The organism is Methylocaldum gracile (assembly GCF_053646815.1).
Genome location: NZ_CM132196.1, coordinates 1,307,190 through 1,537,875 on the forward strand (window position 1 = coordinate 1,307,190; position 230,686 = coordinate 1,537,875).

At 58.6% G+C, this 230,686-nt stretch carries 174 protein-coding genes, 1 tRNA gene and 2 pseudogenes (2 of these 177 only partly in view); 79 read left to right on the forward strand and 98 right to left on the reverse strand.

The genetic code is table 11. The annotated features are described in order from the left end of the window. From panB to hslV, 13 genes and pseudogenes are all read right to left on the reverse strand, one after another. On the reverse strand, nucleotides 1–396 hold the 5' portion of the coding sequence (gene panB, locus ACWJJK_RS05850; RefSeq protein ID WP_077728843.1) for a 3-methyl-2-oxobutanoate hydroxymethyltransferase. It extends 390 nt beyond the left edge of the window; only the first 396 of its 786 coding nucleotides appear in the window; the start codon lies at nucleotides 394–396; its stop codon lies beyond the left edge, outside the window. A 287-nt stretch (nucleotides 397–683) separates the two neighbouring features. After that, nucleotides 684–2,768, reverse strand: coding sequence for an ATP-dependent DNA helicase RecG (gene recG / locus ACWJJK_RS05855; protein WP_077728844.1), 2,085 nt, complete (start codon nucleotides 2,766–2,768; stop codon nucleotides 684–686). 15 nt (nucleotides 2,769–2,783) lie between these two features. Continuing rightward, a complete protein-coding gene (locus ACWJJK_RS05860; protein WP_077728845.1) occupies nucleotides 2,784–3,170 on the reverse strand; it encodes a RidA family protein in 387 nt (128 codons plus the stop codon). Next, complete coding sequence (locus ACWJJK_RS05865) at nucleotides 3,145–5,361, reverse strand: RelA/SpoT family protein (RefSeq protein WP_077728846.1); 2,217 nt, start codon at nucleotides 5,359–5,361, stop codon at nucleotides 3,145–3,147. Before ACWJJK_RS05865 ends, ACWJJK_RS05860 begins: the two co-directional genes overlap by 26 nt. Nucleotides 5,362–5,413: 52 nt before the next feature. Next, nucleotides 5,414–5,707 carry a DNA-directed RNA polymerase subunit omega gene (gene rpoZ, locus ACWJJK_RS05870; protein ID WP_077728847.1) on the reverse strand — a complete coding sequence of 98 codons (294 nt, stop codon included), beginning with the start codon at nucleotides 5,705–5,707 and terminating at the stop codon, nucleotides 5,414–5,416. Nucleotides 5,708–5,966: 259 nt separating this feature from the next. Next, nucleotides 5,967–7,184, reverse strand: coding sequence for a phosphoglycerate kinase (locus ACWJJK_RS05875; protein WP_240502418.1), 1,218 nt, complete (start codon nucleotides 7,182–7,184; stop codon nucleotides 5,967–5,969). Between the two features lie 141 nt (nucleotides 7,185–7,325). Next, nucleotides 7,326–7,745 (reverse strand): annotated as a pseudogene (locus tag ACWJJK_RS05880) (thioredoxin family protein); the annotation flags it as partial. Between the two features lie 386 nt (nucleotides 7,746–8,131). Further along, nucleotides 8,132–9,754, reverse strand: coding sequence for a ubiquinone biosynthesis regulatory protein kinase UbiB (gene ubiB, locus ACWJJK_RS05885; RefSeq protein WP_454128747.1), 1,623 nt, complete (start codon nucleotides 9,752–9,754; stop codon nucleotides 8,132–8,134). Nucleotides 9,755–9,767: 13 nt separating this feature from the next. After that, nucleotides 9,768–10,421, reverse strand: coding sequence for a ubiquinone biosynthesis accessory factor UbiJ (locus ACWJJK_RS05890; RefSeq protein ID WP_077728850.1), 654 nt, complete (start codon nucleotides 10,419–10,421; stop codon nucleotides 9,768–9,770). A gap of 5 nt (nucleotides 10,422–10,426) precedes the next feature. Then, entirely contained in the window at nucleotides 10,427–11,176 is a 750-nt protein-coding gene (ubiE, locus tag ACWJJK_RS05895) for a bifunctional demethylmenaquinone methyltransferase/2-methoxy-6-polyprenyl-1,4-benzoquinol methylase UbiE (RefSeq protein WP_077728851.1), read from the reverse strand. Between the two features lie 105 nt (nucleotides 11,177–11,281). Then, nucleotides 11,282–11,659, reverse strand: coding sequence for a gamma-butyrobetaine hydroxylase-like domain-containing protein (locus tag ACWJJK_RS05900; RefSeq protein WP_077728852.1), 378 nt, complete (start codon nucleotides 11,657–11,659; stop codon nucleotides 11,282–11,284). 14 nt (nucleotides 11,660–11,673) lie between these two features. Next, nucleotides 11,674–12,999, reverse strand: a complete 1,326-nt coding sequence (gene hslU, locus ACWJJK_RS05905) for an ATP-dependent protease ATPase subunit HslU (RefSeq protein ID WP_077728853.1) — start codon at nucleotides 12,997–12,999, stop codon at nucleotides 11,674–11,676. Continuing rightward, nucleotides 12,996–13,559, reverse strand: coding sequence for an ATP-dependent protease subunit HslV (hslV, locus tag ACWJJK_RS05910; protein ID WP_077728854.1), 564 nt, complete (start codon nucleotides 13,557–13,559; stop codon nucleotides 12,996–12,998). Before hslV ends, hslU begins: the two co-directional genes overlap by 4 nt. On the opposite strand from hslV, the gene ACWJJK_RS05915 reads away from it, so the two are divergent. Together ACWJJK_RS05915 and ACWJJK_RS05920 are read left to right on the forward strand one after the other, a co-directional pair. Next, nucleotides 13,545–13,745, forward strand: a complete 201-nt coding sequence (locus ACWJJK_RS05915; protein WP_133717771.1) for a hypothetical protein — start codon at nucleotides 13,545–13,547, stop codon at nucleotides 13,743–13,745. The genes hslV and ACWJJK_RS05915 overlap by 15 nt on opposite strands. Continuing rightward, nucleotides 13,708–14,907 (forward strand): class I SAM-dependent rRNA methyltransferase, encoded by a 1,200-nt coding sequence (locus ACWJJK_RS05920; protein ID WP_077728855.1) that lies wholly within the window; start codon nucleotides 13,708–13,710, stop codon nucleotides 14,905–14,907. The genes ACWJJK_RS05915 and ACWJJK_RS05920 overlap by 38 nt, the downstream gene beginning before the upstream one ends. On the opposite strand, the gene ACWJJK_RS05925 is transcribed toward ACWJJK_RS05920, so the two are convergent. Next, nucleotides 14,902–17,106, reverse strand: coding sequence for a cyclic nucleotide-binding domain-containing protein (locus ACWJJK_RS05925; RefSeq protein WP_454128748.1), 2,205 nt, complete (start codon nucleotides 17,104–17,106; stop codon nucleotides 14,902–14,904). The genes ACWJJK_RS05920 and ACWJJK_RS05925 overlap by 6 nt on opposite strands. Before the next feature lie 160 nt (nucleotides 17,107–17,266). Between ACWJJK_RS05925 and ACWJJK_RS05930 the strand changes: the two genes are divergently transcribed. Both ACWJJK_RS05930 and ACWJJK_RS05935 read left to right on the forward strand, forming a co-directional pair. Further along, entirely contained in the window at nucleotides 17,267–18,622 is a 1,356-nt protein-coding gene (locus ACWJJK_RS05930; protein ID WP_086134564.1) for a DegQ family serine endoprotease, read from the forward strand. 61 nt (nucleotides 18,623–18,683) lie between these two features. After that, nucleotides 18,684–19,325 carry a hypothetical protein gene (locus tag ACWJJK_RS05935; RefSeq protein ID WP_156880400.1) on the forward strand — a complete coding sequence of 214 codons (642 nt, stop codon included), beginning with the start codon at nucleotides 18,684–18,686 and terminating at the stop codon, nucleotides 19,323–19,325. Nucleotides 19,326–19,531: 206 nt separating this feature from the next. On the opposite strand, the gene ACWJJK_RS05940 is transcribed toward ACWJJK_RS05935, so the two are convergent. The 6 genes from ACWJJK_RS05940 to ACWJJK_RS05965 all read right to left on the reverse strand — a co-directional run bounded on the left by ACWJJK_RS05940 (nucleotide 19,532) and on the right by ACWJJK_RS05965 (nucleotide 32,386). After that, a complete protein-coding gene (locus tag ACWJJK_RS05940; protein WP_454128749.1) occupies nucleotides 19,532–20,455 on the reverse strand; it encodes a branched-chain amino acid transaminase in 924 nt (307 codons plus the stop codon). Between the two features lie 36 nt (nucleotides 20,456–20,491). Continuing rightward, the gene (gene glnE / locus ACWJJK_RS05945) at nucleotides 20,492–23,350 is read right to left on the reverse strand and encodes a bifunctional [glutamate--ammonia ligase]-adenylyl-L-tyrosine phosphorylase/[glutamate--ammonia-ligase] adenylyltransferase (RefSeq protein ID WP_454128750.1); all 2,859 of its coding nucleotides are present in this window, start codon (nucleotides 23,348–23,350) and stop codon (nucleotides 20,492–20,494) included. 51 nt (nucleotides 23,351–23,401) lie between these two features. Then, nucleotides 23,402–24,118, reverse strand: coding sequence for a tetratricopeptide repeat protein (locus tag ACWJJK_RS05950; protein WP_166642586.1), 717 nt, complete (start codon nucleotides 24,116–24,118; stop codon nucleotides 23,402–23,404). Nucleotides 24,119–24,230: 112 nt separating this feature from the next. Next, on the reverse strand, nucleotides 24,231–24,830 hold the full coding sequence (locus tag ACWJJK_RS05955) for a hypothetical protein (protein WP_434150161.1): 600 nt from the start codon (nucleotides 24,828–24,830) through the stop codon (nucleotides 24,231–24,233). A 65-nt stretch (nucleotides 24,831–24,895) separates the two neighbouring features. After that, complete coding sequence (locus ACWJJK_RS05960; RefSeq protein ID WP_454128751.1) at nucleotides 24,896–28,045, reverse strand: error-prone DNA polymerase; 3,150 nt, start codon at nucleotides 28,043–28,045, stop codon at nucleotides 24,896–24,898. 3 nt (nucleotides 28,046–28,048) lie between these two features. Beyond that, the gene (locus ACWJJK_RS05965; RefSeq protein WP_454128752.1) at nucleotides 28,049–32,386 is read right to left on the reverse strand and encodes a DEAD/DEAH box helicase; all 4,338 of its coding nucleotides are present in this window, start codon (nucleotides 32,384–32,386) and stop codon (nucleotides 28,049–28,051) included. Nucleotides 32,387–32,655: 269 nt separating this feature from the next. On the opposite strand from ACWJJK_RS05965, the gene ACWJJK_RS05970 reads away from it, so the two are divergent. Beyond that, nucleotides 32,656–34,578, forward strand: a complete 1,923-nt coding sequence (locus ACWJJK_RS05970; RefSeq protein ID WP_156880408.1) for an ATP-binding protein — start codon at nucleotides 32,656–32,658, stop codon at nucleotides 34,576–34,578. A 171-nt stretch (nucleotides 34,579–34,749) separates the two neighbouring features. Here the strand turns inward: ACWJJK_RS05970 and ACWJJK_RS05975 are convergent, their stop codons facing one another. Further along, nucleotides 34,750–36,072, reverse strand: coding sequence for an NAD(P)/FAD-dependent oxidoreductase (locus ACWJJK_RS05975; protein WP_156880410.1), 1,323 nt, complete (start codon nucleotides 36,070–36,072; stop codon nucleotides 34,750–34,752). Between the two features lie 566 nt (nucleotides 36,073–36,638). On the opposite strand from ACWJJK_RS05975, the gene ACWJJK_RS05980 reads away from it, so the two are divergent. After that, on the forward strand, nucleotides 36,639–37,982 hold the full coding sequence (locus tag ACWJJK_RS05980) for a diguanylate cyclase (protein ID WP_086134558.1): 1,344 nt from the start codon (nucleotides 36,639–36,641) through the stop codon (nucleotides 37,980–37,982). Nucleotides 37,983–38,048: 66 nt separating this feature from the next. Further along, entirely contained in the window at nucleotides 38,049–40,220 is a 2,172-nt protein-coding gene (locus tag ACWJJK_RS05985) for a RelA/SpoT family protein (protein WP_156880412.1), read from the forward strand. Between the two features lie 338 nt (nucleotides 40,221–40,558). Here ACWJJK_RS05985 and ACWJJK_RS05990 read toward each other — a convergent pair whose 3' ends face one another. Then, the gene (locus ACWJJK_RS05990) at nucleotides 40,559–41,950 is read right to left on the reverse strand and encodes a Coenzyme F420 hydrogenase/dehydrogenase, beta subunit C-terminal domain (protein ID WP_454128753.1); all 1,392 of its coding nucleotides are present in this window, start codon (nucleotides 41,948–41,950) and stop codon (nucleotides 40,559–40,561) included. Nucleotides 41,951–41,953: 3 nt separating this feature from the next. Beyond that, on the reverse strand, nucleotides 41,954–43,024 hold the full coding sequence (locus tag ACWJJK_RS05995; RefSeq protein WP_156880414.1) for a polysaccharide pyruvyl transferase family protein: 1,071 nt from the start codon (nucleotides 43,022–43,024) through the stop codon (nucleotides 41,954–41,956). Nucleotides 43,025–43,093: 69 nt separating this feature from the next. Here ACWJJK_RS05995 and ACWJJK_RS06000 point away from each other — a divergent pair, with 69 nt between their 5' ends. Next, nucleotides 43,094–44,908 (forward strand): hypothetical protein, encoded by a 1,815-nt coding sequence (locus ACWJJK_RS06000; RefSeq protein WP_156880416.1) that lies wholly within the window; start codon nucleotides 43,094–43,096, stop codon nucleotides 44,906–44,908. Here ACWJJK_RS06000 and ACWJJK_RS06005 read toward each other — a convergent pair. The 5 genes from ACWJJK_RS06005 to ACWJJK_RS06025 all read right to left on the reverse strand — a co-directional run bounded on the left by ACWJJK_RS06005 (nucleotide 44,905) and on the right by ACWJJK_RS06025 (nucleotide 51,825). Beyond that, nucleotides 44,905–45,516: a histidine phosphatase family protein gene (locus tag ACWJJK_RS06005; protein WP_434132542.1), complete on the reverse strand. Its 612-nt coding sequence runs from the start codon at nucleotides 45,514–45,516 to the stop codon at nucleotides 44,905–44,907. The two genes, ACWJJK_RS06000 and ACWJJK_RS06005, sit on opposite strands and share 4 nt — an antisense overlap. Beyond that, entirely contained in the window at nucleotides 45,516–46,403 is an 888-nt protein-coding gene (locus ACWJJK_RS06010; RefSeq protein WP_143735073.1) for a glycosyl hydrolase, read from the reverse strand. Before ACWJJK_RS06010 ends, ACWJJK_RS06005 begins: the two co-directional genes overlap by 1 nt. Nucleotides 46,404–46,751: 348 nt before the next feature. After that, nucleotides 46,752–47,549, reverse strand: coding sequence for a TIGR04290 family methyltransferase (locus ACWJJK_RS06015; RefSeq protein ID WP_077728872.1), 798 nt, complete (start codon nucleotides 47,547–47,549; stop codon nucleotides 46,752–46,754). Nucleotides 47,550–47,559: 10 nt separating this feature from the next. Beyond that, nucleotides 47,560–48,645, reverse strand: a complete 1,086-nt coding sequence (locus tag ACWJJK_RS06020) for an inositol-3-phosphate synthase (RefSeq protein ID WP_077728873.1) — start codon at nucleotides 48,643–48,645, stop codon at nucleotides 47,560–47,562. Nucleotides 48,646–48,930: 285 nt separating this feature from the next. Further along, nucleotides 48,931–51,825: a proline dehydrogenase family protein gene (locus ACWJJK_RS06025; protein ID WP_156880420.1), complete on the reverse strand. Its 2,895-nt coding sequence runs from the start codon at nucleotides 51,823–51,825 to the stop codon at nucleotides 48,931–48,933. Between the two features lie 176 nt (nucleotides 51,826–52,001). On the opposite strand from ACWJJK_RS06025, the gene rocD reads away from it, so the two are divergent. Both rocD and ACWJJK_RS06035 read left to right on the forward strand, forming a co-directional pair. Further along, nucleotides 52,002–54,101: an ornithine--oxo-acid transaminase gene (gene rocD / locus ACWJJK_RS06030; protein ID WP_454128754.1), complete on the forward strand. Its 2,100-nt coding sequence runs from the start codon at nucleotides 52,002–52,004 to the stop codon at nucleotides 54,099–54,101. Between the two features lie 56 nt (nucleotides 54,102–54,157). Next, nucleotides 54,158–54,442, forward strand: coding sequence for a hypothetical protein (locus tag ACWJJK_RS06035; RefSeq protein WP_210023861.1), 285 nt, complete (start codon nucleotides 54,158–54,160; stop codon nucleotides 54,440–54,442). A 36-nt stretch (nucleotides 54,443–54,478) separates the two neighbouring features. Here ACWJJK_RS06035 and ACWJJK_RS06040 read toward each other — a convergent pair whose 3' ends face one another. Genes ACWJJK_RS06040 through ACWJJK_RS06050 form a run of 3 tightly spaced genes read right to left on the reverse strand, consistent with a single transcriptional unit; the run spans nucleotide 54,479 to nucleotide 57,449 of the window. After that, nucleotides 54,479–55,312 (reverse strand): carbohydrate ABC transporter permease, encoded by an 834-nt coding sequence (locus tag ACWJJK_RS06040; RefSeq protein ID WP_240502409.1) that lies wholly within the window; start codon nucleotides 55,310–55,312, stop codon nucleotides 54,479–54,481. 2 nt (nucleotides 55,313–55,314) lie between these two features. Then, nucleotides 55,315–56,199: a carbohydrate ABC transporter permease gene (locus tag ACWJJK_RS06045; protein WP_077728877.1), complete on the reverse strand. Its 885-nt coding sequence runs from the start codon at nucleotides 56,197–56,199 to the stop codon at nucleotides 55,315–55,317. Next, nucleotides 56,196–57,449, reverse strand: a complete 1,254-nt coding sequence (locus tag ACWJJK_RS06050; RefSeq protein WP_210023862.1) for a sugar ABC transporter substrate-binding protein — start codon at nucleotides 57,447–57,449, stop codon at nucleotides 56,196–56,198. Before ACWJJK_RS06050 ends, ACWJJK_RS06045 begins: the two co-directional genes overlap by 4 nt. Nucleotides 57,450–58,422: 973 nt before the next feature. On the opposite strand from ACWJJK_RS06050, the gene ACWJJK_RS06055 reads away from it, so the two are divergent. After that, nucleotides 58,423–60,684, forward strand: coding sequence for a TonB-dependent receptor family protein (locus tag ACWJJK_RS06055; protein WP_454128755.1), 2,262 nt, complete (start codon nucleotides 58,423–58,425; stop codon nucleotides 60,682–60,684). Between the two features lie 800 nt (nucleotides 60,685–61,484). Here ACWJJK_RS06055 and ACWJJK_RS06060 read toward each other — a convergent pair. Both ACWJJK_RS06060 and ACWJJK_RS06065 read right to left on the reverse strand, forming a co-directional pair. Continuing rightward, nucleotides 61,485–66,629, reverse strand: coding sequence for a hypothetical protein (locus ACWJJK_RS06060; protein ID WP_454128756.1), 5,145 nt, complete (start codon nucleotides 66,627–66,629; stop codon nucleotides 61,485–61,487). A gap of 13 nt (nucleotides 66,630–66,642) precedes the next feature. Beyond that, nucleotides 66,643–67,332, reverse strand: a complete 690-nt coding sequence (locus ACWJJK_RS06065) for a hypothetical protein (protein WP_077728880.1) — start codon at nucleotides 67,330–67,332, stop codon at nucleotides 66,643–66,645. Between the two features lie 1,134 nt (nucleotides 67,333–68,466). On the opposite strand from ACWJJK_RS06065, the gene ACWJJK_RS06070 reads away from it, so the two are divergent. From ACWJJK_RS06070 to ACWJJK_RS06100, 7 genes are all read left to right on the forward strand, one after another. Then, nucleotides 68,467–69,006, forward strand: coding sequence for a copper resistance protein NlpE (locus ACWJJK_RS06070; RefSeq protein ID WP_077728881.1), 540 nt, complete (start codon nucleotides 68,467–68,469; stop codon nucleotides 69,004–69,006). Between the two features lie 606 nt (nucleotides 69,007–69,612). Further along, a complete protein-coding gene (locus tag ACWJJK_RS06075; RefSeq protein WP_454128757.1) occupies nucleotides 69,613–70,728 on the forward strand; it encodes a TolB family protein in 1,116 nt (371 codons plus the stop codon). A 959-nt stretch (nucleotides 70,729–71,687) separates the two neighbouring features. Beyond that, the gene (locus ACWJJK_RS06080) at nucleotides 71,688–71,996 is read left to right on the forward strand and encodes a hypothetical protein (protein WP_077728883.1); all 309 of its coding nucleotides are present in this window, start codon (nucleotides 71,688–71,690) and stop codon (nucleotides 71,994–71,996) included. Between the two features lie 112 nt (nucleotides 71,997–72,108). Continuing rightward, nucleotides 72,109–72,474, forward strand: coding sequence for a hypothetical protein (locus ACWJJK_RS06085; RefSeq protein WP_454128758.1), 366 nt, complete (start codon nucleotides 72,109–72,111; stop codon nucleotides 72,472–72,474). 1,004 nt (nucleotides 72,475–73,478) lie between these two features. Next, nucleotides 73,479–74,198 carry a TorF family putative porin gene (locus ACWJJK_RS06090; RefSeq protein ID WP_168175351.1) on the forward strand — a complete coding sequence of 240 codons (720 nt, stop codon included), beginning with the start codon at nucleotides 73,479–73,481 and terminating at the stop codon, nucleotides 74,196–74,198. 328 nt (nucleotides 74,199–74,526) lie between these two features. Continuing rightward, complete coding sequence (locus tag ACWJJK_RS06095) at nucleotides 74,527–75,234, forward strand: zf-HC2 domain-containing protein (protein WP_210023866.1); 708 nt, start codon at nucleotides 74,527–74,529, stop codon at nucleotides 75,232–75,234. Then, nucleotides 75,231–76,538 (forward strand): S8 family peptidase, encoded by a 1,308-nt coding sequence (locus ACWJJK_RS06100; RefSeq protein WP_077728887.1) that lies wholly within the window; start codon nucleotides 75,231–75,233, stop codon nucleotides 76,536–76,538. The genes ACWJJK_RS06095 and ACWJJK_RS06100 overlap by 4 nt, the downstream gene beginning before the upstream one ends. 71 nt (nucleotides 76,539–76,609) lie before the next feature. Here ACWJJK_RS06100 and ACWJJK_RS06105 read toward each other — a convergent pair whose 3' ends face one another. From ACWJJK_RS06105 to ACWJJK_RS06115, 3 genes are all read right to left on the reverse strand, one after another. Then, nucleotides 76,610–77,239, reverse strand: coding sequence for an RNA polymerase sigma factor (locus ACWJJK_RS06105; RefSeq protein ID WP_245245518.1), 630 nt, complete (start codon nucleotides 77,237–77,239; stop codon nucleotides 76,610–76,612). A 735-nt stretch (nucleotides 77,240–77,974) separates the two neighbouring features. Further along, nucleotides 77,975–79,024 (reverse strand): hypothetical protein, encoded by a 1,050-nt coding sequence (locus ACWJJK_RS06110; protein WP_086134540.1) that lies wholly within the window; start codon nucleotides 79,022–79,024, stop codon nucleotides 77,975–77,977. Between the two features lie 1,159 nt (nucleotides 79,025–80,183). Further along, nucleotides 80,184–81,083 (reverse strand): LysR family transcriptional regulator, encoded by a 900-nt coding sequence (locus ACWJJK_RS06115; RefSeq protein ID WP_086134539.1) that lies wholly within the window; start codon nucleotides 81,081–81,083, stop codon nucleotides 80,184–80,186. Nucleotides 81,084–81,219: 136 nt separating this feature from the next. Here ACWJJK_RS06115 and ACWJJK_RS06120 point away from each other — a divergent pair, with 136 nt between their 5' ends. From ACWJJK_RS06120 to ACWJJK_RS06135, 4 genes are all read left to right on the forward strand, one after another. Continuing rightward, nucleotides 81,220–81,765: a carboxymuconolactone decarboxylase family protein gene (locus tag ACWJJK_RS06120; protein ID WP_086134538.1), complete on the forward strand. Its 546-nt coding sequence runs from the start codon at nucleotides 81,220–81,222 to the stop codon at nucleotides 81,763–81,765. Nucleotides 81,766–81,913: 148 nt separating this feature from the next. Next, nucleotides 81,914–83,197 (forward strand): pyridoxamine 5'-phosphate oxidase family protein, encoded by a 1,284-nt coding sequence (locus tag ACWJJK_RS06125; protein ID WP_156880436.1) that lies wholly within the window; start codon nucleotides 81,914–81,916, stop codon nucleotides 83,195–83,197. A gap of 13 nt (nucleotides 83,198–83,210) precedes the next feature. Beyond that, complete coding sequence (locus tag ACWJJK_RS06130) at nucleotides 83,211–83,816, forward strand: glutathione S-transferase N-terminal domain-containing protein (RefSeq protein WP_086134536.1); 606 nt, start codon at nucleotides 83,211–83,213, stop codon at nucleotides 83,814–83,816. Between the two features lie 31 nt (nucleotides 83,817–83,847). Beyond that, nucleotides 83,848–84,321 (forward strand): DUF1348 family protein, encoded by a 474-nt coding sequence (locus ACWJJK_RS06135; protein WP_086134535.1) that lies wholly within the window; start codon nucleotides 83,848–83,850, stop codon nucleotides 84,319–84,321. Between the two features lie 669 nt (nucleotides 84,322–84,990). Here the strand turns inward: ACWJJK_RS06135 and ACWJJK_RS06140 are convergent. Beyond that, complete coding sequence (locus tag ACWJJK_RS06140; RefSeq protein WP_156880438.1) at nucleotides 84,991–85,461, reverse strand: hypothetical protein; 471 nt, start codon at nucleotides 85,459–85,461, stop codon at nucleotides 84,991–84,993. 698 nt (nucleotides 85,462–86,159) lie between these two features. On the opposite strand from ACWJJK_RS06140, the gene ACWJJK_RS06145 reads away from it, so the two are divergent. The 7 genes from ACWJJK_RS06145 to ACWJJK_RS06175 all read left to right on the forward strand — a co-directional run bounded on the left by ACWJJK_RS06145 (nucleotide 86,160) and on the right by ACWJJK_RS06175 (nucleotide 95,636). Continuing rightward, nucleotides 86,160–88,175, forward strand: coding sequence for a hypothetical protein (locus ACWJJK_RS06145; protein WP_156880440.1), 2,016 nt, complete (start codon nucleotides 86,160–86,162; stop codon nucleotides 88,173–88,175). Between the two features lie 30 nt (nucleotides 88,176–88,205). Then, complete coding sequence (locus tag ACWJJK_RS06150) at nucleotides 88,206–89,615, forward strand: amino acid permease (RefSeq protein WP_156880442.1); 1,410 nt, start codon at nucleotides 88,206–88,208, stop codon at nucleotides 89,613–89,615. A 522-nt stretch (nucleotides 89,616–90,137) separates the two neighbouring features. Continuing rightward, the gene (locus ACWJJK_RS06155) at nucleotides 90,138–91,019 is read left to right on the forward strand and encodes a PEP-CTERM sorting domain-containing protein (RefSeq protein ID WP_454128759.1); all 882 of its coding nucleotides are present in this window, start codon (nucleotides 90,138–90,140) and stop codon (nucleotides 91,017–91,019) included. A 25-nt stretch (nucleotides 91,020–91,044) separates the two neighbouring features. Beyond that, nucleotides 91,045–91,716, forward strand: a complete 672-nt coding sequence (locus ACWJJK_RS06160; RefSeq protein WP_454128760.1) for a phage tail protein — start codon at nucleotides 91,045–91,047, stop codon at nucleotides 91,714–91,716. 6 nt (nucleotides 91,717–91,722) lie between these two features. After that, the gene (locus ACWJJK_RS06165) at nucleotides 91,723–92,733 is read left to right on the forward strand and encodes a tetratricopeptide repeat protein (RefSeq protein WP_086133409.1); all 1,011 of its coding nucleotides are present in this window, start codon (nucleotides 91,723–91,725) and stop codon (nucleotides 92,731–92,733) included. Between the two features lie 1,047 nt (nucleotides 92,734–93,780). Beyond that, nucleotides 93,781–94,374, forward strand: coding sequence for a TetR/AcrR family transcriptional regulator (locus ACWJJK_RS06170; protein WP_156880446.1), 594 nt, complete (start codon nucleotides 93,781–93,783; stop codon nucleotides 94,372–94,374). A gap of 71 nt (nucleotides 94,375–94,445) precedes the next feature. Further along, the gene (locus ACWJJK_RS06175; RefSeq protein ID WP_434130771.1) at nucleotides 94,446–95,636 is read left to right on the forward strand and encodes a YncE family protein; all 1,191 of its coding nucleotides are present in this window, start codon (nucleotides 94,446–94,448) and stop codon (nucleotides 95,634–95,636) included. Nucleotides 95,637–95,896: 260 nt separating this feature from the next. Here ACWJJK_RS06175 and ACWJJK_RS06180 read toward each other — a convergent pair whose 3' ends face one another. Next, nucleotides 95,897–96,622 (reverse strand): S1 family peptidase, encoded by a 726-nt coding sequence (locus ACWJJK_RS06180; protein WP_156880448.1) that lies wholly within the window; start codon nucleotides 96,620–96,622, stop codon nucleotides 95,897–95,899. Between the two features lie 1,277 nt (nucleotides 96,623–97,899). On the opposite strand from ACWJJK_RS06180, the gene ACWJJK_RS06185 reads away from it, so the two are divergent. The 6 genes from ACWJJK_RS06185 to ltrA all read left to right on the forward strand — a co-directional run bounded on the left by ACWJJK_RS06185 (nucleotide 97,900) and on the right by ltrA (nucleotide 104,949). Beyond that, a complete protein-coding gene (locus tag ACWJJK_RS06185; protein ID WP_086133405.1) occupies nucleotides 97,900–98,097 on the forward strand; it encodes a hypothetical protein in 198 nt (65 codons plus the stop codon). An 11-nt stretch (nucleotides 98,098–98,108) separates the two neighbouring features. Then, the gene (locus ACWJJK_RS06190) at nucleotides 98,109–98,981 is read left to right on the forward strand and encodes an EcsC family protein (RefSeq protein ID WP_156880450.1); all 873 of its coding nucleotides are present in this window, start codon (nucleotides 98,109–98,111) and stop codon (nucleotides 98,979–98,981) included. Between the two features lie 631 nt (nucleotides 98,982–99,612). Next, nucleotides 99,613–100,230: an ATP-binding cassette domain-containing protein gene (locus ACWJJK_RS06195; RefSeq protein WP_434150253.1), complete on the forward strand. Its 618-nt coding sequence runs from the start codon at nucleotides 99,613–99,615 to the stop codon at nucleotides 100,228–100,230. A gap of 11 nt (nucleotides 100,231–100,241) precedes the next feature. Then, entirely contained in the window at nucleotides 100,242–101,480 is a 1,239-nt protein-coding gene (locus ACWJJK_RS06200) for a hypothetical protein (protein ID WP_210023881.1), read from the forward strand. Nucleotides 101,481–102,256: 776 nt separating this feature from the next. Beyond that, nucleotides 102,257–102,790 carry a hypothetical protein gene (locus ACWJJK_RS06205; RefSeq protein ID WP_156880454.1) on the forward strand — a complete coding sequence of 178 codons (534 nt, stop codon included), beginning with the start codon at nucleotides 102,257–102,259 and terminating at the stop codon, nucleotides 102,788–102,790. Nucleotides 102,791–103,614: 824 nt separating this feature from the next. Continuing rightward, nucleotides 103,615–104,949 carry a group II intron reverse transcriptase/maturase gene (ltrA, locus tag ACWJJK_RS06210; protein WP_210024370.1) on the forward strand — a complete coding sequence of 445 codons (1,335 nt, stop codon included), beginning with the start codon at nucleotides 103,615–103,617 and terminating at the stop codon, nucleotides 104,947–104,949. A 682-nt stretch (nucleotides 104,950–105,631) separates the two neighbouring features. Here the strand turns inward: ltrA and ACWJJK_RS06215 are convergent. After that, nucleotides 105,632–106,444, reverse strand: coding sequence for a hypothetical protein (locus tag ACWJJK_RS06215; protein ID WP_156882016.1), 813 nt, complete (start codon nucleotides 106,442–106,444; stop codon nucleotides 105,632–105,634). 449 nt (nucleotides 106,445–106,893) lie between these two features. Between ACWJJK_RS06215 and ACWJJK_RS06220 the strand changes: the two genes are divergently transcribed. Continuing rightward, on the forward strand, nucleotides 106,894–107,874 hold the full coding sequence (locus tag ACWJJK_RS06220; protein WP_156882017.1) for a hypothetical protein: 981 nt from the start codon (nucleotides 106,894–106,896) through the stop codon (nucleotides 107,872–107,874). A gap of 593 nt (nucleotides 107,875–108,467) precedes the next feature. Here ACWJJK_RS06220 and ACWJJK_RS06225 read toward each other — a convergent pair. Beyond that, nucleotides 108,468–108,620: a hypothetical protein gene (locus ACWJJK_RS06225; protein WP_454129068.1), complete on the reverse strand. Its 153-nt coding sequence runs from the start codon at nucleotides 108,618–108,620 to the stop codon at nucleotides 108,468–108,470. 151 nt (nucleotides 108,621–108,771) lie between these two features. Beyond that, a pseudogene (locus ACWJJK_RS06230) lies at nucleotides 108,772–109,251 on the reverse strand (isochorismatase family protein); the annotation flags it as partial. On the opposite strand from ACWJJK_RS06230, the gene ACWJJK_RS06235 reads away from it, so the two are divergent. After that, a complete protein-coding gene (locus ACWJJK_RS06235) occupies nucleotides 109,178–109,381 on the forward strand; it encodes a ferritin family protein (RefSeq protein WP_454128761.1) in 204 nt (67 codons plus the stop codon). The pseudogene ACWJJK_RS06230 and the gene ACWJJK_RS06235 sit on opposite strands and share 74 nt — an antisense overlap. A 132-nt stretch (nucleotides 109,382–109,513) precedes the next feature. Here the strand turns inward: ACWJJK_RS06235 and epsL are convergent, their stop codons facing one another. The 29 genes from epsL to ACWJJK_RS06380 form a co-directional block, all read right to left on the reverse strand. Further along, nucleotides 109,514–110,728: an XrtB/PEP-CTERM-associated polysaccharide biosynthesis outer membrane protein EpsL gene (gene epsL, locus ACWJJK_RS06240; protein WP_086134088.1), complete on the reverse strand. Its 1,215-nt coding sequence runs from the start codon at nucleotides 110,726–110,728 to the stop codon at nucleotides 109,514–109,516. 148 nt (nucleotides 110,729–110,876) lie between these two features. Next, nucleotides 110,877–112,082, reverse strand: a complete 1,206-nt coding sequence (locus ACWJJK_RS06245; RefSeq protein ID WP_086134089.1) for a glycosyltransferase — start codon at nucleotides 112,080–112,082, stop codon at nucleotides 110,877–110,879. Between the two features lie 10 nt (nucleotides 112,083–112,092). Beyond that, nucleotides 112,093–114,102, reverse strand: a complete 2,010-nt coding sequence (locus tag ACWJJK_RS06250; RefSeq protein WP_454128762.1) for a heparinase II/III domain-containing protein — start codon at nucleotides 114,100–114,102, stop codon at nucleotides 112,093–112,095. Nucleotides 114,103–114,118: 16 nt separating this feature from the next. Beyond that, nucleotides 114,119–115,501 carry a polysaccharide pyruvyl transferase family protein gene (locus ACWJJK_RS06255; RefSeq protein ID WP_210023886.1) on the reverse strand — a complete coding sequence of 461 codons (1,383 nt, stop codon included), beginning with the start codon at nucleotides 115,499–115,501 and terminating at the stop codon, nucleotides 114,119–114,121. After that, a complete protein-coding gene (locus ACWJJK_RS06260) occupies nucleotides 115,498–116,961 on the reverse strand; it encodes a lipopolysaccharide biosynthesis protein (RefSeq protein ID WP_077730531.1) in 1,464 nt (487 codons plus the stop codon). The genes ACWJJK_RS06255 and ACWJJK_RS06260 overlap by 4 nt, the downstream gene beginning before the upstream one ends. 9 nt (nucleotides 116,962–116,970) lie before the next feature. Next, complete coding sequence (locus ACWJJK_RS06265) at nucleotides 116,971–118,227, reverse strand: glycosyltransferase (RefSeq protein ID WP_086134092.1); 1,257 nt, start codon at nucleotides 118,225–118,227, stop codon at nucleotides 116,971–116,973. Continuing rightward, nucleotides 118,224–119,366 (reverse strand): esterase-like activity of phytase family protein, encoded by a 1,143-nt coding sequence (locus ACWJJK_RS06270; protein WP_168175422.1) that lies wholly within the window; start codon nucleotides 119,364–119,366, stop codon nucleotides 118,224–118,226. Before ACWJJK_RS06270 ends, ACWJJK_RS06265 begins: the two co-directional genes overlap by 4 nt. Before the next feature lie 8 nt (nucleotides 119,367–119,374). Beyond that, the gene (locus tag ACWJJK_RS06275) at nucleotides 119,375–120,277 is read right to left on the reverse strand and encodes a glycosyltransferase family 2 protein (protein ID WP_434113554.1); all 903 of its coding nucleotides are present in this window, start codon (nucleotides 120,275–120,277) and stop codon (nucleotides 119,375–119,377) included. Beyond that, nucleotides 120,274–121,488 (reverse strand): glycosyltransferase, encoded by a 1,215-nt coding sequence (locus ACWJJK_RS06280; RefSeq protein WP_434113551.1) that lies wholly within the window; start codon nucleotides 121,486–121,488, stop codon nucleotides 120,274–120,276. The genes ACWJJK_RS06275 and ACWJJK_RS06280 overlap by 4 nt, the downstream gene beginning before the upstream one ends. Before the next feature lie 77 nt (nucleotides 121,489–121,565). Beyond that, the gene (locus ACWJJK_RS06285; protein WP_156879756.1) at nucleotides 121,566–122,036 is read right to left on the reverse strand and encodes a DapH/DapD/GlmU-related protein; all 471 of its coding nucleotides are present in this window, start codon (nucleotides 122,034–122,036) and stop codon (nucleotides 121,566–121,568) included. Nucleotides 122,037–122,095: 59 nt separating this feature from the next. Next, nucleotides 122,096–123,289 (reverse strand): O-antigen ligase family protein, encoded by a 1,194-nt coding sequence (locus tag ACWJJK_RS06290; RefSeq protein WP_156879757.1) that lies wholly within the window; start codon nucleotides 123,287–123,289, stop codon nucleotides 122,096–122,098. A gap of 41 nt (nucleotides 123,290–123,330) precedes the next feature. Continuing rightward, nucleotides 123,331–124,206 carry a chain length determinant protein tyrosine kinase EpsG gene (gene epsG, locus ACWJJK_RS06295; RefSeq protein ID WP_086134096.1) on the reverse strand — a complete coding sequence of 292 codons (876 nt, stop codon included), beginning with the start codon at nucleotides 124,204–124,206 and terminating at the stop codon, nucleotides 123,331–123,333. Between the two features lie 114 nt (nucleotides 124,207–124,320). Next, complete coding sequence (epsF, locus tag ACWJJK_RS06300; RefSeq protein WP_077730538.1) at nucleotides 124,321–125,727, reverse strand: chain length determinant protein EpsF; 1,407 nt, start codon at nucleotides 125,725–125,727, stop codon at nucleotides 124,321–124,323. 67 nt (nucleotides 125,728–125,794) lie between these two features. Then, nucleotides 125,795–126,592 (reverse strand): polysaccharide export protein EpsE, encoded by a 798-nt coding sequence (epsE, locus tag ACWJJK_RS06305; RefSeq protein ID WP_077730539.1) that lies wholly within the window; start codon nucleotides 126,590–126,592, stop codon nucleotides 125,795–125,797. Between the two features lie 84 nt (nucleotides 126,593–126,676). Further along, nucleotides 126,677–128,056 carry an undecaprenyl-phosphate glucose phosphotransferase gene (locus ACWJJK_RS06310; RefSeq protein WP_156879760.1) on the reverse strand — a complete coding sequence of 460 codons (1,380 nt, stop codon included), beginning with the start codon at nucleotides 128,054–128,056 and terminating at the stop codon, nucleotides 126,677–126,679. Nucleotides 128,057–128,106: 50 nt separating this feature from the next. After that, nucleotides 128,107–128,643, reverse strand: a complete 537-nt coding sequence (locus ACWJJK_RS06315) for a hypothetical protein (protein ID WP_143735168.1) — start codon at nucleotides 128,641–128,643, stop codon at nucleotides 128,107–128,109. A 111-nt stretch (nucleotides 128,644–128,754) separates the two neighbouring features. Beyond that, nucleotides 128,755–129,690: an EpsD family peptidyl-prolyl cis-trans isomerase gene (locus ACWJJK_RS06320; protein ID WP_077730541.1), complete on the reverse strand. Its 936-nt coding sequence runs from the start codon at nucleotides 129,688–129,690 to the stop codon at nucleotides 128,755–128,757. Nucleotides 129,691–130,709: 1,019 nt separating this feature from the next. After that, on the reverse strand, nucleotides 130,710–132,503 hold the full coding sequence (gene aspS / locus ACWJJK_RS06325; protein WP_454128763.1) for an aspartate--tRNA ligase: 1,794 nt from the start codon (nucleotides 132,501–132,503) through the stop codon (nucleotides 130,710–130,712). A gap of 66 nt (nucleotides 132,504–132,569) precedes the next feature. Further along, on the reverse strand, nucleotides 132,570–132,857 hold the full coding sequence (locus ACWJJK_RS06330; RefSeq protein ID WP_077730544.1) for an FmdB family zinc ribbon protein: 288 nt from the start codon (nucleotides 132,855–132,857) through the stop codon (nucleotides 132,570–132,572). A gap of 165 nt (nucleotides 132,858–133,022) precedes the next feature. After that, entirely contained in the window at nucleotides 133,023–133,256 is a 234-nt protein-coding gene (locus tag ACWJJK_RS06335; RefSeq protein WP_077730545.1) for a DNA gyrase inhibitor YacG, read from the reverse strand. A gap of 9 nt (nucleotides 133,257–133,265) precedes the next feature. Further along, entirely contained in the window at nucleotides 133,266–134,060 is a 795-nt protein-coding gene (zapD, locus tag ACWJJK_RS06340; protein ID WP_347257479.1) for a cell division protein ZapD, read from the reverse strand. Nucleotides 134,061–134,180: 120 nt separating this feature from the next. Continuing rightward, entirely contained in the window at nucleotides 134,181–134,774 is a 594-nt protein-coding gene (coaE, locus tag ACWJJK_RS06345; RefSeq protein ID WP_156879762.1) for a dephospho-CoA kinase, read from the reverse strand. A 6-nt stretch (nucleotides 134,775–134,780) separates the two neighbouring features. Then, nucleotides 134,781–135,662, reverse strand: a complete 882-nt coding sequence (locus tag ACWJJK_RS06350; protein WP_434130763.1) for a prepilin peptidase — start codon at nucleotides 135,660–135,662, stop codon at nucleotides 134,781–134,783. A gap of 16 nt (nucleotides 135,663–135,678) precedes the next feature. Beyond that, a complete protein-coding gene (locus tag ACWJJK_RS06355; RefSeq protein WP_077730547.1) occupies nucleotides 135,679–136,893 on the reverse strand; it encodes a type II secretion system F family protein in 1,215 nt (404 codons plus the stop codon). A gap of 5 nt (nucleotides 136,894–136,898) precedes the next feature. Further along, nucleotides 136,899–138,614, reverse strand: coding sequence for a type IV-A pilus assembly ATPase PilB (pilB, locus tag ACWJJK_RS06360; protein ID WP_077730548.1), 1,716 nt, complete (start codon nucleotides 138,612–138,614; stop codon nucleotides 136,899–136,901). Between the two features lie 113 nt (nucleotides 138,615–138,727). Continuing rightward, on the reverse strand, nucleotides 138,728–140,224 hold the full coding sequence (locus tag ACWJJK_RS06365) for an HDOD domain-containing protein (RefSeq protein ID WP_454128764.1): 1,497 nt from the start codon (nucleotides 140,222–140,224) through the stop codon (nucleotides 138,728–138,730). Nucleotides 140,225–140,238: 14 nt separating this feature from the next. Next, nucleotides 140,239–143,091 (reverse strand): valine--tRNA ligase, encoded by a 2,853-nt coding sequence (locus ACWJJK_RS06370; protein WP_454128765.1) that lies wholly within the window; start codon nucleotides 143,089–143,091, stop codon nucleotides 140,239–140,241. Nucleotides 143,092–143,182: 91 nt separating this feature from the next. Continuing rightward, nucleotides 143,183–143,623 carry a DNA polymerase III subunit chi gene (locus ACWJJK_RS06375; protein WP_077730551.1) on the reverse strand — a complete coding sequence of 147 codons (441 nt, stop codon included), beginning with the start codon at nucleotides 143,621–143,623 and terminating at the stop codon, nucleotides 143,183–143,185. After that, entirely contained in the window at nucleotides 143,620–145,107 is a 1,488-nt protein-coding gene (locus ACWJJK_RS06380; RefSeq protein WP_156879765.1) for a leucyl aminopeptidase, read from the reverse strand. The genes ACWJJK_RS06375 and ACWJJK_RS06380 overlap by 4 nt, the downstream gene beginning before the upstream one ends. A gap of 89 nt (nucleotides 145,108–145,196) precedes the next feature. On the opposite strand from ACWJJK_RS06380, the gene lptF reads away from it, so the two are divergent. Next, entirely contained in the window at nucleotides 145,197–146,339 is a 1,143-nt protein-coding gene (gene lptF / locus ACWJJK_RS06385; RefSeq protein WP_077730553.1) for an LPS export ABC transporter permease LptF, read from the forward strand. Then, a complete protein-coding gene (gene lptG, locus ACWJJK_RS06390) occupies nucleotides 146,336–147,406 on the forward strand; it encodes an LPS export ABC transporter permease LptG (RefSeq protein ID WP_077730554.1) in 1,071 nt (356 codons plus the stop codon). The genes lptF and lptG overlap by 4 nt, the downstream gene beginning before the upstream one ends. Nucleotides 147,407–147,420: 14 nt before the next feature. Here the strand turns inward: lptG and ACWJJK_RS06395 are convergent, their stop codons facing one another. Next, entirely contained in the window at nucleotides 147,421–147,933 is a 513-nt protein-coding gene (locus ACWJJK_RS06395; protein WP_077730555.1) for an NUDIX hydrolase, read from the reverse strand. Between the two features lie 121 nt (nucleotides 147,934–148,054). Between ACWJJK_RS06395 and ACWJJK_RS06400 the strand changes: the two genes are divergently transcribed. The 4 genes from ACWJJK_RS06400 (at nucleotide 148,055) to ACWJJK_RS06415 (ending at nucleotide 150,566) form a co-directional block, all read left to right on the forward strand. Then, nucleotides 148,055–148,798, forward strand: a complete 744-nt coding sequence (locus ACWJJK_RS06400; RefSeq protein ID WP_077730556.1) for an ABC transporter ATP-binding protein — start codon at nucleotides 148,055–148,057, stop codon at nucleotides 148,796–148,798. Nucleotides 148,799–148,818: 20 nt separating this feature from the next. Further along, complete coding sequence (locus tag ACWJJK_RS06405; RefSeq protein WP_205780779.1) at nucleotides 148,819–149,610, forward strand: ABC transporter permease; 792 nt, start codon at nucleotides 148,819–148,821, stop codon at nucleotides 149,608–149,610. A gap of 71 nt (nucleotides 149,611–149,681) precedes the next feature. Further along, the gene (locus ACWJJK_RS06410) at nucleotides 149,682–150,176 is read left to right on the forward strand and encodes a low molecular weight protein-tyrosine-phosphatase (RefSeq protein ID WP_077730558.1); all 495 of its coding nucleotides are present in this window, start codon (nucleotides 149,682–149,684) and stop codon (nucleotides 150,174–150,176) included. A gap of 222 nt (nucleotides 150,177–150,398) precedes the next feature. Continuing rightward, a complete protein-coding gene (locus tag ACWJJK_RS06415; RefSeq protein ID WP_168175425.1) occupies nucleotides 150,399–150,566 on the forward strand; it encodes a hypothetical protein in 168 nt (55 codons plus the stop codon). 274 nt (nucleotides 150,567–150,840) lie between these two features. Here the strand turns inward: ACWJJK_RS06415 and malQ are convergent, their stop codons facing one another. Then, nucleotides 150,841–152,343, reverse strand: a complete 1,503-nt coding sequence (malQ, locus tag ACWJJK_RS06420) for a 4-alpha-glucanotransferase (protein WP_454128766.1) — start codon at nucleotides 152,341–152,343, stop codon at nucleotides 150,841–150,843. Nucleotides 152,344–152,769: 426 nt separating this feature from the next. Then, entirely contained in the window at nucleotides 152,770–154,041 is a 1,272-nt protein-coding gene (gene glgC, locus ACWJJK_RS06425; RefSeq protein ID WP_077730559.1) for a glucose-1-phosphate adenylyltransferase, read from the reverse strand. A 167-nt stretch (nucleotides 154,042–154,208) separates the two neighbouring features. On the opposite strand from glgC, the gene glgB reads away from it, so the two are divergent. The 3 genes from glgB to ACWJJK_RS06440 are packed head-to-tail and all read left to right on the forward strand — an operon-like array spanning nucleotide 154,209 to nucleotide 158,707. Further along, nucleotides 154,209–156,395, forward strand: coding sequence for a 1,4-alpha-glucan branching protein GlgB (gene glgB, locus ACWJJK_RS06430; protein ID WP_156879769.1), 2,187 nt, complete (start codon nucleotides 154,209–154,211; stop codon nucleotides 156,393–156,395). After that, complete coding sequence (glgA, locus tag ACWJJK_RS06435; protein ID WP_156879770.1) at nucleotides 156,392–157,873, forward strand: glycogen synthase GlgA; 1,482 nt, start codon at nucleotides 156,392–156,394, stop codon at nucleotides 157,871–157,873. Before glgB ends, glgA begins: the two co-directional genes overlap by 4 nt. 15 nt (nucleotides 157,874–157,888) lie before the next feature. Beyond that, nucleotides 157,889–158,707, forward strand: coding sequence for a hypothetical protein (locus ACWJJK_RS06440; RefSeq protein WP_077730561.1), 819 nt, complete (start codon nucleotides 157,889–157,891; stop codon nucleotides 158,705–158,707). A gap of 6 nt (nucleotides 158,708–158,713) precedes the next feature. On the opposite strand, the gene ACWJJK_RS06445 is transcribed toward ACWJJK_RS06440, so the two are convergent. The 11 genes from ACWJJK_RS06445 to ACWJJK_RS06495 form a co-directional block, all read right to left on the reverse strand. Further along, on the reverse strand, nucleotides 158,714–161,221 hold the full coding sequence (locus ACWJJK_RS06445; RefSeq protein WP_077730562.1) for an ABC transporter permease: 2,508 nt from the start codon (nucleotides 161,219–161,221) through the stop codon (nucleotides 158,714–158,716). Then, a complete protein-coding gene (locus tag ACWJJK_RS06450; protein WP_205780780.1) occupies nucleotides 161,218–161,928 on the reverse strand; it encodes an ABC transporter ATP-binding protein in 711 nt (236 codons plus the stop codon). The genes ACWJJK_RS06445 and ACWJJK_RS06450 overlap by 4 nt, the downstream gene beginning before the upstream one ends. Before the next feature lie 29 nt (nucleotides 161,929–161,957). Continuing rightward, nucleotides 161,958–162,929, reverse strand: coding sequence for an L-histidine N(alpha)-methyltransferase (gene egtD / locus ACWJJK_RS06455; RefSeq protein WP_156879772.1), 972 nt, complete (start codon nucleotides 162,927–162,929; stop codon nucleotides 161,958–161,960). Then, nucleotides 162,926–164,224, reverse strand: a complete 1,299-nt coding sequence (egtB, locus tag ACWJJK_RS06460) for an ergothioneine biosynthesis protein EgtB (protein ID WP_156879773.1) — start codon at nucleotides 164,222–164,224, stop codon at nucleotides 162,926–162,928. Before egtB ends, egtD begins: the two co-directional genes overlap by 4 nt. Before the next feature lie 478 nt (nucleotides 164,225–164,702). Beyond that, entirely contained in the window at nucleotides 164,703–165,848 is a 1,146-nt protein-coding gene (locus ACWJJK_RS06465; protein WP_086134110.1) for a hypothetical protein, read from the reverse strand. Then, complete coding sequence (locus ACWJJK_RS06470; protein WP_077730566.1) at nucleotides 165,838–166,107, reverse strand: phosphopantetheine-binding protein; 270 nt, start codon at nucleotides 166,105–166,107, stop codon at nucleotides 165,838–165,840. Before ACWJJK_RS06470 ends, ACWJJK_RS06465 begins: the two co-directional genes overlap by 11 nt. Beyond that, nucleotides 166,083–166,616 carry a GNAT family N-acetyltransferase gene (locus ACWJJK_RS06475; protein ID WP_133718148.1) on the reverse strand — a complete coding sequence of 178 codons (534 nt, stop codon included), beginning with the start codon at nucleotides 166,614–166,616 and terminating at the stop codon, nucleotides 166,083–166,085. The genes ACWJJK_RS06470 and ACWJJK_RS06475 overlap by 25 nt, the downstream gene beginning before the upstream one ends. Next, nucleotides 166,594–168,198 carry an amino acid adenylation domain-containing protein gene (locus tag ACWJJK_RS06480; protein ID WP_086134112.1) on the reverse strand — a complete coding sequence of 535 codons (1,605 nt, stop codon included), beginning with the start codon at nucleotides 168,196–168,198 and terminating at the stop codon, nucleotides 166,594–166,596. Before ACWJJK_RS06480 ends, ACWJJK_RS06475 begins: the two co-directional genes overlap by 23 nt. A 5-nt stretch (nucleotides 168,199–168,203) precedes the next feature. Next, entirely contained in the window at nucleotides 168,204–169,268 is a 1,065-nt protein-coding gene (locus ACWJJK_RS06485; protein WP_347257508.1) for an LLM class flavin-dependent oxidoreductase, read from the reverse strand. Between the two features lie 224 nt (nucleotides 169,269–169,492). Then, nucleotides 169,493–171,574, reverse strand: a complete 2,082-nt coding sequence (locus ACWJJK_RS06490; RefSeq protein WP_077730570.1) for an iron-containing redox enzyme family protein — start codon at nucleotides 171,572–171,574, stop codon at nucleotides 169,493–169,495. After that, the gene (locus ACWJJK_RS06495) at nucleotides 171,571–173,334 is read right to left on the reverse strand and encodes a carbamoyltransferase C-terminal domain-containing protein (protein ID WP_434113501.1); all 1,764 of its coding nucleotides are present in this window, start codon (nucleotides 173,332–173,334) and stop codon (nucleotides 171,571–171,573) included. The genes ACWJJK_RS06490 and ACWJJK_RS06495 overlap by 4 nt, the downstream gene beginning before the upstream one ends. Before the next feature lie 18 nt (nucleotides 173,335–173,352). Between ACWJJK_RS06495 and ACWJJK_RS06500 the strand changes: the two genes are divergently transcribed. Then, nucleotides 173,353–174,405: a fatty acid desaturase gene (locus tag ACWJJK_RS06500; protein ID WP_168183804.1), complete on the forward strand. Its 1,053-nt coding sequence runs from the start codon at nucleotides 173,353–173,355 to the stop codon at nucleotides 174,403–174,405. Between the two features lie 35 nt (nucleotides 174,406–174,440). Here ACWJJK_RS06500 and ACWJJK_RS06505 read toward each other — a convergent pair whose 3' ends face one another. Continuing rightward, the gene (locus ACWJJK_RS06505; protein WP_434113497.1) at nucleotides 174,441–175,643 is read right to left on the reverse strand and encodes a cytochrome P450; all 1,203 of its coding nucleotides are present in this window, start codon (nucleotides 175,641–175,643) and stop codon (nucleotides 174,441–174,443) included. Between the two features lie 209 nt (nucleotides 175,644–175,852). Between ACWJJK_RS06505 and ACWJJK_RS06510 the strand changes: the two genes are divergently transcribed. Both ACWJJK_RS06510 and ACWJJK_RS06515 read left to right on the forward strand, forming a co-directional pair. Further along, complete coding sequence (locus tag ACWJJK_RS06510) at nucleotides 175,853–176,590, forward strand: YjbE family putative metal transport protein (RefSeq protein ID WP_434113494.1); 738 nt, start codon at nucleotides 175,853–175,855, stop codon at nucleotides 176,588–176,590. Between the two features lie 25 nt (nucleotides 176,591–176,615). Then, nucleotides 176,616–177,041: a universal stress protein gene (locus ACWJJK_RS06515; protein WP_156879778.1), complete on the forward strand. Its 426-nt coding sequence runs from the start codon at nucleotides 176,616–176,618 to the stop codon at nucleotides 177,039–177,041. A 217-nt stretch (nucleotides 177,042–177,258) separates the two neighbouring features. Here the strand turns inward: ACWJJK_RS06515 and ACWJJK_RS06520 are convergent, their stop codons facing one another. Next, entirely contained in the window at nucleotides 177,259–179,337 is a 2,079-nt protein-coding gene (locus tag ACWJJK_RS06520) for a TonB-dependent receptor domain-containing protein (RefSeq protein ID WP_434113492.1), read from the reverse strand. 769 nt (nucleotides 179,338–180,106) lie between these two features. Here ACWJJK_RS06520 and ftsH point away from each other — a divergent pair. The 9 genes from ftsH (at nucleotide 180,107) to ACWJJK_RS06565 (ending at nucleotide 190,790) form a co-directional block, all read left to right on the forward strand. Then, nucleotides 180,107–182,023: an ATP-dependent zinc metalloprotease FtsH gene (gene ftsH / locus ACWJJK_RS06525; RefSeq protein ID WP_156879779.1), complete on the forward strand. Its 1,917-nt coding sequence runs from the start codon at nucleotides 180,107–180,109 to the stop codon at nucleotides 182,021–182,023. A gap of 301 nt (nucleotides 182,024–182,324) precedes the next feature. Beyond that, entirely contained in the window at nucleotides 182,325–183,665 is a 1,341-nt protein-coding gene (gene glmM, locus ACWJJK_RS06530) for a phosphoglucosamine mutase (protein ID WP_077730577.1), read from the forward strand. A 71-nt stretch (nucleotides 183,666–183,736) separates the two neighbouring features. Continuing rightward, entirely contained in the window at nucleotides 183,737–184,120 is a 384-nt protein-coding gene (gene gloA, locus ACWJJK_RS06535; RefSeq protein ID WP_077730578.1) for a lactoylglutathione lyase, read from the forward strand. Nucleotides 184,121–184,247: 127 nt separating this feature from the next. Then, complete coding sequence (gene hfq, locus ACWJJK_RS06540) at nucleotides 184,248–184,493, forward strand: RNA chaperone Hfq (RefSeq protein ID WP_077730579.1); 246 nt, start codon at nucleotides 184,248–184,250, stop codon at nucleotides 184,491–184,493. Nucleotides 184,494–184,555: 62 nt separating this feature from the next. Next, nucleotides 184,556–185,830 carry a ribosome rescue GTPase HflX gene (gene hflX, locus ACWJJK_RS06545; protein WP_156879780.1) on the forward strand — a complete coding sequence of 425 codons (1,275 nt, stop codon included), beginning with the start codon at nucleotides 184,556–184,558 and terminating at the stop codon, nucleotides 185,828–185,830. Between the two features lie 207 nt (nucleotides 185,831–186,037). Next, nucleotides 186,038–187,213, forward strand: coding sequence for an FtsH protease activity modulator HflK (gene hflK / locus ACWJJK_RS06550; protein WP_077730581.1), 1,176 nt, complete (start codon nucleotides 186,038–186,040; stop codon nucleotides 187,211–187,213). 2 nt (nucleotides 187,214–187,215) lie between these two features. Next, nucleotides 187,216–188,073, forward strand: a complete 858-nt coding sequence (gene hflC, locus ACWJJK_RS06555; protein ID WP_077730615.1) for a protease modulator HflC — start codon at nucleotides 187,216–187,218, stop codon at nucleotides 188,071–188,073. A 185-nt stretch (nucleotides 188,074–188,258) separates the two neighbouring features. After that, on the forward strand, nucleotides 188,259–189,452 hold the full coding sequence (locus ACWJJK_RS06560) for an ATP phosphoribosyltransferase regulatory subunit (protein WP_077730582.1): 1,194 nt from the start codon (nucleotides 188,259–188,261) through the stop codon (nucleotides 189,450–189,452). Nucleotides 189,453–189,497: 45 nt separating this feature from the next. Beyond that, a complete protein-coding gene (locus ACWJJK_RS06565) occupies nucleotides 189,498–190,790 on the forward strand; it encodes an adenylosuccinate synthase (protein WP_133718161.1) in 1,293 nt (430 codons plus the stop codon). A gap of 14 nt (nucleotides 190,791–190,804) precedes the next feature. On the opposite strand, the gene ACWJJK_RS06570 is transcribed toward ACWJJK_RS06565, so the two are convergent. Then, nucleotides 190,805–190,889, reverse strand: a tRNA-Leu gene (locus ACWJJK_RS06570). A gap of 165 nt (nucleotides 190,890–191,054) precedes the next feature. Here ACWJJK_RS06570 and rnr point away from each other — a divergent pair. Together rnr and rlmB are read left to right on the forward strand one after the other, a co-directional pair. Next, a complete protein-coding gene (gene rnr / locus ACWJJK_RS06575; protein ID WP_077730584.1) occupies nucleotides 191,055–193,295 on the forward strand; it encodes a ribonuclease R in 2,241 nt (746 codons plus the stop codon). Next, complete coding sequence (gene rlmB / locus ACWJJK_RS06580; RefSeq protein WP_156879781.1) at nucleotides 193,292–194,047, forward strand: 23S rRNA (guanosine(2251)-2'-O)-methyltransferase RlmB; 756 nt, start codon at nucleotides 193,292–193,294, stop codon at nucleotides 194,045–194,047. The genes rnr and rlmB overlap by 4 nt, the downstream gene beginning before the upstream one ends. Here rlmB and ACWJJK_RS06585 read toward each other — a convergent pair. Then, on the reverse strand, nucleotides 194,044–194,214 hold the full coding sequence (locus ACWJJK_RS06585; protein WP_166642627.1) for a hypothetical protein: 171 nt from the start codon (nucleotides 194,212–194,214) through the stop codon (nucleotides 194,044–194,046). The two genes, rlmB and ACWJJK_RS06585, sit on opposite strands and share 4 nt — an antisense overlap. 353 nt (nucleotides 194,215–194,567) lie before the next feature. Here ACWJJK_RS06585 and mtnA point away from each other — a divergent pair, with 353 nt between their 5' ends. From mtnA to ACWJJK_RS06600, 3 genes are all read left to right on the forward strand, one after another. Then, the gene (gene mtnA, locus ACWJJK_RS06590) at nucleotides 194,568–195,602 is read left to right on the forward strand and encodes an S-methyl-5-thioribose-1-phosphate isomerase (RefSeq protein ID WP_156879783.1); all 1,035 of its coding nucleotides are present in this window, start codon (nucleotides 194,568–194,570) and stop codon (nucleotides 195,600–195,602) included. Nucleotides 195,603–195,834: 232 nt separating this feature from the next. Beyond that, complete coding sequence (gene serS / locus ACWJJK_RS06595; RefSeq protein WP_086134127.1) at nucleotides 195,835–197,109, forward strand: serine--tRNA ligase; 1,275 nt, start codon at nucleotides 195,835–195,837, stop codon at nucleotides 197,107–197,109. 242 nt (nucleotides 197,110–197,351) lie between these two features. Continuing rightward, entirely contained in the window at nucleotides 197,352–197,756 is a 405-nt protein-coding gene (locus tag ACWJJK_RS06600) for a septal ring lytic transglycosylase RlpA family protein (RefSeq protein ID WP_086134128.1), read from the forward strand. A gap of 69 nt (nucleotides 197,757–197,825) precedes the next feature. Here ACWJJK_RS06600 and ACWJJK_RS06605 read toward each other — a convergent pair whose 3' ends face one another. After that, nucleotides 197,826–198,149, reverse strand: a complete 324-nt coding sequence (locus tag ACWJJK_RS06605; protein ID WP_077730589.1) for a DUF2845 domain-containing protein — start codon at nucleotides 198,147–198,149, stop codon at nucleotides 197,826–197,828. Nucleotides 198,150–198,252: 103 nt separating this feature from the next. On the opposite strand from ACWJJK_RS06605, the gene erpA reads away from it, so the two are divergent. Next, nucleotides 198,253–198,588, forward strand: coding sequence for an iron-sulfur cluster insertion protein ErpA (erpA, locus tag ACWJJK_RS06610; RefSeq protein WP_156879784.1), 336 nt, complete (start codon nucleotides 198,253–198,255; stop codon nucleotides 198,586–198,588). 127 nt (nucleotides 198,589–198,715) lie between these two features. On the opposite strand, the gene ACWJJK_RS06615 is transcribed toward erpA, so the two are convergent. The 5 genes from ACWJJK_RS06615 to coxB form a co-directional block, all read right to left on the reverse strand. Then, on the reverse strand, nucleotides 198,716–199,072 hold the full coding sequence (locus ACWJJK_RS06615; RefSeq protein WP_077730591.1) for a hypothetical protein: 357 nt from the start codon (nucleotides 199,070–199,072) through the stop codon (nucleotides 198,716–198,718). 6 nt (nucleotides 199,073–199,078) lie between these two features. After that, the gene (locus tag ACWJJK_RS06620) at nucleotides 199,079–201,601 is read right to left on the reverse strand and encodes a cbb3-type cytochrome c oxidase subunit I (RefSeq protein WP_156879785.1); all 2,523 of its coding nucleotides are present in this window, start codon (nucleotides 201,599–201,601) and stop codon (nucleotides 199,079–199,081) included. A 10-nt stretch (nucleotides 201,602–201,611) separates the two neighbouring features. Further along, nucleotides 201,612–202,709: a sodium:calcium antiporter gene (locus tag ACWJJK_RS06625; RefSeq protein WP_086134168.1), complete on the reverse strand. Its 1,098-nt coding sequence runs from the start codon at nucleotides 202,707–202,709 to the stop codon at nucleotides 201,612–201,614. A gap of 150 nt (nucleotides 202,710–202,859) precedes the next feature. Then, on the reverse strand, nucleotides 202,860–203,159 hold the full coding sequence (locus ACWJJK_RS06630; protein WP_156879786.1) for a putative quinol monooxygenase: 300 nt from the start codon (nucleotides 203,157–203,159) through the stop codon (nucleotides 202,860–202,862). An 87-nt stretch (nucleotides 203,160–203,246) separates the two neighbouring features. Then, nucleotides 203,247–203,975 (reverse strand): cytochrome c oxidase subunit II, encoded by a 729-nt coding sequence (coxB, locus tag ACWJJK_RS06635; RefSeq protein WP_454128767.1) that lies wholly within the window; start codon nucleotides 203,973–203,975, stop codon nucleotides 203,247–203,249. Between the two features lie 192 nt (nucleotides 203,976–204,167). Here coxB and ACWJJK_RS06640 point away from each other — a divergent pair, with 192 nt between their 5' ends. The 7 genes from ACWJJK_RS06640 to ACWJJK_RS06670 all read left to right on the forward strand — a co-directional run bounded on the left by ACWJJK_RS06640 (nucleotide 204,168) and on the right by ACWJJK_RS06670 (nucleotide 211,381). Then, the gene (locus tag ACWJJK_RS06640; RefSeq protein ID WP_454128768.1) at nucleotides 204,168–204,704 is read left to right on the forward strand and encodes a c-type cytochrome; all 537 of its coding nucleotides are present in this window, start codon (nucleotides 204,168–204,170) and stop codon (nucleotides 204,702–204,704) included. Further along, a complete protein-coding gene (locus tag ACWJJK_RS06645) occupies nucleotides 204,677–205,072 on the forward strand; it encodes a c-type cytochrome (protein WP_133718174.1) in 396 nt (131 codons plus the stop codon). The genes ACWJJK_RS06640 and ACWJJK_RS06645 overlap by 28 nt, the downstream gene beginning before the upstream one ends. Nucleotides 205,073–205,217: 145 nt before the next feature. Then, a complete protein-coding gene (locus ACWJJK_RS06650; RefSeq protein WP_454128769.1) occupies nucleotides 205,218–206,360 on the forward strand; it encodes a Do family serine endopeptidase in 1,143 nt (380 codons plus the stop codon). A gap of 67 nt (nucleotides 206,361–206,427) precedes the next feature. Continuing rightward, nucleotides 206,428–206,523 carry a small membrane protein YohP gene (locus tag ACWJJK_RS06655; RefSeq protein WP_442777790.1) on the forward strand — a complete coding sequence of 32 codons (96 nt, stop codon included), beginning with the start codon at nucleotides 206,428–206,430 and terminating at the stop codon, nucleotides 206,521–206,523. Between the two features lie 12 nt (nucleotides 206,524–206,535). Beyond that, on the forward strand, nucleotides 206,536–207,039 hold the full coding sequence (locus ACWJJK_RS06660; protein ID WP_156879789.1) for a beta/gamma crystallin domain-containing protein: 504 nt from the start codon (nucleotides 206,536–206,538) through the stop codon (nucleotides 207,037–207,039). An 8-nt stretch (nucleotides 207,040–207,047) separates the two neighbouring features. Further along, entirely contained in the window at nucleotides 207,048–208,292 is a 1,245-nt protein-coding gene (locus tag ACWJJK_RS06665; RefSeq protein ID WP_168183807.1) for an efflux RND transporter periplasmic adaptor subunit, read from the forward strand. Next, on the forward strand, nucleotides 208,292–211,381 hold the full coding sequence (locus ACWJJK_RS06670) for an efflux RND transporter permease subunit (protein WP_156879862.1): 3,090 nt from the start codon (nucleotides 208,292–208,294) through the stop codon (nucleotides 211,379–211,381). Before ACWJJK_RS06665 ends, ACWJJK_RS06670 begins: the two co-directional genes overlap by 1 nt. Nucleotides 211,382–211,441: 60 nt before the next feature. Here the strand turns inward: ACWJJK_RS06670 and ACWJJK_RS06675 are convergent, their stop codons facing one another. Together ACWJJK_RS06675 and ACWJJK_RS06680 are read right to left on the reverse strand one after the other, a co-directional pair. Next, a complete protein-coding gene (locus tag ACWJJK_RS06675; RefSeq protein ID WP_077730598.1) occupies nucleotides 211,442–212,209 on the reverse strand; it encodes a PRC-barrel domain-containing protein in 768 nt (255 codons plus the stop codon). Nucleotides 212,210–212,309: 100 nt separating this feature from the next. Beyond that, on the reverse strand, nucleotides 212,310–213,056 hold the full coding sequence (locus ACWJJK_RS06680; protein ID WP_156879790.1) for a phosphatase PAP2 family protein: 747 nt from the start codon (nucleotides 213,054–213,056) through the stop codon (nucleotides 212,310–212,312). 221 nt (nucleotides 213,057–213,277) lie between these two features. On the opposite strand from ACWJJK_RS06680, the gene ACWJJK_RS06685 reads away from it, so the two are divergent. After that, entirely contained in the window at nucleotides 213,278–214,339 is a 1,062-nt protein-coding gene (locus tag ACWJJK_RS06685; protein ID WP_434113461.1) for an AI-2E family transporter, read from the forward strand. 274 nt (nucleotides 214,340–214,613) lie between these two features. Here ACWJJK_RS06685 and ACWJJK_RS06690 read toward each other — a convergent pair whose 3' ends face one another. Further along, nucleotides 214,614–215,156: a MarR family transcriptional regulator gene (locus tag ACWJJK_RS06690; RefSeq protein WP_434130751.1), complete on the reverse strand. Its 543-nt coding sequence runs from the start codon at nucleotides 215,154–215,156 to the stop codon at nucleotides 214,614–214,616. Between the two features lie 114 nt (nucleotides 215,157–215,270). After that, nucleotides 215,271–216,182, reverse strand: coding sequence for a carbohydrate kinase family protein (locus tag ACWJJK_RS06695; RefSeq protein WP_086134135.1), 912 nt, complete (start codon nucleotides 216,180–216,182; stop codon nucleotides 215,271–215,273). Nucleotides 216,183–216,475: 293 nt separating this feature from the next. Between ACWJJK_RS06695 and ACWJJK_RS06700 the strand changes: the two genes are divergently transcribed. The 7 genes from ACWJJK_RS06700 to ACWJJK_RS06730 form a co-directional block, all read left to right on the forward strand. Continuing rightward, nucleotides 216,476–217,648, forward strand: coding sequence for an N-acetylmuramoyl-L-alanine amidase (locus tag ACWJJK_RS06700; RefSeq protein WP_156879792.1), 1,173 nt, complete (start codon nucleotides 216,476–216,478; stop codon nucleotides 217,646–217,648). A gap of 400 nt (nucleotides 217,649–218,048) precedes the next feature. Further along, complete coding sequence (locus ACWJJK_RS06705) at nucleotides 218,049–219,074, forward strand: 2-oxoglutarate and iron-dependent oxygenase domain-containing protein (protein WP_156879793.1); 1,026 nt, start codon at nucleotides 218,049–218,051, stop codon at nucleotides 219,072–219,074. A 441-nt stretch (nucleotides 219,075–219,515) separates the two neighbouring features. Continuing rightward, entirely contained in the window at nucleotides 219,516–221,846 is a 2,331-nt protein-coding gene (locus tag ACWJJK_RS06710) for a DUF3604 domain-containing protein (protein ID WP_454128770.1), read from the forward strand. Continuing rightward, the gene (locus ACWJJK_RS06715; RefSeq protein WP_156879795.1) at nucleotides 221,816–222,805 is read left to right on the forward strand and encodes a peptidylprolyl isomerase; all 990 of its coding nucleotides are present in this window, start codon (nucleotides 221,816–221,818) and stop codon (nucleotides 222,803–222,805) included. The genes ACWJJK_RS06710 and ACWJJK_RS06715 overlap by 31 nt, the downstream gene beginning before the upstream one ends. Before the next feature lie 14 nt (nucleotides 222,806–222,819). Continuing rightward, nucleotides 222,820–223,800: a HupE/UreJ family protein gene (locus tag ACWJJK_RS06720; RefSeq protein WP_454128771.1), complete on the forward strand. Its 981-nt coding sequence runs from the start codon at nucleotides 222,820–222,822 to the stop codon at nucleotides 223,798–223,800. 186 nt (nucleotides 223,801–223,986) lie between these two features. Then, entirely contained in the window at nucleotides 223,987–224,643 is a 657-nt protein-coding gene (locus ACWJJK_RS06725; protein ID WP_156879797.1) for a hypothetical protein, read from the forward strand. A gap of 661 nt (nucleotides 224,644–225,304) precedes the next feature. Beyond that, nucleotides 225,305–230,686: the 5' portion of a PKD domain-containing protein gene (locus tag ACWJJK_RS06730; protein WP_454128772.1), read on the forward strand. 2,457 nt of this gene lie beyond the right edge of the window; 5,382 of the gene's 7,839 nt are visible here — the first part of the coding sequence; its start codon is at nucleotides 225,305–225,307; its stop codon lies off the right edge, out of view.

Sequence of the window (230,686 nt, forward strand, 5' to 3'; positions counted from 1 at the left end):
ATGGCCGACCACGTCGATTCCGTTGGCAACGAGATGAGCGATCACGTCGTACTTCGGACCTTCCAGCTTGATGCTGTCGGCGCCGGCGTCCAGCAGCAGTTTGGCGTTATTCAGGGCCGTGGCCGGATCGCGATCGCTGTTGTATGGAAGATCGCCGATGATATGCGTATTCGGCGCGCCGCGGCGGACGGCGCCGATATGGTATTGCATGTGCTCGATGGTGACATGGCGCGTGCTGTCGAAGCCCATTTCCACCATCCCCACCGTGTCTCCGACCAGGATGACCGGAATCCCCGCTTTTTCGAGAGAGCGGGCTACGGGGGCGGTGTAAGCCGTCAGCATCGGGATCGGCTTTACCGACTTCATTTGTCTCAAGGACTCTGCGTTGAGTTTCATGGCTTTCATCTCCGGTGTGTCGGATTCGTATCTGGCGTCGCAAGCGTTTCGTCAGGGTGCTTAGAGCCAGGTCCCAGAACCCTTCGACTCGGCTCAGGACAGACCCTTCGACAACCCTGTCCTGAGCTAAGTCGAAGGGCTCAGGGCGAACGGCCTGGATAGGCTCTTATCTCGTTGGTCGATTTTCCCTCAAGGCGGGGATAAGATGGGGTTTCGCCACGGCGTATCCGCTTCGGAAGAATGTAATGGCATCTCGAAAAACGTCGATACCCCGTACGGGTAGTCATTCAAGCCCCGGCATATTGCACCGAATGACCGACCCAGCGCCGGATCAGGCGTTCGGCGCGGTCGGGATAATCCCGCAGCAGAATGGCGGCCGTTTGAGCAACGGCATCCAAGAGGTGTCCGTCGCGCGCCAAGTCGGCGATGCGGAACTGGACCTGGCCGGTCTGCCGGGTTCCCAGGAGTTCTCCCGGTCCCCGCAATTCCAGGTCTTTTTCGGCGATGACGAAGCCGTCATCGGAGTCCCGCAGGATACCCAAACGTTGTTTGGCGGTTTCCGACAGAGGCGGCTGGTACAGCAAGACGCAATGCGCCTCGCCGGGACCGCGTCCCACCCTCCCGCGCAATTGGTGCAGCTGGGCCAGTCCCAAGCGCTCGGCGTTCTCGATGATCATCAGGCTGGCGTTCGGGACGTCCACGCCGACTTCGATGACGGTGGTGGCCACCAGCAAATCGAAATGCCCTTCCTTGAAGGCTGACATGACGGCTTCCTTTTCGGCGGGTTTCAAACGCCCGTGTATCAGCGCGACGCGAACATCCGGAAGCGCTTCGGCGAGCACGACGGCGGTTTTTTCCGCTGCTTCGCATTGCAATGCCTCGGATTCCTCGATCAGCGTGCAAACCCAGTACACCTGTCTTCCTTTGGACGCCCAGTCGGTGATGCGGGCGATGATTTCAGCCCGGCGACTGGTCGGAATGACCACGGTCTTGACGGGAGTCCGTCCGGGCGGACGCTCGTCGATGACCGATAGATCGAGATCGGCATACCCGAGCATCGCCAAGGTTCTCGGAATCGGTGTGGCGGTCATGATGAGTTGGTGCGGATACAAGCCATCATGCAGACCTTTTTCGCGGAGCGCCAGCCGTTGATGGACGCCGAATCGGTGCTGTTCGTCGATGATGACGAGCCCCAGGCGATGAAATGCCACCTGTTCCTGAAATAGGGCGTGGGTGCCGATGACGATGCCGGCTGCGCCGCGACCGATGGCGTCGAGCTCGGCTTTCCGGGCTTCGCCCTTGAGGCGTCCGGACAAGAAGGCGATCTGTATGCCGAAGGGTTCGAGCCACTGCCGAAAGCTTCGGAAATGCTGCTCGGCCAAAAGTTCGGTAGGAGCCATGATGCCGACCTGGTAGTTGGACGACAGCGCGGTCAGCGCGGCATGGGCAGCCACCACCGTCTTGCCCGATCCCACGTCGCCTTGGACCAAGCGCATCATGGGACGGTTACCGGATAAATCGGCTTCGATCTCGGCAATCACGCGCTTTTGGGCGGCGGTTAGAGAGAACGGCAGGCTGCGCAGAAACCGGTCCGCCGCCTCCCGATTGATCGCCATAACCGGGGCTCGATGAGCCTGCATCTTGGCCCGGAAGCGCCCGAGGCTCAGATGATGGCTAAGCAGCTCTTCGAAGGCGAGGCGCGAACGGGCGGCGGCGAGTTGCGGCGAAGTTTCGTTGTAGCCGGCGGGCGGCTGATGCAGAAGCCGAAGCGCGTCCATGAGTCGCAACCGGTTCGCCGAAGGGATCAAGGGCTCGGGCAATAAGTCGGGAAGCCGGGTTTCGTCGGCCATGGACAGTGCTTGTGCGGCCAGCCGGCGAATGGCTTTCTGATGGATGCCTTCGGTCAAGGGATAAACCGGCGTCAGCGCGCGCTCGGGAACATCGGTCTCCGTATCGTCGATGAGTTTGTAATCGGGATGGGTCATTTCCAGGCCCGCATAACCCGTCCGCACTTCGCCGTAACAGCTCAGCCGCTTGCCGCGGGTTAGCTGCTCGCGCTGTTTCGCCGTGTAATGGAAGAACCGCAGATCGAGAAAGCCGGTGCCGTCGCCGATCCGAACAATCAGCGAGCGACGGCCCTTTGGGAGGATTTCCGCGAGTTCGATCCGGCCTTCCACCAGCGCATGACCGCCGGGTTTCAGATGTCCGATAGCGGTGACGGACGTCCGATCTTCATAACGCAGCGGCAGATGGAAAAGCAAGTCGCTGACGGTCGAAATGCCCAGCTTTTCCAGCCGTTTGAGGGTTTGCGCTCCCGCCCCCCTGAGGGTGGCGACCGGAAGCTCGTCGAGAGAACGGTTTTGCGAAGCCAAATAGTCGCGGGACGCCTATTTCGCCAAAACCATGATCGCGTCCATTTCGACTCCGGCGCCCCGCGGCAGGGAAGCCACGCCGATGGCGGCGCGGGCAGGGTACGGCTCGGCGAAATATTCCGCCATGATTTCATTCACCAGCGGAAAATGGGTGAGATCGGTCAGGAAGACATTCAGTTTGACGACATCCCGAAGGCTGCCTCCGGCCGCCTCGGCCACGGCCTTGAGGTTGTCGAACACGCGGCGGATCTGCACGTCCATGCCGCCTTCGACCAGCGTCATGGTGGCGGGGTCCAGCGGAATCTGGCCGGACAGATAAACCGTGTCGCCGACTTTTACGGCCTGGGAGTAGGTGCCGATCGCTTTGGGAGCCTGGTCAGTCTGAATAATTTGTTTTGCCATGGTTCTGTTTCTTTCTGAGTTCGGACTTTACGCGGGAAATTTTCAAAACGACCGATAATTTTCGCAGTTCTCGCATGACCGAGGCGAGATGGACGCGGTCCTTGACCATCAAGGTAATGATGTCGGTGGAAATCTGGCTGTCCTGATTGGAGATCTGGACGTTTTCGATGTTGGCGCGCATGCGGGAGATGGTGGAGGCGACTTTAGCCAGGGTACCGACCTGGTTCATCAGTTCCAGACGGATGACCGCCGGGAAATCGCCGCTGGCTTGTTTGTCCCAGTCCACGTCCAGCCAGTTCATGTGTTTTTTTCTGAGCTCCGAGACGTTCTTGCACTCGGTGAGGTGAACGACGATCCCCTTGCCGGGATTGAAGAATCCGACGATGGGGTCGCCCGGTATCGGGCGGCAGCACTTGGCGAGGTTGACCACCATGCCTTCTGTGCCTTTGATGATCAGAGGCGACAGTGCTGGCAGGTTTTCCTGGTTGGCTGTAGTCTCCGACGTGGCGTCGGCTTGCGCCATTTGGCGGACGACCAGGAAAGGCAAACGGTTGCCGAGCCCGATATCTTCCAGCAAGGCTTCGAGAGACGGCAATTCGAGCGCCTTCAGCAAATCGTCGATCCGCTCCCGCGGAATATCCTCGAAACGTATGTTTTGGGCATCGAATTCCTTTTCCAGCAAACGTTTTCCGAGGGCGACCGCCTCCTGTTTCTTGAAATTCCTGAGATAGCTGCGAATGGCCGCGCGCGCTTTGGCGGTGACGACGAAATTGAGCCACAGCGGATTGGGGCGGGCCCAGGGCGCCGTGATGATCTCGACGGTCTGGCCGTTCTCGAGAACGGTTTGCAGCGGCGCGAGTACCCGGTCGATTCGGGCCGAGACGCAAGTATTGCCGATATCGGTGTGCACGGCGTAAGCGAAGTCGACGATGGTGGCTCCGCGTGGAAGCTTGGTGATCTTGCCCTTGGGGGTGAAGACGTAAACTTCCTGCTGGAACAGGTCGACCTTCAAATTGTCCAGGAATTCCATCGAGTCGCCGGCGCTCTTCTGGATTTCCAGAAGATCTCTCAGCCACTCGTGGGCACGGGTCTGGCTGGTCGAAATCTGTTCATGCTCGCTCTTGTACAGCCAGTGTGCCGCGATGCCGGATTCAGCCAGATGGTGCATGGCGCGGGTGCGGATCTGAATTTCCAGCGGCTGGCCGTAAGGCCCGACCAGCACGGTGTGCAGCGACTGATAGCCGTTGGCCTTGGGCACGGCGATGTAATCCTTGAAGCGGCCAGGCACCGGCTTATAGAGGTTGTGAACTATCCCTAAGGCACGGTAACAATCGTCCACCTCATCTGCGATGATGCGGAAGGCGTAAACGTCGTAGACGCCGGAAAAGGAGACATGCTTGATTCGCATCTTTTGATAGAGACTATAAAGATGCTTCTCCCGTCCGATTACTTCGCAGTTGACCAGCCCGGCGTCCTGCAGTCGTTTCGTGATGGCCGACTCGATGATCGCCACCACCTCCTTACGGTTGCCGCGAGCTTTCTTTACCGACTGTTCCAGCACGCGGTAACGTACCGGATACATGGCGGAGAACCCCAGTTCTTCCAATTCCAGCCGCATCTCGTTCATGCCCAGGCGGTTGGCAATGGGTGCGTAGATGTCCAGGGTCTCGCGGGCGATGCGCCGGCGCCGCGTCGGAGACATTATCCCTAGGGTGCGCATGTTGTGAAGCCGATCCGCCAGTTTGACCATGATCACGCGGAGGTCCTTGACCATCGCGAGCACCATCTTTCGGACATTCTGGGCCTGCGCCTCGGCCCTCGATTTGCAGTCGAGCTGGGTCAGCTTGCTGACGCCGTCGACCAGTTCGGCGACTTCGTCTCCGAATTGTTCTCGCAGTTGCTCCTTGGTGACGGAGGTGTCTTCGATGACGTCGTGCAGAATGGCCGCCATGATGCCTTTTGCGTCCATGCGCATCTCGGCGAGGATGATGGCGACCGAAAGGGGATGGCACACATACGGTTCGCCGGTCAGTCGGAATTGGCCCTCATGCGCGGAAAGGGCAAGCTGATAGGCGCGATAAATTTCCTCGACCTGCGCTCCGTCGAGATAGGCCGAGACTATGCTGCACAGCCTGCGAATGAGCTTTTCATTCGGCAGTTCGGTCACTTCTTTGGGAAGAAGCTGGTTCATGGCAGCCTGCGCTCTTGTATCGGCTCTTCGGCGTTTGAGGTACCGATTCGCCTTACTCGAAATCGTCCTCTTCAAGGTTGCCCATGCCTGCGCCATGCGGATTGGGTACCGGCGGACGCTCGATGGCGAACCGCTCCTGTTTCGCGGCCGCAGTGAGATATTCGCGAGTGATCAAGCCCTGTGCAATTTCCCGAAGCGCCACGACGGTCGATTTATCGTTTTCCCACGGCACCTTGGCATCGTCCGGATGGCGGGACAATTGGCGGGCTCTCTTGGTTGCCAGCAAAACCAACTGAAAACGATTGTCGACGTGTTCCAGACAGTCTTCGACGGTTACTCTTGCCATGTTTGCTGTATCCTCGATTTAGAGTCGTTTTGAATGAAAAATTTAATAAAAACAAATAGTTTATGGAACCCTTTTACCCTAAAAGCAAGGTTCTTGTACAGAACACCCGCTTTTCAAAGCGGAATCCGATCCATCGGGCGTTTTGGTCGAAGGATTCTTAATCCAGACCGCCAACGCGGCTGGAAGGTTCAGATCGCCCAAAAAACAAGGCGCGAAGGACAGCTTCGGCCGCTCTCCTTCGCGCCGTGAACTCGAAGAACTATTTTGCCCGTTCCTGCAACATCGCTACGGCGGGAAGCATCTTGCCCTCCAGGAATTCCAGGAAAGCTCCGCCCCCGGTCGAGGTATATGATACCCGATCGCCGATGCCGTATTTTTCGATCGCCGCGAGCGTATCGCCGCCACCGGCGATGGAAAAACCCTTGGTTTCCGCAATAGCCATGGCTACGGTGCGGGTGCCTTCGCCGAACTGGTCGATCTCGAATACGCCCACCGGCCCGTTCCAGACGATGGTTCCGGCCGCTTTGATCATTTCCGCATAACGCGCCGCGGTTTCCGGCCCGATATCGAGGATCAAATCGTCCTCGGCTACTTTGCTGACTTTTTTAATCGTGGCTGTCGCCGAATCGGAGAATTCTTTCGCGCAAACCACATCGGTCGGTACCGGAATCTCCGCGCCTTCCGCTTTCGCTTGTTCCATCAAGCGTTTGGCTTCGGGAATCAGGTCGGCTTCATACAAGGACTTGCCCACCGGATGACCTGCTGCGGCGATGAACGTGTTGGCGATGCCGCCGCCGACGATGAGTTGGTCCACTTTGGCGGCCAAGGAGTCGAGCACCGTCAGCTTGGTGGAAACCTTGGAGCCGCCGACGATCGCCAAAAGCGGGCGCTCCGGGTTTTCCAGAGCCTTGCCGAGAGCGTCGAGCTCGGCAGCGAGCAGGAGGCCGGCACAGGTTTCTGTCGCGAAACGGCCTACGCCGTGGGTTGACGCTTCGGCGCGGTGCGCGGTGCCGAAGGCGTCCATCACGTAGATATCGCAGAGAGCGGCCATTTTCTTGGCCAACGCTTCGTCGTCTTTTTTCTCACCCTTGTTGAATCGGACGTTTTCGCATAAAACGACCTCCCGCGGGTGCATGTCGACGCCGTTCAGCCAGTCTTTCACGAGGGGCACTTTGCGTCCGAGCAGCCAGGTCATGCGATCGGCCACGGGTTTCAGAGAGAATTCGTCGGTGTATATGCCTTCGGTCGGCCGCCCCAGATGGGACATGACCATGACCCTGGCGCCGGCTCTCAAGCAATGTTCGATCGTGGGCAAACTGGCGCGGATGCGGGTGTCGCTGGTGACTTTGCCGTTCTTGACGGGAACGTTCAGATCCGCGCGGATCAGAACGCGCTTGCCGGCGAGATCGAGATCGGTGATTCGCTTGAAAGCGAGGGGCTTCTTCTTAGCGGCCTTCTTAGCGGTCTTTTTGGGTATCGATGGCTGCTCCCGCCATTTGATCGAGCAGCCCATGCTCGGGATTTGCTTCTTCGGACCCTTGCCGGTCTCCGCAACTTGTTTCATGGCGTCGAACAGCTCGCGCCTGACGTCCGGCGGGGCGGTTTCCTTGCGGCTGGCGTCCAGCCGTCCGCGGTACTGCAACTCCAGATCCTTGTTATAGCCGAAGAAGTCCGGGGTGCAGACGGCGCCGTAGGCCTTGGCCACTTCCTGAGTTTCGTCGTACAGGTACGGAAAGGGATAGCCGAGTTGCTCCGCGACGATTTTCATGTTTTCGAAGGAGTCTTCGGGATAATCGGCCGGGTCGTTGGACATGATGGCCACGGCGTTGATGCCGTGTTCCTTGAGCTCTTTGACGTCCCGCACGATGCGGTCCTGCACGGCCTTCACATAAGGACAGTGGTTGCAGATGAACATCACCAAAAGGCCGTTGGGGCCTTTGCACTTTTCCAGAGTCCAGATTTGCCCATCCACGCCAGGCAGAGCGAAATTGTGTGCCTTTTTTCCGAAATCACAAACCGGGGTTTCTGTGCGCGCCATGGAGATCTTCCTTCTTATACGTTATAAGTGAAAATCGATGAAAATGGCTGAAATCATAACAAAGAAATCGAATCCAGTCGTCCGCTTACCGTCCCGCGAATGTCGGGAAGGGCGGCTCCGGTGCTCCTGGAAGGATCGGTTCGACGCTCCAATCGCAAACGGCCTGGCCGGGAGCGCCGGCCAGCCCCTTCCCCGGATGACCGTTTGCGATTGGAAGGGTTGCGGCTAAGGCAACCGTTTGCGATTGGAAGGGGCCGATTAAAGGCCCGTTTGCGATTGGAAGGGTCGCGACTAAAGCGACCGTTTGCGATTGGGAAGGATTCCGGACCTACTCGGTGACGCAGAGCTCGTAGGCCGACAAACCCGCCGCCATGCTGAATCGTTCGTTAAAGCCAGGCGCCGACGAGAAGGAGTACGCCCAAAGCGCCGGCTATTCCGGCGACGGTCAGCGAGGCGGCGGAGCCGGACAGGACGGCCGCGCTGATGACAAGGGCGCCGCCGGTGATTCCGGTCAGCGTGCGCCGCCGGTTCTGGGTGATTTCCCGATGGATCTGTTCGAGTTCCCGCGACTGGAAAGTCACCGTCAGCTTTCCGGTTGCCGCGTTTTCCAGCATCCGATGGATCAGCATGGGCATCTCGGGCCAGCTTTCCGCCCATTCCGGAAGCTGCGACTGGATTTTTCTCAGGCCGGCTTTGGGTCCCATTTCGTCCTTGAACCAACGTTCCAGAAATGGTTTGGCGGTCTGCCAAAGATCGAGGTCCGGATAGAGGTCGCGCCCGAGTCCTTCGATATTCAGCAGGGTTTTTTGGAGCAGCACCAGTTGCGGCTGCACTTCCATATCGAAGCGGCGGGCCACCTGGAACAGCCGCAATAACAAATGGCCGTAGGAGATGTCCTTTAACGGTTTTTCGAAGATCGGTTCGCTCACGGCGCGTACGGCGGACTCGAATTCCTCGACGCGGGTGGTTTTGGGAATCCATCCCGATTCGATATGCATCTCCGCGACACGGCGGTAGTCGCGGTTGAAAAAGGCCAGAAGATTTTCGGCGACGTAACGCTTGTCTTCCCGTGAAATGCTCCCAACGATGCCGAAGTCGACGGCAATGTACTGAGCGGGCGGCGTGACGAAGATATTGCCGGGGTGCATGTCGGCATGGAAGAAGCTGTCCCGCAGCACCTGCGTGAAGAAGATTTCCACTCCTCGTTCCGCCAGAAGCTTGAAATCGACGCCTTCGCGTTTCAAGGTTTCCACGTCGCCGACCGGAATGCCCGATATGCGTTCCATGACCAAGACCTGCCGCCGCGTGTACGGCCAATAGACCTTGGGAATGTAAAGTATCTCGGAATCCTCGAAACGGCGCCGCATCTCGGCGGCATTGGCCGCTTCACGGACCAGATCGAGTTCGTCCAGAATGGTCGTTTCGAATTCGGCGACGACCTCGATCGGCCGAAGACGCTTGGCGTCGCTCCAGAAGCGCTGCGCGAGCCGAGCCAACTCGTACAGCAAGGCGATGTCCGAGCGGATCTGCTTTTCGATGCCGGGTCTAAGCACCTTGACCACTACATCCTGACCGTCGTGCAGCCGCGCGGCGTGTACCTGCGCCACCGAGGCCGAAGCGAGCGGCGTCTCTTCGAATTCGGCGAAAACCAGGCTGACCGGCTGTCCCAATGCCTGCTCGACGATGGCTTTGGCATCGCTGCCGGGGAAAGCCGGCACGCGGTCCTGAAGCTTGATCAATTCTTCGGCGATGTCGTCCGGCAGGAGATCCCGGCGGGTGGACAGGGTTTGGCCGAATTTGACGAAAATGGGACCCAAGTCTTCCAACGTTCGGCGGATCCGAACGCCGCGCGGTTCGTCTTTGGCGCCCAGCCAATAGTTCGGGGAAAGGGTGCCGACAAAGCGGATCGGCCGAAACAGGTGAGTGGCCAGCACCAATTCGTCCAGGCCGTGACGCACCAGCACGCGTTGAATGTGCAGCAAACGCCGGATCTGTTTCGGTCGAATCACGGGCGAGATGTTCCTAGGCAGCGGATTCGGAAGACGAGGAATCAGACGGCAGCGAGCACCGAAGCCGCTCTATCCGGGCTTTGAGGCGGTCGAAATCGGCGCGAAGCCGGTCGACTTCGGCGTAAAAGGCGTCAGCCTCGAATTGCGCCGGCAATTCCCGGCTTTCTTCCTGCCAATATTCAGCAAGATCGAGTCTTAAGGTGTTCAGGGAATCTTTGGTCCAACCGAGCCCCGAGCGAACAAGGTCGAAGCAGGCGGAGGCGAAGGCTCGGCCGGTATATTGGGCAAGGTGGGCCTCCCAGTCGACGTCGAGCTTCTCGAACAGCGCCTGGAAGCGGCGCGCCGTGTCCATGTCGCCGTCGATTTCGATGTCGCCGGAGGAGAGGAGTTGCCTGGCCGGTTCGCCGAACCTGAGCTTGGCAAAGGCCGGAATCGAACCGGCCAGAGTAACGTCCGGTCGGCCGCCGAAATCGCCGAGAATTTGTACGTCCGAATCGGTCGGGCAGAAATAAATCGACAGCTCGAACGGATGCAGTCGAAGCTCGATGACTTTGCCCGCGATCGGGGCCAGTAGTTCTCTGTTGCCTGAATCCAGGCTCAAATAGTGCGCGACCGCACGCTCCAGCGCTTCGGCAAGAATACCGGCCAACACCGGATGACGAGCCATCACGGTCAGACCTTATAGCCCCGGTGGACGGCGACGACGCCGTGGGTCAGGTTGAAGTATTCACAACGTTCAAAACCGGCTTCGAGCATCAGCTGCTTGAGCTTTTCCTGGTTGGGATGCATCCGGATGGACTCGGCCAGATATTTGTAGCTTTCGGCATCGTTGGCAATGAATTTGCCGAGCATCGGCAGGACCTTGAACGAGTAGAGATCGTAGACCTTTTTGAACAGATCCCCCTGCGCTTCGGAGAATTCCAGGATGATCGCCCGCCCGCCCGGCTTCAAGACGCGGTGAATCGAGCGAAGCGCGACCTCCTTGTGGGTTACGTTGCGTAGACCGAACGCGATGCAGACGCAATCGAAATAATTGTCCGGGAACGGCAGCTTTTCGGCGTCGATCTGCGCATAGCTGACGTTGTCGACCACGCCCTCGTCGATCAGCCGGTCGCGGCCGCGCTTCAACATCTCGGCATTGATGTCGGAAAGAACGACACGGCCGTTCGGACCGACCCGTTTCTGGAAGAGAGACGTCATGTCTCCGGTGCCGCCTGCAAGATCCAGAACCTTTTCGCCGGAGCGCACGTGGCTCAGCTGCAGGGCGATCCGTTTCCAAATCCGGTGAATACCCAAAGACATGAGATCGTTCATGACGTCGTACTTGCCCGCGACCGAGTCGAATACGGCCTTGACCATTCTGGCCTTTTCGTTCGCGGGAACCTCACGGAAGCCGAAGTGGGTGGTTTTTTGATCGTTCATTCGTAAGTGGCCGGATGGTTTCTTGATGATCGCCTGGCGAGATATGTGTTGATCTTATACTTCAGCGTGGATCGGGACGTGATCTAAATCACCTTCTCGGCGCCTTTATCGGCTCCGAAGCGCCTCGGTTCGACGTTCGTATCCCGCTTGCTCCAGTTTTTTCAAATACTCGTTCCAGAGTTCCGCCTGATGCACGCCCAGATTGTACAGCATCTCCCAAGTGTAGATCCCGCTATCGTGGCCGTCGCTGAAGCTGGGGGCGATGGCGTAATTGCCCACCGGCCGGATCGCCGTGATGGTGACATCCTCTTTCCCGAGCTGGAGGACCTCCTGGCCCGGTCCGTGGCCACGAACCTCGGCGGACGGCGAATAAACCCGCAGGTATTCGCAGGGCAGTTCGAAGCGGGAACCGTCTTCAAACGCGATTTCGAGTACCCGCGATTTTTGATGGAGCTTGATCTCGGTGGGCAGGGGCGCAGCCATGGCGGGACTGCCGGTTAAAGGATATAGCGGCTCAGGTCTTCGTCCTGGGCCAGCTCGGACAAATACCGGTCGACATACTGGGCGTCGATGACCACGGACTTTCCGGCATGATCCGGCGCTTCGTAGGAGATCGTTTCCAGAAGCCTTTCCAATACGGTGTGCAGCCGTCGGGCGCCGATATTCTCGGTGCGCTCGTTCACTTCCCAGCTAATCTCGGCGATCCGGGCGATGCCGTCCTGAGTGAACTCCAGTTCGACGCCTTCGGTGGCGAGCAACGCGGCGTACTGTTCGGTCAAGGAACTGGCCGGTTCGGTCAGGATGCGGATGAAATCCTCCACGGTCAGTGCGTTCAGCTCCACCCGAATGGGCAATCGCCCCTGAAGCTCCGGAATGAGGTCGGAGGGCTTCGACAGATGGAATGCGCCGGAGGCGACGAACAGGATGTGATCGGTCCGGACCATGCCGTATTTGGTGCTCACGGTGGAACCTTCCACCAAGGGCAGCAGGTCGCGCTGCACGCCTTCGCGCGAAACATCCGGGCCTCCGTACTCGCCGCGCTTGCAGATCTTGTCGATCTCGTCGATGAATACGATGCCGTTTTGCTCCACCGACTCTACGGCGCGCAACTTGATGTCCTCCTCGTTGATCATCTTGGCCGACTCTTCCTCGCGAAGGAGCTTGAGCGCATCCTTGACCCGCAACTTGCGAGTGCGCGTGCGTCCGGTGTGCAGGTTCTGGAACAGGCTCTGGAGCTGATTGCTCATTTCTTCCATGCCGGGCGGCGCCATGATTTCCACGCCGATCGGTGCGGCGCTGACTTCGATCTCGATTTCTTTTTCATCGAGTTCGCCGTTACGGAGCTTTTGCCGGAATTTCTGGCGTGTCGCCGATTCCGGGGCCTGTCCTTCTCCGCCCCAGCCCGAGCCGCCGGGCAGCAAAGCGTTCAAAATCCGTTCTTCGGCCGATTCTTCGGCATGGGTTCGTACCTTCGCCATCTCGGTTTGGCGCGTCATTTTTACCGCGGCATCGACTAGGTCGCGAACGATGGATTCCACATCGCGTCCGACGTAGCCGACCTCGGTGAACTTGGTCGCTTCCACCTTGATGAACGGCGCGTTGGCAAGCCGCGCGAGGCGGCGGGCGATTTCGGTCTTGCCGACGCCGGTCGGACCGATCATGAGGATATTCTTGGGCGTGATCTCTTCGCGGAGCGCGGGTTCGATTTGCATACGCCGCCAACGGTTGCGCAAGGCTATGGCGACCGCGCGTTTGGCGGCGGCTTGACCGACGATGTGTTTGTCCAATTCGTGGACGATTTCTCGGGGAGTCATGTGCGTCATGGGTGTTCGTGCAGTTCCCGTTGCATGTCCAGTTCTTCGATAACCAGATTGCGGTTGGTATAAATGCAGATATCGGCGGCAATTTGCAGCGACTTTTCGACGATGTCGACAGCGCCCAATTCGGTATTTTCCAACAGTGCGCGGGCGGCTGCCTGGGCGAAGGGCCCTCCGGACCCGATCGCGATGAGGCCGTTTTCCGGTTCGATGACGTCGCCGTTGCCGGAAATGATCAAGGATGCTTTCGAATCGGCGACGGCAAGCAAGGCTTCCAGCCGGCGCAGCATTCGGTCGGTGCGCCAGTCCTTCACCAATTCGACCGCCGCTTTGGTCAGGTTGCCGCGCTGCTTTTCCAATTGGCCTTCGAAGCGCTCGAATAAGGTGAACGCATCGGCGGTTGCGCCGGCAAAACCCGCGAGCACGCGGCCGTGATAGAGCCGGCGGACCTTGCGGGCATTACCTTTCATGACGGTGTTGCCCATAGTCACCTGGCCGTCGCCGCCGATGACCACTTTGTCGCCGCGGCGGACGGACACGATGGTAGTGCCGTGAAACTGTTCCACAAAATTGCCTGCTTAGAGAAAACCGCCATTGTACACCATCCGGCTCGCCGCGGCCGCCGGCCGAAGCGGGCGCTCGGTTTTTTAGATTCTGCAAAGGATGGAATCGTGCGAGATAATGGCGAACTATTTTTTATTTTCAGCGACAGTTATGAGCCAGTTACCTTCGATACGCCTCAAGAAAAATGAAGAACGACGCCTGCGCGGGGGCCATTCGTGGATTTTCAGCAACGAGGTGGATATCTCGGCGACGCCGCTCAAGATTTTCGGGGCGGGTGATTTGGCTATCGTGGAGAGTTCACGCGGGCAAGTCTTGGGCATCGCCTACGTCAACCCGGCGTCGCTGATATGCGCCCGTCTTTTGACTCGGGACGTGCACGCGGAGATCGATCAGGCCTTCTTTGAACAGCGCTTGAAGCGCGCCCTGCAATTACGAGAACGGGTGTTTTCCAAGCCTTTTTACCGGCTGGTATACGGCGAAAGCGACGGGATCCCCGGGGCGGTGGTCGATCGTTTCGGCGATGTGTTCGTCATTCAGACGAATACGGCCGGCATGGAGAAGCTTCAGGAACCTCTGGCGGCTGCGATCGAGGCTTTGTTCGGCCCGAGCGCCATTGTCTTGAAAAACACGTCCAGCCTCAGAGCCTTGGAAGGACTCGAGACTTACACGCGCATCGTCAAAGGTGCTCTGGAGGAGGCAATCGAAATCGAAGAAAACGGCGCACGATTTCAGGTTGATCCGGTCGGCGGCCAAAAAACCGGCTGGTTTTTCGATCATCGCGAGAGCCGGGCCGTGTTGGCGAAGCTTTCACGCGGTCTGCGCGTACTGGACCTTTTTTCATACAGCGGGGCGTGGGGCGTGCAGGCGGCGCTCGCCGGAGCGGGAAGGGTCGACTGCGTGGACGGCTCGGAGGCCGCTTTGGCCTTGGCGGCCGAGAATAGCCGGCTCAATGGTGTTATGGAGAAAATGCAGTTCGTCAAGGACGATGTGTTCGAATTTTTGAAGCGGGCAAGGGAGGAACGGCTGCGCTACGACGTGATCGTGCTCGACCCTCCGGCTCTGATCAAGCGCAAGAAAGATGTCGGCCAAGGCGTAGAAGCGTACCGGCGGCTGAATCAAGGCGCGATCCAGGTATTGGCTCCGGGCGGCATACTGGTATCCGCATCCTGTTCATTTCACTTGCAGCGGGAGACTCTGCACGATCTTTTGCGGGCGACGGCGAGAAGTTTGGATCGCCATCTGGTCTTCTTCGGACGCGGTGGACAGGCGCCCGATCATCCCGTGCATCCCGCGATTCCAGAGACCGAATATCTGAAAACCTTTTTCTGCCATATCGGCGAGAGCTTATGAACCCTGCATCGGCGCGGAGGACATCGGGTTGGGCGGGATACGTTCGGGGGATGCCTGACTGGTTTGCGTCAGCAAGCGGCTGAGGAATTTTCGGCCGGATGCCGTGCCGAATAGCCCGCCAAAGACAAGCGCCGTCAGCAACAACGTTATCACGAGGGTTACCGGGAATGTGACGGCGAATTCGAAGTGTAGTTTCTTCTTCTGATCCTCATTGCCCGCTTGCGCTGCGGACGCGGCGGATTCCATAACGGCCAGCCGGGTCCGGGCCGATTGAAGTGCCTCTCTGAGCTGGTTGCCTTCCTCCTCCATGTCACGCAGTCTGGCTTGCAGCGCCATCAGTTCGTCGCCATGCTGGCGGCGCACGGTGTCCAACTCGGGATTTTTTCGAGCTCCGGCATTTTTGGCATGTTCCGCCAAGAGGAGCTCATAATTTTCGCGCAAGGATAGTAGCGCGGCTTCTCGATCGCTTGCCAGTTCGCGAGCCTTTTCGAGTTCTGCCTTCAAAGAGTCGATCTCTCCCTTGGCCTTTAGCAATCGCTCTTCAGCCTGCTGATACTTTTCTGTGACGGATGCGACAGACGAAACAATATCGCCGGCTTTGGTCAACTGCTTTTCCAACGCATGGGTTCGAGAAACCGCTTCTGCGGCCGTGTTTTCGGATGCCGCCAAACGCTCTGCGAGATCCCGCTCCCGTAAAAGACCTTCTTGTATTGTTGCTTCGAGTTCCCGCAGCCGGCGCTGCAATGCGGCCGACTGGTCTTCCGAATCCCGGTTTTTCTTCCGCTCAGAGGAGAGTAGCGCATCCAATGTCGGTGCATGGTCCATTGAAGAAATTGGACCGAGCGATTCGCTCTCCCGAGACGCTGGCTCCGCAAGCGGGGCAGTATCGAGAGTGGTTCGGGTTTCTTCCGAATCTTCGGTTCGGCCGCCTTCGTAGTCCACCGTCTCATACAGACCGGACAATAGCCCTTCTTGTCGAGTTGAATCCTGGGCGATGTCAGTGTCCATTTCGAATGTTGTCAAATCGGACTGCCCCGGCTGAGATGCCGAGTACGTTGGGGCGGTCGACGAGCGGGAGGGAGACCATTTTGTCGCTTCGACGACCAAGTGATCCCGTGGCACGTTGCCGATACCGCCGGCCAGCACGTGAGCCTCGAAGCCGTACCGGATTAGCAGGAAAGCGGAAGCCTCGCTGAGCCGTCCGTCTTCGCAAACCAAAAGGTATTTGCCTTGCCGGTTCAGGGTGGGAAGCATCACCCGCAGTGAAAAGAACGGAATATTAAGGCTTCCCGGCAAGCGGCCCTGCTCGTAGACATCCGGCGCTCGGACATCCAGCCATACCGCATCGCGACTGGCCATTCTTTGGGCGGTTTCGAAGTCGACATGAGATATCACCGGTTCCTTAAGGAGCTTGATAAAACTGGCTTTGTCCAGTCTCAGCAAAATGCCGTCGGTCACCATAGTGACCGTCACATTGCGCGGGTCTCCGGAAATGAGGGAATCCTCGCCGAAGGTATCGCTGATTTTTAGCGTGGCCAGCTTGATCTCTTTGGCGAGCCGCGACGGCTTGCGGGTCAGGGCGCAGCGTCCTTTCTTGATGATGTAATAAAAGTCGCCGGGGTCGCCTTGACGGCAAATGACATCGCCCGCTTTGACTTCAATTTCTTCGAGACTGCGAAGAATGGCCTGAATGTTCGCCGGAGACAGGCGCTGAAAGAGCGGCGACTTGAGCAGCGCTGTCATCCAGTCGCGCGTGGGTTCCTCCGGAATGTCGCTGACCTTGTATGTAGGCACGTCTCGGTTGAGTTCCTCCTGTTGGTTTATGATTTCCGGTTTGATCCTGACGTATCTGACGGTATCGTTCGCAACAGCCGAAACTTTGCGCGGAATCTGGTGGGCCAGGGCGAATCGGGCCGTATCCGTGCCGCCACTGATCGAATCCATTTCGACTCCCCCTGCCTGCAGCGATATCGTGCCGCTCAACAGGTACACGAACTCGTTCTTCGTTTCTCCTTGTCGAAAGAGAATGGAGCCTTTCGGCGCCTCATCGATTCGGATCTGTGAGCAGAGCTGCTCGAATCGGCTATCCGAGAGCGTATTCAGTGGAATCAGGCGGCGCAATTCCTGTGCATCAGAGGCGCTCAAGGCAGGGGGCATGTTCGTGTTGCTAGAGTATTCGAATTTGTGGACTTCGAGCATCGATCGTTTCCGGCATCCGAGCCGATAGCATTGTTGTTCGGTTTTCCTACGCTTCCATATAATAGACCATCCCTCCGTAAGCACTTTGTGATGTCTATCAATTATCGTTGGCCAAGGATCCGGGCCATTCAATCTTCTTGAAACGACCGAGGTATAACGAATGAGCGATAACCGTCGATTGCTTCCGCTTTTTTTGGCCGGTCTGCTGTTATTTCTGAATGCAGCGTATGCGGCCTGGCCGACCAGCGTGGATGGCCAACCCCTGCCTAGCCTTTCGCCTATGCTGAAGAAGGCGATGCCGGCTGTGGTGAATATTTCGACGCGTACGCAAATTCAAGAAGCCGAGCATCCCTTGTTGCGCGATCCGTTTTTCCGCTATTTTTTCGATATCCCGAATCAACCCCGCCGCCGCGAAACCTCCAGCTTGGGCTCGGGCGTGATCGTCGATGCGCGACGCGGCTACATCCTCACCAACAATCACGTCATCGATAAAGCCGATGAGATCACGGTGACGCTCAATGACGGTCGTCATCTCAACGCAAAATTGATCGGGGCCGATCCGGAATCGGACATCGCCGTGATCAAGGTCGAGCCGCAGAACCTGAGTGAGCTTCCGATCGCCGATTCCAGTCGATTGCAGGTAGGCGATTTCGTCGTGGCCATCGGCAATCCGTTCGGATTGGGGCAAACGGTAACTTCCGGCATTATCAGCGCGCTCGGCCGTTCCGGGCTCGGTATCGAAGGTTATGAGGACTTTATCCAAACCGATGCCTCGATCAACCCCGGCAACTCGGGTGGCGCGCTCGTCAATCTGCGCGGAGAGCTGATCGGCATCAATACCGCCATCCTGGCGCCCAGCGGAGGCAATGTGGGTATCGGCTTTGCCATTCCCGCCAATATGGCGACCAGTATCATGACCGCCCTGATCGAGCATGGTGAAATTCGGCGCGGTTTGCTCGGCGTAACGGTTCAGGACTTGACCCCTGAATTGGCGCAAGCTTTTGGCCTTACCCAAACCCAAGGCGCCGTCATTACCGGCGTCCAGCCCGATTCCCCCGCTGCCAAGGCCAAGCTGGAGCCGGGCGACATCGTGCTGGCGATCAACGACCACCACGTGAGGAACAGCATGGACGTCCGAAACGCCATCGGTTTGCAGCAGATCGGCGACAAAGTCTCGATCGAAGTTCTGCACAAAGGTGAAACCATGGTCCGTGAAGCGAAGATTGCCGAGCCCAAGATCACACGGGAGGAAGGCAAGAAAATCCATCCGAAGCTTTCCGGTACCTTGCTCGCCAATACCGAGCCGAACGAAGCGGTGCGAGGCGTGCGCGTGGAAAAGATCCATACCGCCTCCTATGCTTTCCAGGCCGGTTTGCGCCCCGGCGACGTCATCGTCATGGCCAATCGCCAGCCGGTGGGCAATCTGAAGGAGCTCAAGGCCGCCGCAAACGGCAGCGGCGAGTTGCTGCTCAATCTCCAACGGGGGAACGGCTCGTTCTTCTTGCTGCTGCGCTAATAAAGAATGCCGGCTGATTAAGGGGCTGTTTAACAGCCCCTTTTTGTTGCGAGAGAGGTCTATGGATTTTTTGTGGGCGATTTCCCAGCCGAACTACTGGCTACCCTTACTGACCGCGGCCTTGTTGCATGTGCCGATGTTTATTCTGCTCGACAAGCTGCAACTTAGACTGGAGGGCATTCCGCTAAGCCGCGAAATCACCGCGCGGGTCGGACCGCCGTTCGTTCATGCCGTACTCGCCCTCGGATTTATCCTTCTCGTATACCCTCACCAGTTCGGACGCGCCGGGGAGCCGGATTTCGTTCGAAATCTCCATGCCGGAGCCAGGCCGATCTCGGATCTGTTCAATCTGGCTTTCGTGCTGGCGGTCTTTTTGCCCTGGCTGCCGGTGCTCGGCAAATACAGAGGCATGGTGACATCGCTTCAGATCACTGTCCTCGGCGCCGTGCTGTTGCACTGGCGGTATCCGGAGGTGTCGATGAAGTATTTTCCGCCTGCTTCGATGCTTCTCGGACTCATCGCCTTGTCGATCGGTTCGCATTTCTTGGCGCGAGAGTTCGGCGAACGTCTAGGGCGCCGATTGGACGGGGTGTTTGAAACGGAAGGGTGGGCAAATCTGATCGAAGCGCCGCTCGATTTTCTGCTGCAAGGCGCGGTGTTGCTCAGATACGGGCTCTATCTGGGTGGGCAGTTGCCGGGTTGAACGAGGCGGAGCCGCCCGCAGGGTGCCGCACACGGATGTACGGCATGACCCGTATCAATCGCGAACGATGCCTGTCCTGAGCCCGGTCGAAGGGTGCTTCACTTCGTTCAGCACATCCTACGGGCTTTATTGGGGTGAGCAGTTGCCTAGTTAGCAAAGTGGGGTAGGGCGGGAAAATCCCGCCCCGAAGTACGGCTGAGGGTTGATCAGCCCACGTAGCTGAGCCACTCCTGATGGTCGTTACGGCGGCCGTGCACGTAATCGAAATACAGGGTTTGCAGCTTTTCCGTGATCGGTCCGCGTCCGCCTTCGCCGATGGTCCGCCCGTCCACTTCCCGGATGGGGGTTACTTCGGCGGCTGTACCGGTGAAGAAAGCCTCGTCCGCGACATAGACTTCATCGCGGGTAATCCGCTTTTCGACAACTTCCAGCCCGTTCTCCCGGGCGATGGTGAAGACGGTTTCGCGGGTGATGCCTTCCAGCGCCGAGGTCAGGTCCGGCGTATAGAGCTTGCCGCGGCGCACGATGAAGATGTTCTCGCCGCTGCCTTCGGCTACGTAACCCTCGTGATCGAGCAACAAGGCTTCGTCGCAGCCCGCTTCCACGGCTTCCTGAACGGCCAGGATCGAATTCAGATAGTTGCCGTTCGCCTTGGCCTTGCACATGACGCTGTTGACGGAGTTGCGGGTATAGGACGAGGTGCGGACCTTGATGCCGCGCGCCATGTTTTCGGCGCCGAGGTAACTGCCCCATTCCCAGGCGGCGATCATGACATGTACATTGAGCCCCTTGGCGTGCAGGCCCATGCCTTCGGAACCGTAGAAGCACATCGGCCGGATGTAGGCGCTGGACAGGCCGTTCCGGCTTACGGCTTCGCATTGCGCCCGGTCGAGGATGTCCTTGTCGAAAGGAATCTTCATGTTCATGATGTGGGCGGAGCGGAACAGTCGGTCGGTGTGGTCGCGCAGGCGGAAGATCGCCGCGCCCCGGTCGGTCTTGTAAGCCCGAAGACCCTCGAATACGCCGCAGCCGTAATGTAGGGTATGGGTCAGCACGTGAGCCTTTGCGTCTCGCCAGGGCAGCCACTCGCCGTCGAGCCAGATGACGCCGTCTCTGTCATCCATCGCCATCAGTCGTTCTCCGAAATTACCAGTGAATTGAAAAGCTTAGCGTTCCATCACGTTCCGCCAAATCTGCTGCACGCGGGAACGCAGTTCGAAATGTTCATGGGCCGGAACCAGCGCGGGCACTTCAAGCAGCGCAAGCCGGTGGGTACGTTCACGGAAAAGGCAATAGGCCTGCCCTAATAGTCCGGCATCGTCAGAACTTAAAAAACCGGCCTTCGTGAGAGAGTCCAGTAGGCGTACCACGTCGGTCCACTCGGTCAGTTTATTGCAATCGTGAGCACGCGAAAGAACCCCGAATTGTACTATAAACTCGATATCGACGATACCGCCGAAACCTTGCTTCAAATCGAACACGTCGGGGTCTTTTGCCGCCAGATTGGCGCGCATTTTTTCGCGCATTTCGCGAATTTCGGTCCGTAGGGTTTCGGTATCCCGCCCCCGGCACAGAGACTTCTCGCGGATAGTGCCGAACCGTTCGCCGATTTCAGGATCTCCGGCGACGAACCGGGCCTTGACCAGCGCCTGCTGCTCCCAAGTCCAGGCGTTATCCATTTGATAGGTGTCGTATGCGTCGACACTGCTGACCAGAAGGCCGGAACTTCCGGACGGCCGAAGCCGCAAATCCACCTCGTAGAGAATGCCCGCGGGGGTATTCGCCGTCAAAAGATGAATGATGCGCTTGCCCATCCGCGCGAAAAACTCGGCGGTGGTGACCGGCCGCTCGCCATTGGTGAGAGCGCTGTCGACGCCGTCATAGAGGAAGACCAGATCCAGATCCGATCCGTAGCCGAGTTCCAGCCCGCCCATTTTGCCGTAGGCGATCACGCCGAAACCGCCGACTTGGTCGACGCTTGCGCCGGGAGGAACGCCGTGCCGCGCGGCCGTCAGTCGCCAAGCTTGTCGCATGACTTCGTTCACCAGCACTTCGGCGATATAGGTGAGATAGTCGCTGACCACCATGATCGGAATGGCGCCGACGAAATCGGCTGCCGCGACTCTCAAGATGCTGCTTTGCTTGAACTGGCGCAGGCCGATCAGGATTTGTTCGAGATCCTCGGGATCGATCGAGTCGAGCTTCCGGCTCAGTTCCCGTTCCAGTTCCGCCTTCGACAGCGGCGTGTAAAGCGCGCGCGGATCCAGCAATTCGTCCAAAAGCAGCGGGTGCTGGGCGATATAGTTGGTGATCCAGGGGCTTCCCGCCGCCAGCTTGACGAGTTGCGACAGGGCTTGCGGATTTTCCGCCAGAAGAGTCAGGTAGACGTTGCGGCTGGCGATGGCCTCCAACAGCGCGAAAAGCCGTTCCAAGGTGCTCTCGGGCTGTTCGGTCGAGGCCGTGGCGCGAAGCAGCATCGGCATGAGACGGGTGAGTTCCGACGCGCCTCTCGGAGTGAGATTTCTGATCGCATGCGATGCCTGGAAAGTCTCGATGAGTTTTGCGCCGGATTCTGGTGTAGGCCAGCCGAGATTCCGCAATGCCATGTAAATCTGTTCGCGGTCTCCGCTCAATGCGAACGTTTCGCGAGCCTCGGCTTTAACCGGTGCGACGACTTGTTCGAATACCTCGTGCACTTCGCGGCGGACGGTGTCGATGCGCGTCTTGAACGTTTCCCAGTCGGAGAAGCCCATCGCGAAAGCCAGGCTGAGCCGCTGGACCGGGTCGGCGGGAAGATCGTGAGTTTGCCTGTCGGCGTATTGTTGCAGCCGGTTTTCCACCGCGCGGAGAAAGCGGTAGGCTTTCTGTAGTTTTTCGACCGTGGGTTTGGGTAGCAAGCCCAGATCGGCCAGGGTTTCCAGTACGACCTGGATGCGGCGCTCCTGCAGGCGTTTCTCGCGTCCGCCGCGGATCAGTTGAAATGCCTGGCCGATGAACTCGATTTCCCGAATGCCGCCCGGGCCGAGCTTGATGTTTTCCTGGCGGTCCTTGCGTTGCAGTTCCAGCGAGATTTTCTGCTTCAATTCGCGCAATTCGCCGAGCGTTCGGTAATCGAGATAACGCCGATAGACGAAAGGCTTGAGAAATTCCTGAAGTTCGCGTCCGGCTTCGATATCGCCGGCGATGGGGCGCACCTTGACCATGGCGTAGCGTTCCCACTCGCGCGCCTGGCTTTGGTAGTACGCTTCCAAGGCATAGAAGTTCTGAACCAGGGGGCCCGAGTCGCCGAACGGGCGCAAGCGCAGGTCGACGCGGAAGATGAAGCCGTCCTCGGTCTGGGTGTCCAACACCTTGACCAGATTGCGCGCCAGCTTGGTGTAAAACTCGCAGTAGCTGGTTTCGCGCTTGTCCGCCAGAACCCCGTCGTCCCGATAGGCGAAAATCAGATCGATGTCGGACGAGAAATTCAGCTCGAAGGCGCCGAGCTTGCCCATACCCAGCACGACCAGCGATTGCGGCCGGCCTTGCTTGTTGACCGGCGTTCCCTTGGCGGCGCAGGCTTGGCGAAAAAGAAAGTCCAGGCTTTCCTGTACACACACGTCGGCGAGCGCGGATAAATCCCGGAGGGTTTCCGAGAGGCTTGCCCAGCCGGCAATGTCGCGCCAGGCGATGCGCACCATTTCCCGGTTACGGAAGCGGCGCAGAACGGCCATCAACTCCGTTTCGGTAGCTACGCCTTCCAGGAGCTGTCGCAGGTCGCCGCGACAGGTTTCCTCGTCGGTCGAGTTCACCAGCCGGCCCGATTCCAATAAGTCTTTCAGGACCTCCGGCCGGCGGGCGCATTGTTCGGCGACGAAAGGGCTCGCGGCCCAGACCGGACCCAGAGAGCCTTTGATCTTGTCCGGAAACTCGTCGAGTTCGATTCCGAGGTGCGCCGAGTTTGCGGAAAACGCGGCCCAAGCCGAGGCTACCGGCTGTTTGAGCGGTTCGGGCAAGCGCTGCAGAAAATCGGAGTTGTCGGACATAAGACAGTCTTAACGATGATGGAGTGGGTCAGGCCTCGGGACATGATCGTTTCAGGGCTTTTTAGCATCGTTACCGAAAAACGACGTCAAAAAGCTCTGGAAGAAATCCCCGTGCTCGTCCCGCTTTTCGCGTGCGGCTATCAGTGCCTCACGGACTTCTTCCTTCAATTTGGCATCGGAAAGCAACATGTAAGGCCGAATCGGTGCTTTCTCGGCTTTTTCCAAATAAGGCAGGGCCTTGTCATACTCGCCCTGCTGCAACAAAAAGTCGCCGTAAAAATAATTCGAATCCAGGGCGTTCGGATATAGCTTCAAAGCCGCTTCCAGATATTGACGGGCCGAATCGTCGTCTCCGAACGAAATCGGCCAGCCGGGAAGCCGGTAGTAAAGATTGCCGAGGGTGATATAAGCCGATCCTTCCATGGCTCGGGGATCGATGTCTATCGCCTTGATGAGCAGTTCCCGGGCCTCGCTGACCCTGCTCAGCGAGCTCAAACCGACATCCGCAGCGGCGTAGGTGCAGAGGACGATGGCCTCCAGAACCAGCGGATCGGCTTCTTTGGGGTACTGCTCGGACACGGCATGAACCCTGGCCAGAAGGCCTTTGAACTTCTCTGCATGTTCGGATGGCGGCAGGCGGTAAAAAATCTCCGCCCATTCGTCTTCAAGACGCCGGACGGCCTCATGTACGCCCGATTCGGCCTTCGAGTGGCTGGTACCGGGGAGAATAACAGCTAACAAGGCGAGTACGAGATGTAAGGATTTCAAATGCAAATTTTCAGCAGTGGGCGATGAAACAAGCATTCTAACAATCGAGGATCGGGTGGTTAATGAGGAATGTCTATAGATTCTCGAGGTGGCGGCCGGTCCGATTGACTGGCTACGGCTGATCGGATTTTTCGTTGCCGAAATTTCTTCTCGTTTTTTCTATCTCTCGCCGATAAGTCTCGGCGTCGCCGTAATCGAGAAACCGGCCGTATGAGGAGTGGGGCGATTTGATGCGGCGCGCGTGTTTGATGGGACACCAGTGCAGTTCGGTGCGGGCGGCAATCTCGCGGACGTACGCGAGAAGGCCGTTACCGTAGGAACAGTACGCGCAATTGAGTTTTTCGATCAGATTCAGATAAGCCAATCGTCCTCGGTCGAAGACCAGGTAATCGCCGCGTTTTACCTTAGGAATGCCGTAAATCGGGAAGCAAACCGCCTGGTATAGCGTGACGGCCAGATCCAGAAGGACGAAAGGGACGATCAATGAGTAAATGATCGGCGTGGTGAGCAGCGTGAGCGGGTTGGCCCTGACGATGTACTTGGTCAGGCTCGCCTTGAGTCTGCGGTGCTCCCGCAACAGTTCGTGGGCATAATCGATCCTGCCGTTGCGGAGCTTGATCCGGAATTCTTCCCTATGTTTGGCCAGTTCGGCTTCGAGTTCCTCTTCGAGCGCTTGGATGTTTTCGATCAGGGTCGCGATTCGTGGGTTCATGAGGTGCTCGAAGAGACGGGAAAATGGATCGTCTACGATAGCACGAAAGTCGCAGATTCAGCCGGCTAATGAAAATCCCGGCAGGGCACGCTCAAGTTACCCAGCCAGTGGCTCAAGTCTTCCAGCCGGCCGGCAACGAGGTGCAACACGTCGTCTTCTTCCTGCACCGTGCCGTGCACGGCGAGGAGTTCCGCTTGCAGAACGATGTGGCGCTGCCGCTGGACCAGGCTGGGCCAGACGATGACATTGGTCTGGCCGGTTTCGTCTTCGAGGGTGAGAAAGATGACGCCGGAAGCGGTCATCGGGCGCTGCCGGCAGATGACAAGGCCGGCGGTGCGCGCGAAGCATCCGTGGCCCAGTGCGCGCAATTCCTCGGCACTGAGCAGGCGCCGTGCGGCGAGCCGGGAACGCAGCAGAGTCAAGGGATGGCGGCGCAGGGTGAGTCCGGTGGACGCGTAATCGGCGACGATGTTTTCGCCCTCGCGGGGCGGACGCAGCAAGGGCTCGCCCTCGTCGAACGCCGGCTGGCCGAACAGCGGCGTGGGGCGTTCGTGCGCGCTCATGTCCCAAAACGCGCGATGCCGGTGGCCGGCGAGTCCGTGCAAGGCATCGGCCGCGGCCAATGCTTCGGAATCACGGCGGTCGAGTTTTGCGCGGGCGATCAGGTCGGCGGCATCGGCAAAGGGCTTCTCCAGCCGGGCGGCGACGATGCCTTCGGCGCCTTGCCGCGACAAACCTTTCATCAGGCGCAGGCCGAGGCGGAGGGCGGATGGTTCGGGGGGCGACCCTTCGAGTGTGCAATCGTAATCGCTGTACCGCACGTCGACTGGGCGGACATCCACGCCGTGACGGCGCGCATCCTGAACGAGCTGGGCGGGAGCGTAAAAGCCCATGGGCTGGCTGTTGAGCAGCGCGCAAGTGAAAGCAGCGGGATGATGGCATTTCAGCCAGGCCGAAACATATACCAATAAGGCGAAGCTGGCGGAATGCGATTCCGGAAAGCCGTATTCGCCGAAACCCTGAATCTGCCGGTAGATCTGCTCCGCGAACTCGGCGCTGTAGCCGCGTTCGCGCATGCCTTCGATCAGACGGCTTTCGAATTTTTCCAAACCGCCGCGCCGGTGCCAGGCCGCCATCGCGCGGCGGAGCTGGTCCGCCTCGCCGGCGCTGAAACCGGCGGCCACCATGGCGATCTGCATGACTTGTTCCTGGAAGATGGGGACGCCCAGGGTGCGCTCGAGCACTTTTTTCACGTCGGGACCGGGATAAGTGACCGGTTCCCGGCCGCTGCGCCGCGCCAGATAAGGGTGGACCATATCGCCCTGAATGGGGCCGGGGCGCACGATCGCCACCTGGATGACCAGGTCGTAGTAGTTTTCAGGTTTCAAGCGGGGCAGCATGGCCATTTGGGCGCGGGATTCCACCTGAAACACCCCAAGGCTGTCGGCCCGTTGCAGCATGGCGTAGACCGCCGGATCTTCCGCCGGAATGCGGTCCAGGCTCAGTGCTTCACCGCGCCAGTTGCTCACATAATCGAGCGCCTTGCGGATGGCGGTCAGCATGCCTAAGGCGAGAACGTCCACCTTGAGCAGGCCGAGCGCTTCCAGATCGTCCTTGTCCCATTGAATCACGGTGCGTTCAGGCATCGCCGCGTTTTCCACCGGCACCAAGCGCGGCAAGGCGTCCGCCGCGATGACGAAGCCGCCGGTGTGTTGCGACAGATGGCGCGGAAAGCCGCGCAATTGCCGGACCAATCCGGCGAGCAGGCGGAGTTTCGGATTCTTAGGGTCGAAGCCGGCGGCTTGGAGGCGTTCGGTATCCACACCGTCGCCGCTCAAAAAATGGGCGGCTCCGGCCAGATGGTCGATCTGCTCGCGGCTGAAGCCTAACGCCTTGGCCACGTCGCGCACCGCGCTGCGGGTCCGGTAAGTGATGACGCTGGCGGCCAGGGCGGCGCGCTGCCGGCCGTATTTGCGGTAGATGTATTGGATGACTTCCTCGCGCCGCTCGTGCTCGAAATCCACGTCGATGTCGGGCGGTTCGTTCCGCTCACGGGAGATGAAGCGCTCGAACAAAAGATCGAGACGCCCCGGATCGACTTCGGTGATGCCTAGGCAATAGCAGACCGCCGAGTTGGCGGCCGAACCGCGACCCTGGCAGAGAATGCTCTGCTCGCGGGCGAAGCGGACGATGTCTTGAATGGTGAGGAAATAGGGCTCATAGGCGAGATCGGCGATCAAAGAGAGTTCGTGTTCGATTTGCCGCCGCACCTTGTCGGGAGCGCCGTCAGGCCAGCGGCGCCTGACACCTTCCTCGGTCAAATGACGCAGCCAACTCTTTGGTGTATGGCCTTCCGGTACCAGTTCGGCCGGATATTCGTAGCGGAGTTCATCGAGCGAAAACCGGCATCGTTCGGCGATGCGCACGGCTTCCGCCAGCAGCTCCGGGGGATAGAGCCGGGCCAGGCGGGACAGCGGGCGGAGATGACGCTCGCCGTTCGGGAACAGCGCGTAGCCGAGCTCGGAAAGCGGCCGGTTCAGGCGAATGGCGGTGAGCGTGTCTTGCAGAGGCTGCCGTTCCGGGCTGTGCATGTGCACATCGTTGCAGGCCACCAAAGGCAGTCCCAGATCGCTGCCGAGCCGGCAAAGGCGATTCAGCCGTTCCCGGTCCGTTCCGCTCAGGAACAGCTCCACGCCGATCCAAAGACGGCCGGAAAAACGCTCCTTAAGCCAGACGCCTTGTTCCGGTTGCGGCGTTTCGCCCGGCAGCCATAGCGCCAGGCAATGGTCCAGCGGGTGTCGTTCCAGTATGAGGCGGTCCAGCCGGTAATGGCCTTTGGGCGCATTCATCCGGGCTGCGGTGATGAGGCCGGAAAGCTGCGCGTAGCCTTCCCGATCGGTGGCCAGCAGCACCAGCTTGAGCCCGTCTTCCAATCGCAAACGGTCGTCCGGGGAAGGGGCTGGCCGGCGCTCCCGGCCAGGTCGTTTGCGATTGGAGCGTCGAACCGATCCTTCCAATCGGAATTCGCTGCCGACGATCAGCTTCAAGCCGTGACGGCGCGCCTCCAGATGAGCTTTTACCACTCCGCCCAGGGAGCATTCGTCGGTCAGCGCCAGTGCGGTATAGCCGAGGCGGGCTGCCGTTTCGACCAGCTCTTCCGGGTGCGAGGCGCCGCGCAGGAAGCTGTAATTGCTGAGGCAATGGAGTTCGGCCATATCCTATGACGCCGAGCCGAGATAAGCCCGCAGCTGCGGTGGGACGGTCCTTTGCGTCAGCCGGTTCTTGAACTCCCACTCCCGGTGTTTTTCCACCGAAACCAGGAATTGTGTTTCCTTGCCGGCGTGCAGGGCTGTCGGGATGCCGTCCCGGAACAGCACGCGATTGCCCGGGAGCGCGGGGATTTTCGCGCCGGGCGTGACGATGCCGACGAGATTCAGCGGATCGACGGCGCTGAGCGTGACCAAGGTTTCGGTGTCTTTCTCCTTGCGCACCGCGCGCAGGGCTTCCACGGCTTCGGGCAGGGCGAACTGCTCGCCGAAATGGCCGGCCACGAAGCGTCCTCCGCGTATTTCGCCGCGCGCTTCCAGACGCCGGTAAATGCGTAGGAGATCCTGCCAGGGCGGCGCGACGGTCTCGCGGGCCAACAGCGCCCGAAACACGACGCCATAGCGCTTGAGCAGTGTGCCGGCGATATGCTCGACGGCTTCCTGATCGGCCGACTCGGATGCGTTCTCGTCGAGTAGCAAGGGCGGCTGCACGAGCGTCCAGCGCCCGGCTTCCGCCATTCCGAAGGAAAGTCCCCGATAGCGCTGCTTTTTTTGCTCGGGGATCAGCAGGGCGCGCAGCCCCATGAAACTGTCCGAGGCGACCCACCCGCGCGCCACCAGTTCCGCCAGCGTGTTTTCCAGCTGGGTCGGCAGTAGACCTGTCCACTGCGCCAGTTCTTCGAAAAAGAGAGCGCCGCGGGTTTTCAGGATATCCGCTACGTGCCGTGCGGCGGGCGACAGCTCGGTTGACTCGCTTTGAACGGCGAACTGCCGCCAGTACGATAGATGACGCCGGGCTATGAGCGCCATGGGCGAGGATTTGACGGGCCCTTGGCCGCCTTTGGCGGCGGAAAGCCGGGTCCAGACAATCTTGCCCGAAAGACACAGGGCGTCGAGCCAGGCCGGGTCGTAATCGGCAATTCGCGCCGGCAGCACATCGCCTTCCCAGGCAACCGCGGCCGCCTCGAAGCCTTCCAGTTGGGCCAGGACCGCCGCGAGGGCTTGCGCGCCCTGCATGCGGTTTTCGGGATGCACGTGCTGCCAGCGGAACAGGAAACGCATGAAATCGGCGCTGGGCACCGGTTCGATTTCCTGGCGCAGACGGTTGATGGTGTAGCGGTGGATGCGCGCCAGAAGGCGCCTTTCGCACCATTCTTCCGTGCCGGCTCCTGGCGTATACGACCCGCGCAGGACGAAGCCTTCGTTCTGCAGCGCCAGGAGAGCATACTCGACGCGGCCGACGGGAAGAGCCATGGCTTCCGCCAGTTCCGCCGCCGTGACCGGCCCGGTGCAGTCGATGCGCGCGCGGACGATTTCCTTCAGCGCGTCTTCCGGCGTCCAGGTTTGCTCCAGATACTCCGGCGGCAGTTGTGCCGCATAACCGATGCCAGCCGACGAGGAGCCATCGGCCTGCGCATACACCGCCTGGAATTGCGGCAAGCGCTCGGCCGCAATCCAAAGAATGTTGCCGCTCGCTACATGCAATTCCGCCACGCGCCCTTGCAGCTTCAACTCCCGAAAGAATGCTTCCCAGCCGATTTCCGCTTCGGATTGCTGGAGAAAGCCCAGCATCTGCAAGGCGTCGTGCAGCTCGTCGGCGTTGGAGGCCTCGGGCCAGGCTTCCTGCCGCACCCGGTCGATGGCCGCCTGGTCGAGACGTCCGAGGTCCGCGGCTTCGGAAGGATCGAGCCAGCGGCGGCTGGCCACCGCGCGGGTCCGGCGCTCTTCCAGGGGAGCTCCGTCCAGAAAGCTGTAGACCTTGGAATTGACGATTTCGGCGGCGAGCGGCGAGGGTTCGGTCAGATCGCGGCACACCACGCGGATCGCGCCGCTTTCGATCCCGCCGATCACCTCGATCAACCGGTCGATGTCCATGGCTTCGGTCAGGCAATCGTGCACGGTCTGGTTGACCAGCGGATGATCGGGCACCTCCCGGTCGCCGACGATGTTCTCGAAGCACGCGAGCTGGTCGGGAAACACGCAGGTGACGAGGTCTTCCGCCTGCATGCGGAGGAGATAGGGGGGCGTCTTACGGCCGCCCTGAAAGCGCTTGAGCGCGAGCGAGCAGACGGCGTTCCAGCGCCAGCGCACGTTGAACATCGGGGCCGCGAGCAGCGCCTGCACCAACAAATCGCGCACGGTGTTGGCGTTCAGGAAACGCGTGACGTCCTCCAGCGGAAAGCTTTGCGAGACGCCCAGTGACAGGATGATGGCGTTCTCGGTGGCGGCGGCTTGCAGCTCGAAGTTGAAGGTACGGCAGAAGCGCTTGCGCAGGGCGAGTCCCCAGCCGCGATTGACCCGGCTGCCGTAGGGCGCGTGAATGATGAACTGCATGCCGCCCGATTCGTCGAAGAAACGTTCGAACACCAGGGTGTCCAAGGTGGGCAGTGTGCTTAGGGCCAGCTTGGCCGCGGCCAGGTAGTTGACGGCCTGCACTGCGGCCAGCGACGACACGCCGACCTCCTTTTCGAGAAAGGCATTGGCGGCGGGTAGATTCAGGTTCTTATCCGGGCCTACAAAGCCTGTATCGAACGGCCTTTCCAAGCGCTCCTCGATTTCCCGCCGGAGCCGCGCCACCGCGTAAGACAGCTCATGAGTCCGCCCTGGCGCTTCGCCGAACCAGAACGGGATATTGGGCGGCTGATGTCGGGCATCCTCCACGCGCAAGGTGCCGGCTTCGAGCCGCAAGACCCGCCAGCTCGCGTTGCCGAGCTGGAAAATGTCGCCGGCCAGGCTTTCGATGGCGAAATCTTCGTCCACGGTGCCGATGAATTCCCCGGAGGGTTCCAGGATCACGCGGTATTCGGCGTTGTCCGGAATCGCCCCGCCGCAGGTCACGGCGGTGAGTCTCGCGCCTCTCCGGGCCCGCAAGCGCTTGTGGATGCCGTCCCGGTGCAAATAGGCGCCGCGCGGCCCGCGCCGGGTACTGAAGCCCTCCGCCAGCATCTTGACGATTTCGTCGAACTCTTGCCGGCTCAGTTCGCGGTAGGGAAACGCGCGGCACACGGTGCGGTAAAGCTCGTCCTCCGACCAGTCCGCCGCGGCCACCATTGCGACGATCTGCTGAGCCAGGACATCCACGGGCTTTTGCGGCATGATCAAGCGATCCAGATCGCCTCGTCGTATCGCATCGATCAGAGCGATGCATTCGATGAGATCGTCCCGGCTGGCCGGGAACAGCCGGCCCTTGGGCAGACCTCCTGCAAAGTGCCCGGAACGGCCCACTCGCTGCAGAAAGGTGGAGATCGAGCCGGTGGTTCCCAGTTGGCAAACCAGGTCCACGTCGCCCACGTCGATGCCGAGTTCCAAGGAGGCGGTGGCGACCAGCGCTTTCAGCTTCCCCGTTTTCAGCCGGTGCTCGGCGGAAAGCCGCTGCTCCCGCGACAGGCTGCCGTGGTGCGAGGTGACGTGTTCCTCGCCCAGCCGTTCGCTCAGGGCGCGAGCCACCCGTTCCGCCATGCGGCGCGTGTTGACGAAGATCAGCGTGGTCTTGTGCGCCTCGATCAAGGTCGTCATGCGGTCGTAGATTTCCTTGGCCGCTTGCTGGGAGAGCACCGCCTCCAGCGGCGAATCGGGCAGCTCGATGGCCAGGTCGAGTCGGCGCCGGTGGCCGGTATCGATGATGCGGCAATTGGTCCCGCCGGTCAGAAAGCTTGCGACCGATTCGATGGGGTTCTGGGTTGCGGAGAGACCGATGCGGGCGAGGCGGTGCTCGACCAGTCGTTCCAGCCGTTCCAGCGACAAGGCCAGGTGCGATCCGCGCTTGCTGCCCACCACCGCATGGATTTCGTCGACGATCACCGTCCGAACGGTTTTCAGCATTCGCCTCCCGCCTTCGCTGGTGAGAAGGATATAAACCGACTCGGGAGTGGTCACCAGAATATGCGGCGGATGCTTGTTCATAGCCGCCCGAGCGAGTGCCGGGGTGTCGCCGGTGCGGACCTGGGAGCGAATCGCCACGTTTGTCGAGCCGAGTTCGAATAGCCTGGTGTTGATTCCGTCCAGCGGCGCTTCGAGGTTCTTGTGGATATCGTTGCTCAGCGCCTTGAGCGGCGAGATGTAGAGCACGCGGGTTTCTTCCGGCAAACCGAAGACTTCGCCTTCCCTAACCAGATCGTCTATGGCGGCCAGAAACGCCGCGAGGGTTTTGCCGGAACCGGTGGGCGCGGCAATCAGCGTATGCCGGCCGGATTTAATGGCGTCCCAGGCTTCGGTCTGGCATTCGGTCGGCGCGGGGAAGGCGTCCCGGAACCAAGCCGAGACAGCTGGGTGAAATCGATCGAGAATCATGGAACTACGTTACCCCAAAGCGGACGGCAATCTCAATCAGGCTTATCGTCGCGGCCGGGCGATCGCGCAGTTTTCACCCTCTCCCTCTGGGAGAGGGTGAAAACGACGCCGCACCGGGACCCTTTGACCGATGTCCCAGTTTTGTTATAGCGGTTTCGGTCAAGGTATCGTATTTTCCGCGGCAGTCGATTTTACGGTTTCGATTTCATCCGAAGAGATTCGGATCAATAAGGGCTACCTCCTTGCACAGATTTCCAATCAGACGGATTTTGAGTAACGGCTATGTTGTAGCGGCATTGGCGACAGCAACCATAGTGATCGTTCAGTATTTCCTGCTGCCGCTTTTCATGGGATCGCCTCCTTTGCTTCTCTTCCTGCTCGGAGTGGCGCTTGCGGCCTGGTACGGCAGCTTTAGGGCGGGACTTTTTGCCACCGTGTTGAGCACCTTGGCGAGTATCTTCTATTTGATCGAGCCTCTCCATTCATGGCAGATCGTGGAACAAAGGGAGTGGCTCAGAACCTTGCTGCTGTTGAGCGTGGGCGCTGTGCTCAGCCTGATGGTTTCGCTTCTGCGTAGCGGAGAACGAAAGGCGCTCCTCGAGGTGCTGCGGCAAAAGGAACGACTCGAGCGGGAAATCGTCGAGCGCCAGCGGGCCGAACAGGCGCTGAACGCGGCGCATACCGAGGTCGTGAACGAGCGCAGCCGGCTCGAAGCCATCATGGAAACCTTGCCCGTGGGTGTGGCCATCCTGGACGCACAAGGCGGCATCATCGGCACCAACCGAGCCGTCGATCAGGTTTGGGGCGGGCCGTGTCCGCCCGTACGGTCGGTCAGCGATTATGCCGTCTTTAAAGCGTGGTGGGTGGATACCGACGAGCGCGTCCGGCCGGAGGATTGGGCCCCGGCGCAAGTCTTGAAAAAAGGAGAGCCGGTCGTCGGGCAGCTGATGGAAATTCTACGTTTCGACGGCGTTCGGGCCATTGTTCACAACAGCGCCGCACCCATCCGCGACGCTACAGGTCGCATCGCGGGCGCCGCGGTGGTGGTTATGGACATCAGCGAAAGCGTCAAGCGGGAACAGGCGTTGCGGGAGAGTGAGGAGCGGTACCGATTGGCGATCGATGCCGCGCAGATGGGTACCTGGGATTGGGATCTCGGCAGCCGGAAAGTCGTGGGGAATCCTCGTCATGCCGCGCTTTTTGGCTACCCGCCCAAGGAGACGGTGATGGACGAAGGAATGATTTCCGATCGGATACATCCGGAGGATTTGCCGCATGTCGCGGCCACCGTCGACGAGGCGAGGGAAGGTCACACCCGCTATGACTGCGATTTCCGCATTGTCTGGCCGGACGGTTCGGTTCGATGGGTTTCGTCGATCGGAGATTTCCACTATGACGCCCATGGCACTCCGGTGCGCATGATCGGGGTGTTGCGGGACATTACCGACCGTAAACAGGCGGAGGAAGCGCTTCGCGATGCCGACCGGCAAAAGAACGAATTCATCGCCATGCTCGGACACGAACTCCGGAATCCGCTGGCGCCTATCCGGAATGCGGTTCATCTGATGCGCAAGCTGGATACTCCCGATCCCAATCTGCGGTGGGCGCGCGATGTGGTCGACCGGCAAGTCGATCATCTGGCTCGCTTGGTGAGCGATCTGTTGGATGTGTCGCGAATCGTGCAAGGCAAACTCACGCTTCAAATCACTCTGGTCGATCTCGTGACGGTCATCAACCAGGCTGTCGAAACCAGTCAGCCGCTGATCGAGTCCAGACACCACACGCTTTCGGTCGCGATGCCCGAAGAGCCGGTGTATCTCGAAGGTGACCACGTGCGCTTGGTTCAAGTCGTTTCGAATCTTCTCGACAATGCTGCCAAGTACACGCCGGAAGGCGGCAGAATTTGGCTTGCCGCAGTCGCCGAGAACGGGGAAGCGATCATCTCCATCCGCGATACCGGCGAAGGAATCTCCAGCGCATTACTGCCCCATCTTTTCGATGCATTCACCCAAGCCGCGAGAACGCTGGACCGAGCGCAAGGCGGGCTCGGACTGGGTTTGATGATCGTTCAGAAAATCATCGAGATGCACGGGGGAAACGTCGAAGTCAAAAGCGAAGGGCTCGGCAAAGGCAGCGAATTCGTAATACGCTTGCCGCTCTGCGAGCAGGTGTGCGTGGTTCCCGGATTGTAGGATGCGGTTTGTGCCTCACCGCATCCTACGTTCTCGTTTCTTGATTACAAGTCGGTTTGTAGGATGTGGTGACCGAAGTGAACCGCATCAATCGCGAACGATGCGCTTCCAATCGCAAACGGTCGCTTTAGTCGCGACCCTTCCTTCGTCAGCACATCCTATAGACGAGGCTCAATGCAGCTTGATCTTCGGCCTCAATCTCCGCCGGAAGAATCCCGAGACCATCAGCATGCTGACCCGGATCGGTCCGAATAGCGCCAGTTGGTGCATCTTGTAGAGCGAAAGGTAAACCAGCCGGGCTATCAGGCCCTCGATCATCACCGTGCCCATCAGATTGCCCATCAGATTGCCGACGGTGCTGTATTTGCCGAGCGATACCAGCGAGCCGTAGTCCTTGTATCGGTAGGTGAGCATGGACTTGCCCTCCAGTTTTCGACGGAGATTCTTCAGGACGAGGGTGGCTTGCTGATGGGCGGATTGGGCGCGTGGCGGAACGGTGGAGTTTTTTTCCGGCCAAGGGCAGGCGGCGCAGTCGCCGATGGCGAAGATGTTGTCGTCGACGGTGGTTTGCAGGGTGGGGCGGACCACGACCTGGTTGATCCGGTTGGTTTCGAGATCCGCGATGGTCTTGAGAAAATCGGGTGCTTTGACGCCGGCAGCCCAGACTTTCAGCGCCGCCGGGATGAATCGGCCGCTTTGGGTCTTCATGCCGTCCTTGGTAACTTCCACCACACGCTCGCCGAGATGGACCTGAATGCCGAGTTTTTCCAGCTGTTTGAGCGTGGATTTGGAGAGGCGCTCGGGCAGTTCCGGGAGCAATCGGTCGGCGGCCTCGATGATGTGAATCTGGAGGTCGGACGGCTTCACGTTATCGAGCCCGTAGGCGCTCAATAGCCGTGTGGCCTGATGAAGCTGGGCGGACAGCTCGATGCCCGTGGCGCCTCCGCCGACGATGGCGACGTCCAATTGACCGGTTTCCTTGACGCCTCCGGTGGCGTGGGCGTGGAAATACGCTTCCAGCAGCCGGTTTTGGAACTGTTCCGCCTGGTCGGTGGTATCCAGGAACAGGCAATGTTCGGCCACGCCGGTGATGCCGAAATCGTTGCAGATGCTGCCCACGGCGATGACCAGCATGTCGTAGGGATGGGTGCGGGGCGGCATGATTTCTTCGCCCTTTTCGTTCACCATCGCCGCCAGATGGACTTGTTTGTTGGTGCGATCGAGACCGTCCATGCGGCCCAATACGTACCGGAAACCGTTGCTGCTCGCCTGGGCTAGATAATCCAGTTCGTCGTCGTGGGAATCCAGGGTGCCGGCGGCCACTTCGTGCAGCAGCGGTTTCCAGATGTGAGTGCGGCTGCAATCGATCAGCGTGATATCGGCCTTCTTCCGGCCAAGGCTCTTGCCGAGCTGCGTAACCAGTTCCAGACCGCCGGCGCCGCCGCCGACCACCACGATCCTGGGCCGGTTTTCACTTGTTTTAGATTCGCTCATATCCTCTCCCCCCTTTTTTAATAGATGACTGATCTAAGACTGGAATAAGCCGGTCTTGCCCCCTTGAAAGGGCGGTACCCGTTCCCGGCATTTTCGCGTCTTGCCGAAAATGTGATGCTTATCCCGTGCGTAATTCTTTTCCGGTGCTTTGCTTGGTATAAGCATCTGTCTGAAGCGGCGTTGATGGGACGGCTGCGTAAATCCGCTGAAACAATCGATGAGTCTACGCTGTTATCGATGGCGAATTGATCGGTATGCCAAAACCGCTAGTCCAAACTGTGATAGCGGAAAAATGCGACATCGAGCGCCTCCCGAATATTCGCTGAAGCCGGCTCCCCCGGCCCGCTGGCGGTCCGGATTGAGTCGCGCCGATGACGGATTACCGTGAGATGTTCGGCCGCTGCGGATTCTGCCACAGCCGAAGGTCCGATGTCTTTAATCCGGTGTGCGTCGAGGAACGCGGTGGATGTTCGTCTTAGCCCTTGCTAATATTCGAGCATAGGATTTGGTTATCGGTTGGCTGAAGAACTAGCGATGAGTCGGTTTGTCTTACGGACGTTAATCAGATGTGTGCCCCACAGGATTTTGTGCTGAATTCCGAGTTTCCAAATCCCATTCCCGATTGGAGCGACCAAATTCCTGTTCCGCTCGTTACTATTCGACTGGCCGATCAAAAGCTGCTTTTTCTCAATCGCCCGGCTCGCGAACTTTTCGGCGATACCGTCAAACCCGGACTCGATGCGTCGGTGCTGTTCGACGACCCTAATGCTCTGCGGCAGTTGCTCGAATCGGTGTGCTCTGACAAGAAGACGGTCCGTTCGGAGGCGCTTCTTAAGAACGCGTCGAACAAACACCATAAGTATTCGATCGACGCAAGCGCGGCCGAGCTGGACGGCGAGCCTATCGCCGTGTTGTCCTTGATCGATGTGCCCGCCTATATACCCCAGCCGGAAGAAGCCGAGTTTCGTTCCAACATCGCTTTGTGGCGGGGGGTGTTCGACCAGGCGGCCGTCGGGATCGCTTTGTTGGATACGAATTTTCGGTTTATCGAGGTGAATCGGCGTTGGTTGGAACTGTTCGGATACACCGCCGACGAAATGAGCGCGTTATCTCCGAGCGATCTCATTTCCTCGGAAGACAGTTTCGTATCGCGCGAACGAGCCGAGGCGCTTTTGGGCGGTGAAGTCGACCAATACCGGGGAGAGAAGCGTTTGGTCCGAAAGGACGGAAGCGTATTCTGGGGCGATTTGTCCGCGAGCATGCTGCGGGACGGGAAAGATACGGTATCCGTGATTTTAACTTTTCTGATCGACATTACCGATCGCAAGCTGGCGGAAGATAAATTGCAGGCCAGCAACGAGCGGCTCGAAGCGCAATTGGCCGAGAACCGGATATTGCAGGAAAAACTGAGAGATTTGGCGGTACGCGATCCGCTGACGTCGCTGTTCAACCGGCGGTACATGGAAGAGACCCTGAGGCGCGAGTTGTCACGATCGGCCCGGGAAGATCAGCCGCTCAGTCTGGTCATGATCGACATCGACCATTTCAAGCAACTCAACGACACTTATGGTCATCCGGCGGGGGATCTGGTCCTGAAGGAACTGGCAGCACTGTTGCTGCGCCACCTGCGCAGCGAGGACATCGTCTGCCGCTTCGGCGGCGAGGAATTCGTGGCCATTCTGCCGGGCGCTCCGTTGTTGACGGCGGCTCAGCGAGCCGAATCCTGGCGTTTGGCGTTTCAGGAATTACACATCGTTTATGAAGACCAAGTATTAACCAGCACGCTCTCGATGGGGATCGCGGAATATCCTCGTCATGGCGCGACCAGCGAGGACCTTCTGTTCCAGGCCGATAGTGCGATGTACATGGCCAAGCGTGCGGGAGGCAATCGGGTGATGGTCTGGGGTTGAGTAGTCTTTGGCGCTGGTGCGCCGTTTGCTTGTCTTGCTCGACCTTGTGTGTTTATACGGATTTTCATGAAGCATTCTCTGTCTCGCTCCGATATCTCTTCTCACGCTATCGATGACTTGGAGGCGCGGCTGATGGCTGCTGCCGGCGGGGCCGAACGCGGCAAGATCGCCGAGGCCCTGAACCTCGCCCGCAGGGCGCGGGATCAAGATACGATCGTCAGGCCGCGCGGCATCGACGTCGCGGATATTCTCCTCGGGATCAAGGCCGATGGGCTCACGCTGCAGGTTGCGCTGCTGAGCGATCCTTATCTCCGCGATACGCTCAAGGAAGCCGACATCAAGGCCCAATTCGGGGAGACCGTCGCCGATTTGGTGCAGAAGGTCAATTGGCTCAACACCTTCGACGAATACCGTCCGACCGAAATCAAGGAGCCCGCCCAGGCGGAACTCTTGCGCCGCATGCTTTTATCGGTGGTCAACGACGTGCGTGCGGTGCTGGTCAAGCTCGCCTATCGTCTGCAGCGCTTGCGGCTGCTCAAGAATCAGGACGGCGAGTTGCGCCAAAGGATCGCCATGGAAACCCTGGACGTGTTCGCGCCCCTGGCGAACCGGCTGGGCGTGGGGCAGCTCAAGTGGGAGCTGGAGGATCTCGCTTTTCGCTATCTAAACCCCGACAAATACCGCGATCTTGCCAACCAGTTGGCGACCAACCGCGCCACGCGGGAAGCTTTCGTCGGTCAATTCATCGAGATACTGCGGCAGGAATTGGAAGCGAACCATATCCACGCCAAGGTTTACGGCCGTCCCAAGCACATCTACAGCATTTATCGGAAGACGCAGCGCAAGGAGCTGGACCTGGAGGAGCTGTATGACCTGCACGCCGTAAGGGTCATCGTCGACGATGTTGCGACCTGTTATGCGGTGCTCGGTCTGGTGCACGGCCGCTGGCTCCACGTTCCCAAGGAGTTCGACGATTACATCGCCAACCCCAAGGAAAACGGCTATCAATCGCTGCACACGGTAGTGATCGGACCCGAAGGCCGGCCGGTCGAAGTTCAGATTCGCACCCAGGCCATGCACGATTTCGCCGAATACGGTGTCGCGGCTCACTGGCGATATAAGGAAGGCGGCAAGCAGGACGCGGTTCTCGATCGCAGCATCAATGCCCTGCGCCGCCTGCTGGAAAGCAGGGACGACGATCAGTCGATGCTGGAGGATTTCCGCGCCGAACTGTTCGAGGACCAGATCTTCGTGCTGACGCCGAAAGGGCAGGTGGTCCGGTTGAGCAAAGGAGCGACGCCGCTGGATTTCGCCTATCACATCCACACCGAGGTGGGGCACCGCTGCCGCGGCGCGAAGGTCAACGGACGTATCGTGCCGTTGACCTATTCGCTCAAGTCCGGCGAAAAGGTCGAAATTCTCACCGCCAAGCACGGCGGCCCGAGCCTCGGGTGGCTGGATCCGCACCTGGGTTATGTCAGGACCGGCCACGCGCGTACCAAGATCCGCCAATGGTTCAAGCAGCAGGATCATGAAAAGCATCTTCGCGCCGGGAAATCCATTCTGGACCGGGAGCGGCAGAAGCTGGGCATCAAGGACGTCGATCTGGACGAGCTGGCACGGCATTTCCATTTGCCGCGCGGGGACGATCTGCTGCTGGCCGTCGGCCGCGCCGACATCGCTCCGGCCCAGCTGGCCAACGCCTTGAAGCTTCCGGAATGGCAGCCGAACGTTCCGGCGGCTCCCCCGGCGAAAAAACCCTTGCCGCCGGCGACGGGCAAGGCATCGGAAGAGGTGACCATCCAGGGAGTCCGCAACCTTCTGACCTATTTCGCCCATTGCTGCGAGCCCAAGCCCGGCGATCGGATCATCGGTTATGTGACGGTGGGCAAGGGCGTCGCCATCCATCGCCAGGATTGCGACAACATCATTCAGTTGCCGCCCCGCAAGATGAGCCGTCTGATCGACGTGGCCTGGGGTACGGAGCCGGAAGCGTTCCCGGTGGAGCTCGAAGTCAAGGCGCTGGATCGAAAGGGGCTGCTCAAGGACATCACCCATATTCTGGCGCACGAACATATCAATATCGTGCGCACCCACAGCGAGACCAACGGGGACGATCAGTCGGTCGTCATGAGGATCACGGCCGAGGTATCGGACCCCGGACAGCTCAGCTCGGTGCTGGACAAGATCGGCCAGGTGCACAACGTGTTCAGCGCCAGGCGCTTGCAGCACGGGTGAGGGGTTGTGATTTCTTTTCGCATTAGTCGCTTTGGTAAAAGGTGCCGCTGATCGCGGCGACTGCTTTGGAGCGGGTCTCGCCCCGCTGGCGAGTTACTTTTCTTTGCTTGCCCAAAGAAAAGTAACCCAAAGAAAGGGCACCCGGATGGCGCGCTGATCCTGCGCTTCGCCGCCTTGATCCGGGGGCGACAAAAGGCACGTCCGTGTGCCTTTGTCGCCGCACGCGATCCCTCGCGTGCCCCTTCGGGCGGTTCCGACTCAAGCCGGCGATGCTCGGGCGCGCCATAACGGGAAAAAAACAGAAGACCGAAATGTTCTATACGTAATACGTAGTCTCCTTAGTGTTGCCCCCATCGGTCGATCATTGCGCCAAGCCAGCCCCGGGAATAGGCCAAACCGTGATAGATCGCCAACGCCAGACGCGCCCAGCGGATATAGAGCCCCGGCCGCCGGATCAAACGGGCGAACCGGAATACCGGATGGCTCCAGGCCGTGATCAGGCTGCGAAACCGGTAAATCAGTTTTCTTCGGGCGGATAGGCCTCGGGAATCCGGCGGTACACGCTTGCTCGGCTTCACGCCGGGACGCCGCCAACTCAGTCGATAGGCGAGACCCTCCCGGCGCTGCCGAAAACCCGCGGCCTGGGTTTGTTCGACGAACCGGGCGTCGACCGGCGTCAGGTGCAGCCGGCCTTGTTCGAACCCGGTCGTCACGAGCCGTTCCATTTCCGGCGAGCGGACGATGACCACATTCGTGCCGCGCCCGTCGGATGAATAAGGTTCCACCCAGGCATCGCCGAAGGCGATGTCGGCCGTTTCCGCGACCACGTCGTCGCAGGCGTTGCAGGCCGAGTTCTGAAAAAAACCGGCGCCCCAGTCGCCGTCCGCCAGATGCCACCAGTCCTTCTGTACCACTTGCCCGTTCCTGAGCGTCAATTGAGCGGTGTACCAGTTCGCCGGACGATCGGGATCTTTGCGGCGGAATTCGACACCTTGAACGTCGTCTACCGGGACACCCATTTGCCAGGCGAAGCTTTCCACGAAACGGGCACTCTTCATGTGGCCGCAGAATAGCCCTAAGGTGAACCGAATGCGTTCGCGAAACACGGGATCGTCGCGGCGGAGGAGTTGTACCGCCTTGATGAAACAGGGGACTCCGACCACGGCATAGCGTCCCGGATTCGCCCGGATGATTCCGAGCACGTCCGATAATTCCACCGGATAATAGCGCGACTTCGCGCCAGCCAGGATTTCGTCCTCGGTGCGCGAGATCCGATAACGGAAGAACAGCCCGTCGCGCTTCGGGTCCGTGGCCGCGACATGCGCCGCGCCGTCGATCCGGCCGGTACGCAGCAGTTCCGCCAAAACCCAGCTGACCATGCCGCCCGAGCTTCCACGCTCGCGGAACTCCTTTTCGGCCACGTAACCCACGTGGGCGGTTCGAAAACGTCCCACGGCGGAATCGTGCCGGCCGGCATCCGGAAAAAGCTGCTCGGCCAGCTCGTTCTCGTCCCTTGCACCAGGCGAAAACGGGCAGATTCGCGCGAACTCCGAGGATCTGCGATGCAGCCATTCGGGAGACCCTGTCGGCTTATATTGCCCGTACCGGTCCAGTTCCATCCGCGAGGCGAAGGCATTCGCCCGTGCCACGCAACTGCCGCAGCCGATGCAGAGATCAGAACTCACGATGTCCCGCGGACTGAAGGTCTGTCGATCGGCTGGGGTCGGCATCGGTCAATCCAATGCGTGATCGAGAAAGTCGTTCGACTGTCGACGGAGCCGATCGACCCGGTCGAGTATCCGGGAATCCAACGGTTCGCTCAGGCAGACGTCGTAGGTGGTCGCCGTCGTATCTTCCGATAGTAGACGCTTTTCTCCGCCGATCATGGCCATCAAGTTTTCGATCTTGGTGGACCGGTACGGGGAGCGCTCGGAGACGAAAGGTTTGGCATGGCGGAGGGCAAAAATACAGCCGTGGAAGAAGTTGGTCGCTACCGCTTCCGCACGGGCCATGGCATGGGCGAAATCCTGCGGACCGGCGGTGATCCATTGCTGATCGGCCCAGTCGTTCCGATAGCCCAGGCTGACCAGCGGATAGCCGCGGAATCTGGCCCAGCGCCTAAGCTTCCGGCCGAATGCCTCGGAGAAGTTGTGCCCATAGACCGCCACGAAAGGCCGATCCGGTCCGCGCCAGACTCCTTCCGGTATCGGCATGAACTGAAGACAGGGGTCGAGCACCAATGCCGGTTCGAAGCCGAGCGCGTTTTGGATAATGGCGCGGGAGTTGTCGTCGCGAACCGAAATGGCCTCGAACCTGCGCAGTCGATCCACCCAAGCCGGTTCGAGTTCTTGAGAAGCGTCGTAATTGCCGAAACTGGCGCCATAGGAAACCAGCCGCGCCCCGACGCCGGCGCCGAAGAACAGCGGACATCCGCCATACCAGGGGTGTCTCAGATTCCACACTTCGTCGCTGCCGACGATCACCCGATCGAAGCTTTCCAGATTGCTCGCATGTTCGAGGTTGAAGCGCGGCGAACGCGGCAGCTTGGAAATGGCACGGAGAAACTTGAGGAGCTTCAAGCCGTAGAGCAGGTAGTCCATGCTTGGAACCGACGTCGGCAGGACAGGGCGGAGTGCGCACGTCCATTCGGCGCGTTTGATCCGCCAGGCATCGTGATCCAGGATCACGGCCTCGTGCCCGCGCGAGCGTAGTTCCTCCACCAGGCAACGCGCTTGCCAGTAGCTGCCGTAATTGATGCAGCGGTGAAAGGTCAGGATTCCCATCCTTGGCTTAGGATTCCCCATAGCGTTCCGTTCCTGCTTTAACGATTAGATGGCGCGCGAAAAGCGATGTGCGGCACGGTCCAAGAAAATATGATTGTTTATGGCGACCCAAGCTACGAAGAGCCTGTTACCGCCACGCTCGGCCGGGTTCGGCAATGGGCCGACCGTGCGAGCGGCCATGCGCCGGATCGAACGGATTCGTCGGCAAAGGATTGCCGACCTACCGATCTATGCCGCCGAGTAGGTCGGGAATCCTTTCCCGACGCAATGGATGGGCAAGCGGATACGGCGCCACAGTATGCGGCGGGCGAAGGACGGGACGCCCGCCGAAGGCTGCTGATCGACGCGGGACAACTGGAGCAAGCCCTGGCCGACCGGGTGGAAAACGACACGCTCGTAGAACGCATCATGAGCGTCACCGATCTCGCCGCCGACGCGTTTCTCCACGATTCCGATCTCGGGCCACTCCAAGAAGCGCTCGCCCAACTCGAACTGCCGGCGGACTTGACGGTGCGCGTCAAAGTGCCGGAAGGATTTGCATTCTACGCGCTCTATCCGGAGCAATACGCCCAAGCCGCGAGATTATGGGTTCGCAATCATGCGGATTCCGATTCGCGGCGGGCGGTGGTGGTCGGCATTCGCAGCATCGGGACCAGTCTTTCGGCGGTGGTGGCGCGGGAGCTGGCTCAAGCCGGATGGAACGTGCGACGGCTGACGGTCAGGCCGTCGGGGCACCCGTATGCGCGGCGCGCGGCGATTCCTCGCGAGGCGGTTCAAGGAGCGGTTTTCGGATTGGTCGTCGACGAAGGACCCGGGCTATCCGGCTCGTCGATGGCGGCCGCGGCTCAAGCGCTGGTCGAAGCGGGACTCGATCGATCCGGAATCGGCTTTTTTCCGGGACATGACCGCGGCCCCGGAAACGCCGGAACCGAAGACGTGCGGAGGTGGTGGAGCGATACGCCGAGGTATGTCGTCGGGCCGAGCGAAATGGCTTGGCAAGGCCGGCCGCTAGCGGAAGAGCTGGCATATCGCAGCGGCCCGGCCGTTCGGGTGGACGATCTGAGCGGCGGGATGTGGCGGCATGCCGTCTATCGGCATGAGCAGGAATGGCCGGCGGCGTTCGTCGCATTCGAGCGGGCCAAATATCGGGTGGTGCGGCGTGACGGCTCGTCGGTGCTGTGGAAATTCGAAGGACTGGCCGGCGGGGCGGAGGCGGTCAGGGATAGCATGGCATGGCTGGCTCAACGCGGATGGACCCTGGCTCCTCTGGATTCCGCCCACGGTTTCGTGGCGAGGCTCTGGATCGAAGGCAAGCCGCTTCAAATAGATCAATGCAATACCGCTGTTCTGGATCGAATCGGGCGCTACATCGTCGATGCGGCCGGTACCGCGCTTTCGATTTCCGAGCAAAGGACATCGCTGGAGCGGCTCAAAGAGATGTTGTACTGGAACACTCGGGAAAGTCTGGGAGAGGCCTTGGCAACGCGTACGCTACGGTGGAACGGGTTGGTCCCGGAGCATCCATGGCCAGCCTACGGCGATGGGCGGCTGGCACCCGAGGAGTGGATACGCTCGATCGACGGGAGGCTGATCAAGGTCGATTGCGCCGGGCATTCGACGGATCATACGGTAATCGGACGTCAGCCCCTGATTTGGGACTTGGCGGGCGCGACGGTCGAATGGCGGCTCGATAGCGAAACCGTCCGGCCTTTGCTGAGTGCGTTCGCCGATGCGGGCGGCGAGTTGCCTACACCGGGGACGCTGGCCTTTTACTGCGCGGCCTATGCCGCGTTTCGCTTGGGACAGTGCGCGATCTGCGCCGGCATGAGCGATCCGAGCGAGCAGCGGCGGCTCCTTCGCGCCGGCGATTTCTACGAGTCGCAACTGTTTCGAATTCTCGCTTAGTAAGGCATGGGTAATTCGCTGCCCGTATTGTTGACGCAAAGCACCCACGGGCCATGGTCGAAGATGGCGACGATGCTGACCGAGGCCAGTCCGATCTCGATGCGGCTGAAAAGATCCAAAGGCACGCCCAGAAAATAGGCGAGAGCGGCTTTGATCACGTCGCCGTGGCTCACCAGGGCGATGCAGTCGTCCGGGTGTTTTTCGCGCAGGCGGAGCATTTCGCCGACGATGCGGGCTTGCGTCTCGACCATCGCTTCGCCGTTGGGGACGCGTGTCCCGCTGCGAAAACTATTCCATCGGCCAAAGGTTTCCAGACGGCGGAGATCTTCGAGCTTCCTTCCGGTCCAGTCGCCGAGATCGATCTCGTGGAGGGTTTCGAGGGGTTGAACCGGCAGGCCGAGCCGTTCGGACAAGAATTCGGCCGTCTCGCGGGTTCGGTCGGCCGGGCTCGAGTAGAGAGCGGAAACCGGTAGACCGGCGACGCGTCCTGCCATCTCGGCGGCCTGGTCCCGGCCGAGTTCGCTGAGGTGCACGCCCGGCGCTCGGCCGGCGATGGTGTCGCCGCCCAAGAGATGCGCACCGTGGCGAATCAGCAGAAACGTGGTCATCACGCGTAGCGCCGGGTCATTTCGACGCAGAATTCGGCGAATTCCTCCACGCGTTGCGGCGGGCTGGTGTGGTGGGCGTTGATGCCGCGGTGCTCGGGGGTGAAGCAGTAGGTTACGGTTACCCGGAAGGGTTCGAGCGCCCGCATCTGCCGGTCGAACCAATCGAGTGCGTTCGGCCGAAAACGGTCGGCCCAGCTCAGGCCGGTACGGAGATAGGTGACGCCCAAATCTTTCATGATTCGCACCGCATCGTCGAGCCGGTGGTCCTCGAAATGAAACCACTGGCACAGGCCCATTTCCGGCGCATACTCGTAGAAATGCCGAAAAGCGCGTTTGGGCATGCCGTCTTCCCGCAGCAGGCCCATGTAGAAATGGCGGTAATAGGACGAGCCTTCGGCCTCGCGGTGACGGGTCGTGGCGGGCCAGGCTCTGGGCAGGTCGTAAAGGCTGTACCAGTGAATCCGCGGCGCTTGCTCCAGCAGCAGTTCCGCGGTTCGCTTGAGCCCGAATTCCTGTACTTCCTCGGCGCCGAAGCTGGAGACGCCGACCTCGGAAATCCAGATGGGCTTGTCGTCGACGACGCTGTGAATTTCGTTTAGCTTGTCGGGCCATTCGTGAATCTGCCAGTGGTTCCAGTCCAGCGGAAACCCGTGGACGGCCACGGCATCCATGCGCGGAATGACGCCGTAGTTTTTCATCCGTTCCATGAACAAGGGATCGATGGGAGAGATGCCCCCGAGGACGACCGGGAGTTTCGGATGTTCCTCGTGCAGGGCATCGGCCGTGAGATTCACCATTTCGGCGAAAAGACTCCAGTCCTGGTCGATCTCGAAATCCCAGTGGGATTTATTGTTGGGTTCGTTCCAGAGCATCACTGCTTCGATCATGATTTCCCTCCGCAAAGCTGTAGCGGGTCGCAAAAGCCTCGTTCCTTTTGGGGTGTCGCAAACGGTCGTCTTGGGAGCGCTAGGGCGAGCCTTCCCGACGCCATCGGTCGGCCAAGTGGAGCCGTCGGCGAGGGATTGCCGCCCTGCAACCGTGCCACTGTGTAGGTCGGGAATCCTTTCCAATCGCAAACGGCCTGGCCGGGAGCGCCGGCCAGCCCCTTCCCGACGCAATGCCCCATCCAGCGGATTCATCCGCCAGGGACGGCCGACCGACGATTTTTCGCCGGCGACTTTTCGTAGGCTCGAAAGGTATACCGTTCCCGGCAAACCGCCAATGCTTATTCCGGCCTACGGTTTTCTCCCGCGACAGGGATAGACCGCCCGATGATCCCAGTCTTCCAGGTTCAGTTCGGTCCTGCGGCAGACGTAGACCTCCTCCTCCGGACGGTCGAGGATATCGAAGCCCGCGCTGCGCAGCATCGCTTCGGTGCCGGCGCGGTTGGGAATCCACCAGTTGGTGGGATCGCCGGAATAGCGGTGTTCTATGAAATGCATCCTGGGAAAACCTGGCCGGTCGAAGACATCCCGTTCCTCGAAGCCGTAGTCCCGTCCTACCGCCTCGATCTCCGGGCTGCCGCGCTGCATGGACTGGAACAGCAGCAGGTCGCGGGCGACGTGTTCGTGGATCAGGTCCAGCGCCAGCAAGGGGTGGCGCAGGTGATAGAACACGCCCATGAAGATCACCAGACCGAAGGTTTCGCCGAGGTCGGCGATGTCGTAGACGGACAGCCGGCGAAATTCGATGTCGAGCCCTTTGACCTCGGCCGCGAAGCGGGCCTGGGCCAGATAAGCCTCGTCCGAGTCGATGCCGACGACCCGCTCGGCACCGCGCTTTTTCATCTCGATGGCGTAGAAACCCGCGTTGCAGCCGATGTCGAGCACCGATCGGCCGCTCAAATCGGCGGGAAGCGCGTCGGCGAATTGCCGCCACTTGACGGCGGGATAATCTCCGAGGAAATGATCGGGAGCGGTATGTACGCCGTCGAGGTCGAGATTGTGGAACCATTCGCCGAGCTCGCGGACGCGCCGCTCGATGCGGTCGCGGGTCCAGACGGTGGTCCCGTCCGTTTCGGTGGGTTCGATCATGGCGACTCCGTCAACGCGGCGCCTTGCCGCGTATGAATGCCTCCGTACGGGCACGGGCTTCGGCATCGGTGAACTGTTCGGGCGGGGATTTCATGAACCAGGCGGCCGGTCCGATCAGCGCTCCGCCGATGCCCCGATCGAGCGCCAGCTTGACGCAGCGCACCGCATCGATGACCACGCCGGCGGAGTTGGGCGAATCCCAGACTTCCAGCTTGAGTTCGCCGTGCAGCGGCACGTTGCCGAAGGTCGTGCCTTCCAGCCGGATGTAGCAGAACTTGCGGTCGGTGAGCCAGGGCACGTAGTCGCTGGGGCCGACGTGGGCCTCGGCGTCGGACAGGGCATGGTCGAGCTGGCTGGTCACGGCGCGGGTCTTGGAGAGCTTCTTGGACTCCAGCCGTTCCCGTTCGAGCATATTCAAAAAGTCCGTGTTGCCGCCGAAATTGAGCTGATAGGTGCGGTCCAGCCGGACGCCGCGCTCGCGGAAGAGATTCGCCAGCACCCGGTGGACGATGGTGGCGCCCACCTGCGATTTGATGTCGTCGCCGATGAGAGGAAGGTTTTTTTCCTCGAAACGCTTGCGCCAGCGGAGGTTCGAGGCGATGAACACGGGAATGCAGTTGACCATGCCGCAGTCCGCTTCGAGAGCCTGCTCGGCATAGAACTCGGTAGCCTTTTGGGCGCCGACGGGAAGATAGGAGACGACCACGTCGGTGGCGGTATCGCGGAGCACCTGGGCAATATCTGAGGGCGGATCGGGCGATTCCTCGATGACTTCCCGGAGATACTTGCCGAGGCCGTCGAGCGTGATGCCGCGGCGGACTTCGACGCCGATTTCGGGAACTTCGCAGAACCGGTATGTGTTGTTCGGCTCCGCGAAAATGGCTTCGGACAGGTCCTTGCCGACCTTGCTCACATTGATGTCGAAGGCGGCGGAAAACTCGATATCGGAAATGTGATAGCCGCCGAGGTTGACGTGCATCAGGCCAGGGACGGCATCGCCGTTCTTCGCCTTGCGGTAGAACTCGACGCCCTGGACCAGCGAGGATGCACAATTGCCTACGCCGACGATGGCGATCCTTACCTTCTTGCGATGCATACTCTCTCCTTGAGCATGTCTGGCAGATCGGGAGCGGCCTACGAGACCGTCCGGTTATGGCCGCGGTTTCCTCCCTGGAATAGGCGCAGGGACGGCATTCATTGCCGGAAGCGCCGGAGGAAAGTAGATCCCGATTCGAATATATTTTTCGAGATTAATTTTTGCAAGAAGTTTCGCGGCGTACGGCGGGTTTCACTCCGTTAACCCACCCTACGAGCTGGGTAGGGCGGGTTACGCGAGTACGCTAACCCGCCCTACAACCTTCGTCGGGAACGGATTCCCGACCTACTCGATGTTTGGAACGAAACCGTGCCTCAGCGTGTTCTCGCTCACCACCCGAGTCCACAGAAACTGCTTGAGATAGTCGGGGCCGCCGGCCTGTACGCCGGTTCCCGAAAGCCGGGTGCCGCCGAAGGGCTGTACGCCGACGCGCGCGCCGGTGGTGCGGCGGTTGAGATACAAATTGCCGACGCGATACCGTTCCCGCGCGAGATCGAGATGTTCCGGAAGGCGCGAAAAAACGCCGCCGGTCAGAGCGTAGTCCGATTCCAGCGCCAGCGTGAGCGCGGCCTCGAAGGTGGGCGCGCGCAGCACGGCCAGCACGGGGCCGAAGATTTCCTCCCGCGCTAAACGGTGATGGGACTCGATGCCGGTGATTATGGCGGGCGGACAATAGAAACCGTCCGCGGGAACGCGTCCGAGATAATGAAGGCGACCCTCGGTCCGGCCGAGCTCGATATAGCTCATGGCCTTCTGCTGCGCATCGCGGGTGATCATCGGTCCGAAAAGAAATGCCGGATCTTCGGGCGGACCGTAGTCGTAGCTGTCGAGGGTTTCCGTCAGCCGTTTCACCAGCCGGTCGTGAACCCGGCCGACGGCGATGAGACGGGAGCAGGCCGAGCATTTCTGGCCCTGGTAGCCGAACGCGGAGTACAGGGTTTGGGCGACCGCTTCGTCCAGATCGGCGTCCTCGTCGACGATGATCGCGTTCTTGCCGCCCATTTCGCAGACCACCTGCTTGATGTACCGTTGCTCCGGCGCGAGCGTGTGCGCCTCCCGAAGAATCTCCAGGCCCACCGTCTTGGAGCCGGTAAATGCAATGACATGCACGTCCGGATGCTTGACCAGATACCGCCCGACCGTTGCGCCGCTCCCCGGCAGGAGCTGGCACACGCCGGGCGGAAAACCGGCTTGGTCGAGGACGGACTTGAATCCGTGGGCGACGAGATTGGCGGGTGTCGCCGGCTTCACGATAGCGGTATTGCCGGCGACCAGCGCCGCCGCGGTCATGCCGGTGAGAATCGCCAGAGGGAAATTCCAGGGCGGAATCACGGCGGCGACGCCGCGCGGCTCGTAGCGAAGATGATTCGGCTCGCCGGGAAAGCAGCGGGTGGGCCGCCAACCGGCCAGTTGCTCCATCCGGTAGGGGTAATAGCGCAAGTAGTCGACGGCTTCCGCCACGTCCGCGTCGGCCTCGCGCCAATTCTTTCCCGTTTCCAGAACCTGCCAGGCGGCCAGTTCGCCGCGGCGAGCGTCCATGATGTCCGCCGCCCGCCGGCACAGCGCGACCCGAGCGGCGGCGGGCGTGTCGCGCCAGCCGGGGAATGCGCGGTACGCATTGCGGACGGCGCGCTCGGCATGGGTGACATCGGCAACCGCCACATGTCCCAGAATCTCGGACGGTCGCGCCGGATTTCTCGATACTTCCAGCTCCGCGCCCTGCGGCGGAACGCCGGCCATGTCCAGCGGGTAGGTCGCGCCCAGTTTCGTACGCACCGCCGCCAGCGACCTTCGGAATTCCTGGCGAACCCGGTCGTGGCTGAAGTCCTTTAACGGGGCATTGAGAAAGGCGGGAGAAAGTGTTTCGGTTCCGGGTTCGTGCGGGTCGGGCGCCGCCAGAAGGTCGTCCAAATCGGCGCCTTCGACATAGGTTTGCCGCAGAATGGACGTGTTGGCGGTATTTTCCATCAAGCGCCGGATCAGATAGGCGATGCCCGGAATCAGCTCGCCCGTGGGGAGATAAACCCGGAGCGGGATATCGGATGCGGCGACGGCGTGGCGCAGGGGCTCGGCCATGCCGTACAGCATCTGGACCTCCCAGTCGGCCGTGGAAAGACCTTGCCGGGACGCCGACGCGATGGAGTAGGCGAGACTCCGAAGATTATGGCTGCCCACGGCGGGATAGACAGCATCTGCATGCCGGAACAAGAGATCGAGCAGCGATTCGAACTGGGCGTCGGTAGCCGATTTGTCGAGAAACACCGGCACCGGCCAGTTGCGCTGCTCGGCGAGCGCAACTTCCGTGTCCCAGTACGCGCCTTTGACCAGACGCACGGAAATCCGGCGTTTTTCCCGCTCCGCCCAGTCGATCAGTTCTCGGAGATCGTCCGCGGTCTCCGGAAGATAAGCTTGCAGCGCGATGCCGGGATGCCAGCCGTCATCTCCCTCGCTTTCGACCAGGTCGCGGAACAGGCGGAGCGTCAAGGACTTGAGTTCGTAATGCTCCATGTCCACCGTCATGCCGGCTCCAAGTTCGCGAAGCTTGGCCACCAAGGGCTCCAGCCGGGCGAATACCCGGCGGCGCACGCCGGCGTAGTCGAGCGGATCGAAGTGGGCGGTCAGAGCCGAGAGCTTGACGGAGATATGAATCGGCGGATGTCCGAGCGGCAAGCGGTTCGCCGCCAGAAGGTCCAGCAGCGACAAGTATCGGCCCAGATAAATATCGCATTCCCTTTCGCTCAAGGCAGCTTCGCCCACGGCGTCGACGGTAACGGCCGCGGGTATCCGGGAGATGGTATCCAGCGCTCGGTTCAGGCGATCTTCTTGCTCCTCGACAACGAATTGACGCGCAAGGCGCGACACGGCGCGGCGCAGTGCAAAACCGCTGAAGGAATGGCCCCCCAGCTTGAACATGCGGCCCCACAGTCCCCGAAGCCGATCGGCATGAGGCGCCAGATAGTTCTGAAAATGGCGGGCCAGTTCCCGATCGGTTTCCAGTACCGGCAACACGTCGACGAATTGGAACAGCGCGGCGCGTAAGCCTTCGTCATGCATGGCCCGCATCAACACGCGCCCTCTCAGGCCCCGCGGGTCGAATAAGGACGGCGGCGACTCTCCGGCCAAACGGTAAAGGTTTTCGCCGATGTCGCGGACCCTTCGCTCGAAAGCCGTGTCGTTCATGACCCTACCTCAGAGTTGCCCAACGAATTCGGACCTCACCCGCGATGATAGTTCCATGGCGGAAGCCGCAGCGGGCGTCTCCGACAAGGAACAGAGTGCAGCAAATCGTCTCTAAGGGGAAGTGGCATGAGTGTGATAGATTGGAGGCTATTCCAATGCTTTCCGGATCATCTCTCATGGACGACAAAACCTTAAAACCGATACGACTGATCGGCGTGGCCTTCGACCGCGACGCCGAAACGGGGCCGGAATCCTTGCGCCTTCTGGGCTTGGATCGGAGGCTGAGGAGCCGGGGCGTTCCAGCCAACTGGCAAACGATTCTCCATCCGCACCGAATACTGGACAAGGTGCCCAAGGTGGCGGATCTCTGCGAACGAGCGGCACAGGAAACCGAGAGCGCCCTGAGAGCCGGCGAATTTTTCGCCGTATTGGGGGATGACCATTCTTGTGCCATAGGCTCCTGGACTGGTGCGGCGGCGGCTTTGGCCGAACGAGGCCCTTTGGGGCTGATCTGGATCGACGCCCACATGGACAGCCATGTGCCGGAGACGAGCCCCAGCGGCGCATTGCATGGCATGCCTCTCGCGTGCCTCCTCGGTTTCGGCGAACCGTCTCTGGTGAATTTGGGCGGATTCAGCCCAAAGCTGTTTCCCCGGCATGTTTGCCTGATCGGCGTCCATAGCTTCGAGCCGGCCGAGCAAGCTTTGCTGGAAAGGCTCGGCGTCCGGATCTTCTATTTGGGCGAAGTCCTTCGGCGCGGCCTGAACAATGTCATGGAGGAAGCGTTGTCGATCGTCCAATCCGATACGGCCGGCTTCGGCGTCACCCTCGATCTCGACGCCATCGATCCGAAGGACGCGCCTGGGGTCACGACGCCGGTGGCGGGCGGCATTTCCGGCGAGGAAATGATCAGCGCTTTGGCCATGCTCCAGGGCAACCCGGATTTTCTCGGCATCGAAATCGTGGAATTCGACGCGCCCCGTGATAGGAACCGTGCCACGGTCTATCTGGCCAGCGATCTCTTGCTGGCTGCCGTGGTTCCCGAGCGAACCGCGCGAGCGGAAGACGTTCTGAGCATCACCGAACGCTATGGCGCGCACAACTACGACACCTTGCCGGTGGTTTTGACCCGAGGACAAGGCGTCTACCTTTGGGACGTCGAAGGGAAACGCTATCTGGACATGATGGGCGCCTATTCCGCCGCAAGCCATGGTCATGCCCATCCGCGCCTGATCCGAACCTTGACCGAGCAGGCGAAGCGGCTGGCCATCACCTCGCGGGCCTTTCACAGCGACCGGCTCGCGCCTTTCCTCAAGAGGGCTTGCGAACTGACCGGACAGGACATGGCGCTGCCGATGAACACCGGCGCCGAAGGCGTGGAGACCGCGCTGAAAGCCGCCCGCAAGTGGGCGTATCAAGTCAAGGGCGTGGCTCCCGACAGCGCCGAAATCATCGCCTGTCGAGGCAATTTCCACGGGCGGACCATCGCGATCGTCGGCCTCTCATCCGAGCCCGGCTACCGCGAAGGCTTCGGGCCGTTTCCGCCGGGCTTGAAACTGATTCCGTACGGCGATTCCGCGGCCTTGGCCGATGCGATTACCGAGAACACGGCGGCGTTTCTGGTCGAGCCGGTCCAGGGAGAGGGCGGCATTGTCGTCCCGCCGGCGGGTTATCTCGCCGAATGCGCCCGGATTTGCCGGGAGCGGAAGGTTTTGCTGCTGTGCGACGAGGTTCAGACCGGGCTGGGCCGAACCGGCAAATTCCTGGCTTCCGAGCATGAAGGCGTGAAACCCGACGGCCTGATTCTCGGCAAGGCGTTGGGAGGCGGTCTGCTGCCGGTGTCGGCATTTCTGGCGAGTCGCGAGGTGATGGGCGTTTTCGGCCCGGGCCATCACGGCAGCACCTTCGGCGGCAATCCTCTGGCCGCGGCGGTCGGGCTGGAGGCGCTCAATGTGATCGTCGAGGAAGGGTTGGCCGAGCGCTCGGACGAGCTCGGCGCCTATTTTCTCGAAGGGCTGCGCGCTTTGAGGAGCCCTCTGATTCGCGAGGTCCGCGGCAAAGGTTTGTTCATCGGTCTGGAACTTAACTCAGGTTTCTCCGGCCGCGAGTTCTGTATGAGACTGATGGAACATGGGATTCTGACCCGCGAGACCCATCAAACCGTCATCCGATTCGCACCGCCTCTGGTCATCGAACGCAAGGAAGTCGAGTGGGCGGTGGAGACGCTCGAGACCGTCATTCGAGATCTGGAACGCAATTGTCCCGGCAAGGGGTAAAAGCATGCGGCTCCGGTCTTTGCGCTTTTTCCAATTCCACTTGGAAAACGGTGTTCATGGCCGATCAGTTCAGCGATGTCCACAATGCAGAAGGGCGGGTCAATCCCGATGGAACGCCCAGTCCGAGCGGGCAGTTCGGCAAGATCGAGGACTGCGCCATCGTCAAGCTCGCGGCCACGTATCGGATCAAGCCCTTGAACACCGACGTGTTCGTCAGCGTGAAAAACCTCTTTGACCAGAACTACATCGTGGATCGCACCCGCAGCATATTGCCGGGTTCGCCGAGAGTGGTGCAGGCGGGATTCAAACTAGACTTCCGAGCCTTTCCTGACCGCTCTTAGCCGGTTTGACGCCGCACGAGGGCGTACGGCGCAAGGTCATTCCTTGACGCTTCCCAATACCAGTCCTTCGATGTAGTACTTCTGGAGGACGAGAAACAGGATGATCACCGGCAGCACGGTGAGCACCGAGCCGGCCATCATCAGTTCGGCGTCTTGCACGTGTTCGCCGAGCAGGTTGGCGAGAGCGACCGGCAGCGTGTAAAGATCGCTGTCGGTCAGGATGATGAGCGGCCACATGAAGTCGTTCCAGGTGCCCATGAAGGTGAAGATGGCCAGGGTGACCAGGATCGGCTTGCACAGAGGCAGTACCAGGGTCCGGTAAATCCTGAATTCGCCGGCGCCGTCGATGCGGGCGGCATCCAGCAGGCTGTCCGGAATCGACAGCGCATACTGCCGGATCAGAAAAATGCCGAAAATGCTCGCCATGCCGGGTACGATCACGCCGCTGTAAGTATTCACCAGCCCCATCTCTTTAAGCATCAGGAACAGGGGCAGCATGGCGACCTGCGCCGGAATCACCATGGAGGCCAGAAGCAGACGAAACAGGCGGTCGCGTCCCTTGAACCGCAGCTTGGCGAAGGCGTAGCCCGCCATGGAATTGAGCAGCAGGGAGAGCACGGTGACCGATGTGGCGATCAGCGTGCTGTTCAGGAGATAGGCGGCGAGATTCAAGCGGGAGAACAGCATCCGGTAATGTTCCAGCGTCGGCGCTGCCGGCAGCAGCGGAGGCGGGAACCGGTTCGCCTCGGCCGAAGACATCAAGGACACGGAAACCATCCAGAACAGCGGGAACAGAGTCGCGATCACCGCCGCGATCAGCGCGAGGTGAAGCAGCAGTGTCTTGATCGGTTTTTCGGAAAATACGGCCACTGTCAGATTTCCCGTCGCCTCAATCTCAACTGCAACACTGTCCCCGTCAGAATGATGAGAAACAACGTGAAGGCCACCGCCGCCGCGTAGCCGAGATTCCACCAGCGAAAACCTTCCTGGAACATCAGGAGCGCCACGCTCAGGGTGCTGTTGGCGGGACCGCCCTGGGTCATCACGTAAGGTTCGGCGAAAAGCTGGAAGTAGCCGATCATCGTGATGACGGTGACGAAGACGAAGGTCGGCGCCAGCATGGGCAAGGTGATGTGGCGGAATTGGCGCCAGGTGCTCGCGCCGTCGATCACCGCGGCTTCGTACAAACGGACCGGAATGCTTTGCAGCCCGGCGATGAAGATGATCATGTTGAAGCCGAAATTCTTCCAGATCGCCATCAGGATGATGGCCGGCATGGCCCAGTCGGGGTCGCCCAGCCAGTCGACGGTATCGAGCCCGAGCAGTCCGAGCAGATAATTCAAGAAGCCGTAGCGGGGATGGTAGAGATAGCGCCAGACCACGGCTATCGCCACCAGGGTGGTGACGACCGGCAGGAACAGCAGCGAGCGGAACAGTCCCTTGAACCGGACCAGGCGGTGGTTGACCAAAAGCGCCGCGCCCAGCGACACGGCCACCGACAACGGGCCGCCTACAAGCACGAAATACAGGGTGTTCTTGAGCGCGGTCCAGAACAAGGGGTCGCCGAGCAACCGAAGATAGTTGTCGAGCGCCACAAAGCGCAGCCGTTCGTGGTCGCCGAGGGCGTAGATGTCGAAATCGGTAAAGCTGAGCAGCAGCGACGCCGCGACCGGCAGGAAAAAGAAGACGACGATCAGGATCAAGGCCGGCGCAAGGAACCAGAAGGCGGTATTCGCCGGTAACAGCGGGGTTTTCATGGCGCCCGTTTCCGCAACAGCCAGCGACGCTTTTCGAGAATCCGGTCCACGTCCTTGTCCAGGGCAGCTAAGGCTTGCTCCTCGGTCAATTCGCCGCGCACCGCTTTTTCCGTGTAATGGGCGATTTTGCTGGCGATGCGTTCCCATTCGGGAATTTTCGGCGTGGACACCACCCGCTCCAACTGCGTCTTGAAGGCCTGCGTGCGAGTCGCTGTGGCCAGATCGGGGTGCAGCCAGGCGGAGCGGCGGGCGGGGAGGTCGCCGGTCAGACGGTAAAAGGCAAGCTGTTGTTCGGGTTCGGAGAGAAATTCGATCAGCTTCCAGGCTTGATCTTTACGGCTGGAACTTCGGGCGATCGCGAGACTGGCGCCGCCGGCCAGTGAAACGCCGGGATAACTCTCATCGGGAGCCGGCATCGGCGCGGTGGCCCACCGGCCTTGCATGGACTTCGGAAGCCGGTGTTCGAACTCGACGATATTCCAGGGCCCGGTGACATACATCGCGAAATAGCCGCTGGCGAATTCCTGATAAAGATTGGCGATCTGGGCTTCCGATACGGCGGGTGCATACCCCCGGCGGAAGATGTCGAGATAAAAACGAAAAGCCTGGCGAAAGGCATCGCTCCGGAAATTGCCGAACCGGGCCTCGTCGCGGAGCAGTTCTGACCCCATTTGCAGCGCGAGGATCACCGGGACCTGCCATTCGTTCATGGGCAAGAGCAGCCCGTAGCGGTCTCCACCGGGCAACGCCGCGATTGCCGCCATCGCCGCGAGCCATTCGTTCCAGGTCTTGGGCGGCGCCGAAAAACCGGCCTTGACCAGAATATCGGTACGGTAGAAGAGCAGGCGGGTATCGACATACCAAGGCAGACCGTGAAGCCGTCCGTCGATTTCGTTGGTTTCGATGATGCCCTCGAAATAATCCTCCCGTTGTTGGGCCGTCAGCCTATTGTCAAGACTGTCGACGGCTTTCAGAACGACGAATTCCGGAATCCAGGTATTGCCCAACTGAAAGACATCGGGCATCGCGTCGCCCGCATAGGCGGTCAACAGCTTTTCGTGAGCCGCGCTCCAGGGAATTTGCTGAACCTTGACTTGGAGTTCCGGATGGAGCCGCTCGAATTCGGGCATCAGAGACTGAACCACCTCGCCTTCTTGCCCCATGGCCCAGAATTCGAGAACGGTTTTTTCCCTGTCCCCACCGCACGCGCCAAGCAGGGCGGGCATCAACAAAAAACCGATCAGGCGCACGTAAGGTTTTCCGGCAGGTGTCGAGACACGGTATTCATTGTTTGTTTATTTATCGCGGGAAAACCCCCGGCTCTGCCGCAATGCCATTAAGTTAAGCCGTCATTCCGGCAGGGATTGCCGAAATCCAGTGCACAAGGAAGTGAGAGGCCTTTGCCGTCCTTGGCGTCTGGACCCCGGCATTCCCTGCCGGGGTGACGTCATTCGTCTTAACTTAACGGCAGTGCGGCTCTGTCGGGGGACTCGCAGAGTTTGACATTTCCGGGAGTCAGGTATTGTCCCAATTTCGCTGGGCCGTCATTCCAATCGCAAACGGGCGTTCTGGGAGCGCCAGAACGCCCCTTCCGGCAGGGATTGCTCACCCCGTCCTTGGGGTTCGTCCTTCGGACCGTGCTGCGCACGTCCAAATTTGCTCCGGGCAAATTTGTGCCGGACAAACCGGCAGGACAGCCGGTTTGCACGCATCGCGCCCGAAGGGTGCCGGGCAGGATCGCCCGGCATGAATCCAGTTCACAGGGATTGTGAATGGTCGAAACCATCCGTGGTCACTGGACCCCGGCACTCCAATCGCAAACGGGCCTTTAGTCGACCCCTTCCCTGCCGGGGTGACGACATGGCTTTTGCCCGATGGCGGTCAGGCCCCTTTGAGGGGCCAGCCGTCGAAAGCCACCGGCTTTGCCGGTGGATCGTTACTTTTAGAAAGCAGCCGATCGTCAATTTACCACAGCACCAGGCCCGCACGGCGAGACGGTTTGCTCCCGACAACTTGCCGAGTTTCAGCATAGCCCGCGCGTGTGCCGATTGAGGAACGAGGCCGGAAAAAGCCCCCTTCTCCGATCAGAAATGATTTACTGTTCAACGTCGTAATAGTTCTCAAAAAGAGATTGATTATCATTAATCTTAGATATACAGTGAAGCCATGCCGTTTAAGCGAGTTTCTTAGCGCAGGCACTGATTAAAACCTTTGGGGGAAGGTATGTTGCTATCCAAGCGAATCGTTGGGCCATTGTCATTGGCCTGTCTTTCGGTGAACCTGGCGTCACAGGTTCAGGCAGATGATCAAGCTGCGCCACCGGCAAGCCTCGGCACGATCCAGGTCGTAGGCAGCGAGGAGCAAGCCAGGGATATGCCGGCTTCAGCGCAATACATCGACACTTCGGAAATTCGCGATCAAAGTTACAGCGACGTCAACCGCATTTTACGTCGCGTGCCCGGCGTCAACATCCGGGAGGAGGATGGTTTCGGATTATTTCCCAACATCAGTTTCCGCGGCGTCGACACGACCCGAAGTGCCAAGATTACCGTGATGGAGGACGGTGTCTTGACCGCGCCGGCGCCTTATTCCGCACCCGCCGCTTATTTTTCACCCGCTGCCGGACGCATGAGCGGCATTGAGGTCTTGAAAGGCTCGAGTCAAATCAAATACGGCCCGCATATCACCGGCGGGGTGCTCAACTATCTGTCAACCCCGATTCCTGACAGCGGCAAGGCCTATCTGAAATTTCTCTACGGCAGTTATAACGAAGTCAGAACGCACGGGTTTGTTGGCGATACCTTGAGCACGGAAAACGGCCGTTTCGGTTACTTGGTAGAAGGCTTTTACCGCGGTTCGGACGGGTTCAAGACTATTGATGAAACACCCGATTTCCGCAATGGCGACGAAACCGGATTTCAACAGGTCGAGCCGATGGTGCGTTTGTCCTGGGAACCCAACACGGATATCTACCAAAAGCTCGAGGTCAAGTTCGGCTATTCGAATATGGATGCCGATGAAACCTATCTCGGCTTGAGCGACAACGATTTCAGGAAAGATCCTTATCGGCGGTATTCGGCCTCGCGCTTCGATAATATAGCAACCGAGCACTTTAGAGGATTTGCTCGTTATTTCATTTCTCCGACCGAGAATTTGGATATTGTCACGACGGCTTACTACAGTGAATTCAACAGGAATTGGCAAAAGTTGAACGATCTCAGGGGCGGGGTAACGGGCAATATGGATCTATCTGCCGCCCTGGCGGGCGCCAGGAACGGTCTGGGTCTCGACTGTTTGAAAGGGAACATCGCGTGTAATTTGAGAGTGCGTGACAACAACCGCAGTTATTATTTGGGCGGTGTTGAAACAGTTGCGAATTATCGTCTTGATTTAGGCGCCACACATCACGAGCTCAGTGGGGGATTCCGTTATCACGAGGACCAGGAAACCCGGTTTCAGCACGATACTCTCTATAACCAGGCGGCGGATGGAACGATTATCGGCAAGACCGTCGGTGCGCCGGGAAGCCAAGACGACAGAAAAGGCTTGACCAATGCTTATGCCTTTTTCCTGAAGGACCGCATCGAGTGGGGGAAATGGGGTTTTACTCCGGGTATCCGTTACGAGCACTTGTATCAGACATATAAGAACAACCTGTCGCCTGCGAATAACGGCAGCAGCTCTCTCGATATGTATGCCGGAGGCGCGAGTCTCGATTATCGTTTTAACGAAGACTTCATGATGTTCACTAGTGTTCATCGTGGGTTTTCGCCGCCAGGTCCCCAGGATGCCGTGGTTGACAAGCTTAAGGAAGAAACCAGTAACGCCTATGAACTCGGTGGACGCTATACCCACGGTGCGTTCTCCGCCGAAGTTATCGGATTTTATACGCAGTTCGAGAATTTATTGGTTATCGACAGCATAGGCGGCACCGGCAGCGATGCGAATCAAAACTTCGGCAAAGTCGACAGCCGCGGCGTCGAACTGGCTCTGAATTTCGATGCCGGCGACGCTTTCGCATGGGGTTTCCGCAATCCTTACTTTTTGTCATTCACTTATACCGACGCGGTGCAGCTGAACGATGCCGCCTCTACCAACCCGGAATCGATTTTCAGCTTCGGCAAGGAAGGCAACCGCGTACCCTATATTCCCGAGTACACGCTCAGCTTCGGCAGTGGCCTGCACTTCGACCATTGGGGGGTGGACGTCGTAGTTAACTATGTCGGCGAAACATACACCAGCGCGAGCAACACCAGCGAACAAGTCAACGGCGCAGGCCAACCGGATGCCCGCTTCGGCAAGACCGACGACTTTGTCCTTCTCGATATCTCCGGCTACTATCAACTCACCAAGGGCGTAAAGGTGTTGGCAGGCGTCCAGAATGCGACGGACGAGGAATACATCGTGTCACGACAGCCGCACGGTCCACGCCCCGGCATGCCTTTATTCGCCTACGGCGGCTTCGAGCTGGATTTCGACATTTAGAGCATTTTGCGGTTCGGTGTGTTAGCAGGCCGGGAAGCCTTTTCCGACGAAACCGAGCTTCACAGACCCGCGCATTGGCAAAGGATTGCCGGCCTACTGCTTATTCCTGCCTTCATGTTTGTGGCGCGGGGGAGTCTTCGGACCAAAAGGATGCCATAGGGGGTACGCAGAGCGGACATAACGACGGGATCCGTGCAGCCTGCCGCGAAATCGCGGCAAACTGGCTTGAATGCCCCGCCGTCGCTTCCCGTCAAAAGTACAATGAATCGCGCATCCGGCGGCAATTACTCCGCCGGGGTCTCCATTGCCACGGCTCGTTCGCTTACAGTCAAAGTCCAGCGAAGGGGGAGTCGTAGGTTTATCTCCGAAGCACGCCAAGGCCGTGTCCGAGCCATCGCAGGTGGTCCGTTTCCCAAGCTCCGCGGCAGGGGGTAATGCCAATGCATCACGATCCTGCCGCTATCCCGCGCCATTTCGTCAAACTCCTTTCCGCTGCCACGACCGCTCCTTAGAGCGTTTTTCATCCCGGTGTACGGCTTCGTGTCGGGCGGGAAGAACGTAGGTCGGCAATCCCTTGCCGACTTATCGGCTCGGCAAAGGATTTTGTTGGAAGGGTCGCGACTAAAGCGACCGTTTGCGATTGGAAGGGTCGCGACTAAAGCGACCGTTTGCGATTGGAAGGGTCGCGACTAAAGCGACCGTTTGCGATTGGAAGGGTCGCGACTAAAGCGACCGTTTGCGATTGGGAAGGGATTGCCGACCTACCTATCGGGCGCTCTGACACCGAATCGGAAAATGCTCTAGTCCCTGACCACCAGCCGCCCCCAGGTACCCCCGGCGAACAGATGAGCCGGACCGTCCCGATAGAGCCAAATTCCGGGCTTCGCGCGTTCGACTTCCGCCGTGAGCGTCACCCCGGGCGTCACCAAGCGCGACCAGGGGGAACCGAAATTCGGGACGTCGTCCTTGAACGAATGCCCGTACAGTTGGAAGCTGTGCTGACGGGCGCGGCCGGCCGGATGGACCACGTGGAAACGCAAGCGCTCATCCGCTTTGGCTTCGAAATCGACGAAGGCTAAGGGTTGCCGATCATCGGTGAAGAAGTCGTTCGCGAAGACGTTGTCATTGAGGTCCTGGGTTTCCTGACCATGCGCATTCGGGTGTGGATCCAGTCCCATGCGCACCCAGAAAGGCGCACTGTGGTAGTTGATGCCTTGCTCGCCGAGATCATAGGAATCGTCGCAGATGCGGCAGTCGGGAACGGGCTGTCCGTTCTTGTGCAGATTCAGCCCGTCTTGATAGACCACGACGAATTCCCGCGCATAGTTCTTGGTGTCATCCTCCCAGACCACGGCCGAGAGACCGGAGGCTCGTTCGAAAGGAATTTCGGTACCGTGGGGCCGGCCTCGCGAGTCCACGTAAAAATCCTCGGGGTCGAACAACTTGGCGTCGGCCGGTTCGATAATGAGCGCGCCGATCAGACCGTGCGTGCCATGGCCGATGACGTCGCCGTGGGAATTCAATCCCGCCGCGAGCGGTTTATTGAAGGGTTCGATGACGAGGCTTTCGACCTTGCCGCCCTTCCGGTCGATATTCACCCGGCCCGCGAACCAGTTGTAAGTTCGCGTTTCGCCTGGGACCGCCAGCGCTTTATCGATGCGGTTGAAACCCGCGACTGCGCCGTTTCCGGCATTGACGTCCAAGGCCACCAGCTGCGGATGGAGCGAGACACGGTTCGACGGCGGTGCGTCCAGCAAGCCCTCGTTGTGCTCGTCCACATTGATTTGGGTGATGCGCGGCATGAGTGCGTCGCCCGGGCGGTCCGACAGACGCGTCCCCAGGTGATTGGTCAGCTTCACCACCGCGCAATGCCCTGCCTTGACCCGAAGCACGAGTGGCGTCAAAGGCTTGCCGTTGCGAATCGCTTCGACATCGCCAGCCGGAACGAAAACCAGACCGTCCGGGTCATCCAGGCCGTGGACATCGTCGTAGCGCATTCCCCTCTCGCCCAGCAGGTCCTTCACTTGCCAAGCTTCTGTAGCGTATTCAGACCGAGGTGCATTTCGGGGACAACCGTCACCGGCCACCAATTGTCCCGCTTGGGGATCGCTTATCCTGCCGTCGGTATTGTCGTCCAGAACCGCCAGCGCGCAATGATCGTCGCTACGCCCGCCGTCCGGGCAACTGTTCGGCCCGTCGAGGTGCTGCCGCGCGACCGGCTGGGCGGCGCAGCCGGCCTGCCGGAGTTTGTCAATGAAGGGCTTGCGCTGTGCCGCATCCTTGTCCGGCGCGCTGGCTTCGAGCAAATCGACTTGTCCGACTTTCAGCACGCCATGCTCGTCCTCGCATGCCGCCGGGTCGAAAACTTCAGGGCTGGCGAAAGCGCGCAACAGTCCCCAACTGCCGTTCCACAAGTCGTCCTGAGTGCCGAAGTGGAAGAGGTAGTCGGCGGTACCGAGTCCGGCGCCGATGTTAGCCAGATTGACCGTGTCCATCTCGAAATGTTCGGAAATTCCGATTTCCTGGGCATTGATCCAGGGCGCAGTCGGGTTCTTCGCTTCCCTTCGCCAGGCCAGCCCGTGTACGGTGAAACCGTGCTGGACTTCCTGCGCCCCCTGGATTACGCGCAATTGAACCCGGTCGCCCTCATAGGCCCTGAAGGGCTTCAGGAAGGGATCGCCATGCGGTGCCGAGGAGCTAAAGACATAAGCCAGATCGCTGGGGCGACACAGCGCCGGGCGCGCGCTTTCGGGGTCGTCCAGATGCCCTGCGCATTCGCCGGGCTTGAGCTTTGAAAAATGACTGCCGCTTGCGGGGCTGTCGCGTTCGCCGATACGCAGCGGGATGGGCTCGTGTTTGTAATTGACCAGATAGGGATTGTGGTGGTCGGTGGAAATCGCCTCGGGCATGGCCGGCGGATCGACGGGATAGCCGTGCAGCTTGCGGTAGGCGACGTAATAGTCCTCCACCGTGGTGTTCACCTTGCCCGCCATGCCTTCCGGCAGAGCCGGACCTTGCGTTTGCCCGGCATCGTAGAGCAACGCGAAATCGGCGATGGCCAGGGCGAATTCGCGCGTGTCGGGATGCTTTTCCCTGGCTTCCGCCTTGACCACCATGCCGCGCGAGCCGACCGCGAAAGATTCGCGGCATGTACGCTCCGGTTCGGTGACGGGGGCGCGGCAGGCAATATCGCGGCTGGCGCCGGCGACGTTTTGCTCATTTCCGCCGGGTAATCGCCGCTTGCCCGTTTTCATGTCGGTACCGTCCGGGGTACGCCAAACCGAGCCCTTGGGTTCGACCAGCATGGCGTTGTAAAACCCGTGATGCTGAATCGAGGACGGCGCGAAGTGATCGTGCGTGAATACCGTGCCCAGCGTGCCGTCGCCGTCCTTATGGTCGTGGGCATCCGCCCACCAGCGCTGGATGGTGGTCTGAAACACCGGACGGCCCTGCTTGTTGGTCTTGGCGCGAGGCTTAGGCTTGATTTGGCCGAGGTGATCCTTCACCACGCCGAAGCGGCTGGCTTCGGACAGCTCCTTGATCGCTTCCCAGGCCAGTGTGCCATCCTCGTAATTGAAGCCGTTGCCCGAGCCGTCCGCAGCGAGGACATCGAATTTGACCAGATGGATGTGTTGACCGATGGTGTCGGTAGGCGTGGCGACCTGGAAATCGTCGCGTCTCACCGTGGCACCGGCACGGTTGGTATGCAGGAACTCCACGCACTCGCCCGATTCCACACGGAAGAAGAATGGCTCGGCCGCGGCGGTTTTTTTGCCTTCGTAACGAGCAACGTCCCGGTCCAGAACATTGATGCGTGACTGCGGGTCATGCCAGCCGTGTTCGTTGGTTTGAATGTCCAGATCGATCACCGAAGCGCGGTAACGCCGAATCGGCGCCGTGGGATCCTCGCCGCACGGGTCGGCGAAAGGCGCGCCGGGCCGCCGCGCTTTGCCGTTGACCCGGAATACCGCATCCCGGCCCTCCGGCGTCCGGCTCGGGTAACCGGCGGCGTGTTCATGGAAAGCCATCGCCGCTTTTTCCAATGCGGTGCCCGCTTCGGGCAACAGAATTAGATTCGCGCGGGTGATATGCGCGGTCATGTCGGCGTTCGCCAACTGTTCCGCGGCGGTTCGCCCGCCGTTGAATTCCCGCTCGCCGCCGGTTACAAGGTGCCGCCCAAGACCGCCGTTTTCGACGATGTCGAGCGGAGGCTGCGGCGCACGGTGTCCGGCCTGACCGGGAATGTAAAAAGGGAAGCCTGGAAAGGATTGGGCTATGCGCTTGCTCGGATCGGGATCTTCCGCATAAGTCGGAGCGGGCGCGATGGCGAGCTCAGGCAAGGGAATCACCGCCGGAATAGGGGTGCCGCCCGTGGCGACGCCGGTTCTCGGATCGGTGCCGGGTCCCCATTCTCCATCGGGCAGACGGCGCGTGCCGTCCTCGAAAACGTCGTGGACGCGCCACAACCCCCACATGCCCTGAGCGAAATGCGGGTAGAGATGACAGTGGAAGATCGAATCGCCCGGCGCCAGATTGCGGTTGCCGCTGGCCTCGTGCGCGATGGCGTAGGCAAAGCTTTGTTGCGGCGCGATGGTCTGCGAATCGAGATAATTGGAATACCCGCTTCGACTGGATTCCCACTGATGTGCATGCAGGTGGAACACATGGGTTTCCTTCGGGCCGGCGTGCGAGTTGCGGAACAGCACGGGATCGCCGAGATAGCTGTGATGGACGTTGGACGGATCGTCCTCGTACTGAGGCAGCAGCGCGGGATCGCCGTTTGCCCAGGATTGCAGGAAAAATTCTTCGTAAAGGCAGTCGACGCAATCCTTGGCCGGTCCTTTGCCCAGGCGGTTGGCCAGCAAGATGGTGCCCATGCCGCTCGCGCCGTAGTTGATGGCAAATCCGTCTCGCACCCCCGCCAATTGCGGGTTGGTGGCGAGAATGCGAAAGTCCTCGGGATAGACGGTCTTCAGTTCATCATGGAAGGTGACCGTGAATTCGCGGCCGCTCTTGCCGCTGTCGTGATCGACGATGATGGCATCCAAGGGACTGTGTATCAGTTCGAACCGGTCGTTGCCAAGCGGCTTGAGCAGGTTCAGGATGGGATCGCCGTGCTCGTCGAGCGCTTCATAATCTATAAGCGCGGGCGCCTTGGCCTGCCGTTTCGCTTCCTTGAGTTCGTCGGCGCGGACCGCGCTGCGATACCAGGTGCTGTGTTCCGGTTCCACCGTCACCGTGCCGAACAGGCCGTGTACCAGCGAGCCGCCGTCGCCTTCGCCCCCGGACGGCGCGGCGAGACTGGCGAACAAAAAGGTGCCCTCGCGCTCGGCGCGCCAACGGTAGGTGATTGTGGCCCCCGGAGGGATGCCCTGCAAACCGGTTGCGGAGGGATCGTGGCCATCGGCTTCGACCCGCAGACCCGAAAGTGCGATGGAGGCGCAGCGGGTGGCTGGGGTATTCCCGTGCGGCGGCGGTGTGCCGGCTGGCGCGCACGGGTCGGAATCAGTCCGATGCGCCGATACGACCGGGTTGGCCGCATGGCTTTTTTCCTCGATCGCCTCTTCCTCGATATCGTCGGGATGTCGCTTGGGCCGTTCGGGGCTCAGCAAATTGGTGAAGGTCACTTCGAGAATGTCTCCCTTGTGCGCCCTAAGTGCCAAAGGCCGCGCCCGCTTGACCGACTTCAGCCTGACCTTGCCCGGCCGCAGTTCGGGCTGTCCATCGCTGCTTTCCACATCGCGCTCAAGGGCGTAAATCATGCCGTAGGGGTTGTGGGAACCGAAGCGGTTGTACTGGATATCGTGCTCGATTGCGACGACATCGGCGTGGATGACTCGGGTGTGACGGGCGTCCCCGCCGTTGTCTTTCGCGGGGCGGCAACCGACACCCGCGAGGGTGGTCAGGATGAGAGCGAAAATTGTGATAACGCGTCCGACTTTCATGACGGCATCCCCCCTAAATCAACCAAATTCCGTCTACCAGCAACCCGCTGGGGAACGCTCGCCCTTGCACTCTCTGCAAGGGATCGGGGCCGGACAGGGGATTGAAGGTGTAGCCGTTGCTGACGACGATGCGAAACGTCACGCGCACGGAGCTCGACGTTTTCCAGGAATAAGGCATCCAGCCGCTCGACCAGCGGATCGAGCCGTCGGGACTCTTCAAACCTTGGCTTTGCACCAGGAGTTTTTGTTCAATCGTCTGTCCGGTTTGCTCGTCGATCAATTCGGCCAAGGCAAAGTCGTTGATATCGTCGCGCTGGTCGTAAACCAGAAAATTCCAGCGCGTCATGATGCCTTCGCCGGGCTTGAGGCTGATGCCCTCCACCGCAAGACTGGCGCCGTCGATACCGCGCGTTTTCTGCGACAGCAGATCGATGAAATCAAGGTCCGAGGTGTCCAGTGGATCACGGCTGGCTGGCGCGGTCAGATCGGATGACAGTATTTGGCTGGGCGGCAGGCGGGTTCCGTTGGAGAGATCGATAAGATTCGGATCGTCGAGGATGGCGAAATGCTTACCAAGTCCGGGCGACACCGAGCGGTTTTCCCAAGCATGTCGAAAATCCCGATCCACTCGCGCTCGCCCGCGGACGGCGAAACCTTCGAATGTGCCCTTTTGAAAGATGTTGTTATCGGCTGGAAAGGACATGGCGCCTCCTCGTTTTTGTTATTACGTTGTTGTTAAGGGCGTGAGCAAACTGTTTATCCGCAATCCAGGATGTTTTCCCGCTATTCTCCGCTCGGGTATGCCTATGCTGTCAAGTTAAACCTTGAACTGTTTAATAGTATTGAAAAAGCGGTTCTTAATGCTCTTCAACGCCAGAATCTCTGGTGCCGATATTCAGCCGCATTTGAGGCAGAATTTCTAGAGAGGCGGCAAATTCAAAGAAGTTTTCGATAACCCGTGGTTCGAGATAATCGGCATGAATTTGAATCGACTCGATTTGGGTTACATAAAACCGATTATACTTTCGATCCCCTCTGTCGAAAGGTTATACGGCGCTTATTCATCAACGGGTTATTGCCAATCACTGCTTGCAAGGTTGCCGTCCACTCTGTGCTGAAGGCGCAATGTATTTCATACGACACAACAAATCCTTTTCAGCACATCACAAAACCAATTTGAGCAATAAAGTAGAACGGCTACGAGATTTTGTCGGCAAAATATAAAGTCTGACGAAATATCCGGGCGAGTCTTTTAGGTCTTCAACCAAAGAACTGATCCGGCACTCAAACTCTCAAATTCATTCCTCTTACCTGGGAGGAAGCCAGTCCTGCAAAATCAAGCCATGTGTATTATTTGCTAGCCATGAGCCTTGCTACGAAGTGAATCTTCTGGATATACGTTAAGCCGGGGTCCGTTTGTATTAGGCGATAGGTATCTTGTGCCGGAGCGTGCACGCTCCGACAAGGATTCGTCTGTGAAAAATTACCCTGGCACGTACAATTTGTCCCTTGTTTGGTTTCGAAGCGGTTAACTGTGTTGGAATGTAAGAACTGCCCCCCTTTCGCCCGTGCTCAAGATTCGCCTCGATCGTCTCAAGATCGGCCTCAACGGGCGTTCACCTCTGCCGATACCGGCCTTCCCGAGCGTCAGCTCTCTTCGAGACCGAATCGGTGGTTCGTTCCCAAAGGCGCCATTGAATACGCGATTCCAGTTGCCGGCACACGACAAGACAGAACGTGAAGTCAAATTAACACGCCCTCGGTGGCGTACAATATCACACGCATATCCGCCTCATGGGCTACGCTGGTTTCGGACATAGAACACGAGAAATCCCTTATGAAAGCATCGAACAGGAAAATGACTCAAAAGGTGTTAGTCATTGTTTTCGGCGCATTGCTGTCCTCGCTTAACCCCGCTTGGGCAGAAACCGATAAGGAAATCCAAGAGAAAGCGCTCAAAGCTCGCGAACAGAGCCAGCACGGTGCCATGGATCATTCGGCTCATGCCAGCCCCGAGGGAGCGGCAGGCAAATTTCGGGGCGTCTTTTACGGCTACCTGCCGTGTCATGAAGAAGATTGCAACGGTCTGAAAATGACCCTGTCCTTGAATGCCAAGAACAACTATCTTTTGGTCATCCAACCCGCAAAGCCGCAAAACCGAGAGTCCTTCGAAAAAGGAAAATACGAATGGAACGACACCAAAGGTGTCGTCTTGTTGACCCCCAACAAAGAGGCCCCTCAGCGTCGGCTCGCCATTAAAGATGAAGGCACTTTGCTCTATCTAAGCGACGACGGGGCGCCATTGCCTGGAGACCAGGACAGGTATCTGCTGCAACGGAGCGACAGGGCCGGCAATCGGGAAATGCACATCCATTGACGAATACTGCGCCAAAGGACAATTGGCGAAGAATTGAAGTTCAAACGAGCTCCGATAGTTTGTTTTCGGGTGGGTAGTTTTCGGCCTCAACGGCCATTCGTCCTTCCAAGGCCCGCCATTCCTGAGCGGCCGCTTTTCCAAAATCGAGCGAGTCGTCAGTGCCCAAAGCTACCGGTCGCCACTCTGCGGATTCAAGGGCGGGTTACCGAGTGGAGTGGTCATTCGCGTCCACAAGCCGACAGGCTGCTGAGGCAATGATCGACAGTGACTCTCGCCGAGATCCTGCACGCACGAGCGAGCTTTGCGGAAAGCGGCCGCCCCACACATGGATGCTAGGTGTGGCGACCTGAAATCATAAAGCGCTGGAAGAGCAAGCGGCTGCATTCGTACCCGGGCTATCAGAGCTCGGATCAATTTGAGATAAATGGCCGAATGGCCAATGCGGCTTGACTGGGGTGTCCCTTTCTACTTGACCATGTCAAACATTAAAACATTAGAAACTTCTCATTGACCACGTCAAACATTAGACATAATCTGACGCCGCAACGACAGATAAGGAGGGGCTTATCGCAAAAATTGCGATGCGGTGTAGCATAAGCTTTGTTTATGAAAAACAGTACGAAGTATTATCCATCTGAAATGACGGGGCGGGGTATGAAAGAGAAATGCCTTATTCTAAGGCTCTGTTCCGTGGCGCCGGTACTCATCCTGGCGCACGGGGTTTGTGATGCGATGCCGGGTATGGACATGCCGGGTAACGAGAGCGCCAAAGCGATTCCGCCAATATCGAAAAGTATGGGCGAACCGCTCAACTCGGCTGGTGCGGACTTCGAGATCAGCTACAGCGCCGACGGGAAAACCGCCATCTTTACCTCCACCCGTCCGGGCAGCGTAGAGTCGTCTGGGACCCCCTACAATTTCGACATTTGGATGTCCCACTATGAGAATGGCGCCTGGCAGGAGCCCGTCCATTTGGGACCGGAGGTTGATCCCGCTGTAGGGCCGAACATCAACACGTCCGCCTGGGAACTGGAGCCGAGTTTCTCCGATGACGGAAATGTCATTTACTTCACGAGATACGAGCCGGGTAATCTGTCCACCGGCGATCTCTACGTCACTCAAAAAGTCGATGGCGTCTGGCAGCCGGCCAGAAACTGGAACGAAGTTCCCGAGCTGCCGCACATCAATACGCCGACTGGCGAGGAGCACTGCCCAATCATCGCTTCCGACAGCCTGATTTACTTCAGCTACCAACAACCGGGAGTAACGCAAGATAGCGACATCTGGAAGGTTGAGAAGAAGAACGGCGTCTGGCAGAAGCCGCAGAGCCTCGGTCCGAGGACCAATTCGCCGTACCGCGACCACCTGCACTGGACCGGACTGTCAAAGGACGGCAAGAGCATAATCGTTACCAGCACGCGGCCTGACCTCGGTTCGCGGGGCGGCCATGATGAGTGGATCGCATACCAGAATCCGAAAGGTGAATGGCAGGAACCATTGAACCTCGGTGATACCATCAATACCGCCGGCGAAGACATGTGCTGGAGCTTCACGCCCGATGGCGAGAAGTTCACTGGAGGTTGGGGGCAGCCGGGTACCTACGATCTTGACCTCAGGTGGGTCAACAAGGATGACATTCCTCTGCTGAAGAACTTCAAGCCGATCGGTCCGCCGCCCAACCTGCTCGCCAGCAGCAGGACAAAGCAGAAGAATATCAGGTAATTGCTGTAGCCCTATATCAAGAACCAGACTGTCTCAGCGGCGCATTCTCGAAAAGGACAAAGGGACGGCGGTTTGCCTATGAATATGAAACGGAGAGGGTCTGCGAGAATCCTCTCCGTTTGTTTTTTCCTTGAGTTTCAACCGCTTGGATTATCGGCTGGGTGAAATCGGCGCATGTGAAAGCCGATTGCCATTTGAAATTGCGCCCTGGCACCAATGTGGCGCTGATCAATGCCTTGGCGCGTGTGATCGTTACCTATAAGGACCGGCGAATGACGCTTCGCGCTGGAGCGCTTCGAACCGGCCTCCTACGAGAAATGGCAGGCGCTCGTCAGCGAAGAGCGTGATTCGCCCGAGGCTACCGAGTCGGTAACCGGGGTAGACCCAACACGCCTGTCACCGGCCGCCATTTAATCCTGTCGATTGTCGCTCCGTGCCTGTTCCGATCATTCACTCAGGGTGGCCACGGCGACCGGAATTCGGCCATTTCTGCCGTTCGCACTTAGAGCGTTTTCATCTCGCTCGTACGGCGAAACAGGCCTGGCAGGAGTCGTTGGCGCCTTCGGCCAGGGTAGATCGACTCAATCGTAGGTCGGCAATCCATTGCCGACGAACCCGTTGCGTCGGGAATGGATTCCCGATCTACTCGCGAGTTCCCATACAGTCGGTATGAAAATGCTCTAGTTTTCAGCGGGCTTGGAACGTCGGCTTCATGGAACCATGATCGAATTGGTACTTTGGCCGATCTTAAGACCGTTGGGACGCGCGCCGTGAGCGTCCGCGGCTGGCCGCTCGCCGCCGGACCGTAGAAGGCAGAGCCTCCTTTTCAAACCGCCGCGACATCCCGCGGCAAAAAATCCTGACGGCGGTGAACCTTTCCGAATTTCCCGAAATTTACGGTAAAAGAAGGAATGCGAGGATAGGGGAGGCGTTAACCCTGTAATACAAGGAGTTCGATTATGAAATCTTATGCAATAGCAGCAGTACTGTCTTCGGTGATGATGGCCGGGCCTGCAATGGCCGATAACGACTTCCGGGCATTGGGCAAGGTGTCCAGCTTAAAACCGATGACCGAAGGGCAACTCTCTGCTGTCGAAGGCGGGATTTTGTTCCCGTTTAAGAAAGATCACGATCGTAAATTAAACGTTGGTAACGTTAACCAGAACATAGCCGTAACCACGATAACCGCGGTCAACCTAGCCTTGGGCAAGGGCGGCGCCAATCAGAATATTGTGGCGGTCACGCAGCAGAGCATTGGCGGTAAATAACGCGAAGCCCATGGCCCATATCGAATGCTGATGAGGGCCGGAGAACCAGGCGGGGGAACGGTCATACGATCCCCCGCCTTTTTGCTTCAATCAGAAAAGTATGGAGCGGCCGATGAAAACATCATTCAGATGGGGCGGTCTGCTACCGCTCGCTCTCTTATGTACGACTGCGGCCTCCGCTGAATCGGAGTTTCACGCCTTGGATAAGCTGTCCCAGCAAGAAACGGGTATTACTTTGTCTCGGCTGGACGATAGCGCGCTCGATCGAGTGGAAGGCGGGCTGGATGTTACGTCCGGCTCGGTCGATCTGGCATCGCAACAAGCCGTGATGCAAGCGGTGGTGCTTGAGAGCACAATGCAAGCAGCCGATGGCACTGTGACTGAAAAGCGGGTCGATCGCGCGACCTCGCTGTTTCAGGTTTGCATCTCGCCACCCTGTACCCAAAGTTGGCATCTTACGACGTCTTCGCATCTTTAAAATTGTGTCATAGCGATCGACGTCCGCCGGCGTATGGATTGAGGAGCATGGATTGGCGCATCAATCCGTACACCGGTCGTCAGTCGGAAATAGTTTTCAAACGCGGGAAGGGGGCGGCGAAGCATGGGAGAAATCATGGTGATCCGAATAAAGCCCTTTGAGGCGGCGGAGTGTATCTCGCAATCTTTGCTCAAAAGGTATCGACCGCGATAGGCCGGGTTGCGGCTCTTCACCCTCTTGCCGGCGTCGTAACTGCGCTTCTCTTTCTCTTGCACTGTCCTGACAGACAGCTTTTTCGACCTTGTGCTTCCGGTTCCGGTCCGCATATGTGGGGCGGTTAGAGGCACCCAAGGTCAGATTTCTCGATACCGGCCCAACACTGTCAGTAGAAAACCTTCTTTGCCCTCGAACACCCGTCCCAGTCGTATGAACCGAATAAGACGAAAGTCGATCGGATGCTTGAGCGGACGGGAGATTTTACAAAGGACGGACTGCCTATAGCTCGGGAAAGGTGTGCCGTGCTGACTCTTTCGGGCTTGCTGTGTATCCTTCAGGTTGAAAGGTATCCGCCGCAAGAATCTCGGAGGTGGGTTGAACTTTCCAATATTTGGACCGACTCCAAGTAGTATTCCTGGCGGACCGCCGTTATCTTTTTGGTTCCACAACTTGGCATAGCCAGTGGATAGGCATTTGCGCGACTCGATCGCCCAACTGACTCAGGAGGAGTTTCCTATGACAAGCCAACGCCCAACTCCCGGAACCCGCGCTGCTCAGCCCCCGTGCGAGCCTTCTGCCGTGCGCCTTCGCTATGCGCATCACCGGAGTTCCGTCCCTATCCGAGGCCGGACGTGTGAACGCCTGCCGTCCGTCGTCAGCCGAAGATGTGTCGGTCGGACGAATTCTCTCATGGCGAGCTGAGTTCACGCTTGTCGACATCGGATCTCTCCTGATCGTTCCCGGAGAGAATGCGGTCATATCCCTTGCCGAAACCGATCAGAGCTTTCATGAATCGTAGGCTTTCGTGGCTACTGCTCGCCTTGTTCAGTGTTCCGGCGCTTGCCGACTTCAAGGGATCCGTGACCTTCGCAACGGATTATGTTTATCGGGGCTATACGAAGAGCAGGAACAATCCCGTCGGCCTGGGGAATCTGGAATACGAGCATGAACTCGGCTTGTATGCCGGCCTCTGGGTGGCACCGGTGAGTTTCGACGATGAATACTATGATGACCGAGCCCGTGTGGAAATCAATCCTTATCTGGGTTGGGCGACCAAGTTTGCCAAGAACTGGAAGCTTGATCTCGCGGCTAGCCGGTATCTATATGATGGCAAAGTGTTCGGCCAGGACTCGGACTATAACGAACTCTACGGTTCGCTCCATTACCGCGATTTTCTGAGCGCTCGGGTGGCTTTTGCCTACGATACCTATAACCGTGGCGCCAAGACCTTGGCCTATGAACTGGTCGGCCGCTATAGCCCGGTGGATCGGCTGCAACTGTCCGCGGGCGTAGGCTTTCATCAGGCCGGCGAACTGGCGCACTACGACTACTTTTTCTGGAATGCCGGAGTGACCTGGTACGTGAATCGGTATATTTCGGTCGATTTGCGCTATGTGGATACCAAGTTGCCTTATTACGAGCATCACGAGGACGAGCCTGAGAATGGATCGATATATCTCCAGCCGCTGGATGACCGCTTTCTATTTTCCCTCTCTGTCGGCTTTTAGTGAACTTTTGGCCTGGCCGCGGAATAAATAGAGTAGAACCGCGGATTGACAGGTCCTCTTGTAGGCGATTTATCGCTTACTAGCCGGATAGCCGAACGGTCAAAAGAGCACGGTCGACCTTGTTCGGGTCCAATGGTTTTGTAATGACGACAGGTCGAGTTTCTTTTGAAGGACGCCCCCTAGAATGCAGGCTTATGGGCTAGACCTGTTCGACAGTGGTGTAGCGTTCGAGAAGCGCTGAACGTATGTCTCACATTTGCAAATAGCTCGAGCTCTTCTTGGATGATGGGATGCCTAAGTTGGATGCTCTTATTGTTGGAGAAGCGCGATGAATCTGAGTAAGCCATGCCCGCCGGACCGTGAGCACGATGATGTGTTTTCACTTTTGCCCTGGCATATAACCGGAACCCTAGAGAGCGAAGAGCAGGCGCGGGTGGAGGCGCATTTGAGCCGTTGCCTGATTTGCCGACGTGAACGGGTGAAGCTTTACGCGCTTTCGGAGCGAATCTCTCACACGCCTTGTCCGAATCTGGATCCGCAGGCCGGATACTCTCGCCTGCTCGCCACCATTCGGCAGCGTGAACGATCCGAATCGGCGGCGTTGCACTTCGATCGATTTGGCCGACTTCGAACCTGGCTCCGGCATTTTCCGGTCATCGTAAGCAAGCCACTGACCCGCGTGGCTCTGGCGGTGGTGCTTTTGCTGCTGATCGTCCCCTTGAGCTGGCGCCAGTGGGATCAACTAACGGAGCCCCGGTTTCGAACTTTGGCCGACCCCGCTTCGACCGCAGCCTCGAATCAGGGGGATCTGCGCCTGGTGGTCGAACCGAGTCTTGGCGCCGAACATGTTGATGCGCTCTTGAAAGCAGTCGACGGGAGCCGAGTCGACATGCCCGGTTCGGCGGACGTTTATACGGTCCGACTGGCCGACGGCAGAGACAAGAATGCGAGGATCGAAGCGGCCTTGGCCTACCTTCGGCGCCAACCGGGTGTATTGCTGGCAGAGCCGACAACCGGGCCTTCTTCGGTGCCATGACGTTCAGCTTGATCGCTTTAGTCTTGGCGCTCCTGTTGCAACTGACCGGATGCGTGACGGACCGTGATTTTCCAAGCATCGGTCCCACGGCCGATCCATCGATTGAAGAGCGGCGCATCCTGGTGACTTTCACCGATTCGAGCATCGGACGCAAGGTGCCGGACAATATTCTGGATCGTTATCGCGCACATGGCCGTTACATGAGTTCTGCCTGGAGCACCCGCGTCGCGGTAGATTTGGCGGAGCAGTACGGGCTGAAGCTGATGGCGGAATGGCCTGTTACCATTTTGAGAGTAGTGTGCGTGGTGTACGAAATTCCTGTCGGTCAAATCCCCGCCGATACTATCAAGACCATCGCGCAGGATCGCCGGGTCGAATCCGTACAGATCATGCGGACCTTCCGGGCTTTAGTAAATAATGCGTCGGCTTCCTTCGGCAGTGATCCTTATTTTCGACTGCAAAAAAACTTACAGCGCATGCACATCGAGGAAGCCCATCGTCTGACGACCGGACGGGGCGTTCGCATCGCGCTGGTCGATACCGGTGTGGATGATACCCATCCCGACCTCAGGGGCCAAATCGCTGTCTCTAAAAATCTGGCATCATCGAATCACGATAAACCGACCGATGATATCCACGGGACGGCTGTCGCCGGCATAGTCGCCGCTCACCGTGGAAATGGAATTGGTATTGCGGGAGTTGCGCCCGATGCCAAAATCTACGCGCTTAAGGCGTGTTGGCCGGAGCGCTTCGGTTCCGTCGCTGCAGTGTGCAACAGCTTTACGCTCTTGGCGGCGCTCAATGAAGCCGTGCGTCTTGGCACCCATATCATCAATCTGAGCCTGACCGGGCCTGATGATCCGCTGGTCGGACGGCTTCTTCGGGCGGCGATCGATCAGGGTATCCTCGTGGTCGGCGCGGACGCCCGTGAAAACGGATCGATCGCGGGCTTTCCCGCCAATCAGACCGGAGTCATTGCGGTCCGAGCCGCCCAGGTGGATCGCAAGCCGGAAGCGGCCGCCAACGATGGGATCCATGCCCCCGGTACCGATATTCTTACGACACTGCCGCACGGGAGGTACGACTTCGTGTCCGGTAGTTCCTTCGCCGCTCCCCATGTCACGGGCCTGTTGGCCCTGATGCGGCAACTCAAGCCCAGCTTGACCTCGCCTGAGGCTATAGAACTCCTACACGCGTCGGCGGCGACCTCCGCGCAAGCTCCGAATCCATTGGACCGGATCGTCGATGCTTGCCTTGCACTCGCGCGATTGCTCGGTATCCCTGATTGCGGAAAGCCTTCGTAGCCGATCTTCACGTTCCCGAACCGCCGCTTCATGACTAGGTGGAGAGCTTTCTATCGCGCGAGCAGCCGGCGTCATGACATATCCTCTTCGGAAGGATCCATGAGCTCCGGTGTCAGCTCGTTAAATAAGGTCTGAAGCCTCTTGCGTGCATGAAACATCCGTGTTTTCACCGTATTTTCCGGACAGTCGAGGATGGCTGCGATCTCCTGATAACGAAGTCCATGGCCAAAGGTCAACTCGATAACGGCGCGTTGCTCCTGCGGGAGCGAGTCCAAAGCAACGGAGAGCAGATCCTCGCCTTCCACCTGCCGTGCCGGTGACGCTCTGTTATCCGCCAATTCCTCTCCGAACTCGTCAATAGGCACGGCATGGGCGGATCTGGCCTGCTTCGCCGAGGCCTTAAGCGCCTTTCGATAAGCAATACCGAAAATCCAAGTTGATACCTTACATGTGTAATCAAAGGTCTCGGGCTTTTCCCACACGACTAGCATCGTTTCATTGATCACATCCTCCACCATATCCGGCTGTCGCGTCGCCTGAAAAATAAACCTGGACAAGCGATGATAGAAGGCCGAATACAACATCTCGAAAGCACCCACATCGCGCGCCTGGATACCGGTCATCAGTTCCCGATCCCGATGATCATCGATGCATGAGGCGGTTTGTCTATCAGGCAGGATTAGCGTGGGATCGACGGTCATAGGCAATGAATCGGTACCATGGTTGGTTTTTCCGAAGCAGGAATAATCCGAGTCTAATCTGTAGATTTCGGGAAATTCCGAAAAGGTTCATCGCCGTCAGGATTTTTTGCCGCGGGATGTCGCGGCGGTCTGAAAAGGGGGCCCCTGCCCGATAAGGAGCCGGTCGCCCCCGATTTCTGGGTGACAACTCACTACCCTTACTTAGGCGGACAACCGCCTCATAGAAAAGATTCGGGCGCTGATACTACAGCAGACTCTTTAGCGGGCTAGAGCATTTTCATACCGACTGTACGGGCACTCACGAGTAGGTCGGGAATCCTTTCCAATCGCAAACGGCGTCTTCGGGAGCGCCGAAGCCGCCCTTCCCGACGCCACGTCTCGGCCGCGCATCTTCGTCGGAAGGGTCGCGACTAAAGCGACCGTTTGCGATTGGGAAAGGATTGCCGACCTACGAATGCTTGAATCCATTCACCCGAGCCGAAGGCGCCAACGACTCCTGCCAAGCCGGTTTTGCCGTACGAGCGAGATGAAAACGCTCTACGTACATTCAGGGAAGTCTTGCGGCATAGGCAACCTGCAGGACAACCCCGCCAATCAAGCCAATCTGTCGAGATTCCGCAAATATTTGCGGAATGTACTTAGTAATAGCTCCTTCGAACATTTGAGGGACGTCGCTCCACGCGACGCCCCTCCCGATCGGCGAGTGTGCGATTGGGTTGGCACACTCGTGGGTTACTAGAGCTGGCCGATATTTGTATACAGCCAATGGTCGGTGCCTCTAACGCCGCACAATACCTGAGTGCTACCAACCAAAGTGCAACTGGGGTCGCCGTAAATATTCAAAAATGTTGTACGTTGATACCCGGTCCAGTTACTGCCGTTAAAGGTGTTGACGAACAGATTACTATCCGTGCCCTTAACAGCGCAGAGCGCCCTTGGGGTTGCTGACAGCACGTTGTAAGGCGTGCAACTTGGACTCGAAGTCAGAATGCCTCCGAGGTTTTCAAACGCGCTCCACGCGGAGCTATCGAAGCGAGTGACGTAAAGGGCGCTGTTCGTGGCTCTGACCCCACAGATAAACTGGTTCTCATCGACAAAAGTACAGCTTGGATCGGCTGTGATGGAGCCATCGGCGCTTAGGATCGTTTCCGTGCCCCAGCTCGTGCCATCAAAGCGTAATACCCGGAGCTCGCCCGTCGTGGTAACCGCACCACAGAGGGCTCCGCCTATAAAATCGTCGGTGCAAGTCGGATTGAATATGTGCGCTCCACCGAGGCTTACAAACCCGGTCCAATTGGTGCCATCGAAGCGATTCGCCATAAGGGTACCGTCCGCGTCGATGATGGCGCAAATAGCCTGATTCGTCCCAAAAATCCCCGTACAAACCGGGTTGGAAATGCTGACACCGCCTAACTGTTGGAAACCGCTCCACGAGGCACCGTTATAGCGATTGACGAAAACGGTGCTATCCGTGCCGATCGTGGCGCATAACGCCTGATTATTGCCCACATACGTGCAACTGGGTTTTCCTATGATTATCCCGTCCAGTTCCGTAAATCCGCTCCAGCTGCTGCCATTAAAGATGTTGACGATCAGCGTTCCTGCGCTGCTCACCGTTCCACAGATAGCCTTGCCATCTAACATCAAGCTGCAACTGGGATCTGAAACCACGACTCCACCCTGATTCTGGAATCCGCTCCATTGCGCTTGCACGGCTGTCGGTGGGCAAAGCAGTGAGAATGTGATCGCTGTCGCGCTGATCAATGTTCTGATTGAATTTGTCATGTCAAAACTCCTTTTCGATGTCGGGGGAGCTCCAGATATTAACCAGGCCCGTAAATACCCTCCTGGTAATTCGGGCCGCCGCCCAGGCCGGTACACGCCCGGCCTGGGCTCACGCGGCTTGTCGCCGCGCCGGGGCATCCCTGCCCCGGATTAACCCGGCCTATATTTATAGGCCGGGTTAATAAGCTCTCTCCTTTGGGGCCAAATACGCCGGGAGCGAATCTGGCCTAGCGGAACTCACCCGGGGATGTCGGACAGGAAAGCCCGATGACATTGGGTGAGGGTCTTTTAGCTGAGACAGTTACCCACATCATTTAATCCGAACACGGAGATGTTCGAGTAATCACACTTGATCGCGTGTTCAAGCGTGCATTCACAAACCAGCATTCCCTTCGCCGCACCTATCGACTCGGCAATATGCACGGACGTGGAAAGGTGGGTTCAATCGATGACGGGCCCGGACCACGCGCGATATGGAACCCATTCGATGTGGCGAACCAAGGCAACCTTGGTGTATCGGCGCACCAAGAATCTTCGGGCGGTGCGATTATTGCTTGGCCACAGCGACCGGAATGCACGGTTCGTTATCTCGGAATCGAAGTGGACGATGCCTTGGAAATTTCCGAACAAAACGGAAGTCTGATCGGACTCGATGACGTTTGCCTGAACGGTCGCTTAGGTCGGGCGTTCGGGCACTTTGTGGAGTACGAACGACCCAACTCAGCCGCCGGCCCCTGAAATATCATCTGGGGGCTTGCTGATTTCTTAGGAGTAGTCCCTTCGCGCTGCTCGAAAAGACAGAGTTTGGCCGATCGATTCGAAAACGACGAATGGGTACTATTCGGCCATACCGGCCATCCAACATTCTCGACACCAGTCATTCCTGAACGGCAGCTTCCTCGAAAATCGAGCGAGTTGTTCGTGCCCACTTCTGCAGATAGGCCAGACAGCCGATCGCGAGCTTTAGTAGCTGAGTCACCGGCAAACGATCGGGAGGGCTGAGCGATGACCCTGGCTGCCGGCGGCAAGGCCCATCTCGCGATAGTGTCGCTGGAGGTGAAGGCGGATAAATGTGCAGCGAGGCAATGGATGGAACTCAACGACTCAGCTCAGCCAGCGCCCGGCGCCGCGGCAGAAGCACCCGGCAGGCGCCAATCGATCAATTCAGTGACAACTCCGTCCGCAAACGCTCTGCCGTCATATCGACGAACGAACGGACTTTCGCCGACGAATGGCGACCTTCGCGGTGCAGGATATGGACCGGAACCGGTGGGCTTTCGAATTCGCTGAGAACGATTTTCAGCTTGCCAGTCTGTAGCGGCTCGGCAATTTGGTAGGACAGCAAGCGGGTAATCCCTAAGCCGGCCATCGCCGCACTGGCCGCCGAGTCGTTGTCGCTGACGCTCAAGATCGGTTGTAACTTGAGCGTCCGCGGCAGCCCGTCGCGCAGGAAGCGCATTTCATTATTCGGATTTAGGCCGCGCGCCAGGATGATTTGGTGCTTGAGCAAATCGTCCGGCGTGTGCGGAACGCCGTGCGTTGCCAGGTAGTCCGGCGATGCACACAGTACCTGTCTTACCGAGCCGACTCGCAGTGCCCGGTACGATGAATCGGGCAATTCGGCAATCCGGATCGCCACGTCCACGCCTTCCTCCAGCATGTTGACAACCCGGTCGACGAACAGCGCATTGACTTCCACCGCCGGATAGCGGCGCAAATACTCGACGATGCCCGGCATCACATACAAGCGGCCGAACAAAACCGAGGCGGTAACGGTCAGTTGGCCGCGCGGTTCGGCGTTGATGCCCAGCGCCGCGTTGTCGGCTTCATCGGCCAAGGCGATGATGCGTTTGGCGTCCTCGTAGTATTTCTGGCCGGCCTCGGTCATCCGCACGTAGCGGGTGGTGCGGTTCAGCAATTTAACGCCTAATCGCTCTTCCAATGCCGCCACCGCACGCGTCACGGCCGGTGGCGACATGTGAAGCTTGCGGGCACCGCCGGCAAAACTTTCCGCTTCGACCACCGCGACATACACGGTCATTAAATGGAGACGATCCATTAATAATTCCAGTAATCGAAAGATTTAATTGATATTTTTGATGATTCTTTAATTTGGCGCAACAAGACAGACTATACCCGCCTGCCGAATTTCACGCGGGCGTATGACAAACCCTTTCATTATCTGGAGAACCAACATGAGCCGTATCACCACCGTCAGCAACGAAAGCGCCAACACCGAACAACGTAGCCTGTTGGATGCGATCCAAAGCCAGTTGGGCATGGTGCCTAATTTCCTGCGGGTGTTCGCAAACTCGCCGGACGCCCTAAAAGCCTTCCTTGGCCTGCATCACATCGCCAACCACGGTTCACTGGACGCCGCCACACGCGAGCGCATCGCGCTGGCGCTGGCGCAGCAGAACGAATGCGAATACTGCCTGTCCGCGCACACTGCCATTGGCCGCAAAGCCGGTTTGAACGGGGCGGAAATCGAAGCCAACCGGGCCGGTTCCAGTCAGGATGCAAAGGCGGCAGTGGCGGTTCGATTCGCCCGCGCCCTGGCCGAGCACAAGGGCGAGGTCACCAACGCGGAACTGCAGGCCATGCGCGACGCCGGATTTAGCGAGGCGGACATCGTCGAGGTGATCACCCATGTTGGCATGAACGTGCTGACCAATATCCTGGGTAAAGCCAGTCGGGTTGAAATCGACTTCCCGAAAGTGGCCTTAAAACAGGCGGCCTAGTATTGACCCGGGCCAAGTGCAAGGACGGACTTGTGCCTGGACTCTTGCGCTAAATGGAATAAAGTCTTGCAGATTACGGCTATTCAATACAGTTGGCGGCTGTGTCACGGTAAACGCCAATGTTTCCAACCCAATCAGGAGCAAGCTCATGGCCCGCGCTTTTGCCAAAATCAGTTTCACACCCGACGTGCAGGCAGTACAAACCGAAATGGGCAGCCGCACGGCCTATCGGGCGGCCGAGCCCGGCGAGGCCGAAGAGGTTGTACTGGGCGGCGCCGAGCAAACCTTTATTGCCGAGCGCGACAGCTTTTATCAAGCCACGGTGAGCCAAACCGGCTGGCCCTATGTGCAGCATCGCGGCGGGCCGGTGGGATTCTTGAAAGTGTTGGATGACCGTACCCTTGGTTACGCCGATTTCAGCGGCAACCGCCAATACATTTCGGTCGGCAATTTACGCGGCGACGACCGGGTTAGTTTGTTGCTGATGGACTATCCGCAGCGGCGGCGCTTGAAAATCTGGGGTCGGGCACGAGCGGTGGACGAACGCACCGAGCCGGCATTGCTGGCGAAACTGGAATCGCCCGACTTTCGCGCCCCCGTCGAGCGCGGCATCGTTATCCGGGTCGAAGCCTTCGACTGGAATTGCCCCAAGTACATCACACCACGCTACAGCCAACGCGAAGTCGAAGCGCTGATCGAACAAGCCCGCCGCCAACCCGTAGCGGTGGATAAACCAGTCCCTCGCTCATTGGGCACTGGCGCATTGCCCTTGACCATTACCGGGATTCGGCAACTGACGCCGCGCATTCGCGCCTATGAATTGCGCCATGCCGATGGCGAGCCCCTGCCTGGCTATCGGGCCGGGGCGCATATCCGCGTGCCGATTGAGCTGACCAACGGCGACATCACCAGCCGCGCTTATTCGCTGACCGACGCGCCGGACGATCCGGACTGCTACCGCATCGCCGTGCTAAGAGTGGACGCAGGAGAAGGCGGCTCGTCGGCATTGCACGCCGGCTGGCAACTGGGAACCCGCCTCAACCTCGATCCGCCGGACAACTATTTTCCACTGCACGACGACGACCGCCCGGCATTGTTGATCGCCGGCGGCATCGGTATCACCCCGTTAAAAGCGATGGCCGAGGCATTGGCCGCACGGGGTGCGGATTTTCAACTGCATTACACCGGCCGTGCGCCGCAGGAAATCGCCTTTGTCAAAGACTTGCGACGGCAGTTTCCCAATCGATGCCGGTTTTATTTCAGCCAGGTGCAAAACCCGACTCGGCTGGACGTGTCGGCCCTGCTCGCTAACGTCTCGGCCGATGCCGTCATTTACGTCTGCGGCCCAACCCGCCTGATCGACGCCGTGCGCCAAACCGCCCGCCAACTCGGCATCGCCGAACAGCGAGTGCAATTCGAAAGTTTCACTTAGCCAGGAGAGCATCATGATGACCCTGTATGACGTGCCGCTATCGGGCAATTGCCACAAGGTTCGATTGTTGTTGAGTTTTCTGTCGCTACCGTACCGAACCCAGGCGGTCAATCTAGTCGGCGGCGAACAACGCAGCCCGGATTATTTGCAACTCAATCCGTTCGGCCAAGTGCCGGTATTAGATGACGACGGCTTGACCATCCGTGACAGCCAAGCCATTTTGGTCTATTTGGCCAAACGCTACGGCGGCGAACAATGGTGGTCGGACGATGCCTTCCGCTTGGCGCAAATCGCCGCTTGGCTATTGACCGCCGCCAATGAAATCTTCCACGGGCCGGCCATGCTGCGCGTACACCACAAATTCGGCCGCGCCATCGATACGGCAAAAGCCCAGCAAACTGCCGAAAAAGTACTGGGTATTATCGACCGCCACCTGGAAAGCCGCGATTGGCTAGCCAGCGACACAGTATCCATCGCCGACGTTGCCGCCTATCCCTACGTGGCGCTGGCGCCGGAAGGCGGCATCGACATCGGCGCTTACCCGAAGATCGTCGCCTGGTTTCAGCGCCTTCGAGCCTTGCCCGGTTATGTTCCGATGCCGGGAATGTGGCAGGCTTAACTCACTCACCCTTCAGTGACGGAGAATAATCATGTCCGAGGAAATCAAACCGCCCGTTCCGCCATTTACCGCTGAAACCGCGGCGCAGAAAGTTCGCATGGCCGAAGACGCCTGGAACTCGCGCGATCCGGACCGCGTCGCACTGGTCTATACCGAAGACACACTCTGGCGCAACCGCGTCGAATTTCCGCGCGGCCGCGAGCAGGTGCGGCAATTTTTGCAACGCAAATGGGCCAAGGAACTGGACTATCGCTTAATCAAGGAATTATGGGCGTTTACCGACAACCGCATCGGCGTGCGCTTTGCTTACGAATGGCATGACGATTCCGGGCTATGGTTCCGCAGTTACGGCAACGAAAATTGGGAATTTAACCGACAAGGCTTCATGGAACGGCGCTTCGCCAGCATCAACGATCTGCCAATCAAGCCAGAACAACGGTTGTTCCACTGGCCTCTGGGCCCTCGTCCCGAGGATCACGCCAGTTTGAGCGATTTGGGGTTATGAATAGCGGCTTGGCGGATAACCGTCCGGCGCTGGACGGTTACGTAAAAATAGACTGTAGACGTAGACTGCTTCGGCCGCTCTGGCTTGCTGACAGAGGTTCTGGAACCGGCGTTAATGACTTAGGGGCCCCAGCACACGCGCGATAGGAAAAATATCGGCTTTCACGCCAGAAAATGGTCAAGCGCTCTGGGTCGATCACACTAAGCGGCCATTCGGGCAAATCAAGAAATGGCCACCACCGTCAGCAAAGACCGAAAACCACCCACTCGAAAACAAACTTCCGGAGATCGTTCTTGGCCGTCATTCAACATTGAAACAGCAAAGCGTCGAGGTAAAGGATCGGAAAAACACCGGCGAGTCCAAGACGGACCAGGCTGCCGCCGAACGTTCGGGTTCCAGACGGACTTCGGTGCTCGCGGATTCACGGGCAGCCCCAAACGAGGCGCTGCCCGTGAAGTTTTTGCCGAATGGCGGCGAGGCGTCATCCGGTTTATCCAGTCGGATCATCGACCGGTGCCGCCACTTTACAGCGCGCGATTTCGGGCCTGAATCTCGATTGTCTCGCCGAACCGCGGATGGCCTCGGGTCGAGACTCAGCGGCTCGAACGCGGCCTCCGACAACAACCGCTCGATGCCGGAACGCCTATCGCCGCCCAGACACAAGCCAGCCTAAAAATAAACCATCGAAGCCGTGCAGGCGACATCGATGTATTTGGAAGGATTGACCACCCCCTCAAAGGGCGTGGGGATGAACGGCGTGTTCACCGTGGTCAGGACAAGCTGGCTCTTGAAGGTGACCGGCGACTCTCCCAACGAGACGGATGGAATCACCACGGACGCATGTTTGATGTGGAGGTCCGGTATGTGTTCCAACACCACCTCCCAAAGATCGCCAATCAGGGTTGACTCGGTGACGATGTCCGATTCCTGAAAGCGATAGCTTTTTTCGCCCAATTGCAGATTGAGGGTCGTTTGCGGTGGGAGAATGCCAACTTCCGCCTGGCTGCCCACCACCAGGGTAAGGCTGACGTGCCGGCCGGTGCACTCGTAGAAGTTGGGCGTTTGCGCGGCGTCTGCGACGGTCTGCAGCCCCAGTCCGAGCCCAATGGCTCCCAATAGGGACTTGTTCAGGTGCTTCATGCGAATATCCTCCTAAGTTGATGAGAGAGGGCGGTTTGAATCGCCGACCGAAAATGTCACCGGCCAAACCGTAAGATCTGCCTCAAATCGAGGCGGTTGCTATGATGAGGCGATAAGTCCATTCAGGCTGTTAATTAATTCACACGCTGGACACGGCCAGCGCTCTTCAAGATTTCGGTCCTTCAACCGTTCAGCGGTGATTCGCCGGTCGTCGGCCATTCCAGTCATCCGTCCTGACCGATACCGGCCGTTAACTTAAGACAGCATTCTGAGAATCTAGGGCGTTTTTCATCCCGGTGTACGGCTTCATGTCGGGCGGGAACAATGTAGGTCGGCAATCCCTTGCCGACGTATCGGCTAAAGCGACCGTTTGCGATTGGGAAGGAATTGCCGACCTACCTATCGGGCGCTCTGACACCGAATCGGAAAATGCTCTAGGGAATGAATATTACCGGCTTGAATTTGCCGGTGAGCGACAAACTCTCGAACCCGCTTAGGGCGATGCGATAGTGACATAATGAGCTCTCAGCGTTATAGATCATCCAGCGGGCTGGGTACTCCGTGCCCGCCTCGGTTAAGGATGCTGGTTCGGCATCGTGCTCGATTCAGCGGCGAACGACAGGGCCTCGTGTGGCCTTTCGGAAATTGGACAGCCGGCGAGTCCGGTACGTGTCCTCGGGGATCTCCACCGACGAGGAATGCCAGATCGCCCGGGAAACCTGGCCATCGTGCACGGCAGATCGGGCGGGGCGGGGCGGGGCAGGGCGTTAGGCGATACGATAGACAATGTTCTTATGCATATGGGTGCAGCATACCTAGACCCGAGTAAGGCGGCAGCAGTCTCCGGCGATGGCGGCGGAAGTGCCGGATGCGCTTTGCTTAATCCCGCCTACGCGTCCGCAGGGATATTTTTTCCGGGAAATCTCCTAAGGGGTATATTGCTTCTCGCCATCGGCACGGCACTTATGTTGCCGGCACTCTGCCGGGCACTGGACGGAGCAGATGCCGAGTCGTGCCCGGAGGGCGGGGCCGCGTCCGTTTGGACATCGCCGGAAAAGCCGGTGATCGGCGAGCCGCTCAAGCTCATGGTCGTGGCGACTGACGGGCCGGTGAGCGAACTGAGAGCCTTCGCGCCGGATGGCGCTGAACTAGCCTTGGCCGTCACCTGGCGGGGCGGACCTCCGTGGAGCGCGGCCTCCTTCATCGATCACGCCGTCCCTGGAGCCTACCGCATCGAAGCGCGGAGACGGGGCGAGATGGTCGCATGCCGCCGCCTGATCGTCGGCAACGACGCCGAGGCCGGATCGGAGCGCACCGGAGCCGAATGGGACCGGCGGCACGAGGCGCTATATTCCGCCTGGATCGAACGCCTTTTCGATGCGCCGATCGAGGAAAACTACACACTGCCCTCTCTCGAACCGATCCTCAGGAACCCGGAGCGGAACTTCCTTCACGATCACTTCGGCCAGGGCGAGGACGAGAGGCTTCCCGCCACGCCGGACTGCGCGGACCTCCCGTATTTCCTCCGCGCCTACTTCGCCTGGAAGATCGGATTGCCGGTGGCGTTTCGCGCCTGCGACCGAGGGACTTCGCTCAGGCCGCCGCGCTGCGGACCGGCCATCATCGACCAGCGCTTTTCGGCGAAATCGGCACCTGCTTCGGTCTTCAGAGATCTGTCCCGGCGGCTGATGGATACGGTTCACTCGGGGAATGCCCGAACGGCACTCGAAGACGACGGCACGGACTTCTACCCGGTCGAGCTCAAACGCGAAAACCTGTGGCCCGGCACGGTCTACGCCGATCCCTATGGGCATATCCTGGTCATCGTGAAATGGGTCCCGCAAACGGGCGATCAGGCCGGATTGCTCCTCGCCGTCGACGCGCAGCCGGACAACTCGGTCGGCCGCAAACGCTTCTGGGAAGGCACGTTTCTTTTTGTCGATGACGTGAAGAGCGCGGGTCCGGGCTTCAAATCCTTTCGGCCGCTCGGGAGAGAGGGGCAGGGGCCTCTGCGCCTCCAGAGCAACGCGGATTTGGCGGAGCATCCCTTCATCGCACCCTATTCGGCGGAGCAGGCCGAGCTTCCGGCGGAGGATTTCTACGCGCGCATGATGCGGCTCATCGATCCTGAGGGGCTGGACGCCGAAAAAGCCTACGAATCCGTGCTCGACGCCTTGGTCGAACAATTGGAGACACGAGTTCACGCCGTCGAGAACGGCGAGAATTTTCAGAGGCATCATCCAGGGGCCATCATCCCGATGCCGACGGGGCCTTCGATCTTCGAGACCGTCGGACCCTGGGAGGACTATTCGACGCCCTCCCGGGACATGCGCCTCCTGATCGCCATGGACGTGCTGACACGTTTCCCGGAGCGCATCGTCCGTTATCCCGAGCTTTTCGTGCTCGGCGGACGGGTGCCGGAAATCGTCAGGGAAGAGATCGAGCAACGGCATCGGAAGCTGATACAAGAGCGGCAGGTTGCCTATACCCGGAGCGACGGTTCGACCTGGCGATTGACGGTCGCCGATATCCTGGCGCGACGGCCGGCGTTCGAGACGGCTTACAATCCCAACGACTGTCCGGAATTCCGCTGGGGCGCCGAACCGGGAACGGCCGAATATGCCACCTGCGTGCGGCGTGCGCCGGCCGATCAGCGCAATCGCATGGAACAGTACCGTCGCTGGTTCCATGAAATGCGCAGACCTCCACGTTAAGGTTCCACATGGCGTTGGATACGGAAATCCATGAACCTCCCCGCTAGGCGCCCCGAACTGGAGCGGGGGATCGGATGGTTTGGCACGGGGGCGATCCTGGCGGGCACCGTGATCGGCACCGGCATATTCCTGGTGCCTTCGACCATAGCCCGCGAGGCGGGCACGGTCTGGGCGGTGTTCCTGGTCTGGCTGGCCGGAGGGCTCCTTTCGCTCGCCGGGGCGCTCAGTTATGCGGAGCTCGGCGCCACCTTCCCGGAAGCCGGTGGGGAATATGTCTTCCTGCGGCGTGCCTATGGCCCCTTATGGGGATTCCTCTTCGGCTGGCAACAGGTGGTCATCGGCAAGACCGGATCGATCGCCAGCGTCGCCACGGCGTTCGCCATCTTTCTCGGTTTCTTCATCCATGATCTCGATCAACCGGTTTGGGGGTCTTCCGTCGCCGGCCTGGATTTCACGCTCACCGGCGTCCAGCTCACGGCACTCGCCAGTATCCTGGTCTTCACCCTCTTGAATTACGGCGGCGTCGTCCTGGGAAGCGAGGTACAGACCGTCCTGACGCTGCTGAAGGTTGGCGCCATCGTGGCCTTGGCGGCCCTGGGCCTCGCGAGCGGCGAAGGCTCGTGGGAACACTTTTCCGGTCCTGCCACGGCTTCGGCCCGGAACGGCATCGAATTCTATGGCGCCGCGCTGGCGGCCGCATTGTGGGCTTACGATGGCTGGAACAACGTGACCATGATCGGGGCGGAGATCCGGAATCCTCAGCGCACGATCCCGCGCGTCCTGATCTTCGGCATCATCGGCGTGATGGCCGTCTACCTCTTGATCAACCTGGCCTATTTCTACGTTCTGCCGCTAGCTGCGGTCCAGCAATCCGGGCGCTTGGCCCAGGACATGGCGTCCTCCGCCCTAGGGGAGTGGGGCGGCAGGGCGATCACGGCGGCGGCGATCGTGTCGACCCTGGCTACCCTGAACGGCGCCATCCTGAGTGGCGCCCGTGTGTCCTACGCGATGGCCCGCGACGGGCTGTTTTTCCGGCACATGGGGGAGGTAGATCCCGTGCATCGGACGCCGGCCAAGGCCTTGATCGTGCAGGGCCTCGCGGCGGGCGGCTTGATCCTGGTATTCGGTCGAGACGAGCGGGCCTTCGAGCACCTGTTCAATTACGCGATCTTCGGCATGTGGGCGTTTTACGGCATCACCGCACTCGCCGTGATCGTGCTGCGCCACCGTCAGCCGGCACTGCCGAGACCCTATCGGACCTTGGGCTATCCCTGGGTGCCCTTGGCGTTCTTTCTGGTGGCGGGTGCATTCTGCACCAGCCTGGCGATGCATAATCCGCGGGAGACCGGGCTGGGCTTGGCGCTCCTGGCTGGCGGATTGCCTTTTTATGCCTATTGGCGGTTCAGAATGAACGCCGGTTCGGGCGCGGGTCTTGAGTGACGCCGGCGAGCCCGCTCATCCATACCAATGCGATGAACGAACATCATGAACGGATGATTGAAGACCCGGCCGATCTGCTGGGGCCTGGATCTCGTCTTGAGTCGACGGCCCATTCGAGCGCCGACATTTCCTTAATCCAGGAAATAGCCGCCGAAAGGTTCGGGTATGCGGCCCGAGGGCGGGTCAGTGTCAGATTTTCTTACACCTGATTGGGGGTACCAACGCAATAACGGTAATAATCGAGTTTTCTCTCAACTTTCTGCTTCTGTGGTCCCTAGGGATTAGGCGAAACGGAGCGCTGGGAGGGGAATGTCATAGTAACAGTGTCAGGAATTTTTACGGTTTCATCCCCGTTGGCGTGGGCGGGCGTAGGATTAGCGAGGACGGAATGAACGTAACTAATTGGTTGTGAAGATAATTCTTCCTGATGGACGTGCTCTTGAGATGATCGGCGCGAATATTGCTGCGCTCGAAGGTCGGCCATTCCGGTTGTTCTTTACCAATCCAGAGGAGAATAAGGACATGTTCCAGCATTCCGTCATGCGATTCCCGGCGGCAACCTTGCCCAGATTTATCGTGCTGGCTTGCTCCGTCGCGCTGTTCCTGAGCGGGGAGGTGTCGGCCGTACCGTTCGATCCCAATATTTCCATCACGGCCACGGTCGACTTGGATGGTCTCAGTTCTTCCGCGCCGGCGGGATCCACCCAAACCGGGACTTTTTCCCAGATGATCGGAGGCTCCCTGACGACCTCGACCGTGGACGGCGGTCTCAATCTCACCGGAACCCTGCCCTTGGGCGGCGCCCTGACCGATATCAATGACAGCGTCGGCATCAGCTTCACCGGCACCGGCAACTCCGCTGGCGGCTCCGGATCCTCAGACTTTTTCGGAAATTACGGCGTTACCCTGAGCAATGCCTCGGCGACCGATACCTTCCAGATCACCCTCGGCCTCCAATTTACCAATCAGGTCGATGCCAATGGAGACGACGTGGGCATCGAAGGGGACATCTTTCTGAATGATGGCGTGACGGAAATCTTCTTCAGCGATCTGATTTCCGACACTTTTTTCGGCGACTCAGCCGGCGGCTCGAACGACGGGACCACAGTGGATACACCTTTCGGGCCATTGGGCACCGTCGGTGCGTCCTTGTCGGACAGCGGCACCGTATTGCTCGATTTCCTTCTCAGCCCGGGCGCCATAATAAATCTGACCGGAGAGAACAATATGTTTCTGGCTCTGTTCGATGGCACTTATAGCGCCACCGTCGAGAGCCGGCTCTTTGTCAGCAGCGTGGTGAACCAAACCACGCCGCCGGCCGTTCCCGAACCCGCCACGTTCTGGCTGATCGGAGCAGGCTTAATGGGACTGCGGGCGACACGCCGATCCATCAAAGCAGATTAGACACTCAATCCTGCGAGAACCAACGATGAACATTCTGCACAACAGAATTCGCTCGGTATTGAGAGTCATCCTGTTCGGCGGCATGCTGTCGACCGCCATTTCGGCTTCGGCGGCAGGATCCGAGGACTATCTCGGCTCCATCGACTTTGTCGGTTTCAACTACGCGCCACGGGGTTGGGCCACTTGCGATGGACAACTCCTGTCCATCGCCCAGAATTCAGCGTTGTTTGCGCTGTTGGGCACCACTTACGGCGGCAACGGCCAGACCACTTTCGCCCTTCCCGATTTGCGGGGGCGAGTTCCCATGCATATGGGCCAGGGGCCAGGACTATCCAACCGCATTCTCGGTGAAAATGGAGGTTCGGAAGCGGTGACTCTAAACGTCGGCCAGATGCCTGCGCACAGCCACCCCGCAACAACGACAGTTGATACGTCCGGGTTGAAAATCCGGGCAAACACCGGCCAGGCCGCCACCCCCAACCCGGCAGGGAATGCTCTGTCGTCGACCGGCCGTAATAACACCTACAACACGGCCGCGCCGGATGTCGACATGGCGTCGAATTCCGTCGGGGGTACGGCATCCGCGACAACTACCATCGGCACAAGCGGCGGAAGCCAGCCGGTCCAGATCATGCCGCCCTATCTGGTGCTCAACTGCATCGTTGCCCTTGAAGGTCTTTTTCCTTCGCGCAACTGACGTCCGATGGACAGGCGATTCGTTTTCAAGGTGCTTGCAAAAACCCCGGTTCGCCGGGGTCTTTGCTTTGTGGCCGGGTGGTTGGCCGTTTCGACATCCGTTTCTCTCGCGGCGGCCGAAGACTGGTCGGCCCAACTGAAAAAGGCCCAGGAATTGTTGGCCCGGCAGGATTATTCAAGGGCATATGCGGAATATCGGCGACACGCCGAAAAGAAAAACAACCCCCTGGCTCAGTTCACCCTAGCGCTGTTTTACGATCTTGGCTGGGGCCGCCCCAAGGACGCCGCAGAGGCGTGCCGCTGGTATGAGCGCGCGGCCAAGGCCAGGCTGCCAACCGCCCAGCATTTCCTGGGCGACTGCTTGGTGAAAGGCGTTAACGGTCCGACCGACCCGGCCCGCGCGGCCGTCCTCTACGAGGATGCTGCCCAGGGCGGGCACTGGATTTCCCACTGCGCGTTGGCAGAGCTATACCTCCGCGGGACAGGTGTGCCCAAGGACCCGGCCAAGGGCGTCGCGTTGTGCGAACAAGTCGCGGCTCGAGGTATCGTCAAGGCGATGTACGCGACCGCCTTGCTTTACCTGGAGAGCGACCCGGCCGTGCAAGATTCCGCCAAGGGAAGGGCCTGGCTTGAGCAGGCGGCGCAACGGGGCTATGGGGAAGCTCAATATCGGCTCGGAATGATCGAACTCGCCGGCGGCCAGCAGCCAAAAAGTCCGGAGAAAGCCCGCTACTGGTTCGAATCGGCGGCCTCACACGGTTACGGCCCGGCTTACTTCCCAACCGCAGAATTGTATTTCACGGCGCCTCGCGACCCCGCCACCGGCAATTTGGCTCCCGAATTTCTCGCCAAGACGTATATGTGGCTTTCCGCCACCCTCCGGCGGGCGCCTGGTCCTGAAGAAGTGCGACGCGCTTCCGAGATGCTGGAGCAAGTGAACGCCGTTATGCCGGAGACATGGAAGCCCGAACTTGACGAGAGATTAGCCCGCCACTTTGCCGCCTTTCCTCCCCCGTGAGGATCGCTCTTTTTGTCTATATCCTCCTTGAGTCGCCCGAGGGTAAAGCAGTCGTTCAGAAATGGCCGGTATCGGCGAAGGCGAATGACCGTTCAGGCCGGAGGCTGTGTGAAAACGCAAAAATTGAAAATCGGGTGGAGAGGTTCCGCCGAGTTTTGCCTAACGTTCCTGCCGACGTGGAGTTATCGATTCAGAATTTGCTTGTTAGTGACGGATGAATGGAGTGAATTCCATCTCGAGTCGGTTCGCTCGTGAGTTTTCACACAGCCTCGCCGAATTCCTGCCGTTGATCTGTACGAAGTGCGTGGCGGAAAGTGCGGCTCATTGCTGGTGGAATCAGTCAATCCGAGCGGGAAGCGCCCACAACGAGAATTCCGCGCGCCAAGTGCACGTCCTGAGCACGCTCTCGCCTTTGTTAACCATAACGCGTTGCTAGTCGTTTTCCGGTTACAGCCATTGCCAGGCGAATTTTGGGCTAAGTACATTCCGCAAATATTTGCGGAATCTCGACAGATTGGCTTGATTGGCGGGGTTGTCCTGCAGGTTGCCTATGCCGCAAGGCTCCCCTGAATGTACTTAGAGCATTTTCATACCTATTGTACGGGCACTCGCGCGTAGGTCGGGAATCCCTTCCCAATCGCAAACGGGCCTTTAATCGGCCCCTTCCAATCGCAAACGGCGTCTTCGGGAAGGGCGTGGCCGGCGCTCCCGGCCAGGCCGTTTGCGATTGGAGCTCCGAAGCCGCCCTTCCCGACGCCACGTCCCGGCCGAGCGTCTTCGTCGGAAGGGTCGCGACTAAAGCGACCGTTTGCGATTGGGAAAGGATTGCCGACCTACGAATGCTTGAATCCATTTACCCGAGCCGAAGGCGCCAACGACTTTCGCCAAGCCTGTTTTGCCGTACGAGCGCGATGAAAACGCTCTAATGCTGCCGCTTGCTTCTGATCATCGTAAGCAAATCAAGCCTGCAAACTTGCCGACAGACGACAAAATTCCTCAAGAAGCCCCATTGACAAATAAGACGACCGGTCATATTGTTCATGCCCCATGAGAAAACGAGATTCCGCCGAAGTCCGAGAAAAGCTGCTCGACCATGGCGTCATGCTTCTTATGGAGCAGGGCTACCATGGCACGGGAATCCAGGAAATCGTCGAAAGCGTCGGCATGCCGAAGGGGTCTTTCTACAACCACTTTGCCAGCAAGGAAGCCTTCAGTGCAGAGGTGGTCCAGCACTACATCGAGCCGTTCATCAAGCAACTCGACGGACACCTCAATCGCAGGAATGTCAGTGCGGAGGCGGCGCTGAAAGCCTATTTCAAAGAACTCATGGAGGAGACCGAGCGCAGAGACTTCAAAGGCGGGTGTCTGCTCGGCAACCTCATCGGAGAGATAGGCGAAACGAGCGATCTTTGTTCTACCTCGCTGCGCGACGCCGTCCACCGTTATCGCGACAAACTGAAAGAAGGTATCGCTCGCGGGCAAGCGGAAGGAAGCTTCCGAAAGGACCTGACAGCCACGTTCATGGCCGACCTGGTGCTCAATCTCTGGCAGGGCGCTTTGCTTCGCATGAAAATCGAACGTTCGGTTCAGCCCCTCAGTCAGGTCTTCGAGTTTCTCCTCGACGATTACTTCAAAGCCTGATTTTTTTGCCTGTTAATAAAACGACCGGTCATCTTGTTATTGTGTCCAAACTGAAAGAAAGGAGAACCGAGATGCTTAAAAGCATGAAATGCCATCGCTTCACCCGCGCCTCTTTACGAGTATTGAGTTTGAGCGCCCTGAGCGTCTTGGTACCGGCCACGGCAAGCGCTGAACTGCTCGCCATGCTCAACTATGAAAGCAAGGTTGGGCAGCCGAATCGCAGAGAGGGTATTGCGGTCATCGATGTGGACCCGAACTCGCCCACATTCAACCAGATTGTCAAAGATACGCCCTTGCCCCCGGATTTCGTGGCACATCACATCTATTACAACAAAGACGTGACCAAGGCATATGTCACGTCCCTCGGGCATACCGAGCTCTATGTTTACGACCTCTCGAAATTCCCCGAAGAAAAGACCGTCGTAGCCGTCCCGGATTGCAAGGTGGGAGAGGACATAACGTTCTCGGACGATCGCAAGCACTGGTATCTCAGCTGCATGGGGTCCAACAACGTCATCGTTGGCGACGCCCGGTCGGATAAGCCGATTGCAACGATCGGGAACGACGGAGCTAGCGACAAGTTCATAAAGTATCCCCACGGCGTGATGCTCAATGACGAGCTCGACCGCATCTTCGTGACAAGCACGGTCAACCCCAATGATCTGAACGATGCCGGCGAGACGGTCTCCGTCATACAAGCGTCTACCCGGAAAATTCTTTCGACCCACAAGCTTTCGTATAAACCCTCGCCTTCCGGGGAAGCGCCGGTCGAAATTGCCTTCATCCCCCATCGCAAGCCCCAGATAGCCTACATAAACAATATGAATGGCGGAGCCTTGTGGACTGCGACCTGGCGTTCGGAGACCGAGGACTTCAGATTTCAGAGGGTATTTGACTTCGCGGAAACCGGCCAAAGTATCCCGCTGGAAATGGGCTTCAACGAGGAAGTCGACCGCCTCTATATCACTACAGCCAAGCCCGGCGCTTTCAACATTTTCGACATCGCCGATCCTTATAAGCCAAAACTGCTGTCGACGATCCCGACTGCCGGCGGCGCGCACCACTTCGTGCTCTCGCCCGATCATCGCTACGCCATCGTTCAGAACAGCTTCATCAATTTGCCGGAGATGGACGACGGTTCGGTGAGCGTTATCGACTTGCACCAGAACAAGGTGGTCGCGACGGTCGATGTCCTCAAGAAGGCTGGCCTAACGCCGAACTGCATCATCGCGATGCCCAATTGGTATAAGAGCGATCACTGAGACGAATACGACGCAACTCTATGCGGATGCCCTATTCCGGGGAATATGACCGCTAAGCAGACGCGGACATCCGAATGAGGTTTAACCGGGGAGAGCCGTGGGTTCTCCCCGTTCCATACGGGTAGGCGAGGAGAGGAGGGACATCGGGGAACAGTCCTCGCGCGCCGACACATGCCGGAATTCGAGAACTGCCCCCATTCACCTGCGGAGGAAGAGATCGACCGTCAAGGCCGCAAACCATGGGCGCGCCTGATTCGCCTTCAGCGGGATTGCGGAGGCGAGCTCGGCGCAGCGGACCGGTCGCCGTTTCTTTTCAGAAAATCCGGGAGCGCGGAGGTGTCTTCCCAAAACAGCGAACCGGACAAGGGCCTGATCGGCTGGGGGTCTGAGGCCATGAGACCCGGAATCCAGTCCGCGGGAATGGCATAGTGTCCGGTCTTGCCGCCCGCGGAGAAGAATGTGGCGAGACCGACCAGGCGGCCGTCCTGGTCGAATATCCCGCTGCCGCTCGCGCCCTGGACGAAACCCGCGGTGGTTTCGATGACCAAGCTGCCGTCATAGGGATGCAAGCGTTCGACACGGCCCTCGGCGAAAGCGATGCCGATAGCTCGGGGATAGCCGTACATATAGATCGTTTCGCCGACGGAAAGTACCGATGTGGTGCCCAGACTCGCAACCGGTAGCGACATTCCCGGCGCTTCAAGAATGCACAGATCGTGTTTCAAATCGGCGCGCTGGCTGGCTGCGCGATAGCGTAAAGCGCCTTTCCCGACGACGATCGAATCGGCGTGCCGCGTGACATGGCAGTTGGTCGCCACGCGATCGTAATCGACGACGACACCGGAGCCGACAAAAGCCCTGCCGTCCCTTGGATAGGCCTGGACCTGAACGACGCTGAGCGCAAGCGTGTGATTCACTTCTGCCGCCCAGGCGATGTTTAACATCCAAGGTCCGAGCACGGTAACGATTAATGTGATCTGGCGCATGGGTTTCTTCCTGTTTCCCAGTACTCCGAAGGGAGCCTTTCTGTTTCGAACGTTCGAGCGTACCGGAAGTTTATACGGTTTCCTTTGCCTTTATATCGCCAACGGTTCCCGTGACGGCGACGCGGAAATCGCGTGATTTGGCTCCGAACAGGGGACGATCGTGGCTGCGCTGTTCCGGCGTTGCGTTTCACTGAATGTGGGCTGCGACATCGTTACGCGCTTCGGCATATGCCGGCAAGCTGCCACTCCCTCGCCGGAGGCGCACCAGCAAGTAGCCCGGATGAAACGCAGTGGAATCCGGGAGACTCGAGGCACCGATCGTCCCGGATTCCGCAAAGCTCCATCCGGGCTATGCCGGCTTCACCAAAAGACGGGAAGCGGGGGTGACGAAGGAATGCTTGACCAAATAATGAGAATCATTATCATTCGTATCATGGAGGATGCGTCATCATGGGTTCCATAACTCCCCCGTTGAACGAGAAAGACAGCGTCATGCTTCGAATCAGCGTCGACAAGCTCTCTGAGCTCATTGAAACAGGGAGCCTTTGTGCGACCGATTTTTCCTGTCTCGATCACCAATCCAAAACCACGATACAGGGCTTATTCCTGCGGTTCTGTCTGCATGGATGTCACGCCCATCGAAACGTGCGGGTTGGCCGACCGCCACCCATGACCGATTCGCCCAGTTGAGTGCCGGTCCCGGCAGACCTCGGAAACCGTTCGACCGACGTGTTCCGAGCGAAGGTGAGGGCTTGGGGGAATGGTCGAGCGTGATCGCCCGCAAATGTCCGGGACACGACCAACTTTGGCCAAAGCCGGGGCCATTGCGATAGAGATCGAGATTTGCGCCCGCTTTTACACATGAACGCCCGTGCGTTCCATAACTTAAGGAGAGACCCGTGCAACGAAAAGCTTGTAATACCGAAACCTTGGCCCGGAGCGAAGTCTGCTCGGTCGAGTACTGCCGGAGCTGCGCCGTGTTCCATGTCAATGTCGGCCCCGTCACGGTGCATTTCCGGCCGTCCACTTTCCGAATGTTGTGCACTACGCTGAACGCAGCACTCGCCCGATTTCGACACGTTCGTCCGGTATTGTCGTCCCGTACTGCAAATCAAGACGAGATCATCGACCGTAGTCCGTGAGGAGCAAGCAAACAATCAATACGAAGTAGCAAGGGCGGCGAGAGGAGCGCCATGGACGAAACGATGAGCGGAGTAGGGGCGACTTGGGCGGACGCATCCGTGCTGGAAGGCGTTCGGCGGTAGAGAGCCGAGCCAATGCAGCAGACCGGCACGGACTTCGGCGCCGCCGTCATACACCACGTTCAGCGAACAAGTCCGGCGATTGGTCCGGACCGTCCTCACCCCGTCCAGATCCGAGACACGGGCTTCGAACTCATCGACGGCGAAACAAGGATGCGCAAGCCGGGCGAGCCGCAGCCGAAACCGCCGGTAGGTATTTTCAAGAACTTCTAGGTGACACGACAATGAAGCTTGAACACGACTCATCTTCGCCCGGAGCGGGCGTCATCGAACTGGCGGATGAGGACCGTCGCCGACTGCGAGACGCTTTCCGCCAGCTCGAATATCCCAGCTTTGCCGCCCATCTGGCCCACGCCGTCGGCACTCCCGTCGACAAGGGGCTCAAGCTGATACCGCCGCGCTGGCATCGTCGCTTCTCCGGACACTTGCAGGCGGGCATCGGCCGGCTTCTGGAAGCCGCGGTCACCCGCCTCGGGCAGGGGCAGCCTCGCAGCGAACGCTTCTACCGTCGCATGGCGCGGAGCACGGGCGCGATTGGCGGATTGTTCGGCGGTTCCGCATTGCTGGTGGAACTGCCGCTCACCACGTTGATCATGCTCGCGGCCATCGCCGAAATCGCCCGCAGCGAACGCGAGGATTTGAACCGGCCGGAAACCCGTCTGGCCTGTCTCGAAGTTTTCGCTCTGGGGGGACGCTCGAAGGCCGATGATGCCGCCGATACCGGTTATTACGGCTTGCGCCTGGCTCTCGAAGCCGCCGTCAAACAGGCGTCACGCCACATCGCCGAACAGGGCTTGAGCCGGAACGGAGCGCCGGCCATCAGCCGCATGATAGTCATCGTATCCGAGCGTTTCGGACTGATACTGTCGGAGAAAGCCGCCGCGGAAATGCTGCCCTTGGCCGGCGCGGTCGGCGGCGCCTTCATCAACGACTTGTTCGTCCGGCATTTTCAGAGCATGGCCCGCAGCCATTTCGTCATGCGCCGGCTGGAACGCCGCTACGGGAGGCATTACATCGAGGCCGAGTATCGGAAGCTGAAATCGGTTCGGCATGAGCGCCGGGCAGACCCGCCGGCCATGATGGCGCGGTCCGCATGATGCTAATGAGGACGATTCTCGGAAAATGGTCAAGCATTCCTTCTCGCGCCCACTTTCCGGTCTTTTGGCAGAGCCTATCCCGGTAAGCCGTTCGCGCTGAGCCTGTCGAAGGGCCTGTCCTGAGCGGAGTCGAAGGGTTTTGGGACCTACTGAATTCGTTCTACCGGGACCACGTTAGGTGCACCTGAACAGGGTCAAATCGCAAGCCCGCCTGCGGTATCCGATCCGGCGATCAAGGTAACGGCAACCGTTTTTTCGCCGAGTATCATCGGAACCTGTCGATCTTCCGTTGTATGCCCGTTTGGGTTATTCACTCTCGGTGCTCACGAGGACCAGTTTTCGGCCGTTCCGGTCATCCGGTCTGACCAAAATCCGCCGTTCAGGAATGCTGCTTTCTTCAGAGGCGGGGGAGTAGTCCGTGACCGAAGCGGACTGTCGCAAGCAAGTCAAGTTATCGACCGCCGCCACACTGTTACATACCTGTCCATGCCTCAATTTAGTCTGTGCTATCTGGGCTTCATTGCGCACTGAATTCCGCATCTTTTATCCTTTCGCCAGCATACTACCGGCGACATCGCCTCCGGTCGCTGCGAAATAGGTGGTGCCACTTGCTCACAGGATATACGACAACGTGCTGACAGCAGTCGAACTCTCCAAGCGATACTCCGGTCGGCCGGTCATAGACGGCTGGTCGTACGAATGGCCCAAGCCGGGCGTCCATCTGATCGCGGGTGCGAACGGCGTGGGTAAATCGACTCTCCTCGGCATGCTCGCGGGCGCCCTGGTTCCAGACGCCGGTGAAGTTTGGATCGGCGGCGTGAGCCTTAAGGCCCGACCGGCCCGCGCCCTCAGTTGCTTGGCTTATTGCCCGGCGGATTGTCCGGTCTTCCCCTTTCTGACTGGTGAGGAGTGGCTGGCCTTCGTCGGTTCTGTTCGGGGCGGCTGGGATACCGAGACCTTGGATCAGCTGACCGAATCGTTTCGGCTACACGCGTATTTGAAGACGAACTTCGGCCACATGTCGTTGGGTACGGCAAGGAAGTTTCTGTTGCTTGGCACTGTCGCCGCGGAGGCGGATGTCCTCATCTTGGACGAGCCGAGCAACGCGCTCGACGCCGCCTCGCTTGCGGCCTTGCAGGCGACGCTCCGGCGCCTGGCCAAGACGCGGCTGATCCTGATGTCTTGCCACGAGACCTCGCGGCATGCGGCCTTCGGCATACGGCCTGAAAACACCGTGACATTGACTTGAGAGGCTGTCACGTGTCTCGCCATCCACCGTTGGAAGTGTCCCGATCGCGCCTGTTTTTCCGCCTGCTCGGCTGGCGCTTGCGCCATTACGCCGACGCGACCCTGAAGCTTTTGCTCCGCCGCTGGCAATCTGTGCTCTTCGCACTTTTAGTCGTTTCGCCAGCCGCCACGCCACTTGCCGCACAAATCGACGCCGTCGGGATGCCGGTACGCAAGATTGTGGAAGGCGGCAGTCCGGCTTACGCGCTGACCGCCTGGCTGACCCTGTCACTGCTGGCCATCGCCTGGGCGGCCGTGCAAGCCGATGCCTTGCGAGGAGGCGCGCCCTGGCGATATCTGCGCACGCTGCCTGGGCTGTCTCGCTTCGAGACCGGGCTCGACCTGACGCTGCTGCTAATTGCCGATCTCCCCCTGCTATTGCCCTTCGTCGCCTACGGGATCACTCTGCTCGGACCCGCCCGCAGTGGCGGTCTGGAGCATGGACTGCTGGCCTTGGCCCTCGGTACCCAATGGCCCATCGTGCAGCAACTCGTACTGCGTGGATCGTGGGCCGCATTGCTAGTCGCTGCAAGTGCGCTGATCGCCATGCTGGCTTTGTGCGTCGACGGGGCACGCGAATTTGCCTTTGTCCTGCTCACGGGGGGACCGATCGCGGCCTTCCGCTTGCGCAGGCGCCTGACGGGAGTGATGAAGACCGGATCTTGGCGGATCGGAAGCAGAATCGGCCAGCATCTACACCCTGTGGTAAACCTTGCGGCCATGGACGCGCTGGCATTGATGCAATGGAGCCAGTTGCCGGCGCGAGTGGCGCTGCTGGCTTATGCGGGTATTCTTGGCTGGTTCGGGACCGGCTGGGAGGCTGTCGGATTTCAACCGCAGGTGGCGGTAGGCCTGCTGCTGGCGGGATTCGTTCCGCTGATATTCCAGGTGGCTGGACTGGCGTTGACCCTGCGTGCCGAGCGCGCGCCCATGCGCCCCCTGCTGGCATCGTTGGGGATAGGAACAGCCGCCACGTTCGTGGCCGACCTGCTGGTATTGGTAGCGGCGTTCTGTCTGCTCGCGTTCCTGCCTGTCGCCAAGCTTTACCCGCTCGCAGGTTCCTACGCCTTCCTGATACTACCCTTGGGAAGCACGGCAGTCGCCGTGACGCTCGCTCTTTACTCGACTATCGACGCAACGCGGTTCTGGCCCAAGTTGGTCACCGCAGCGGCGTTTTGGCTGGCGGCATGGCGGGTGGTCATGTTTCATTAGGAGCATCGGTTCGGGACCTGATACGGGCTGGAAGACCTTCATATCGAGATTCTCGAAGACCGCACGGTCCTCTACGGTCTTACCGCAAAGGCAGTCGACCGGATCGATCGCCAGTTCGAAGACACTCCATAAAGCAGCCGTTCGAACGATATTGTTGAATAACGACGAACGGCGGGTATGGCCGAATACTGAACAGATATCGGGATCAGCCTAACAGGCTCCAATTGGCCGGCTACTGCCAGTGGTGCGGTCTGTCAGCTGGCATTCGGGTATATGTTGGCTTTCAGTTTCGCCGAAAGGCCATTCCGTACCCGATAGGGACTGTGGCACCGTGTATCCAAGGTCTGCATACGATAGTGGAGCGGAGGGGGCCAGCAGAGAAATGACTACGTGACCGACCCTCCAATGGGCTACGAACCCTATGATCTCCACGATTTAAGAAAACATGGAGGCTGAATTTATTCGTGCCGCTATCGTCGAATTAAACGGGTGATGTGTGAAAGCCCGCAGTGAGCGATTCAGAAGGAGAGTAATTCATACGGGCAGCTACTGCTCAGTGAGCCGCAGTTGTTCAGTTATTAATCAGGCCCGTAAATACCCTCCTGGTATTTACGGGCCGCCGCCCAGGCCGGTACACGCCCGGCCTGGGCTCACGCGGCTTGTCGCCGCGCCGGGGCATTCCTGCCCCGGATTAACCCGGCCTATATTTATAGGCCGGGTTAATAATGCTCGGTCTCGGTACATGGTAGTCCCTTTAGAAACTCATGGAGTTCCTTATGAAAAACCTACTCACCGCAACTTCACTATCCATTCTTGCTGTACTGTCGAGTCAGGTTGAAGCGCGAACTATCGTTTCAGCCGGCACTCGCTGCTTTCAAATCGGCGATGTCATACCCGGTGGTTGGGATAGAACGCTGAAAATCAAAATGCAACAGGCGCTCAGTGATAAACCCGGTCAAATTGTCCATGTCGATGCGCTGGAGCTGGGGTTCAAGGCCACCAACCCCCCGATTCAGTATGCCAACCAATTGACGGGCTCGGCCACGATTGCCCCGCCCAACGATCAGCTACCTGGCGGCGACCAACTTCAGATCAGCTTGGTGGGGACCAGCTATGGCAACAGGGAGGATATCAGCAAAAATGGCGTGTTCAGTTTTGATTATGCGCTCAGGCTTGACCCCAAAACCCTTGCTGGGCCAATAACCGGTTATCAGATATTCACCCCCTTCAGTAACGGGCAAATTGATGCGCCTATCTCTCAGGCTCCGCTGGATACGCAACTGCAACCCATATCGTGCGAGGGCCGATAGCTGAATTCGGTATGCTGGTCTTGCATTGACGGCCGCCCGACGAGCAACCCTCAAAATCGATAACGATTACGCATGGGCCGCTCGCACTCGGGGGAAGGGGCGAGATTCACAAGGGCAAGAAAGCGGAATCGAGCAGGGTGGCCACGGCAGCCGGTTTTCGGCCTGAGCGGCCATTCGACCTAACGAATGTCTGCCGTTCTCGAATGGCTGCTTGAATCAGATCCGATAGATCTTCGACAGGATTTTCATGGGGTTAAGGCTTAACGTGGAGGTAACCGGCGCGGAGCCGCATCGCGGCGGAGGGTCCGGTTGACCGACGTGTGTACGCCCGACATGGGCATGAACTGATGGGGTGAGAGTCCCCTGTAGGAGTACCTGTAATGCCCATTCTTTGGGCCAATGTAACTACTAGCCGACGGCAAGGGCAACTCCGCGAGGAGTGGTCTGAAGGAAGCCCGAGCGCAAAGGTGCGAGCCGACGAACAGAAACCGCATAGAAGGCTCAGTCTCCGGGTGAGTCAGCACATGATGACGAAACCCGCCGGGTACGGGAGATAGGGTAAATGCGGCGGTTGTGCGCTGAAAGCTCATGTTCTTATTCGGGGAGATCTGTCCGGCGAGCGGCTGGGACAGGTTATGGGAGTCGGACTGAGGTCCAGGGCGAAAGCCTTGGAATAGCCACCGGACCCTACGACCTGTCTTTGGCAGCGCGTTCTGCGGCAACGCAGGGTGTGACCGGGCAGAAGTCAGCAGAGGCCATACTAGCCGCATCGGCCTGGAAGACCGGACGGTGAAGGGCCGAACACAAGAAGACAAGGAGGAGCCGTGAGCGACTCGGTATCGACGATGAACCCGACCGGGGGAGCCGATGTCCGGCGTGGCGTCACGCAGCCAGCCTTGCACGACGATCTGATGGAGCGGGTGTTGGACCGTGCGAACCTGCGACGGGCCTGGAAGCGGGTGAAGGCCAATCGGGGTGCGCCCGGCATGGACGGGATGCGCATCGAGGACTTCGCCGAGTTTGCGCGCTCGCATTGGGCCGAGATTCGCCAGCAACTGGCCGATGGCAGTTATCAACCCCAAGCGGTACGACGGGTGTCGATCCCGAAGCCGGGAGGGGGCGAACGACTGCTGGGTATCCCGACCGTCATGGACCGGGTGATCCAGCAGGCCATCGCGCAAGTATTGACGCCGATCTTCGACCCCGGCTTTTCGGAGTCGAGTTTTGGTTTCCGACCGGGACGCTCCGCCCATGGAGCGTTGAGGCAGGTACAAGGTCATCTTCAGGCCGGCTACCGCATCGCCTGTGACCTGGACTTGGCGAAATTTTTCGACAACGTCCGGCACGATGTCTTGATGGCTCGTGTGGCCCGCAAGGTTGGCGACAAGCGGCTGTTGGCGCTGGTTGGCCGGTATTTGCGGGCGGGTGTTCTGGTCGGCGAGTCCATCCAGGTAACGGCGTTGGGGACGCCGCAAGGCGGACCGCTGTCGCCGTTGCTCGCCAACATCCTGTTGGATGACTTGGACAAGGAACTGGAAGGGCGTGGCCACCGGTTCGTCCGCTATGCGGACGACCTGCTGATCTTGGTCAAAAGTCAGCGGGCCGGCGAGCGGGTGAAGGATAGCGTCACGCGCTTCCTGACCGGCACGCTCAAACTGGTGGTCAACGAGCAGAAGAGCCGGGTGGTCAAAACCGACCAGGCCAAGTTTCTCGGATTCAATTTCCGGGGAACCAAGCTGCGTTGGGGCGACCGGGCATTCGAGGACTTCAAACACAACATCCGGACACTGACCGGGCGTAGCTGGGGTGTCTCGATGGCTCACCGGTTTTACAAGCTCGCCCAGTATATCCGCGGTTGGATGGGCTACTTCGGCATTTCGGACTACTACCGCCCGATCCCCGAACTCGACCACTGGCTTCGACGCCGGGTACGCATGTGCTACTGGAAACAGTGGCGCTACGTGCGTACCAAGGTCAAGAACCTGTTGGGTTTGGGGACGAGCAAGCGCCAGGCAATCCTGACGGCGATCAGCAGCAAGAGCTACTGGCATCTGTCGCGGACGCTGGCGACGCAGACCGGGATGACCAACCAATGGCTGAAGACCCAGGGGCTGATCACTATCCGTGATCTTTGGATGAAGGCCCATGGCTACACCTGACATCGTCGTGTGCTCCCTTTTCGTGAACCGCCCGGTGCGGACCCGCATGCCGTGGTGGTGTGGGGACTGGGGGTTAGAAACCCCTGGTTACCCGATTATGCGGGTTCATAGCTTTCGCGCCTCCTCCCACAAACGTTCCTTCCCCACCTTCTGATACCAACCCTCAAACTCGGCCCGATGTTGCTGCCAGGGTTCCGAAAGCGGCCGGCGTGGATCTTTGCTGAGGGAGTACGCCATGCCTTCGATGAACCATTCCGGGCCAAGCCATAGTGTGAGAGCACCAAGCTGCTCTGCCTGAAGGTGGTGGACCATCTCATGGCGCACGTAATATGGTGTCCAACCTCTCGGACTGATGACTATTCCAAAGTTCCCGACGGTGCTTGCGGAAGCCTTTATGAACCCAAAAGACCGGAAGCAATCCTCCGTAGAACAGAATACAACGCGTGGATTGTGTTGAAATGGACCAACAGCCGAGGCGACGAAACGTAGAGCTCCCTCGTACAATTCGGATGCTTCCCGATACCGCAATGCATTATCGATACAGATCCTGGAGCTGACACAAGAGATATCGCCCGCCCATTCGGGCGCCAAGACCCGTATCGGCTTGAACATCGCCCATGCGATAGCAGGACTTGCTAGCAAACAGACGATCAGCGATGGTTTCAAGATCTGTCGCGGCACTCTATTTTTTCTCCTCGATAATTGCTCTCAGTGCGGCATTGAGTTCAGTTCCGGCCCACTCAGCGGGCCTGAGATTGAAAGGCCCTCCGGTAGATCGTTTAACGCGCATATCCGCAAGTACAGATCCCGATTGTACAGAGAGAGTCCTGATGCGAAAGTCCGCTTCGCTCGAACCAGCCCACAAGAACGGAAGTGAGTACGTAACAAATATCCGCGGGGTCAACTCTTCGATGCGCACCAAAATGACGGTATCAACGCCTTCCTCGGAAAACTTCGACAACAACTCCGACTCCGGCCTGCCGGACCAGTCTGAAACCTGCCTGATGCCGCCAGGAGCTGCAATACTTCCACAGGGAATTTCCCGGAACGCCCGCTCAATCTCTTCCAATGCCATTTGTTCACGTTTCTCAGGCTCCTTTTGATCATTCCGCCATGCCATTTCCGGCAAAATGGCAACGTGGCCGAGCGAGACTCCCCGTTTACCGCAAACTGCTTTGTCCCCGCCTGCGTGATAGGTTTGCATGGTCGTGCTGGCGCAACCAGAAATCATGAGCCCGACGAAAAAGCTGAACAGAATGCCGTTACGTTTCATGTTGCCTCTTGTGAACTGCGATGCATAACGCCGCTCATAACTGGCAGCAAAAAGTGGCGCGACGAAGGAGCGGCGCTTTTTACCGTCCGAGTTGATGGGATTGTCGTGCGTCGTCTTTTGGCTTTGGGTTATCGATTTTGACGCCAAAATTCGCAACCCTCCGGGCGTTAAATTCGCTCCCTTTGGCAATTCGTTGCAGGGCTTCTGTGGCTTTGCCTGCAATTTGTTTATTCCGCTCCGATGCATTAGCAAGTAGCCCGGATGGAGCGCAGTGGAATCCGGGAGACTCGATGCACCACTCGTCCCGGATTCCGTAAAGCTCCATCCGGGCTACGCTGGCCTTCATCCTCGGCATCTAAATATATCAATGATTCGTCCGCAGCACCTGCGTTAGTCTGTCACTATAGCAAGCCCGATTCTTACATCAAATTCGCAATGGCGAAGCCGCTTCCTGAATGTCCTGTTCTTTAGGGGAGCAATCTGAGAGGTGTAGCATGCGAACACATCGATTGCCATCACTCCGGCCCATCGCTTGTTTTCTCATGAGCCTGGCGGGCCACGCCGCGGATGCGTCAGCATCGCCATCCGATCCTCTAACATCGTCTAGCGTTGTCGAACAGGGTCAAGGCCAGCCGGCCTCTGGTGAAGTCCAGGAGGGCGGGATTGCCCCAATGCAGAGTCTCACTGCCTTATTGCCGTGGCCGGGCGAATTCGCGCTGCGGACTTACAAAGGCTTTTATGTGACCGCGCTCGATGGGGGAGGAAGAATAGCCGAGCCTGTCCTCCTGACGACCGCGACGACAGCCGGGCCCTGGGAAAAGTTCACGTTTGCCGTGACTTACCCCGACACGCCTCATGACAAGAGCATTCAGACGTCCCGCGGCTATTATTTGACTGCGCTGAACGGAGGGGGCTTGACGGGTGGCGCTTTTCATACCGACGCGACGCAAGCCCTAGACTGGGAGCGGTTTCGGCTGCTCGACCTGAGCGTCGGCAACTTCGCGCCGAGTTATTATGCGATCAATACGATAAAGGGGTTTTATGTCACGGCAGTCGGAGCCGGCGGCAAATCCGCAGATGCCTTTCATACCGATGCGACGCAGATCCAAAATTGGGAAAAATTTCGGATCGTCAAGTGCGGCGACGTGGGATCGGGATTCGAGTATGGCATTCTGACCGCGGACGGCACATTTCTGTCCGCCGAGTTGCCAGGAGGCCGGTCATCGCAAGGGGACATAATAATAGTCGGACGGGCAGAACCGGAGTCGAGATTTAAATTCATCCGACAAAGCGACGGCTCTCATGCTCTGCAGACGTCCAATGGCGTGACCTTCGTTACCGCCCTCGGTGGTGGGGGACTCGTGCAAAAATATATCGACTGCGACCCGGGCTTTCCAGGCGCATGCATCAGTACCACATCGACCATCTTCCACACCGATGCGACACAAGTCCTAGCCTGGGAGAAATTCCGGATCATCGATCAGGGCAACTGCACCTATGCGCTTCAAACCTCGAGCGGGTTCAATGTGGGAATCTACCGAAACTCAGCTGGACACACTTTGCTCACCACCCGCCGCGACGGCGTATCGACATCGAACGAATTGTTCCAGCTAATAGTGTACGGCTTGGCTTCACCAGTGGTCCTGCAATGAGAGGGCTACACGCCCGCATGAGTACTATTACCCCGGCCTATAAACAAACATGAGCCGGGTTAATTCGGGGTGGGGATGCCCCACTCGGCGGCAAGCCGCGTCAGTCAAGGCCGGCCGTGTACCGGCCTTGGCCTCGGCCCGAAGTGCCAGGAAGGGATCGACGGGCCTGATTCACAATTAACAACATCTATCGGCAGATAGGCGCGCCCAAGATTTTCCGCGACAGCAGACAGCCGCTTCCCCCGTATCCGGAGTCGAGCGCCGTTCAGCGAGGCGGGCGCGAGCAGGCCGGCGTCGATGTTGCCGATGCCAAGCCCCATTAAGGGTGGGAATCCTTTCCCAATCGCAAACGGCGTCTTCGGGAAGGGGCTGGCCGGCGCTCCCGGCCAGGCCGTTTGCGATTGGAAGGGTCATCCCAGCGCTCCTGGGATGACCGTTTGCGATTGGAGCGCCGAAGCCCCCCTTCCCGACGCCATGTCCCGGCCGCGCGTTTTCGTCGGCAAAGGATTGCCGATCTACAAATGGCTGAAGCAATTCACTCGAACCGAAGGCGCTAACGATGTTCGCCAAGCCTTTTTTGTAAAGCCCAGAATTCAAGCTGCCAAGTCGACGACCGGCGCCCTGGGTCGGTCCAGTGCCCGCGCGAGGAAGGCGGCGATTCGCTGCCAGTGGACCCGAAGGGTCACGTCGTCGTAGTTTTCCGGACGGCCGTGGAGCTCGAGGACGATCGCATCGGCGCGGGCCATGAAGCCCGCCGCCAGGTCTTCCACCGGCCCGGCCGCGAGAGTCCGGGTGTTTGCGCGGCAAGGGCCGAACCGGCTCGGCGGCTCGAAGGGCGTCGTTGGTTCCGCAAACCCGCGCGCAACGGCCAGCGGCGTAGCGCAGCGCCTGCTCGTGATCCTCGCGCGAGAAATCGGCGAGTGCGTCGCCGATCAGAAAAGGCTGGATGTCGAGCATGAAGGCTTCCGCCGCGGTCATCAGGCAGCCGATGTGGGCGTACACTCCGCAGATCAGCAACTGGTCGCGGCCCGTTCCGCGCAGCCGCGCTTCCAGGTCGGAGCGCTTGAACGCGCTGTAGCGCCATTTGGTCGGCACGGTGTCGCCGGGCTGGGGCGCGACCGCGTCCACAACGCGCGTCGATTCGGGCCGGTCGGGAATGCCGTCGCCCCAGAAATCGTTCAGCAAGGCACGGTCCTCGGGCGCCGCCCGCCGGGCTGCGCGGTGTAGAACACCGGAATGCCGGCCTTTCGGGCCGCAGCGATCAGGCGGGCGCAGCGGTCCAGAAGCTCCTGAATGGGCGGCTGTGCGGGATCGTAGAAATCCAGGAAATACCCACATCGGATTTGTCGAACGAAACCCTGGATATGCACGGGCCATCGAATCATTGAAGGAAGAACTGGAAGCCGTCGACTGGTACAACCAGCGGGTCGATGCCTGCAAGGACCCCACCTTTTCCAAGGAGCTCCGCGATTACTTGTTCACGGATAAGCCTTTGGCGCACGAATAACGGTCATCGAGCGATTTCTCGATGGCAATCGGGTCGGGGTCGCGGGACATCGTCCGTTACCCTCGACCGAATCGCCGGACGACGTGGTGTTCGGACAGGGCCAGCTCCGTTGCCGGTATTTGGCGCGGACGATCAAAACTTCAGAATGGCGTTTGCAAAGACCGTGTTGTATTCGTAGTCGGCAAACACCCGGCTGGAGCTACGGTGTCCTTTCTCGTAGACGATATTCAGCTGGCCGTGATCGGCAAAGTCGTAGGAAACCGATAATCGGCCGGTTAGGATCGTGTCTTCGTGAGTCTTCGCATCGATGCGTAATTTCGGGTCGCCGGCGTACTGCCACTCTTCCCAGCTAAATTTCGCTTGCAAGTCGATCTTTGGCGTTACCGACCACGTGGGGCTGACGCTCACGCCTTTAGTGACGACATAGCTGGCCGCGATATCCGAGGTTCTGTTCAACAAATCTCCCCAACCCGACAAGGTAATCACGGTTTTTCCTGTCGGTGTCCATTGATAATTGAGCCGCCATGCCTCGCCTTGATAATCCCGTTGTGAAAATTGCTTATGATTGCGGATGCGATAGCCGATGCGCCCCTCTACCAGCGATTTTCCGGTAATCTGCCATTTGTAGAGCGCACTGAATTCATGTTCCTGGTAGCGGTTATCGATCAGCGCGGACAAAACCCGCTCCCGATTCGGCAGGCTGGCATCCGTGTGTGTGTACTGAATGCCGATCGTATTCTGGTCGGGAGATTTATAGTGCAGCCCGATGATGCCGGTATCGCTGGTCAGATCCAGAAACCTACGCTGGGGCGCCTCATGCTCGCTGTTCAGCCACCGGTATTGTCCGTTCAATCTCCATCGTGGATTGAACTTGTAATTGACATCGACCAAGGCCGTATTGTCCGTGATGAGATCCCTTCCGAAAAACCCCGTGTTGGTAAAACCTCCCAAATACTGCCTGTAGCCATAGCCGAGTATTCCGCCGAAGGAAGTTCCCGCTTGCCATTTCCATGTCCCTTTTGCCAGGGACGATACATGGTTAAGCTCATCGTGGTTGGCGTAACGATTGTCGTCGACCTTTCCCTCGAGCTGAAACTCCTGCCGGCTCACCGGAATATAGGTTCTGAGCCCCGCGGAAAGCCGGTTGATCAAGTCCCAGCGTTCCGATTCGTCTATCGGTGCATTCGGATTGATCTGACTCGGGCGACGGAAAAGATTGTCATCGTAGGTCAGCGTCTCCGATAAATAAGGCTGAAAAGTGTCAGTAGGATCGGCGACGCCGAAAGAGGCTTCCGTCCACACCAAAAACGCGAGGGAAATAATCGTTTCCGCTTTGGGCTTATACATGAACCGCTGATGCTTGCGTCTTGAACGTAGCGCTTTCAAATGCTTGCGCAAACCTTTTGTATCAGCCTATGCGGCGAGACTTTCCGTACCGCCGAATTCCGATAGCGACTAGCCCGATCGTGTTATGGCTATACACAACGGCACGCCTTTAGCGAAAGAGGACCGGCAAAATGTCATCGATCCGCTTTGCACGAAAATAAGACCGCGCCGCCGCGCGGCTCTCCGAATCTGCAATACGGCCTGCGGCCGCAGAGCTCAGGCCGTCGAGGATCGCGGACGCGAATCCGGATTCATCTTTGCTGACTCGGAAGCAATTCTTGACCTCATCCGGAAGTCCAGCCAAGCCCTGAGGCGTACTGATCAATTCGGCGGGGGAAAAAAGCATTTCGACGGACTTGATATTGACTCCGCTACCCGCAAAGACAGGGTTGATCAAGATCTGCGCATCGCGCAATATCGAGACGGCGTCTGGCGGATTTTCGATCAGTGTGACTTCGGGGCGCGCAGCGAGCGCCGCTCGTATCTGATCCGAAGGCTGGCTGCCGGCGATGAACAGGCGCAGGCCGGGCCGTGCATCGAGAAGCCGCGGCGCCACCTTCTCCAGAAACCAAACCAAGCCCTGGACGTTATTGGGCATGAACAGGTTTCCGAGATAGCCGACGTCGAATCGGGGGGGACCTTCCCGCGGCGCACTGAGGCGTCCCGCAAAAGATTCGTCCACCAGCGGCGGCAGCCAATATCCGGACGTAAACCCGAGCTTCTCCCAATATCTAAGGTCATCGACGGAGATATCGAAGAACGCTGAACTCTCCCTGAGAATTCCGTGCTCGTAACGGCGCAGGTTGAACAGGCTGAGTGTCCACTGAAACCGTTCTCGCGCCGTTCGGGCGATTCTGGCCTGATGTAGTGTATACCGATGTTCGATGTTGTGAGAGCGGTAGAACAACGGCAGTTTCAGCTCGTGCGCCAGACGGCGCGCCACCTCGCCACCATAGACGGCGTCCAGCCAGATTGCCTGGCTGTCGAATGCGCGCTGCGCCTCCAGCAGGGAACGAAACTCGGCGGGCCTCAAGCTACGGGAGGCCACTCGCCAAGGCAGCCGCCACAGGTGGACAGTTCGCTTGATGCGCGAACGCCAGGTTCGTTCAAACGGAAAGACGTACAGATCCTCCACGACCTCCCGCACCTTGTCGAGATGTTCCGGTCGCAGCGCGCCGGCGGCTCCGCCGCCCCAGCAGACGAGTTGGACGCGGACGCCCGCCGATTTCATGGCGCAGAGCCGGCGCCACACGTCGACCAGACCGCCATGTCCGGGAGGGAAAGGCAGCTCGTTACAGATCATCGTGATGCGCATCGGTTGGTCCTTATCTTGCTCTGCGCGCTTTGTGTACGGATGCCTGTGGCGAAGCTAGCGGGTGGAACACCAGCTTGAATTTCGTCTCCGTTGCCATGGCTTCGAGGTAGATGCCCCGGCGGGTGTACGGCGCGGCGGAATCGGGGACGGTGCCCACAAACACCCGCTGCAGCTCGGCGCCGGCGATCGCCAGGGCAAACCGGCGGCCGGCGCAGTCGAGCGTGCCGCTCCAAGTGCCCGCCGCCGCATAGGCGGTCCAGTCCTTCCAGTAACCGAAGGCCGTCGCAGCGGGCAGCGACGCCCCTTCCGCCACGGCTTGACTGCCGGAGGTCACGGCACAGGGTGTGTTCATGACGACACCGATCGCGTGCGGCGTGTCCGAGCCGGTGGTCACCCCCACCTGATCGATAAAGTCGCCGGCGCCGATGGCGAGCCGCCGGGTTGCGGTTACGCCCGGACGATAGCTCGGATGGGACACCGCCGCGAACGAGCCGTCCGGCGCGACCTCATCGAGCTGTCCCTCGGACGGCCAGGGATTTTGCCCGTCGCCGTCGACCAGCGGCACGTTGTGCGCCGGTGCCCGGCTGAAATAGCCCTTGTGCAGCGGCGAGCCGTAGCCGACCGTGCCGGCGTCTTTGAGAAGCCAGGTGTCGCCGTATTGCAGTTCATAAGTGAGGGCTTCCTGCTGGGCATGAAACCGGGCTTTCTGGCCATAGCGCAACAGGGCATGCCAGCCGTTCTTCACGAGCTGAACCGCATCGAGACCCGGCACCGGTCCCGACGCCAGGTCGGGCAGTAGGGGCATCGAATCGACCGGCTTGGGCGGATCGAGCAGGGTGTCCCAGCTCAGCTGGCCCTTCGCTTCGTCCAGCCCGAGCCAGGTCGGCAACACCCGGCGGGAGGCCGCCCACAACTTGCGGTTCGGCGCCTTGCGATTAGGCGGCGAATCGTTGAGGGTCGGGGCGTCTTCATTGGCAAAGCGCACGGTCACCGGAGAAATCATCAGGTTCTGCGCGATCCAGAGTTCCCGGGCGAACTCGGCCAGCCGCCCGCGCAACGAGGCGCCGACCAGCAGCTCCACCAAGGCCTGAACCGTATACTCCTGATAGGACAGGGAGTGCTCGTACCAGAACCAGTCCGGCGACACACCGGTCGCCAGGAGCGACGGAAGACCTAAGGCCGAATGCTTGCCGAAGCCGATCAACTCGGGTTGTTCGAACTCGAGTCCGATCAGCGTCACGGCCGCGGCATGCCAGACGGCGATGTTGTGGACCTCGCGCGACGACGCCATCACATTGGCCGCCAACGGCAGGAACAGCCCCTCGCGCCAGTGGTCGGCGCGGGCCGCCGGGACATGGGGTTTCAGCAGCCGGACCGCTTCGATCAACACCAGGGCGCGGGTCGCTTCGTCCAGACTCTGATTCATCAGCTGGGCTCGGCCGTTCCAGGTCTGCAACGGGAAGCCGCGGTAGGCGTCGGCGTAGAAATCGAGCTGCGAAGCCGCCCAATCCAAGTAGCGCGTATCGCCGGTCAGGCGGAACAGTCGGGCGGCGTCCAGCACGCGGTCGATGTTGTAGATCCGATTATGGGCGATCCAGGCGGCGCGCAGCTTTTCGTGGCCGGGCTGGTCGGGCGGTATCGGCTGATCGGGGGTCCAGTGGAGAAAGGCGCCCGTCTTTAAATTCACGTAATTGTGCAGCCAGCCCGCGGCCCATTCCGGGTGATCGCGGGGCGTGGCCATCCACTTCGTGACCCGACTGGTTCGCTCCTGCAACCAAGCCGTCCAGCGCGGGTCCTGTGCCACGCGCTGGCGGGCCGCGTCCCAGTACTCACGGGCGGCACGGGCCGGTGCATAGTCGTCTTCACCCGCTTTCAAGGCGGTAAAGGCGGCTTTGATGGTGTCGTTGCCGGGCAGGGCTGGGGCCTTGGACGCCGGTTCAGTTTTGCCGGCGGCTATAGGTTCGAGGACTGCTCCTGCCAGCATCAACGCCACCCCGCTCCATAATCGCAGATCTCTCATCGTTGTCCCCTTATCGTCATGGATTAGAAAACACGGCATCGGATGACGCGTTGGGAGCTACTTCCTTCGCCAGGAAGGGCTCGATATTGAGCAAGGCACGTTGTTCAACCCCGGGCCAAGAATCCGCAACCCGGGAGGCGAGGGCTTCGCGAGATGAAATCAGTTCGTCGATCAGCGGTGCCAGGCGGGAAGGATCAAGAATCGACTCGGGCGACACCGCCAGATGTCCGGGAAGTTCGAAATGTCGAAAGAGTCCTTCGAATTTGCCTTGATAAGTGACGGCGACGATGGGCACACCCTGGCCGAGCGCCGCGACCGCCAAATGCATCCGTCCGGTAAAAACGGCGTCCGTTAGGCCGGCGATCGCCTTTAGCTCCTTTGCGGAGAAATGATTCTTCCAGTAGCGAATTCGCTCGCCCAACTCGTCCTGAAGACCTTCGAAAATCGGTCCGAGCATGGCTTCATCGCCTAGCGGGCCACCACGAAAATCGTGCGAGATGAACAGATAACTCACATCATTCCGCGCCGCGACGTCGCGCAGTGCTGCTACCGAGGCACTGATCATCGCCGAGCGTAGGGATTGATCGCCTTCCTTGATCAGCATCGGGTGGAGATTGAAACCCACCACGGTACAGCCCTTCGCCCGCTGCGAATCGGCCCAAAGACGAACAACCTCCACTCGGTCGCTGAACGAGGGCCGTAACAGAAAGGCCGCATCGGCGACTAGCCTCGAATTAGCCTGGGAGACTCCTTTAAAGCGTTCGAGAGAAACTTCGTCCCGGACGGAAACGACGAAACGCTGATCGAGGGAGCCAAGGCAGCGCCGCAAACGCGAGGACGGTTTCTCGTTGAACGAAAATCCCAGAGTCGCGCTTCGTTTTCCGAGCCGCGCAGCCATATCGCCGACCACCCACAGGCGCAGAGCGGTCAGCGGAGTGTAGTATCCGTCCATCACATCGCCACCGACGATCACCAGTCCTTCATAGCGGGACATGGTCTGGATCAGCCGGCGCAGCGACCACTTGGGATTTGCCCAGACCGGTTCGAGGCGTACGCCGAGATCTGCCAGTGTCTCGGGAACTTGGTCATGGTAAGTCAGCAGCCCGAATTGGCAGACGGGATTGAATGCGCGGATCCGCTCAACGAACGCCGTGATCATGGCCTCGTCACCCTTGGAGCCGGCAACCGTATCCGGATCGCAGGGAGCGATCAGAATCGAGTTACAGGCTTCGAGCAGATCCGGATAGGACGGATTGACCAATTGCCCCTTTTCGCGCCGCCATTCCCGATACAGCATCGGCACCCGCAAGAACTCTCTCAGGCGGCCTCGAACCCCCTTCGCTCGAACGTTCTTGATCTCAATCGGCTTTTGGGGCTTATCGGAACCTTGTTCAGTCATCCACGCCTCATTGATTTGATGGTTTGTATTGATTCGATCAGATGGCGGCGGCCGAGAAGCGCAATTCCCATGGCGTAGACCGTTATTCCGGCGGCAAGCTTCACGGCGAGGTCCGACAGCTGATTCAGGCCGAAATCGGAGAGTGCGGGGCCGATCGCTCCGACGGCGAAAAACATCATCGCCGCCGAAAGGGCGAACGGAATAACGCACCGCAGGATTCTGCGAATGGATACGCCCAGGTACCTTCTTCCGAGATAAAAGCTCACGGGCGTCGCGACGAGTTGCGCCAGCACGTAAATCTTGACGGTTATGTCCAGGCCTTGCCCTTTGGTCGCCACCAGGGCGGCGCCGGTAGCCGCCGCCTTGACGATGGCGATCGCTAGCGCTGTAGCGGACCGGCCGATGGCGTTCAGTCCTGATGCGTTGTAGTACTGGAGCGTCTGAACGGCCCCGAGGAGGGCGAGCGGAGCCAGAATGTCCGCGGTGTCGGCCCATTTGGCGCCGAATACCGTCATGCAAAGCTCCGAGGCGACCGCGGAGACGAGCACGAAGCACGGCATCGCCAGGGCGGCGGTCGCGGTCATGGCGCGGTAATAGGCCTGGGCCAGTCGTTCTCGCTCCCCGGCGATCCGCGAGAAGCCCGAATGGGCCACGTCCATGACCACCGAACTGAGGAGCTGCATCATGATGGTGTAGATGCGGGAACCGACGGCATAAAACCCGAGTGTGGCGGCGCCGAGCCACGCGCCTATGGCGAGCTCGATGGCGCGGGTATTGGCGAAATCCAGCAGGCGCATGCCGAGGACATTGCTTCCGTAGCGGAGGAGTTGACCGAACCCGACGAAACTGAACTTCAGTCCGGGCTTCCAGACCGGCTTGAGCCAGAGCAATATCAGATTGACCGAGGTACTGGTCAGAAACTGTCCGACCAGACTCCACACGCCGAAGCCGGCGAGCGCCAGCCCGACACCCACCGCGCCGCTAACGACGGTCGCGGCCACGGTTCTGAGGGCCAGCCAGCGGTACTGGAAATTTCGCCGGAACAGGGCCTGCTGGCAGAACCCGAGTGAACTGATCAGTATTCCGAGGCACGACACTCGCAAAATTTCGGTCAGGCGCTCGATGCCCATTACCGAGGCGATGAGCGGTGCCCCCAGCCAGGTCGCCGTAACCAAAAGAGCTGCCACGATAAAATTGGCCACGAAAACCGTATTCAACTCTCGCGGCCCTATCGTGGGACGTTGCACGACCGCGTCGGCTAGGCCCTGTTCCGCAATGATCTCGATAAAGGCGAGCACCGCGATGGCGGCGGCGAATACGCCGAATTCATCCGGCGACAGAATTCGAGCAAGCAGGAAAAATACGGCGATGGTCGCCAGTCGTCCGCCCCAGTTACGGACGGCCGACCAGATCAATCCGGACAGAACCTTATTGCCCAGCGAAGGCGTGGTGCTGCTCATGCTTTACGCCTACCGGTCCAAAGCGGTGTCCAAGCGCGCAAAAAAAGCGTCTATCGAAAAGCGCTCCACGTACCGACGGGCGTTTTTGCGAAGATGCTCGCGCAGTGCCTGATCGCCACCCCATTGCAGAACGGCCGCCGCGAAATCGACAGGGTCGTCGCAAATTTCGAGGGGGCTGTCGTCGGTCGGGGGAAAACCTGCGGCTCCCACGCTGGTCGTAATGCAGGGCAGACCGAACGCGAAATAATCCAGCATCTTGATCTTCATGCCGCTCCCGGCGCGCACCGGATTGATGGCGAAAAGCGCGGTTGCGGCGAGTTCCGAGAGGTCTTGAACGCGGCCGTGCAGAACCACGCCCGGAATGCCGGGCTTGAAGGCGAGACACGCCTCGCCCGCCACGTCCAGGATGAAATCGTTCCGCACCTCGCGCACTCGCGGCCAGACGTTCTCCAAAAACCAGCGGAGTCCGTCCACGTTGTGCGGCGCATGGCTGCCGAGATACAGAATGCGGGACTCCGAGGCGCCCCGAGGCTTTATCGGCCTCGCGTCAACTGGCGCCGGAAGAGCGACGATCTTCGCTATCGGCATCAGATTGCCGAGGTCGAGGGCGTCTTCGTCGCTGATCGCGAGCAGCACGTCAAAGCCTCCGAGCATGGCCTGCTCCTGTTCCGGGGTCACCGGGGGAACGGCGGTTATGCCGCGAGCCTCCAGGGACTGGCAGCGCTTGTAAAAGACGTCGTGGGCGATCAACAGCGTGCGGGTGCGGTTCGGCAACCAGTTCACGATCCGCGCCCGGAAAATGGTATCGACGAAGACATAGTGGGGAGCTAGTCGGGCGAACAGCGGCGCCAATCGGCGCAGATCCGGTTCGCTCAGGCAGCGGCCGATAAAGACGGCTTTGCTCTGCGATGCGCCGCGCCAGTTCGCCAGCCGTCGGGCCCATGCGCCGCCCACGCTATCGAGCAGCCAGCGGTAAACGGACCGAATCAGGGCCCGTGGGTGTGTGACAAGGCGCCACTCCCCCAGCCGAACCGTTCCGGGCACGTGAATCTGGAGTCTTGTGCAACCCAATCGGCGCCGGGGGCGGAATATCGGCGCCGGCAGGCGCGGTCCGCTGATCACCAGATGCGCCTCGAACTCCCGTGACTCCAGGTATTTCACGAAAGCGTGGTTGTAGGTGGAATACCCGTTCAGGCCCGGAACCGGCAAATCCTCGCACAGAAAAACCGCGACCGGACGCAGACGTTCGGTTTTAGGCGCGCTCATTTCAATTCCCACTGCAGCAGAAGCTTGCGTTGGACCGGCAGGAAATTGTCGTCGGACACCGCCGTGACGACGGTGATTCCGTTTTCGTCGCGATGGGCGGCGATACCTTCCATGTTGTCGATCTCGTGAAATAGCCGATTGGCTTCCAGAACGGGGGAGCCGTCCGAAACGGCTCCGGGCCGTATGTCGGTCGCCGGGATGCGGCGAAGACGCATCTTGAAACCGCCGAGCAGCGATAGCCGCCGCTCGAGCAAGAGCAAATCACCTTCCGGGAGAAAGACGGCGTCGCTGATGTCGTAGCCGTCGGTCAAGCGGACCTTGAGTTCCAGCGCCGTCCCTTCCTTCAGAATCCAGGCCGGAGCCATGTCGCGACCGGTTCGGTCCCGCTCGGCAATGGCGAGGAGCGCACCGCCGAAATCATGTCCGGCGGGAATCGCGACCAGAGCTTCCAAGCCGCGACCTTTCGGCAGTGCCACAATGTCCGGAGGAACCGGCAGGAGCCGACCGTGGCGCCGGAGCAAGTCGGATGTCGGCTGGAAAACGGCTATCCCGTTGCGGTGCCCTTCGAATCCCAGGTAAGCGGCCTCGGCGGTCAGCTCGAGAGACTCGATGTCGCCCTTGCCGTTTTCTCGGAGTGGTTTTCCTTCGGGCCCAAGAACCGACGCCATCACCACATCGGCGACGCCGCTCGGACGGCCCCGGTCGTACAAGAGACGGCCTTGTACCCAATAGCCGGCATCGGTGACTGCCGCAAACCCATGGCCGCGGTCCGTCATCCGCAGGCCGGAAATTCCGCCGAAATGCGGGGCGCCGGATTCGAGCACCAAGCCGCCCCGAAAGACCAGCGGCGACGCTGCGGTTTCCGCGATCTCGATTTTTGAAAACTCGGCGATCGGGTGCGCCTCGACCGGGATAGGCGTAAGACCCGGCAAGGCTACCGTGGGTTTAAATCTCAGAAAGCCGGCCCAGGCGATCGCGGCGGCCAACACTGAGGCCGCCGCGGCCGTTACCCACCATCGCCACCGCCGTGCGACGCCGTATCCGGTTCGTGGAGAAGCTTGCGTCGGACGGCGCGTATCGCGAAGCCGGTCGCCGCTGGGCACGATTTCCGTTACAGCCGCTTCGAACCGTTTTCTCATGGGCTTCGTCACGAACGCGCCGGTTGGCTGCATCGGGCCGCCTGGGCGAGTCTCAGCGCCCGTGAAAAAGCGGGCCAGGCCAGTTCGCGGCGAAGCAGCAGATAGATGCCCACCAACACTTTTCGCACCGCCTGCAAGGCGACCGCCCGGCTCGAGGCCGCGCTTCGAGACAGCGCGTACAGGCTGCCGGCATAGTAATGTCCGATCAACCAACAATGAGGGTCGCGGTGCCCGACCAGAGAGGCGTCGAACCAGACGGCTTTTTCCCCGGCGGCGACATAGGCGCGCAGGGCGTAATCGAGGTCTTCTCCGCCGTTGATCGGCGCTCCGACCCCCAGGGACTCGTCGAAATACCCCGTTTGCGCGGCGCGAGAGGCGCGCATGAACAGCGTATTGGACGAGGCATTGGCAACGAACTTCCCGGTGCTCACCGGCCGCGCGGCGCGCAGCTCCAGCGGCAGGGCGGAGAGCGTCGAAGGCGTGGAGGAATACCGGCATATCGCGAGATCGAGCGAGGCGTCTCCCCCGAACAAGGCCAGCATGGCTTCCAGCGTGCCCTCCGGGTACCAGGCGTCGTCGTCGGGGAAAGCGACCATCAACGATCGCCCGAACATGCCGTCTTCGCGCGCCGAGCTCAGGAGGAGATTCCGCGCCTTGGAGAGCGAAACTCGATCGGGAATGGTCGTTACCCGGATATAGTCCGGCAGAGCGGGCAGCGGCTGGCCGGGAGCGTGCCGCTGCAGCAACAGGTATTGAACGACCCGAAGGCCGGACGTCGCTATGGCGCGCTCTACGCTCCGGACCATACGCTCCAGTTCGTCGTGACGTCCGCCCGCACTATCGTTGGTGGTGAAGAGCAGGGCGTCCACCTCCGCGTAGCGCCCTTGCTCGGTCGCGGGAACGGCGTTCATGAGCGCTCGCTCCGGAGAGTGCGCGCTTCGCTGGACGAAGCGCGCCGACCGGCGCGACGCATCAGCGCGCGATCATAGGCGGCCAGAAGGCTGGAGACCTGGTCGGGCCAGCGAAAGTGCGTGCCGGCCCGCTCCAAGGCGCGCTCGGCATGGTTCCGGCGCAAGGACTCGTCTTTCAGGAGCGCCGCCAGGGCGGATGCCAGCCCCTCGGGCGTATGGTCGGGCGCGTAACGGGCCGCATCCCCGAGGAGGCGCTTGGTCTCCGCTAGTTCGAAGGCGACGATAGGCATCCCCAAGGTAGCGTATTCGAACACCTTGCACATGCTGATTTTGTCGTTGTATGTGTCGTAAGGATCGGGAATGACGCCGATGTCGAAGCTGGATAGGGCGGCCAACAGCGCTTCCCCGGACAGGAAACCCGTGAATTGGCAGACGTCGGCTACGCCCAACGACTGGGCCAGTGCTTTCAGCGAGGCAAGCTCGGGGCCGGCGCCGACGAATCTGCAAGTGAATCGCGGCAGTCCGGATTCGTTGCGCAGCGCCGCAACGGCACGAATCAGGTTGTCCACCCCATCCTGAGCACCCATGACCCCTACGTATCCGACCGTGATCGTGTCTTCCACGTCGGTTTTCGGCACCCGTTTGAACTTAGTAAGGTCCGGCACGCCGTACACGGTAAAAACATCGTCGGGATACTTGCCGCCCCGATTTATGGCCAGTTCCTTGAACGTTTCGTTGGCCGAGATGACCACGTCCGAAAACCGGAAGGTCAGTTTTTCGAAGAGTCGCAGCAGGGCGTGCATCGGGCCGCGTTTCTTGAACTTGGATTCGTAGAGCTCCGGACAGATGTCGTGATGATCGAAGATCAGCGGCCGGCCGAGCGCTTTATAGGGCAGGGCAACCAGGAACAAAAGATCGGGCGGATTGGCGATGTGGATGACGTCGAAACCGTGGCGTCGAAACACTTTGAAGGCCAAACGCGTTTCGTGGAACAGCGCCGCGCCGTATTCCAATAAGAAGCCCAATGCGCCGCTGGCTTCCAGGGGCAGGGGATGGCGGTAGACCCGGATGCCGTCGATCACGATTTCCCGTTCCGGGTGCCTTTCGGTGGCCGGGCAGATCACCGTAACCTCCCAACCGGCGTCGCGCAGTGCGGTCGCCTCCTGCCACGACCGCCGGTCCAGCGGCAGCGGAAGGTTTTCGACAATCATTAGACAACTTGGCATTTAAACCCCCGGTGAATGGTCATTTTTTCGCTCCTCTCGAATGCGATCTTCGTTTGCGGTCGTTAAGCGAAATCGTTTTCCGCCATCATGCGACCTTGCCTTGCGTCGGCCCCTTCCAGGCGACCGAAGGGACCTGCCACCACGATGTCGGTTTTGATGACGCGGGCCGGATTGCCTGCTACGACCGTCCGGGGCGGCACGTCGCGCGTGACCACCGAGCCCGCTCCCACGATGCTTTCGTCCCCGATCGTGATCCCAGGCAGAATGATGCTTCTCGCTCCCACGAAACACCGGCGTCCGATCCGGGTGTGAGTATGAAAGCCGCGGGTCAGGTCGTGCGCGAGAATGGCGACGTCGAAAGCGATGTAGGACTCCTCGCCCACGTGGATCCCCTTGGGATTGGTCAGATCGAATTTGGTCGACAGCGAAAACTGGCTGGATGGATGGATATCCATGCGAAAGACCTTCACCAGCCAAAGGCGCTTGAATTTGACCAGGTACAATCGGACCCATCTGAGTTTGCCGAGATTCATCTTTGACGTTTCTCCTGGATACTTGCTTTTTTGAGGTGAAACTTTGGCGATGTCCTGGGTCAGACCCTGTGCGGCGGGTCGAGGGCGGGCTCGGCCGTCCGAAACGGTTGAGGACTGTACGATTCGGGAGATGGCGGAACCGGTTCGCGGCGGTCGCAGGAACCGAAGAAGGCAACCACCAGCGCCATGAAGATTTGAGGCACGCTGAATGTGTTGTCGGTTGACGAATAAACGAAGAAAGCCGCAGCGACCATCAGAAAAGCCCACTTTTTCGTCACAAGAGGATCGCGCAGCAGGTTCACCAGCATGGCTATGAAGGCGCAGCCCATGAGCAATGAGCCGACATAGCCGACCTCCACGGTGAACCGAAGATATTCGTTGTGCGCGGCGACCGTGTGCGTCGTGGTGGACGTTCTAGCGGACAGGATATCCATCTGGTGTCCCAAGCCGACGCCGAAATAGGGAAAGCGGTGTACGTAGGCTTTCAGTTCGTTCCAAATGATGTCGCGGCCGCTCATCGCCTCGGACGACACGCGGGTCATCAGTTGGTCTCCCATGAGGTAGAAAAGTCCGGCTACCACGACGCAGCCGTAAAGAACCATCAAGATTCTGAACACCGCGGACCGGCTTTCCATGAACAGCATCGCGCCGGTAACGCCGAGCGCGAGCGCCGACGGCATACGGGAAGCCGTGAGCATGGTGATTCCGGCATTGACGAGGGCAAGCAGGAGATAACGCGAACGCTGCTGCAGGGCGAGGTAACTGGCCGCCACGGCGCCGGTAACGCCGGCTCCCCCGAGAAATGCCGGTCCCATGTTGCCGGCGAGCCGGCGGGTGCCGAGATAATCCGTCATCCATAGATAACTGATGCCCATTGCCTCGTAAATCGTTCCGAGCAACACCGAGACCGGCGGAATGAGGGCTGCGATCAGCAATATGAACTCCCGGTCTCGCTGTTCCGGAAAAGCCGTAAAAAAAAGCAGAAAAGCGATGAGACTCACCAGGCTTCGCGCGTATCGGTTCCAGGAAAAGGCGTCGAACTCGCTGAGAAGACCGCAGACGAAGCTGACGAGGATGATGAAGCCCATCAACACGAGGTTGGCCGGAATGCGCTTGCGGGTGAGCGTGAAAACCAGTCCCGCCAGGATTAAAAACAGTTTCTCGACGGGATTGGCGTTGGCCAGGCCGAGCAAATGTCCCATATTGAGGACCAACACCAGTTGCGCGAGAAGAAACATGCGTCTAAACGCCATGTTCGGCTCCCCTCCCGTCCGGCGTTCGGCGCAATCGATCTTCAAAACTCATTGAGTACCGCGCCCACGATCCGGCAGCCGACGGCGGTCAGCATTTGCCGGAGAAAATCGGTTTCGGAGAAGGGGGTTACATGCTTTCTCACGATCAGCAGGGATGCGCCGGCGCGCGCGGCGACCGTTTGGGCGTCGCTGCTGGCGATTCCGCCGGGCGTATCCAGAAGAACGATGTCGTATGCCGCCGAGAAGTCCCTCAGAAGCGCATCGAATGCGCCGCGGCTGAGCAATTCCAATGGATTGGGCGGAAGTGTGCCGGCCGGAAGCACCGATAGATCGGCGAATTCATCGATGCGGCGGATGCATTCGCCGCCGCCGCGACCCACCAGCAGATCGGACAAGCCCATGCCGTTGCGGCCCAAAGCGAAAATGTCGTGCTGGCTCGGGTTGCGCAGATCGGCATCTACGAGCAGCGTTCGCTGTCCCAGTTGCGAAAATACGACGGCAAGGTTCGACACGGCATAACTGCGCCCCTCTCCGCGACGAGGACTGGTTACGGCCAGGGTTTTGCTCCCATCGCCGTGCCAGCGCAGCATCAGCTGACTGCGTATGGCGCGGAACACCTCCATCTGGTGGCTGAACGGCTGATACGCGGCAATCAGTCGAGTGCTGAAATTTCCCTGTCCCGGCTTCAAATAGCGGTAATCGAACTGTTCCGAAATCGCTCGGTTGATGTCTTCTTCGGAAATCAATCCAAGCCGCAGTGCGGCCTCGCCGAAACGCAGCCCGGTTTCTCTCTGGAGATGCAGCACCCGTTCCGCATCGAGCGGCGAGAGCCTGCCCGATTCCCGCAGGATTTGTCCGATCCGGCGTTCGGCGCCGATGGGTTCCGGGTTAATCTTGAGCGCCGGGGTTTGTGTCATAAAAAGATCTCGTTGGGCAATGAGAGATGGGCGTTTCGTCCCTGCCATCGGGGCGACGGCTGGAAGATTTGCGTGCGGCCTTGGCAATCGAAGCCTACCGGTTTCATGGCGGCTTCAGACCGGAGTTTTGGAGAAAGCCAAACGCCATTTCGGATGGCGTAATTTCGCATCGGTCAAAACCCCTAGCACGGGGAGTCCGAGTGTGATGCTCAAGTCTTCCGGGGAGCGCACGCGGCGATCGAGCAATTCCAGCAGCAAAGCGAAGCTGACCGCCAGAATGACGCCTAGAAAAGCCGCTACCGCGACGTTCAGCAGCACTTTCGGCCGCGACGGCCGCAACGGCGGTTTGGCGGGATTCAAGACGGCGACATTGGTTTGGTTGGCCTCGCTTTCGAGGCGCGTCTGATTGAACCGTTGCAAAGCGGCTGTGTAAGACTGCCGGGCATGTTCGACTTCATGGGTCAGTACCGCGAGTTCGTCCCGCTGCTTGTTGAGTTCCAGTACTCGTGCCTTTTGCGCGCCGAGCGCCGTTCTGAGCTCGTTTTCGCGCATGCGCGCGATGTCCACCGCGGTATTCAGGCTGTGAAGGATGGTTTTTGTCTCGGCTGCCAACTTGCGTTTGAGGCTGCCGGCTTCGGCCACGGCTTGCTGATGGATGGGATGGTTGATGTCGTATTTCTCTCCGATTTCGGCAAGTCTGGTCTCGGCTAGCGCCAGTTTCGCCTTCAGATCCTGAACCACGGAATTGGCAAGCACATCCGGTAAGGTTTCCGGCAAGAAGGCGCTGCCTGCCGCTTCCAATTGATTGCGGCGGGAGATCAGATCGTAGGTGTGCGACTGAGCGGCCACCAGCTGCTTGGAGAGCTCTTCCAGCCGGCTGTTTTCTACGTCCCAGTGTTGGTCGAGAGCGACGATGCCCTTTTCCTGCTGGTATTCGGACAGACTGGCCTGGGCTTTCTCCAGGTTTTCCCGCAAACCCTTGATTTGCTGCTCGAACCAAGCGGCATTCTGGCGCGCCGGCTCGGTCTTGAGTTCCAGGTTGGTCGCGATGTAATTTTCCGCGAATGCGTTGGACAGCGCGGCGGCGAGCGTCGGGTCGACATCCGAATAACTTACTTGAATAACGCTGCTCTCCCGCGACGGTTGAACCTCCAGTTTTTTCAGCAACTGATCGGCCAGCCAGTCGCGAATGTCGCCCGTTCCCTTTGCTTCTTGCTCGAACCGTTCCTTCGATTCCGGCAGATCGGCCAGCTTGAGTCGATCGACGACCTTGAGCGCCACGTTATGGCTGCCGATGATGTTGACTTGGGTGGCCATGTAACCCGGCATCAGCTGCGCCGGCACCGCGATGCCGGTAATGGGGTCCACGCCCTTGTAATCGACGACGAGGGTCGACGTGGCGGTATACGCCTTCGGCAGTATCAGGCTTATCGCGAGGACCGTCAGGGCAGCCGCCAGCGGCGTAAGAACGAGCACCCACAGCCGTGCCCATAGAATCTGCAGGAACTGATTCAAATTCATATCTGGTTACCAATCCATGAAATCCATGCCGAGGACGAAGGCATGCCTTTGCTTCCGGGAAGATTCGCTAAAACCATCGTTCGTCCACATAGATCACATCGTCCTTTTCGATCAGTTCATCCAACTCCGCATCGAGCGTCGTCAACTGATCTTCCGAGGATCTCCGCTTGATCGTGATGCTGCGCAGGCTGCCGCGAGGAGTCACGCCTCCGCCCAATGAAATCGCTTGAGCGACGGACATGTTCCGCTCCAAACGGTATGCGCCGGGGCGCTGCACTTCGCCGTGGATGTAAAAAACCGGGGCACGCGGCACGAATATGACGTCTCCGTCTTCGGCGAAAATGTCTTCCGACGCTTTTCCTTCCTCGAGCAGTTCTTTGAGATTCAGCTCTTCGCGGTAGGTTTGCCCATTCCGAGTTCGGGTCACGATGGTCCGATCGTCTCCTTGCGGATTCACGCCTCCCGCCAGCGCGATCAACTGAGTGACCGTGCTCGCGGTATCCAGGGCGAAACGTCCGGGTTTGTTCACGAATCCCAATACGGCCACTTCGTGACTGCGGTATTCCTGCACCGTGATGTTTACCTGGGGATTGCGTACGTAACCTCGTTCTGAAAGAAGGGTTTCGACGCGAGCTTCCGCTTCTCCGACGGATAAACCGCCCAATTCGATTTCCCCGAGGAGCGGAAACGTGATTTTTCCGCTATCCGAGACACGGGTTTCGGTGGCGAGATCCTCGTTGCCGTAAACCGCAATGCGTACGACATCGTTGGGGCCGAGCAAATAATCGGCCTGCGAAGTCGATAGGATCAGCAAACCGATCAAGCCGATAAAAAAATGCGGGCAAATACCGAAGGGTCTGAACATGTTTTAGTGAATAAAGTTCGAAAATAAGGCTGAATCCAAAAGTCCAAATAATGAGAATCTACGCGCGCCCTTATATTCTTCCGATCAGTAAGCGGTGTCCTGTTTGAGAAAGACACCGGCGGTTCTCAAAATAATCCACAGGTCCAGAGACAGCGACCAGTTCCGCAAATAATCGAGATCGAACTCGATTCGGGCTTTCATTTTCTGCAACGTGTCGGTTTCTCCCCGGAAACCATTGACCTGCGCCCATCCGGTAATACCCGGTTTTACCTTGTGACGGATCATGTAACCTTTGATTTGAGTGCGGTACAGTTCGTTATGAGCCACGGCATGCGGACGAGGCCCGACTATACTCATACGCCCCTGCAATACATTGATAAATTGCGGCAATTCGTCCAGAGATGTCTTACGCAGAAATCGGCCGAAACGGGTAATTCGATTATCGGTTTTACTCGCCTGTCGAACGTTATGACCGTCCTCGCAGACCGTCATCGTTCGGAATTTGTAGACTTTGATTTCCTCGCCGTCGAGGCCGTAACGACGCTGCTTGAAAATGACGGGACCGGGCGAACTCAGCTTGACCCCGATGGCTATCGCAAGCATCAATGGGGAAATCAAAATCAGAATGATCGATGCAAAAAGGATATCGACGATACGCTTCATGACCCGGTTGACACCATAAAACGGTGATTCGCAGACAGCCACTACCGGAATGCCGTTTATATTCCCAAATCGTGCTTGAATGAGATCGAAGACAAAAATATCGGGAACGAAGTAAATGGATGCCGTGGTATCTCTGAGTTTATCGAGAAGATCGAAAATCCGCGGCTGAGCCATCATCGGTAACGCGATATAGATGAGGTGAATGGATTTAGTTCGGACGAACTCCGCCACCTCGTTCATCTTTCCCAATAGATTGATGTGGCTCACGCCTAGACGCTCCGGACTCCTGTCGTCGAAGAAACCGGCGAAGCTGATTCCCAAATAAGGCGCGGACTCGAACTGTCTCGCTAATTTAAGGCCGAGCTCGTTTACCCCGACAATGATTGCTCTGCGTTGGGCATCGCCCTGCGAGACCGCCGATTGCAATGCACGACGAGCCAATAGTTGTACCGCAATGAGCACCAACGGCGTGGCGACAAACCAAGTCAACAGAAGCTTTCTCGAAAAGTCGTCCGACATTTTTGCGGCAAAACCCAATATCGCCAGGAAACCGAATAAAAAGGTCCAACGAGCGAAAATATTGCCGAACGAACGCAAGAGACTCGATTTGAAGTCTAGTTCCAGGTCTATTTCGTCAAAAATTAGCGAGGCGATCAAAAATGTTATTACTAATAGCAAAAAGTAATGCTTTTCGATCTTTAATCCATAAAAGTGGATCGTCAAGATAAAACACCCGACGATCACAATTGGATTTAGAAGACTCTTGACTAATAGAACTGAAGGTCGGTCGATTGCCTGCAAGCCTTTTTCTCCTAAGATCAGCGAAATAGGGTAGCTGTCGTAGGGTGACGTTAATGCAGAGAAGAATAAATGGGTTCGGCTTTCTTGTTGCCGCGTATAACCTGCAATCCGATCAAGGTAATTCCGACCAATATCATGAGCCAGGTTTCTGTGTCGGGTGCGGGCGAGGCATAACCAGCGTACATGTCCTCTTTTCGATTTTTCTTGTAGCGGTCGACGGCCATGGCATCAAGAGAAAGCTCTTGCATTCCTTGGAATGTTATTTCAGATTCATTCCAGCCGTTCTTGGATTTTCGGCCCGGTATGTCAAGGGCAAAGCGGATGGCGTTTACGTTGACAGAAGATAGGAGGCGATAGGAGCTTTTGGCTATGCCGAAGAAGGAGGTTTCAGCAAAGCCTGCTTTACCGGAAGGTGGTATATGAGCGCTAGACTTATCGATAGCGTGGTTCCTTTCTTTGTCATGATAAGGCGTGCCGAAAGTTGAAGGATAATCACTGAAGTTCTCCGCAGATGCTCCTTTAAACCAGATGAACAACAGGCAAAAAATTATTCTGTAAGAGACGTTTAGAATCTGTCTTAAGCTCATATAAAACCCCCATGTGATGCGTCTAAAGAAAACAGAACTGGATGCTCGTATTCTTATGAAATCCAATATCGATCAGCTAGGCGAAGCGTAAGTTGGCTTATTATCAGTCCATTATTGGGTTTTAAATGGAGGAATGTTATTCGATATAAATTCAGCGCCGCTGTCGGTGGGCGATAGGGTATTGCCGGAAGGTTCCATGCCGCCAAAATACTCTACGGTTGCAGTCTCCCGGAGCCGGCTCAATTCACGGTTTATCTGCGTTATCCGCCGCTGGTTTGTGAGGAAGGACTCGATCAGGGGAGTGGCCTTATCGTGATCGAGGGGAGCTTCTTTGACCGTCAACAATTGCAACACGAGAAACTCATCTCCTGCCTTGAACGACACGGCATCTCCTTTGTTTAGGCGATCAAATTCGTCTAGTTTCTCCAAGGGTAGATGTTCGGCAGGACGTATTACCGTTTGTAAGGTATGGGGAATATTTTGCTCGTGCAGCCATTTTGACAGGGCGTTGAACCGCACGGGCTGCTTTAGGCGCGAGTCAATAAGCTTGTTGTTTTCAGGCGTTAGGGGGATAGATATTTGCTGGAGTTCGTAGATCTTGCGCTTTTCGAACAGTTGAGGATGGGATTTGTAAAAAGCGCTGATTTCAGCGGGGTCCGGTTTGGCAACCGCTTGAGCAATATGATCGAGGTAGGCCTGCGCGAGAACCTGACGCTCAGCCATCGCTGTAGCAAGCGTGACACGGGGATCACGGTCAAGATGCTTTTCGATCGCTTGTTTTGAAAGAAGTTGTTGGTTTATCAGGCTGTCGATGCTCTTCTCCCAAATGCTTCCGACTTCACTATCGGGGCGCGTGGCCGAACCAGAGAGGAGAACATCGAGCTGACCGACGGAAATGTCATCTCCGTTAACACGGGCCACGATTTGGGTCGTTTTGTCGGACGCGAACTGACTGTCGCATGCACTCAACAACGCCAAAATCGCGTGCGCACTCAGCGGCAGCGATCTCAACCAAATCTTTCTATCCACAATTCTCCGTAAAATCATGAACTCCTAAACTCCTAATCCTGTTTCCAGCGGGGTCGAAATATTTACCGTGTACGAACCATGTAAAGCAAAACCTGGACCATCATCGTTTTTCGGTCCAGTCCTGCGAGGAATGCGGTCTTTGGACCTACGCGCAGAAAGGCCGTGATTACAGCGTATACCGCGGATACCGTCGCTTTGAGCTTCGGGGTTGGGAGTCTGGACACAGCTCTTGAATCGATGGGAAAGGGTTGCGAGGGTATGATGTTTTTGTTTGATTACGCTCAAAAAGAGGTCTTCCGGCAGCGGATTTGTTCCAGTTTCGCTCGTTTTGGAAAGCGTTGAGTCGCTGCAAGACGACATCGCTCGTGAGAGCTGGCTGCAACCGGTCGAATGCGCTTGAATCAACGCGTTTTTCTGTCTAGCGTGCGTCCGAACGCGTTTTCGTCGGGGCAATGGGAGAAATCGTGCCGTCCCTCAAGCGTAAAGGTCATCGGTAGTGTCACAGTTTTGCGACAAGATGGGGCTGTTAATTGGATGCGTATGGCTTCGGCCATCACTGTGAAGGGTTCATGCCTTCGGCGCGAGCGATGCGAGTGTATTTGCGGAAAGTTTTGGTGGGGGCTTGCGACAGAGTTAGCTCCAGGAGTAACCACGACGAACGGGTATTCGATGGAGCCGAGGGTTTAGGTGTTGCCGGACGGCGATAGGACAATGGATAAGTTGTACCTGGAAACGGCAGTTGGAGCTGCGGACCGTGCGTTAGGCCGGTTAGATGGCCTTGCCTGTCCTCAGCCCCGTCGAAGGGCCTGCCCTGAGCTCGGTCGAAGGGGCACGAAGACGGTGGGCGGCGCGGGCGGCTCAGCCGCGAACCGGCCGGCGAGCGTAAGGAAACAGGTCGCGACTAAAGCGACGTTTGCAATTGAAGGAGCAACGCCGCCTCGGTCGGCTTTTGCAAGCGAAACCCAGGGCGCGCTTCGGCGCGACAGCTCTGCCGCTATTCGGGGGTAATCCCGAACGCCTATCGCGCCTCCTTGTTATTAAGTCGTTTCGCCTTTTTCTCCCTCTTGCGGACGGCGAAGGCGTATACCGAGTTCGCGGAGCTGAGCGTCGGTGACCATGGCCGGAGCGTCGATCATCGGGCACCAGGCCGATTGAGTTTTGGGGAAGGCCATGACTTCGCGTATCGATGTCGCGCCGCTCATAAGCATAACCAGCCGGTCCAGACCGAAGGCCAAGCCGCCATGAGGCGGCGCTCCATACCGGAGCGCATTGAGCAGGAAACCGAATTTTTGTTGGGCCTCTTCATCTCCGATCCCGAGCAGCTCAAACGCGGCTTTCTGCATGTCGGTACGGTGGATACGTATGGAGCCACCGCCGATTTCAGTGCCGTTCAGCACCATGTCATAAGCACGGGAGAGCGCCTGGCCGGGATTCGACTGAAGTTCTTCGAGGCTGCATTTGGGGGCGGTAAACGGGTGGTGCAGTGCGAACCAACGGGCTTCCTTTTCATCCCATTCGAACATGGGAAAATCGACCACCCATAGCGGCTTCCAGCCTTTGTCCACGAGTCCGCGGTCTTGGCCTAGCTTCAGGCGCAGGGCGCCTATCGCTTCGTTGACGATTTTGGTTTTGTCGGCGCCGAAGAAAATGATGTCGCCGGTTTCCGCCTCGACTCGATCTAGGATGCCGCGCACGGCTTCCGCAGGAAGGAATTTGACGATCGGCGATTGCAAGCCTTCGACTCCGGCGCTGCGGTCGACGACCTTAATGTAGGCTAGGCCCTTGGCGCCGTATATGGCGACATACTGGGTCAGATCGTCGATCTCCTTGCGGGACAAATTGGCGCCGCCGGGGAGTTTAAGCGCCACGACTCTCCCATCTGGATCCTTGGCGGGACCGGCGAACACTTTGAATTCCGCTTGTGCGACCAAGTCCGCGATATCGACCAATTCGAGCGGGATGCGCAAATCCGGCTTGTCCGAACCGTAGCGTTGCATGGCTTCCGCATAAGTCAACCGGGGGAAGGGATTGGGCAACTCGACGTGCAAAACGTCGGTGAACAGCTGCCGAATCATGTCCTCCATGAGATACATGATCTGGCTTTCGTCCATGAAGGAGGTTTCGATGTCGAGCTGCGTGAACTCCGGCTGGCGATCGGCGCGAAGATCCTCATCCCGGAAGCAGCGTACCACCTGATAATAGCGATCCATGCCGGAAATCATCAGCAGCTGTTTGTACAGCTGCGGAGACTGCGGCAGGGCGAAGAAGTGGTTCGGGTGAGTTCGGCTCGGGACCAGATAATCCCGCGCGCCCTCCGGGGTCGCTTTGGTCAGGAAAGGAGTCTCGATCTCGTAGAACCCGTGATGATCGAGAAATTGTCTTAGAAAGCGTACAACGTCGCGCCGCATCTTCATGCGATGCTGCATCACCGGACGGCGCAAATCGATGTAGCGGAAACGCAGACGGGTTTCCTCGCTGACTTCGATTTCGCTTTCCAACGGAAACGGGGGCGTTTCGGCTTTGTTGAGGATTTCCAACCGCGTAGCCAGAACCTCGATTTTGCCCGTCGGCAAATTCGGGTTTTCCGTGCCGGCGGGGCGGAGGCGAACCGTGCCGTGCACTTTAAGCACGTATTCGCTGCGAACCGTCTCTGCCAGCTTGAAGGCTTCCGCATAATCGGGATCGAATACGACCTGAACAAGGCCTTCTCGGTCGCGGAGATCGATAAATATCACGCCGCCGTGGTCGCGGCGGCGGTGAACCCAGCCACAGAGGTCCACGTCCTGATTCAAATGGCTTTCCGTCAATTCTCCACATCTGTGGCTACGCATTGCTATATCTCTAAATTCGAACGACAAAAACGAAAATATTACGGGTCTGGCTATCGATGTACAAGTTTACGAGGCCGCATCCGCAGTCGACTTTTGGGTTTCCTTCTTGGCCGTCGACGAATCCGATTTACCGTCCGAAGTGTCGCCGGCCAGGTTCTTTTTCTTGTCTTTTCCGCCCTTGAAGTCCGTTTCATACCAGCCACCCCCCTTCAGTCGGAAACCGGCGGCCGATACCAATTTATTCAATTCGAGATCGCCGCATGCGGGGCATTCTTTCAAAGGATCGTCGCTGATTTTCTGGATGGCTTCGAATTCGTGGCCGCACGATTTGCATTGGTATTCATAGATAGGCATGGAAAACTCCTCGTTTGATCTGAAACAGGCGCTTGTAATATGAGGGTTTAGGACGAGTTTTCAAGGACAATGTTCCATGATCCGGGAAACGGCATTTGACCGCTCAGGTGCCCCCAAAAGCCCGATGAATACGGCCGTTTCGCGGATGATAGGCTGTCCGCAAGATTATGGATCAGGCAGGTAACCCGAATAGTCGCTCGATAGCGGTGTTTCCGTGTCCGGCGAGTCGGGATCCGCCGGCTCACCCGCTATGGCATAGGACGCCGAGGCCCATTCGCCTAGATCGATCAATTTGCAGTACTCGCTGCAAAATGGCTTAAACCGATGGGTTTCGCTCCAGGCGACTGGCTTTCGACAACGAGGACATTTAACGATTTTATATGAAAGTGCGTCGGACAAACTCGCTCGTCACAATAAGCAGCAGGTTAACTGGAAAGTAATATCGTCTTGGCATTGGGTCGGCCGTTCAACCGTGTCGGGAATCATGAAGCGCACGGTGAACCGGTGCTTGCCTCCGCTGATTTCCGCAAAATAAGGTTGCGAACGCCTCACGCCTACGCGGAGCAGTTGAAACGGCAGGGTGTGGTCCAGGCTTTTCTGAAAGAAGCCGCCGCTAGCCTGTTCATCGGTCGGTGCGGCGCTGGTCCGTATGAAATTCAGCAAAATATCGATAGCCGAGCGTATGAGACGAAACGGCTCCAACCAACTTTCGAGATCGTGCCGGCGTGTGTGGTCGTCGAGTTTAAGCCAGTAATGAAAGGCCGGTAAATCGAAAGAACAAGTTCCGCCCGGAATGGTGCTGCGCTGAGAGATGCTCTTGAAAAGCTCGTTTTCCATCAGAGAGAGGCCGAGCTTGCCGGGAACCGCATAAAGCTCTTTGCTTAATTTATCGAGCTTCGTCAGGACCTTATCCAGCTTAGCGTGATCGATGTCTTGATTGTGCGCCATTCGCGTCAGCACCGCAGCATGGCGATCCAACTCCTTTAATGTTTCCGACTTCAGATCATTGCGGCTAAAGAGCGTTAGGACATCCAGCAGCGTTGAAATGACTGCCCGACTGTCCCAAATCGAATTGCCGGCCATGAAATGGTCAAGCTGCTGAAAGAGTTGCTCAAGCCTCATGAATACGCGTATGCGCTCATTTAGCGGGAACTCGTAAATAATGGAATCGCTCAAGGCGGGAATTTCGGCAATCGATAGCATAATAAACAATCCGATCCAGGATTTATGAAAGGGTGTCCGTTGGCGGACACCATTTTCGTTTATCCCGGAGATTAGTCAATACTACCTTTTGCGCTTGCTCTTGTGTAAGAATTATTCGGATTACTGCCCACCGAGTGCGAGATAGAGTTGGTGTAATTCTTCGATACGGTCCGATAGAGCAGCTTCATCGACCATGTTCTCGAGCACGTCGTCTGCTGCTTCCAGCCGTTCGGCGCGGCTGGCTTGGGACGCCATGATTTTCTCGATTTCCCTATCGCTCAATCCATCGCGGAGCCTGACGCGCTGCCGTTGCGTTTCTTCTGAACAATCGACGACCAGCAATCTATCCACGAAATGCCTTTGGCCGGTTTCCAGAAGCAGGGGAACGACCACGATACAGTAAGGTGCCGAAAGAGTCGCTATTCGTCGGCCGATCTCGGAATACACCAGGGGATGCAGCAGTGTCTCGATCCAGCGTTTTTCTTCGGGATCGGAAAAGACGAGTTCTCGCAATCTTGCCCGATCGAGACAGCCATCTCTTAGAATCGCAGCCCCGAAGTGCTGCTTGATCGCCTCGAATGCCGGTCGATTCGGTTCGACCAACTCGCGGGCGATGACGTCCGCGTCCAGAATTGGAACGCCCTTGGCGGCGAATAATCTGGCAACCGTGCTTTTACCGCAACCGATTCCGCCGGTCAAACCGATGACAAGCATGGGGGCTCAGCCGGAAATTCCCGCGAAACGCATATAAGCGGCGTTTATGTCATGGCCCCACAGCAGGGCAATCCATCCGGCAATGGCTAAATAAGGGCCGAATGGTATGGGAATGCTGCGGTCGTGCCTGAGAACGGCGATCATGGCTATCCCGATGATGGCCCCGACCAAGGATGAGAGCAGCACTATGGTCGGCAAAAGGCCCCATCCCAACCACGCGCCGAGCATGGCGAGCAGTTTGAAATCGCCGTATCCCATCCCTTCTTTGCCGGTCGCGATCCTGAACAAGTGGTATACCAGCCAAAGGCTTAGATAGCCGAAGATGGCCCCCAGTATACTCGAGGAGCTGTCTGTAAAAATGTTGAACAGGCTAAGAAACAGTCCTGCCCATAGGATAGGTAAGGTAATCGCATCGGGAAGCAGTTGACGATCGAAGTCGATAAAACTCAAGCAAACTAGACTCCAGCTGAGGATCAGTGCCGATGCGGTTTGCCAAGTGAAACCGAAGTGCCAGGCAACGGCGACAGAAATCGCGGCGGTCAGCGCTTCGATGGCCGGGTAGCGAAAGGGGATTGGTATTCGACACCCGGCACATCGTCCTCTAAGCAGTAGGTAACTGACGACCGGGATGTTTTCCCAAGCGCGGATCGGCCGATTGCACTGTGGACAACGTGAACCCGGAACGAGCAAATTGTAGGCCTCGTCCGGCTCCGATTCGGGTTCGAGATCGAGATAGGTTTTACACTCCCGCCGCCAGGTTTTTTCCAGCATTATCGGCAAGCGGTGAATGACTACGTTCAGGAAACTGCCGACCACGAGCCCCAGAACGCCGATGACGGTCAAGAACAAAGCTGGATTTTCGGCCAATAACTGGATGAGTGGCGCCACCTCGGAATTTCCTCGATCAGACGACTGAGCCGAGCTTGAATATCGGCAAGTACATGGCGACCACCAAACCGCCGACAACGACGCCCAGGAACGCCATGATCATGGGCTCAAGAAGGCTGCTGAGCGAATCGACGGCGTTGTCCACTTCCTCCTCGTAGAAGTCCGCCACTTTGGCGAGCATGCTGTCCAAAGAGCCGGATTCCTCTCCGATTGCGACCATTTGTATGACCATGTTGGGAAACAGGTTTGCCTGTCGCATGCTCAGTTGAAGCTGATGTCCGGTGGCGACTTCGTCTCGCATCCGAAGGACGGCATTGGAATAAATGATATTACCGGTAGCACCTGCCACGGACTTCAGTGCCTCGACCAAGGGGACGCCGGCTGCCGACATGGTGGCCAAGGTCCGGGCGAAACGGGAAATCGCCGCCTTATGCAGAATGGTGCCGATCGCCGGTATGTGCAGGGAAAATCTATCGAGGGCCTGATTGAACGCGGCCGAGCGCTGTTTGAGCTTCACGAACACAAAGCCGACGGCAACGAGAACTCCCAATACGATATACCACGATGCCTGTAGAAACCGGGACATCTCGATGACCATTTGAGTAAATGCCGGGAGGTCCGCGCCAAAACCCTTGAACAATTCCTCGAACGTCGGTACCACGAAGATCAGCAGGATGGCCGTTACGATACAGGCAACCACGATGACGGCTGTGGGATAAGTCAAGGCTTTTTTGATCTTGGCCTTCAGCGATTCGGTTTTTTCCTTGTATTCCGCTATCTTGTGCAGCAGCGTTTCGAGAACGCCGGCTTGCTCGCCGGCATGCACAAGGCTGCAGAATAGCTCGTCAAAATAAATCGGATGCTTTCCCAAGGCTTCGGCAAGCGGACTGCCTCCTTCGACGTCGGCCTTGATGCCCATGATCAGTTCCTGCATGCTTGGATTCTCGTGGCCACGCCCGACAATGTCAAAGGCTTGAACCAGCGGTACCCCTGCACTCATCATCGTCGCGAGCTGTCGGCTGAATACGGCGATGTCTTTGGTCGTGATTTTCTTCTTTCGCGCACTGAAGAGCGGTTTGGGCTTTTTCTTGATCTTGATGACTTTGATGCCCTGGCGTCGGAGTTCGGCCTTGGCCGTAGTTTCTGTGCGCGCGGACAGTTCCCCTTTGATTCGCCCGCCGGTACGGTCGGCGCCTTCCCAAATAAACAGAACGAGTTCTTCTTTTGCCATAAGACTTAATCTCGCGTGACGCGGTCGATTTCTTCCAGACTGGTAATGCCCGACTTGATTTTTCGAAGCCCCGATTCCCTCAGGTCCGCCACACCCTCCGCTTTCGCTTGTTCGCCGAGCTGAAGGACGTTCCCGCCCTCCAGAATGATGCGGTTGATGGATTCGGAAATGGGCATGACCTGATAAATGCCGACGCGGCCCTTGTATCCCTTTACGCATTTATCGCAGCCGACCGGTCCGAAAACCGTAAAACTGCCCAGCTCTTCTTCTCGAAACCCGGCCTCCAGCAAAACCTCCGGAGGGAGGTCCTCTTCCTTCTTGCAATGCTCGCAAAGCCGCCTGGCCAGCCGTTGCGCCATGATGAGCAACACCGAGGAAGCGATGTTGAATGCAGGGATGCCCATTTGCATCAAGCGGTTGAGCGTTTGGGGCGCGTCGTTGGTGTGCAGGGTGGAAAGCACCAAGTGGCCGGTTTGTGCGGCTTTGACCGCAATCTCGGCCGTTTCGAGGTCGCGAATTTCGCCTACCATGATGACGTCCGGGTCCTGCCGCAGGAATGCCCGGAGCGCCTCGGCAAAAGTCAGGCCGGTTTTGACGTTGACATTGACCTGATTGATGCCGGGCACGGTGATTTCCACCGGATCCTCTGCCGTCGAGATATTGCGGTCGGCCGTATTCAGGATATTGAGCCCGGTGTAGAGACTGACCGTTTTACCGCTCCCGGTGGGCCCCGTAACCAGAATCATCCCATAGGGCTTATTGATGGCGCTCAGGAAGTTTTGCTGCTGCTCCGGTTCGAAGCCGAGCTTTTCGATTCCGATTTGGGCCGCGGTCGGATCGAGGATACGGAGTACGATTTTTTCGCCGAATAGCGTCGGACAGGTATTGACGCGGAAATCGATGGCGCGAGTCCTGGACAATGCCATCTTGATGCGGCCGTCCTGAGGGATGCGCCGCTCGGCGATGTCCATTCGCGACATGACCTTCAGGCGCGCCGCGACCCGCCCTGAGAGGTTGACCGGAAGGCTTGTGACCTCGTGGAGCATGCCGTCGTGACGAAAGCGGACGCGGAAGTTTTTTTCGTAAGGCTCGAAATGGATATCGGAAGCGCCTTTCTTGATGGCGTCGAGGAGAAACTTGTTGACTAATCGGACAATCGGGGCGTCATCGATATCCGAGGATTCGCCTTCGGAGGGCTGATCGATTTCATCGCCGCCGGTAATCCGGAGATTGTCGAGATCGGCATCCACCAAGTCTTTGAACGAGATGTCGGCTGCTTCCAGGGCCTGGTCGATCATCCGCGTCAGTTTGTCTTCCTCTACGATGACGCTTTCGGTGCTGGACCGGGTGTGAAATTTGATCTCGTCCAGAGCTTGGAGATTGGTGGGATCGGCGAGCCCGAGATACAGGCGGTTCCCGCGCTTGAACAGCGGCAGGACATGGTGCTGGCGGATCAGCTTCTCGCTGACGGCCCTGGTCGGCATCATGTCCGGAGATATCGCATCCAGGTCGAATAGAGGAATTCCGTATTCTTTGGATGCTACGCATGCAATGGATAGGCTATCGAGAATCTTGTTGCCGACCAGATAGCTTACGAAATGGGTTTTTTTTTGAAGAGCGCTGTCGAGATGAAGATGTGCATCGGATTCCGTCAACAGCCCTTCCTTGACCAGGCTTTTGGCCAGTCCGCTGAGTTGCAATTTCGTCGCCGTGATTGCCATGAGATTTAATGCTACGGACAGCTATGCATCGCATTGTTGGAAAGCCTCGATAATATTAGTCGATGCATGGGCTTTATCCAGTTTGCTCGGACGGAGCCGCTTGATGGTGAGGATCAGCGCGCTTGAAGAAGCTTCAAGGCAATATTGGCCTGCATGGTCAACTGACGGAAACTGTCGAAAACCTCACGGGTAATCGGTTCTTTGCTGAACGCGCGGTCGGCATAGAAGAGTCCTATGACCCGCTTGTCGTAGCTGACCGGGGAGAGGCAGCAGTCGTGCTGGCCGAACTGCGCAATGACCTCTCCGGTAAGTAACCGCTGTGTTTCGGTGTCGGCACCGCGAGCCCAAAAATACTCGTTCTTCTCCAGCACGTTCGAAAAAATGTTGGGCGACGAACCGGCAATGCCGATTTGCAGTTGTCCGCGCGATTCAACCGACGGCCAGCCGAGCGCGAACTTTTCCTTGAGACGTTTGCGATCGGGCGTCAACAGCGCGAAAAGGACCCGATCCATGCCTAAAGCCCGATAAATTCCCTCCATGATCATTTCGAGAACCAGGTTCACGTTGAACTCGCCGCACAAGAGATTGGTCACGTCCTGCATGATTTGTATCAGGCTGGTGTCGTCCCGCGGTGTGAGATCATCGGTCTGACGCTGTTTGGCCGTTGATTCACGATCTATGCCGGGGATATATGCTGTAACTTGATGGGCCCCGGATTGTTTGGCGAGTTTTACCGCACTTTCCGCGTTATCCTGCAATAGCGTAAGCAAATGGCGTTCCGGCTTTCCCGTCAGCTCAGCCATTCGGTAAATGCAGCGCCTGATTTCTTCGGTGTTCCACCCGTGAGGTGAATTTCTGGCGATTTGATAACCGAGCTTGACGTACTCCGTGCGGGGTGAGTTGCCGGAAAATGCCTCTTCGATCAACCCGCCAAGTCCCCACGTTTTGCTCAGCGAGGCGCCAAGATGGATAAGTTGAAATCCTAAAACGGCTTTTTCGGCTTTTTCGGCAGGTATTTTTTGCTGTTCCGTCAGTACCTGAATTTTTTCCCCGGTATCGTGTTCGAAGCACCAAAAGCCGATGTGGCCGATGTTGTGCAGCAGGGCAGCGACAAATACTTCCTCTGGTCGTGGATCGTTAAGCAAGATCGCGAGTGATTTCGCCTGTACTGCGCTGTGCAAGGCACAGGCGATTTCCCGGTTTACTTGGTGTTTGCGTTGTTTGGACAGAACCGTTTCGATGAACGAGCAGGCTAGTGCCAGTTCGCGGATGACATTGAGTCCCAGCAACACGATAGCCCGTGTAACGGTTGCCAGACGGATGCTGCTGGGGTTGTAGTGAGGACTGCTGGCGAACTTCAGCAGCCTGGCCGTGAGCCCCGGGTCTTCGAGAATGATCTTCGAAAGTTCGGATACTCCCGAACGTTTATCCTCGATGACTTGATTAAGACGCTGCGCGGTACGGGAAAAAATAGGCATTTCCTTGTCGCGCAGACAGTTGGTCCAATCCTCCAGAGTTGTCGGGCTTTCTCTTACGTTGGCCGCCGACGTTTCGCTGACTGACGCCTTTGCACCGTCTTCAGGTGTTTCTGCGGCCGGATCATCGCGCATGACGACAGGTACCCCTATAAAGCACGGATTTTTTCCGCCTGCGCCTGCAACTCCACGAGGCTAACGCGAATCTCTTGAAGGCGCGCTTGCTCCTTGGCGACGACTTGAGGGGGGGCTTTCTCGAGAAAGCCGGTGTCATTCAGCTTGCCCTCGATACGCGGCAGGTCTTTGGACAAACGCTGGATCTCCTTTTCCAGCCGCGCCAGTTCGGCATCCTTGTCGATCAATCCTTTCATGGGAATCAGAACTTTCATCTCGCCGACCAGCGCGGTGGCGGATTCCGGAGCCGCTTCGGATTCCGAAAGCCAGGTTACGGTTTCGACGCGGGCCAGCTTTACGATGAACTCTTGGTTGCGGCTCAGCCAAATCCGATCCTGTTCGGAGCCATTCTGAAACATGATCGGCAGAGGCTTGCCGGGCGCGATGTTCATTTCGCCGCGGATGCGCCGAACGCCCAGAATGATATTCATGACCCATTCCATCTCGGCGATGGATTCCGGATCGATCCAGCCTTCGTCGACCTCGGGATAGGCTTGCAGCATGATGCTCGTGCCTTTCCTGCCGGCCAGAGGAGCGACGCGCTGCCAGATTTGTTCGGTGATGAAAGGCATCAGCGGATGAGCCAGGCGTAGAATGGTTTCGAGTACATGGACCAGCGTCTGGCGCGTTCCTAAAACATACTCGATCGGAGTCGATCCGTGGCTGTCAGGGGATTCCGCGCCGTAAAGCGTGGGCTTGGACAGTTCCAGGTACCAATCGCAGTACTCGTTCCAAACGAATTCATAAATCGCTTGGGCCGCCAGGTCGAAGCGATAATTCTCGATGGCGTTGCTGGCCTCTCGTATCGTCAGCTGCAATCGGCTTCGAATCCATCGGTCGGCCAAGGTGAACTTAACGTTGGCATTATCCAGTCCGCAGTCCTTGCCCTCGGTGTTCATCAGCACGTAGCGCGCCGCGTTCCACAGCTTGTTGCAGAAATTGCGGTAGCCCTCGACCCGGCCCATGTCGAATTTGATGTCGCGCCCGGTGGAGGCCAGGGAGGCGAAGGTGAAGCGTAGGGCGTCGCAGCCGTACGCGGCGATGCCTTGCGGGAACTCCTTGCGGGTCCGCGTTTCGATTTTCTGAGCCATTTGCGGTTGCATGAGGCCGCTGGTGCGCTTCTGCACCAAATCCTCCAGGCTGATGCCGTCGATGATGTCCAGGGGATCCAGCACGTTGCCCTTGGATTTCGACATTTTCTGGCCTTCCGCATCGCGCACCAGACCGTGCACGTAAACCGTCCTGAACGGCACTTGCGGGCTGCCGTCCGGGTGTTTCATGAAGTGCATGGTCATCATGACCATGCGCGCCACCCAGAAGAAAATGATGTCGAAGCCGGTCACCAGTACGTCGGTGGGATGGAAGGTCTTCAATTCCGGCGTCTGGTCCGGCCAGCCCAGAGTCGAGAACGTCCAAAGGGCGGAGGAGAACCAGGTGTCGAGTACATCCTCGTCCTGGCGCAGTTTCAGGCCGGCGTCCAGGCTGTACTTGGAGCGCACTTCGGCCTCGTTGCGGCCTACGTAGACGTTGCCGTGGTCGTCGTACCAGGCCGGGATGCGGTGACCCCACCACAATTGCCGGGAGATGCACCAGTCCTGAATGTCGCGCATCCAGGAGAAATAAAGATTTTCGTACTGCTGGGGCACGAAGCGAATGCGGCCGTCTTCCACCGCTTCGATGGCGGGTTTCGCCAGTTCCTTGGCGCTGACGTACCACTGATCGGTGAGCCACGGCTCGACGACTACACCGGAACGGTCGCCGCGCGGCACTTTCAGCGTGTGCGGCTCGATTTTCTCCAATAGCCCTGATCGGTCGAATTCGTCCACGACTCGCTTGCGCGCTTCGAAGCGGTCCAGGCCGGCATAAGCTTCCGGAGCTTTTTCCCCGTGCGCGCCGGCATAACCCTCGAAGGTGAGCACGGTGAATTCGTGCAGGATTCGGGCATCCTTGTCCAGTACGTTGATCAGCGGCAGGTTGTGGCGTTTGCCTACATCGTAGTCGTTGAAGTCGTGAGCCGGCGTGATTTTCACGCAGCCGGTGCCGAACGCGGGGTCGACGTATTCGTCGGCGACGATGGGGATTTCCCGGTTCGTAATGGGCAGCCTGACAGTCTTGCCCACCAGGTGCTTATAACGCTCGTCCTCTGGGTGCACCGCCACGGCGGTATCGCCCAGCATGGTTTCCGGACGGGTGGTGGCGACGACGAGATGGCCCGAGCCGTCCGCCAGCGGGTAGCGGAAATGCCATAGGCTGCCTCTTTCCTCCTCGCTCTGCACTTCCAGGTCGGAGATGGCGGTATGCAGCTTGGGGTCCCAATTCACCAGGCGCTTGCCGCGGTAAATCAATCCGTCGTCGTAGAGGCGCACGAAGGCTTCCTGCACGGCGCGGGAAAGTCCCTCGTCCATGGTGAAGCGCTCCCGGCTCCAGTCGACCGACGAGCCTAGCCGGCGCAATTGCCGGGTAATGGTTCCGCCGGATTCGGCCTTCCATTCCCAAACCTTTTCGAGGAACTTCTCGCGGCCTAAGTCGTGGCGAGTGAGGTTCTGAGCCGCCAATTGCCGTTCCACCACCATTTGCGTGGCGATGCCGGCGTGGTCGGTGCCGACCTGCCAGAGGGTGTTGTAGCCTTGCATGCGATGGTAGCGGATCAAGGCGTCCATGATGGTGTTGTTGAATCCGTGGCCCATGTGCAGACTGCCCGTCACGTTCGGCGGCGGAATCATGATGCAGTACGGCGTTCCGTTCCCGCTGGGCGCGAAATATCCGCTTTCCTCCCAGAATTTGTACCATCGCGATTCTATGGAATGAGGCTCGTAGGTTTTATCCATGACGTGTTCTGTTGTTTAGGGATGGCCAATCGCGGGATTGGCGCAAGACGATCGATCTCGAATTATATTGAAAACTTAGCTGATCGAGGCTTCAGTCGGAGCTATCCAAGCGATGCGTCTGAATGGTATGGCCTTGATCCGTATAGAACCGGTATCGACGGCGTCCTGCCTGTTTTACCGTTTCGTCCTGGTCGACAAGTTCGACCAGACGCTCGAATCGGTCGAGATCGGGCGGTATTTCGGCACTCAAATTGATCAGTACGTTCTTGGCAGCCTGCGGTGAGCTCCGGTGTCCGATGAGCACCGGCGTTTCGGCTTGGGCTGCGGAGGCATCGAGCCGTTCGTGGGCGACGAAACTGCCTTGCCGGAATGTCCATAGCAAATCGTCTAGCACCCGTTCTTCCTCTTCCGAAGCGGCATAAACGAAAACCGTCAGGTCTTGCTTGATGGCCTTCTCGGTAAGACGGCAGGCCATCAAGCGGCGGCTGTGAGCATCTCCGGTGGGCAGCACGTAGAAATCGATCCGGGTCATCGCGCTTGGTCGATCAGATACTGCACCAGCAGCGGCACAGGGCGTCCGGTCGCGCCTTTTTCATTGCCGGTTCTCCAGGCGGTTCCGGCGATGTCGACGTGAGCCCACGGATAGTCCTTGGCGAAGCGGGACAGGAAACAGCCGGCCGTGATCGTGCCGCCGTCGGGGCCGCCGATATTCGCGAGATCGGCGAACTTGGATTTGAGCTGCTCCTGATATTCATCCCAGAGCGGCAGGCGCCATACCCGGTCCCAGGCTTTTTCGCCGGCTTCCGTCAGCGCTTGGGCTAGACCTTCGTTATTGCTCATCAAGCCGCTCGGATGACGGCCCAAAGCGACGATGCAGGCTCCGGTCAAGGTCGCGACGTCGATCACGGCGGCCGGCTCGTATTTCTTGGCGTAGGTTAGCGCGTCGCACAGCAGCAAACGGCCTTCGGCATCGGTATTCAGGATTTCGACGGTAAGGCCGGACATGCTGGTGACGATGTCGCCCGGCTTATTGGCTTTGCCGTCCGGGAGGTTTTCGGAAGCCGGGATCAATCCCACCACATTGAGCGGCAATTCGAGCTCGGCTATCGCCGAGAGCGCGCCGATCACGCTCGCGCCGCCGCACATGTCGTATTTCATTTCATCCATGTTGGCGGCCGGTTTCAGCGAAATGCCGCCGGCGTCGAAAGTGAGTCCCTTGCCGATCAGAACGAAAGGCTTGGCTTTCGACGAAGCGCCGGAATATTCCATGACGATGAGCCTGGCAGGCTGCTCGCTGCCTTTGGAGACGGACAGAAAGGCACCCATGCTCAAAGCTTCGAGATCGGACTCGTCGAATATTCGCACCTTGATTTTCCGGCTTCTCCCGATTTGCTCGGCTTGTTCCGCCAGATAGGTCGGCGTGCAGATGTTGCCGGGCAGATTGGCCAGATCCCTCGCGATGTTCATGCCGTTGGCGATGGCCAAGCCTTGTCTGATGCCCAGTTTGGCTTCGGCCGATTGATCCTCGCTGTCGAGCAGGAATTGGAGTTTGGATAGGCGTTGCGGCTTATCGTCCGCCTCTTTTTTCAAGCGCGTGAATTTGTATAGGTTTCCTTCCAATACCTCCACGGCTTGCCGGATTTTCCAAGCCAGATCGTACCCTTCGACCTCGGCTTCGTGGAGAAGGCTCACGGCAAGTTTTGCCCCCGAATCTTTCAGCGATTTCGCCGCTGCGGCCAAAACCTTGCGGTAGGCGGCGGGGGCCAATTCTCCCTTCTTGCCGAGACCGACGAGCAAAATACGTTCTATGTCGCTTTCGGGGATATGGTTTATCAATAGAACGTCGCCGACTTTTCCTTCGACGTCGTCGCGCTTGAGGAGCCTGGAGATCAAGCCTCCCAAGTGTTCGTCCAACCCGCTGCCTGCGGCGGTCAGTTTTCGTTTCTGGTGGAAGCCTAGAACTGCGCAGTTGGCGCTAAGCTTGATGAGCGATTCACATTTTGCCGAATAGTCCATGGTAGAATTTGTGGCTTGTTGCTTAAGGGATGGATTGTCGTAATTGACCGCAATTTTCAAGGGAGGGCCTCGAATCGTTAAAGCTTATTATGAAACCCCACCCTTTTAAACCGCTTCAATGGAGACGCCCTCCGATCATCTCGGTGCTCGACCGGATGGTGGCGGCGGAACTCGCCAAGACCTTAGGGGCCGTTCTCGGCGTTTTGGTCACGATCATCGTCAGCCGCAAATTTCTGAGTATTCTCGCCAAAGCCATCGAAGGCGAATTGTCAGGCGAAACCATATTTCAACTGCTCGGGCTCAAAATCCTGTCGGCAACCGCCCAGTTGCTTCCGGCTTCATTGTTCATGGCAACCTTGACTGTGTTGGGGCGCATGTATCGGGACCAGGAGATGTCGGTGCTGGCATCGAGCGGGGTGGGGTTGAGCCGCATTTATCGGGCGATGAGCTGGATGGTGTTGCCGGTGACTCTCATTGCCGCCGTATTGGCGCTGCAGGTCATGCCGTGGTCCGAGCGACAGGCCCAGGCGCTTATGAAGAAGGACGAGAAAAGTGCCGACATACGCGGTATAAAACCGGGACGTTTCAACGAATTCAGCCAGGGCGACGTCGTGTTGTATGCGGAGGAGTTGAACGAAGACAACTCCATGCACAAGATCTTCGTGCAAAGCCGGCAGCGGGACAAAACCGGCGTAGTGATCGCCGAGAGCGGCCATCTAAGAAGAAACGAGTTGAACGAGCATTTCGTCGTTTTGCAGCAAGGCCGCCGTTATCAAGGAATACCCGGACGAGCTGATTTTATTATCAGCGAGTTTGAGGAATACGCGGTGCGCATCGATGGTCCAGAGGGTGAGACGGCATCGCTCAAGCGCGAAGCGTCGGATAGCATGGTGCTGTGGTATTCGCATACGCCACGGGAGTTGGCGGAGCTGCAGAAACGTTTGGCAGTGCCGTTCGGCGTGCTCTTTCTGAGCTTTTTGGCCGTTCCGCTCGCGAAAATCGCGCCGCGTAGCGGTGTCTACGGGAACGTGTTTACGGCCTTTCTGATTTATATCGTTTACGAGAATGCTCAAAAGATTACTCAGGGTCTTCTGATGACCGAGAAGATACCGCTTTGGCTGAGCTATTCCGGCGTTTATTTCTTTTTGCTCATCATTACCGGGGTCTTGTTCATTCGAAATCTCGGCTTTAGCTGGATCGTTCAGGTAGCCAGGGAAAAGGTCGGGTTATGAGAACGCTGAGCCGATATATTGCAGGAGAAGTGGTCAAGGGATCGCTGATCGCCGTGTTGATATTGTTAGCGCTCCTCAATTTTTTCACCTTTGCGGATGAATTGGGCGATCTGGGGCAGGGGAATTACGGCCTGGCGAGTATCGTTCAGTATCTGATCCTGACCTCGCCTCGCAATTTTTACGAGCTGATGCCTTCCGCGGCATTGGTCGGAAGCCTGGTAACCTTGGGAGCCTTGGCCAACAATCGGGAGCTGGTGGCCATGCAGGCCGCTGGAGCCTCACGTCTGCACATCATCGGGGCAGTGCTGGCGGGGGGCATGATGCTGGTTTTCATTTCGCTCGGGATCGGCGAATACATCGCTCCGGTAGCGGAGCGCGCGGCGCATACGCTTAAGGCGACCGCATTGCAAAAGCAGATCGCATCGAGAACGAAGTATGGATTTTGGGTGCGGGACGGTGATGTATTCATCAATATCCGCCAAATCGAACGGCCCGAAAACTTGGGCGATATCAATATCTTCAAACTGGATGGGACAGAGAAACTCCATTCGGCCACGCATGCCGACAAAGCCGTTTACGATGGGAAGCAGTGGCGATTGGATAATATTTTCGAGAGCCAATTTCTAGCCGACGGAATCGTCACCGAGCAAAAGGCGTATGCTGATTGGTCTTCGGTGCTAGCACCGAATCTGCTGAATGCGTTCGTGATCAGTCCGGAAAACCTATCGGCTTACGAACTGGCGAGATACATCCGGTATCTGAAGGAGAACGAACAGCAATCGGCGTTCGTCGAACTGGCATTCTGGGGAAGAATCGTGAACCCGGCGGTTACTCTGGTCATGCTGCTCGTAGCCGCCCCTTTTGTACTGCCGGTGCGGCGAGAAGTCGGCACGGGGCAGCGTATCGTGGTAGGCGTCGTCATCGGGTTGGGTTTTTATTTGTTTGACCGCACTTTCGGTCACTTGGGGCTGATTTATGAGATGAATCCGATATTTGCGGCTTTCTTTCCGACAGTGCTGGCGCTCACGGGTGCTTTGGTCGCGATTTTCCGGCTTCGCCTAACTTAGATTGGAGATGTGGGTTAGATAAAGGGCAAGAAGTCGCGGCCGCTTCCGTCGGCATCGATTAAGCCCACAGCGAAACCAGAGTGTAAGCTATCGAGGGCGATTCGAATAACCCGTTCCAGACCTTCCACCAGGGAATAGTGCTTCAAATCGGCGACTGTCACCCAGCGGGCGTCCGAAACATCGGTGGCGGGCTTTGGTGTGAAGCTCTCCGGATCTTTCAACGTTGCGACAAAATCGACGATGACATAATGAAACTCGCCGATCATCCGCTCGACCAGAGCAATTACGGGGCCCAGCTCTGCCTCGATCCCGGTTTCTTCCAGTATCTCGCGCCGGCAGCATTGGACGAGCGTCTCGCCGGGTTCCTGTTTACCGCCCGGAATCGACCACAGTCCCAAGGCGGGTTGTTTTCCTCTGCGGATCAGAAGAACTCGCTCGGATGCATCAAAAACGACAGCACCAACGCCGACGGCCGATTGAGGTGGTCCGCACCTTGTAGAGGTGATGTCCGGCTCCGGAGGCGTCATTCTAGCGGTAATGCGCTAAAGTCCGCGTCCGAGGCGTTGGCGAACCGGCGAGTAGAGCCGGTGCGTATCGATTAGGCGGATTCATTGTGCGATACGGGCTCATTCGGTAGAGGAGAAGTTTATGCGGGCTCCCGCCATCGAGGTTCGTGGTCTTAACAAGCGCTTTGGCTCGGTGACGGCTGTGGACGGAATTTCTTTCGCGGTACCGGAAGCAAGCACTTGTGCCTTACTCGGCGGCAATGGAGCAGGAAAGACGACCACTCTGGCGATGTTGTTGGGACTCTTGTTGCCATCTTCTGGGAGTATTCGGATCATGGGCGTGGATATGATCAAGAATCGGTATCCCGCGCTGTCCCGCATGAATTTTACCTCTCCCTACGTCGATTTGCCGCATCGGCTTACGGTGAAACAGAATCTCGACGTTTATGCCCGTCTCTACGGCGTTCGGCATCGAGCCGCGTGCTTGCGGTCTCTTGCGGAGCGTTTCGATCTAGAAGCATTGATGAACCGCGCCTACGGTTCCCTTTCGGCCGGGCAGCGTACCCGCGTCGCCTTAGCCAAAGCGCTCTTGAACGAGCCCGAAGTGTTGCTGATGGACGAGCCGACTGCTTCCCTGGACCCGGCTTCGGCGGATACGGTCCGAACCTTGCTGAAAGCCTATCAGGAAAAATCCGGGGCCACAGTTCTGCTCGCTTCCCATAATATGCAGGAGGTGGAGCGGCTATGCGATAACGTCTTGATTCTCAAGCAAGGGCGTATCGTAGATCGGGATACGCCCGCGATGCTGGTGCAGAAATACGGACGAGACAGTCTGGAGCAGGTTTTCATCGATATCGCGCGCGACCAAGATCGCCAGTCCGCTTAGTGTAGCGTGTATACATGTATATGAGCTTGCAACGTGTTTTCGCCTTGGTCATGCGCTATCTGTATTTGATGCGCAGCTCCTGGCCTCGGTTGATCGAGCTCATTTATTGGCCGACCATGCAGATGATTTTGTGGGGGTTTATCAACCAATTCTTCGTCGGCCACAGTGAATGGGTGGCCCAGGCTGCGGGATTGTTGATAGGCGCCGTTCTACTCTGGGATGTGTTGTTTCGTGCCCAATTAGGTGTTTCCGTAGTCTTTTTCGAAGAGATGTATTCCCGAAACCTCGGGCATTTGTTCGTCAGTCCGTTGCGTCCTTACGAATTGGTCATGGCCTTGTTGACGGTCAGTTTTTTGAGAACCTCTATCGGCGTCGGGGCGGCAGCGGGTCTGGCGGTCGTTCTGTATCGGTACTCGATTTTCGATATGGGGCTTCCGCTCGTGGCGTTTTTTGCAAACCTGCTCGTCATGGGATGGGCTATCGGGTTGATGGTGGTCGCGCTCGTATTGCGTTACGGACTAGGAGCGGAAAGTCTGGCTTGGGCCGTGATTTTTGCAGTTGCGCCGCTCAGCGGGATTTATTATCCAATTTCCGTGCTTCCCGATTGGCTGCAAAAAATTGCTTTGCTGTTACCCTCCAGCCATGTCTTCGAAGGTATGCGTGCCGTTGTGCGAGATCATGTTTTTTCTCTCGATTCGTTTTGGATGGCCGTTCTGTTGAACCTGATTTACCTCTTGATCGGTTTCGCTCTTTATCTTTTCGCCTTTCATGTCGCCCGTAAACGCGGCCTATTGTTGCAAATGGGGGAATGAGTGGGCTGTCGCGATAGCCTGGAACCGTCCTAAGTACCTGAAGCTCCATTTTTCCGGAGCGACCGCAAACAATGAACAAAGTCAACGTCCTGTTTTGTTGTATGGCTAATATATGCCGGTCTCCGATGGCCGAGGGAGCCCTAAGAGAACTGGTGAAGAATGCCGGTTACACGGACAAGATATTCATAGACTCGGCCGGAACCCATGCTCACTATTTGGGGCGCCCACCCGATCCGCGAGCTCAGCGAGCCATGTTGGAGCGGAGGATCGATATCAGCGGTTTACGCTCAAGGAGGATTTTGCTCGCGGATTTTCAGAGATTCCACCACATTTTGGTGATGGATGCAGAAAATTACGACGCGCTGCGGTTTATTTGTCCGAGAGCCCACATCCACAAGATTCGGTATCTTCTAGACTTTGCGCCTCAGTTCAAGACACGTGATGTTCCCGACCCATATCATGGGGAAGAAATCGTTTTTTACCGGGTGCGAGAGATGATAGAACGGGCAGCGGAGGGAGTATTCGCGTACTTACACGAGTCTTTGAACGACAACAAAGTTACGTAAAACGAGAGGGTTGAAAGCCTAATTCGTGTCAAGCCCCTAAAAAGTCAAGGCTACAATCTTGAACATCATTATTAACGCTCATAGAATAGTGTCCCGTTGCGTGGTAATCGGCTCTAGCGCGGGTTTCCACCAGCGGGCGTAACCGAGTTACGTCGTCATGGACGCTCTTGATGTCAGGGAGCGTTGTGTCACAAACCAAAGAGTTTTGTTGAGGTAAGAAAGATGGAACAAGAAAAAGACAATTTCTGGCTCTACATCGGCGGTATCATCATAGCGACTGTTGTCGGCGTTTTCCTGTTGAAGAGCAGGGAAATGGAAAGCGTGCCCGCCAAGGCCTATGAGGAAACAAGGGCACAAATCGAGAAACAGATCGAGAACGCAAAACCCTAGGAAATTTTGCCGCTGAAGCAGGAGCCAATACCTGCAAGGCAAGCGCTAAAACCGGAGGAAAAAATAACGGCTCGGAGGAGCATCTGATCGCTAAGCTTTGTTGCGTAAGGAGGTTGAGAAAATCAGCCGTAGTTGCGGCCTAGCCCTCACCGGACTTATGCAACAAAGCTTCTTTTGGCCATTTTCAAACCCGTCTACTTAATCTCTCGTCGCGTACAATACGTTGCGCGCGGGGCGTTGTCGGTCAACTCCAAATCAGCTTTGTGTCGGACGGCTAGCAGCAGCGCCCATGATCGCGGACCCACTCAGCCAGTTTTTCTGCCTTATGCTCTGTAAGCTGCTCCCAAGAAAAACGCCATTGCCAATTGTCGGCGATCGTTCCGGGCGTATTCATGCGATGTCCATGACCCAATTCCAGGACATCCTGCATCGGTATTACCGCTAATCTCGCCACAGACGCGAGCGCGCATCGAACGAGGCTTTGCGGCATTCCCACTTTGTTATCCCCGCAATGATCAAGTAGGTATTCGGAAACACGATGACGCTGTTCCTCCGACAAGTTTTCGTACCAGGATAACGTCGTGTCGTTATCGTGAGTCCCCGTGTAGACCACGTTGTTCTCGGTGTGGTTATGGGGCAGATAAGGATTATCGTCGCCCCCGTCAAAGGCGAATTGCAGTATCAGCATGCCCGGAATATCAAACCGGTTGCGAAGCGCTTCCACCTCGGGTGTGATAATGCCCAGGTTCTCTGCAACCAAGGGTAAGCCCGAGCCGTTGAGCGTGGCGAATACCGTTTCCAGCAGGGCGTCGCCCGGAGCCTTCACCCAGCGGCCGTGAATCGCCGTTTCGGATTCGGCCGGTATCTCCCAGTATGCTTCGAAACCTCGGAAGTGGTCGATGCGTACCCAGTCGTAAAGCGCCAACTGACTCCGGAATCGATCCAGCCACCAGCGGAAGCCGGTCGCTTTCATGTGCTCCCAGTTATAGTGAGGATTTCCCCAGCGTTGGCCGGTAGCCGAAAAATAGTCGGGCGGCACTCCGGCCACGACGCGGGCATAACCGGTCTCGGTCAAATCGAAACATTCTCGACAGGCCCACACCTCGGCGCTGTCGCCGGCGACGAATATCGGCATGTCGCCGAACAACATGACTCCTCTCCGCTTGGCATAGCGTCTTAACTCCGTCCATTGCTCGAAAAAAACGAATTGCTCGAATTCAACCTGAGCGATGCGATCCGCCAGACGTAATCGGGCAGCTTCCAGCGCGGCTGGCTCTCGGTCCCGAATGGCGTTGGGCCATTCCTGCCATGCCTTGCAGCCGAGTTCCTCGCGTAGAGCAATGAACAGCGCATAATCCGATAGCCACCAGTTCTGCTTTTTAACGAATTCGTCATAAGCAGTGCGGTATTCGCTTTGCAAGCATGCTTGGAAGGAGCCGAAGGCCTGTTTTAGGCAACGAAATCGATAATCGGCGACCGAGATTTCGCCGATAGAATCCGGCGGCGCCGGTAGCCAGCCGCGATCAAACAGCCATTTAAGATCTATCATCAGCGGATTGCCGGCATGGGCCGACAAGCACTGGTAGGGTGAGCCATCGGCATGGGTCGGATTAATCGGAAGCGTTTGCCAGACGCTTATGCCGCAGTCAGCCAGAAAATCGACGAATCGATAAGCGTTTTGACCCAAGTCCCCGTTCCCGAGACTGCCGGGCAGGGACGTGATATGCAGAAGAATGCCGGCCCGACGCCGGTCCAATATGCTGTGTGCGTGCGTCAATTCCCCACCTTAACGACTATGAGTTGGGACTTTCCCAGATATGCTTTCGCTAGCGCTTAACGGGATGTTTGGAGATTTGGAGCGTCTTTTTCGCGGATATTGCTGGACGACAGTGGTTTGATGTCAAGAGACAAGTGCAAGTTAAAAGGCGTATCAAGCTGATTTGTTCCTTGCCGGGATTCCGGCAAATACGTTTTCGAGGACGGCTGTGCAATCCACCCGACGGGCGCCCGGGATTCGCCGCGGGTGTTTTGAGGGCATTGCGCGCGCAATTTTTCGATCACACTAGCTGGCTAAGGGGGATCTCGGAGAGATCGAGCGAAATAGCGATGTGGGCGCCATTCAAAACGCAAGAGCTTTTTTTATCAAATAATTTTCGATGGCGCTTTAAGCGCCAATGCAGAAAGCCGGAAGATTAACCGAGCCTCAACGGGCGAAATGCAGCCGCTGTCCGAGAGCGTCCGGAGTCACCAGAACCACGCCACCCGGACTGACATAGAACCGTTTTCGATCTTCTTCCGGATTCTCCCCGATCACGGTATTCGGTGGAATATGGCAGCCCTTGTCGATGATCGCTTTGGTAATGCGGCAGTGCCTGCCGACGTTAACATCCGGCAATATCACTGAATCCTTTACCTTGGAGTACGAGTTCACGCGGACATTGCTGAACAGCAGCGAGTGCCTGACTTCGGCGCCGGAGATAACACAGCCGCCGGATACCATGGAATCTACCGCCATTCCACGGCGATCGTCGTCGTCGAACACGAACTTGGCGGGAGGGGTTTGTGCCTGATAAGTCCAAATCGGCCAATCCTTATCGTACAAGTTAAGCTCGGGATCGATGCCGATCAGCTCCATGTTGGAGGCCCAATAAGAGTCCACAGTACCGACGTCTCGCCAGTACGCTTGTACGCCACTTTGTACATCGCGGAATGGATAGACAAATACTCGATATTTTTTAATTACCGCGGGGATGATGTCCTTGCCGAAGTCGTGACTCGAACCCGGTGTGTCCGCATCTTTGATGAGCTGTTCGAACAAGAAGCCGGTGTTGAAGACATAAATGCCCATGGACACTAATGCATGATCGGGCCGATTCGGCATGGGCGGTGGATTTTCCGGCTTTTCGACAAAGTTGGAGACGCGTTTGTCTTCACTGACATGCATGACTCCGAACGCTTTCGCCTCGGCTAGCGGCACCTCCATGCAACCGATGGTCAAGTCGGCCTGCATTTCCACGTGGTAGGCCATCATCAAGCCGTAATCCATTTTGTAGACATGGTCGCCGGCGAGAATCAGGATATATTCAGGGTCCCTTTGGCGGAAGATATCCAAATTCTGGTATACCGCGTCGGCGGTCCCGGCATACCAAGCTTCCTGAAGGCGCTGCTGGGCAGGCAGGATATCGACAAACTCGCCCAGTTCGGCTCGTAAGAACCCCCAACCCTGCTGAATATGCCGAATTAACGAGTCCGCTTTATATTGCGTTAATACGCCAACTTGTCTGATGCCCGAGTTTATGCAATTTGAAAGTGGGAAATCGATAATTCGAAATTTGCCTCCGAAAGGCACGGCCGGTTTGGCTCGCCACTCGGTCAGCTTATGTAATCGTGTTCCGCGGCCTCCAGCCAGAATAAGAGCCAAAGTATGCCTAGTAAGGCGGCTGACGAAACGGGACGCATGCATCGACTCTGGCATGAAAGGCTCCTTTAGACTGTGCCATCCACTGGGGGCGCAAATTTGATACCATAACGCCCAGGTGTTTCGGGCATTTGCCAACGGCTATATTTTACTATCAGAGGCCAAATAAAGTGAACTCGACCGACACACAATCCGCGAACGAAGCCGGCGGCGTTTTGCCTCAGATGGATTCTGAATTGCAGCGGATCGTTCTGGCGCGCCACCACGATCCGTTTGCGGTTTTGGGTCGGCATCGGACCGAGGGTGGCGATGTCATCCGGGCGATTGTTCCGCAAGCCGAGACGGTGCGGATCGGGGAGCGAGGCCCGGACATGCAACGCATTCCCGGCACCGATGTGTTCGAATGTCATCTGGATCATGATTCCGTTCCCGAGCATTACCGCCTGTTATGGACGGACAAGTCGGGGCAGCCGCAAAGCCATATCGACCCGTATACGTTTCCGCCGCAGCTTTCCGACTTCGACCTTTACCTTTTCGGCGAAGGCAAACATTGGCATATCTATCGTATCCTCGGTGCCCATCCGCACACCGTGGACGGGATCGACGGCATCCTGTTCGCAACATGGGCGCCGAACGCGGAGAGAATCAGCGTGGTGGGCGATTTCAATGCCTGGGACGGGCGGCGGCATCCGATGCGGGTCCGGGGCAACAGCGGAGTGTGGGAACTATTCATTCCCGAGCTCGAACCCGGAACGCTGTACAAATTCGAAATTCGCAACCGCCAGCAGGGTACCGTTCTTTTAAAAACCGATCCTTACGGCCGGCAGTTCGAGCTACGCCCGAATACCGCTTCCTTGGTCGTGCCCGACCGGGCTTACGATTGGAATGACGACGATTGGATGGAACACCGCGCGAACCGCGATTGGCTCCACGAGCCCATGTCCGTTTATGAGGTCCACTTAGGGTCTTGGCGGCATGATGCCGAAGGCGAATTTCTAAACTACCGGGAGCTGGCCAAGCAACTCGTGGCCTATGTCAAGGAGCAGGGCTTCAGCCATATCGAATTACTGCCGATCACCGAGCATCCTTTCGATGGATCGTGGGGTTATCAAACCACCGGCTATTTTGCGCCCACCAGCCGTTTCGGTACTCCGGAGGATTTCCGCTACTTCGTAGATTACTGCCATCAAAACGGAATCGGTGTCTTTCTGGACTGGGTGCCCGCTCATTTTCCGAAGGACGCGCACGGGTTGGCCTGGTTCGACGGTACGCCGCTATACGAACACGAGGACCCGCGGCTCGGCGAACATCGCGACTGGGGTACGCTGATCTACAACTACGGCCGAAACGAAGTCCGCAATTTTCTGATCGGCAGTGCGTTATTCTGGCTGGAAGAATTTCACCTCGACGGACTTCGCGTCGATGCGGTCGCCTCGATGCTTTACCTGGATTATTCCCGTGAACCCGGCGACTGGATCCCCAACAAGTACGGCGGCAACGAGAATCTGGAAGCGATCGCCTTTCTGCGCGAGCTCAATACCGTGACGCACCAGCAATTTCCAGGCACGCTTATCATGGCCGAAGAATCCACCGCCTGGCCGCAGGTGACCCGTCCCACCTGGACCGGGGGGTTGGGCTTTTCGATGAAATGGAACATGGGCTGGATGCACGACACCTTGCTCTACATGAGCAAGGACCCCATCCATCGCCATTATCATCACGATCAGCTGACCTTCGGCTTGCTGTACGCGTTCACGGAGAATTTCATACTGCCGTTCTCCCATGACGAAGTCGTCCACGGCAAGGGTTCGATGCTGCAAAAAATGCCGGGAGACGATTGGCAGCGTTTCGCCAATCTGCGTTTGCTGTACACCTTCATGTTCACTTATCCGGGCAAGAAGCTGCTGTTCATGGGCTGCGAGTTCGGTCAAGGCGGTGAATGGAATTTCAGCAAGGCTTTGGACTGGTATGTACTCGCGTACCCCAATCACAGCGGACTCAAGCAACTGGTGAGCGATCTCAACCGCCTTTATCGGGAAAACCCGGCGTTACATAGGTTCGATTTCGAACAAAAAGGCTTCGAATGGATCGATTGCCACGATGCGCCTCAGTCGACTCTGAGCTATCTGCGACGGTCCTCCGACGAGTTCGCGGTCATGGTGTTCAATTTTACCCCGGTGCCGAGGCAGAACTATCGCATCGGCGTGCCGGAGCCCGGCGTCTACCGAGAGATCTTCAATTCCGACTCGCGTCATTACGGCGGGAGTAATATCGGCAATAGCGCCGTGACCACGGAAGCAAAGGAATGGATGGGAAGGCCGTATTCCATCAGTCTTACACTGCCCCCTTTGGCCGGAATCGTTTTGACTTGCGAGGTTCTTAAGGAGGATGAACCGGAACCTCCCGAATGAAGAAAATACTCTTCGTCACCAGCGAGGCGTATCCGCTCATTAAGACCGGGGGGCTCGCCGACGTCTCGGGAAGCCTGCCGATAGCCTTAAAGGGCCTAGGCCACGATGTCCGCATACTGCTTCCGGGATATGCTTCGGCCATGGCGGCAGGTCATTTCGAACAGGTCCGACTGCTGCACGGCGATGGCGAAATTGCCATTCTGGAAGGCGTTCTGCCCGGTTCGACGGTACCGGTTTGGCTGCTCGCCCATCCCCAGTACTTCGGGCGGTCCGGCAATCCATATTTGGGGCCGGATGGAAAACCCTGGCCCGACAATCCCGAGCGGTTCTCGTTGTTGTGCCATGTTGCCGTGGAGATGGCCATGAATCGGCTGGGACTCCGATGGAAGCCCGACATCGTGCACTGCAACGATTGGCAAACCGGTTTGGCACCCGCGTTGCTCAGCGACGAGCCGGGACGGCCAGCCACCGTTTTCACGATCCACAATCTCGCCTATCAGGGAGTCTTTCCTCACGAAACCTTCGTCAAGCTGCGCTTGCCGAATCGATTTTGGTCCAGTCAGGCGCTGGAGTTTTACAACCAGTTGTCCTTCATCAAAGGAGGATTGGTTTTCGCCGACCGGATCACTACCGTGAGCCCTCACTATGCCGAGGAGATTCAGGGAGAGGAGTTCGGTGCCGGACTCGAAGGCTTGCTCAAGCATCGCCGGGAGCGGCTCAGCGGCATACTCAACGGTATCGATGCCGACGCTTGGAATCCGGCCACCGATCCCTTCATTGGGACGAATTTCGACATCGATTCGCTGGAAAAAAGGCCGGCCAACAAAGCGGCGTTGCAGCGGGCGTTCAAGCTGGCGGAGGATGACGGGATCGTTTTGATGGCTTGGGTCGGGCGCTTGGTTCAGCAAAAAGGCATCGATCTCGTGATCGAGCTTCTGCCCAAGCTGATTCGGATGCCCATTCAGCTCGTCATCGTGGGCAGCGGCGAAGCCCGATACGAGCAGATTCTATTGCACTGGGCACGTCTGTATCCCGATCGTATCGCGGTCAAGCTGGGTTACGACGAGCCGAGCGCGCACCTAATCGAAGCCGGTACCGACCTATTCCTGATGCCTTCCCGGTTCGAGCCCTGCGGTCTCAATCAGATGTACAGCCAACGCTACGGGGCCGTGCCGGTCGTACGTCATGTGGGCGGTTTGGCGGATACCGTGGACGATGCCAACGCCACGAATCTGACGATGGGCCGGGCTACCGGGGTGGTTTTCCGCGATGCTGCCGCCGATGATTTGTTCCACGCCTTGAATCGAGGTTTCGTGCTTTGTCAGAATAAGGTGCTTCGGGAGAAGGTCCAAAAAGCCGGTATGAGCAAGGATTTTTCTTGGCAGCAAAGCGCTCAGCGTTATCTCGATTTGTACGATCGGGCCGTGGCCGATCGCCTGACTGCCGACAGCTTGCTGCGTCTCGACGTGGAAACCTAAGCTTTTCGTGCCGATATGTGGCTACGTCTCGCCTTTATCGCAATCGCCGTCACAGTCTCGAATGCCCCGGCCGCCGCTCAGGATTTGTCGACCATCGAGCTGTTCCACCGTCCGTCGGATGAGATGGTGCCGTTGATCCAGCCCTTGCTGGGGCCGGGCGATGTCGTGATCCCCGCCCGCGATCGGCTTATTCTGAAGGCCGACCCCGGAAAGGTCGAAGAAATCCGCGACTTGGTTCGGCAGCTCGATAAAAGTTCGCACAGACTTCTGATCACGGTCACTCAAGGCCGTGATCTGTCCACGGAAACCTTGAATGCGCAGGGGCGTTTGCGCGGACGGATCGATCTGAACCGTCCGGCCGATTCGGATATTCGTATCCGCGGGCATCTTTATCAGTCGGAAGGCCGCGATTCAGCCGGCCACACGCAACAGTTGCAGACTCTGGAGGGGCGATCCGCCTATATCGAAGTCGGAGAACAGATCCCTGTTCCGACTCAATCCTATTACGGCTATGGGTACGGCTACAGCGAAAACATCGAATACCGGCCGGCAACCACCGGATTTGCGGTAACGCCCAGATTGTCCGGCAGCGAGGTGATCATAGAGCTGTCGCCTTGGTCCGACCGGCTCAGCCGGGACCGGTTCGGCGTCATCGACACGCAAAGCGCACACACGGTAATACGGGCCGCGCTCGGCGAATGGGTCGAGATCGGCGGACAAGTGGAAACGTCCGTCCGCGAAGAAAGCGGGCTCGCCAGCCGAAGCTATTCCACCCGCAGCCAGCAAAACAGGATTTTTCTCAAGGTCGAGGATTTGGACGCGGGTAAGCCTTGACGACCATTATTCCTCCCTCAACGCCAAGGCCGGAGTTAGTCTGCTAGCCCTCCATGCCGGATAGAGTCCGGCGATCAACGCCGCGGTAATCGAAAGAAGCGGCGCTTGCCACAGCTCCACGCCGGAAACCGCCAAATCCATGCTCCAGCCGAAAGACCGAAGGTTGATGACCTTGACCAGTGCCATGGCCAGGGCGAACCCCAGGGGCAGTGCAAGAACCCCGGCGCAAAGGCCCAGAAAACTGGTTTGCGTGAGCACGAGGCCGATCAGTTGCCGCGGCGTCATTCCCAGCGATCGCAGCACGGCGAATTCCCGCGTCCGTTCGAGCTGTATCGCCAGCAGCGCGCTCAGGATCCCGATCAGCGCGACCCCGACGGCGAGGAGGCGCAGCACATGGGTGACGGCGAAGGTGCGTTCGAAAAACTCCATCGAGGCTTGCCGGATTTCGATATTCGAACGGATCAGCACGGTGCCGGGTTGCCGAGTCAGGTCCTGTATTTTCGCTTTTACCGCTTCTGCCGTAATCCCGCTTGCGAGATAAAGGCCGAGCGAGGTTACGCCGGTATCGTTCCAAAGGTCCGCATACAAGTCCCGTCGCAGGACTGCGAGTCCCTGATCCGAGCGGTAATCGAAAAAGACTCCGGCGATGACAAACGGCTTCGGACCTCGTGACGTGCTCAACATTAAGGAATCGCCGGCTCCCAGCCCGTGCCGCGTGGCAAAAGGTTCGGAAACGATGACGACCGGCTCGGCCATAAACCGCTTCCAAACCGTCTGATCGTCGGCCGATTTGAAACGGAACGTCGGCCGCTCCGGGTAAGCCGGCTGAAACGCCAGGAGCTCGATGCGGCCGACTGAGGATTCGGCGAAGGTCCGGCGTCCGAGGCTGAAGCCCGCGATGCCGGGCAAGCGGACGGCGTCCTCCAGCAGGGATGAGGGCAAGGGTTCGCTCGCGATGCCGGTTTCCGTGGGACGGGCCACGTAAAGATCGGCCTGAAGCAGTTGTTGCAGCCAATCGGCGATGGTGAAGCGAAAGCTCTCCACCATCATGCCGACGCCGATGGCGACGGCTACCGAAATGCTCAATGCCGCCGTCGCCAAACCGGTTCGGCTCAAAGCGGCGGACGTACCTCGGATGGCCAGGCGGACGATTGGCCTGGCGGTGCGCGGACACAGTCTGGTGAGCCCCAGCATCGCTGCGGGGATAAAGAGCGCATAAGCCCCCGCCAGCAGGAAGATCCCGACTATCGCCGTAATCAGACCGGCCGCCGGCCAGTTCAGGAGGAAGACTCCGAGGATTCCGCTTGCTATCCCCAATAAAGTCAATTTCGGCAGCCACCGGCGCACGCTCTGTTCCAGGCCGGAGCGGCGCTGGGCGCGGACCGGCCGGGTCGAAGCCGCATCCAGGGCGGCGGGCAATGCCGCCAATACCGAGGCCGAGATTCCGATCGACAGGCTGCGCAGTAAAGCCGCAGGAGAGACCGAAAACTCCGTCACCGTGACGACGAAATACATATCGCTGATGGTGCGGGTGATTTGATCCAGGAGACCGCGAGCCGCGACCAATCCCAGCATCAATCCGAGCAAGCTGCCGAAGAGACCGAGCAGTCCGGATTCCAACAGGATTTCGCTCATGACCTGTCTGCGAGTGACTCCGACGATGCGGAGATTGGCGAGCAGCGGGCGGCGTTGCAGCACCGTGAAGGTCATCGTGTTGTAGATCAGGAAAAGGCCGACCAGCAGCGCCATCAGACTCATGGCTTTCAGGTTGATTTCGAAGGCATGGGCCATGCGCGCGGTTGCGGTGTTTCGTCCCGCGGCATCGATCAGCGCGGCGTTTTCGGGCAGCATGCCGCGTAGCTTCTCCAGTTCGCGGGATTCGTCGGGCAAGACGAGGTCGATGCGGTCGAGCCCGCCGATCTTGCCCAGTATCTCCTGGGCCGTGGCGATGTCGGCGAGCAGCAGGCCTTCCAAAGCGGGATCGGGCTTTTCCTCGGGATCGACATAGCCGACCACGCGTACCGTCCGCGGCGTGCCCGCGACCTCCACGGTCAGGTTGTTGCCGGGGCCGATGTTGAGCCGCTGGGCGGTGACACGGGAAATCAGCGCCGTATCGGGCTCCGTCAGAAGATCGACCATCGCGGCGAACGAGGATCGAGTGAGCCCTTGCCGTATCGGGCTTTCAGCGAAGGGGTCGAAGCCGGCGAGTCGCAGGGTCTGATCGTGCGCCGCGACATAGCCCTCGACGACGGGCGCCATGGGCACATCGCCTAAATCCCGTCTGAGCTTGGGATAAAGCGTCTCGTCGAGGAGTCCGATCCCGGCGACGATGTGATGGGTAGTCTTGCCGGTCAGCGCGCTCATCGACAGCTGAAAGGCGCGGCGCGAACTCTCTACGGCCAAATCCACCGAAACCAGCATCGCTACCCCGAGGGCGATCCCCAGAATCGCCAGCACGAGCTGTAGCGGATGCCGGTAAAAGTGCCGGCGATTGGCTTTGTTCAGCAGCGTCATCGTGACATGAGCCTGCCGTCCCGCAGCTCCCACACCGCATCGGCGCGCTCGGCCACTTCCCGGCTGTGGGTGGCGACCAGCAAAGTCTTGCCGCGCCTTCTGACGGCGTGATCGAGGAGATCCAGAATGTGCCGCCCCGTCGCGCTGTCCAGATTGCCGGTCGGTTCGTCGGCGAGAATCAGCGAGGGATCGTGCACCAGCGCCCTAGCCAGGGCGACCCGCTGCTGCTCGCCCCCGGAAAGCGAATCCGGATAGCTGTCATGCCGGTCGGCCAAACCGACTTCTTCGAGCAGCGTAACTGCCCGGCGCCGGGATTCGTCGGCGGAAAAACCGTTCAATTCGGCGGGCAGGGCGACGTTTTCCAGCACCGTCAAGGTCGGCAGCAGATTGAAGAACTGATATACGAAGCCGATATGGCTGCGCCGGAACAGGGTTCGCTCCGGTTCGCGCAGCCGGTTCAGATCGAGATCTCGAACAATGATCGATCCGGAGTCTGCCACGTCCAGACCTGCGATCAGATTCAAAAGAGTCGATTTCCCCGATCCGCTCTGTCCCAGCAAGGCCACGAAGCGCCCTTCGCCGATGTCGCCGTCGATACCCTGGAGCACCGGACGCAGTCGGTCGCCTTCCCGATAACCATGAGTCACGCCGCGCAGCATCAGCAGCGGTCGCTCGGAATGGATGGCGGCGGGGGCTTCGGTATGCAAATCGCTGTTTGTGATCGGGTGCTGTCGCCCTACGACGGTAAGTCGAAGTAATGGATGCTGAACAGATTGCAGTCGTCCAGCCAACATCCTCGGACCCTGAATCCCGCCGTCCGGGCCAGCCTTTGAAATTCTTCGACCGTGTACTTGTAGGAATTTTCCGTGTGCACCGATTCGCCGTCGGCAAATGTGAGGACTTCTCCGGCCAGGTGAATTTCTTGCGCGCCGCGGCTGATCAGGTGCATCTCGATGCGGCTTTCTCGGGCATTGTAGAAGGCGTAATGATAGAACCGGCCAGGATCGAAATCGGCGTCCAACTCGGTGTTGAGGCGGTGCAACACGTTCAGGTTGAACTCACGGGTCAGTCCTTGCGCGTCGTTGTAGGCCCGGTGCAGCACCGCCGGATCCTTCTTGAGATCGACGCCGATCAGCAAACCGCCGTCCGGTTCCACGAGTCGAGCGACCCGTCGAAGAAAAGCCAGAGCCTCTCCGGGCTCGAAATTACCGATGGTCGATCCGGGGAAAAACACGACTTTTTTCGATTCGGCCGATGCCGGAGGCGGCTCGAACGGTTCCAAGCCGGCGGTATAGTCCATGCACATCGCGTGCACCCGCAACCATGGGTATGCGGCTCCCAGCGCCTGCACCGAAAGTTTCAGATGATCCTTGGAAATGTCCATCGGCATGTAGACGGCGGGGTGCAGGGTTTCCAGCAGGAGCTGCACTTTTTGGCTGTTGCCGCTGCCCGGCTCGATGAGGATACAGTCCTTGCCGATGGTTTCCGCGATCTCTTGAGCGGAGTCGCGGAGAATGCCGATTTCAGTGCGGGTCGGGTAATACTCGGGCGTCTCGCAAATGGCCTCGAACAACTCGCTGCCCCGCTTATCGTAGAACAGTTTCGGGGGCAGCCGTTTTTTCGGGCTGAAGAGGCCGCTCAATACCTCGTCGAGGATATCCGCCTGCGCCGGCTCCCGGTCCGTGAATCGGATGCGCCGAGCGGTCATGAGCCATCCTCCGCCAAGCGGATGCCGGTAAACTGCCAGCGGTCCGGCGGATAAAAAAAGTTTCGATAAGTGGCGCGGATGTGCGACTCCGGCGTCGCGCACGAACCGCCTCGGAGCACCATCTGATTGCACATGAACTTGCCATTGTATTCGCCGATCGAGCCGGCCAGCGGCTTGAATCCTGGGTAGGGCGCATAAGGGCTCCGGGTCCATTCCCAGACGTCTCCGAAAATCTGCGCGATATCGCCTCCTTCCGTTTCCGAAGTCGCAGCGGGATGATAGCGGCCCGATTCGCGGAAATGACCCCGAATCGTGCGACGGGACGCGGCGCATTCCCATTCCGCTTCGGTCGGCAGGCGTTTGCCCCGGAAACGGGCGTAGGCGTCCGCTTCGTAAAAGCTGACGTGGCAAACGGGCTCGTTCTCGTCGAGAGGGCGCATTCCCGACAAAGTCATCAGCCACCATTCGCCCTCGATGTTCTCCCAGTACAGCGGAGCCTGCCAGCCACGCGGCCTGATCGCCGCCCAACCGTCGGAAAGCCACAATTCCGCCCGCCGATAGCCGCCGGCCTCGACGAACTCCAGGTATTCGCCGTTGGTGACGAGGCGCGAGGCGAGGCGGTAGTCCCGGAGGTAAACCTTGTGGCGGGGTGTTTCGTTGTCGTAGGCGAAGCCCGAGCCGGCATGGCCGATCTCTTCGATCCCGCCGCCGTAGTCCAGCCATCCCAATGCCGACGCGGCCGGAGCTTTCGGATGGTTCGCGTGGCGATAGGCCGGCCTCAGGGGATTGACGGCAAAGTTGTATTTGATGTCGGTGAGGAGAAGTTCCTGATGCTGCTGCTCGTGATTCAAGCCGAGCAGGAGGCGCGAAGCGATTTCATCCTTGTCCGACGGCGGCGGGGCAGTCAGCAATTCAGCCATGGCTTCGTCCACGTAAGCGCGATACCGGTAGATCTCCTCTACGGTGGGCCGCGCCAACAGGCCCCTCTGAGGCCGTGGAAAGAAGCTTCCGACGGTTTCGTAATAAGAGTTGAACAAATAACCGTATCGTTCGTGAAAGAGCCGGTAAGGTTTCAGGTAAGGGATCAGCAGGAAGGTTTCGAAGAACCAGGTGGTGTGGGCCAAATGCCATTTCGGCGGACTGACGTCGGGCATCGCCTGGATGACGTAATCCTCGACGGCCAGCGGCGCGCACAAGGTTTCGCTGTGCCTGCGAATGGCCTGGTAGTCCTCGAGCAAGGCATCGGTCGGATTCTCTTTGCGCGCGAAGCGAGCGGAACGATCGGCTTGTATCATGTGTTACCTCCCTGGATCGCAGGGGGCATTCTAAAACGCCGAGCCTTTCAAGGCTAACCGTAGTGTTACTACAAGGAGTAATCCCATTCGGGATTCGAGTGAACATTACGTAGGGTGGGTTAGCCCCTCGGCTCCGCTCGGGACAGGCCCTTCGACAAGCTCAGGACAGGCTCCGCGTAACCCACCGACCCTTCGACTTGGCTCAGGACAGGTCCGAGGCCGCTCGGTGGGTTACGGCGCACGCGAAGCACAGTGATCGGCGATCGGTCAGTGCTGACGTGCGCCTAACCCACCCTACGAAAATGAATGCCTGATTGAAAGCGATTTGGAAGAAATTCCGGCACAAGAGGAGAATCTGTCAGAGCACTTTGAAACAGTGCAGTGCTTGACGGAAAGCGATCGTTGTCAGAATGTCAGAACAATAGCTTTTTTCCGGCCGAATCGATTCATAGTCGATTATCGGAAATTCGGCGTCGAATCAGAACTGTTCACGAAACCCCGTCCACCATTCGCCGTCAGCCCGTGTCAAGAAAGCTTGGCCTGCATGAACGGCAGCCGTCACCTCGCTTCTGCGGGCATGCACCAAAGCCAGCGTCGGCGCCCGGTGATAGCTGCGGCACCGGTTGCGATACAGCGGATCGATAAGCCAGGCTTCCAGCCGGCCCTGCACGGCCGTCGCGCCGCGGCGGTCGGCATCGAGCAGCAGGGATGCGAAAATTTCGTTCTCGTTATTTTCGTCCGCGACGATCTGCATCACCTCCGCGATGCGGCTGGGCGAAAGGTAATAAAGATACCATCCCGACAGCTTACCGTTCGAATCGCGGACCTGCCGTCCGATCAGCGGACCCCGCGAGGTCACGCTCGACATCTCGTCCAGCAGCCAGGCCAGATAGGATTTGCCGTAATCGGGGTGAAGACGCCAGCGCGCCGAGAGCCTAGGCCAAGCCGCCGCCATGGCTTCCGGCGCGAGATCTTCCTCGACAAGCTTTTCGGTGGAACGTGCCGGACGCAACATGCCGTTTTTCAAGAGACTCCGTGCCGCACCGTCGAGCAGCACCGAAAGCGGTCGGGACATGCTTACGACCGGCCTGAGAGCAGGATGCTTCCGGCCGATGTATTGGCTGGCGAATGCCGCCGGCCGGAGTAACCGTATCCAGCCCAAGGAGTGCAGGTGCGCGGTCTGTCCTCCCAGTTGCTCCCACAAATAACGCCCCTGGTCGTTTGCGCCGTCGGTAATCGATAAATCCTGAGGACCGCCGAGAAAGTGCCGAAGCAAGAATACGCCGGCGCCCTTGGCCCTTGCCTCCGGAAGTGTCGCGAACGGTCCGCTGCACGCCATGCGTATCGGCCGGCCGTCGAAGATCATCCGCTGCACGCTCACTCTCAGAAATCCGCCGATTCGGCCTTGAGCATCCTCGTAGACCAGCGACGGAATCTCGGGATCGTAGCCTGGCGGATCGAGACACATGCGGCGTACATAATCGGCCAGTCGGTCCGGTGCCGCGGAGCGATCCGAGCGGAATACCCGTTCGAGGACTGCCGCTACCGCCGCGATGTCATTAGACGTGAGCGGGCGAATGGACTGGCGCCGCAGAATCCTGACTCGCGCCGGCTCAAGCGACATCGGTGAGATTCCGCCGGCTTTCGATATAAGCCGCAATTCGGCTTACCGAGCGAAATTTTTCCAGGTTCAGATCCAAGTCGTCGATCGATACCGAGATGCCGAACTCCCGCTCCAATTGAGCGATCAAGTTGACGAGCAGTAGAGAATCCAGCAATCCGGCGTCCACCAGATCGGTATCGGGCTCGGGAATTTCGATGTTGAGGCGATCGAAGAGGAGGCGCGTAACGGCTTGCATCAGTGACTCGGTGCTTTGAGGCATTTTGTTCTCCGGTGCTCATGGGCCAATAAATCGAATAGCAGACGGTCCAGGTATCGATCGCCCAACCGGTGACAGCGTCGTTGCCGCCCGATCGGTCGAAAACCGGTTTTCTCCAGAACGCGGATCGACGCGACGTTTCCCTCCACGGCCCACGCGTTAATCGCTTGCAGCCCCAAGCTGCCGAAGCCGTGGTCCAGTAACTGGCGGACTGCCTGGGTCGTATAACCGCCGGTTGCGTACGTCTTGTCGCCGAGCACGTACCATAAAGTGGCGGTTTTGAAGAAATCCGTGATGCTGCTGAGCCCGACGATGCCAATCGGCTGTTCGCTCTCCGGCGGCGCGAAAAGGCGTAAACAGTGGATGTCGCGCTGGACCATCACCTGCAACAGCATTGGCGTCAGGATTTGCACGTCGCCGCCGAAGTCCAGCCATCGATAGTTCTCTTCGGCAGCGAGCCAGTCGGCGGCGGTCGCCAACCACTTGCCGTCAAGGTTCCACAGCTGTGTCATGTTGAAAGAGGCTCCGCAAACGAGGCCGGTCGATTTTGCCGTTAGCGTTCTTGGGGAGTCGCTCCAGTGGCAGCCAATGCATCGGTAACGCATAGCCCGGGAGCAATCGAGACGCCTGCTCTCGCAAATGGGCTGCCGACACCGTTGAACCCTGCCGCGGTACGTAGGCGCAGCAGATGGCATTGCCCTCGAATCCGTCGGTCGGCATGGCTACTACGGCACATTCTTCGAGGCTCTCGATCGAATGGAATGCCGCTTCGACTTCTCCGAGCTCGATCCGGTAACCACGGCTCTTGATCTGGGTGTCGGCGCGTCCAACGAAGTAGAACAGGCCATCTTCGCCTCGTCTCGCCAGATCGCCGGTCTGGTAGATGCGGTCTTCGGAGCCCGCCGCGTGGGGATGGGGCAGAAAGGCCGCAGCGGTTTTCTCAGGGTCCTTCCAGTAACCGGGGCTCAGGCCCGCTCCCCCGATGTACAAATCGCCGATTTCGCCGGGCGGAACTTCGTTCAGTTTCGAGTCCAGCACCAGCAACTCTTCGCCGGCGCAAGCGGTGCCGATCGGAATGTTAGCCAGACCATTCCGTGGGCATTCGGGGACGGTGTAATAACTGCTTGCGATGGTTGCTTCGGTCGGACCGTAAAGATTGGTAAACCGGACGTGCGGCAGTCGCTGCATGAAATGGATGAGGATCGGAGTGGGCAATACCTCGCCGCACCACAACATCCGCTTGAGAACCGGAAAGTCGTTTTGCATCACGACCCCGTGCTTGGCCATGAAGTTCAATACCGATGGGACCGAAAACCACTGATTCAACTCGGCCGAGCGGATGAATTCGGCGAGTTTGTGCGGCAATAAATTGAGCGCAGACGGGATCATGTGCAGCTCGGCTCCCGCCGAAAGCGTGCCGTAGATGTCGAACATGGACAGATCGAAATGCAAGGGCGTGTGGCCCGAAATCCGGTCGCCGGGTTCGATGCCGAAGTAACTCCGTGCCCACTCCACGAAGGCGATCACGTTACGATGAGTGATGACCACCCCCTTGGGGACGCCCGTCGAGCCGGAAGTGAATAGAATGTGCGCGATATCTAGCCCGTTGTTTTCGGTCTCCGGCGGTACGGAAGGATATGTGTCCACCTCGGTCATATCGAAGCATGCGGTGAATTTCCGTCCGTTCAAGCGATATTGCTCGATCGAGCCGATCATCATGGGGTAGTCGCCGATCTCTTCAAGGATGTCATCCAAGAGTTTCACCGCCTCGGACGAGACCAGCGCTCCCCACGGCTCGGAAATTCTGATCATCGGTGCCAGGCGCGCGGGGGGGCTGGTCAGATCGATCGGAACATAAACCGCATCTGCCTTGAGCACGCCTAGCATGGCCACGACGGCAGCCGGCGATTTAGGCAGCAACAGACAAATTCGATCGCCGCGGCGGCAACCGGCTTTTAGCAAATGCCAAGCCAAGCGCGAGCTCGCTGAATCCAGTTCTCCGTAAGTCAGAGAGGAACTTCCCAGGGTAACGGCAATGGCATTTGGGCGCAGCTCGGCCTGTCGGGATACGTAATCTTGCAACAGTTCGGGCACGGTGCTTACCCCTTTAGGGATTCTAGGGCTTCGCGAAAAACGACTGCCGTATGCTCCAGTTCTTCCTCGCTGGGCGGGATATCGAGAATGAAAGTACGATAGCCGAGCCTGACGTAGCTGGCGATTTCCCGTGCCACCCGTTCGTAACAGCCCACCAGATAAGGGCAAAACGTCTGGTAATTGTGGAAGGGGCCGAGCCAATAGGGGTTATCGTCGTCCACGGCCGCTGCATGCGACGACAGCTGTTTATGCCAGTCGGAGTCCGACACTTTCATTGCGAGATGATGGGTCAGCTGCCCTTCGCGGGTTTCCGGAAAACGCTCTAAGGCGGCCCGCCATGCCTGCTCGGCCGAGGAACGTGCCACGATGCCCACCCGAACGCCGCAGGGCACTCCGATATCCTTTTCTACGCCTCGCTCTTCATTTGGAGGCAAGGGGTACTTGATCGCGGTTGCGCCTATCGCGTGAGCCGCCGCCATACCGGCATCCGACGAGCCCGATATCAGGATGCCGGGCTGCAGCGAAGGCGGCAGCGACGGAGACATCTTGAGATTGTGGACGTGGTAATACTTTCCCTCGAAGCTTATGCCCGCCGGGCTCTCCAGCAGTTGCCGGATAATCGTCGTGTACTCGACCGTACGCGCGTAGCGCTGGTCATGGGGCGTATCATCGCCAAGGGCCGACAGATCGTTGCGGAAGCCGCCGGCCAGCATGTTCAAATAGACACGCCGCCCGTACAGAAATCCTAGCGTCGCGACTTTCTTCGCGGCCGTATAAGGGTGCATATAGATCGGCTGAACGGCCACCAGCGGAGCTAAGGTCGCAGTGTGTTCCAGAATGATTTGACTCACCAGCCACGGGTCCGCCAGCGAGTTGTCGGTGTAGACCAGAATGCCTCGGCATCCGATACGCTCGCTCCAGCGGGCTACCTCGATGACACGCTGTCGATAGGATTTCGGATCGCCGGTAGTGGATTGAGGGCAGGTCGAGAAAACGTCGATCGCGTCAAGACCGATGCGGCTTTCTCCGGAAAAATCGGCAGATGCACTGTTACGCTGAAGCTGCGACATAAAGCCTTCCTTGGAAATGTCGTTCCAGATCGTTGGTTAAAGCCTGCCTAGCGTGCGCAAAGCGGCCATTGTCCTTTTCGGCCGGGCAGTCGGATCGCGATTGGGCTTGACGCTTTTTCGATTCGGTGTCCGTGAATCTCTGAGTCAAGAATTGGCGTGTCGTTGCCCGATCGATACGTTCATATAAACGTCTTGTGGTCCGGTTCGCCCATTCGTACGTTTACCTATCTTGTCGGGTACGCCGTCTTCAAACGGTCAGCAAAATAGCGCTGCATGAATCGGCCCGTCATCGGCAGAATGGCGACGCCGAGGGATACGTAACCTAACCGGATTCTGCGCCATGCTTCTTGCATGCCCGAAAAATCACTCCGCTGTCGTACTCGGTCCAGGTAGAGCAGGATGGCGTCGCGTGCCCGGCCCGCATGCCCGGATGCCAGATTGTCGATGGTCTGGTGAAGTTGAATGATGGTGGGATCGATTCCGTAATGGCGGAGAATATCCGCAACCTGCATATAGCCGGCCCCGAGTCCGCTCAACTCGATGGCGAGATTGAGACCCAGCAGTTCCGGGAAATAGCGGTCCTTGAGCAGCCCGATAGCCAGCATGTAAACCGGCAATTCAAACGCGGCGTCGGTTAATCTTCGATCCTGGGCGAAGCCTTCGGTCTCGAACTCGGGAATCGCCAAGTCCAAGCTCTCCAGCAGCCGTCGATAGACATTGGCATGATTGCGTCCCGGTCTGCCGTTTCCCACCTCGTCGGCATAGATATGCAACAGATGCCGTTCGATCTCGCCGAGATTTTCGGAGGCCGTCGGAATGGCGGCCAGCCAGCAGCCGTCGACCAGAATGGACGGCGCCAGTTGCAGAATTGCCCAAAGACAAAACTCCCGCCCAATCCTGGGATTGCCGTTCAGGGGACGATAGCGCGCGGCTTCCTGCCGATAAGCGGCTTCTATCCACTCGCTGAAGGCCGCCGGATGATAATGGCGCAAAGAACGACGGATCGGTTTCAGCAAGTCCAGCCATCGGCTGCGGCCAAGAATGCGCTTCACCGCGATCGTCGCTTCGGGCGGGCAGTCGCCGGCGGATTCGGCACGGAGCAGCGCGGAGAAGAGCCGTCGGCGGCTCATGGCAGGCGGCGAGGGCTGGTGTTTTTTCGGTCCAGCCCGTGCGTTCTGTGGAGTTGGCACTGCACGGGGTTCGCTAATGGACCGGCGAGCCGTTTCGCCGGCGTCGATTGCTTCCGATTCGGCATCGGGATTTTCGATCCAGTTGAGACAGGACCGCCGTTCCTCTTCGGTGAACACGCCGAACATGGCGCCACCGAATTGCATGGCTCGAATCAGCCGGCCGGCGGCTGGACATCGGAGATCCACATAAGGCGAGGTGCGCAATGCTTCGAGCATCGCACCGGGATCGTCCTCGGCCTGTGCCAGCCATTGATCAAGGCTACGCTCTTGGAGCATCACCCGACGATGGTAGCCGATGGCGTACCGGCGCTTCGCCCTAACGATGTCGGCCATGGCGTCGGCGGCCGTCGGGCGTCGATTCCGGTCGGCGGAGAAAGCGAGCAGAAGTGATTCGAACGCATGGCGGTAGAGGTGCCAGCCGGCGCGGATACGCGCCAAGTGGCCGTATTCCCGGAGGTGGGACTCCAACGCAGCTGATGCCAAAGGGCGGACAGCGTTCGAAAATCGTTCCCGTGCCGAAATCCAAGCGGTTTCAGGGCTATCCGAGAGAGTAGCCCACCAAGCCGAATCCAAAAAGCAATGAGCAAGGGTGTAGCCCAGCAGCTCCGGAAAGAAGGTACGGGGTTTGTGCATCAGGCCGAGATGGAGGCAGGGCATGCGCAGGGCGAAATCGGGGAAACGCCGGTCGCTGAAAAAAGTAGGGCTGTAAATGGCCGGGAGCGTTATGGTCGAATTCGTCAACAAGCTCCGGAAATGTAGGGAAAGGGGCGGTGAGTCGTCCTCCAGCCCGATCGTTCGGCAGTAAATCGCAAATAGGTGACCGTGCGCGGACAAATGGCCCGTGGCCGGCTGGGATACGCGGGCCAGCCACGCGCCTTCGAGCAACGCGCTTGGACTGAGAGCCAAGAGCAACGATCGTCGTTCGGCTGGGTCGGCGACATTCGGCGCGTTAACCGGCACCCAGGTTTCGAGTTGGAAGTCGGGTCGATTTTGCTGCTCTTGAGCTTCGATCAAAGCGGCTTTCACGAACTCTTCGGCGGTTTGCAGAGTTCCTCGATCGGGAGGATCGTTCAGCAGAACCTGGCAAAGAGAGCGGAAATCCGGCGACGCGGTCATGGCTGAAGACCTGGCTTGGTGAACAGATGATCGTCGATGACCAGGGCGTCGAGGCCGGACGTGAGCAATACGCCGGCGGCGTCCTCCACGCTGTGCACGATGGGTTTGCCCATGACGTTGAAGCTGGTGTTGAGCAGGACCGGCACGCCGGTTCGTCGATGAAATTCGCCGAGCAGCGCATGAAAACGCGGATTCCAGTCTTGCTTGAGCGTTTGCAGCCGACCGGTGCCGTCGACGTGGACCACGGCGGGCACCCGGTCAAGTACGGTGGGCCTGAAGCGCAGGGTACGATCCATATAGGGGCTTTCCTGGTAGTTTTCGAAGAAATTCGGACCGTGCTCGTGCAGAACGACCGGCGCATAGGGACGGAAGCGTTCGCGGAATTTCACGTCTCGGTTGATGCGCTCGCCCATGTCCCGCGACCTGGGGTCGGCCAGAATGGAACGATTGCCCAGCGCGCGGGGGCCGAATTCGGCGCAGCCTTGAACCCAGCCCAAGATTTTTCCCTGGGCCAGAAGATCCGCGGCAGCGGTTATTACGGCTCCATCCGGCAAGTGTCGAACCGGAAGTTGTGCGTACTGAGCGAGACGTTCAATGGCGTCGCGCTTGATGCGGCTACCTAAATAGGGCGAAAGGCGGCGGGGTTCCGTCCGGCTTTCCGGATGGTCGTCGTGAAACGCCAGCAGGGCTGCGCCTAAGGCGGTTCCGTCATCGGCAGGTGCCGGCGGGACGTACAGCGATTGGAACGGCGTATGAGCCAACAGCTGACCGTTGCAGACCGAGTTGAGCGCGCATCCTCCCCCGAAAGCCAGATTATCGGACGAGGCGAGTTCGTGGAGATTGGCGATGAGCCGGTTGACGGTCTCGGTGAAGAAATGCTGGCCGGTATGGGCCAAATCCGCGACGGCCTCCGGTGCTTGATCCCTCAATCTCCGACGGGTTATCAGGCGGTTCAGGTACTCGAAGAATCGTTCGTAATCGGGAGCCAGGCGCAAACCCTCGATCCGCATCGTGCCGCGCAGCCAGCTCAAGACCTCCTCGTCGATCCGTCCGTAGGACGCGAGCCCCATGACTTTCCATTCCTCGCCGCCTATCCAATCGAAACCGCATAGCTCGGTGAGCTTCATATAGTAGAATCCCAAGCTGAGCGGGCCGCGTGCTTCGAAGAGAGGTTTCAGGCGTCCGTTGCGATAGGCGAAGAACGCCATGGAGCCTTCCTCGCCATAAGAATCGATTACCGCGCAGGCTGCCTGGTCGAAAGGACTCCCGTAACACGCCAGCGCGGCATGAGTCAGATGATGGTCGTAATGGCGGAAACGGACGGATGCGCCGGGAAAGTCGCGGCCCAATGTTCGCGCCAGGTTGAGCCCGATCCGCCGCATGGCGTGGTGCTGGCAAGCCAGCATGTGGTGGATCTGATACATTTCCAGCCACGTGGTAAGGCGGCGTCCTTTGCCGTTCAGGATGCCCCGGGGCGACAGCCAGCCGAGCATCTTCGCGAGTCTTTCGTAGATCGGCCGGGATCGGCGCCAGTTGCAAGCAATGACGAATTCATCGGCATCGCCGCAATGCTCGCTCAGAAGCTTAGGGATAAGGTATAGGTTGTCCGGCTCGCAATTCAGGGCGCGCTTGTATTGAAGGTGGCGTTCGGTAGCCTCCGCGAATAAGATCTCGCCCGCATGGTTCAGGATGGACAGCGCCGGATCGTGATAGGTCGCGCAGAGGCCAACATAATACGTTCGGGTGTCGTGTTTTTTCATCGCCGATTCCGAAAGCCTATGGACATTCTAACGAAAACTGCGGGGGTCGGGATTCCGAGAACGGTTCGTCTGCCGGATTTTCTACCGCCTTGGTGGTGCGGTTTCGGTCTCAGCCTGTTTATGCCGATCTGCATTTTCGCGTTTTTCGCAACCGGCCCCCATCCGGCGGTTCAGGCCTTGGCTTGGACATTGCCGATGGGCGCACTCTTTGCGGCCGATTGTTTCGGTCCTTCCGAGCGGCGGTCGGTGCCTGCCGACGCTCCGCGCTGGTTTTTCGACGGAATCCTGTATGCGCTAGTTCTATTGCAGATACTGAACGCCCTCGCTTTGGGACTCTTGGTCTCGCGGCTTAGATGGGCCGGCCCGCTGGAAGTTGCGAATAGCCTGGGCAATCTGTTGGCCGTCCGGATCATGGCCGGAGCCAATTTTTGCTGCGCGGCAATTTGTCCTGCCCACGAACTCATCCACAAACATCGCCGATGGCACCGGATGCTGGGACGATTTCTGTTTGCCACCGTGTTTTACGATCATTTTTCGATCGCGCACAAGCGGGCTCATCATGCCATGCTGGGCAGTGCGCTGGATCCGTCGACCGCTATTGCGGGCGAATGCTACGAGGACTTTTTTCGGCGCGTGGCGATTCAACAATGGCGGATTGCCTGGAATGCCGATCGAAGGGCTACTTTGACCGGAGCGGCCGTCGAAGCCGTTTGGCTCGCAGCATACGTCTGGCTGTTCGGGCTCTTGGCGGCTGCGGTGTTTCTGCGATGCGCCTATCTCGCCATACGGATCTTGGAATCCGTCAATTACTTCCAGCATTACGGTTTGACCCAAGCCTCCGGCCGGTCGCGTTTAGCAGCCTGGCGCAACGACTCCGCGGTCAGCCTGTTTCTGTTTCTGGGCCTCACGCGGCACGCCGACCATCATCGTCGCCCCGGGATACCTTATCCGGAACTGTGCGCACCGACCGAAGGACCCGCCATGCCTTACGGATATTGGGGCATGGCGGTGATGGTGCTGAGGCGTAACGAGAAATACCGGGCTTGGGTCGATTCGCAAGAAAACGTATAAGATGACCGAAAGGGAGCGCTCGCGATTGTTCGCCCCTACCAATGCGCCAGCAAATGGGCCAGGCCGCGGATGGTAATGGTCGGCTTCCACGACGGATGATCGATGTTCTCCAACTGTAGCTCCGGCAGCCTGCGGAGCAGGGCGTCAAGCGCCGTCTCGAGCTCGATGCGCGCGAGCCGGGCTCCCAGGCAGTAGTGCATGCCGCCCCCGAAGGACAGCGGTTTTTGCGGAAGTTCGGCGCGTTCGATCAGGAATCGCTCGGGTTCTTTGAACACGGCCGGATCGCGGTTGGCTGCACCGAGATTGATGTAGACCGTCTCTCCTTGCTTGATCGTTACCGCCCCGACGGCGACATCCTGCATGGCAACGCGAGCGGCGATATGAACGGAAGTCTCGTAACGAAGACACTCGTTCACGGCTTGCGGCAGCAATGACGGGTTTCCTCGAAGCAAATCCAACTGCTCGGGATGCCGAAATAGTGTCAATAGCGCATTGCCAATCATATTGGCCGTGGTTTCGTGCCCCGCCAGAAACAGTAGCGCCATATTGGCGATGATTTCATCCTCGCTCAACCGGTCTTCGCCTTCCTCGGCCTGAAGGAGCAAGGAAACCAGGTCATTGCCAGGATTTTTGCGACGTTCGCGGCAAATCTCGCGGAAATAGTGGTCGAATGCGTGCGAGGCCCGGTTGGCGGCGTCGATTTCATCGGCACCGATCGGACTCAATTCGAACACCTTGACCAGTGCTTGGGTGTCGGCGAGGAATCGGAGGCTGTCCTCGAGATGTATATCGAGAAGTGCGCAGATGACCCGGACTGGAAGCGGGTAAGCGAATGTCTTGACCAAATCGGCGCGGCGGCTATCGATAAAGCCGTCTATCAGGCGATGAGTTTCCCGCTGGGCCAGATAGCGCAGTTCGGGGGCCTGTTTCACGCCGAAAGCTTTGCTGACGAGCGTGCGCAGCCGAGTGTGCTCCGGAGGGTTCATCAGCAGCATGAACCGATTCACCATCTGAAAGGCCGGCTCCATGACGGCGTCCTTTCCGTAGCGGCAGGCGAGTCCCGCCAGAAAATCCTTGCCGAAGCGGGCGTCGCGGAGAATTCGGTTGGCATCCTGGTAGCGTGTCGCCAGCCAGATGCCGGGCATGAGCGGACAAATCGGTGCGTCACTGCGCAACTTGGCATAGAACGGATAAGGATCGGCAAAGAAGGCGGGGGAGTCGATATTGATGTTGAGCACGGCGGCCAATTCTGTCCAATAGGTTGTTGGAGACGGTCGAAGATACCCGATTCACGACGGATCCATAAACGGGAGATTTTTTCCGGCACAGTTCGCTCCTCGACCGGTTGCTTGCTACTTCGCCGTCACGCGGTGAAAATATCTTCTTTTAAGGATGTTCGAAATTTCCTTCCCTCATCAGGACCACACCTCGGCCGGAAGCAATAATCATGTCAGGACTTTTTGTCGATCCTCAGTTCTGGATCGGACTCGGCGAGATTATCGTCGTCAATATCATTCTCTCGGGCGACAACGCGGTGGTCATCGCTCTCGCCGCGCGTTCACTCCCGGAACAACAGCGCAATCTCGCCATAGTCTGGGGGTCGGTTGCCGCCATTTTGATGAGGGTTGTCCTCACCATAGTCGCAGTGGAAATGTTGCGGCTTCCTTATTTGAAGATCATCGGCAGCGTGCTGCTGTTCTGGATTGCCGTGCAGTTGCTATTGCCCGAGGGCGACGGCGGCGAGGGTGTCGACGGCCACGATAATCTTATCGCTGCGATCCGGACGATCTTGATTGCCGATCTGGTCATGAGCCTCGACAACGTTATCGCAGTTGCCGCGGCGGCGAAAGGCAACGTACTGCTCCTGATACTCGGTCTGGCGATCAGTATTCCCCTAGTGATTTTCGGCAGCACCGTCATTCTGCGCTTGATGGACCGATTCCCGGTAATCATTGTGCTCGGGGCCGCTTTGCTCGGTTTCGTATCGGGCGAAATGCTGGTCACCGATCCGGCGTGGCCTGGGCCGGAGGGCCATTGGCTGCATGACGTGATCCCCTTTGTCGGTGCCGTTCTGGTGGTCTTGGCCGGCAAGTGGTTGGCGCAGCGTAAAGCGACGACGGCACAGCACCGGGTAGTGGATCTCGCCGCCGAAGACGAGCAGCCGAAATCGGGCAAAACGGGCTGACGCCACCTATTCCAGGAGAATACGAATGTTAAGAGTATTGGTTCCGGTCGATGGCTCCGAAAATTCGATCCGCGCCGTCGATCACGTGCTCAAAAAGGCAGCCTGGTACAAGGAGCCGCTGGAGATCCATCTCCTTAACGTCCAGCATCCGCTGCACGGGGAGGTACGTATGTTCCTCGATGCCGAACAGATCCGCGCTTTTCATCATGACGAGGGAACCAAGGCCCTGGAGTCGGCTCGTAAGATCTTGGATGGAGCCGGGCTTCCCTACATCGTTCATATCGGTGTCGGCAATCCGGCCGAGGTGATCGTACAGTACGCCAAAGAGAAGGCGTGCGATCAGATCGTCATGAGCGCCCGCGGCCTTGGTTCGGTCGCGGCTCTGCTCATGGGGTCGGTAGCGACCAAGGTCATCCATCTGAGCGAAGTGCCGGTGTTGCTTGTGAAGTAACCCCGTAGATGCGTGATCGCTCCGCCGCGTCATAATATGGATTGTGCGCGGCATGAACGGGTGCGGGCGCTCGTGACGTTCTCGCCTATCCAGGTTTCAAAGTGACTTGACGATCAGCCCGTTAGACTACGGGGCGACGGGGCTTGCAACCGAACGCGTCGGATTGCAAACCCCGTTATTTCATTTTGTCGATATCGAGTACTATCCGGCCGCTACGTTAAAACCGGTATTCCACGCCACCGAAGAAAGCCCGTCCATCGCCCGGATAAAACTGCGCCGCATCGCGTCCGTCGGCATTGGCGATGACGCCAGTGGTTGCCGCATATTTTTCGTCGGTCAGGTTCTTCGCCTCGAAGTAGGCGGAAAATCCTTGTTTGGTCCTATAACCAGCGCGAAAACCCATGATAGCGTAGGCATCGGCGGACAGCGTATTGGCCAGGTCGACCGGAATTCGGGTCGCGGACCACTCCACGTTGGGACCCGCGTAGAAGCCGGACGGATGCTCATAGCGGAGTTCCGCTCGCAAGTAGTGTTCCGGAATGCCTGGCAGGCGGTTGTTGCCGTAGGTCGGGTCGTTGTCGAAGCGGAAATCGTTCCACATGTAAGCCTGACGCAGAACGATGTTTTCTATGGGGCGGACCTCGAAACCGAGTTCGATACCTTGGTGTATGGTCGTGGAGTCGGCGTTTCGGGTGATCGTCGCCGTTCCGCTCGGATCCGCCGGATCACGCAGCTGCAGCAATTCGTTCTCGATCCACGCATGGTAGTAGGACAGGTCCCAGTTGACCATGCCCTCCTGTCCGCGCGTCCCGATTTCTACGGTGCTGCCGCGTTGAGCCGAAAGCTGAAGCGGGGTATTGCCATATTGAAGGGTTAGTTCGCCGAATGACGGGGGCTCGAAGCTGCGGCTGAAATTCACATAAGCTTGGCTATTGGCCGTGAATTCCCAGCGCGCGCCGATTTTCGGGCTGACCCCGAAGAAATCCTGGTGGTCGCTTTGATCGCCATTGCTCAGGAAGCGATCGGTATATTCGCGTGAGGCATAGGACAGTTGAAGGCCGGTAACCAGGGCCAATTGATGCAAGATATAGTGTTGGTTTTCGCCGTAGAGATCGATGTTGATGGCGTCTTGCGTACTCTTGGCCCTTCTGGCGCCGCGGTGGCCGCCGACGTTGACGAAACGGTCGTCCTGGGTTCGGCCGCCGGTCGGATATAGACCCAGGATGAAAATATTCTTGCGGCCGAACAAATCGTTTTCATTGGTATAACGAATGTTCATGCCGTAATCGTCGGAAACCTGGTCAAGAACCTGAAAAATAGGGTGATAAAGATCCTTGTAAGACCAGAAGCTGCTGATGTCGATGCGCTGCTTGTCGTCCCATCGCCAGGTAGTGGTATTGCCGAGCCGCATCAGCCTGAAGTCGCGCTTCTGCTGGCCTCTGAGGCTGCTTGGATTGGCCTGGGTCGGATCGTCTTCCAGTTGCGCTTTGGTTAAGCTTCCTGGTAGGTTCGATTGGGTGTTGACATAAGTGACGTAGAAGCGCGTTTCCAGGTTCTCATTGAAGCGATAGCCGAAATTGCTGAAGATGCGCTCGTTCTCCTGCTCGCTCCAGTTGCGAAAACCGTTGGTAGAAAAGAAGGTTCCGGAGATATAGTAATCAGCATCGCCGATCACTTGCCCTGAGCTCACCTGGGCACGGTAAGTGTCGAAGCTGCCGGATTCGAAGCGTAGCTGTAGAGGCGACGCGGTGTATCCGGCCCGGCTCACGAAGTTGATCGCTCCGCCAAGGGTGGTAGAGCCGTACATGAGTGCGTTAGCGCCGCGGTAAACTTCCACGTATTCGGCAGCCAGAGGCTCTACTGCCTGCATGTCGAAGCCTCCGTCGGCGAGGTTTAGCGGAACTCCGTCCTGAAGGAGTTTGATGCCGCGGCCGTGAAAGGTGCGTTGAATGCCGGAGCCTCGGATCGAGACCCGCGATTCCTCGGCACCGAATCGCGGTTGCACGTACACGCCGGGAGAGTAGTCGAGAACATCCTTGAGATTGGCGGCACGGCCCTTCTGATAGCTTTCCGCATCGATAATATCGACGCCTCCGGGAACCCGGTTAATCTGCTCGCGCGCGGTTTCGATATTAGGTACGGTGAGAGCTTGAGGTGCCGTATCGGCTTCGCCGGTAATCGTTAAAGTTGGTAACTGAGTGGGCTTGGTGTCATGATCGGCCCATGCTTTTCCCCCGATGGTTGCTCCGCTGCATAAGAGTGCGAGAGTCATCTTTAAATAGTGATTGCTCATCATTTTCGGACTTGTTGTTTTAGTTTTTTGAGACGGCTGTTAGCGTAAGCACTATTTGAGCCAGTCCGTCTTCAGGCCGAGAACTGGAGGATAGTTTGTCGGAAAGGTCGATCGGGGTGTGTGAAATCACGCATTCCTGGTCGGCGAAGTGAGGCAAATGACATGCTTGGGGTGGCGCGATAAGGGTTGGAAGTGCTCTGGCAATTTCTTGTTTTTTGCGCCCATGGCTGTCGTTGATGGAGATTGCAGGCCGATGTCGGTGACATTATTAACCCGGCCTATAAATATAGGCCGGGTTAATCCGGGGCAGGGATGCCCCGGCGCGGCGGCAAGCCGCGTGAGCCCAGGCCGGGCGTGTACCGGCTTGGGCGGCGGCCCGAAATACCAGGAGGGTATTAACGGGCCTGATTAATAATTGGTCAGCCAAAAAATTTCTTGCAGTACCCGCTTTGGGGTAGGGCATTTGCCGCATCGAGGTTTTGATGATGGGTGCGGCGGCGCTGCATCGGTGTAATGAATTTCTCACGCCGGTATTCGCGTGCGGTGCCGATGGTTGCGAGAGCTCGGGCAGTTCTCGGCAGAAAAATTGCAGAATGAACCTTCTCGAATATGCGCAGTCGAAAAGTCAGTGAAGAGGGAGGTAGATGTAGGCTTCTACGATTGTCCTTGCCCGTTTGAAGCATTTACACCGGGCGATATCCTGATAGTATTTGTAAACTATTTCAAAAAAATGGTCGGATTTATCCGACGAGGAAGTTAGACCGTGAATGACATGTTGAAGAACATAATTCTGTGGGTAGTCATCGCCGTCGTTTTGATGTCGGTTTTCAATAATTTTGGCTCCCGAAAGTCGGTCGATTCGACTATGTCGTATTCGCAGTTCATCTCGGCGGTGAACGAGGGGCAGATTAAGCAGGTGACTATCGACGGGCAAATGATCCGGGGCATGCTCGGGACCGGCGAGAAGTTCACTACTTACAGTCCTGGCGACGACCACTTGGTTGACGACCTGCTGAAGAACCATGTCGAGATCAAGGCTCAGCCGCCAGAATCTCAATCATTATTGATGCAGATCTTTATTTCGTGGTTCCCGATGTTGCTGCTGATTGCTGTGTGGATTTTCTTCATGCGGCAAATGCAAGGCGGTACCGGAGGAAGGGGGGCCATGTCCTTCGGTAAGAGCCGAGCTCGGCTGATCGAAGAAGATCAAGTCAAGGTGACGTTTGCCGACGTAGCGGGCGTTGAAGAGGCCAAGGAAGACGTTCAGGAGATGGTCGATTTCCTCAAGGATCCGAGCAAGTTTCAGAAGCTGGGCGGCAAGATTCCGCGCGGGGCTCTGATGGTCGGTCCGCCAGGGACCGGTAAGACTTTGCTGGCCCGAGCGATCGCCGGAGAGGCTAAGGTTCCGTTCTTTTCCATCTCGGGCTCGGATTTTGTCGAGATGTTTGTGGGCGTGGGTGCGTCCCGCGTGCGCGATATGTTCGAGACGGCGAAGAAAAATGCGCCGTGCATCATCTTCATTGACGAGATCGATGCGGTAGGCCGCCATCGTGGTGCCGGTTTAGGCGGTGGCCACGACGAGCGCGAGCAGACGCTCAATCAGTTGCTCGTCGAAATGGACGGTTTCGAAGGAAACGAAGGTATTATCGTCATCGCGGCAACCAACCGCCCCGATGTTCTGGATCCGGCGCTCTTGCGTCCTGGGCGCTTTGACCGTCAGATCGTCGTTGGACTACCTGACGTTCGTGGTCGCGAGCAAATCTTGAAGGTGCACATGAAGCGAGTGCCGATTGCCGACAACGTGGAAGTCGAATATCTGGCACGCGGCACCCCTGGATTTTCCGGCGCTGATTTGGCCAACTTGGTCAACGAGGCGGCTTTGTTCGCCGCCCGCAAGAATAAGCGCAGCGTCGACATGGAGGACTTCGAGAAAGCCAAGGATAAGATTCTTATGGGCGTAGAGCGCAAATCCATGGTAATGACCGACGAGGAGAAGCAGCTCACCGCTTATCACGAGGCAGGTCATGCGATTGTGGGACGGCTGGTTCCGGAACACGATCCGGTGTACAAGGTCAGCATCATGCCGCGCGGCCGGGCGCTGGGAATTACTATGTTTTTGCCGGAGCGTGACCAGTACAGTGCGAGCAAGCAGAAACTGGAAAGCCAGATTTCGAGTTTGTTCGGAGGACGTATAGCGGAAGAGCTCATTTTCGGCAAAGAAAAAGTGACGACCGGCGCTCAGAACGATATCGAGCGGGCTACCAATCTCGCGCGCAGCATGGTTACCCGATGGGGGCTCTCGGAACGTTTAGGGCCGTTGGCGTATAGCGAAGAAGAAGGCGAAGTATTCTTGGGACGCTCCGTCACCAAGCATAAAATGGTCTCCGAGGAGACGGCGCATCTGATCGATGAGGAAATTCGCTCGGTAATCGATCGCAACTATGAGCGTTCGGAGCGCTTGTTGCGAGAAAACATGGAAAAATTACATCTGATGGCTGAAGCCTTGATCAAGTACGAGACAATCGATCGTTTCCAAATCGACGACATTATGGAAGGCAAGGTTCCGCGTCCGCCGCAAAGCTGGGGCGAGGCGCCTCCGAGCGGTGGTGCTGCGGCGGGTTTGGGTGCTAAAGAGACTCCCAAGGCAAAAGGAGCTGGAGGCATCGGTAAAGCAGCGGAACAGCACTGATTCTGTTTGGTAGGCTTATTGAGACCCCCGGCACCGTGCTAGGTGCGGGGGGTTTTGTTTTTGTATGGATCGCCTACACTAGCTGACGACCTTTTACGTTCAGTTGTCGGATAGAACTTGTCCGTTGGAATGGAGGGCAGTCGCTATGAAACTAAGGACATAGACGGCGCGGATAATTGCGTAATTTCCATGCTTCTTGAAAGCGGAAGGTATTAGTGTGTCCAAAAGGTGTCGACGGATCGGCTACTGCATAGAGCGTAAAATCAAAAATAATTGAATCTTTAGATTTGAAGGACGGCGAATGAAAAAATCGTACTTTGGTACAGACGGAATTCGCGGCAAAGTAGGGGAATATCCTATTACACCGGACTTTATGCTGAAGTTGGGTTGGGCGGCAGGCCGCGTGTTTTCGCTGGATCGCTACCCTTCCAATGTTCTGATCGGAAAGGACACCAGAATTTCCGGCTACATGTTCGAATCTGCTCTCGAGGCGGGGCTTGCGGCGGCGGGGATTAATACTCAGTTGCTCGGTCCCATGCCAACCCCGGCAATCGCTTATCTTACGCGGACGTTTCGAGCCCAGGCCGGGATAGTCATCAGCGCCTCGCACAATCCGCATTACGATAATGGGATTAAGTTTTTTGGGCCCGATGGCATGAAGCTTCCGGACGAGGTCGAGCTCCAGATTGAGGAGCAATTGGACAAACCCATGACGACGGTGGAGTCTTCAAGGATAGGCAAAGCGTCTCGCATCAGTGATGCGGTCGGGCGTTATATCGAATTTTGCAAAAGCACTATTCCGTCCCGCATCGAATTTACTGGATTCAAAATTGTTGTCGATTGCGCCCATGGCTCGACATATCACATCGCGCCCCATGTATTCGAGGAAGTTGGTGCGACGGTTGTCGCTATTGGCATTCAGCCCAATGGCTTGAATATAAACGACGGCGTCGGAGCTACCAAACCCGAGCGACTTAGCCGTGCGGTATTGGAAGAGCAGGCGGATTTTGGGATCGCCTTGGATGGCGACGGCGATCGGCTGATCATGGTCGATCATAAAGGGGAGATCGTCGATGGCGATGAACTCGTTTACATCATCGCTAAGTCCCGTATGGAGTGCGGTGGGTTAAGAGGGCCGATAGTCGGTACTCTGATGAGTAACTTAGGGTTAGAGCATGCGCTGGATGCGTTGGGGTTAGAGTTTAAGCGCGCTGCGGTAGGAGATCGTTACGTGATGGAAATGATGCTTCAGCATGACAGCGTGCTCGGTGGTGAAAGTTCAGGTCATATCATATGCCGGGACCGGATTACGACCGGCGATGGTATTGTTTCTGCTTTGCAGGTTATGGCAGCGATGCACGAGGCGGGCAAATCGCTTAACGAATTGAAGAGCGACATGGTCAAATACCCTCAGTGTTTGGTGAACGTGAAGGTGCGGGACAAAGTCAATTTGGATGAAATCGAGCCGGTTCAGAAGTTGAAAAATGAAATTCAGCGTGAACTTGGCAGCAAGGGGCGTATTTTGCTCAGACCGTCGGGAACCGAACCGCTAATTAGGATTATGGTTGAAGGGCAAGACGCTCATGTTGTTCGTGCTACGGCCGACCGTCTCGCAAATGCCGTCTCTTCGGCGCTGACCTAGAGATGTGTTCGTGGCGGTTATTAGATGCGCGATGATTTCATTAGCAAAAATTGAGTCGAGGTAGTCAGTCGATGCGTATCTTGCACGCGATGATTCGGGTTGGAGACTTAGAACGGTCGATTCGCTTTTACACTGAAATTCTCGGAATGAAACTATTGAGAAAGGAGGATTTTCCTGATGGAAAATTCACTCTGGCATTCGTAGGGTTCGGTGACGAACGCCACGATTCGGTGATTGAATTGACTTACAACTGGGGTGTTCATGGCTATAACTTGGGCGATGCCTTTGGGCATATCGCGATCGAAGTCGAGGACATCTACGACGCTGTCGAGCGTATAAGACGCGCTGGCGGCGAAATTTTACGCGAAGCCGGCCCCATGAAGTACGGCACCACGGTCATTGCCTTCGTGGCGGATCCGGATGGTTACAAAATTGAATTAATCGGAAAAGAATAAAGGGCTGTTGCGCTTATTTTTCATATATTAATGGCGGCTACAGTCAGGTATTGTGCCTGGCGAAAAAATGAGAGATTTGTTTTAATACTGGCTGAGCGTCGGTCTTATAACAATAAGGAGAAAGAGGATGTCAAAAGGGCAAAATTTACAAGATCCGTTCCTAAATGCGCTTAGAAAAGAACATGTTCCGGTTTCGATCTATCTCGTAAACGGGATCAAGTTACAAGGTAAAGTGGATTCTTTCGATCAGTACGTGATCATACTCAAGAACACTGTAAGCCAAATGGTTTACAAGCATGCCATTTCCACGATTGTCCCTGCGCGTCAGGTCCGTCTACCCCATGCGGCGGAAGGATTGGAAGACGAGGGTTAATCGACAGTTCGGTTCAAGCCGTAAGATGGTGATGTCGAAGTTGGTCTGGGAGAAGAGTTTACTTGTTTGAGAGGCCGAAGTCCGGCGAGCGTGCCGTGCTTGTTCATTTGGCCGCTCAGGACGAGACCGAAGCTCTTGTAGAACTTCAGGAACTCGCCTCATCAGCCGGGGCGGAGCCTGTAGCTACGGTGACAGGCAGGAGACACACGCCCGATCCTCGTTATTACATCGGAAAAGGGAAACTTGACGAGTTGGCCCGGATTGTCCGGGAGGACGAAGCAGAGCTGGTTCTTTTCAACCATCCTTTAACGCCCAGCCAAGAGCGTAATTTAGAGAGAGAGCTTTCGGTCAGGGTTGTCGATCGCACCGGATTGATTCTCGATATCTTCGCTCAGCGGGCCCAATCCTTCGAAGGCAAACTCCAGGTTGAATTAGCACAGTTGCGGCACTTATCTACTCGTTTGGTGCGCGGCTGGACTCACTTGGAACGTCAAAAAGGGGGTATCGGCCTCCGTGGTCCTGGGGAGACACAGCTTGAGACGGACAAGCGTTTAATTGCTGATCGAATACGGCTGATTCAAAAACGGCTGGAGAAAGTCGAGCGGCAACGCAATCAGGGACGCTCCGCTAGACGGCGGGCGGAGTTGCCGGTTGTCAGTTTGGTGGGATATACAAATGCCGGCAAATCGACTCTCTTCAACGCGTTGACGGGGGCTGGCGTTTATGCGGCAAATCAGTTATTTGCTACGCTCGATCCCACCTTGCGACGCTTGCAGTTAACGCCGAGTTTGACGGTAATTCTAGCTGACACGGTCGGATTTATCCGGCATTTGCCACATGAGCTGGTTGCAGCATTCCGTTCGACTTTGAAGGAAGCGGTGGACGCAGATTTATTGCTTCACGTTATTGATGCGAGTGATGAGCGGTCTGACGAAACCATATCGGAAGTCAATCGGGTTCTGAGCGAAATCGGAGCTGATCGAGTAAGACAGATTCAGGTCTTTAACAAGATCGATCGGGTTGCGGATATTGAGCCGCACGCTGAGAGAAACGCGAGCGGAGATGTCGCAAAAGTATGGTTGTCCGCCAAGACAGGTGCTGGTCTGCCTTTGCTTCACGACGTTTTAGAGGTTCTTTTTCGTCGCGAAGTGATTCACCGCAGAATTCACTTGGGTCCGGAAAACGCCGGATTGAGGGCACGGTTATATAACGCAGCGCAGATCTTGAGAGAAGAATCGGACGGAACCGGAGGGTGGGATTTGGAAGTCGAGCTTCTCAAGCGGGATGTGAAGTTATTGCATGAGCTCGACGAGCTGCAGGATTCAATTAGTGCTTAATCATCTCGATCTGGTAACAATAATGCCGGGGCATAGCATGCTTCTACCGTGAAGCACTGGGCCAGTGGAGAGCGTTCCGGCTTCCTCTCAAATGCTCGTTTTTGTATATCCAACCATTTTCCTAGATAATTCTAATATTCATGCCGCAGTAGCGGCTTTGTTATAGCTCTAGAAGAGCATCAAGTTCTGTACTATAGGAGTCATCCAATGTCCTGGAACGAACCGGGCGGTAATAAAAAAGATCCGTGGAGCGGGCGTGATCAGCAGGAGACGCCTCCGGACTTGGAAGAAGTCATGCGCGGATTACACGAAAGGATAGGGAGGTTTTTCGGTGGCGGTGAAAATGCGCCCATGAGGACGATCGGTTTATTTCTCCTGATTGCCTTGGCTGTATGGGGGCTAACCGGTATTTATCTCGTAGACGAAGGGAGTCGCGGCGTCGTTACGCGTTTCGGCAAATACGCTGATACCACCATGCCTGGGCTGCATTGGCACATGCCTGCGCCAATAGAGCACGTTCAGGTGGTCAATATGGAGCAGCAACGTTTTCTGGAAGTAGGGTATCGCTCCGGCGGGCGTCAGCAATCTTTGGGATCCGTGCCCAGGGAAGCCCTTATGCTCACGCAGGACGAAAATATTATCGATATCCGATTAGCGGTTCAGTATCAGATCAAGGATGCGAAAGATTATCTTTTTAATGTTGCTGATCCGGACGAAACCTTGAAGCAGGTTATTGAAAGCGCCGAACGTGCGGTTATCGGGAAGAGTACGATGGATTTCGTGTTGACGGAGGGACGGGGCAAGGTTGCCGACGAGATCAAGAACGAAATTCAACAAACGCTGGATCAATATCAAACCGGAATCAGAGTGAGCAATGTGAGCTTGGTGGATGCTCAGGCTCCGGAAGAAGTCCAGGCAGCATTCATGGACGCGATCAAGGCAAGGGAAGATGAGCAGCGCCTGAAAAATGAAGCGGAAGCTTATGCGAATGAAGTCGTGCCAAGAGCAAGGGGTGCCGCGGCACGTGTCTTGGAAGAATCGGAAGCGTATAAACAGCGCGTAATTGCCAGAGCAGAAGGTGACACGAGTAGGTTCAAACAGTTGCTGGCGGAGTACGACAAGGCTCCGGAGGTTACGCGAGAGCGCCTCTATCTCGATACGATGGAGGAAGTGCTTGGACGCACGGGTACGTTATTGATCGATGTCAAGAACAGCAATAATTTGTTGTATCTGCCTATAGATAAACTTCAAAAAGCTGCGTCGCCCCTGATGCCGCCCAGAGATGCCGACAATGCCACGATTACTACTCCGGAAGTATCGGACAGCGGGGCCCCTAGAACTATCCGATCAACCACTCGAGGTCGTGAAGGAAGGGGACAATAATGATTAGTAAAAATACCCTAATTCTTGCGTTTGTTTTTATTTTGCTGGTAATTACTGCTACCTCCATATTTACTGTATCGGAGACGGAAAGAGCCTTATTGCTGGAGTTTAAGAAAATCGTTCGAACAGACTTCGAGCCGGGGTTGCATTTCAAGCTTCCATATCAAGAGGTGAAGAAATACGATGACCGAATCCTCACATTGGAGTCCAAGCCCGAGCGGTTTCTCACCTCTGAAAAGAAAAACGTAATCGTTACTTGGTTCGTGAAATGGCGGATCGAAGACGCGACGAAATTCTATAAGGCAGTCGGTGGGGATAAGGCAGCGGCAAATATTCGTCTCGATCAGATAACGAAAGACGCATTGCGGAACGAATTCAGCAAGCGAACTATCCGCGAGGTGGTTTCCTTAGAGCGTGGCCAGATCCGCGATCTACTGATCAAGACGGTGAACCCTGTAGTCGATGATTTGGGAGTCGAGGTTATCGATATTCGTGTGAAAGGAATCGATTTGCCGGATGAGGTAAGTTCATCGGTCTACCGACGGATGGAAGCCGAACGCGCCCGGGTTGCGAGAGATTTCCGTTCGCGTGGTGCGGAGGCAGCCGAACGTATTCGTGCGGAAGCAGACCGTCAGCGGGAGGTGATACTTGCTGATGCCTATAGAGACTCGGAGATCAGGCGTGGTGAGGGCGATGCCACGGCATCGGAGATTTATGCTCAGGCATATAGCAGAAATCCAGAGTTCTTCGAGTTTTATCGAAGCTTGTATGCTTACAGGCAAGTGTTCAAGGACGAGAACGATATGATCGTGTTGGAGCCTGATTCGAAATTCTTCCAGTACTTCAAAAAGCCAAAGTAACCGGACTGTTGCTCCCGCATATTTTCTATTGCCCCTTTGTCCAGTCGACAGGGACAAAGGGGCGGACCGTTTGCCGTTGGCAAAGGATTCTCACACACTGCTAGGGTCAATATGAGCCTCGCGGTAACATAACTGTCGCCTAATCCATCCAGATTTTTTTCCGTTTGCTGAGCTCACCGAATTCGATGCTAACCGAAGATAATTGGCTGTTGCCAGAAGGTATTGATGAGGTCTTTCCGGAAGAAGCCGAGCGTTTGGAGCAGCTACGTCGAAAGATCATCGATCTGTTCGCCAGCTGGGGCTATCGGCTGGTGATGCCGCCGCTGATTGAATTCATTGAATCGCTTTTGACTGGTTCGGGCAACGATCTTGATTTGCAGACATTCAAGATCATCGATCAGATCAGTGGTCGATTAATGGGGATACGTGCTGATATGACGCCTCAGGTTGCGCGTATCGATGCGCGCAACCTTGGCACCGATACGCCGACACGGCTCTGTTACATGGGAACGGTGCTGCACACGCAGTCGGATCATCTCGAAAAGTCCCGGAGCCCATTGCAGGTTGGGGCCGAATTGTACGGACATGCGGGTAATGCCAGCGACATGGAGGTTATCTGCTTGATGTTGGAGATGCTTGCCATTGCAGGTATTGAAAACGTACATCTGGATCTGGGACATGTAGGCATCTATCGGGAGTTGGCACGTCAGGCCGGTTTGAATGCGCAGCAGGAGGCGGAGCTGTTTGAAATTCTTCAGCGGAAAGACTATCCGGAATTGGTAACTTTATTACATTCGCTGACGGTTAGCGATTCTTCCACCGAGATGTTGGAAGCGCTGATCGATCTAAATGGACATGAGGGTGTCATAGAGAAAGCTAGAAAGCGATTGGCAACCGCCAATGAGTCGGTACATCGCGCTTTGATGGATTTGGAATCCATTTCGAAGAGTTTGACAAGCTTGTTCCCGGCCTTACGAATCAATTTCGACCTTGCGGAATTGCGTGGTTATCACTACAAAACGGGTGTCGTATTTGCCGCTTTTGTGCCGGGTTACGGCAGAGAAATTGCACGTGGCGGCCGTTACGATGAGATCGGAAAAATTTTCGGGCGCGCTCGTCCGGCGACGGGTTTTAGCGCCGATTTGAAGGTTCTGGCACGATTGGCCAACGGAAAAGACGATGATGCGCCTAGTTTGCGCATTTTTGCGCCCGCCGTAGACGATCCCGATTTGCACGAAATAGTGCGTAATTTGCGCGGCGCCGGGCAAACGGTCATTCAGGCGTTGTATGGACAAACTGGCGAGGCTCGCGAGATGGCATGTTCACACTACCTTCAAAAGCAGGGGCTAACTTGGGAAGTCTTTCCCGTTAGCGATTGAGCCCAAAATTACCTCGAAAAATGAAACGCTAATCTGGAATCAAGAATGGGTAAAAACGTCATAGTCATCGGCACCCAGTGGGGCGATGAAGGTAAAGGTAAACTTGTCGATTTGCTGACGGAGCGTGCAGATGCAGTCGTCCGTTTCCAGGGTGGTCACAACGCAGGGCATACCTTGGTAATCGACGGCCAAAAGACGGTATTGCATTTGATACCTTCCGGCGTTTTGCGGGAATCGGTGAAATGCTTGATAGGCAATGGCGTGGTGTTATCGCCCCGCGCTTTGTTGGAAGAGATTGCGCTGCTGGAGAAAGCCGGTATTCCGGTTCGGGATAGGCTTACGATCAGCGAAGCCTGTGCCTTGATATTACCCATTCACGTCGCGTTAGATGTAGCGCGTGAAAAATCTCGTGGCGATAAGGCTATCGGTACGACAGGAAGAGGTATCGGTCCCGCTTATGAAGATAAAGTGTCGCGGCGAGGGTTACGCGCCGGCGATCTTATGTATCCCGCCGTGTTTGCCGAAAGGTTACGCGAACTCCTGGATTATCATAATTTCGTACTCAGCGGGTATTACCGGCAGTCTCCGCTCGATTATCAGCAAGTGCTGGACGAAACGATGGCATTGGGTGAGCAGATTAAACCCATGCTGGGAGATGTGGCGGGTATGCTGCATGCTTATCGTGATGAGGATAGAAATGTCCTCTTCGAAGGCGCTCAAGGCGCGATGCTGGATATCGATCATGGCACTTATCCTTATGTGACCTCGTCTAATACTACGGCGGGCGGCGCAGCATCCGGTAGCGGAATGGGCCTGCTGGATTTCGATTATGTATTGGGTATCACCAAAGCCTATTCGACACGCGTTGGAAACGGACCTTTTCCGACGGAACTGTCGAATGAGATTGGCAAGCATTTATCCGCGAAAGGCGCGGAATTCGGTGCTACTACTGGACGAGCGCGTCGCTGTGGCTGGTTCGATGCCGTCTTGATGAAGCGTTCGGCGAAACTCAACAGTCTGAGCGGGTTGTGCCTGACGAAATTGGATGTTCTGGATGGGCTGGAAAAGATCGGAATTTGTACGGCTTATCGATATAAAGGAGAGGAGATTCGTACGGTACCAATCGGCGCCGATAGTTATGCTCAGTGCGAGCCCGTTATCGAGGAGCTTTCAGGGTGGCAAGAGTCTACTGCCGGCATTACCTCGTATGAGAACCTTCCGGCAAATGCGAGAGCCTATATTGACCGGATTTCAGAATTGGTCGGTGTGCCAGTGGATATTCTCTCGACCGGTCCTGATCGCAGCGAGACGATAATTCTGAAGAATCCCTTCGATTGAGGGACGACTAAGGATGGTGCCGAGGAGAGGACTTGAACCTCCACGGGTCTCCCCACATGAACCTGAATCATGCGTGTCTACCAATTTCACCACCTCGGCAAGAGGCGAGTCGAGCGACTCAATTGAGTCGTGAATTTTGTTACTTATCGGTTAAATTGTCAATACCGAAAGTTTTGAAGGGAATCATCGATCTTCGAAGAGGTTGTCGGACCGAGGGCTGTCCGAATAGCAAAACTAAACATATAGAAAATAGGAAAATTATCGATGACCAAGTCCGCCCCTACGATCGCTAGAGGGTTTAAGCTCGAGGATCCCTTCGCCGAGCGGGAGGCAGGAAAGTATGAGCGTCCCATTCCCAGCCGGGAGTTGATCCTCGAGGTGATGAAAGAGCAAGGGATTCCTTTAAGAGTCGAGGACGTTGCCGGCGTATTGGGCGTACAAGAGGATGAGGACGTTGAATCGCTCCGTCGCCGCCTCAATGCCATGGAGCGGGATGGGCAGATACTGAGAAACCGCCGCAATTATTACTGCATCGTAAACCACAAAGATCTCATCGTTGGGCGGGTCATCGGCCATCCCGATGGGTTCGGCTTTCTTCGGCCCGACGAGGGCGGCGATGATCTTTTTCTCTCGCCCAAGGAAATGCGTTCGCTCATGCACGATGATCGCATCGTGGTGTGCATACGCGGCGTCGACCGCCGCGGGCGGCGAGAGGCCGGGGTTGTGGAGGTGTTGGAGCGGAATACGCACAATATCGTGGGTCGGTTGTACCTGGAGCAGGGAATCTCATTCGTCGTCCCAGACAATAAGCACATCGCTCACGACGTTCTTATTCCTGAGGAGCATAGAAATGGAGCGCTCCCAGGTCAGATCGTGGTCGCCGAGATCATCGAGCAACCTACCCGCCAGCGTGACCCCATCGGTCGAATCAGGGAGGTTCTGGGGGATCACATGGCCCCCGGTATGGAGATCGAGGTGGCGATTCGCAGCTTCGATCTGCCGGCCGAGTGGCCGGAAGCCGTGTTGAACGACGTTGCGGGGCTAAGTACGGAAGTCGCGGAAGATGATAAAGCCGGTCGCGTCGATTTGCGGCGGCTGCCGCTCGTAACCATAGACGGGGAGGACGCCCGCGATTTCGACGATGCCGTGTACTGCGAAAGAACGCCGAAAGGATGGAAACTTTATGTCGCTATCGCCGATGTTTCCCATTATGTCCGGCCGGGAACGGCTCTCGACGACGAAGCAAAAATCCGTGGCAACTCGGTGTATTTTCCCGATCGAGTCATTCCCATGCTGCCGGAGGTGCTCTCAAACGGTTTGTGCTCGCTCAACCCCGAGCAAGACAGGCTGTGCATGGTCTGCGAAATTTACATAAACACCGATGGCGCCATCGTCCGTTCACGTTTCTACTCGGGGCTGATGTACTCCCATGCGAGGCTCACTTACACGGAAGTCGCCCGCATGATTGTCGACGGCGATAAGATACTGAGGAAGAAGTATCGCGCTCTAGTGCCTCACCTGGAGGAGTTGCATTCGCTCTACAAAGTGCTGCGGCGGGCAAGGGAGGCACGGGGGGCGATGGATTTCGACACCCAGGAATCCTACATCGTATTCGGAGAGGGCAAGAAAATCGCGCAAATCGTGCCGCGCGAGCGCAACGACGCCCATCGCCTGATCGAGGAATGCATGATTACCGCGAATATTGCCGCGGCGCGATATCTGACCCGTCAAAAACTCCCCCATGTGGTTCGAATTCATGAGGGTCCCACCGCCGAACGATTGGCCGATCTGCGTGCCTTTCTCGGAAAAGTCGGTCTGAACCTCGGTGGCGGCGATAATCCTGGACCTAAGGATTATTTCGAAGTGTTGGACAATATCACCGGCAGGGCCGACGAGCACCTGATCCAAACTGTACTGTTACGCTCGCTGGCTCAGGCCGTTTATAGCCCGGAGAAAAAAGGCCATTTCGGGTTGGGCCTGGATGCCTATACCCATTTTACGTCGCCCATCCGGCGCTATCCGGACCTGCTGGTACACCGGGCTATTCGCCACTCGCTCGAAAAGAAAAAGATAGAAGAATTCTACTATTCCCATAACGACATGGTACTGATGGGCGAGCATTGCTCGTACACCGAGCGGCGCGCCGACGAGGCGACTCGCGACGTCGTCGCCTGGCTTAAATGCGAGTACATGCTCGATAAGCTGGGAGAGGAGTTCGAAGGCGTCATTTCCGCCGTTACGCCATTCGGTTTTTTTGTGGAGCTAAAAGACATCTTCGTGGAAGGATTGGTCCACGTTTCGACTTTGGACAAAGACTACTTTCACTACGATCCGATCGGTTATCGGTTGGAAGGGCAGCGGAGCGGTGTGACTTATAGGCTTGGCGACAGCGTTCGTGTGATTGTGGCTCGCGTGGATCTGGATGAACGCAAGATCGACCTCGAATTGGTGAAACGCTCCGAGTCTTCGTCGCGCCGGACGCGGAAGAAAAGACGCCGGTCATGAAGAATCGGCGTCGCATCGCGGGTCTTCATGCGGCGGAAGCTGCTCTCGAAAACGCCCCGGACAAAATCATCAGCGTTTGGATAGACCATCGGCGGGAAGATGGTCGCATTGCCGCCATCGAACGGAAATTGGCTTCCCTTGGAATTCCGGTTCAGCCGGCCGGACGAAATCAACTTGACTCGTTAGCCGAAAGCCGAAGCCATCAAGGCATCGTTCTCGAGCTGAAGCTGGCCGCCGAACTCGGAGAGTCGGAGCTTCAGGATGCGCTGGCGAATCTTTCGCGGCAGCCTTTTTTTCTCGTTCTGGATCATGTGCAGGATCCGCACAACCTCGGAGCCTGTTTGCGTACCGCGGACGCCGCTGGAGTACAGGGGGTCATTATCACGAAAGATCAGTCTGTGGGGTTGACGCCGACCGTGGCCAAGGTCGCCTCCGGCGCTGCTGAAACGGTGCCGATTTACCGCGTAACCAATTTGAATCGAGTCCTGGGCTGGTTAAAGGAGGCGGGGCTGTGGATCGTAGGGGCTGCGGGCGAGGCCGAGCGATCGCTATACGAGATCGACCTGGCCATTCCATTGGTCTTGGCGATCGGAGCCGAAGGAAAGGGTCTACGTCGCTTGACGCGCGAGTCCTGTGACTTTTTAGTCAAAATTCCAATGTTCGGCCAAATCGAAAGCCTTAACCTATCGGTTGCGACAGGCGTACTGCTTTTTGAAGCCGTACGGCAGCGAGCACAGGCAAAGAGGACTTAACGATTCGAGTCCTTCTGACCAACCTCGATCGTCAGGCTGGGCGTCGAGGGCTTGAATCCTTGTCCGGTCATTTCGACGTTGGCATAAATCAGCGGAGCCAACACCAATACCGCCAAGCCCAGAAGTTTTGCGCCTCTTTTCGCCGCATGCCGCGGTTCCAAGTGCATCCAACACCAGAGGTAGATTTCGAGTACCATAGTCGGACCTTTACGGGTGTTAGTCTTGACAAATTCAGGCTAATGTGACTATGACCATCTTGCAACCGAGAATAGCCGCTCGACGATGCGGCAAAAACGCGCACCTTAATTGCCTTAAAACGCGTTGCAAATGGTATGCCTCTTTAGGACTTATCACCAAGTCTCGGTGCGCACGCGCGAATTCTTTGTTTGTCGGCTGGACCATCTTAAAATGCATGGACGTTTAGCCGCACCGGCCCGGCCCGACAACACCCGCGAGTCGGGGGTTCTTTGACAATCGCCTGATTTCAATAATCCAAATGCCTTCATCTTCTGCACCCATAATGTCTAACGATACGGTCCGTGCCCTGCAGTGGAGCGAGCGCGGGCTCCGCGTGCTGGATCAGCGCAGGTTGCCGAGCGTGGTCGAATACGAGATATTCGACAGTGCTCAAGGCGTCGCTGAGGCAATCGCTTCTATGCGCGTGCGCGGAGCTCCCGCCATCGGTATCTCCGCCGCCTACGGTGTCGTGTTGGCGGCGCGTCAACGGTATCGGGAAAATCCGGATAACTGGAGAGAGGCGATCGAAGCGGATTTGGCCGAGTTGGCCAGTTCGCGTCCCACTGCCGTGAATCTGTTCTGGGCCCTTGACCGTATGCGATCGGAGATCGGGACGATCGAAGGTGATCCGGAGCCATATCTGTTGCAAGCCGCGCGCGCCATTCATGACCAGGACATCGCTGCCAATCGAACGATGGGCGACTTGGGAGCCTCCCTGCTCGTCGGGGCCAGCGGGGTTTTGACCCACTGCAATACGGGATCACTTGCGACCGGTGGGTACGGTACGGCGCTCGGGGTAGTTCGAAGTGCCTACCGACAGGGCGTTACGAACATCTTCGCGACCGAAACCCGTCCGTGGCTACAGGGGGCTAGGCTGACTGTCTGGGAGCTGGAGCAGGACGGCATACCCGCGACTTTGATTGCCGATTCCGCTGCCGCCTATTTGATGAAATCGGGTGCGATCCAGTGGATCGCAGTCGGAGCCGACCGCATCGCCGCAAACGGAGATACCGCCAACAAGATCGGCACCTATGCCTTGGCCGTTGCCGCTCGCCACCATGGCGTGAAATTCATGGTGGTTGCGCCGACGTCCACCATCGACTGGCGGACAGAGTCCGGCGAGAGCATTAGGATCGAGGAAAGGGCCCAGAGCGAACTGCTGAACGAATATTTCGCGCGGCCGAGCAGTGTTATAAAAGCGTGGAATCCAGTGTTCGACGTGACTCCGGCCGAATTGATCGATTGCATCGTCACCGAGCGGGGTATTGTGCGGAATCCGAATCGTCAGGCCATGAAAGTGCTGGCGGATGCCGGATGAGTTCGTATTTTCGGCTGTCCGTGCGCTGACAAGACGCGAAGCTAGCGGGTTCGATCGAAGCTACTTGTCCGTCTCTTCTCGTGAAATAGCTTATCTGAAGACTCAAGCAGTTTGATACCCGCCTTCGCTATGCACCACGGCGCCGATGAATCCGTTCGAATCTCCGGCGGGTTCGCCCGCGCCGTAGATAGTTTTTGATCCAGATTCACCCAAATCTCACCAAGGATAACCGATGTTAGATCCACGTCTTTTCCGCACTCAATTGGATGAGGTCGAAGCGCAATTGGCGCGGCGCTCGTTCAAGCTGGACACCGAAGTATTTCGCGAGTTGGAAAACCAGCGCAAGGAAATACAGGGCCGCACTCAGGCGTTGCAGAACGAACGCAATACGCGCTCCAAGCTGGTCGGCCAGGCCAAGGCAAGAGGAGAGGATATCCAGCCTATACTTGCGGAGATGCAGCATTTGGGGGATGACCTCAAACGGATGGAAGGGGAATTGGAAGGCATTCAAGCGAAGTTGGAAGACTTGCTGCTCGGCATACCGAACATTTTGGATGCCGACGTTCCCGATGGCCGGAGCGATGCGGACAACGTGGAGATCCATCGCTGGGGCGAGCCGTCGCAGTTCGGATTCGAACCTGGCGACCACGTCGATTTGGGAACGCGGCTTGGAGGTCTCGATTTCGAGGCGGCCGTCAAAATTACGGGTTCACGGTTCGTCACCCTGAAAGGTCCTCTGGCTCGTTTGCAGCGGGCCTTGACCCAATTCATGCTCGATATTCATACGCAAGAGCACGGTTACACCGAGACCTACGTGCCGTTCATGGTGAACGCGGAAAGCTTGCGCGGCACGGGGCAGCTTCCGAAATTCGAAGAAGATCTGTTCAAGCTCGTTCGCGAACCGGCGTTCTATCTGATTCCGACCGCCGAGGTGCCGGTTACCAATTTGGTCCGCGACGAAATCTTGGCCGCGGAAACGCTTCCTTTGAAATTCGTTGCCCATACGCCGTGTTTCCGCAGCGAAGCCGGCTCCTACGGCAAGGATGTACGCGGCATGATACGCCAGCATCAATTCGAAAAAGTCGAGCTGGTGCAGATTGTAAGGCCCGACGATTCGGCGCGTGCCCATGAGGAGCTAACCTCCCATGCGGAGGAGATTCTCAAGCGCTTGAAGCTGCCGTTTCGAAGAATGGTTTTGTGCGCCGGCGATACGGGCTTTTCATCGGCCAAAACCTATGATCTCGAGGTTTGGCTGCCGGGACAGAATGCCTACCGTGAAATCTCGTCGTGCAGCAATTTCCGGGATTTCCAGGCGCGACGCTTGAGAGCGCGCTGGAGGAATGCCGAAACGGGTAAACCCGAGCTGGTTCATACCCTGAACGGTTCGGGACTCGCTGTCGGCCGCACCCTTATTGCCGTGATGGAGAACTATCAGGATGAAAAAGGACGGATCAGAGTTCCGGAGGTCTTGCTTCCGTACATGGGTGGGGTTGAAGCAATCGGCTGAGCGAAAAACTGAGAAGCTCTCAAAACAGTCATATTTGAATTCGAATGCCCGCGCCGTTGAAACAGGAGCGCGGGCTATTCATTTTCAGGTTGGTTGCGCGACGGGATCTGCGCCAAGGCGTGAGCCGCATCGCAGAACGGCGCATGACGATATAACCATTTCGATAAAAACTTGGCCTTTTTAGAAGCATCGTTTATTATGAAACGGCATCGTTCCTAAAATAACCAATATGGAGGTGAAGGATGCAGAAGCTTCGACTGATTGCTAACTCCCTTCTGTCGATCTATCTGGCGTCTTCCTGTACTGTTGGTCATGCCAGAACGGCAAGTCCAAAAAGCCTTGCAAGCTCTCAAAAAGGCATTGCATCGTACTACAGCGATCGTTTCCACGGCCGGCGGACGGCCAGCGGCGAGCGTTACAACCGGAACGGCCTCACCGCAATGCATCGGTCGCTACCATTCGGTACCCGGCTCCGGGTGACCAATCTCAGCAATAACCGCAGCATAGAGGTGCGCGTGAACGACCGCGGCGATCCCGCGAACAAGCGTCTGCTCGATCTCTCGCGGCGCGCGGCCAAGGAACTCGGATTCATAAGAGCGGGACTCGCTCAAGTGAAGCTTGAGGTGATCCAACCGGGAGACGGTTGATTTGCTCCTCATCCGTGATGAGGGCAATTTTTATTTTTCGCCGTAGGAAAACGGTTTTGAGCGTGCCGGTTATCGGCCGTAGCCCAAGGATTCTATATCCACCAGACGGCCGTTCTCGAATCGAAGCAGCTGCACGAACCGATTCGGACCGAAGTCGTAGGTCCATTCGTCGATCATGACCGGCACGTATTGCCCCAACTCCAAGCCCGAACCGTACAATTTCACATACCTGAGCTCGATGCGGGAGTCCGTGAATACGGGCTCGCCGCACTTGCGAAGCACCTCGAGCTTGTAATCTCCAGTGTCTACCAGTAGAGAGCCGCAGCGTAGGGCCCAGGCGGACGGTGCGGATAAGCTCAGATACAGACCGAGAAAAAGAATCCTTTTTTTCATAAATGACCATCAAGTTATGGATAGCGGTTATTCTTGACCGAAACTCTCGGAAAAAATCATATAATGGCGTTTGATCGATAAGCGTACCGAGGTTACGAGTTGTATGAGCGAAGAGCCTATTAAATTTACTGACAGCGCTGCGGCCAAGGTGAGCCAACTGATAGCCGATGAAGGAAACGATAACCTGAAGCTGCGGGTTTACATTACCGGCGGCGGCTGCTCAGGTTTTCAATATGGCTTTACTTTTGATGACACGGTCAACGAAGACGACACGCAAATTGTGAAGAACGGTGTCATTGTCTTGATCGATTCCATGAGCATCCAATATCTGACCGGTGCCGAGATCGACTATACCGAGGACTTATCCGGATCTCAATTCGTTATTCGGAATCCCAATGCGGCCACAACGTGCGGTTGCGGTTCGTCCTTCTCGGTTTAAGCGTTCTCGTTCCAAAAACTTTCGCAAAGTGCCGGTAGGGGACCAATTCCACGCGTATTGGGTCGTCCGCTTCGTGGCTGCCAAGCACGCCGATGGATTGCAGACGAACGGGTGCTGGAAATCAGGGCTAACATATCGGCACCAGCATTACCGGAAACGTTACCCATACGATCGCCAGCAGTGCCAGCCCCCCGAAGGAGACGGTCATCCAGTCGATGAAAGCGGGTGTCGCGGACTGCGGGCGGTGCCGGTGAAGATTCCGCCAGGCGGGGACAAGTATGATCAGAATCCCCGCGATCGCCATCACCGTAGCAATGGTGACCATCCATGCAACGATGCCCACCCCGAGCCAGCTTAAATTCTGAACCCCCCGTGCACACACCAGGGCAGTGGCGATGTAGACAACCCCGAAATGGGCACCCCAGATCAAGACGCCCGAGAGCATCCGAAGCGTGTTTGTGACGAAGTGGAGTGCGGCAGCCATGGCGGTTCACCCCAGGAAGCGCGGAGACAGATGGACCACGGCTAATGCAATCAGGCCCTGAACGACCGTGTAATGCCAGAACAGCATGGTGTTGTCGAAAGTGGCCCGGCGTTCGCGGTTTATGAGTCCGCACACCGAGCGGGCGAAGGTATAGAGGCCCATGATGACCACCACGGTAACGAAAAATCCCTGAATCGAGATGACGGTATAAACGATCGCGGCATAGCCGGAATCGGTCGGCCGCAGGCCTATCTGCCATTGGCCCCACAGCTCGGCCACCAACGCACCGACGAGCAGGGGGACGGCTAAAAGCATGGCCAGGCGCACCGTCCAGAACCTGTTCGATTTCAATGCGCGGCTGGCGTAGGCAATGGCAGCACTGCTGAATGCCGAAAGGCCTCCCGCCGCGAGCGGATAAGCCACTTCCGGCAGCGATTCTCCGCCCTTGGGCCAGAACCCCGGCGCTACGGTCCACAGGAAATAATACGAGAAGATCAGGCAGGCGAAGAGGGAGGCCGAGACTATCATCAGCACGACCATGGCCCACCGGGAATGCGACATGGGGCCGGTCACGTAGACCGGCAGCTTGATGCCGCCGCCGATGTCCACGGGAGGGTGGCTGGGGCCGGGGTCGGTTTCCCATGCCCACCGGATGATCATGGCGATGGCGAACACGCCGAAGAACAGTGCAGGCACCACTACCTTCACCGTCAGGAGCAGAAAGAACGCCGCCGTTCCGAAGGCCGCCAACACCGGGAACCAGCTCCCTGCCGGCATCTGCAAAATGTACAGAGGCCGGGCATCGATGGGACTGGTGACGACGGTCTCGCGCGCGCCGGTAGGCGCGCCCGGCAGGTAATAGCGGCCGGCCTCGACGTCCTCCGCCAGATTCGGCTGATCCCAAAGCGGCTCGCGGCTTTCGACGATGGGAATGCTGCGCATGGCGTAATCGCCGCCGGGCAGCCATTCGAGGGTGCCTGCATCCCAGACGTTGCCCGCCTTTTCCGGACGGAAGGGTCGGAAGTTGCGAATGAGATCGACCAGGAACACCAGAACGCCGGCACCGATGAGGAAAGCGCCGAAAGTCGAGATCAGGTTGAGGGTGTCCCAGCCGACTTCCGCCGAATAGGTATAGACCCGCCGCGGCATACCCAGCAGCCCGGTGATGTGCATCGGGAAGAACGCCGTGTTGAAGCCGATGAACATCAATCCGCACACCCAGCGGCCCAGTTTTTCCGAGAGAGGCTTCGTGCTCGCATAAGGCGCCCAGTAATAGAACACGCCGAACAGCGGGAACACCATGCCGCCGAACAGCACGTAGTGCAGATGCGCCACCACGAAATAGGTGTCGTGCACCTGCCAGTCGAAGGGCACGATCGCCACCATCACCCCGGTCAGCCCGCCCAGCACGAAAATGAACAAAAAAGCCAGGGTGAACAGCGCCGGCACCGTGAGTTTCAAGCGTCCGGCCGCAATGGTGGCGATCCAGGCGAACACCTGTATGCCGCTCGGAACCGACACCGCCATGCTGGCCGCCGAGAAATAGCTCATGGAAATCTGCGGCAGTCCCACGGCGAACATATGGTGCACCCACAGGGCGAAGCTCAGGAAACCCGTGCCCACCAGGGCCAGCACCACCAATCGGTATCCTACCAAGTGCTTGCGCACCATGGTGGGTATGATCATCGAGACGATTCCCGCGGCCGGTAGGAAGATGATGTAGACCTCCGGGTGACCGAAAAACCAGAAGAGATGCTGCCAGAGCAAGGGGTCGCCGCCTTTCTCCGCTACGAAGAACGGCCACTCGAAGCTGCGCTCCAGCTCCAGAAGCGCGGTGCAGAGGATCACCGCCGGGAAGGCGACCATGATCATCCCGGCGAACACCAGCATGGCCCAGCAATAGATCGGCATCTTATCGAGGCTCATGCCGGGCGCGCGGTTGAGCAGCACCCCCACCACGATCTCGATGGCCGCGGCGATGGCCGTGATTTCGATGAAGCCGATGCCGAGCAGCCAGAAATCGGAGTTGTCGCCGGGCGAGAATTGATAACTGGTCAGCGGCGGATACATGAACCAGCCGCCCTTGGGCGCCAAGTCGAAAAACAGGCTGCAGAAGAACGCCAGCCCACCCGCGAAATAAGCCCAGAAGGCGTAGGCCGACAGCCGCGGGAAGGGCAGGTCGCGCGCCGCCTGCATGTTGGGCAGGATGAGAACTCCCAGCGCTTCCACCGCCGGCACGGCGAACAGGAACATCATGATGGTGCCGTGCATCGTGAAGATCTGGTTATAGGTGTCCTGCCCCAGAAGATCGTTTTCCGGCACCGCGAGCTGGGTGCGCATCAGGAGCGCCAGCACGCCGGCCAGCAAGAAGAACAGAAAGGCCGTGCCGACGTAGAAGATGCCGATGTACTCGTTGTTGACGACGGTGATGAAGTTCCAGCCCGAGGGTGGCCGCCAAATCTTCTTGAGCAGGGAAAGCTCTTCGTCCGGGCGGGGCACAGGGTTCGGAAATTCCTGATTCCGGTCCATCCGTGTCTCCTCAGCGCAATCGATACAGCAGGAATATCCCGCCGAGATAAGTCAAGAGCACGGCCAGCGAGTCGTAGCCCATGCGCAGGATCGTCCGATCCCGGCGCTCGACCAAACCGGCGATGTACAGCGTCGTCACGACAATCCCTAAAAGGGCCGCGAAAGATGAAAACCGTCCCACCTGGTTCAGCACCGGGCCGTCCGGATAGACGGCATCGATCAAAAAAATCATGCCGACGTTGAACAGATTGGTGCCGAAGATATCGGAAACCGCCATCAGATAACGCCCTAGGTGCATCGCCGCCAGTACGGTGCTGACTTCCGGCAAGGAGGTCGAAAAGCCGACAAAAACGGCGCCGAAGAAGCTCGAGCCCAGCCCGCTCTGCTCGGCGAGGGTTTCACCGGAACGCGATAGCGCATAGCCCGCCACCAGAATCGCCAAACCGGCAAGCACCGTCTTGCCGAGAATTTTTCCAAACGGACGTTCGGGTTCCTCCTCCGTTTCGTCGCGTTGGGCCGGATGTCCTCTGTGCTGTCCCTCAAGTCCCTGATGGGGACGCTTCGGAGCGCGTCGTTGATGCCAGCCCAGCCCGTCCGGCCGCCAGGGAAAGCGGCCCTGAGATTTGGCGAGCATCCAGATGGACCCGAAGTAAAAAAGGAGAATGCTCCACGCCCAACCGCCGATGCCGAGGAACGCCGTGTCGCCCACGATCACGGCCGCGGACACCAGAGCGAGCAGCAGTACGCCCAGTGCCCCTTGCAAGATCACGACCGGATCGGGAATCACCGAAGTCAGAGCGTCCCGCCCGATGACGGCGTCGGCCAGCGCCAGGATGACGACGTTGATCGCGAGACTGCCGAGGATGTTGTTCACTGCCAGCGGCGCATTGCCGGCGGCGGACGAGGCGACCGTGACCGCGACCTCGGGCAGCGAAGTGATGCCGCCCAAAAGGATCAATCCGGCTGCTGCATGGCCGATGCCGGTATGCTCGGCGATGGCATCGGCATAGTGCGAGACCTTGGTGCCGGCAATCCAGACGATGCCTGCCGAAACCGCGAACATCACGATGTTGAGCCAGAGCGAATAATTCTTGAAATCGAAAGGCATCAGCTCGGGTTCTCCAAATAAGCCGTCGGCCGATGCGCGTGGAAGCGCCGCGGCCGGCATCCGTGAAATCCACTCGAAGATTCAGCTCTTGCGCTGTCCTCCGTAAAGCGGTACCGGCGGTGCTGCCGTCGCATACACCGAGCGGCGCATCTAACCAACCTTGTGCCAGAGAGTAAGCTCCATCGGCTCGGCCAACAGCGTTTCGGCCAGCGTAATCCAATGTCTGATATGTGGCGCGTCGAGATGCCTTCTGAGGTCCTCCTCGCACGCCCAGTTCTCATGGAAGAGAAAACGCGAATCGTCATCGGCAGCCTGGTGCATGTCATAATTCATGCAGCCTTTTTCCGAGCGGGTCGGGGCGAGGAGGTTCATGAGCTCCCGCTTGACCTGCGCCTCCATGCCGGGTTTGGCTACGATTCGAACGATAACCGTCACGGGTTTGCTTGCCATGTTTCGCTCCTTTATCGGAGTGCCGGTTGCGATCCATGATTTCAGGGACGCTGCGGACGGAGATGTTCGACAATCCCGGAACCGCGTTCATCTCCGGTTCTCCGAATAAGCCGCCGGCGGACGCGCGGGCTGACGCTGGGCGGTAAGCCAGGCATCGAAATCCTCCGGCGTTTCGACCACCGCCAGGAAGGCCATGTTGGCGTGCTGGGCGCCGCAATACTCGGCGCACTGCCCGCGCCACAGGCCCGGCCGGTCGGGTCGGATACGCAGCGTGGTGATACGGCCGGGAATCATGTCGACTTTTCCGGCCAGGTTGGGCAGCCAGAAACTATGGATGACATCGGCGGTGCGCAGTCTGAATTCCACGAGCCGACCGGCCGGAAGGTGGATCTCGTTGGCGGTGGCGACATCGACATGGCCCGCCTCGGTCAGGTAATTCACCCGCCACCAAAACTTCTCGCCGACGACCTCGATCCGCAGGGCCGGAGGTTCCGACAGGGTGACGATATCCCCGGCGATTCTCAGCGTATAGACCAAGAGCGCGGACAACAGGACCACGGGAAACGCGAGGCCGCCGATAAGGACTGCTCGGCGATGGCCCAGCAAGCGGCCGGCGCGTTCCGATCCGGACATCGAATAAACGGTCAGCGCCATGACCAAAACGAAAATGACCGCGGCTCCCCAGTACAGCAGCCAGCCGATGGCATCAATTTCGGATGCGGTCGGCGAATGCGGATCGATGGCGGATTGAAGGCCGGCACCCGCGGATGCCGGCAGCGTTGCCAGGAGCAAGGCCGAACCAAGACGGGCGGTCATGGCATGGCGGAACGCGGGCCGTCCGGCCGAACGCATCGACAGCCGGCACTAACCGCAGTGCGGAGAGTCGAAAATGCTATAGCGTCGGAAGACGTTCCATTCCCGATGGTCATCGGTCACTCCCCTGGCCGAATATCGAGCCGTGCGGCTGGCGCCGTTCTCTCGAATTTTGGAGCGTACTCACAAGAGACCATGGCACCTTCCCGAAAGTTTCTGATCCATGCGCTCATCACTCTCGTCATCCTGGGTGGATTCGGAGTATTGGGCGCGGCCATCGTCGTTCTCACCGGCGTGTACAACGTCGCTGCCATTTATCAACACACTTGGCCGGTTTACGAGATGCTGGATTTCGCATTGGATCGGTCGGTCTCGGCCCGCCTCGGCGGCATCGCGGCGCCGCCCTTGGACGATCCGCTCCTGGCGGAACGCGGCTTCCGCATTTACCGGGACAAATGCGCGCAATGCCATGGCGCGCCGGGTGTGCCTCCCGACGATGCCGGCAAGGGGATGCTGCCGCTGCCCAACAATCTGGCACAAACGGCGCGCGAAAAATCGGCCGAATACATCTATTGGGTGGTTGCCAACGGAATCCGCATGACCGGCATGCCTGCCTGGCAGTATCGCCTCGACGAGGAGGAGCTGTGGGCGGTGGTGGCGTTCGTAGAACGGTTGCCGGAGTTTTCCCCGAAGGAGTACGCGGAATGGGATCGAAAGATCGGCGGGCGATAAGAAGAATCAAAGGAGCGGGCGGACTCTTCGCGGCACTGGCTCTGCTGAATGCCTGCGGCCGCGCCGATCAGCCCTTGTTCGTCACCGGCGGAGACCCGGCCCGAGGGCGGATCGCCTTGCAGCAATATGCCTGCGCGACCTGTCACATCATTCCCGGCATCGTCGGCGCCAAGGGTCTGGCCGGGCCGCCCCTGACCGCTTGGGCCAATCGCATCTACATCGCCGGCGTTCTGCCCAACACTCCGGACGACCTGGTTCTGTGGCTTCGGGACCCGCAGCGGATATCGCCCGGCACGGCCATGCCCGACTTGGGTGTGACCGAGCATGACGCATGGGACATGGCGGCGTATCTCTTCAGCCTGAAATGATCCCGCAGGCGGTCGGCGCTCTAGCTCGAGAATCGAGGATGCACGCGCAGGCGGAAGAGAGAAAATCCGCCCGAGAACTTTTACGGTATCGAACGACCTAAAAAGTGACGTCCCGACTCGAGAAGCACACTGCGGGAGGAACTCCATGGAACGGCTTGGCCGACTTTGCGCTCTTGGCGCCGTTCTGATCATGATGTCGGCGGGATGCGAGCCCGTACCGGCACCGCGACTTGCGCAAGCGCCGGCAGCGGCCTACCAGGCGTCCAATCCCGGCGCCGCCATAGGACAAAGCGGCAGGCCGACTCTGGCGCCCATGCTGGAAGCCGTATTGCCCGCCGTGGTCAATATTTCGACGACCTCGACGGTGAACGTGCAGGAGAATCCGCTGTTCAACGATCCGTTTTTCAGACGGTTCTTCGACTTGCCGAACATGCCGCCGCGCCAACGGCAACAGCAGAGCCTCGGCTCCGGCGTGATCGTGAACGCCGAAAACGGGCTTATCCTCACCAACCACCACGTCATCGCCAATGCCGACCAAGTGACCGTGACCCTGCAGGACGGAAGGGATTTCGAGGCTACGGTGGTGGGCGCCGATTCCGAGACCGACGTGGCGGTCGTCAAAATCGACGAGAAAAACCTTACGGCTCTGCGGTTCGGCGACTCGCAATCCTTGCGGGTCGGAGATTTCGTGGTGGCTATCGGCAGTCCTTTCGGCTTGAGCCAAACCGTGACTTCCGGCATCGTCAGCGCGCTGGGTCGTTCCGGTTTGGGCATCGAAGGCTACGAAGACTTCATCCAGACCGACGCCTCGATCAATCCCGGCAATTCCGGCGGCGCCCTAGTCGACCTGAATGGGGAACTGGTCGGGATCAATACCGCCATCGTCGGCCCGGCCGGGGGCAATGTCGGCATCGGTTTCGCGATCCCGAGCCATCTCGCCCAAGCCGTCATGCAGCAGATCGTCCAGTACGGCGAAGTTCAGCGAGGTCAACTCGGGATCGGAGTCCAGGATTTGACTCCCGAGTCGGCGAAAGCCTTGGGCCTGGAGCGGAGCGGCGGCGCCGTGATTGCCCAGGTTCAGCCGGATTCGCCTGCCGCCCAAGCGGGGCTGCGTCCCGGCGACGTCGTGGTGGCGGTCGATGGTGCTCCCGTGGCCAATGCCAGCAGCTTGCGCAATATTATCGGCCTGCTTCGAGTCGGTTCCGAAATCAAGCTGGATTTCCTCCGAAATGGCCAACAGCGGACGGCGACGGCCCGGATAGCCCAACCACCGGCCCGGCGGCGGTGAGGAAACCTCGGAGCGGCTGTCTCAATGGTTATGGACGAAACTCTATTTCACTCGCGGAGACATGGACATGGGCAGCATCTTGCGATTCTTGGGCAGCGCGATCGGCATCATCTTCCTGATCGGGTTATTGGTCGTGATCGGGATTCTTATGCTCATTTTCTGATCGGAGCGTCGCATGCGGAAATTTAGGCGCCTTCGGTTCGGGATTGTGGCCGGGGCGCTGTCCGCCGTGGCGGGCCTGAATGTGACGGCCAGGGAGTCCGTGCCTCCCTCCGCGCCCGATACCCGCGCTCGCCCGCCGATTACGGAGGAGCCCAGCGCTTTGCCGACGGTCCTGATCGTGCCCGGATCATTCAGCGCCGAGCGGGTCGCCGACGGTTGCTGGGTACAGTTCTACACGGGCGACCGTTTTACCGGAATTCAACTGAACATCGTCGGCCCGGTCGAGATGCGCACCATGAAAGGTCCGTTCGGCGCCCGCTGGACCGGCCTGGAAAGCGTCATAGTCGGACCGCGCGCCCAGGTAACCGCCTTCGACGACGAAGACTTCGAAGACCATAGCCTGTCGTTCGAACCAGGACAGCAAATCCCCGACTTGGGGGAAAGACGGGGACGCAGCGGGCTGGGGATTTTCGAAGATATCAAGTCGCTGCGGGTGACTTGTTTGCCGCGCCGCTGATGCGGCGAATGGCACGGCGTTCGGCGCATGAAACGGAGAGCGCGTTCGGCAGGGGGGGGCGATGGCGGATCTTGGTAGGACTCGCCGTTCTGGCTGTCTTGGCGTTGGTCGCTTATTGGCTCTGGTCGCAGATTGTCGGTAAACGCGGACCGGCTGAACCGTTCGAGATCCCTCCCGTCACCGTGACGGCAGCCCGTGCCGAGCCGGAGATCTGGCGGACCGAGTTGGACGCCATCGGCAACCTCGTCGCCGTGCACGGGGTGCAAGTGACCACCGAGGTGGCGGGCATGGTGGAAACCATCGGGTTCGAATCGGGCGCCGAAGTGGAGCAGGGCGCGACCCTGGTGCAATTCAAGACCGATGTGGACCTGGCGCGGCTGGAGCGCCTCGAGGCCGAGGCCGAACAGGCGCGCCGCGATCTGGCTAGGTTCCGCGAACTGGCGCAGCGGCGCTTCGTATCTCAATCCGAACGGGAGCAGGCGGCGACCCGGGTGGAAACCTTTGAAGCCCAGGTTAGGGAACAGCGGGTCCTGATCGGCAAAAAGCGGATCGAGGCACCGTTCAGCGGGGTTCTCGGACTCCGTTACGTCAATCTGGGACAATATCTTGAACCCGGACAGGCCGTGGTCGATTTGCAGTCGATCGCCCCCATCTACACGGATTTCACCTTACCCGGACGTCATTACGGCGTTATCGGACCGGGACTGCCCGTCCGGGTGCGGGTCGACGCCTACCCCGATCAGGTTTTCGAAGGCGAAATCAGCGCGGTCAGCCCGCAGATCGACCGGGAAACCCATAATTTCAGCGTGCGCGCTACGCTCCCCAACCGCGAACGCCTGCTCCGGCCGGGCATGTTCACCGACGTGGTCGTGACGCTTCCCGATGAGCGCCGGGTGCTGGCAGTTCCCAACACGGCGATCAGCTACAGCCCGTACGGCGACGTCGTGTTCGTGATACGGGAAGGGGGCGGGGCGGCTCCGGCACTGCCGGCCGGCGGTGCCGACGATAGCGGAAATCCGGACGATTCGGCGGTTTCTTCCGCTCGGGCTCCGGACCAGCGTATCCATCGGGTCCAACGGGTTTTTGTCACCACCGGCGAGCGCCGGGGTTTGCGCGTCGAAATCTTGAAGGGCGTCGCGCCCGGCGACCGGGTGGTCACCTCGGGTCAGCTCAAGCTCAGCGACGGGGCGCGGGTGCTCATCTCGGACCGGGACGTGCTGCCGGAAGTCGACCCCATACCGAAGGGACCGTGATGGGCGGCTTTACCGATCTCTTCATCAAGCGGCCGGTGCTGGCCTCAGTGATCAGCCTGGTGATTCTGATGCTGGGATTGCGGTCGATTCTAACCCTCAATGTCCGCGAGTATCCCGAGACCTACTCCTCGGTCATCACCATTTCGACCCCTTATTTCGGCGCCGACGCGGAACTGGTCAGAGGATTCATCACCACGCCCCTGGAACAGGCCATCGCCACCGCCGAGGGCATCGACTATCTCGAATCCACCAGCGTCCAGGGTACCAGCACCATCCGGGCGAGGCTTTTGCTCAATTACGATCCCAACGCCGCGGTGGCCCAGATCATCACCAAGATCAACCAAGTGCGGAACCAGTTGCCGCCCGGCAGCGAGGACCCCATCGTCACCGTCACTCCGGGCGAGCCGACCGCCGCCATGTACATCGCCTTTTACAGCGAGGTGCTGGAACGCAACCAGGTGACCGATTATCTCAACCGCGCCGTTCGGCCGCGCCTGGAGACCCTGGTCGGCGTTCAGGAGGCGCCGGTCCTGGGCGGGCAGACGGTGGCCATGCGCATCTGGCTGGACCCGAAGCGCATGGCGGCATTCCGGGTCACGCCGACAGACGTCCGCGCGGCGCTCGAGGCCAACAACTTCATCGCGGCGGTGGGCGCGACCAAGGGAGCGACCCTCTCGATCTCGCTGGATGCCGCGACCAACCTGCATTCGGTGGAGGAGTTCGAGCGGCTGGTGGTGCGGGAGGACAACGGCGCGCTGATTCGTTTGCGGGACGTGGCGGAGGTGTCCCTGGGTGCCGAATCGTACGAAACCTCGGTGTATTTCGACGGGGTTCCGGGAGTGTTCATCGCCGTGGAGGCGGCGCCCACGGCCAATACCCTGGACACGGCGGCGCGCGTGCGCGAAGTCTTTCCCGATATCCAGCGGCAATTGCCCGCGGGCATCCGCGGCGTCATCGTCTACGACAGCACCGATTTCATCCGCGACTCGATGCGCGAGGTGCTGGTTTCGCTGGCCGAGGCGCTGAGCATCGTGACCGGGGTCATCTACCTGTTCCTGGGGTCGGCCCGCGCCGCGCTGGTGCCCGCCGTGGCCATGCCGCTGTCGCTGGTGGGCTCGTTGTTCCTGATCCTGGTCATGGGGTTTACCATCAACCTCCTGACTTTGCTGGCGCTGATCCTCGCTATCGGCATGGTGGTCGACGACGGCATTGTCATCGTGGAGAACGTCCACCGCCACATGGAGGAGGGGAAGACCCGGTTTGAAGCCGCTATCGAGAGCGGGCGCGAACTGGCGGCGCCCATCGTCGCCATGAACATCGTGGTGGTGGCGGTGTACGCACCCATAGGCTTCATGACCGGACTGACCGGGAATCTCTTCACCGAATTCGCCTTTACCGTGGTGGGGGCGACGCTGATCTCGGGCGTCGTCGGCCTGACCCTGTCGTTCATGCTATGCTCCAAGCTGCTCAGGCGGGAAACCGGGAAACGCGGGCTCAGCCGCCGGGTGGACGCAGGCTTCGGATGGGTGGCCGAGCGTTACGGCCGCCTCCTCCATTACACTTTGGAGCAGCGCTGGTTGGTGCTGCTGTTCGGCAGCGTCGTACTGGTCGCCTGCTTTTTTCTGTATACCGCCGCCGAGGACGAGCTGGCGCCGACGGAAGACCAAGGCTTTCTCATCGTGCAGGCCACCGCTGATCCCAACGTCTCCATCGACTACCTGGAACGCTGGACCGGCCGGGTCGGCGAGATCATTCAGGATTTCGACGCCACCGACCATTCGTTCGTCATCAACGGCGTGGTGCCGGGGGGAGGCGGCGTGGGCAGCGCCTATCAGGCTTTCGCCGGCATGTCCATGCGAGACTGGGAAGAGCGGGAGCAAACGCAGTTCGACATCATGCCCGAATTGCAGGATCGGGTGAACGGCGTCGCCGGCCTCCAGAGCGCGGTGTTTCCGCCGCCCGCGCTGCCGGGCGCCGGCGGCGGAACCCCGGTACAGTGGGTCATCGGTACCACCGAGGAAACCGAGGCGCTCTACGATGCGGTGCAGCGGGTGCTGGAGCGGGCGCGGCAAAGCGGCAAATTCGACTTCATCGAAACCGATCTGCATTACGACCGGCTCCAGGTGCAGGTGGAGATCGACCGTGCCAAGGCGGCCGATCTCGGCATCGACATGCAGCAATTAGGCGGCGATCTTTCCACGCTGCTGAGCGCCGGCTATGTCAATTATTTCAGCGTCCGTGACCGCAGCTACCGGGTCATTCCCCAGGTGGAACGCGTCTATCGGCTTCGTCCGGAGCAGCTCGAGAATTATTATCTCCGCGCCCGGAACGGCAGCCTGATTCCCGCCTCCACCATCATCCGCCTGACGCAAACTGTACAGCCGCGGGAACTGGCCCGGTTCAACCAGCTCAATGCAGCGACGCTGTCCGGGGTTCCGGCGCCGGGAGTGACGCTCGGCGAAGCGGTGGAGTTCCTGAGGACGACCGTGGCCGAAATCTTGCCCGGCGGCGGATATGTCACCGACTGGAAGGGGCAGTCGCGGCAGTACGTCCAGGAGGGCGCGGAACTGGTCACCGCGTTTTTCCTGTCGGTGATCCTGATCTATCTGGTCCTTGGCGCGCAGTTCGAAAGCTTCCGCGATCCCGCCATCATGCTGGTGAGCGTGCCCATGTCGCTGGCCGGGGCGCTGCTGTTCATGGCGCTCGGGGTGGTCACCGTCAATATCTACACCCAGGTGGGCCTGTTGACGCTGATCGGCTCCATCATCCGCCACGGGATTCTCCTGGTGGAATTCGCCAACGAGGTCCAGCGGCGCGAGGGGCTGGACCGCCGCCGGGCGATGGAGACCGCGGCGGCGATCCGGCTCCGCCCGATCCTGATGACCACGATCGCGACCCTGGTCGGCATGATTCCGCTCTGGTTCGCGTCCGGACCCGGCGCCGAAAGCCGCTTCGCCATCGGCTTCGTGCTGGGCGCCGGCATGGCCATAGGCACGCTGTTCACGCTATTCGTGGTGCCGGCCTTTTATACCGTTATCGCCAGCGAGCGGGCCGGATCGGAAAAGGGTGAACAAGGTGAGGAGACCTGAAACCTGTTGTCGCTTAATCGTAGGACGCGGTGAGCTCTTCGAACCGCATCGATCGCTCTATCACCAATAATACGGACGACCATAATAGTCGTGGATCTCGATCTCGTAGCGGCGGTTGACCGGTTTTGTCGGATCGAACTCGGGCCCGTTGCGGATGCTTTCGGCATCGAGTTCGACATGCAGGCGCTGTGCGGTCCAATCGACTGAACCGAGCCAAGGCGTCGCCACCAGAACCTTGCGTCCCGGCAGCCAATGGCCCGTGTCGACCACCAGATAGCGCAGCGCCCAAGCCTGGTCGTCCACGATGAAATCGTCCACTTGGCCGATGTCCCGGTCGGTGGCGGCGATGTCGTAGCCGGTCACTTCCTCTACCGAACGCAAATGCTCTTCTTTCGGTTCCCGGATCTCGGTCCCGGGCACAGATGCCGGTGTCGGGTCGACGACTCCGCCGGGCCAGGGGTAAGCGCCGAAGCCGCCGGGACCCAAGCCATAGGGCGACAAGATGCCGGTGTAAGGGGGCTGCGAGTAATGCCGCCAATATTCGATCTCGTACGCTCGGGATACCGGGGCGTGCTCGTCCAGCGGCGGAGAGTTTTCGATTTGCTGTTTGGTCAAACGCACGGGCAAACGCCTGTGGGTCCAATCGGGTTGGTCGAGAAACGCGGGCGAAACGACCGCCTTGCGTCCGGGCAGCCATTTGGCGGTCTTGGCCACCATGAAGCGAACCACCCAATCGCGATCGTCGAACAGAAAATCGTCGCAGCGGCCGATGTCGCCGTCTTTCGCCCCCAGTACATATCCCACAATTTCCTTGACGCTTCTCAACATAAATCCTCCAAACTCGAGGTATCCGACATGCCGGATCGGCGCACTACTTGAAGCTGCCTCTTAGGTAACGAAACACGGCGGAAAGTTTCGGCACGAGCATTTAGCTCCCGTTCTCCGCTTCCTCGACGATCCGTTCTCTTTGCAGCCAGCGGGCCACCAGCCACCAGATCAATGCCCAGGCGGCTCCGATCATCCAGCCGGCGGCGACGTCGGACGGCCAGTGGACACCCAAGTACACCCGGCTGAAGCCGACCAGCAAGCAGAGCACGACGGCCATCGTCAGCACGAAAAACTTGGTGCGCCGATCGGGCAGCACTCGGGCGAGCAGGGCGCCCAGAGTCAGATAAGTGGCGGTAGCCAGCATCGCATGGCCGCTGGGAAAGCTTGCGGTGTAGACGTATGCGCCATGGGGTACGAGATCGGGGCGGGGGCGGTCGAAGCCGAGCTTGAGCAAGGTGTTGATAAGCAGGCCGCCGCCGACCGCGATAGCCAAGAGGAGCACGGTCCGGTGTTTTCGCAACAGGGCGAGATAGCCCGCCGCGCCCAGCGTGATGAATACGATCACGCTAACGCCGCCCAAGGCGGTGAAGTCCCGGAACATTTCCTCGACCCATCGCGGGCCGATCGGGTCGGCCGGGTCGGCGGGATTCCGCAAGGCCAGCAGGATGGCGGTGTCGACGGCGCGCGTCTGACCTTCGGCGACCTCGTCGGCGAGTTCGATGAACCCCCAGATTCCCGCCCCGGTTAAGAGAATCAGCACAAGGGTTCGAAACTCGCGAGCAACGGCGGATCCCGCGGCGCCGAGCAGCGGCCTGAGCGAGACGATGAATCGTTGAGACATGGACATGGCGAACGCTTGTATCTCGATTGATGATCATGATTTGGACAATTCCATGGACTCTCCGGCACGGCGGGGCGGGGATAATTCCACTTTCCGCTTGGTCCTTATTAGTAAGTCCCCGTAAAAGCGCCTTTCATTCGACCGAACCGGCGGGGAGCCCGCAACATGCTGTCGGCAGCTCGATCGAGTTCTACGGCAAAGCCGGAATGCCGGCAAGGGGCGTAATAATGGATCATGAGACCAGCGAGACACGGACTCCCAGCGGACTGCTGACCAAGCGGACGCTCATCGTCGCAGTCGCGGGTACGGCCGTCATTGCGCTGCTTCTGGCGGTTTGGCAGGTGTCGCAGATTCTTTTGCTGGTTTTCGCGAGTCTCCTCCTGGCCCTGTTCCTCCGTACGCTTGCCGAGTTCATCACCCGGCATACGCCTTTGTCCATGAACTGGTCGCTGACGGTGGTGGTCTTGATACTGCTGGGCTTGCTCGTGCTGATCCTGGCGCTGTACGGACCCGCCATCGCCGACGGTTTTTACCAGTTGTTCCAGCAGTTGCCGGCGGCGCTGGACCGGCTACGGAACACGCTCGAGCAATATCCGTGGGGAACCGCGGTGATCGATAGGCTATCCAGGGCGGGTAGTACCCTCACAGATCCCGAGCAGCTATCGAAAATCGCCGGGATTTTTTCGACCGCATTCGGCGCCTTGGGCAGCCTCTTCATCGTGATCGTGCTGGGGCTTTATTTCGCCGCTGATCCCAAGACCTACATCGACGGCACGGTTCATCTGTTTCCCAAGGGGCGCCGAGGACAGGTTTGGGAGGCATTCAACCGGATGGGGAATGCACTCCGCTGGTGGCTGATCGGGCGAATCGCAGCCATGCTCGCCGTGGGGGTGTTGATCGGCGTCGGGCTGATGGCGCTGGGAGTGCCGTTCGCGTTTATTTTGGGTCTTGTCGCCGCCGCCCTGGATTTCGTGCCCAATATCGGGCCGCTGATTGCGGCCGTGCCGGCGATGATGGTCGGTCTCACCCAGGGCGGCCCGACGGTACTCTATGTAGCCATCCTCTATTTCGTGGTCCAGGCATTGGAAGGTTATCTGATCACGCCCTTCATCCAACAGAAGATTGTTTCCCTGCCGCCGGCTCTGCTGCTGACCGCCCAACTCATCATGGGCGCAAGCTTCGGCATCCTAGGACTTCTGCTCGCGCCGCCGCTGGTGGTGGTCATCATGGTGCTGGTGCAGATGCTGTATATGAGGGACGTATTGGGAGAATCCGTCGAGATGCCCTAAAGGCGTCTGGGCGGTTCGATTGTGATTTCTGTCGCAGGGGCCATTCCCCACTGCCATTAAGTTAAGAAGAGATGTCCGTCATTCCGGCAGGGAGGCCGGAATCCAGCGTCCATGGATGGCAAGCGGGCTAACATCCTTGTCCCTGGATACTGGCATCCCTGCCAGTATGACGGCTTAACTTAATGGCAGTGGGGCCATTCCCACGCATGTGGGGAACAGATCCGAATGAGGCTAGCCGCGGATCGATCGTGCGCTGTCCGGAAAATGTTTCGGTTCAGCATCCGATCTCGTTGCTGTTTTCGGCAAGCAATGCACGTTCTTCTTCGCCGATCTCCGAATCGGCCGACGGCTTCGCCTTGGTCGCCGATACGTCCATCATGCCGGCGACCCGTTGCAGGCTGGAGAGAATGAGGGTTTGCTCCCAGTCGTTCAATTGCCGGAAGGCGGCCACGAAGTTGACGTGCAGCAGCGAGGGCGCATGCCGGAGTGCCTCCCGGCCGGCGTCGGTGAGGGTGATGGTCAGGCGCCGCTTGTCTTCCGCGCTGCGCTCGCGCCGGATTTGGCCCTTCAGTTCCAGGCGGTCCAGGATAGACGTGATGGTTCCCTGGCTGAGGCTGACGGCCCGGCTGAGCTGGTGGGCCGTCAGCGCTCCGCGCTTTTCCAGGGCACGCAGCACCAGCAGCTGCGAGCCGGTCAGCCCAGCTTTCTGCAACTGCTTGGATTGCAAATCGAGCGCCTGTACGATGCGCCGGAGTTCCACCAGGACCTGCTCGTGAATTTCCATGGGAGCGCCGGTGAGCGGTTGAGCCTGTTTCACGCCACTGTTCCTGCGAGTCGGTAAATGTGCGGGCTAGCTTCAGGCGGATGACATGCCGTCCGAAGCCGTCGACGATAGTTTTGAAGCCGGGCGCGTCCGGCTACCGTTTCGGGATTATATCTTCCATGATTCGCGCAGCCTTCGATAAAAGCTCAGATCGCGTTTGACCGCGCCCCTGACGCCGCAAATGAATCCGGCCAATTCCTGGGCCCGTTCCAGCGCGTCCTGCAAGGGCCAACGCCACATCAAGCCGACCAGCAGCGCGGCGCTGAACGCGTCTCCCGCGCCGACGGTGTCCACGACCTTTATCGACGCGTCGGGACGCACCCGAGCCGTATTTCCGTTGGCGCAGACGGCGAATGCTCCCGATTCGCCCAGGGTCACCGCCACGTATTCCGCGTCGCAGAGGGCTCGCAAGGCTTCGGCGCGCTCTTCGGGAAGCTTGCCGGACAAGCCGTAAATATCGGTTACCGTGTCCAATTCCTGCGCGTTCAATTTAATCCAGTTCGCCCGTTCCAGCAGGGTCCACAAATGCTCGACGCTCCACCAGGGCGAACGGAGATTGACGTCGAGGAATATCGGGGGACGATGGCGCTTGATGAGATAATCGAGCGCCTGGCGTGAGACCTGATTTCTCACGGCGAGGGTGCCATGGTACAGGATGGCGCCTCCCGACGGAAATTGAGGGACGTCGTGCGCTTCGATGAAGTCGTAGGCCCGCTCGGGTTGAATGCGGAACACGGGTTCCCCCTTCTCGATGTGCACCCGCACGGCTCCCGTCATGCGCTCGGGGTCGATTTGCACGCCCCGTTCGTCCAGATCCCAGTCGTGAAGCGCCTCGCGAACAAGTTTTCCACCCTCGTCCTCGCCGATACGGCTTATCAGCAAGGGTTGTATGCCCAGTCCCCGGAGGTGGCAGGCTACATTCAGCGGAGCCCCCCCCAGCACAACCGAGCCATCGGGAAAATGATCGAGCAGCAGTTCGCCGAAGAGGACCGGTCTCAGTGATACAGTGAATTCGGTCATGTCTACTTTGATGTCAAAATAAAATAAAGCTGAACGCCCTGTTCCGGCCGTCTAGGCTACCGGGCAAGGCGCGCTAATCAGTAGTTTTACCTATGGGAGTACGATAAATCGGGTTGACAGGTTCGTGCAAACATTTTGAAATCAAAAAATAGGGCGGGTATGTTGCACGTCTCCCGCTGCGGGAAGCGCTCCACGGCTGATTGTGGATACGGCCGACGCCTGAGCGTTTCGAATCGTTACGAAGAACAATCTCTGCTACCCGCCGAGTTAGTAAAAAATCTATTCCCGGAATCATGCCGCGATTTGTGGATAGAGCGGGCTGTTTCGTCTTGCTGATGGTCCTCGCAGCGTCGGTATCGGCCGAACCGGTCCGGCTCACGGCATTGCGAGCTGCGGATAAGGCGGATCGGGCGCGTTTGGTTTTTGAATTCACCGGTAAACCCGAATACCGGGTGATCCGCTGGGCCGAACCGAAGCGGCTGCTGGTGGATATTACCGATGCCAAGCTCGGAGTCAGCGTAAAGCAGCCGCCAGCATCGCATCCTTTCTTGGGAAAGATCCGCACGACATCTCACAAGGAAAGGCTTCGATTGTCGGTCGACCTGAAGCGCCCGGTTTCGCACCGGACGTTTATCAGCCCCGCCGGAAAGGGAGTCCGGCTGATCGTCGAACTGATCGATTCCGAGACCCCCAAAGCCGGTGCCGCGACCAAAACCGCGAAGACAGCACATGCGCCGGCCCGCCGAAATTCCAGAAAACCCAAGATCCGCGTGATCGCGATTGATGCGGGACATGGCGGCAAGGACACCGGCGCCATCGGTCCGGGCGGCCGTCGGGAAAAGGACGTGGTGCTGTCCATGGCCCGCAAGCTGAAAGACATGATTTACGCGGAACCGGGCATGAAGCCCGTGATGATCCGGAAGGACGACCGTTTTCTCAGTCTGCGCGAACGTCTGGTGAAAGCCCGAGAGGCGCAGGCCGACCTGTTCATATCCTTGCATGCCGATGCCTACGTGCATGGCCTGGCTCGGGGCATGTCGGTGTTCACGCTGTCCCAGCGCGGGGCCAGCAGCGAGGCGGCGCGCTGGCTGGCGGAACGGGAAAATGCGGCCGACTTGATAGGCGGCGTGAGCTTGCGGGACAAGAACGGCACCTTGGCGAAAGTGCTGCTCGACCTGTCCCAGTCCGCCACCGCCGAGGCGAGCGCGCGAGCCGCATCCGCCGTGCTGTGGGAACTGAAGAAGAGCTTCCCCATGCACCATCCGGAAGTGCAGCGGGCGGGATTCGTCGTGCTGAAATCGCCGGATATCCCGTCGATTCTGGTCGAGACCGGATTCATCACCAACCCGGAAGGCGAGACCAAGCTCGCAGACGCCGCCCATCAGACGAAGATTTGCCGCGCGATATTTTACGGGATTCGGCAGTTCTTCTCGGCCAAGGCGCCGACCAAGGTCAGCGGGAACTAAAGCATTCTCCGGTTTGGTGTAGCGCGTCGTGGGTGCAGTGTCCGTCGGCAAAGGATTGACGACCTACAACGGTGTCACAAGTAGGTCGGAAATCCCTTCCCGACGTAATTCCATTCGGCATTCGAGATAATATTCATCGTAGGATGGGTAGAGCGAAGCGAAACCCATCGATGGCGGGTTAGCCCCTAGTCTCCGCTCGGGACAGGCTCTGCGTAACCCATCGATTGAAGGTCGCTCGGTGGGTTACGGCGCACGCGAAGCGCAGTGATCGGCCATCGGTCAGTGCTGATGTGCGCCTAACCCACCCTACGAAAATGAATTCCGGATTGAAAGCGATTTGAGAATTAGAGGCATACCCGCGTGTTCGGAAAAACTGCGGCAGCCGCCTCGGGAGGTTTCCATGACTCATACCGAAGCTGGATCCGAATCGGTTTCCAATCTTCCTATCATCGACGTTCACGCCCTGGTAGCGGGCACCGGCGATAAAGAGACGGTGGCGGAGCAGATCAGACATGCCTGCCTCGACATGGGCTTTTTCTACATCAAGGGCCACGGCGTCGATGAAGCGCTTCAGGACCGGCTGGAGCAGCTCAGCCGACAATTTTTTGCACAGGATCTCGAAACGAAGCTGGAGCTCCGCATGGAACGGGCCGGCCGAGCCTGGCGCGGCTATTTTCCGGTCGGAGGCGAGCTCACCTCCGGACGGCCCGACCTCAAGGAAGGTCTCTATTTCGGTGCCGAGCTTGGGGCGGACGATCCGAGAGTCCAGGCCGGCGTTCCTCTGCATGGCGCCAACCTCTTCCCCGCCAACATCCCGGAATTTCGTGAAACGGTGCTCGCGTATACGGCGGCGATGACGCAACTCGGGCAAACCTTGATGCAGGGCATTGCGCTCAGCTTGGGGCTGGAAGCGTCCTACTTCGCCGACCGCTACACCGCCGATCCTCTGATCCTGTTCCGCATCTTCAACTATCCGCCAGAGCCGGCGAACGTGGGTACTCCGCCCAGCTGGGGCGTGGGTGAACACACCGACTATGGTCTGCTGACCATTCTCAAACAGGATGACGCCGGCGGCTTGGAAGTGAAGTCGAAGTCGGGCTGGATCGCGGCCCCGCCTGTTCCCGGAGCCTTCGTGTGCAACATCGGCGACATGCTCGATCGAATGACCGGCGGTCGCTACCGCTCCACGCCTCACCGGGTCCGTAATACCGCCGGTCGCTCCCGGCTGTCCTTTCCCTTCTTTTTCGATCCGAATTTCGATGCGGAAGTAAAACGGATCGAGAGTCCCGACTTGGAGCCCGTCATGGACGATCAAGAGTCCCGGTGGGACCGATCGAGCGTCCACGCCTTTACCGGCACCTACGGCGACTACCTGCTCAACAAGGTCGGCAAAGTCTTCCCGGCACTCGGGGGCAGCGTGATTTGAAAATGGCGTCCTAGACGTGAATGCGAGGAACATTTTTTCCTGTAAACCAACCGGCGCCGAATGCCTCACGGTCGAGTCAGCAAATGTACGGATGTTCTAGCAAAATATTGTCAACCCATAATGCCCACGACCCCGGGCGAATTCTTCTTTTTTAATGGGCTAGACAGGCACTGCCGAATATTCGGCGGGTTTTTCCTTTCAGTTCGCGTAGCAAGCCGCGCGCCCTTGCGACGTGACAGGCTAACTATTCACGTTGCCGGACGAAGTAACCAAAAGGCAAGCCAAGCTTCCTACGTCTTTGCCGCGGTGGATCTGCCGCTCGGTGTCAATGTCGCCGGCACGATTGAAGAGTTTTTCCGGAAGCCGATCATGGATGATCCGGTGCCATTGCACCCGGCTAGGAAACGCCGGATACCCGGCGGATACATGGAGGAGCTTCACATGCAAACCTGCTCTCTGTCGAAGCGCGTCACACTCGCCATTTCCTTGAACGCGGTGCTCTTGGCCTGGCCGACGGTCGGGGAAGCGTTCGAGGTCACGGAACCGGAAGCCTATCGCCCCCGTTGCGACAACTATGATCCGATGCGCCAACCCTTTTTCGGCGTGACCCATCTGCATACCGGCCTCTCTTTCGACGCGAGCATCCGTTTCGTCGACGAACAGGCCGGCAACAATCCGCGCGGAGCCTATGCGTTCGCCAGGGGCGAAAGCCCGATAACGCTCCCGAACATCATCGGAATCCAGGGTGTCGAGATTCCCGAGCTGGGTTTGCCGAACGATCTGCGCAGGCCCACCATAGACCGGCCGATCGATTGGGGCGGCGTTACCGATCATTCGGAGCACTTCGGCGAGATGGGCATCTGCAAGGACCTTCTCGGAACTCCCGACCCCGCCGACCCCGAGGGACGTTTCTCACTGGATTGCCGGATGATCAACGGATTCTATTGGCAGCCGCTCGGAGGAGAAGTTTCGACTCCGGCCACCGCGCCGTTCAATCAACTCCAGCGGGAACTGGCCTCCAATGCGTTCACGCAGCTCACCATGATGAACCTCGGTCCGGTGAGCCAGATGACGCGGATGCCGCTTTGCGTGAACAACCCGGATGAATGCGATTCGGCGGAACTCGCGGTATGGCAGGAGCACCAGGCGGCGGCGGAGGAGTTCTACGACCGGAGCAGCCGGTGTTCGTTCACCACGTTCAACGCCTACGAGGTGACTTCCACGCCGCTGGGAACCAACTGGCATCGTAACGTCTTTTTCCGCAACGACAGGGTGGTCAAACGGCCCATTACCGCGATCGACATGGCCGTAAGGCTCAACGAGAGTCCGACTTCCGGCGGTCCCGGCGGTGTCGGGGAACCGCCCAGCTTCGTGGGCAGCATCGTTCCCGACGATCCCGAGGTGTTTCCGGTCCCGCCCGGTCAATTCGTCACGTTTCCGCTTCCGGAACGGCTTTGGAACGGCCTGGAGCGGGACTGCACCATGGGGCAGAACGTTACGGACGGCCGCGGAACGCGTTGCGAGTTCCTGACCATTCCGCACAACTCCAACCTCGGCGGAGGCATGGGGCTCGTTCCTCCGATGTTTTTCACTCCGTTCAATAAAGAGGATGCGATTCGACGCGCCAAGTTCGAGCCGCTCGTGGAGATCTATCAGAACAAGGGAAGCAGCGAGTGCCGTTGGGATCCCCGCTTCAAGGAAGGTGTCGACACGGCGGATGAATTCTGCAATTTCGAGCTGCTGGACACGACCTCCCTATCCGCGGCTTCGGGCGTCGGAACCAGCGGTGGGTCGGCGGGAGGATTGCCGCCGTCGGCTTTCAACGAGCGCGCCTTCGTCCGCAATGTCTGGAAGGACGGACTGAAACTGGCGGAGGAGCAATTCGAGGGGGTCAATCCCTTCAAGATGGGCGTGGTGGCGTCCTCGGATTCGCATAACGGCACCATGAGCTGGCATCCCGAGAACGAAAGGTTTCCGGGGCACCTCGGCATCGACGATGCGGTCCCCGTGCAGCGTCCCTCCACCATCCAAAACAGTTCGGGCGGCCACTCCGTGGCGTGGGCGGAGGAGAATTCGCGCGACTCCATTTTCGAGGCGCTGAAGCGCAAGGAGACTTACGGGACCAGCGGAACGCGGATCGTCCTGCGCTTCTTCGGAGGCTGGAACTTCGACAAATCCATGTGCGGCAAGGATTTCGTGCCGACCGGCTATGCCGACGGAGTCCCCATGGGCGGCGACCTCCCGCCGAGACCCTCCCGTGCCAAAGCCCCGCGGTTCATCGTGGCGGCTTGGTGGGACGATTTCATCCGGACGCCGCTGGAGCAGATCCAGATCATCAAGGGGTGGTATGACGCGGCAGGCGAGCTGCACGAGTCGGTCGTCACGGTAGCCGGCGAAAGAGGGCGTCCCAACCTCCCTCAGGCCGGCGTCACCCCCGATTGCAGTCTCAGGGGAGGAGGAGCCGAGTCGCTGTGCGCGGTGTGGGAAGACAAACAGTTCAAGCCCGACGAGCGTGCGTTTTACTACGCCCGTGTTATCGAAAAACCCGTGTGCCGCTACAGCACGCTCTGGTGTCAGAACGCTTTCGGTCTGAATCCGCTGCGCCCGCAACAGTGCAGGGATGATCTCCAAAAGCTGCAACAGGGCAACGAAATCGATCAGCTCAAGGCTCAATACGCAGCGTCGTGTTGCAGCAACCAGACGACGGCCCCCATCGTGCAACCGGCCATACAGGAGCGGGCATGGAGTTCACCCATCTGGTACACACCCTAGGTCACAGAGCTCTTCGCTCGCCGGCACTGCATTTTCTGATCATCGGAGCGGTACTGTTCGCAGCGTTCGCACCGCAAGGAAGAATGGACCAGCCCGACCGGGCTCGGCTGGTGATTCCCTCGTATCGCGTGGATCTCGCGCGCCGCGAGTTCGCGGAGGCGTACCGGCGAACGCCGACGCCGGAAGAGGACAAGCATCTCCTCGAAACGCTAGTGGACGAGGAGGTTCTTTACCAATATGCCCTGCGTTTGGGGCTCGACAAACAGCCGGTGGCGGAGCGGCGACTGGCTCAAATCGCGGCTTTCGTGGAGCAGAATCCGGAGGAGGCCAAGTCGCCGGCGGAGTTGGCCGCGGAAGCCGAGGGACTCGGTCTCCACCACGGCGACGCCGTGGTCCGGCGAATCCTGATCGACGGGGCGAAGCGCCTGATCCGCGCCGCCGTGCGGGTGCGCCGGCCGACCGAGGAGATGATGGAAGCGTATTTGCAGAACAATCCCGAACCCTTCATGGTTCCCGCGATGACGCGCATCACCCAGGTTTCCGTGAACCGACTGGCGCACGGTTCGGAAACCGAAGCCCGTGCTCGGGCGCTGCTCAAGAGAATGAAGCGGGGCGCCGACCCTTCGGCAGCGGCTTCCGCCTTGGGCGACAAGGCTTTCGGACCGCCGTCGCTGCCTTTGCTGACTAACAAGGATCTGGCGCGGCGTTTCGGGTACCGTTTCGTGGAAGCTCTCAGTACGGCGCCCGAAGGCGCGTGGAGCGGTCCGATACCCTCTCGCTACGGCTTTCATCTCGTTTACGTGCACGAGCGGACTCAACCGTATCTACCCCCTCTGGCGGAAGTCAAAACGCAGGTGCGACGGCGTCTTGTGGAAAAGCTTGCCGACGAATGGCTGGCTTTTCGTTTGCAGCAGCTTCGGGCCGAGTTCGACATCGTCGTGCCCGGTCGACAGTCATGATGGAAAGGCGCGACATGTTTTGGCTCAGGCTTCTGTTGCCGGCGGCGATCCTGTTTTCGGTGCCGGCCGAGGCGCATTTGTTCGCCTCCGCTTTGCTCGAGCTCCAGGAGACATCCGGCGATCACGTGGCGATACGCTGGAAACAGCCCATCATGAGGGTCATGGGTAGCGAGCTCCGTCCCGTGCTCCCCGGTGAGTGCAACGGTATCGGAAGACCGGCGGTGAAGCAGGCGGGAACGGGCATCGAAGCGACTTGGGAGATTCAATGCCCAGAGGGACTGGTGGGCAAATCCGTGGAGGTCGAGGGCATTCCGTCGAGCAGGGCGGACGTTCTCCTCCGGATACGGCTCGCCGACGGGCGCTCCATGCGCCATGTGCTGACCGGAGACGAACCCGGTTTTACGATTCCCGCCCGCGAAAGCAGGCTGTCGGTGTTGGGTTCGTATGCCAGGCTGGGTGTCGAGCATATTCTCACGGGTTTCGACCATTTGCTCTTCGTGCTGGGCCTGACGCTATTGGTCGGCGGCGGCAGAAAGCTGCTTTGGACCATCACGGCGTTTACGCTGGGACACAGCGTCACCCTCGGGCTCGCCGTTCTGGGCTTCGTCAAGCTTCCGCCCGCGCCGATCGAAGCGGGGATCGCCCTCAGCATCTACGTGCTCGCCGTGGAACTGGCAAGGCCGGGAGAGACCGGCCTGCTGCGAGCCTATCCCTGGCCCATGGCCGGAGTGTTCGGACTCCTCCACGGGCTCGGGTTTGCCGGGGCGCTGTCGGAAGCCGGCCTGCCCGAAGGTGAAATTCCCTTGGCCTTATTCGCCTTCAACGTGGGGATCGAACTCGGTCAGATTGCATTCGTCGTTCTTGTGCTCTTCATGTGGAGGTTCTTGCGGAAAATGCCGCTCGCCCGGTACTCGTTTGCGCGGCTGATGCCCGCCTACGCCATCGGTTCCCTCGCCGCTTTCTGGCTTCTCGAGCGAAGCTGGGCGGCCGTATAGATCAGGATGAAGCAATACAGCATCTGTCGTCGATGATTCTCCGACAAAAATATCGTGTTCGACCCCAAAACCATGGCAGGAGCATAACGGACAGCAAGCGTATTACGGTTATGGAATACCGCGCTTCGTTCTTCTACCATGTCCGCCTGCTCTCCTAACCCCGTGACGCAGGCTAACGAGGCGCATATGAAAGTTTTTCAGCCAGAATTCCGACTCTATGCGCTATTGGTTTGCACGGCGCTCGTGACCGCTTGCACCAGCCCAGGTTACAACGATAATCCGTCGCAGCAGATGACCAACGCCCGGATCGGCTGCCTGGCCTCCACAGACTTTTTCGCTGTCTATTTCAGCGTGCATCTCCAACCGCCCGACGAAAACCAGGATGCAAGATTAACGAAAGAGTTATTCCGCTCGTACTGCCAAGATATACCAACACCCGGCAAGGTGTTTTTTACAGCGGATCTGGTCGGTAACGAACCGAGGAGCATGCCTATCGGCATCCGGATCGTCGAACAGGAGTTTACGGGCGGCGATGAAAGCGATGCTGAAAACTTCAAGGATCTGCGCACCATATCGGAGGTTCTCGCCAAAACTTATTCCAGAGGTGTCATCGAATCGCATTTTGACCTTGATACGAATGGGCATTACGCGATCTACTTGATCAAGGGCGGCGCAGGTGCCGTTCCGCATCAAGACACATTGAGAATCCCGCTCAATGTCGGCGCCGACTCCGGCGTAGAGCGCTTGACGACACGAATCGCAAGCCTGTTCGGTATCGCATCGGGCCTAGCGCTGATTGGCTTTGCGGCTTCTCGCTTTCGGCGAAGGCGCAAGATTCTTTAGATGGCCGTCCGAGGCTTTTCTTGAACGATGGATCGAAAGACGCGTTACCGATTTTGCAACACGGGTAACGACAATACCTATTAAGGTTAATGACGCGATCAACATCAGGTCTTCTACCACGCATTTGAACGATTCTCCTAGAACCGGCTGTTGACCGCTTAGAAGGAGTAGAAAAGCCGTATAAATTCTGACCGTCCTACCTTCTACCGATCTCACCGTTTGGTGAAGCCGCTACGCACCCGATTGCACGGCTGGCGGGCCACCCTGGCGACGTTGCTCCTTCTTGTGGGGGCGGCCCCACGGCGTCGTCGCGCCTCGAGCATTTTCATACCGACTGTACGGGCATTCGCGAGTAGGTCGGGGAATCCATTCCCAACGGTTTCGTTGGGCCAACGGGTTCGTCGGCAAAGGATTGCCGACCTACAACTGCGTCACCAAGTAGGTCGGGAATCCCTTCCCGACGTAACGGGCTGATTCAGCCACCGATCAGCCGCAATCTCCCTTGCAACAAGGGCTCGCCCTTCATGTAAGCCTACGCTCACAAAAAGATCCGCCGAGGCTTACAAGCTCTTGGCTTCAACTTCGAAAATGTGTCACTAAACTGTGACAGGATCGACGTGCGCGTCGAACAAGGCCGAGAAAAAACAAAAGGGGAATACGGATGGGGATCGAGCGGCTGTCTCAGTTTAGGGCGGGATTCGTGCTGAGCTTGTGTCTCGCGTTCTGCGGACTGCTTCTCTGGGGAACGCTGACGGTCGCCACCGAAGGGAAGGGCGGATCATCATCTTCCGTCTTCACCATCGGTTCGTACAAGGAAGTCGGCAAAAAGATCCACCGCCGGAAGAATCTCTTCGAGCATACCTATCGGGCAAGCCTCACTTCGACCGCCGCGGTGGACGCGTACCGCGTCAGTGCGCGGCTCGTCAGCCGCGATTCCCGTATCGTGGTGATCGACGGCGATCTCGCGTTCGGCCATGTGCCGGCCGGTGCCACCGTCGTCAGCCGCGACACCTTCACCATTCAAAAGCCTGCCAATGTCAAATTCCGCCCCTCGCTGCTGGAGTGGCGCTTCGGTCATGACTCGCGCCCAGTGGCGGAGGCCGGCCCGGATCAAACCGCCCCGGTGGGCACGACCGTCTACCTGGACGGCAGCGCCTCCAGCGACGGCGACGGCGATCCTCTCACTTTTCGATGGACCTTTACCGAAAAACCCAACGGCAGCACCGCGATCCTGTCGGATCGCACCGCGGTGAATCCGACGTTCACGATCGACAAGCCAGGCACCTACACGGTCCAACTCGTGGTTGATGACGGGCAACTGGCGAGCGTCCCGGATACCGTCACCGTCAGCACGGTCAACAGTGCCCCGGTGGCGAACGCGGGTCCCGATCAAACCGGTGTCGTCGGCGCCACGATCCATCTGGATGGCCTCGGCTCCAGCGACGTGGACGGCGACCCCCTGAGCTACCAGTGGACTCTTACCCTGGCGCCGGGCGGCAGCACGGCACAATTGTCCGATCCCGGTTCCGCCACCCCGACGTTGACGCTGGACCGGCCCGGCTATTATTCGGCGCAATTGGTGGTCCATGACGGCCTGGCCAGCAGCGAGCCCGATCTGGTTTCGATCGCTACCCTCAATTCGAAACCAACCGCCGAGGCGGGCCCCGATCAAAGCGTCTACGTCGGCGACGCCGTCACCTTGAACGGCAGCGGTTCCACCGATCTGGACGGCGACCGCTTGACTTACCGCTGGGCCTTGATCAATCAACCGGAGGGCAGCGCCGCGGTCCTGTCCGATTCCGCGGCGATTCAACCTGTTTTCGGCGTGGACCGGCCGGGCACGTACGTGGTCCAGCTCATCGTCAACGACGGATCCGCCGACAGCGACCCGGATACGGTCGTGATCACCACTCTCAACAGCCGTCCCATTGCGGCCGCGGGTCCGGACCAGAGTGTTCCGGTCGGCACTTTGGTCCAACTCGACGGCTCGGGTTCGCTTGATGCGGACGGCGACGTTCTCAGCTATCACTGGTCCCTGACGTCGGTGCCCGACGGCAGCACCGCCGCGCTGGCCGCCCGGGACTCGGCGACCCCGACCTTCACCGTCGACCGGCCGGGTGCCTATGTCGCCCAGCTCATCGTCCACGACGGCCAGGTCGACAGCGTGCCCGATACGGTCACCGTCAGCACCGTCAACAGCCGGCCCGTCGCCGATGCAGGCCCCGACCAGGCCGCGCTTGCCGGGACCACGATCAGCCTGAGCGGCGCCGGGTCCAGCGACCCGGACGGCGACATCTTGAGCTACCAATGGTCCTTGGTGAGCACGCCCGACGGCAGTGAGGCGGTGTTGAGCGATCCGCTCACGGCCGCGACGACCTTCCTGGCGGATCGCCCGGGCGATTACGTGGCCCAGCTGATCGTCCACGACGGGCAGCTTTCGAGCCACCCCGATACCGCGCTGATCCAGGTGGCGCTGCCGCCCAACGTGCTGCCGGCCATCACGTCCGCCCCGTTGACCGCGGCGACCGTCGGCCAGAGCTATGTTTACGATGTCGACGCCACCGATGCCGACGGCGATGTCCTGGTTTTCAGTCTCGCCACGGCGCCGGCCGGCATGAGCCTCGATGTCGCGACCGGGGTGATCCAGTGGACGCCGACGGCGGAAGGAACGTTTGCCGTCACCGTCACGGTCAGCGACGGGCGGGGCGGTACGGCCAGCCAGAGCTTTAAGATCGTGGTCAGTGGCGGCACCAGCGGGAATTTGCCGCCCGATCCCGCCCAAGTGGCTCCGCCCTTGGATCCGACCGTCGCCACCCCGGTGGCCGATGCAACAAAATTCCTCTACACCGGCTCCAACCCGATCCAGACCGGTGTCGCCGAGGGCACGATCGAGCCCAAACGCGCCGCCGTGCTCCGCGGGACCGTGCGGGACAAGACCAACGCCCCCTTGCCGGGCGTGACCGTCACCGTCAAGGACCACCCTGAATTCGGCCAAACGCTGAGCCGCGCCGACGGGCAATTCGACCTCGCGGTCAACGGCGGGGGCCTGTTGACCCTCAACTACGCCAAACCCGGTTTCCTCCCCGCCCAGCGACAACTCAACGCGCCGTGGCAGGACTTCGCCGTGTCCGAGGACGTCGTGCTGATCCCGCTCGACCCCGAGGTCAGCACCATCGATTTGGCGGACACCACCCAACCTTTCCAGGTGGCGCAAGGGAGCGTGACGAGCGATGCCGACGGCAGCCGCCAGGCGACCGTGCTGTTCCCACAGGGCACCCAGGCCGTGCTGACCCTGCCGGACGGCACCCAGCAGCCGCTCAGCGCACTGCATGTGCGCGCCACCGAATACACGGTGGGCGAGAACGGCCCCAAGACCATGCCCGGCCTCTTGCCGCCAACCTCGGGCTACACCTATGCGGTGGAACTCTCGGCGGACGAGGCCATCGCCGCGGGCGCGAAGACGGTCAGCTTCAGTCAGCCGGTGCCGGTCTATGTCGACAATTTCCTCAACTTCCCGGTGGGCGAGATTGTGCCAGCGGGGTGGTACGACAGAAGCAGAGGCGCCTGGATTTCCTCCGACAATGGTCGGGTCATCAAGGTCTTGAGCGTTGCCGGCGGGCTAGTGGATCTGGACACCGACGGCGACGGGCAGCCAGACGATGTGGAAACGCTCTCCGACCTCGGTATCACGCCCGAGGAGCAGGCGCAATTGGCAGCACTGTATGCGCCGGGCAAGAGCCTGTGGCGCGTGCCGGTCACCCATTTCACGCCCTGGGATTTCAATTGGCCCTATGGACCGCCGGCGGATGCCACGGTGCCGCCGCCCCCTGACGACACCCAGGACCCGCCGCCGGACAAGGACAGCGACGACTGTAACGGCTGCAGTATCAACCCGCAGGCGCAGACGGTGGGCGAGGAGCTTCCGATCACCGGCACGCCTTACACCTTGCATTATCTGAGCCGGCGGGCACCAGGGTATAAGCCCGACCGGGTAACCGCCATTCGCTTGTCCGGGGCCGATATCCCGGCGAGCCTTCAAGGCATCGAGCTGTCCGTTGCCGTCGCGGGACAAACTTTTACCCAGTCCTTCCCAGCGGTCCCGAACCAGACCTATCGCTTTGAATGGAATGGCTTGGACGCATATGGCCGTCCCGTCACCGGCACGGCTAAGGCTATGGTGAAAGTCCGCTATCGTTATTACGGCGCTTACTATACCTCCCGATCGGATTTCGAGCAGAGTTTCGCCCAAGCCAGCTCCGCCGCCGGAACCGCCATCGGCCGACGTGAAGCGTCCACGATTACGTTGGAACGGACCTGGCAAAAAGAGTTGGTCGGGGATCGGCTCGAGGTACTAGCCTCGGAAGCCCTGGGTGGGTGGAGCCTCGATATCCATCATGCGTACGATATAGTCCACCGGGTGCTGGCGCTGGGGAGCGGTCAGCAGCGCGGGGCGAATGATTTCGGAAAAATTGTTACCACCGTGACTGGCACCGGGGACTCGGGCTTTAGCGGCGATGGTGGACCGGCCACCCAAGCGACGTTCTTCAATCCCTCTGGCGTTGCCGTAGGTCCGGACGGCAGCCTGTACATCGCGGATACGTACAACGAGCGCATTCGGCGGGTGAGCCCGGACGGGATCATCAGCACGATCGCCGGCACTGGCGAGTGGGGCTTCAGCGGCGACGGCGGGCCGGCCATCCGGGCGCAACTCACCTCTCCCTACGGCGTTGCCGTGGGCGCCGATGGCTGCCTGTACATTGCCGATTCGGGCAACCATCGCATCCGCCGGGTGGATCCGGATGGGATCATTAGCACCGTCGCCGGCACCGGGTACGCGAGCTTCAGCGGTGATGGCGGGCCGGCCACTCTGGCGCGACTATACGAGCCGACCGGCGTTGCCGTGGGTCCGGACGGCAGCCTGTATATCGCGGATCGACTCAACGACCGTATCCGGCGGGTGGGACCGGACGGGATCATCAGCACGATCGCCGGCACTGGGGAGTTCCTCTTTACCTACGGCTATAGCGGCGACGGCGGGCCGGCGACCCATGCGCAACTCAACTTTCCGGAAGGCGTCGCCATGAGTTCTGATGGCGGGCTTTACATTGCCGATTCGGGCAACTGGCGCATCCGCCGAGTCGGGCCGGACGGCATCATCACCACCGTGGCCGGCACCGGGCAGGCTGGCTTTAGCGGCGACGGCGGACCGGCTAGTCAGGCGAAACTCTATCATCCCTATGGCGTGGCCGTGGGGCCCGACGGCAGCCTGTACATCGCGGATACGTACAACGAGCGCATCCGGCGTGTCGGGCCGGACGGCATCATCACCACCGTGGCCGGCACCGGGCAGTATGGCTTTGGCGGCGACGGCGGGCCGGCCACCCAGGCGAAACTTAGTCCCACTGGAGTAGCCGTGAGTCCCGACGGTAGCCTGTACATCGCGGATGCATACAACTATCGCATCCGGCGGGTGGCAGCAGCCTTTCCGGGACTCGGCAAGGAAGACCTCCTGATCCCCTCATCCGACGGCCTCGAACTCTATCATTTCGATCTTCAGGGCCGACACTTGCGGACCTTGAATGCCCTGACCGGCGCGGTTCGGTATCGCTTTGCCTATGACGATGCCGGACGGTTGAGCACCGTCACGGATGTCGACGGCGACATCACCACTCTTGAACGAGATGCGGCGGGCAATCCCACCGCCATCGTCGCGCCGGACGGCCAGCGAACCACATTGACCCTGGACTCGCACGGCCATCTGGCGACGGTAACCAATCCCGCCGGCGAGACCCATCGCATGAGTTATACGGCAGATGGGCTCCTCACCGCGTTCACCGATCCCAAGCAGCAATCCAATATCTTTACCTACGATGATCTGGGGCGCCTGAGCCAGGATGTCAATGCGGCTGGCGGCGGCTGGACCGTCACCGCCACGGCTGAGGACAGCGGCTATACCACCGCCATGACCACGGCCGAAGGCTGCACTACCCAATTCGCCGTGGAGCACTTGACCACTGGCGATCGCCGGCAGGTCAACACTTAC

Excerpts from the sequence above, each read along its gene's own strand:
- ACWJJK_RS05860 (WP_077728845.1), bottom strand. The coding sequence starts at position 3,170 with ATGGCAAAACAAATTATTCAGACTGACCAGGCTCCCAAAGCGATCGGC.
- ACWJJK_RS05865 (WP_077728846.1), bottom strand. The coding sequence starts at position 5,361 with ATGAACCAGCTTCTTCCCAAAGAAGTGACCGAACTGCCGAATGAAAAG.
- rpoZ (WP_077728847.1), bottom strand. The coding sequence starts at position 5,707 with ATGGCAAGAGTAACCGTCGAAGACTGTCTGGAACACGTCGACAATCGT.
- ACWJJK_RS05890 (WP_077728850.1), bottom strand. The coding sequence starts at position 10,421 with ATGGCTCGTCATCCGGTGTTGGCCGGTATTCTTGCCGAAGCGCTGGAG.
- ubiE (WP_077728851.1), bottom strand. The coding sequence starts at position 11,176 with ATGAACGATCAAAAAACCACCCACTTCGGCTTCCGTGAGGTTCCCGCG.
- ACWJJK_RS05900 (WP_077728852.1), bottom strand. The coding sequence starts at position 11,659 with ATGGCTGCGCCCCTGCCCACCGAGATCAAGCTCCATCAAAAATCGCGG.
- hslU (WP_077728853.1), bottom strand. The coding sequence starts at position 12,999 with ATGACGCACATGACTCCCCGAGAAATCGTCCACGAATTGGACAAACAC.
- ACWJJK_RS05920 (WP_077728855.1), top strand. The coding sequence starts at position 13,708 with ATGAGCCAGTTACCTTCGATACGCCTCAAGAAAAATGAAGAACGACGC.
- ACWJJK_RS05925 (WP_454128748.1), bottom strand. The coding sequence starts at position 17,106 with ATGCTCGAAGTCCACAAATTCGAATACTCTAGCAACACGAACATGCCC.
- ACWJJK_RS05930 (WP_086134564.1), top strand. The coding sequence starts at position 17,267 with ATGAGCGATAACCGTCGATTGCTTCCGCTTTTTTTGGCCGGTCTGCTG.
- ACWJJK_RS05935 (WP_156880400.1), top strand. The coding sequence starts at position 18,684 with ATGGATTTTTTGTGGGCGATTTCCCAGCCGAACTACTGGCTACCCTTA.
- ACWJJK_RS05940 (WP_454128749.1), bottom strand. The coding sequence starts at position 20,455 with ATGGCGATGGATGACAGAGACGGCGTCATCTGGCTCGACGGCGAGTGG.
- glnE (WP_454128750.1), bottom strand. The coding sequence starts at position 23,350 with ATGTCCGACAACTCCGATTTTCTGCAGCGCTTGCCCGAACCGCTCAAA.
- ACWJJK_RS05955 (WP_434150161.1), bottom strand. The coding sequence starts at position 24,830 with ATGAACCCACGAATCGCGACCCTGATCGAAAACATCCAAGCGCTCGAA.
- ACWJJK_RS05960 (WP_454128751.1), bottom strand. The coding sequence starts at position 28,045 with ATGGCCGAACTCCATTGCCTCAGCAATTACAGCTTCCTGCGCGGCGCC.
- ACWJJK_RS05965 (WP_454128752.1), bottom strand. The coding sequence starts at position 32,386 with ATGATTCTCGATCGATTTCACCCAGCTGTCTCGGCTTGGTTCCGGGAC.
- ACWJJK_RS05975 (WP_156880410.1), bottom strand. The coding sequence starts at position 36,072 with ATGAGCGAATCTAAAACAAGTGAAAACCGGCCCAGGATCGTGGTGGTC.
- ACWJJK_RS05980 (WP_086134558.1), top strand. The coding sequence starts at position 36,639 with ATGTGTGCCCCACAGGATTTTGTGCTGAATTCCGAGTTTCCAAATCCC.
- ACWJJK_RS05985 (WP_156880412.1), top strand. The coding sequence starts at position 38,049 with ATGAAGCATTCTCTGTCTCGCTCCGATATCTCTTCTCACGCTATCGAT.
- ACWJJK_RS05990 (WP_454128753.1), bottom strand. The coding sequence starts at position 41,950 with ATGCCGACCCCAGCCGATCGACAGACCTTCAGTCCGCGGGACATCGTG.
- ACWJJK_RS05995 (WP_156880414.1), bottom strand. The coding sequence starts at position 43,024 with ATGGGGAATCCTAAGCCAAGGATGGGAATCCTGACCTTTCACCGCTGC.
- ACWJJK_RS06000 (WP_156880416.1), top strand. The coding sequence starts at position 43,094 with ATGATTGTTTATGGCGACCCAAGCTACGAAGAGCCTGTTACCGCCACG.
- ACWJJK_RS06005 (WP_434132542.1), bottom strand. The coding sequence starts at position 45,516 with ATGACCACGTTTCTGCTGATTCGCCACGGTGCGCATCTCTTGGGCGGC.
- ACWJJK_RS06010 (WP_143735073.1), bottom strand. The coding sequence starts at position 46,403 with ATGATCGAAGCAGTGATGCTCTGGAACGAACCCAACAATAAATCCCAC.
- ACWJJK_RS06015 (WP_077728872.1), bottom strand. The coding sequence starts at position 47,549 with ATGATCGAACCCACCGAAACGGACGGGACCACCGTCTGGACCCGCGAC.
- ACWJJK_RS06020 (WP_077728873.1), bottom strand. The coding sequence starts at position 48,645 with ATGCATCGCAAGAAGGTAAGGATCGCCATCGTCGGCGTAGGCAATTGT.
- ACWJJK_RS06025 (WP_156880420.1), bottom strand. The coding sequence starts at position 51,825 with ATGAACGACACGGCTTTCGAGCGAAGGGTCCGCGACATCGGCGAAAAC.
- rocD (WP_454128754.1), top strand. The coding sequence starts at position 52,002 with ATGGACGACAAAACCTTAAAACCGATACGACTGATCGGCGTGGCCTTC.
- ACWJJK_RS06035 (WP_210023861.1), top strand. The coding sequence starts at position 54,158 with ATGGCCGATCAGTTCAGCGATGTCCACAATGCAGAAGGGCGGGTCAAT.
- ACWJJK_RS06045 (WP_077728877.1), bottom strand. The coding sequence starts at position 56,199 with ATGAAAACCCCGCTGTTACCGGCGAATACCGCCTTCTGGTTCCTTGCG.
- ACWJJK_RS06055 (WP_454128755.1), top strand. The coding sequence starts at position 58,423 with ATGTTGCTATCCAAGCGAATCGTTGGGCCATTGTCATTGGCCTGTCTT.
- ACWJJK_RS06060 (WP_454128756.1), bottom strand. The coding sequence starts at position 66,629 with ATGAAAGTCGGACGCGTTATCACAATTTTCGCTCTCATCCTGACCACC.
- ACWJJK_RS06065 (WP_077728880.1), bottom strand. The coding sequence starts at position 67,332 with ATGTCCTTTCCAGCCGATAACAACATCTTTCAAAAGGGCACATTCGAA.
- ACWJJK_RS06070 (WP_077728881.1), top strand. The coding sequence starts at position 68,467 with ATGAAAGCATCGAACAGGAAAATGACTCAAAAGGTGTTAGTCATTGTT.
- ACWJJK_RS06075 (WP_454128757.1), top strand. The coding sequence starts at position 69,613 with ATGAAAAACAGTACGAAGTATTATCCATCTGAAATGACGGGGCGGGGT.
- ACWJJK_RS06080 (WP_077728883.1), top strand. The coding sequence starts at position 71,688 with ATGAAATCTTATGCAATAGCAGCAGTACTGTCTTCGGTGATGATGGCC.
- ACWJJK_RS06085 (WP_454128758.1), top strand. The coding sequence starts at position 72,109 with ATGAAAACATCATTCAGATGGGGCGGTCTGCTACCGCTCGCTCTCTTA.
- ACWJJK_RS06090 (WP_168175351.1), top strand. The coding sequence starts at position 73,479 with ATGAATCGTAGGCTTTCGTGGCTACTGCTCGCCTTGTTCAGTGTTCCG.
- ACWJJK_RS06095 (WP_210023866.1), top strand. The coding sequence starts at position 74,527 with ATGAATCTGAGTAAGCCATGCCCGCCGGACCGTGAGCACGATGATGTG.
- ACWJJK_RS06100 (WP_077728887.1), top strand. The coding sequence starts at position 75,231 with ATGACGTTCAGCTTGATCGCTTTAGTCTTGGCGCTCCTGTTGCAACTG.
- ACWJJK_RS06105 (WP_245245518.1), bottom strand. The coding sequence starts at position 77,239 with ATGACCGTCGATCCCACGCTAATCCTGCCTGATAGACAAACCGCCTCA.
- ACWJJK_RS06110 (WP_086134540.1), bottom strand. The coding sequence starts at position 79,024 with ATGACAAATTCAATCAGAACATTGATCAGCGCGACAGCGATCACATTC.
- ACWJJK_RS06115 (WP_086134539.1), bottom strand. The coding sequence starts at position 81,083 with ATGGATCGTCTCCATTTAATGACCGTGTATGTCGCGGTGGTCGAAGCG.
- ACWJJK_RS06120 (WP_086134538.1), top strand. The coding sequence starts at position 81,220 with ATGAGCCGTATCACCACCGTCAGCAACGAAAGCGCCAACACCGAACAA.
- ACWJJK_RS06125 (WP_156880436.1), top strand. The coding sequence starts at position 81,914 with ATGGCCCGCGCTTTTGCCAAAATCAGTTTCACACCCGACGTGCAGGCA.
- ACWJJK_RS06130 (WP_086134536.1), top strand. The coding sequence starts at position 83,211 with ATGATGACCCTGTATGACGTGCCGCTATCGGGCAATTGCCACAAGGTT.
- ACWJJK_RS06135 (WP_086134535.1), top strand. The coding sequence starts at position 83,848 with ATGTCCGAGGAAATCAAACCGCCCGTTCCGCCATTTACCGCTGAAACC.
- ACWJJK_RS06140 (WP_156880438.1), bottom strand. The coding sequence starts at position 85,461 with ATGAAGCACCTGAACAAGTCCCTATTGGGAGCCATTGGGCTCGGACTG.
- ACWJJK_RS06145 (WP_156880440.1), top strand. The coding sequence starts at position 86,160 with ATGCCAGATCGCCCGGGAAACCTGGCCATCGTGCACGGCAGATCGGGC.
- ACWJJK_RS06150 (WP_156880442.1), top strand. The coding sequence starts at position 88,206 with ATGAACCTCCCCGCTAGGCGCCCCGAACTGGAGCGGGGGATCGGATGG.
- ACWJJK_RS06155 (WP_454128759.1), top strand. The coding sequence starts at position 90,138 with ATGTTCCAGCATTCCGTCATGCGATTCCCGGCGGCAACCTTGCCCAGA.
- ACWJJK_RS06160 (WP_454128760.1), top strand. The coding sequence starts at position 91,045 with ATGAACATTCTGCACAACAGAATTCGCTCGGTATTGAGAGTCATCCTG.
- ACWJJK_RS06165 (WP_086133409.1), top strand. The coding sequence starts at position 91,723 with ATGGACAGGCGATTCGTTTTCAAGGTGCTTGCAAAAACCCCGGTTCGC.
- ACWJJK_RS06170 (WP_156880446.1), top strand. The coding sequence starts at position 93,781 with ATGAGAAAACGAGATTCCGCCGAAGTCCGAGAAAAGCTGCTCGACCAT.
- ACWJJK_RS06175 (WP_434130771.1), top strand. The coding sequence starts at position 94,446 with ATGCTTAAAAGCATGAAATGCCATCGCTTCACCCGCGCCTCTTTACGA.
- ACWJJK_RS06180 (WP_156880448.1), bottom strand. The coding sequence starts at position 96,622 with ATGCGCCAGATCACATTAATCGTTACCGTGCTCGGACCTTGGATGTTA.
- ACWJJK_RS06185 (WP_086133405.1), top strand. The coding sequence starts at position 97,900 with ATGCAGCAGACCGGCACGGACTTCGGCGCCGCCGTCATACACCACGTT.
- ACWJJK_RS06190 (WP_156880450.1), top strand. The coding sequence starts at position 98,109 with ATGAAGCTTGAACACGACTCATCTTCGCCCGGAGCGGGCGTCATCGAA.
- ACWJJK_RS06205 (WP_156880454.1), top strand. The coding sequence starts at position 102,257 with ATGAAAAACCTACTCACCGCAACTTCACTATCCATTCTTGCTGTACTG.
- ACWJJK_RS06220 (WP_156882017.1), top strand. The coding sequence starts at position 106,894 with ATGCAGAGTCTCACTGCCTTATTGCCGTGGCCGGGCGAATTCGCGCTG.
- ACWJJK_RS06225 (WP_454129068.1), bottom strand. The coding sequence starts at position 108,620 with ATGGCCCGCGCCGATGCGATCGTCCTCGAGCTCCACGGCCGTCCGGAA.
- epsL (WP_086134088.1), bottom strand. The coding sequence starts at position 110,728 with ATGTATAAGCCCAAAGCGGAAACGATTATTTCCCTCGCGTTTTTGGTG.
- ACWJJK_RS06245 (WP_086134089.1), bottom strand. The coding sequence starts at position 112,082 with ATGCGCATCACGATGATCTGTAACGAGCTGCCTTTCCCTCCCGGACAT.
- ACWJJK_RS06250 (WP_454128762.1), bottom strand. The coding sequence starts at position 114,102 with ATGAGAGATCTGCGATTATGGAGCGGGGTGGCGTTGATGCTGGCAGGA.
- ACWJJK_RS06255 (WP_210023886.1), bottom strand. The coding sequence starts at position 115,501 with ATGACTGAACAAGGTTCCGATAAGCCCCAAAAGCCGATTGAGATCAAG.
- ACWJJK_RS06260 (WP_077730531.1), bottom strand. The coding sequence starts at position 116,961 with ATGAGCAGCACCACGCCTTCGCTGGGCAATAAGGTTCTGTCCGGATTG.
- ACWJJK_RS06265 (WP_086134092.1), bottom strand. The coding sequence starts at position 118,227 with ATGAGCGCGCCTAAAACCGAACGTCTGCGTCCGGTCGCGGTTTTTCTG.
- ACWJJK_RS06270 (WP_168175422.1), bottom strand. The coding sequence starts at position 119,366 with ATGAGAAAACGGTTCGAAGCGGCTGTAACGGAAATCGTGCCCAGCGGC.
- ACWJJK_RS06275 (WP_434113554.1), bottom strand. The coding sequence starts at position 120,277 with ATGAACGCCGTTCCCGCGACCGAGCAAGGGCGCTACGCGGAGGTGGAC.
- ACWJJK_RS06280 (WP_434113551.1), bottom strand. The coding sequence starts at position 121,488 with ATGATTGTCGAAAACCTTCCGCTGCCGCTGGACCGGCGGTCGTGGCAG.
- ACWJJK_RS06285 (WP_156879756.1), bottom strand. The coding sequence starts at position 122,036 with ATGAATCTCGGCAAACTCAGATGGGTCCGATTGTACCTGGTCAAATTC.
- ACWJJK_RS06290 (WP_156879757.1), bottom strand. The coding sequence starts at position 123,289 with ATGGCGTTTAGACGCATGTTTCTTCTCGCGCAACTGGTGTTGGTCCTC.
- epsG (WP_086134096.1), bottom strand. The coding sequence starts at position 124,206 with ATGACACAAACCCCGGCGCTCAAGATTAACCCGGAACCCATCGGCGCC.
- epsF (WP_077730538.1), bottom strand. The coding sequence starts at position 125,727 with ATGAATTTGAATCAGTTCCTGCAGATTCTATGGGCACGGCTGTGGGTG.
- epsE (WP_077730539.1), bottom strand. The coding sequence starts at position 126,592 with ATGTTCAGACCCTTCGGTATTTGCCCGCATTTTTTTATCGGCTTGATC.
- ACWJJK_RS06315 (WP_143735168.1), bottom strand. The coding sequence starts at position 128,643 with ATGAGCTTAAGACAGATTCTAAACGTCTCTTACAGAATAATTTTTTGC.
- ACWJJK_RS06320 (WP_077730541.1), bottom strand. The coding sequence starts at position 129,690 with ATGATTTTACGGAGAATTGTGGATAGAAAGATTTGGTTGAGATCGCTG.
- aspS (WP_454128763.1), bottom strand. The coding sequence starts at position 132,503 with ATGCGTAGCCACAGATGTGGAGAATTGACGGAAAGCCATTTGAATCAG.
- ACWJJK_RS06330 (WP_077730544.1), bottom strand. The coding sequence starts at position 132,857 with ATGCCTATCTATGAATACCAATGCAAATCGTGCGGCCACGAATTCGAA.
- zapD (WP_347257479.1), bottom strand. The coding sequence starts at position 134,060 with ATGCTATCGATTGCCGAAATTCCCGCCTTGAGCGATTCCATTATTTAC.
- coaE (WP_156879762.1), bottom strand. The coding sequence starts at position 134,774 with ATGCTTGTCATCGGTTTGACCGGCGGAATCGGTTGCGGTAAAAGCACG.
- ACWJJK_RS06355 (WP_077730547.1), bottom strand. The coding sequence starts at position 136,893 with ATGGCAAAAGAAGAACTCGTTCTGTTTATTTGGGAAGGCGCCGACCGT.
- pilB (WP_077730548.1), bottom strand. The coding sequence starts at position 138,614 with ATGGCAATCACGGCGACGAAATTGCAACTCAGCGGACTGGCCAAAAGC.
- ACWJJK_RS06365 (WP_454128764.1), bottom strand. The coding sequence starts at position 140,224 with ATGCGCGATGATCCGGCCGCAGAAACACCTGAAGACGGTGCAAAGGCG.
- ACWJJK_RS06370 (WP_454128765.1), bottom strand. The coding sequence starts at position 143,091 with ATGGATAAAACCTACGAGCCTCATTCCATAGAATCGCGATGGTACAAA.
- ACWJJK_RS06375 (WP_077730551.1), bottom strand. The coding sequence starts at position 143,623 with ATGACCCGGATCGATTTCTACGTGCTGCCCACCGGAGATGCTCACAGC.
- ACWJJK_RS06380 (WP_156879765.1), bottom strand. The coding sequence starts at position 145,107 with ATGGACTATTCGGCAAAATGTGAATCGCTCATCAAGCTTAGCGCCAAC.
- lptF (WP_077730553.1), top strand. The coding sequence starts at position 145,197 with ATGAAACCCCACCCTTTTAAACCGCTTCAATGGAGACGCCCTCCGATC.
- lptG (WP_077730554.1), top strand. The coding sequence starts at position 146,336 with ATGAGAACGCTGAGCCGATATATTGCAGGAGAAGTGGTCAAGGGATCG.
- ACWJJK_RS06395 (WP_077730555.1), bottom strand. The coding sequence starts at position 147,933 with ATGACGCCTCCGGAGCCGGACATCACCTCTACAAGGTGCGGACCACCT.
- ACWJJK_RS06400 (WP_077730556.1), top strand. The coding sequence starts at position 148,055 with ATGCGGGCTCCCGCCATCGAGGTTCGTGGTCTTAACAAGCGCTTTGGC.
- ACWJJK_RS06405 (WP_205780779.1), top strand. The coding sequence starts at position 148,819 with ATGAGCTTGCAACGTGTTTTCGCCTTGGTCATGCGCTATCTGTATTTG.
- ACWJJK_RS06410 (WP_077730558.1), top strand. The coding sequence starts at position 149,682 with ATGAACAAAGTCAACGTCCTGTTTTGTTGTATGGCTAATATATGCCGG.
- ACWJJK_RS06415 (WP_168175425.1), top strand. The coding sequence starts at position 150,399 with ATGGAACAAGAAAAAGACAATTTCTGGCTCTACATCGGCGGTATCATC.
- glgC (WP_077730559.1), bottom strand. The coding sequence starts at position 154,041 with ATGCCAGAGTCGATGCATGCGTCCCGTTTCGTCAGCCGCCTTACTAGG.
- glgB (WP_156879769.1), top strand. The coding sequence starts at position 154,209 with ATGGATTCTGAATTGCAGCGGATCGTTCTGGCGCGCCACCACGATCCG.
- glgA (WP_156879770.1), top strand. The coding sequence starts at position 156,392 with ATGAAGAAAATACTCTTCGTCACCAGCGAGGCGTATCCGCTCATTAAG.
- ACWJJK_RS06440 (WP_077730561.1), top strand. The coding sequence starts at position 157,889 with ATGTGGCTACGTCTCGCCTTTATCGCAATCGCCGTCACAGTCTCGAAT.
- ACWJJK_RS06445 (WP_077730562.1), bottom strand. The coding sequence starts at position 161,221 with ATGACGCTGCTGAACAAAGCCAATCGCCGGCACTTTTACCGGCATCCG.
- egtD (WP_156879772.1), bottom strand. The coding sequence starts at position 162,929 with ATGACCGCTCGGCGCATCCGATTCACGGACCGGGAGCCGGCGCAGGCG.
- egtB (WP_156879773.1), bottom strand. The coding sequence starts at position 164,224 with ATGATACAAGCCGATCGTTCCGCTCGCTTCGCGCGCAAAGAGAATCCG.
- ACWJJK_RS06465 (WP_086134110.1), bottom strand. The coding sequence starts at position 165,848 with ATGTCGCTTGAGCCGGCGCGAGTCAGGATTCTGCGGCGCCAGTCCATT.
- ACWJJK_RS06470 (WP_077730566.1), bottom strand. The coding sequence starts at position 166,107 with ATGCCTCAAAGCACCGAGTCACTGATGCAAGCCGTTACGCGCCTCCTC.
- ACWJJK_RS06475 (WP_133718148.1), bottom strand. The coding sequence starts at position 166,616 with ATGACACAGCTGTGGAACCTTGACGGCAAGTGGTTGGCGACCGCCGCC.
- ACWJJK_RS06485 (WP_347257508.1), bottom strand. The coding sequence starts at position 169,268 with ATGTCGCAGCTTCAGCGTAACAGTGCATCTGCCGATTTTTCCGGAGAA.
- ACWJJK_RS06490 (WP_077730570.1), bottom strand. The coding sequence starts at position 171,574 with ATGACCGCGTCGCCGGATTTCCGCTCTCTTTGCCAGGTTCTGCTGAAC.
- ACWJJK_RS06495 (WP_434113501.1), bottom strand. The coding sequence starts at position 173,334 with ATGAAAAAACACGACACCCGAACGTATTATGTTGGCCTCTGCGCGACC.
- ACWJJK_RS06500 (WP_168183804.1), top strand. The coding sequence starts at position 173,353 with ATGGACATTCTAACGAAAACTGCGGGGGTCGGGATTCCGAGAACGGTT.
- ACWJJK_RS06510 (WP_434113494.1), top strand. The coding sequence starts at position 175,853 with ATGTCAGGACTTTTTGTCGATCCTCAGTTCTGGATCGGACTCGGCGAG.
- ACWJJK_RS06515 (WP_156879778.1), top strand. The coding sequence starts at position 176,616 with ATGTTAAGAGTATTGGTTCCGGTCGATGGCTCCGAAAATTCGATCCGC.
- ACWJJK_RS06520 (WP_434113492.1), bottom strand. The coding sequence starts at position 179,337 with ATGATGAGCAATCACTATTTAAAGATGACTCTCGCACTCTTATGCAGC.
- ftsH (WP_156879779.1), top strand. The coding sequence starts at position 180,107 with ATGTTGAAGAACATAATTCTGTGGGTAGTCATCGCCGTCGTTTTGATG.
- glmM (WP_077730577.1), top strand. The coding sequence starts at position 182,325 with ATGAAAAAATCGTACTTTGGTACAGACGGAATTCGCGGCAAAGTAGGG.
- gloA (WP_077730578.1), top strand. The coding sequence starts at position 183,737 with ATGCGTATCTTGCACGCGATGATTCGGGTTGGAGACTTAGAACGGTCG.
- hfq (WP_077730579.1), top strand. The coding sequence starts at position 184,248 with ATGTCAAAAGGGCAAAATTTACAAGATCCGTTCCTAAATGCGCTTAGA.
- hflK (WP_077730581.1), top strand. The coding sequence starts at position 186,038 with ATGTCCTGGAACGAACCGGGCGGTAATAAAAAAGATCCGTGGAGCGGG.
- ACWJJK_RS06560 (WP_077730582.1), top strand. The coding sequence starts at position 188,259 with ATGCTAACCGAAGATAATTGGCTGTTGCCAGAAGGTATTGATGAGGTC.
- ACWJJK_RS06565 (WP_133718161.1), top strand. The coding sequence starts at position 189,498 with ATGGGTAAAAACGTCATAGTCATCGGCACCCAGTGGGGCGATGAAGGT.
- rnr (WP_077730584.1), top strand. The coding sequence starts at position 191,055 with ATGACCAAGTCCGCCCCTACGATCGCTAGAGGGTTTAAGCTCGAGGAT.
- rlmB (WP_156879781.1), top strand. The coding sequence starts at position 193,292 with ATGAAGAATCGGCGTCGCATCGCGGGTCTTCATGCGGCGGAAGCTGCT.
- ACWJJK_RS06585 (WP_166642627.1), bottom strand. The coding sequence starts at position 194,214 with ATGCACTTGGAACCGCGGCATGCGGCGAAAAGAGGCGCAAAACTTCTG.
- mtnA (WP_156879783.1), top strand. The coding sequence starts at position 194,568 with ATGTCTAACGATACGGTCCGTGCCCTGCAGTGGAGCGAGCGCGGGCTC.
- serS (WP_086134127.1), top strand. The coding sequence starts at position 195,835 with ATGTTAGATCCACGTCTTTTCCGCACTCAATTGGATGAGGTCGAAGCG.
- ACWJJK_RS06600 (WP_086134128.1), top strand. The coding sequence starts at position 197,352 with ATGCAGAAGCTTCGACTGATTGCTAACTCCCTTCTGTCGATCTATCTG.
- ACWJJK_RS06605 (WP_077730589.1), bottom strand. The coding sequence starts at position 198,149 with ATGAAAAAAAGGATTCTTTTTCTCGGTCTGTATCTGAGCTTATCCGCA.
- erpA (WP_156879784.1), top strand. The coding sequence starts at position 198,253 with ATGAGCGAAGAGCCTATTAAATTTACTGACAGCGCTGCGGCCAAGGTG.
- ACWJJK_RS06615 (WP_077730591.1), bottom strand. The coding sequence starts at position 199,072 with ATGGCTGCCGCACTCCACTTCGTCACAAACACGCTTCGGATGCTCTCG.
- ACWJJK_RS06620 (WP_156879785.1), bottom strand. The coding sequence starts at position 201,601 with ATGGACCGGAATCAGGAATTTCCGAACCCTGTGCCCCGCCCGGACGAA.
- ACWJJK_RS06625 (WP_086134168.1), bottom strand. The coding sequence starts at position 202,709 with ATGCCTTTCGATTTCAAGAATTATTCGCTCTGGCTCAACATCGTGATG.
- ACWJJK_RS06630 (WP_156879786.1), bottom strand. The coding sequence starts at position 203,159 with ATGGCAAGCAAACCCGTGACGGTTATCGTTCGAATCGTAGCCAAACCC.
- coxB (WP_454128767.1), bottom strand. The coding sequence starts at position 203,975 with ATGACCGCCCGTCTTGGTTCGGCCTTGCTCCTGGCAACGCTGCCGGCA.
- ACWJJK_RS06640 (WP_454128768.1), top strand. The coding sequence starts at position 204,168 with ATGGCACCTTCCCGAAAGTTTCTGATCCATGCGCTCATCACTCTCGTC.
- ACWJJK_RS06645 (WP_133718174.1), top strand. The coding sequence starts at position 204,677 with ATGGGATCGAAAGATCGGCGGGCGATAAGAAGAATCAAAGGAGCGGGC.
- ACWJJK_RS06650 (WP_454128769.1), top strand. The coding sequence starts at position 205,218 with ATGGAACGGCTTGGCCGACTTTGCGCTCTTGGCGCCGTTCTGATCATG.
- ACWJJK_RS06655 (WP_442777790.1), top strand. The coding sequence starts at position 206,428 with ATGGGCAGCATCTTGCGATTCTTGGGCAGCGCGATCGGCATCATCTTC.
- ACWJJK_RS06660 (WP_156879789.1), top strand. The coding sequence starts at position 206,536 with ATGCGGAAATTTAGGCGCCTTCGGTTCGGGATTGTGGCCGGGGCGCTG.
- ACWJJK_RS06665 (WP_168183807.1), top strand. The coding sequence starts at position 207,048 with ATGGCACGGCGTTCGGCGCATGAAACGGAGAGCGCGTTCGGCAGGGGG.
- ACWJJK_RS06670 (WP_156879862.1), top strand. The coding sequence starts at position 208,292 with ATGGGCGGCTTTACCGATCTCTTCATCAAGCGGCCGGTGCTGGCCTCA.
- ACWJJK_RS06675 (WP_077730598.1), bottom strand. The coding sequence starts at position 212,209 with ATGTTGAGAAGCGTCAAGGAAATTGTGGGATATGTACTGGGGGCGAAA.
- ACWJJK_RS06680 (WP_156879790.1), bottom strand. The coding sequence starts at position 213,056 with ATGTCCATGTCTCAACGATTCATCGTCTCGCTCAGGCCGCTGCTCGGC.
- ACWJJK_RS06685 (WP_434113461.1), top strand. The coding sequence starts at position 213,278 with ATGGATCATGAGACCAGCGAGACACGGACTCCCAGCGGACTGCTGACC.
- ACWJJK_RS06695 (WP_086134135.1), bottom strand. The coding sequence starts at position 216,182 with ATGACCGAATTCACTGTATCACTGAGACCGGTCCTCTTCGGCGAACTG.
- ACWJJK_RS06700 (WP_156879792.1), top strand. The coding sequence starts at position 216,476 with ATGCCGCGATTTGTGGATAGAGCGGGCTGTTTCGTCTTGCTGATGGTC.
- ACWJJK_RS06705 (WP_156879793.1), top strand. The coding sequence starts at position 218,049 with ATGACTCATACCGAAGCTGGATCCGAATCGGTTTCCAATCTTCCTATC.
- ACWJJK_RS06710 (WP_454128770.1), top strand. The coding sequence starts at position 219,516 with ATGCAAACCTGCTCTCTGTCGAAGCGCGTCACACTCGCCATTTCCTTG.
- ACWJJK_RS06715 (WP_156879795.1), top strand. The coding sequence starts at position 221,816 with ATGGAGTTCACCCATCTGGTACACACCCTAGGTCACAGAGCTCTTCGC.
- ACWJJK_RS06720 (WP_454128771.1), top strand. The coding sequence starts at position 222,820 with ATGTTTTGGCTCAGGCTTCTGTTGCCGGCGGCGATCCTGTTTTCGGTG.
- ACWJJK_RS06725 (WP_156879797.1), top strand. The coding sequence starts at position 223,987 with ATGAAAGTTTTTCAGCCAGAATTCCGACTCTATGCGCTATTGGTTTGC.